Raw genomic sequence first — 229659 nt, forward strand, 5'->3', positions numbered from 1 at the left:
CGGCGAGCGCGTCACCGATCTGCGCGGTGCTGCGGGCACCGAGCGCGGCACGCTCGGTCAGGTCGGCGGTGACGGCCGCGTCGATGCGGTCCGCCTCGCCGTCGTGACCCAGGTGGCGCAGCAGCAGGGCGACGGACAGGACCGTGGCGGTCGGGTCGGCCTTGCCCTGGCCGGCGATGTCCGGGGCCGAGCCGTGGACCGGCTCGAACATGGAGGGGAACTCACGGCCGGGGTTGATGTTGCCGGAGGCGGCCACGCCGATGCCGCCGGAGACGGCCGCGGCGAGGTCGGTGATGATGTCGCCGAAGAGGTTGTCGGTGACGATCACGTCGAACCGCTCGGGCTGCGTGACCAGGTAGATGGTCGCCGCGTCGACGTGCATGTACTCGGTGGTGACGTCGGGGAACTCCGCGGCCACCTTGTTGAAGACGTTCGTCCACAGGTGACCCGCGAAGGTCAGCACGTTGTTCTTGTGGATCAGCGCGAGCTTCTTGCGCGGGCGGGCCTGGGCGCGGGCGAACGCGTCGCGGACGACACGCTCGACGCCGTACGCCGTGTTGACGGAGACCTCGGTGGCGACCTCGTGCTCGGTGCCGCGGCGGATGGTGCCGCCGTTGCCCGTGTACGGGCCCTCGGTGCCCTCGCGGACCACGACGAAGTCGATCTGCGGCTGGCCGGCGAGCGGGGTGGCGACACCCGGGAGGAGCTTCGACGGACGCAGGTTGACGTGGTGGTCGAAGGCGAAGCGGAGCTTGAGCAGGAAGCCGCGCTCCAGGACGCCGGACGGCACCGACGGGTCGCCGATGGCGCCGAGCAGGATCGCGTCGTGCTGCTTGAGGGCGGCGAGGTCGGCGTCGGTGAGCGTCTCACCGGTGGCGTGGTACCGCTTGGCGCCGAAGTCGTACTCCTTGGTCTCCAGCTTCACATCCTGCGGCAGGACGGCGGAGAGGACCTTCAGACCCTCGGCCACGACCTCCTGGCCGATGCCGTCACCGGGGATCACTGCGAGATTGATGCTGCGAGACATGCGGGCACCCTACTCCTCGTCCCAGGGGATGACACGCCTTGTCCGCCATGCGGACAGGCGCCGTGTCCCGGTGTCGGCCGGTCGACTGCTGTTCACCCCCGCGTGGGACGGGTGTCGCGAGCCGGTGGAAGGTTCACCCGCATGGAGACCCCCGACGTCGGCATCCCGCACCGCCTCGCCGAGCGGATGAGCATGGCCGAGCAGTACGAGTACCTGCGCGCCCGCGTGGTGGGCCGCCGCACGCTGGTGACGGCCGGGGCGGTGGCGGGCGGCCTGCTGACCGGCTGCTCCTCCCCGACCGCCGCCGACGCCAGGCCCGCCGCGGCGACCTCGCGGGCACCCGGCTCGGCGGTCGTGCCGTTCGGCCGTCATCTGGCCTTCGGCGCCGACCCGCGGACGCGGATGCGGATCTCCTGGCAGGTGCCGTCCGCGGTACGGCGGCCGTACGTGCGGGTCGGGCTCCGGCCCGACGACCTGGGCCGGCGGATCGATGCCGAGGTGCGCGCGCTGCACACACCCGGGGTGCCGGGGGTGCGGCTCGCCCTGGAGCAGTACTACGTGCACGCGGCCCTGGACGGACTCACGCCCGGCACGACGTACTACTACGGGGTCGGCCACGACGGCTGGGACCCCGCGGCGCCCGGCCACCGCGCGGCCCTGGCCTCCTTCCGCACGGCGCCCGCGAGCCCGGAGCGGTTCGTGTTCACGGCCTTCGGCGACCAGGGGGTGGGCCGGGCCGCGGACGCCAACGACGACCTGGTGCTGCGCCAGAAGCCCGCGTTCCACCTGCACGCCGGCGACATCTGCTACGCGAACGTCAACGGGAGCGGCCGGCAGCAGGACGGGTACGACCCGGGCTTCTGGGACCTCTTCCTGAAGCAGAACGAGCCCGTCGCCAGATCCGTGCCGTGGATGGTGACGACCGGCAACCACGACATGGAGGCCTGGTACTCGCCCGACGGCTACGGCGGCCAGCTGGCCCGCTTCTCCCTGCCGGACAACGGCTTCGACCCGCACGGCACGCCCGGCGCGTACAGCTTCCGGTACGGGAACGTCGGCTTCGTGGCCCTGGACGCCAACGACGTGTCGTACGAGATCCCCGCCAACCTCGGGCACAGCGGCGGCCGGCAGACGGCCTGGCTGGACCGGACGCTGGGCGGGCTGCGCGCCGCCGACGGCGTCGACTTCGTGGTCGTCTTCTTCCACCACTGCGCCTACTCGACCTCGCAGCACGCCTCCGACGGCGGGGTGCGCGCGCAGTGGCTGCCGCTGTTCGAGAGGCACCGGGTGGACCTCGTGATCAACGGACACAACCACGTGTACGAGCGCACCGACGCGATCAGGGGCGGGAAGGTCGGCCGGACGGTGCCGGCCGGCGGCTCCACCGACCCGGCCCGCGACGGCATCGTGTACGTCACCGCGGGCGGCGGCGGCCGGGACCTGTACGCCTTCCCGTCCGGCGTCGAGGACAGCTACGAGGGGCACGTCACCCGGCACGAGGCGGTCGAGACCTTCCACTGGGCGAAGGGCAGAGGCCGCGCGGCGGAGACGGTGGAGTGGTCGCGGGTCAGGTACACCGGCTTCTCGCTCCTCGCGGTGGAGGCCCGGGCGGGCACCTCGCCGCGGCTCGCCGTGTCGGCGCTGGCGCAGGACGGCCGGCGGATCGACCACTTCGAGGTGCGGCACGGCGGATGAGGGCCGCGCCGCACCTCGAACCGGTGCGGCTCCCGGGATCGGTGCGCCGGCGGGCGCTGCGCGGCAGCGTGGCTCGCGGGCCCGGTGCTCAGTGGCCGGTCTCGCCGCCGTTGTCGCGGCGGTCGAGGGCGCGCTGGAGCGCGGCGGCGGCGTTCTTGCGGTCGGAGTCGCTCGCGTGGGACACGTGGCGGACTCGGCGGCAGACGGTCGTCTCGGCCATGGAAATCGACTCCTTCGGCAAACGTGGAGTACGGCAAGGGGGGTTACGAGACGCCGGAGGGGGCGGGGAGCACCGGCCGCAGGGGTTGCCTGCACGGGGCCACGGCTCACGACCGCCATTCGCTGGATCGAGCGAGACGTTCGGCTCCTTCCAAGCTAAGGGAGCGGGCCGGGTCTGTCTGCACAATTACTCGGACTTCCTACTATCTGAGACGGCGAACTCCCTCACGCCGCTCTGAAGTGCGTGTTCGTGCGTTCGAGGGAGGACCGGCCGGGGGACGGCGGGGTTCGCGGTCGGTCAGGCGACGTCGCCGTCGCGCCAGTCGAGGACCAGTTCGCCGGCAGGGTCGAGGGGCCCGGCGAGCGCGGGCCGCACGTACAGGCCGCCCTCCTCCTCCGGCAGGCGCACGATCCCGTCCGGGGACAGGGCGTGGACGCGGCCGGCCCACGGCTGCCAGCCGCGCGCGGTGTACAGCGGGGCGCCCTCGTCGCTCGCGGACAGCGCGCCGAGGTCGTAGGCCCGGGCGATCACCCGCTCCAGCTCGGCCGTCACCCGCCCGCCGAGCCCGGTCCGCCGCACATCGGCCCGTACGGCGACGGCCTCCACGTACCCGGTGCGCAGCCAGCGCCCCCGGTGCCGCACACGGCGCTGCACGACGGAGCCGTGCGCGGCGAGTCCGCCGCCGTCGTACAGCAGCACGTGCATCCCGCCGAGCCCGTGGTCGAAGTCCTCGTCGGAGAGGTCACCGTCGAACGCCTCGTCCAACAGGGCGCGCACGGCGCGCAGTTCACGGGGCTCCAGGTCGGCGGTGTGCGCGAGACGGAGGTCGGTCGGCATGCGCCCCAGTATGGCACCTAACCCTTAAAACTCTCTTGACTGGTTAGTGGCCGGCGTGCTGGACTGCCTCCATGGCTACGCACCGGATCCACCACCGCACCGTCACCGTCCGCGGCCTCGACGTGTACTACCGCGAGGCCGGACCCGCCGACGCCCCCGTCCTGCTCCTCCTGCACGGCTTCCCGAGCAGCTCCCACATGTTCCGCGACCTGATCCCACTGCTGGCCGACCGGTACCGGGTGATCGCCCCGGACCACATCGGCTTCGGCCGCTCGGCGACGCCGGACCCCGCCGAGTTCCGCTACACCTTCGACGAACTGGCCTGGATCACCGAGGAGTTCACCGACCTGCTGGGGCTGGAGCGCTACGCCCTCTACATCCAGGACTACGGTGCCCCCATCGGCCTGCGGCTCGCCCTCGCCCGCCCCGAGCGGGTCACCGCGATCGTCACGCAGAACGGCAACGCCTACGAGGAGGGGCTCGGCGCCGAGGCCTGGGCGCCGGTGCTGGCGCTGATCGAGAAGCGGACGCCGCAGACCGAGGCGCCGGTGCGGGAGATCTACTCCCCCGACGGCATCAAGTGGCAGTACCTGCACGGGGTCCCGGACCCGACCCTGGTCAGCCCGGACGCCTACGAGCACGACACCGCCCGGATCGCGCGCCCCGGCCAGGCGGAGATCCAGCTCGACCTGATCTCCGACTACGGCTCCAACTTCGCGCTGTACCCGGCCTTCCACGCCTACTTCCGCGAGAGCCGGGTCCCGCTGCTCGCGGTGTGGGGCGCGCACGACGAGATCTTCGTGCCCGAGGGGGCACTCGCCTTCCGCCGGGACCTGCCCGAGGCGGAGATCCATCTCCTGCCGGCCGGCCACTTCGCGCTGGAGACGCACGCGGACCGGATCGCCGGGCTGGTCCGGGACTTTCTCGGCCGGGCCCTTTGACCCGGCGGCGGGACGCCCTGCGGACATGGCAACGGGCCGGGAAGCCTGCTCGTGGCAGGCCTCCCGGCCCGGGTTCGCGGGGCGGGTCAGCCCATGTGCGGGTACCCGTAGTCGGTCGGTGCGACCAGGGTCTCCTTGATGGCGCGGGTCAGGGTCCAGCGCATCAGGTTCTGCGGGGCGCCGGCCTTGTCGTTGGTGCCGGAGGCCCGGCCGCCGCCGAAGGGCTGCTGGCCGACGACGGCACCGGTCGACTTGTCGTTGATGTAGAAGTTGCCCGCGGCGTAGCGGAGCTTCTCCATCGTGTACGCGGCGGCCGCGCGGTCGTTGGAAATGACCGAACCGGTGAGCGCGTAGTCAGAGACCGACTCCATCTGGGTCAGCATCTCGTCGTACTGGTCGTCCTCGTAGACGTACACGGCGAGGAACGGGCCGAAGTACTCGGTGGTGAAGACCTCGTTCTCCGCGTCGGTGCACTCGACGACGGTCGGGCGGACGAAGTAGCCGACCGAGTCGTCGTAGGTGCCGCCGGCCACGATCGTGCAGGTCGGGTCCTGCTTGGCGCGGTCGATCGCGGCCTTGTTCTTGGCGAACGAACGGTCGTCGATCACGGCGCCGAGGAAGTTCGACAGGTCGGTGACGTCACCCATGGTGAGGTAGTCGACCTCGGCCGCGAACTCCTCCTTGAAGCCCGAGTTCCAGATGGAGGCCGGGATGTAGGCGCGGGAGGTGGCCGAGCACTTCTGGCCCTGGTACTCGAAGGCACCGCGGGTCAGGGCGGTCTTCAGCACGGCGCGGTCGGCGCTCGGGTGGGCGACCAGGAAGTCCTTGCCGCCGGTCTCGCCGACCAGACGCGGGTAGGAGCGGTACTTCTCGATGTTGTTGCCGACCGTCTTCCACAGGTACTGGAAGGTCTTGGTCGAGCCGGTGAAGTGGATGCCCGCGAGGTCGCGGTGCTCGAGTGCGACCTTGGAGACGTCGATGCCGTCGCCGGTGACGAGGTTGATGACGCCCTTGGGCAGGCCCGCCTCCTCCAGCAGCTGCATGAGCAGGACGGCCGCGTGGGTCTGCGTCGGGGACGGCTTCCACACCACGACGTTGCCCATGAGCGCCGGGGCGGTGGGCAGGTTGGCCGCGATCGCCGAGAAGTTGAACGGCGTGATCGCGTAGACGAAGCCCTCCAGCGGGCGGTGGTCCATGCGGTTCCACACGCCCGGGGAGTTCGCCGGGGGCTGCTCGGCCAGGATCTGACGGGCGTAGTGGACGTTGAAGCGCCAGAAGTCGACCAGCTCACAGGGGCTGTCGATCTCCGCCTGCTGGGCCGTCTTGGACTGGCCGAGCATGGTGGAGGCGGCGATGGTCTCGCGCCACGGGCCGGACAGCAGCTCGGCGGCGCGCAGGATGATCGCCGCGCGGTCGTCGAAGGACATGGCACGCCAGGCCGGGGCGGCGGCGAGGGCCGCGTCGACGGCGTCCTGCGCGTCCTGCTGGGTGGCGTTGCGCAGGGTGCCGAGGACGGCCTTGTGGTTGTGCGGCTGGACCACCTGGAACGGCTCGCCGCCGCCCATGCGCTTCTCGCCGCCGATGGTCATCGGCAGATCGATCGGGTTCTCGGCCAGCTCCTTGAGCTTGGCCTCCAGGCGGGAGCGCTCGGGCGAACCGGGGGCGTAGCCGTGCACCGGCTCGTTGACGGGGGCGGGGACCTGGGTCACAGCGTCCATGAGATCCTTGACTCCTTGTACGTGAGCGGGTGTTCGGGCTCAGCCCTTGCTGACCATCGACCGGAGGAAGAAGCGCAGGTTCGCCGGCTTCTCCGCGAGACGGCGCATGAAATAGCCGTACCAGTCGGTGCCGTATGCGGTGTAGACGCGCATGCGGTGGCCCTCGGCGGCCAGCCGCAGGTGCTCGTCACTGCGGATGCCGTACAGCATCTGGAACTCGTACTCGTCGAGCTTACGGCCGGCCTGGTGGGCCAGCTCCTGTCCGATGGCGATCAGGCGCGGGTCGTGGGACCCGATCATCGGGTAGCCCTCGCCCTCCATCAGCGTCCTCAGGACGCGCACGTAGGCCTTGTCGATCTCGTGCTTCTGCTGGTAGGCGACCTCGGCGGGCTCCTTGTAGGCGCCCTTCACCAGGCGCACACGGCTGCCGGCCTCCGCCAGGCGGCGGGCGTCGGCCTCGGTGCGGAAGAGGTAGGCCTGGATGACGCAGCCGGTCTGCGGGAACTCCTTCCGCAGCTCCTCGTGGATGGCGAACATCGAGTCCAGGGTGGTGTGGTCCTCGGCGTCGAGCGTGACGGTGGTGCCGATGGCGGCGGCGGCCTCGACGACCGGGCGGACGTTGGCGAGGGCCAGCTCGTGGCCGCCGTCCAGCGCCTGGCCGAACATCGACAGCTTCACGGACATCTCGACCCGCTCGCCCAGGCCCAGCTGCTTGAGGTGGTCGATCAGCGCCAGGTAGGCGTCACGGGCGGCGGCGGCCTGCTCGGGGGTGGTGATGTCCTCGCCGACGACGTCCATCGTCAGCTCGAGGCCCTTGTCCGTCAGCTCCGCGATGATCGGGACGATGTCGTCCACGGTCTCACCCGGGATGAAGCGGTCGACGACCTGCTTGGTGACCGGGGCCGCCGAGATCAGGCGTCGCATCCGGTCGCTGCGCGACGCGGCGAGAATCACGGGACCCAGCACGGGGCACCTCCACAGACAAGCACCGAAACGGCCGCCACCCGACGTTTCGGGTACGGCACGGAGAACCACCGTGAAACCTAGGGATTCCCTCGATCGTCAGCCATCGACAGCTGTCACGCATCCGCGCACGGGATCTCAGACAGATGTATGAAGACGGCCGGGGAATGGGGGAGAATGCCCGGGTGAGCGCCGATTACAAGGGTGACTACCAGGAGCTCGTCGACGAGATCTCGGAGCTGTTGGGCGTGCCGGCGACCCTGGAGAACCGCGACTTCGAGCTGATCGCCTTCGGTGCCTACGACAGCGAGGACGAGCTGGACCCCGCCGCGCTGGACCCGGTGCGCACCCGTTCGATCCTGACCCGGCGCTCGACGGCGACCGTGCGCTCCTGGTTCGAGGGCTTCGGCATCACCCGCGCCACCGGGCCGGTGCGGATCCCGCCCGGCCCGCAGGCCGGGGTGTACCGCGGCCGGATCTGCCTGCCGGTACGCCATCGGGGTGTCGTCCTCGGCTACGTCTGGCTGCTGGAGGCCGATCCGGGGCCGACCGACGCCCAACTGGCCGCGGCCATGCAGGTGGCGGGCCGGATCGGTGCGCTGCTCGCGGACGAGGCGCAGGCCGGGGCCGGGCTGAGTCGGGAGCTGCGGGCAGTGCTCACCGCGGAGCGGGGCTGGCAGCGGGACATGGCGGTGGCCGAACTGCGCACCGCTCTCGGCCCGCGCGCGGACGGCCCGCACACGCTGGTCTGTCTCGCCCCCTGGCCGTCCGCCGACCCGGACGACGCCCCCTCGCCGCGCACCGTCCCGCACGCCTCGGCCCTGTGCACACTGCCGTGGGGAGCGACGGGCCTGAGCCTCGCGGTGCTGGTGCGGCTGCGCTCCCCGGACGTGCCGACCCCCGCGCTGACGGCGGCCGCCCGGCTGCTGAAGGAGGCGGAGGGAGCGGGTGCGGCGAGAGCGTGGGGAACCGGGGCACGTACGGCCGCCGCCGTGGCCGCGCGCTCCGGCGGGCCCGGTGGTGCCGCGGGCTTCGCCGCCGGGGTCGGGGAGCCCCGGACCGGTCTCGCCGAGCTGGGCACGGTCTGGCAGGAGGCGCTGGCCGCCGCCCGCGCCGCGCTGGCCGAGCCGCGGTTCGGGCCGGTCGCGGAGTGGGCGCGCATCGGGCCGTACCGGCTGCTGACCGCGTTGCCCCCCGAGTCCGCGCACGACCCCGTGGTCGGCCCGCTGCTGACCCCCGCCCACCGCGAGCTCGCCCGGACGGCCGAGGTCTTCCTCGACTGCGCGGGCCAGGCCGGCCGCGCGGCCGCCGAACTGGGCATCCACCGGCAGACTCTGTACTACCGCCTCTCCCGGGTGGAGCAGCTGACGGGCCTCGACCTGGACGACGGCGAGGACCGGCTGCTGCTGCACATGGCGCTGAAGCGGGCGCGGCTGTAGCCCGCGGGGCCCGGTCCCGGTTCGGCCCTTTGGCCGCGACCCGCCGGACCCGGCCGGTTCAGCCCTTCGTGGCCGACTCGATGATCAGGCGGAGGCCCTCGGTCAGGGCGTCCCCGTCGGGGGCGGTGCCGGGGTCGAACGTCCACTGGGCGATGAGCCCGGTCATGAGGGTCAGGTAGAACCGGCCGAGCGTGTCCGCGGTCTCGTCGGAGACCTCCTCCTCGGGGACGCCCATCAGCATCGCGACCAGCCCGCGCCCGCCCTCCCGCTGCGCGCGGGACAGGTGCTCGCGCACCTCCGGCAGGTCGATGGTCATGACTTCCATGCTCAGCCGCCACACCGAGCCGGGCTCCCGCATGGTGCCGACGATGTTCGTCCACACCCATCGGAAGCGCTCCAGCGATCCGGGCGCGCCCTCGATCACGGAGGCGTCGTCGCCGTCGAAGGCGCCGGACATGTTCTCCACGAGTGCCACGTACGCCTGCGCGAGCAGCGCGTCCTTGGAGCCGTAGTGGTAGCCGATCGACGCCAGGTTGGTGCCCGACGCCTTCACGATGTCCCGCGCGGTGGTCCGCGCGAACCCCTTCTCCAGCAGGCAGCTCTTGGCGCCCTCGAGCAGATCTTCACGGTGTCCCATGCGTTTCACCCTACCCGCGATCCATACAGACGTCCTAGACGCATGAATTATACAAGCGTTCTAGACAAGCGTTTAAGACGCGCGTACATTCCCTGTCATGACCAACTCGACGAGCACCGACCCGACCGCACCGCCCACCTCCGCCACCCGCGCCGGACGCCGCGAGTGGACCGCCCTCGGCGTGCTGATGCTGCCGCTGCTGCTGGTCTCGATGGACGTCTCCGTGCTCTACTTCGCCACCCCCGCGATCAGCGCGGACCTGCGGCCCAGCGGCACCCAGCAGCTGTGGATCTTCGACATCTACGGCTTCGTGCTGGCCGGCCTGCTGATGACGATGGGCGCCCTCGGCGACCGCATCGGCCGCCGCAAGCTCCTCCTCATGGGCGCCGCGGCCTTCGGCGGGGCCTCGCTCCTCGCGGCCTACGCGAACAGCGCCGAGACCCTGATCGCCGCCCGCGCGATCCTCGGCATCGGCGGGGCCACCCTGATGCCGTCGACCATGGCCCTGGTGCGCACGATGTTCACCGACCCCGGCCAGCGGGCGAAGGCGATCGGTCTGTGGTCCGGCGTGATGACCGGCGGCATCGCCCTGGGCTCGGTGATGAGCGGTGTCCTCGTCGAGCACTTCTGGTGGGGCTCGGTCTTCCTGGTCAACCTGCCCGCGATGGTGCTGCTGCTGGTCCTCGGCCCGGTGCTGCTGCCCGAGTCCCGCAACCCCGAGCCGGGACGGTTCGACTGGGTGAGCGTGCCGCTGTCGATGGCCGCCGTCCTGCCCGTGATCTACGGCCTCAAGGAGATCCCGTCCGAGGGCTGGCACCCGCTGTACGTCGTCTCCATCACCGTCGGCCTGCTCTTCGCCGCCGTGTTCGTCCGCCGCCAGCGCACCGGCGCCTCCCCCCTGGTGCCGCCCGCCCTCTTCCGGGGCCACGGCTTCACCCCGTCGCTGGTGCTGACCCTGGTCTCCGCGTTCGGGATGATGGGCTCGGCCATCTTCACCACGCAGTACCTCCAGTCGGTCCTCGGCAAGAGCCCGCTGGCGGCCGCGCTGTGGAGCCTGCTCCCGTCGGTGTTCATCGGCGTCGCCGCACCGCTCACCACCCAGCTCGTCCAGCGGGGCGTCAACCGCGCCTACGTCGTCGCCGGCGGCTTCGCGGTCACGGCGGCCGGCTACGCGCTGCTCGCCTTCACCGGCACCGACTCCCTGCTGCTGGTGCTGGCCGCGGCCGGCGTCCTGGCCTGCGGAGTGGTCGCGGTGATGTCCCAGCTGACCGACCTGGCCATGAGCAGCGCCCCGGTGGAGCGGGCCGGCACCGCGTCCTCCCTCATGGAGACCGGTACGGAGTTCGGCGGCGCGCTCGGCATGGCCGTCCTCGGCTCCATCGGTACGGCGCTCTACCGCCACGGGATGCCGGCCACGGACCCGGCGGAGGCCCGCGAGACCCTGGGCGGCGCCCTGGCCGACGCGGCCCGGCTGCCCGGCGGGGCCGGCGACTCCCTCCTCGCCACCGCCAAGGAGGCGTTCACCAGCGGGATGCACGGCGTGGCGATCGCCGGCGCGGTGCTGCTGGCCCTCGCCGCGGTCGGCGCCGCGGTGAGCCTGCGGAGGATCGAGGTCCGGGCCGACCACTAGGACGGCACACACGAAACGCCGGACGGGCCGACTCGAAGTCGGCCCGTCCGGCGTTTCGTGACGAACGCGTCCAGCGCCCGGCCCACCCGGACGGGTGGGCCGGTGGAGGACTCAGACCAGGTTCACCGACCGGGCCGACGTGGCGCCGATCTCGGAGGCGACCTCGGCCAGGACCGCGGGGCTGACCGTGTCGTCGACCGTCAGCACGGCCAGCGCCTCGCCGCCGACCGTCGCCCGGGCGACCTGCATGCCGGCGATGTTGATGCCGGCCTCGCCGAGGATGCGGCCGACGGTGCCGACGACACCCGGACGGTCCTCGTAGCGCAGCACGACCATGTGGTCGGCGAGCGCGAGGTCGACGTCGTAGTCGCCGACCGCGACGATCTTCTGTACGTGCTTCGGCCCGGCCAGCGTGCCGGAGACCGACACCTCCTCGCCGTCGCCCAGCGTGCCGCGCACGGTCACCACGTTGCGGTGGTCGGCCGACTCGGAGCTGGTGGTCAGGCGGACCTCCACGCCGCGCTCCTGCGCGAACAGCGGGGCGTTGACGTACGACACCGTCTCGTCGACGACGTCCTCGAAGACACCCTTGAGCGCGGACAGCTCCAGTACCTTCACGTCGTGCTGGGTGATCTCGCCGTAGACCTCGACGTCGAGGCGGACCGCGACCTCACCGGCGAGCGCGGTGAAGATACGGCCGAGACGCTCGGCGAGCGGCAGACCCGGCTTGACGTCCTCGGCGATGACACCGCCCTGGACGTTGACGGCGTCCGGCACCAGCTCACCGGCGAGGGCGAGCCGCACCGACCTGGCGACGGCGATACCGGCCTTCTCCTGGGCCTCGTCCGTCGAGGCGCCCAGGTGCGGCGTGCACACGACCTGGTCCAGCTCGAACAGCGGGGAGTCGGTGCACGGCTCCTTCGCGTACACGTCGAGGCCGGCACCGGCGACCCGGCCCTCCTTCAGCGCCGCGTACAGCGCCGCCTCGTCGACGATGCCGCCGCGGGCCGCGTTGACGATGCGCACGCTCGGCTTCACCTTGCGCAGCGCCTCGTCGCCGATCAGGCCGAGGGTCTCGGGGGTCTTGGGCAGGTGGACGGTGATGAAGTCGGAGACCTCGAGCAGCTCGTCCAGCGACAGCACCTTGACGCCCATCTGCGCGGCCCGTGCGGGCTGCACGTAGGGGTCGTAGGCCACGACCTTCATGCCGAAGGCGGACATGCGCTGCGCGACCAGGGCGCCGATGCGGCCGAGACCGACGACACCGAGGGTCTTCTCGGCGAGTTCCACGCCCGTGTACTTGCTGCGCTTCCACTCGGAGTTCTTCAGCGCGGCGTTGGCCTGCGGGATGTTGCGCGCGGTGGCGAGGAGCAGACCGCAGGCCAGCTCGGCGGCGGTCACGATGTTGGAGGTCGGCGCGTTGACGACCATGACGCCGGCCTTGGTGGAGGCGGAGACGTCGACGTTGTCCAGGCCGACGCCGGCACGCGCGACGACCTTGAGCTTCTTCGCCGCGGCGATGGCCTCGGCGTCCACCTTGGTGGCGGAACGGATCAGGATCGCGTCGACGTCGGCGATGGCGGGGAGCAGCTCGGCTCGGTCCGCTCCGTTGGTGTGCCGGATCTCGAAGTCCGGGCCGAGCGCGTCGACGGTCGCGGGCGACAGCTCTTCAGCGATGAGTACGACGGGTTTCGAGCTCACGTGAGTCCTCACAAGTCCAATGCGGACGGCCGTCCCGACGGCCGCAGGCGGTGGAGGGGGCTAGCCGCGGAAGACGCACGACGCTGTGGGCCTGACGCGTGTTGTGCAGAAGTGTAGTGGCGTGGCGGTGGTCGTTCTGCGCCTCTACGGAAGGATCACCCGTCCGTGGCTGGACGGGGTGGACAACAGGGGCCGGGGTGATCCGCCCCGGCCCCTGCCATGAGGCTTACGCCTCCTCGTCGACCCAGCTCATCAGCTTGCGCAGCTGCTTGCCGGTGGTCTCCAGCAGGTGCTCGGAGTCCTGCTGCTTGTACTCGTTGTACTTCTTCAGACCGCCGTGGTACTCGTCCATCCAGGTCTGGGCGAAGGTGCCGTCCTGGATCTCGGCGAGGACCTGCTTCATCTCGGCCTTGGTGGCGTCGGTGATGATGCGCGGGCCGGTGACGTAGTCGCCCCACTCGGCGGTCTCGGAGACGGACCAGCGCATCTTCTCCAGGCCGCCCTCGTACATGAGGTCGACGATCAGCTTCAGCTCGTGCAGGCACTCGAAGTAGGCGATCTCCGGCTGGTAGCCGGCCTCGACCAGGGTCTCGAAGCCGGCCTTGACCAGGGCGGAGGTGCCGCCGCACAGCACGGCCTGCTCGCCGAACAGGTCGGTCTCGGTCTCCTCGGTGAAGGTCGTCTTGATGACGCCGGCGCGGGTGCCGCCGATGGCCTTGGCGTACGACAGCGCGAGCGGGAAGGCGTTGCCGGTGGCGTCCTGCTCGACGGCGGCGATCGCGGGGACGCCGCGGCCCTCCTCGTACTGGCGGCGCACCAGGTGACCGGGGCCCTTGGGGGCGACCAGGGCGACGTCGACGCCGGCCGGGGGCTTGATGAAGCCGAAGCGGATGTTGAAGCCGTGCGCGAAGAACAGCGCGTCGCCGTCGTTCAGGTTCGGGGCGATGGACTCCTCGTAGACCTGGGCCTGGATCGGGTCCGGGATGAGGATCATGATGACGTCGGCCTCGGCGGCGGCCTCGGCCGGGGTCACCACGCGCAGGCCCTGCTCCTCGGCCTTGGCCTTGGACTTGGAGCCCTCGTGCAGACCGACACGCACGTCGACACCCGAGTCACGCAGCGACAGCGCGTGGGCGTGGCCCTGGCTGCCGTATCCGATGACCGCGACCTTGCGGCCCTGGATGATGGACAGGTCGGCGTCGGCGTCGTAGAACAGCTCGGCCACTTTGGGTTCTCTCCTTGGTGTGCAGATGGTGCGTCCCACCGTATGACGGTGAGGGGGAAGGAAGATTCAGGATCTCGGCATACGGGCGGCCGGCGATGCACCGACCGCCCGTATCCAGCCTTACGCGGATCGGTCGAGCGCGCGCAGCGAGCGGTCCGTGATGGAGCGGGCGCCACGGCCGATCGCGATCGTGCCGGACTGCACCAGTTCCTTGATGCCGTACGGCTCCAGCATCTTGAGCATGGCGGAGAGCTTGTCGCCGGACCCGGTGGCCTCGATGGTGACGGCGTCCGGGGAGACGTCGACGGTCTTGGCACGGAACAGCTGGACGATCTCGACGATCTGGGAGCGGGTCTCGTTGTCCGCCCGGACCTTCACCAGAACGAGTTCGCGCTGAACGGCCTGACCGGGTTCCAGCTCGACGATCTTCAGCACGTTGACCAGCTTGTTGAGCTGCTTGGTGACCTGCTCCAGCGGCAGGTCCTCGACGCCCACCACGATGGTGATGCGGGAGATGTCGGGGTGCTCGGTGACGCCGACCGCGAGCGAGTCGATGTTGAAGCCGCGGCGGGAGAAGAGGGCGGCGATCCGGGCCAGGATGCCCGGGGTGTTCTCCACCAGGACGGAGAGCGTGTGCTTGGACATGGTCTTTTACGTCTCTCTCGCTCAGTCGTCTTCGTTGTCGCCGAAGTCGGGGCGGACGTCCCGGGCGGCCATGATCTCGTCGTTGGAGGTGCCGGCGGCGACCATCGGCCACACCATCGCGTCCTCGTGGACGATGAAGTCGATGACGACCGGGCGGTCGTTGATGGAGTTCGCCTCTTCGATGACCTTGTCCAGGTCCTCCGGGCGCTCACAGCGGATCGCGTGGCACCCCATGGCCTCCGACAGCTTCACGAAGTCGGGGACGCGGGTGCCGGCGCTCGGCTGCCTGCCGTCCGCCTCGGGGCCGGAGTGCAGCACGGTGTTGGAGTAGCGCTGGTTGTAGAACAGCGTCTGCCACTGGCGGACCATCCCGAGAGCGCCGTTGTTGATGATGGCGACCTTGATCGGGATGTTGTTCAGGGCGCAGGTGGTCAGTTCCTGATTGGTCATCTGGAAACAGCCGTCGCCGTCGATCGCCCAGACCGTCTGGTCCGGCGCGCCCGCCTTGGCGCCCATCGCGGCCGGGACCGCGTAGCCCATCGTTCCGGCGCCGCCGGAGTTCAGCCAGGTGGCGGGCTTCTCGTACTGGATGAAGTGCGCGGACCACATCTGGTGCTGGCCCACGCCCGCCGCGAAGATCGTGCCCTCCGGCGCGAGCTGCCCGATGCGCTCGATGACCGCTTGCGGGGACAGGGAGCCGTCCGCGGGCTGGTCGTAGCCCAGCGGGTAGGTCTCGCGCCAGCGGTTGAGGTCGCTCCACCAGGCCGTGTAGTCGCCCTTGCCGCCTTCGCCGTGCTCCTTCTGCACCGCCTGGACCAGGTCGGCGATGACCTCGCGGGCGTCGCCCACGATCGGCACGTCCGCGGCGCGGTTCTTGCCGATCTCCGCCGGGTCGATGTCGGCGTGGACGATCTTGGCGTACGGGGCGAAGCTGTCCAGCTTGCCGGTGACGCGGTCGTCGAAGCGGGCTCCGAGGGCGACGATCAGGTCGGCCTTCTGCAGCGCGGTGACGGCGGTGACCGCACCGTGCATGCCCGGCATTCCCACGTGCAGCGGGTGGCTGTCGGGGAATGCGCCGAGCGCCATCAGGGTGGTGGTGACGGGCGCTCCGGTGAGTTCGGCGAGGACCTTCAGCTCGGCGGTGGCGCCGGCCTTGATGACGCCGCCGCCGACGTAGAGGACGGGCCGCTTCGCGGAGGTGATCAGCTTCGCGGCCTCACGGATCTGCTTGGCGTGCGGCTTGGTCACCGGGCGGTAGCCGGGCAGGTCCATCGTGGGCGGCCACGAGAACGTCGTCTTCGCCTGCAGGGCGTCCTTGGCGATGTCCACCAGGACCGGGCCCGGACGGCCCGTGGAGGCGATGTGGAACGCCTGCGCGATCACCCGCGGGATGTCCTCCGCCTTGGTGACCAGGAAGTTGTGCTTGGTGATCGGCATCGTGATACCGACGATGTCCGCCTCCTGGAAGGCGTCCGTCCCGATCGACTTCGACGCGACCTGACCCGTGATCGCGACCAGCGGCACCGAGTCCATGTGCGCGTCCGCGATCGGCGTCACCAGGTTCGTCGCTCCCGGACCCGAGGTGGCCATGCAGACACCGACCCTGCCGGTGGCCTGCGCGTACCCCGTGGCCGCGTGACCCGCGCCCTGCTCGTGACGGACCAGCACGTGACGCACCCGGGTGGAGTCCATCAACGGGTCGTACGCCGGCAGGATCGCGCCCCCGGGAATGCCGAACACCGTGTCCGCGCCGACCTCCTCGAGGGAGCGGATGAGGGACTGCGCACCAGTCACGTGCTCGACGGGGGCGGACATCTGTCCTCCGGAACGGGGCCGCGGCTGCGGATGGTGGGCCCCGGTGGCCTGCTCGGTCATCGGCATTCTCTTCTCGATGCTGAGGGTTTTTGCGAGGTTCGTGCGGAGTTCGGACGCTGCACGAAAGTCACTCGTGCAACAAAAAACCCCTCGTGCCGCAAGGCAAGCGAGGGGAGCGCGCCGGTGTGGTCGCTGGGGATTCCGGATCGTCCTCCGGTGGGTCCCAGCTCAGCCGACGCGCTTTCCAAGTACGAGAATTCGGGTGCGCATGGCACTGACCCTCTCCCCGGCACGCACCACGTGTCAAGTGGGTGGGACGGGCGTCTCAGCATGTGAGCGAAGGGCACTGCCGCCTCCGAGAACAGCGGGAACACCCCCTGTGTACACCCCTTTGGACTCCCGCGCGCCGCTCCCCGCGAATGCGGGCTCGGCCGGGGCGTGCGGCACCGGGTAATGGCCGGATCCGAGCGCCCGGCGCAGCCGGTACTCGTCCAGCGGGCCGGCGAACGCCATGCCCTGGCCGTGCGTGCAGCCCATCGCGCGCAACGCGACCACCTGCTCGGGCAGGTCCACTCCCTCGGCGACGGACTGCAGCCCGAGATCGCCCGCGATCCGGAGCAGCCCGCCGGTGATCTTGTGCAGGCGCGCGGACTCCACGACACCCTCGACCAGGCTGCGGTCGAGCTTGAGGATGTCCACGGGCAGCCGCCTCAGCGCGGTGATCGCCGCGTAGCCGCTGCCGAAGCCGTCCAGGGCGATCCGCACCCCGAGTCTGCTGAGCGCGTTCAGGCGGCGCTCCAGCTCGTCCAGGGAGACGCGGGGATCGGTGTCGGACAGCTCGACGACCAGGGCGCCGGGCGGCAGTCCGTGCCGGGTCAGCAGGGCCTCCACGGAGCCGAGGGGGATCGAGCGGTCCAGCAGGCGCCGGGCGCTCATCCGTACCGCGACGGGCACGACGAGGCCGGTGGCGGCCCGTTCGGCGGCCTGCTCCACGGCTTCCTGGAGGACCCAGCGGTCCAGCTCGGCGGTCTTGTCGCCGTCCTCGGTCACCCGCAGGAACTCGGCCGGCGTGAACAGCACGCCTTGCGAGGAGCGCCAGCGGGCCTGTGCGGAGACCGCGGTGACGCGTCCGTCGCCGAGGCACACCACCGGCTGGTGCAGCAGCGCGAACTCGCCGTCGTGCAGCGCGGCACGCAGCCGCGTGGCCAGCTCCGCCTTGCGTACGACGTCCTGCTGCATCTGCGGTTTGTACAGTTCGACCCGGCCTTTTCCGGCCGACTTCGCGCGGTACATCGCGAGGTCGGCGTTGCGCAGCAGTTCGCCAGCGCCGAGCCCGGACTCGGCGAAGGCCACGCCGATGGAGGCGTTGACCCGGACATCGTTGCCGTCGATGGCGTACGGCTGGGACAGGGTCGACCGCAGCCGGTCGGCCAGCTCCAGGATGTTGCGCTCCCGGGCCGCGCGGTCGCGGGTGCCGTCCCCGACGATCAGGGCCGCGAACTCGTCGCCGCCCAGCCGGGAGGCGGTGTCCCCCTGCCGGACCGCGTCCTGGAGTCTGCGGGCGGCCTGGACGAGCAGCTCGTCCCCGGCCTGGTGGCCGATCGTGTCGTTGACGGCCTTGAAGCCGTCGAGGTCGATGAAGAGGACGGCCGTGCCGCGCAGGGCGGCGCCCCGATCGGTGGCCCGGCGGCCGGACAGGGCCTGCTGCACCCGCCGGGTGAACAGGGCGCGGTTGGGCAGGTCGGTCAGCGGGTCGTGCTCGGCGTTGTGCTGCAACTGCGCCTGCAGGCGCACTCTCTCGGTCACGTCCCGGCTGTTGAAGATCAGCCCGCCGTGGTGCCGGTTGACGGTGGACTCGACGTTGAGCCAGCCTCCCCCACCGCCGGAGCGGAACCGGCACTCGATCCGCGTGGTGGGCTCGTCCTGGGGGCTGGCGGCGAGGAAGCGGCGCACCTCGTGCACCACGCAGCCGAGGTCCTCCGGGTGGATCAGCGCGGCCAGCTCACTGCCCACCAGGTCCTCCGCGGGCCGGCCGTAGACGCCCGCGGCGGCCGGGGAGACGTACCGGAGGACGCCGTTGGGCGCGGCGATCATGATCACGTCGCTGGAGCCCTGCACCAGGGAGCGGAAGTGGTTCTCCTTCTGCGCCAGTTCCTGGGTGAGGGTGATGTTGTCCAGCAGCATGATGCCCTGGCGGATGACGAGGGCGAGCACGACGGCACCCGCGGTGATGAGCACCACGTGGTCGGGTCTGCGGCCGTTCAGGACGTTGTACAGGATGCCGAGCGTGCACACGGCCGCGGCGAGGTACGGGGTGAGCGCGGCGAGCGAGCCGGTGATCGGGCGTCCGGCCGGATACCGGCCGTGGTCACCTCCCGGCGCGGGTGTCGGCGACGGTGCGGGCGCGGAGGCGTGGTGGTGGCTCGTGCCGCGCTGGCCGGGCACGTGCTCGTGCACCACGCGCGTGTGCCCGTCGGGCACCCGCTTCTCCTGGGCGCCCCGGCGCCGGGGCGCGGCCCAGGGGGCGTAGGCGAGCAGCAGGGAGCCGCCGAACCAGCCCGCGTCGAGCAGCTGCCCCGAACGGTAACTGCTGTGCAGCAGCGGGGAGGTGAACAGCGCGTCGCACATCACGGTCAGCGCGAGCGCGCCGATCGCCGTGTTCACCGCCGTGCGGTTGCCCGGGGCTCGGCGGAAGTGCAGGGCGAGGACCATGCTGACGAGCGCGATGTCGAGCAGCGGGTAGGCCAGCGACAGCGCGGTGTGCGCCACGCTCGGTCCGTCGAAGCGAGCGGCCTGGGCGAGGGCGAGGCTCCAGGAGAGGGTGAGCAGGGAGCCGCCGATCAGCCAGGCGTCCAGCGCCAGGCAGATCCAGCCCGCCTTCGTCACCGGGCGCTTGGCGAGGACCAGCAGGCCGACGATGGCGGGCGGGGCGAAGCAGAGGAAGAACAGGTCGGCGTAGCTGGGACTGGGTACGGTCCGTTCGAGGACGACCTCGTACCAGCCCCAGACCGCGTTGCCCAGGGCGGCCATCGTGGAGGAGAGGGCGAACAGCAGCCAGGCGGACCGGAAGCGCACGCGCGCGCTGCGGGCGTAGAGGAAGCACGAGACGGCGGCGGTGCCCGCCGCGGCGCTCAGCCCGAAGTCGCCCATGATCAGTGCGACTTGTTCGGCCCCCCAGTCGAACGCGGCTCCCACGCCGTAGGCCGCGCAGACCAGGGCGAGGACGAGCTGCTCCGTCAGTCGCGTGCCCTCGCGGCAGGCCGGCCGGCGGGGCGGCGGCGTCTCCTGCGGGTGCGGTGCGCGCACCGGTGCTTCGAGCGCGGTGGAGACCGAGGGCGGCGCACTCACCGGGGCCTCCCGGTCCGCGCCGCTCCCGTGTCCTGCCGCTCCCGGTGCGCCGGGTGCGCATGCCTTCTGCGGCCGGTGTGCCTGCGCTGGCGGTGGCTGTGGTGGCCGGTGTGATGGCCGCGTCTGCGCGTGGCCGCGCGCCAGGGTCGCCGCCGGCGGCTCCGCCGCGTCGGATCGTTCGTCCATAGGCCGTGCATCGCCCGTCGCCCCCCTCACAAATCTGAAATGTCCGTCCCCAGCGCCAAATGGTCGGCGGCGCAGCCCCTGTCGGGACGATACACCAGGATCGTCACTCAGGGACATAGGTTCTCTACGCTCCGTGACGATCAGTGGCGACGCGGGCACGCGCCGCGCCCGAAAGGTAGCGGAGGGTGCCGGAAGCGGACTACTGCCCGTTTGCTCCCGTCGTAAGGATCACGTTCCGCAAGGGCTCCTGGTTCACGAACCGGGTCAACTGGTCGACGAGCAGCCGCTCGGCGCGCGGCAGGAAGGCCGAGGAGGGACCGCCCACATGGGGGCTGATCAGCACACCGGGCGCCCGCCACAGGGGGTGCCCGGGCGGCAGCGGCTCGGGGTCCGTCACGTCCAGGGCGGCGGTGATCCGGCCGCTCTCCAGCTCGGTGAGCAGCGCCTTGGTGTCGACGACGGGGCCGCGCGCCACGTTCACGAGCAGCGCGCCGTCCTTCATCCGCGCGAGGAACTCGGCGTCCACCAGACCCCGTGTGGCCTCGGTGAGCGGCGTGGAGAGGATCACGACGTCCGCGTCCGGGAGCAGTGAGAGCACATCGGTGATCGGGTGCACAAGACCGCGCGCCGTGGTGCGCGAGGAGCGCGCGAGGCGCGCCACCCGCGCAACCTCGAAGGGTACGAGCCGGTCCTCGATGGCGGCGCCGATGGAGCCGTACCCGACGATGAGGACGTTCTTGTCGGCGAGGGAGGGGTGGAACCCGCTCTCCCAGCGCCCCTCCTGCTGGGCCCGGACGAAGCCGGGGACGCCGCGCAGGGCGGCGAGGGTGAGGGTGAGCGCGAGTTCGGCGGTGCTCGCCTCGTGCACTCCGCGCGCGTTGCACAGCTGCACGCCCGGCACGATCGACGACAGCCGGGCGGTGATGTCGTCGACGCCCGCCGTGAGCGTCTGGATGACCTTCACGCCGGTCAGCCGCTCCAGCGGGCGGACCTTGACCGGCCACCGCTTCATGTACGGCACCACGTACACGGCGCAGTCCGCCGGGTCCCCGGGAAAGGGCTGGTCACCGTCCTCGCCCCCGTCCCAGAACAGGTACCTGGGCCCGTCGGGCAGCCCCTCGATCTCCTCCGGCGGGATGGGAAGCCATACGTCTGCGCTCATGCGAGGAGGCTATGTCAGGCCCCGCGGAACCAGAGGTTAGGTTGGTGGCCTGGCTGAGGGAGGTTCACGAGCAGGTGGAGCGCAGGACGATCGGCGCGGGGTCGCTCGCGGTGGGGGCCGTCGGACTCGGGTGCATGCCGATGAGCTGGGCCTACAGCGGATCCCGGCAACGCGGGGACGAGTCGGTGAGAACCGTGCACCGGGCGCTGGACCTGGGCACCAGCCTGCTCGACACCGCCGACATGTACGGCCCGTTCACCAATGAGCTGCTGCTGGGCCGGGTGCTCAGGGAGCGGCGCCGGGACGCGTTCGTGTCCACGAAGGCGGGGCTGCTGGTGGGCGAGCAGCACATCGTGGCCAACGGCCGCCCGGGATATGTGAAGCGGGCCTGCGACGCCTCCCTGCGCCGGCTGCAGACGGACGTGATCGACCTCTACCAGCTGCACCGCGCCGACCCCGAGGTCCCGGTGGAGGAGACCTGGGGCGCGATGGCCGACCTGGTGCGGGCCGGGAAGGTGCGGGCGCTCGGCCTGTGCGCGGTGGGAGCGCGCGGCGGGCGCCGCTCCGGGGGCCGGCTGCACGACACCACCCTGCGCCAACTCCAGCGGGTGCAGCAGGTGTTCCCGGTGAGCGCGGTGCAGGCGGAGCTGTCGGTGTGGTCGCCGGAGGCGCTGGACGCGCTGCTGCCGTGGTGCGAGACACGCGGCGTCGGCTTCCTCGCGGCGATGCCGCTGGGCAACGGTTTCCTCACCGGCACCCTGACGCCCGGAGAGGGGTTCGAACCGGACGACGTGCGCGCCCGCCACCCCCGGTTCACGGGCGAGATGATGGCGGCCAACCAGCCGATCGTCGTGGGACTGCGCCGGATAGCGCGGCGGCACGGCGAGGACGTCACCCCCGCCCAGGTGGCCCTGGCCTGGGTGCTTGCCCAGGGCCCGCACGTGATCGCCCTGCCGGGCACCAAGCGGGAGCGCTGGGCGGCCGAGAACGCGGCCGCGGCCGGGCTCCGGCTGACCGAGGAGGACCTGGCCGAGGTGTCGGGTCTGCCGGCCGCCCTGGGGTCGTGGGACTGAGTCGTGGGACTGAGTCGTGGGACTGAGCGGTACCCACTGGTTTCCGTGACGGGTTGCCGCGGAAAGGGAACCCGCGCGGGACAAGCGGTGTATGAGAGGGAGTAGCAGCGCTTGGATCACCGCCGCGAAGGGACCATGATCGTGCATCGTCGAGCTGTGCCGGCCGTTCTGGCCACGGCCGCCCTCCTGCTGACGGCCGGGCTGACGGCCGGCTGCTCCTCCGGCGGAGGGGGATCCCCGGACGGCGCCGGGAGTACGGCCCCGAGGGGTACCGCGTCCGGCGCCACCCCGTCGGCCGGGCCCACCGAGTCGGCCCCTCCGGCCAAGGGATCGGTGAAGGTGCTGCGCACGGTGGCCGAGGGCCTGAAGACTCCGTGGGGGGTGGCTCCGCTGCCCGGCGGCGGCGGTCTGCTGGTCTCCTCCCGCAACGACGGGACGATCACCCGGATCGACGAGAAGACGGGGAAGAAGACCGTGCTGGGTGCGGTCTCGGGTGTCTCCCCGGCCGGCGAGGGAGGCCTGCTGGGCATCGCCCTCTCCCCCGACTACGCCTCGGACCACATGATCTACGCCTACTTCACCTCGGCCTCGGACAACCGCATCGTCCGCGTGCTGTACGACGAGCAGCGGCCGCCCGGTGATCAGCTGGGCGCGCCGGACACGGTGTTCAAGGGCATCCCCAAGGGCTTCATCCACAACGGCGGCCGGATCGAGTTCGGTCCGGACGGGATGCTGTACGCGGGCACCGGTGAGAGCGGCAGCAAGGGCCTCGCGCAGGACAAGGAGTCCCTGGGCGGCAAGATCCTGCGGATGACCCCGGAGGGCGAGCCGGCCCCCGGCAACCCGTTCCCCGACTCCCCCGTGTACTCGTACGGCCACCGCAACGTCCAGGGACTGGCCTGGGACGACAAACAGCGGCTGTTCGCCTCGGAGTTCGGCCAGGACACCTGGGACGAGCTGAACGCGATCAAGCCCGGCGACGACTACGGCTGGCCGAAGGCCGAGGGGAAGTCCTCCGAGGCCGGGTTCCACAACCCGATAGCGCAGTGGCACACGGACGACGCCTCCCCCAGCGGCATCGCCTACGTCGACGGCGTGATCTGGATGGCGGGTCTGAAGGGCCGGCGCCTGTGGCGCGTCCCGCTGCGCGGCACGGAGGCCTCGGCGGCCCCGCAGGCGTTTCTCACGGGCAAGTACGGCCGCCTTCGCACGGTGCTCCCGGCGGACGGCGACAAGGTCTATCTGGTCACGAGCAACACGGACGGCCGCGGGTCACCGGAGAAGGGGGACGACCGGATCCTGGAGCTCCAGGTGAAGTAGCGTCCGCCGCCCCTGCTCACTCCGCCTCCGGTTCCGCCGCTGCCGGCGGCGGCTCCGGCAGCCGTATGACCGCCTTGCCGGAGGCCAGGTCGATGGGGCCGCGCCCGGGGTCGTTGTCCCCGACGTCCTCGCGGGTCAGTTCGAGACGGTTCTCCTCGTCCCGGGTGTGCTTGCGGCCGGGCGCGAACAGTTCCTCGAAGACGTTGAACACGGCTGCTCCCCCTTCGCCGGTTTCCTCCAGCGTAGGTCTCAGTGCGCCGTTCCGGCAGTGAGCGTCCGGGCCGTGAAGAGTTCCAGCCGGTGGGCGACCGCGGCCGCCTCGCCCCGGCCGGACACGCCGAGCTTGCCGAGGATGTTGGAGACGTGGACGCTGGCGGTCTTCGGGGAGATGAACAGCTCCTCGGCTATCTGGCGGTTGGTGCGGCCGTCCGCGACCAGGCGCAGCACGTCCCGCTCCCGGCTGGTGAGGCCGAGCTCCGCGGCCGGGTCGGCCGGGGCGCCGGCCTGCCGCGGGCCGTGGCCCAGGGTGAGGCGGGCGCGCTGGGCGAGCCGGGCGACGGAGTCGGCGAGGGGGCGGGCGTCGAGATGGTCCGCGACGGCGGCGGCCAGCCGGAGCAGTTCCACCGCGCGGTCGCGTTCGTCGTCGCCGCCCTCGGCCAGCAGCGCTGCGGCGAGGCGGTGGCGGACCCGGGCGAGGTCGTAGGGACGGTCCAGGCACTCGAAGGCGCTGACCACGGGTGACCAGGTGTCGGCGGTGTCCGTGCCCTCGGTGCGCCGCAGTTCGGCGCGAGTCCAGTGGTCGTACGCCGCCCAGAGGGGGGCGCCGGTGGTCAGTCCGCGCACGGCGGCGGCGAGCCGGTCGAGGATCGCGGCGCGGTCGGGCCGGGCGGCGGGCAGGGCGCGGGCGTCGGCCTCGGCGGTGGCGGCGGCCAGCAGCAGCGGCCAGCCGTAGCGGTGGGTGCCGGGCGGGAAACCGGCGTCCAGGGCCTTGAGCAGTTCGGCGCGGGCGTCGTCGATGCGGCCCTCGGCGGCGGCGATGCCGAGGGCGATGCGGGCCACCGGCACGGAGTGCTGGGACATGGGGTCGTGGGTGCCGTAGTGGGCGCGGGAGGTGGCCAGTTGCCGGCCGGCCTCGGCGAGGTCGCCGCGGGCCAGGGCGAGGTGGGCGAGCTTCAGGGCGCCCGCACCGCGGGGCTTGGCGCTGTGGCCGACCCGGGTGGCGTGCGCGGCGGCCTCCGCGGCCTTTGCCCACTGGCCGAGCGAGTAGAGCGCGTCGGACAGGTTGCCCCAGGCCCAGGCCTCGGAGTCCAGCAGTCCGTACCGGCGGGTGAAGGCGATGCCTTCGCGCAGGATCTCGGCGGCCTCCCGGTCGCGGCCGACGCTCTGCATCTCGGAGGGCAGGTTCACATAGGCGCGTGCCGCGACCTGGTGCGCCCCCTCGGCGAGGGTGTCCTCCAGCACCTGGCGCATCTCCGCGAGGCCGGTCTCGGCCTCGCCGGAGTCCACCTTGAGGCCGCTCAGGGTGAGGCGGGCATGCAGCTCGATGTCCCGGGCGCCCACCATCCGCGCGTACTCAACGGCCCGCTCGGCGGCGGCGACGGCCTCGGGGCCGGGCCGGTGCAGCATGGACCAGTTGGCGGCGAGCGCCAGCACCTCCGCGTGCACTTCGGACGGCGGCAGTCCGCGCACGAGGTCCTGGGCGGTGGCGAGTTCGTGCCAGCCGTCGCCGCGGGCCTGGGCCTGGACCAGCCGGGAGCGCTGCGCCCAGAACCAGGCGGCGCGCAGCGGATCCGGATCCTCGTCCAGCAGGCGCAGCGCCCGCTTGGTGATCTTCAGGGCGCGTTCGCGTTCGCCGCCGAAGCGTCCCGCGACGGCTGCCTCGGCCATCAGGTCGAGGTAGCGCAGCGGGGTGGTGGCCGGGTCGCAGCCGCACGGCGGGTAGGCCTCCGTGCAGTCGACCGGGCGCAGCGCGGAGCGCACCTCCTCGGGGGCGGAGTCCCAGAGCTCCATCGCCCGCTCCAGGAGACCGAGTTGCTCGGTGTAGGCGTGCCGGCGGCGGGCCACGACGGAGGCGACCAGCACGGCGGGCAGGGCCTTGGCCGCGTCGTGCGCGTGGTACCAGTAGCTGGCCAGGCGCATCACGCGCGCGTCGGCCGCGACGAGCGTGGGGTCGGCCTCCAGGGCCTCGGCGTAGCGGCGGTTGAGCCGGGAGCGCTCGCCGGGCAGCAGATCGTCGGCGACGGCCTCGCGGACCAGGGAGTGCCGGAAGCGGTAGCCGTCGCCGTTCGGGGTGACGGTGAGCAGATTGGCGCCGACGGCGGCCCGCAGGGCTTCGATGAGGTCGTCCTCGGTGAGCCGGGCGACGGCGGCGATCAGCCGGTACTCCACGGTGGAGCCGCCTTCGGCGACGATCCTGGCCACCCGCTGGGCGCTGTCGGGCAGCGCCTCGACGCGCACCAGGAGCAGGTCGCGCAGGGACTCGGTCAGGCCGGTGCAGTTGCCCTGGCAGGCGGCGACGGCGAGTTCCTCCACGAAGAAGGCGTTGCCGTCGGAGCGTTCGAAGATCTCGTCGACCTGGACGGGGTCGGGTTCGGCCGCGAGGATGCCGGCGATCTGGCGGCCGACCTCCTCGCGGGTGAAGCGGGCGAGTTCGATCCGGCGGACGGTGCGCAGCCGGTCGAGTTCGGCGAGCAGCGGGCGCAGCGGGTGGCGTCGGTGGATGTCGTCGGAGCGGTAGGTGGCGAGGACGAGGAGCCGGCCGGCGCGCAGGGTGCGGAAGAGGTAGGCCAGCAGGTGGCGGGTGGAGGCGTCGGCCCAGTGCAGGTCCTCCAGGACGAGCACGACCGGGTGGCCGGCGGCGACGCGCTCCAGCAGACGCACGGTGAGTTCGAACAGGCGGGCCATGCCCTGCTCGTCGTGGCGGCCGGAGCCGGCCTCGCCCAGTTCGGGCAGCAGCCGGGCCAGTTCCTCCTCCTGTCCGGCCGCGGCGGCGGCGAACTCCTCGGGCAGGGCCTCGCGCAGGGCGCGCAGAGCTGTGGAGAAGGGGGCGAACGGCAGGCCGTCGGCGCCGATCTCCACACAGCCGCCGAGCGCGACGACCGCACCGCGGCGGGCCGCGGCCGCGGTGAACTCCTCGACGAGGCGGGTCTTGCCGACACCGGCCTCGCCGCCGAGCAGCAGCGCCTGCGGCTCGCCGCAGGCGCCGGACGCCGGGGAGGGACCCTGGGCGGCGGCGCGGTCGAGCGCGTCGAGCAGGGTGGTCAACTCGGCGGCGCGGCCGATGAACACGGGGCTGACGGACCTGGTTTCCACAGGCCCGAGCATCGCATGAGGCCCGGCCGTCGGGTCACCGGTTTTCCACAGGTCCGGTGCGATGGTCGTACCGGCAGCCGGAAGGGTCGTACGACCACGCCGAAGGGCCGTACGACTCCGCGGGGAAGTCGTACGGCCCTGAGCCCCGGGGCGGCCGACCCCCGTGCGGCCGCCCCGAGTCCCGTCCGTGCCGGTGCCACCGGGGCCCGGCCGGCCGGCGGTCACGCGGTGCGGGGCAGCCGGTGCCGGCGGGGGCGGTCGGTATGCGACTCGGCGACCCGGTCCCCGACGCGGCCGGACGCCTCCTTGCGGGCGGTGCGGCGGGCCCGGGCGGCCTCGCGGGCCAGGCGGTCCTCCTGGGCCTCGCGGATCAGCTGGGCCGAGCGCGTCCGGTGATGGTCCATCTGGAACATGGCGTGTCCTTCGGGAGGTGGTGTGGTGCTTCGCTTTCTGCGATGCCTCCACCTTCGCCGCCCAGGGGGGTGCGCCACATCGGGAGGGTTCCGCATGTTCGGGCCGCCGGAGGGCCGTACGCGCGCGTAAGGGGCCTCAGGGCGTCCGTAAGGTGCTCACGGATTCCCTAAGGCCCCTGTCGTCCCGGGGGTTCTCAGCCGGCCGAGGGCAGGTTGATCAGCGCGTCGCAGTACTTCAGGACGGCCAGCAGCAGGCCGATGACACCGAGCGAGACGCCGGCCCAGGCGACCGACTTGATCCAGGCGGCCTGCGGGCGGCCGGGCGCGCCGAAAGCGGGCCGCGCGAGCACGACCACGCCGGTGATCAGCGCGGTCAGCGCGAACAGGCCGGCCCACAGGGCGGTGGTGTGCCAGGAGTCGGCGTAGACCTCCTTGAGCTGGGTGGCGACGCTCGCACCGGTCGAGGTCCGCAGCTGTCCGACGAGCTGTTCACGGGCTCCGGCGACGGTGCCGATCCAGCCGCCGGTGAGCGAGACCAGGCCGAGCGCGGCGGAGACGACGGCAGCGGCGCCCTGGCCCACCCCGGAGGGGCTCCGGCCCTCCGCGCCGGCGGCCGGGGCGGCCTCGTCCTCGCCGGTCACCTCGCCGCTCTCCTCGCCGGTCTCCTCCTCGGTCCGCGCCGTGGCGTCGGCACGGGCGTCGGCCGTTCCGGCCGCGGCGGCGTCCGGGCCCTTCGTCCCGGGTGTGCGTTCCTCTCCTGCGGTGCCGGCCTCCGCCGGGGTCCCGTCGCTGCGCGCCGCGGTGCCGGCCCCGGCGCCTTCCTCTGCCTTCGTTGCCATGCCCGGCACCGTACGGACGCTGTCTGAGAGGTCTCTTAATGATCGCCGCGCGCGCCACGCGCGCGGGCCTCACGCCACTCGGGCGCCAGCACCGACCAGATCTCGGTGCTGGTCCGCACACCGCGGTGCGGATAGTTCTCACGGAGCAGTCCCTCGCGGGTCATGCCGAGCCGCCGGGCCACCTTGATGCTGGGCTCGTTGACCGAGGAGACGTGCCACTCCACCCGGTGCATGCCGCGTTCCTCGAAGGCCCAGTCGAACAGCACCCGCATGCCGCGCGTGACGAGCCCCCGCCCGGCCGCCGACGGCTCCAGCCAGCAGCCCGCCTCGCAGACCCCGCTCGGGGTGTCCCAGACCCGGAACAGCAGCCCGCCGACGAGCTTCCCGTCCAGCCATATCCCGTGCAGGCTGCCCGCGTCGGCACCGCGCTTCTCGGCGTACGACGCCAGGAAGGCGCGCGCGGACTCCAGGTCGGTCACCACGTCCGGCAGTCCGATGTGCCGGCCGATGAACTCCCGTCCCCGGTCGATGTCGGCCAGCAGTTCCTCGGCGTGCCAGACCTCCAGGGCACGCAGTTCCGCGCCGTCGTCACCCAGGGATATCGCGTACATCGTGCTGCTGCTCCTCCCGCAGTTCCTCCACCGAGACGCTGCCGAGCCTCTCATGCGCGGCCCGGCACTCGGGCGGCTCGATGCTGATGCGGGGCAGACGGCGCTCCAGCCAGGCGGGCAGCCACCAGTTGGCGGCGCCGAGCAGGTGCATGAGGGCGGGCACGAGCAGGGTGCGCAGCACGAAGGCGTCGAGTGCGACCGCGGAGGCCAGGGCGATGCCGAACATGGCGATCACGCGGTCGCCGCTGAGCACGAAGGCGAGGAAGACCGAGATCATGATGACCGCGGCGGAGTTGATCACCCGGCTGGTCTCGGCGAGGCCCACGCGGACGGCACGCCGGTTGTCGCCGGTCTCCAGCCACTCCTCGTACATCCGGCTGACCAGGAAGACCTGGTAGTCCATGGAGAGCCCGAAGAGCACCGAGACCATGATCACCGGCAGGAAGGGCTCGATCGGGCCGGCACGGCCGAGGCCGAGCGGTTCGCTGCCCCAGCCCCACTGGAAGACGGCGACGACGACGCCGAACGCGGCGGCCACGGCGGCGACGTTCATCACGGCGGCCTTCAGCGGGATGCCGAGCGACCGGAAGGCGACCAGCAGCAGGAGGCAGCCGAATCCGATGACCACGCCGACGAACAGCGGCAGCTTGCCGATGATCACCTCGGCGAAGTCGTCGTAACCGGCGGTCACTCCGCCCACCTGGACGTCGAGGGAGGTGCCGGTCTCCGCCCGCGGCAGCACCTTGGTGCGCAGCCGGTCCACGAGGTCGCTGGTCGCCTCCGACTGGGGCGCGGTGGTGGGGACCACGGTGAGGTGGGCGATCCGGCCGCCGGAGGCGAAGACGGCCGGGGTGACGGAGGCGACGCCCCGGGTGGCGCGCAGCGTGGTGTCGAGGCTGTCCAGGGCGAGCTTGTCGTCGCCGCCGTCCACGCGGGTGACCAGGGTGAGGGGCCCGTCCACACCGGGACCGAAGCCCTCGGCGAGCAGGTCGTATGCCTTGCGGGTGGTGGAGGCGCGGGGGTCGTTGCCCTGGTCGGAGGTGCCGAGGTGGAGGGAGAGGGTCGGCGTGGCGAGCAGCGCGACGACGGCGACGGCCAGCGAGCCGAGCAGCTTGGGGCGGCGCTCGACCAGCGCGGACCAGCGGGCGGCGAGGCCGGTGGGCAGTTCCGGGCGCGGTCCCCGTTCGGCGAGCCGGCGCCGCTCGCGACGGCTGAGGGCCCGCGGTCCGATGTACGACAGCAGGGCGGGCAGCAGGGTCACGGAGGCCGCGACGGTGAGCACGACCGTCAAGGAGGCCGCCACGGCCACCCCGTTGAGGAAGCCCAGCCGCAGTATCAGCATGCCCAGCAGGGCGATGCACACCGTCGCACCCGCGAAGACGATCGCGCGCCCGGTGGTGGCGACGGCGCTCTCGGCCGCCTCGGTGACGCTCAGTCCGCGTTTCAGGCCGCGCCGGTGCCTGGTCACGATGAAGAGCGCGTAGTCGATGCCGACGCCGAGGCCGATCAGCATGCCGAGCATGGGTGCGAAGTCGGCGACCGTCATGGCGTGTCCGAGCAGCCCGATGCCCGCGTAGGCGGTGCCGACGCCGACCAGCGCGGTGGCGATCGGCAGCAGCGCGGCGGCGAGCGAGCCGAAGGCGAGGAGCAGGACGACGGCCGCGACGCCCACGCCGACCACCTCGGCGGTGTGGCCGCGCGGTGACTCGGTGACCTCGACGGCGCTGCCGCCCAGTTCCACCTGGAGCCCGTCGCGCTCGGCGGCCTTGGCGACCCGCACCACGGACCGCGCCTCGGACCTGCCGATGTCCTCGGCCTGCTGTGCGAAGGTCACCGTCGCGTAGGCCGTCCGGCCGTCCTCGCTGATGCGGTGGGTGTCGTGGCCGCCGTGGCCCGGGTGCCTGCGGTGGCCGCCGTAGGGGCCGGACACCGAGGCCACGCCGGGCAGTCCGGCGATCCGGTGCAGGGTGCGGGTCATGGTCCGCTCGACGCCGGCGGCGCGGACGCTGCCGTCCGCGGTGCGCCAGACGACGGTGTCGCTGTCGCCGCCGAGGCCGGGGAAGCCCTCCTGCAGCAGCCGGGCGGCGCGTCCGGACTCGGTGCCGGGGACCCCGTAGTCGTTCGAGTACGCCGAACCGGCCACGGCGGCCGCCGCGGTGACTCCGCCGAAGGCGAGGAGCCACAGCAGGACGGCGATGAGCCGGTGGCGGACGCACCAACGCGCGAGGGCTGCCACGGACGTGCTCCCGGAGGACTATTTGTGGATCTTTGACCGGGAACGATCGTCCGTAAACTGAACAGCCCGCAAAGAACGCATGAGCAATCGCAGGACACTCTTGCAGGCGAAAGAGATCGTTTGCCGTTTTCGTGGGGTTGTTCACAGGAGTGGGAGGGGCGTCACAGGACAGTCCGGCGAACTCTGTCACCCCCACGGGCACTTCAGTCGAACTGGTCCCCGAGTGCCATGACCATCGTCCCCACGATCAGCAGCCACAGGGCCCTGCGGGTACGGCCCTTGGCACCGAGGAACGCGGCGAGGGCGCAGACGGCGGCACCGAGGGCGTAGGCGGCGGGCACGCGGGCCGGGGCGGTGCCGGTGAGGCGCAGCAGGGCGGCGGCGAGCCCGGCGAGGCCGAGGAGCGCTCCGGAGCCGGCCGCGGTCCAGCGGGCCCGGCGGGCGTCTTCGACGTACTCCTCTTCCCCGTCCTCGGATATCGACGGTTCGGTGCCGGAATCGGTGCGTCCTCTCATGGCGGGCGAGCGTAGCGCCCCTGCCGTGGCGGGCCGGGTGCGGGGGCCGCGTCCCGGCCCGGTCGGGAGCACGGCGGGCAAGCCGGGCGGCGGCCCGGCGAGGCCGCGGACGACCGTGCGGCCCCGCAGGACACGTCCTGCGGGGCCGCACGGCGGATGCTCGGGGTTCAGCCCTCGCTGACGCCCAGCTTCTCCAGGATCAGCTCCTTGACGCGGGCCGCGTCGGCCTGGCCGCGGGTGGCCTTCATGACCGCGCCGACCAGGGCGCCGGCCGCGGCCACCTTGCCGCCGCGGATCTTGTCCGCGACGCCCGGGTTGCCGGCGATGGCCTCCTCGACGGCGGCGGTCAGCGCGCCCTCGTCGGAGACGACCTTCAGACCGCGCTTGTCGACGACCTCGTCCGGGGTGCCCTCGCCCGCGAGGACGCCCTCGATGACCTGGCGGGCCAGCTTGTCGTTCAGGTCACCCTTCGCGACCAGCTCGGTGACCCGGGCCACCTGCTGCGGCGTGATCGCCAGCTCGTCCAGCGTGCGGCCGGACTCGTTGGCGCTGCGCGCGAGTTCGCCCATCCACCACTTGCGGGCGGAGGCCGCGTCGGCACCGGCGTCGATCGTGGCGACGATCAGGTCCAGCGCGCCGGCGTTGAGGATCGCCTGCATGTCGGTGGCGGAGATGCCCCACTCGGCGAGCAGCCGGGTGCGGCGGGCCAGCGGCAGTTCGGGCAGCGCGCCGCGGATCTCCTCGACCCACTCGCGGGAGGGCGCCACGGGGACGAGGTCCGGCTCCGGGAAGTACCGGTAGTCCTCGGCCTCTTCCTTGACGCGGCCCGAGGTCGTGGACCCGGTGTCCTCGTGGAAGTGGCGGGTCTCCTGGATGATCGTGCCGCCCGAGGACAGCACGGCCGCGTGCCGCTGGATCTCGAAGCGGGCCGCACGCTCCACGGAACGCAGCGAGTTGACGTTCTTCGTCTCGGAGCGGGTGCCGAACTTCGTGGTGCCGTTCGGACGCAGCGACAGGTTCACGTCGCAGCGCATCTGGCCCATCTCCATGCGGGCCTCGGACACGCCGAGGGCACGGATCAGCTCGCGCAGCTCGCGGACGTACGCCTTCGCCACCTCGGGGGCGCGCTCACCGGCGCCCTCGATCGGCTTGGTGACGATCTCGATCAGCGGGATGCCCGCGCGGTTGTAGTCGAGGAGGGAGTGCGAGGCGCCGTGGATACGGCCCGTCGCGCCACCGACGTGCGTCGACTTGCCGGTGTCCTCCTCCATGTGGGCGCGCTCGATCTCCACGCGGAAGGTTTCGCCGTCCTCCAGCTGCACGTCGAGGAAGCCGTTGAAGGCGATCGGCTCGTCGTACTGGGAGGTCTGGAAGTTCTTCGGCATGTCCGGATAGAAGTAGTTCTTCCGGGCGAACCGGCACCACTCGGCGATCTCGCAGTTCAGCGCGAGACCGATCTTGATCGCGGACTCGACGCCGGTCGCGTTGACGACCGGGAGCGCGCCGGGCAGGCCGAGGCAGACCGGGCAGGTCTGGGAGTTCGGCTCCGCACCGAGCGCGGTCGAACAGCCGCAGAACATCTTGGTGTGGGTGCCGAGTTCGACATGGACCTCGAGGCCCATGACGGGGTCGTACGACGCCAGCGCGTCCTCGTACGACACCAGGTCGGTCGTGGTGGTCACGGTGAAAACTTCCCTCTCAGCCCAGCAGGACGTCGTCGTCGCCCAGCCGCTTCAGCTCGCGGTAGAGGATGGCGAGGCCGGTGACGATGGCGACGGCGGACACGGTGGCGTCGATCAGCCGCAGCGTGTCGTGCTCGGCGCGCGCCTTCTTGATCTGCTTGGCCACACCCAACGCGCCGAAGGCGGTTCCGGCCATCGACAGGTACGTGCCGGACTTCGACTTCTTGAAGCCCTTGGCCTTGTTCAGTGCGCTCACAGCGACGGAGCCTCCTCGATCAGCGGGTGCCCCCACTTTTCCACGAAGGCGGCCTCGACGGCGGCGCCGACCTTGTACAGCCTGTCGTCCTTCATCACCGGGGCGATGATCTGCAGACCGACCGGGAGGTTGTCCTCCGGGGCGAGGCCGCAGGGCAGGGACATGGCCGCGTTGCCCGCCAGGTTGGTCGGGATGGTGCACAGGTCCGCGAGATACATCGCCATCGGGTCGTCGGCACGCTCGCCGATCGCGAAGGCCGTGGTCGGGGTCGTCGGGGAGACGATCACGTCGACCTGCTCGAACGCCTTGTCGAAGTCCTGCTTGATCAGCGTACGGACCTTCTGGGCGCTGCCGTAGTACGCGTCGTAGTAGCCGGAGCTCAGGGCGTACGTGCCGAGCATGATGCGGCGCTTGACCTCGGCACCGAAGCCCGCCTCACGGGTGAGGGAGGTGACCTCCTCGGCCGAGTGGCCGCCGTCGTCGCCGGTGCGCCGGCCGTAACGCAGGCCGTCGAAGCGTGCGAGGTTGGAGGAGCACTCGGACGGCGCGATCAGGTAGTACGCCGACAGCGCGAGGTCGAAGGACGGGCAGTCCAGCTCGACGATCTCCGCGCCCAGCCCCTTCAGCAGCTCGACGGACTCGTCGAAGCGCTGGATGACACCGGCCTGGTAGCCCTCGCCGCGGAACTGCTTGACCACACCGACCCGCATGCCCTCGACGCTGCCGTTGCGCGCGGCCTCGACGACCGGCGGGACCGGGGCGTCGATGGAGGTGGAGTCGAGCGGGTCGTGCCCGGCGATGACCTCGTGCAGCAGGGCCGCGTCCAGGACCGTACGGGCGCAGGGGCCGCCCTGGTCGAGGGAGGACGAGAAGGCGACCATGCCGTAGCGGGAGACCGCGCCGTACGTCGGCTTCACGCCGACCGTGCCGGTGACGGCGGCCGGCTGGCGGATGGAGCCGCCGGTGTCGGTGCCGATGGCGAGCGGGGCCTGGAAGGAGGCGAGCGCGGCGGACGAACCGCCGCCGGAGCCGCCGGGGATCTTGGTGAGGTCCCAGGGGTTGCCGGTCGGTCCGTAGGCGCTGTTCTCGGTGGAGGAGCCCATGGCGAACTCGTCCATGTTGGTCTTGCCGAGGATGACGACGTCGGCGGCCTTCAGCCGCTTGGTGAGCGTCGCGTCGTACGGCGGGATCCAGCCCTCGAGGATCTTCGAGCCGACGGTCGTCGGCACGCCCTCGGTGGTGAAGATGTCCTTCAGCGCGAGCGGGACGCCGGCCAGCGGGCCGAGCTTCTCGCCGCGGGCGCGCTTCTCGTCCACGGCGCGGGCCTGGGCGAGGGCGCCCTCACGGTCGACGTGCAGGAAGGCGTGCACCTTCTCGTCGACGGCCTCGATCCGGGCGAGGTGGGCCTCGGCGACCTCGACGGCCGTCAGCTCACCGGAGGCGATCTTCTCGGCGGTCTGCGCCGCCGTGAGCTTGATGATGTTGCTGTCCGTCATGGTCAGTCCTCCCCCAGGATCTGCGGCACCTTGAAACGCTGCTGCTCCTGGGCCGGGGCGCCGGAGAGCGCCTGCTCGGGGGTGAGCGAGGGACGGACCTCGTCCGCCCGCATGACGTTCGTCAGCGGGAGCGGGTGAGAGGTCGGCGGTACGTCCTGGTCGGCGACCTCGCTGACGCGGGCGACCGCGCCGATGATGTCGTCCAGCTGGCCTGCGAAGTGGTCGAGTTCTTCGGGCTTCAGCTCCAGACGCGCCAGCCGGGCGAGGTGGGCGACCTCCTCGCGCGTGATGCTCGGCATGCAGCGATCCTCTGGGGTGAGTGTGTGTGGTTTGGGGCCAATCCTATGGGGCGAGGCCCCGTGCCCGTGAAACGGTTTGCCCGGGCCCCGTCCCGGGGGACGCCGCCGGGCTCCTCAGCGGTGCCGCCCGTCCCAGGACTCGCTGCGCAGGAAGTGGTTGTCGTACAGCTCCTGGACCTCCAGCAGGCTCTCCGGGGTGACCTCGCCGAGGCGGATGCGCCGCAGGTGGCGGAAGTACTCGAAGCGCTCGACGCCCGGGGTGATGACGATCAGGATGTCGGCCGTGCTGCCGGGGGCGGCGGCGAAGGCGTGCGGCCGGTCGGGCGGCACGACGACCAGGTCGCCGGACCGGGCGGTGACGACGTCGTCGCCGGACAGCAGCTCGGCCTCGCCGTCGAGCAGGAAGAACATCTCCGCGGAGTTGCGGTGCAGGTGCGGGCGGGCGCCGTCGGCGCCCTCCGTGAGGGTGACCCGGACGGTGGACAGCGCGCCTCCGCTGGCGCTGCTGTCGGCGAGCAGCTTGACACTGGTGGGCGCTCCGCCGACCACCTCGGCCTCCGCGTCACGGACGAGCACGGTGTCGTCGAACTTCGGGACGAACAGCGACATGGTGGTTCCCCCCTCTGGGTGTCGTCCGGCTGTCGTCAGACCGCGAAGAGCAGGCCGGCACTGATCAGTACAACGATCGCGGTGGCGAAGTGGATCCCGAAGGCGACGGCTTTCGTGCCGCCGTTGCGCAGGACTATCAGCGTGTCGCCGAACGGGACGAGGGCGACGGCCAGCATGAACCAGGCCTCGGCGTGCGCTCCGGCGAAGGCCAGCACGGCGAGGCCGGCCACGCCGAGGGTGCCGTCGCGAAGCCCCTTGACCGACAGGTAGGCGCCGGCGTCGCCGTGCGGGTCGGCCGGGGCGCCGTAGCCGGTGGCGGCGGAGCCCGGCTGGAACAGGAACCGGTAGCCGAGGAACACGCAGAACAGGTCGAGCAGAACGGCGAGGGTGTACGCGGTGACGGTCATGTCTGTTTCTCCTCTTACCTGTTTCTAGCAGTGCTAGGGACAAGAGCGAAGCTAGCAGAGCAGCGACAGATTGTCTAGCGCTGCTAGAATCCAGTACGTGTCGATCCAGACGCGCCGGGAGCGCGAACGAGCGGAACGCGAGCGGCTGATCGTCACGGCCGCACGGGAGCTGGCCGAGACCGAGGGCTGGGGCGCGGTGACGACCCGCCGACTGGCGGCCGAGATCGAGTACAGCCAGCCGGTGCTCTACAGCCACTTCGAGGGCAAGGGCGCGATCATGACGGCCGTCGCCCTGGAGGGGTTCGGCGAGTTGGCGGCCGAGCTGCGGACGGCGCGGACGGGTGCGCGGGACAGGCGGGGGGCGCTCTGGGCGGTCGCGGCGGCGTACACGTCCTTCGCCGGGCGGCGGCCCGCCCTCTACGACGCGATGTTCACCCACCTGGTGGACCTGCCGTCCGCCACGCAGGGGGCACCGGCGCCGCTGTGGGAGGCGTTCAACGAACTGCTGTGGGCGGTGGAGCCGATCGCGGTCGGCGACGACGACCCCGGCCCGCTCACGGAGACCTTCTGGGCGGGCCTGCACGGTCTGGCGACCCTGATGCGCAGCGGCCGCCTCCCTGAGCCCACCCACGAACGCCGCCTGGCCCTGCTGGTCGGCCACTTCGCGGGGCGCGGCCGAGGCTCGGCGGCCCGCACGCACAGCGGTGGCTCCGCTTCATGAGGGGCGCGCCGCACAGGTCGGGAGACAGCCGGCCGGCACCTCGTCGGTACCGAGGGCGGCCTGACGCGGCCGGCCGGCCGGCTGAAGGAGCGTTACTCCGCGGCCGGCAGGGCCGCTCTCGGGCGCTGCCAGCCCCGGGAGCCGCGGGCCAGCAGCCAGGCCGTCGTCTCCTCCGGCGGCATCGCCGCGGCGACCAGCCAGCCCTGTACCGCGTCGCAGCCGAGGTCCCGCAGCCGCTCCCAGGTCTCGTCGTCCTCCACACCCTCGGCGACGACGAGCAGGCCCAGCGAATGCGCCAGGTCGACGGTGCAGCGCACGATCTCCGCGTCCTGGGCGTCGACGGCCAGACGGGCCACGAAGGAACGGTCGATCTTCAGCTCGCTGACGGGCAGCCGCCGCAGATGGACCAGCGACGAGTACCCGGTGCCGAAGTCGTCCAGGGACATCTTCACTCCGTGGCCGGTGAGCCCGGCCAGCGTGTCGGCGGCGCGCTGCGGGTCCTCCAGCAGGACGTGCTCGGTGATCTCCAGCTGGAGCGCCCCGGCCGGGACCCCGTGCCGGGCCAGCCGTGCGGCGACCGATCCGGCGAAGCCGGGCGTGTGGACGTCGCGCGGGGACACGTTGACCGCCACCGGGACGTACAGGCCCTGCGCGCGCCACCGGGCGACCTGCCCGAGCGCGGTCTCCAGGACGTACTCCGTCAGATGGGGCATCAGACCGGAGGACTCGGCGATCGCGATGAACTCGTCCGGCGGAACCTTCCCCCGCTCCGGGTGCACCCAGCGCACCAGCGCCTCCAGACCGGCGACCTGGCCGTCGAAGCGGACCTTCGGCTGGTAGTGCAGCTGCACCTCGTGCGCGTCCAGCGCCCGGCGCAGATCGCCCAGCAGGCCCAGCCGGTCCGGGGTGTTGGAGTCCCGCTTGGACTCGTACACCTCGACGCCCGTACGGTCCCTCTTCGCCTGGTACATCGCCACATCGGCCCGGCGCAGCAGCCCTTCGGCGTCCAGGGCGTGGTCCGGGAATACGGCGACTCCGGCGCTGGCCTCCAGCACGAGGGTGAGTCCGTCGAGATCGAGCGGGGAGCTGAGCTCGGTGACGAGCCCGCGGGCGACCCGGGTGGCCGAGGTGGTGGAGTCGGCGACGGGAAGTAACACGGCGAACTCGTCACCGCCGAGTCGCGCGGCCTCCGCCCCGCGCGGCAGGGCGAGCCGCAGCCGGTCGGCGATCTGCAGCAGCAGCCGGTCACCGGCGAGATGGCCCAGGGTGTCGTTCACCGAGCGGAACCGGTCGAGGTCGATCAGCATGAGGGCGGAGCGGGCGCCGATGCGTTCCGCGTCGTCGAGCGCGGTCCAGATCCGCTCCAGCAGCCACTGCCGGTTGGGCAGCCCGGTGAGCGGGTCGCGCAGCTGCTCCTCGGCGCGGGCGCGGGCCATCCAGAGGGTGGAGTCGAGGGCGATGAGCGGGATGGCGAACAGCGGCAGCAGGATCGGCTGCGCGTCCGCGACGACACAGAGCAGGGGCGCTATGCCGAGCAGGGCGACGGCGACGAGGCCCTGTCTGACCAGGGTGGTACGGGCGACGGTGGGCACCTTGCCGCGCGGGGCGTTCAGGTACCAGAGCAGACCGCGGCTCACCGCGAGGTAGGCGCCCGCGACGAGTACGAACGCGGGGGCGGTCGTGAGGCTCCAGCTGTCGGGCCGCCAGGGCTCCTCGACGCTCGGGACCCGGCCGAACGCGCCGAGCAGCAGGGCGCCCGCGGCGATGCCGAGGATGTCCACCGCGCCGTGCAGGACGCCCTGCCGCCAGCGGTGGCGCCGGGCGATGCCGACGAGGACGACGACGGTGAGGCTGACCATGCCGGCGGACACCCAGCCGTACAGCAGCAGCACGGCCAGGGTGAGGGCGGCGCCGGACCCGGTGCCGCCCACCCAGCGGGCGCGCCCCAGCATGACGAGGTGTCCGACGATGAGGCCGGTCAGCAGAGCCAGCGACAGGCCGACCGTGTGGCACGGGAAGAGGGCGTGATGGCCGGTGAAGGCACGGTAGAAGCCGGCACCGAGGACGAGCCCGGCCGCGGCCACGACCGCCGAGGGCGGCGTGGGCCAGGACGGGTGCCGTGCGGAGTCGGCCTCGGTCAGGCCGGGGGCGGGCTCGATGGCCAGGGGTACCGGGAGGTGCGGTTCGACGGTGGTGCCGGGTGCGGTCGGGCGCGGCGGGCCGCCCGTCCGTCCTTCGTGCCGACCCGTCCACCGGCTTCCCCGCCACGCGTCGGCGCGACGGCGCAGCCATGAGTCCGGGGCGGCGCTCTCGGTCGGTTCCATTCCCGTCCCTCTCACAGCCGGCGGTGCCCACGCCACGCGGTCCGATGTCCGACAGCCATCAGCAGCTCCGCGTCGAAGAAACCCTCCCCGCGCCCTCACAGGGCGCGGGGATGCCCCAACCGCAGCCGGGCACGGCAGGCGCACATCTCAACAGTAGGCCGCGGAAGGCTTCCTCGGGCACCGGTCGTCGACGGTTGCCCGAATGCGCCCGGGCCACCCGTATGCAACTGATATGCACCGAACGGGTGGCCTTCAACCGCTACTCCCCGCTCGGAAGCGCGACTTCGGCCGCCGCTTCCGGGCCCTGCTCCAAAAGGACGCCGAAACCGTCCTCGTTCAGAACGGGAACCTTGAGTTGCATGGCCTTGTCGTACTTCGATCCAGGGCTGTCACCGACGACGACGAACGCGGTCTTCTTCGAGACGGAACCGGTCACCTTCGCCCCCCGGCTCTGCAGTGCGTCCTTGGCGCCGTCCCGGGTGAAGTTCTCCAGGGTGCCGGTCACGACGACGGTGAGCCCCTCCAGCGGGCGCGGCCCCTCGTCCTCGCCGGCCGACTGGTCCTCCAGCGGGACTCCGGCGGCCTTCCACTTGCGGACGATCTCCCGGTGCCAGTCCTCGGCGAACCACTCCTTGAGCGCGGCGGCGATGATCGGGCCGACGCCGTCGGTGGTCGCCAGCTCCTGCTCGGTGGCCTGCTCGATGCGGTCGAGGGAACGGAACTCCCGGGCCAGCGCCTGGGCCGCCACCGGTCCCACGTGCCGGATGGACAGGCCGTTGAGGAACCGGGCCAGCGGGCGCTCCTTGGCCGCCTCGATGTTCGCCAGCAGGGCCAGGGTGTTCTTCTTCGGCTCGCCCTTCTGGTTGGCGAAGACCGTGACGACCTTCTCCTCGCCCGTCTTCGGGTCGCGCTTGGGCAGCCCGCTGTCCGGGTCCAGGACGTAGGCCTTGATGGGCAGCAGCTTCTCCACCGTGAGGTCGAAGAGGTCGCCCTCGTCCACCAGCGGCGGGTCGGCCGGCTCCAGCGGCTGGGTGAGGGCGGCCGCCGCCACGTCGCCGAAGTGCTCGATGTCCAGGCACTCGCGGCCCGCGAGGTAGGACAGGCGTCCCCGCAACTGGGCCGGGCAGGTGCGGGCGTTCGGGCAGCGGAGGTCGATGTCGCCCTCCTTCATGGCCCGCAGCGGGGTGCCGCACTCGGGGCACTCGCCCGGCATCACGAACTCCCGCTCGCTGCCGTCCCGCAGGTCGGCCACCGGGCCGAGGATCTCCGGGATGACGTCACCGGCCTTGCGCAGCACGACGGTGTCACCGATGAGCACGCCCTTGGCCTTGACGACCTCCTGGTTGTGCAGGGTGGCGAACTCGACCTCGCTGCCCGCGACCGTGACCGGCTCGACCTGGGCGTACGGCGTGACGCGACCGGTGCGGCCGACGCCCACCTTGATGTCGATCAGCTTGGTGTTGACCTCTTCCGGCGCGTACTTGTACGCGATCGCCCAGCGCGGCGCCCGGGCCGTGGAGCCCAGGCGGCCCTGGAGCCGGATCTCGTCCAGCTTGACGACGACGCCGTCGATCTCGTGCTCGACGGAGTGGCGGTTCTCGCCGTAGTGGGCGATGAACTTCCGTACGCCGTCGAGGTCGTCGACCACGCGGTTGTGCGGGGAGGTGGGCAGGCCCCAGGTCTTCAGCAGGTCGTACGCCTGGGAGAGCCGGGTCATACCCGAGAAGCCCTCCAGCGCGCCGATGCCGTGCACGACCATGTGCAGCGGACGGGTGGCGGTGACCCGCGGATCCTTCTGGCGCAGCGAACCGGCCGCGGCGTTGCGGGGGTTGGCGAAGGGCTTGTCGCCGGCCGCGACCAGCCGTTCGTTGAGGTCGAGGAACCTCTCCATCGGGAAGTAGACCTCGCCACGGATCTCCACGAGGGCGGGGACCTCGTCGCCGGCCAGGCGGTCCGGGATCTCCGCGATCGTGCGGACGTTGGGGGTGATGTCCTCGCCGGTGCGGCCGTCGCCGCGGGTCGCCGCGCGCGTGAGACGGCCGTTCTCGTAGGTGAGGTTGACCGCGAGGCCGTCGACCTTCAGCTCGCACAGGAAGTGGTACTCCTGCTCGCCGAGCTCCCTCGCGATGCGGTCGGCCCAGGCGGCCAGCTCGTCGTCGTTGAAGGTGTTGTCGAGCGAGAGCATCCGCTCGCGGTGCTCGACCGCGGTGAACTCCGTCGCGTAGGACCCGGCGACCTTCTGCGTCGGCGAATCCGGGGTGCGCAGCTCCGGATACTCCGCCTCCAGGGCCTCCAGGGTCTTCAGGAGCCGGTCGAACTCCGCGTCGCTGACGACGGGGGCGTCCTTCACGTAGTACCGGAAGCGGTGCTCCTCGACCTGCTCCGCCAGCCGCGCGTGCTTCTCGCGGGCCTCCGCGGGCACCGCTGTAGTCTCCGCTTGCTTGTCGCCGGCCACCGTGTTGTCCTCCCGTTACTCTGGGTTGTCCGCGAGAGATCTCGCCGCCCGGACGCAGTGGGCGAGCGCCTGGCGTGCGTAGGCGGGGGATGCGCCTGCCAGACCGCACGCCGGGGTCACCGTGACCGCCTCCGCGAGCAGCCCCGGATGCAGGCCCAGCCTGCGCCACAGCGTCCTGACACCCATGACGCTACCGGCAGGGTCTGACAATGGGCCGTCCGTCCCCGGTACGACACCGGCGAACAGCCGCGTCCCGCCCTCGACGGCCTCGCCGATCACGTCGTCGTCACGCTCGGTGAGGAGCGCGAAATCGAAGGAGACGGCGGCCGCGCCCGCCCGCCGCAGCAGCGCGAAGGGCACGTCGGGCGCGCAGGAGTGCACGATGACGGGGCCGTCGGCGTGCGCGCCGACGGTGTCCCGGAGCGTCGCCTCCACGAGTTGCCGGTCCACGGCCCGGTGGGTGCGGTAGCCGCTCGCCGTGCGGACCTGTCCACGCAGGACGGCGGTGAGCGAGGGCTCGTCGAGCTGGAGCACGATGCGCGCTCCGGGCACCCGCCGGCTGACCTCCGCCAGGTGCAGCCGCAGTCCCTCGGCCAGGGAGGCGGCGAGGTCGCGGCAGGCCCCCGGGTCCGACAGCGCGGCCTCGCCGTTCCGCAGTTCCAGGGCGGCGGCCAGGGTCCACGGCCCGACGGCCTGCACCTTCAGGTCGCCCTCGTGGCCCTGGGTGAACTCCTCCAGGGCGTCGAGGTCCTCGCCGAGCCAGGACCGGGCCCGCTTGGTGTCACGGCCGGGCCGGTCCCCGATCCGCCAGCCGCTGGGCTCCACCCGCGCGTACAGGTCGACGAGCATGCCGGCGGTACGGCCGATCATGTCGGCTCCGGGGCCGCGCGCGGGCAGCTCGGCGAGGAAGGGGAAGTCCTCGAGGGACCCGGTGGCGGTCTTGGCGGCCTCACGGGCGTCGCCACCGGGCAGGGACCCGACACCGGTGGCACCACCGAACCTGATCACGCTGTTCTCACTCACCCCCGCAGGGTATGCCGTGACCGCCGCGCGGAACCCCGCCCCCGTCCGCGGCCCCGGGCCGTCGCGGCGGCTGCGGAGGTCATCGTCCCGGCCGCACCGTCAGGTCGTTGACCTCGGCGTCCCGCGGGAGGTCCAGGGCCATGAGGATCGTCGTGGCCACCGACTCGGGGTCGATCCACCGCCCGGGGTCGTACTCCTTGCCCTCCTGCTGGTGGACCTTGGCCTGCATGGGGCTCGCCGTGCGGCCGGGGTAGACCGAGGTGACCCGGACGCCGGCCGCGTGCTCCTCCTGGCGCAGCGAGTCGGCGAGCGCCTTCAGGCCGTGCTTGGAGGCGGCGTACGCGGCCCAGTCGGCGTGGGCGCTGAGTCCGGCGCCCGAGTTGACGAAGATCACATGGCCGCGGGTCGTGCGGAGCTGGGGCAGGAAGTGGCGGGTGAGTTCGGCGGGGGCGATCAGGTTGACGTTGAGCTGGTGACGCCAGGACTTGGGCGTCAGGTCACCGACCGCGCCGAGGTCGACGACGCCGGCGATGTGCAGCAGCGAGTCCACCCGGTCCGGGAGCGTCTGGTGGGAGAACGCCCAGGACAGCTTGTCCGGGTCCGCGAGGTCGCCGACCAGGGTGCGCGCCCCGGGGAACTCGGCGGCCAGTTCCTTCGCCCGTCCCGCGTCGCGCGCGTGCAGCACGATCTCGTCCCCGCGCGCGTGCAGCCGGCGGGCCACGGCGGCGCCGATACCGGAACCGGCCCCGGTGATCACATGAGTAGCCATGCCCGCCATGCTCGCATCAGTGGCGGCCGAGTCGCTCCTCCAGGTGGGCCAGGGCGCCGGCCGGCTCAGCGGCGAAGAAGACCAGCTCGGACAGCGGGCGCGGCAGGAAGCCCTCGGCCTCCATGCGGCGGAACTGCTCCTCCAGGCCGTCGTAGAAACCCTCGGTGTTCAGCAGGACGACCGGCTTCTCGGTGCGGCCGTGCTTCTTCAGCTCCAGGATCTCGGTGGCCTCGTCCAGCGTGCCGGTGCCGCCCACCATGATGACCACGGCGTCGGCCTTCTCCAGCAGCAGCTTCTTGCGCTCGGCGAGGTCGGCCGCGACGACCATCTCGTCGGCGCCGGGCCGCGCCTTGTTCGCGAGGAACTCCACCGAGACGCCCAGCAGTCTGCCGCCCGCCTCCTGCACGCCGTCGGCGACCACTTTCATCAGACCGACGTTGGAACCGCCCCAGACCAGGGCGTGACCGGCCTTGCCGAGCAGTTCGGCGAACTCGCGCGCGGGGCGCGTGTAGCGCTCGTCGAGGTCGGCGGCGGACAGGAAGACGCAGATGTTCATGCGCCCAACCGTACGGCTCCCGCCGCGCCCGGGAAGAAGTGCTGGCCGCCCGGTGCTGTTGTCCACATGACCCAAGGACACACGATCACCATCGAGCAGGGCGAGCGGCACGTGCGCGTGGTGCACGGCGACCAGGTGCTCGCGGAGAGCGACCGCGCCCTGGTGCTGCGCGAGACGGGCTGTCCGGTGCGGTACTACATCCCCGCCGAGGACGTCCGCCTCGAACTGCTGACCTCCTCCGGCACCCGGACCGTCTGCCCCTTCAAGGGCACGGCCTCCTACTGGTCGCTGCCCGACGCGCCCGATCTCGTCTGGGCGTATCCGGACCCGAAGCCGGAGGTGGCGGAGATCAAGGACCACCTGTGCTTCTACGAGGTCGAAGTGTCATGAGAGCGGGCCGCACCGACGTGTCGTGACCGATGGGTCCGGTACGGTGCGGCAGTCTGCACGGCCATGGACAAGAAGACGACTTCCCACGACGGCACCCGCCTCGCGTACGAAGTGACGGGCCGGGGGCCCACGGTGATCCTGGTGAGCGGCGCGATGTCCACCGGGGGCACCGTGGCGCCCCTGGCGGCGCGGCTCGCGGACCGCTGCACGGCCGTCGTCTACGACCGCCGGGGCCGCGGCGCGAGCGGCGACACCGCGCCGTACGCGGTCGCCCGTGAGGTGGAGGACCTGGCCGCGCTGGTCGAGGCGGTGGGGGGCGAGGCGGCGCTGTTCGGGGTCTCCTCGGGCGGAGCCCTGGTCCTGGAGGCGGCGGCGAGCGGACTGCCGGTACGTCAGGTGGCGCTCTACGAGGCGCCGTTCGTCGACTTCCTGCCGGGCGGTGCCGAGCGCGAGGCGGCGTACAAGGAGCAGCTGAACGAGGCGCTGGCGGCGGGCAGGCGCGGGGACGCGGTGGAGCTGTTCCTGCGGTTTACGGGCCTCGGCGAGGAGATGATCCAGGGCGCGCGTCAGTCGCCGATGTGGGCGGGCATGGAGGGCGTGGCGCCCAGCCTCGCGTACGACGACGCGGTCATGGGCGACGGACTGCTGCCCCGCGCACGGCTCGCCGCGATCACCGTGCCCGTGCTGTCGGTGGTCGGCGGGGCGAGCCCGGAGTGGATGCGCGAGGCCGGCCGCGTGATCGCGGACACGGTGCCCGAGGGTACGTACCGCGTGCTGGAGGGCCAGACGCACATGGTCGAACCGGATGTGCTGGGACCGGTGCTGGCCGGGTTCCTCACGGGCTGAGGAGCCCGGTCGGCTCACACCGTCGCGGAGGCCGTGCGCGTGGTCGAGGCGATCGTCGCCGAGCCCACCACGCGCGTGCCGTCGTAGAGGACGATCGCCTGGCCGGGGGCGACACCGCGGACCGGCTCGCCGAAGGTGACGCGGAGCTCGCCGTCGACCGGCTCCGCGGTGACCTCGGTCTCGCCGCCGTGGGCCCGCAGCTGGGCGGTGTAGGTGCCGGGGCCGGTGGGGGCGGTGCCGCACCAGCGGGGCTTGATCGCGGTCAGGGCGCTGACGTCGAGGGCGTCGGCCGGGCCGACGGTGACCGTGTTGCTGACCGGGGAGATGTCGAGGACGTAGCGCGGCTTGCCGTCCGGGGCCGGGGTGCCGATGCGCAGGCCCTTGCGCTGGCCGATGGTGAAGCCGTAGGCGCCCTCGTGCGTGCCCAGGCGGTTGCCGTCCTCGTCGACGATGTCGCCCTCGGCCCGGCCGAGCCGCCGGGCGAGGAAGCCCTGGGTGTCGCCGTCGGCGATGAAGCAGATGTCGTGCGAGTCGGGCTTCTTGGCCACGGCGAGGTTGCGGCGCTCTGCCTCGGCACGGATCTCCTCCTTGGTGGTGACCGTGTCACCGAGGGGGAACATCGCGTGGGCGAGCTGCTTCTCGTCCAGCACGCCGAGGACGTACGACTGGTCCTTGGCCATGTCCGAGGCCCGGTGCAGCTCGCGGGAGCCGTCCTCGCGGAGGATCACCTGGGCGTAGTGGCCGGTGCAGACGGCGTCGAAGCCGAGGGCGAGCGCCTTGTCCAGCAGCGCGGCGAACTTGATCTTCTCGTTGCAGCGCAGGCACGGGTTGGGGGTGCGGCCCGCCTCGTACTCGGCGACGAAGTCCTCGACGACGTCCTCGCGGAAGCGGTCGGCGAGGTCCCAGACGTAGAACGGGATGCCGATGACATCGGCCGCGCGGCGGGCGTCGCGCGAGTCCTCGATGGTGCAGCAGCCCCGCGCGCCGGTGCGGAAGGACTGCGGGTTCGCGGAGAGCGCGAGGTGCACGCCGGTGACGTCGTGGCCGGCTTCCGCGGCGCGCGCGGCGGCGACGGCGGAGTCGACTCCGCCGGACATGGCGGCGAGGACGCGGAGGGGGCGGGGGCGCTGCGGGGTGTCAGTCATAGCCTCTCCAGGGTACGGGGGCGCGGGAACCGGGTCCGCCGGATATCCGTTGAAGATCGCAGGGGCCGAGTGGGGCGACGAGGACGACCGGGGTGACGAGGGCGATCAGGGGGTGAGGGCGGCATGAGCGCGGGAGCGTCGAAGGGCGACACCGACCGGCGGCTGGGGCGGCGGGCCCTGCTGGCGGGCGGGGCGGCGGCGGCCGTGGGCGCGGCCGCGCTGGCCCGGGAGGAGCTGTCCCGGCTGTGGTGGCGGCTGCCGGGCGTGGAGAAGTCACGGGTGGCGGGCGCGGTGGACTTCCGGGGCGCGCGCTGGGTGGCGGCGTCATCCGCGAACTACCGGCGGGCGGACCGTCCGGACGACTATCCGGTCGACCGGGTGGTCGTCCACGTCACCCAGGGCGGCTACGCGTCGGCGGTGAAGGTCTTCCAGGACCCCGGGCACCAGGCGGCCGCGCACTACATCGTGCGTAGGAACGGCCAGGTCACCCAGTTGATCCGGGAACTGGACGTGGCCTTCCACGCGGGGAACCGGGCGTACAACGAGCGCAGTGTCGGCATCGAGCACGAGGGCTTCGTCGAGCACGCGTCCTCGTTCACGGACGCCATGTACGCGGCCTCGGCGCGGCTGACGGCGGCGGTCTGCGCGCGGTACGGCATACCCGTGGACCGCGAGCACATCGTCGGCCACGCGGAGGTGCCGGGCACGGACCACACCGATCCGGGGCCGCACTGGGACTGGGAGCGGTACCTGCGGCTGGTGCGGAAGGCGCGCGGAACCGGGGCGGCATGAGGACCACGCATAAAAAATCAAGAAATAAGGGCTTTTTGTCTGGTATGAGGAGTTCTATTCTGGAAGCAAGACCTGCGAGACGAGTGAGGGAGTTCAAGCGGAGTAGCCGACTTCAGCGAGAGGCACACGGTCTCCGCTGGTGCCGACATCGACGCTCGGACTGAGAGGCCGAAACGGTTGCTTCGACAGAACCGGACGGCGACCCCCATCACCTGATCCGGACAATACCGGCGAAGGGAACCCGCCTCGTAGGTCGCTTCGCGTTCAGCTGAGGCCGGCCGCCCGTGCGCGCTCCACGGCCGGGCCGATCGCCTTGGCGACCGCTTCGACGTCCGCCTCGGTGGAGGTGTGGCCGAGCGAGAAGCGCAGGGTGCCGCGGGCCAGGTCCGGGTCGGTGCCGGTGGCGAGCAGGACGTGGCTGGGCTGGGCCACGCCCGCGGTGCAGGCGGAGCCGGTGGAGCACTCGATGCCCTGGGCGTCCAGCAGGAGCAGCAGGGAGTCGCCCTCGCAGCCGGGGAAGCTGAAGTGCGCGTTGGCCGGGAGGCGGCCCTCGGGCGCCGGGTCCCCGCCGAGGATCGCGTCCGGTACGGCGCCGCGCACGGCGTCGACCAGCTGGTCGCGCAGGGCGCCGATCTCCCGTGCGAACCACTCGCGCTGTCCGGCGGCCAGCCGGCCGGCGACGGCGAAGGAGGCGATGGCCGGCACGTCGAGGGTGCCGGAGCGCACGTGACGTTCCTGGCCGCCGCCGTGCAGGACGGGGACGGGGGTGTACTCGCGGCCGAGGAGCAGGGCGCCGATGCCGTACGGGCCGCCGACCTTGTGGCCGGAGACGGTCATCGCGGCGAGGCCGGAGGCGGCGAAGTCGACCGGGACCTGCCCGAAGGCCTGGACCGCGTCGGCGTGCAGCGGTACGTCGAACTCGGCGGCCGCTTCGGCCAGTTGACGGACCGGCATGAGCGTGCCGATCTCGTTGTTGGCCCACATCACGGTGGCCAGGGCCACGTCCTCGGGAGCGCGGGCGATCGCCTCGCGCAACACCTCGGGGTGGACGCGGCCGTGGGAGTCGACGGGGAGGTACTCGACCGTGGCGCCCTCGTGTTCGCCGAGCCAGTGGACGGCGTCGAGGACGGCGTGGTGCTCGACGGGGCTGGCGAGGATGCGGGTACGGGCCGGGTCCGCGTCGCGGCGGGACCAGTACAGGCCCTTCACGGCGAGGTTGTCGGCCTCGGTGCCGCCGGAGGTGAAGACGACCTCGCTGGGGCGGGCGCCGAGCGCTTCCGCGAGGGTCTCGCGGGATTCCTCGACCGTACGGCGGGCCCGGCGGCCGGAGGCGTGCAGGGAGGACGCGTTGCCGGCGATGCTCAGCTGGGCGGTCAGTGCCTCTGCCGCCTCCGGGAGCATCGGGGTCGTGGCGGCGTGGTCGAGGTAAGCCATGGTGTGGCCGATTCTACGGGGCCCTTGGGGTCGGCTTCGGCGGCACCTGGGGCTGCGCCCCGCCCGAGCCGCACCGGGCTCGGTGGCGGCGTACCCGGCACTGTCGGGCCGTGCCACCCGTTCCACCCTGCGCAACGACCGTCCACAGCGGGCGGGGGCGGTGGGGTGCCCCGTCGTCCTCGGGGCCGCCTCCTGCGCGTGGGGGTCAGGGCGCGGTCACAGGCTCCAGGAGACCGTGTGGGAGATCTGCATCGCCGTCAGCAGGACGGCCAGGTCGGCGATGCCCAGGGCCAGGCCCAGGTAGGCGCGGCCGCGGCGGCTCGTGCCGCGCCAGAGGGCGACGACGGCCAGGGCGATGGCGACCGGGCCGAGGAAGACGTTGAGGACGAGCAGGCCGAGGAGGCCCAGGATGAAGGACGCGACGGCCATGCCGTCGGCGTCGCGGGTGCGCGGGCGGGTGTCGGTGCGGCCGGTGGCCGGTGCGGTGAGTTGCATGATGCTCAGCTCCTGAAGTCCTTTCGTGACGGTCAGACGGCCGTGTGCGGCACGGTCACTCGGCCGAGGTGCGGCGACGGCGGCCATGGCGCTCGCGGATCGCGAAAACGCCGAGCCAGACGGCGATGACGGCGGCCAGCAGGCCGGTGACGGTCAGCGGTGCGTGGGCCACGGTGCCCAGCACCACGCCGAGCAGCATGAGTGCGGCGACGAGGAACAGCATGGGATCAGATCCCCCCTCCGAGATGCCTCGTGTCGAGCCGTTGTGAAGTTTGGGTGAACAGTTGTAGTAACAGTTGTTCACTGACTTCGAGTCTAGCGCGTCCCACGGCTTTTCAATTCCAGAGAACAGTTGTTAACTGGATGACATGAGTCACACCCTCGGCATCCGGCAGGCCCAGAAGCAGAAGACCCGGCAGGCGTTCCTCGACGCGGCACTCGCGCTGCTGGAGGAGCAGAGCCTGAGCAGCCTGGGCCTGCGCGAGGTCGCCCGGGCGGTCGGGGTCGCCCCGACCGCCTTCTACCGGCACTTCCGCTCGACCGCGGATCTCGGCGTGGCCCTGGTCGACGAGGCGCTGGGCAGCCTGCACCCGATGGTGCGGACGACCGTGTCCACGACCGGCGACAGCGAGGAACGCATCACGCGGGCCATCGAGTTGATCGCCCACCACGTGGACGCCTATCCGGCACACGTCCGGTTCATCGCCCGGGAGCGGCACGGCGGGGTGCAGCCGGTACGCGCGGCCATCCGGGAGCAACTCGCCCGGTTCGCCGAGGAGGTGAAGGCCGAGCTGGCCAAGGACTCCGAGGCGGCGGGCTGGAACGACGACGACCTGCTGATGCTCGCGCACCTCTACGTCGACCAGATGCTCATCACCGCCTCCCTGTTCCTGGAGGCGCTGGAGGCCCCGGAGGAGGAGCGGGAGCGGGTGACCCAGCTCGCCGCCCGCCAGCTGAGGCTCATCAGCATCGGCCGCAACCACTGGCGGGACTGAGGCCCGCGCTCTCGAAGCGGCCACCCCGCCCAGCTCCGCTCAGCCCTGTTCGGCCGCTCCCCCGGTCCGGCCTCCCGCCTGTCCGCCGCCCGGAGCGCCGCAGCCCCCGGCCCGCCCTGCGCCCGGGCCGCCCCGACCGCCGGGCGCGCCGCTCGGCACACCCGTGGGCATCCCGCTGGGCATGCCGGTCGGCCCGCCCGCGGCAGGCCCCGACGGCGCACCGGACGGGGCCCCGCTCGGCCCGCCGGACGCGCCGCCCGTCGGCATGCCGGACGGAGCCCGGCAGTCGCGCTGCCCGCCTGAGTCCTGGGTGGTGGAGGCGGACGAGCCGCCGGAGCCGCACGCGGTCAGCAGCGGGGGGGGGACGCGGTGGGAAGGACGACGGCGGGGAGAATCCGGGCACGCTTCATGAGAGCCGGCTCCGAGATCGATGAGAAGGTCCTGGGGCTTGCACTCGATCAACGGCGTGTGGGACGTCCCTGGGAGCGCCCTGTCCGCACCCTGTCGAACAGGCAAAGCGCATCCCAAGTGCCCCCCCCTCACCCGGGGTTCTCGTCGCCGTCGGGGGACGCGCCCCGGTACAGGGCCGTGACGGCGCGGGCCCCCGCCAGCAGCTCCGCGCGGGCCTCGGGCGGGTCCAGGACCTCCAACCGGTCGGAGAAGGCGAGGAGTTGCCGCACCGCGCGCAGCACCGGGTACGACAGCCGGGCGGTCACCCACTCGCTCTCGCCGTCGTCGCCGGACAGGGCCGTGAGCTGGGCGGCGGCCATCCGCTGGAACATGTCGAGATGCTCGCGCCGCAGCCGGACGGTGACCTCGACCCCGTTCTCCCGGTCCTCCACCTGGCGGCGCAGCATCTCCCAGACGTCGGCCAGTTCGATGCCCTTCCGGCGCCGTACGGGGTCGTCCAGCAGCCGGGCCGAGCGCACCCGGTCGGCCCGGAACAGGCGCGGGGCGCCGCGCCGGTCGGCGACCAAATACCAGACCCCCGCCTTGGCCACCAGCCCGTAGGGGTCCACGGTGTACGCCCGCGGCTCCCGCTCCCCGCTGTGCCGGTAGCGCAGCCTGAGACGCCGGTCGGAGAAGACCGCGTCCTGCAGCACCTCCAGGTCGACAGCCTTTTGCGGCCCGCTCCGCCAGCGGGTGGCGTCGACCAGGATGCGGCGGCTGGTCACCTCGGCGGCGGGCCGGTACGGCGCCGGGAGCGCGGCCATCACCTTGCGCAGGGCGGAACCGAGGGCCGCGTCGAGCCCGAGCGCGGCGTGGGCGCCCTGGGCGGCCAGGATGAACAGCGCGCGGGACTCGTCGGCGGTCAGGCCGGTGACGTCCGTGCGGAAGCCGGCGAGGAGTTCGATGCCGCCGTGCCGGCCGCGCTCGGCGTAGACGGGGACGCCCGAGGCCGACAGCGCCTCGACGTCCCGGTAGATGGTGCGGACCGAGACCTCCAGCCGGCCGGCGAGTTCGTGTGCCGGCACCCGGCCCCGGGTCTGGAGGAGCAGCAGGATCGACAGCAGACGGTCGGACTTCACGTCCCCAGACTCCCGCCTCCGCGAAGTCCCGCGCAAATGTTGACGGAAGTTGTCAGGTTATCCGGGGATGCTCCTCCTACCGATCACGAGGGAGACATCACGATGACCACCACCGGATTCACCGATCCACGCCCCGTCTACACCCGTGCCACCGAGCAGGCGGCCGAGATCATCAAGGCGGTGCGCCCCGAGCACCTCGACGCCCCCACGCCGTGTACCGAGTTCGACGTACGGTCCCTGCTGAGCCACGTCGTCGGCGGCACCCGGCGGATCGCGGTCGTCGGCGAGGGCGGCGACGGGCTCGCCGTGCACCCGACCGCCGACGGCGTGGCGGACGACGGCTGGGCGGCGGCGTACGACGAGGTACGGGTGCGCGTCCTGAAGGCCTGGGAGAGCGACGAGCGGATGACGAGCGCGGTACGCGTGCCCTGGGGCGAGGTCCCCGGCCACGCGGCGCTGTCGGGCTACGTCATGGAGATCGTCACCCACACCTGGGACCTCTCCGAGGCGATCGGGCACCCGCGGGAGCTGGATCCCGAACTGGCCGAGTTCGCCCTGGCCAACGCCCGCAAGGTGCTGCCCGACTCCCGGCCCCGCGACGCGGCGACGCCCTTCGCCGAGCGCCGGGAGGCGTCCGACGGGGCCGGCCCCTACGAGCGGCTGGCGGCCTGGCTGGGGCGTACACCGCTCCGCCGGAGCTGAGGCCCCGGGACCCGGATCAGCCGAGCCGCACGCGGGCCAGCTGGCGGGACTGGGCGACCAGGCGGTCCTCGGAGTCCCAGACCTCGGCGTCCTCCTCCAGGAAGCCGCCGGCCAGGTTGCGGGTGCTGATCGACACCCGCAGCGGGCCGGGGGCCGGACGGTGGCGCACGTGGACGGTGAGTTCCACGGTGGGCACCCAGCCCTTGAGGCCGATCTCGAAGGCGGTGGGCGGGAGGGCGTCCACCGTTAGGAGCAGGGAGAGGGGGTCCGCGTCCCGGCCGTCTGCGAGGCCGAACCAGGCGCGCATCTCCCCCTTGCCGGACGGTGCCCCGAGGGCCCAGCCGAGGGTCGTGGGATCGAGCTTGAGCATCAGGCGGTCGGTGATCGCGGAGCTGCCCTCGACCGGGGCGGGGCCGTCCTCGGGGCCGAAGCACTGGTCCATGGGCGGGATCGCCGGCGGCTTCGCGGTCGTACGGACGTCGTCGGGCAGGGTGCCCAGGTCGCCGTAGGAGGCGAGGACGCGGATGCGTTCGACCTCCTTGCCCTCCTCGTCGTACTGGAGGAGCGAGGCCTGGCCGGTGGAGAGGGTGCGGCCGGTGCGGACCGTCTCCGTGCGGACGACCGCCGGGCCCGGCTGGGAGGCGGTCAGGTAGTGCGCGGAGATGGTGAAGGGGTCCGGGTGCGGGAGGGTGTCCGCGAGGGCCCTGCCGAGCACGGCCAGCAGGTAGCCGCCGTTGACGGCGCTGATGATGGTCCAGCCGGCCGAGAGGTCGATGTCGTAGACGCCGGGCGCGCGCCGGGTCACCGCGGTGTCGCGGTCGAACTCGCCGGCACCGATCACGGCCCGCGAAGGAGCGGAGGCGGAAGCTGCTTCTGGCATGGGTGAACGGTACAACAGCAAACTACTAAGCGGTAGCTTTTGGCTCGATGCCTCGTCGCCAAGGTGAGGATCCGGCAGTTTCCCGGTAAGTGTCCGGACACGTCCACAACCCGGAGCCGGGAATTCCCCTCTAGGGGGACATGAGCCTCACCGGGACTCCGTTCCTCTGCACGACCATCGCCCTGTCCGTGGTCGCTCTCGTGCTGCCGCTCCTGACGTGGTCGCGGATGCGCGGGCCCCGGCCGCTGCGGCTGGCGGCGCGGACACTGATGCTGCTGTTCGCCCAGGGCACGGCGGTCACCCTGGTCTTCGTCCTGGTGAACAACCAGAACGCCCTGTACGACAACTGGGCCGACCTCCTCGGCACCGGCGATCACGTCCAGCAGGCCGCGGACCTCGGCGGCGACGGCACCGGCGGGATAGCGGTGCAGCGGCTGCCCAGGGTCGAGCAGACCTTCACGGCGGCCGACGGACCCGGCATGCGCGCGGCCGGCGGAGTACGCGTCACCCAGCTCAGGGGCCGGGTCTCGGGCGTGAACGCCGAGGTCTACGTGTGGCTGCCGCCCCAGTACGACGACCCGGCCTACCGAGGCAAGAGGTTTCCGGTCGTGGAGCTGCTGCCGGGCTACCCGGGATCGGCGAAGGCCTGGTTCGGCTCGCTGGGAGCCCACGAGCAGCTGCTGCCGCTGATGCGGAGCGGGCAGGTCGCGCCGTTCATCCTGGTCGCGCCGCGCACCAACCTGCTGGCCGGCGTCGACACCGGCTGCGCCAACATCCCGGGCCAGGTCAACGCCGACAGCTGGCTCAGCATCGACGTGCCGAAGATGGTCACCGACAACTTCCGGGCCCAGCCGGCACCGCAGGGCTGGGCGGTGGCCGGGTACTCGGCGGGCGCGCACTGCGCGGCCAAGCTGGCCGTGGCCCACCCGGACCGGTACCGGGCCGCGGTGAGCATGTCCGGGTACAACGACCCGATCGGCGAGCGCAACTCCCTCGCCGCCCAGACCCCCGCCCTGCGCGCCGCGAACGATCCGTACCTGCTCCTGCGGAAGGCACCCGTACCGCCCCGGATCGCGCTGTACCTCTCCGGTCAGCCCGGCGACGGCTACGAGGCGGGCACAGCCCTGCGGTCCGCGGCCAAGGCGCCGACCACCGTGCACGTGGTGTTCGTACCGCGCAGCGCGGGCGGCCACAACATGGCGCTGTGGCGGCCGCAGGTCACCCCGGTCTTCCGCTGGCTGACCCTGGAGATGGGCCAGGGCCGCGCCGGAGGGCGGGTGGGCGCCGCGGACGGCCCCGCCGGCTCCCTCCCAGGGGCCACCGGGTCCCTCACCGGGACCGCCGCCGGGGCCCGTCGACCGGCCGGGGCTACTCCTCGGTCACCGTCGACCGGCGGTTCCACGCACGCGGCGCTCGCCAGTGGAACCGCATCGCGAGCAGCCGCAGCACGAAGGCCATGACGACCGCGAGCCCGCTGGTGAGCGGGGTCAGGGCGTCATAGCGGATGAACAGCACGACCATCGAGGCGCCGACGACGGCGGGGACGGCGTACAGATCGCGGTCCCAGCGCAGCAGCGACGGCACCTCGTTGGCGAGCACGTCCCGCAGCACGCCGCCGCCGACGGCGGTGGCGAGGCCCAGCGTTGCCGAGGCGGTCAGCCCGAGGCCGTAGCTGTACGCCTTCGTGGTGCCGCTCACGGCGAAGAGGCCGAGACCGGCGGCGTCGAAGACGAGCACGCCCATCTGGATCCGCTCCACGTGCGGGTGCAGGAAGAAGACGACGAGCGTGGCGAGCAGCGGGGTGACGAAGTAGCCGAGGTCGGTGAAGGCGGCCGGCGGAACCGCTCCGATGACCAGGTCGCGGAACAGTCCTCCGCCCAGCGCGGTGACCTCGGCGAGCACGGCGATGCCGAAGACGTCGAAGTTCTTCCGGACGGCCAGGAGAGCGCCGGAGATCGCGAACACGAAGATGCCGATCACATCGAGCGTGTGCTGGACGGAGGGACTGAAGAGTTGCTGGAGCTGCACCCTGACATTCTCACCCGACGGAGCGGGTGAACCTTACAAAGCCAGGCTCACAGGGCCGGTTTCCCTGTTGTGAACAGCCAGGCGTCGAAGAGGTCGTCCAGCTGCTGCCCGCTGACCCGCTCGGCGAGGCGGACGAAGTCGGCGGTGTCCGCGTTGCCGTACCGGTGGAGTCTGGTCCAGGCGGGCAGCAGGCGGAAGAAGGCCCGGTCCCCGATCCGCTCGCGCAGCGCCTGGAGGGTCATCGCGCCGCGCTGGTAGACGGCGGAGGCGAACATCGTGTCGCGCTGCGGGTCGGCCACCTTGATCTGCCAGAAGGCGGAGCCGGCGGGACGGGAGTCGTAGCCGGCGCGGAAGGAGTCGTGGGCGGAGCGGGTGCCCTGGTGCTCGGCCCACAGCCACTGGGCGTACGTGGCGAATCCCTCGTTCAGCCAGATGTCCTTCCACTGCGCCACGCTCACCGAGTCGCCGAACCACTGGTGGGCCAGCTCGTGCACGATGGTCGACTCGCTGCGCACGGCCGAGTAGGCGGGCTTGCTCTGCACCTCCAGCGAGAACCCGGCCTCGGGCATGTCGTCGACGATCGCGCCGGTCTCCTCGAACGGGTAGGGCCCGAAGACCTGGGACCAGTAGTCCGTGGCGGCCGCGGTGACGGCGTACACGTCGACGCTGTTGCCGTTCTTCAGCACCGGGTCGACGGCGACGTAGATCGGGGTGCCGCCGGGGGTCCTGCCGGTGCGTACGTCGAACTTGCCGATGGTGGCCGTGGCGAGGTAGGTCGCCATCGGCCTGCGCTCGCGCCAGTGGGTGTACGTCGAGCCGCCCCGGTCGTACGTCGACACCAGCCGGCCGTTGGAGACGGCGGTCAGGCCCCTCGGGGCCTTGACGCGGATGTCGTAGGTGGCCTTGTCGGAGGGGTGGTCGCTGGACGGGAACCAGGTGGAGGCGGCGTTGGGCTCGCAGGCGACGAAGACGCCGTCACCGGTCTTCATCCAGCCGTAGTCCGACCCGAACACGATGGGGCCGTTGAGCGGCCGGGGTATGCCGCCGTAGGTGACGCTCACCGTGAAGTGCCGCCCGGCACGCAGGTAGCGGCGCGGGGTGACGGTGATCTCGTCGCCGTCCCGTGTGAACGCGGCGCGTCTTCCGTCGACTTCGACGCGGCTGACCTCCAACTGCTGGAGGTCGAGGTCGAAGGACGAGAGGTTCTGGGTGGCGCGCGCGGTGAGGGTGGCACGGCCGTCGAGGCGGCCGGTGTCGGGGGCGTAGGCGAGGGCGAGGTCGTAGTGGCGGGCGTCGAAGCCGCCGTTTCCGAGTTCGGGGAAGTAGGGATCGCCGATGCCCGCCGTGCCCGGGGTGGGGGCGGAGGAGGCGGCGATGACGAGGAAGGAGGCCGCCGCGGTCGCGAGGGCCCCCAGACGTGCCGAACGGGAGAGTGCCATGAGTCGTCCCTTTCGAGCATGTGCCGGTCAGTGGACTGACACGGACGACTCTGCGCTCTCCCGTTCAGGCATGTACATGACTTTGCCGACTTGTCATGTGCTACTTGTCGGTTGACTCCTGGGAGTCGGATCCGGAGTCGGCGTCCGCCGCGGCTGCCGTGCCGGACCCGGACGCCGGCTCGGCCTCCGCCCCGGACTCGGCGTCGCGCTCCGCCTCGGCCTCGCGGCCGGCCTGCTCGGCGACGGCCTCCGGCTCCCCGGCGGGAGCGTCGGCGGCGGCACCGGCCGACGCCTCGGGCGCGTCGGCCGCGCCGTCGGCCGCGGGCTCGGCCTTCCCGGTGGAGACCTTCGCCCCGGGACCGGTCTTCGCGCCGGACTCCGCGGCGGCCTCGGCAGCCGCTTCGTCCTCGGCGACGGGCACGGCCTCGGCCTTGGCCTCGGCAGCAGACTCAGCCTCAGGCTCGGCCTCGGCCTCGGGCTTGGCCTCGGCAGCAGGCTTCGCCGCGATGGCCGTCTCCTCGGCAGTGGCCGTCTTCTCGGCGGCGGCCGTCTCGGACACCGTGGCTTCCTCGGCCGCCGGCTCCTCCGCCGCCGAACTGCCGCCGGCGATCGCGTCCGGGACCAGCTCGGACGCGGCCTTCGCCACCGACAGCAGGACGGTGTCCTGCGGAGCCTGGTCGGCGAAGTTCTCCGGGTGGTGGCAGGCGACCCGCTGACCCGGCTTCAGCTCGACGAGCTGCGGCTCGGTCGTCTTGCAGATCTGCGTCGCCTTCCAGCACCGGGTGTGGAACCGGCAGCCGGACGGCGGGGCGATCGGCGAGGGCACGTCGCCGCGCAGCAGGATGCGCTCGCTCTTCTGCCCCCGGCGCTTCGGGTCCGGCACCGGCACGGCCGACATCAGCGCGTTGGTGTACGGGTGCATCGGCGCCTCGTACAGCGAGGTGCGGTCGGCGAGTTCGACGATCTTGCCGAGGTACATCACCGCGATGCGGTCCGAGACGTGCCGCACCACGGAGAGGTCGTGGGCGATGATCACGTAGGTGAGGCCGAGTTCCTCCTGGAGGTCGTCCATGAGGTTGACGACCTGCGCCTGGATCGACACGTCCAGGGCGGACACCGGCTCGTCCGCCACCACGAGCTTCGGCTTGAGGGCGAGCGCGCGGGCGATGCCGATGCGCTGGCGCTGGCCGCCGGAGAACTCGTGCGGGTAGCGGTTGTAGTGCTCGGGGTTGAGACCCACCAGTTCGAGGAGCCGCTGGACCTCCTTCTTCACCCCGCCCTCGGGCTCGACGCCCTGCAGCCGGAAGGGCGCGGAGACGATCGAGCCGATGGTGTGCCGGGGGTTCAGGGAGCCGTAGGGGTCCTGGAAGATCATCTGGATGTCGCGGCGCAGCGGGCGCATCCGCCCGGTGCTCAGCCGCGTGATGTCCTGGCCCTCGAAGGTGATCCTGCCGCCGGTCGGGTCCTGGAGGCGGGTGATGACCCGGCCCATGGTCGACTTGCCGCAGCCCGACTCGCCGACCACGCCCAGGGTCTCGCCCTTGCGCACCTCGAAGTCGATGCCGTCGACCGCCCTCACGGCGCCGACCTGCCGCTGCAGGATTCCCTTCTTGATCGGGAAGTGCTTGGTCAGGCCCTCGACCCTGAGCAGCACGTCACGCTCTTCCGGGGACGACGCCTGCTTCGGGACCGTGGCCTCGGCGACGGTGTCCGTCTTCTTGGTCTCACTCACAGCTTCGGCGCAATCTCTTCGGTCCAGATCCGCTGACGGTCCTCCGCCGAGAGGTGGCAGGCGGACCAGTGCCCGGTGCTCACCAGCTCCAGCTCGGGGCGCACCGTGCGGGTGACGTTCCCCTTGGGGATGTCCGCGTACGGGCAGCGCGGGTGGAAGGCGCAGCCCGAGGGGACGTTGATGAGGCTCGGCGGCTGGCCCTTGACGGGGATGAGCCGTTCGGAGGTGTCGCGGTCGATGCGGGGCATCGAGCCGAGCAGACCCCACGTGTAGGGGTGCTGCGGCTGCTCGAAGACCTGGTCCGCCGGACCGCGCTCCACGCACCGGCCGCCGTACATCACGAGGACGTCGTCGGCGATCTCGGCGACCACACCGAGGTCGTGGGTCACCATGATGACCGCGGAGCCGAACTCCTTCTGCAGATCCCGGATCAGGTCGAGGATCTGCGCCTGGACGGTCACGTCGAGTGCGGTGGTCGGCTCGTCCGCGATGAGCAGCTCGGGGTTGTTCACCAGCGCCATGGCGATCATGGCGCGCTGGCGCATACCGCCGGAGAACTCGTGCGGGTAGCCGTCCACCCGCTTGGCCGGCTCGGGGATGCCGACCCGGTCGAGCATCTCGATTGCCCGCTTCCGGGCGACCTTCCTGCTGACGTTGTGGTGCACCCGGTAGGCCTCGACGATCTGGTCGCCGACCTTGTAGTAGGGGTGCATCGCGGACAGCGGGTCCTGGAAGATCATCGCCATCTCGCGGCCGCGGAGCTTGCGCACCTCGTCCGGGGCGGCGGAGACCAGTTCCTTGCCGTCCAGCCAGATCTCGCCGGACATCTGCACGTTCTTGCCGCGGGTGCCGAGCCGGTGCAGGCCCATGATGGCCTGCGAGGTGACCGACTTGCCGGAGCCGGACTCGCCGACGACGGCGAGGGTCCGGCCCTTCTCCAGCGAGAAGCTGAGCCCGTCGACGGACTTGACCAGGCCGTCGTCGGTCGGGAAGTGCACCTTGAGGTCGCGGACCTCGAGGAAGGCCTCGGGCGCCTTGCGGGCGGAGGTGGGCTCCCCCACCGCGGCACCGGTCTTGGAGAGTTCGGTCACGAGAGCCTCACCCGCGGGTCGGCGGCGGCGTAGAGCACGTCCACCAGGAGATTTGCGAAGACGACGAAGAATGCGGCGAGCAGGGTCACGCCGAGGATCTTGGGCAGGTCGTTGTCGGTGATGCCCTGCACCGCGTACTGGCCGATGCCGGGCAGCGAGAACACCGACTCCGTGATCACGGCGCCGCCGAGCAGCAGACCGAGGTCCATGCCGAAGACCGTGATGATCGGGGTGAGGGCGGCCCGCAGTCCGTGCCGGGTGACGACGGTGCGCTCCCGCAGGCCCTTCGCGCGGGCCGTGCGGATGAAGTCCTCGTTCATCGTCTCCAGCATGCCCGAGCGGGTGAGCCGGGCGTAGATCGCGGAGTACAGCAGGGCGAGCGAACACCACGCCGGGAAGAGGGTGTTGGCCCACTGGGAGGGGTTCTCGGTGAACGGGACGTAGGTCTTGCCGAAGATCGGCCACTGATAGGTGAAGAGCAGGATCGCCAGGTTTCCCGTGAAGAACATGGGCAGCGAGACGCCGGTGAGCGCGATGCCCATGAAGGCCCGGTCCAGGACCGAACGCGGCTTCAGTGCGGAGACGACGCCGGCCACGACACCCGAGACCAGCCACAGCACGGCGGCACCGACGGCCAGCGAGAGGGTGATCGGAAGTCGGGAGGTGAGCTCCGGCCACACGGCCTGGTGGTTCTTGAACGAGTAACCGAAGCAGGGTGCGTCGCAGTGCACCGTGGTGGGGCCGAGGTCGTAGGTGGCGCCGGCCACGATCCCCTTGATGAAGTGCCAGTACTGGACGTAGACGGGCTGGTCCAGACCGAGGTTGTGCTTGACAGCGGCGATGTCCGCCGGGGACGGGCTCTTGCCGATGTACTGCTGCGCCAGCTGGTCCGCTGTCTGGCCGGCAAGCCGTGGCAGCAGGAAGAAGATGGCGAAGGTGACCGCGGAGACGACCAGCAGCAGGATCACTGCCGCGAACGTCCGGCGGAGGATGTACGAGATCACGGGGACCGGCGCTGGTGCCCGCGGGCCGCGAAGCCCGCGGGCACCAATGCCTTCACCTGCCTTCCGGGGCTGCTACTTCGACGCGACGCCGATGTTGAGGTAGTCGTACTGACCGCTGAAGGCCGCCGTGGAAACCAGGTTGGTGTAGTTCTGCGGGCGGGCCAGCAGGACCTTGAAGTAGGTCAGCGGGACGAGGACGGCATCGTCCATGGTCTTCTTGTCGATCTGCGTGTAGAGGCTGTTGCGCGCGGCGTCGTCCTGGGTGCCGATCGCCTTGCCGAGCAGAGCGTTGACGTCCTTGTTGTCGTACTGCGACAGGTTGGTGTTACCGGACTGGCTGATCGCCTTGCCGTTCAGGATCTGCTGCAGGAAGCCGTAGCCGGAGGGCCAGTCGGCACCCCACTGCATCATCTCCAGGCCGATGTTCTGCTTCTTGGTGAACTTCGGCACACCCGCGTAGTCGGTGAAGTACTTGCCCGACGGGAACTGCTTCAGGCTGGCGTTGATGCCGACCTTCTTCAGCGAGTTGATGATCGCCGTGGCGGCGTCGATCTCCTGCGGACGGTCCGAGCGGGCCGAGATGTTCGTCGAGATCGACGACTTGCCGCAGGCCTTGAGCTGCTCCTTGGCCTTGGCGACGTCGCCCTTGTTGCCGGGGGTCGCGTAGGCGTCGGCCTTCTCGTAGCCCGGGATGTCCGGAGGCAGGACCGTGGAGGCGATGTCACCGCGGATCGGGCCGCCCTCGGCGGTCTGCACCGAGACCTTGTCGATCGCGAACTGCACGGCCTTGCGGCACTCGACCTTGTCGAACGGCTTCACCGTGGTGTTGATCGCCATGTAGACCAGGCGGCCACCGTAGGTGTTGTCGGTGTTGGCCTTCTTGTCCGCGTCGGTGAGCACCTTGGCCTGCGTGGAGGCCTGGACACCCGTACCGGCCAGGTCGATCGCGTCGCCGGCGAGGACGTCCTGGTCGATGGTCTCCGGGTTGACCTTCAGCTTGACGACGATCTTCTCCGGCAGCTGCTTGCGCAGCGGGTCGGTCTTCGCGTCCCACTTGTCGTTGCGCACGAGCACGGCCTGCTTGCCGTCCTCGTAGCTCTGGAACTTGTAGGAGCCGGAGGACACGATGCTCTTGACGTAGTCGACGCCCTTGTCCTTCGCCTGGGGCACCGGAGCCGTCTGCGGGGCTGCGACCAGGTAGTCGAACTCCTGGAAGGCCTGCTTCAGGTGGAAGACGATCGTGGTGTCGTCCGGCGTCTCGATGGAGGACAGGCCCTTGCCGCTCTTGTCCTTGTAGGGGCCCTTGTACTTGTCGCCGTCGGCCATGAACTGCTGGAAGTAGTTCGGGCCGAGGGAGAGCACGTCACGCGCGAAGTTCGAGCGCTCGACGGCGTACTTGACGTCCTTCGACGTGATCGCCGTGCCGTCCTCGTACTTCAGGCCCGCACGCAGCTTGTACGTCCAGGTCTTGCCGCCGTCGCTCGGGACACCCTTGCTCGCCGCGAGGTCCGGGACGAGGGTGTTGCCCTTCTCGCCCGCGCCGGGCTGGAACGTCATCAGCGGGCGGGCGTACAGCCGGCTGAGGTTGTACATGTACGCGTAGTACGTGTTGCCCGGGTCGAACGAGTCCGGGACGTCGGACAGCTCGTAGGTGAGCGTCCCGCCCTTCTTGTCGGAGGCGTTGACGACGTCCTTGGTCGCGGCGTTGGCCCCGGCCGACTTGGTGCCGTTCTCGTTCTTGTTGTCATCGGCCTTGCTGCAACCTGCAAGAAGCAGGCTGACGGAGCCGATGGCCGCGATCGCGGCCAGCGCTGACCTTCGCATGATGGGCGCTTTCCCCTCCATTGTTGGAAACTTTTCGGGCTCTCCGCCGCCGGCGTCAGCGGCTGCGTGGGTCGAGAGCATCGCGGAGACCGTCACCCAGCAGGTTGAAGGCCAGGACGGTCACGAAGATGGCGAGACCGGGAACGATCATGTACTGCGGGTCGACCTGGTAGTACGTGACCGCTTCGCGGAGCATGCCGCCCCAGGACGCCTGCGGGGGCTGGATGCCGACGCCGAGGAAGCTCAGGGACGCCTCGAAGAGGATGTTGGTCGGGATGAGCAGCGTCGAGTAGACGATGATCGGGCCGACCAGGTTGGGCATCAGCTCCCGGAACAGGATGTACGGGGCCTTGGCACCCATGCCGCGGGAGGCGTCGACGAACTCGCGCTCCCGCAGGGCGAGGGTCTGCCCGCGGACGATCCGGCCCAGGTAGGGCCAGTTGAAGAAGCCGATGACGAAGATGAGCACGCTCAGGTGGAGCGGGAGCCCGTTGAGGCCGAACGCGCCGCCCTGCAGGGTCGCGGAGATGGCGATGGCGAACAGCAGGAGGGGGAAGGCCAGGAACGTGTCCATCAGCCGGCTGATCACGTTGTCGACGCGGCCGCCGTAGTAGCCGGCGATGACACCCATGATCGCGCCGATCACGTTGGACAGGATGGTGGCGCCGAAGGCGACCACCAGCGACACCCAGGAGCCCTCCAGGACGCGGGTGGCGATGTCACGGCCGAACTTGGGGTCCACGCCGAGCGGGTGGTCCGCGCTCATGCCGCCCCAACTGCCCTTGGGCAGCGAGGTGTCCGGGGTGATCAGGTCCTGGTTGAAGGCGTTGGGGTCGAGCCCCAGGGCGGCCTGGAGGGGGCGCGAGAGGATCGCGAGGAGGATCAGCAGGATCACGATGATGCCGCCGGCGACGGCGACCTTGTCCTTCTTGAACCGGGTCCAGGCGATCTGACCCAGAGAACGACCCTCGATCTGCCCCTTACCGGCACCCGCGAGCACAGCCTCCGGCTGTGCCTCGGCTGCCGCCCCGGTGGTCTCGATCGGTGCGGTCACGGTGAGCGACCCCTCTCGCCGGTGGTGACCGGCCTGCGCCTGCCGCGGATTGCGGCTTTGTCGACTTGCCATCGATCACGAGGTCTCGACCTCGCGTCTGAGTCGCGAGTCTTCAGCGTGGCCGCGATCACCCGCCAGATGTGGCGGCGAAAGTATGCGCAACCGTGATGCAGTGCGGGGGATTCCGTTATCCGAACAGTGGGTAACGGCTCTCGGACGCGGGCCAGTTGTGGCGGAACGGGGAATTTGCGCGATTTGGGGCGTACGGCTGATGTCTACGCGCGCAGAAGCACTCGGTCCGCGCAAATCCTGCGTTCCGGCGCCAAGGAGCGGGGTGCCGCGACGAGTTGATCAGTAGCCACCGTGCACCGGCGGATAGCCGTATCCCGCGGCCGGCGCCTGCGGCTGCGGAGCGGCCTGCAGCTGGGGCTGGGGCGGGGCCGCGTGGGCCTCGCGGTCGTAGAACGGGCGCGCGTTGGCCCGCATCCACATCACCACCGGGTCGTACTCGTCGGTCATCGCGACCGTCGACACCGGCAGCCCCTCCGGGACCGCCCCGACGGACTGCTGCATCATCCCGCGGACCGAGTCGACCGCGGCGGGCGAGGTGTCGTACACGTCCAGGCCGAGGGCGAGGTACGGCGCCCCGAGCGCCGGCTGCACCCAGGCGCGGCGCAGGGAGCGCAGGGCCGGGGTGCGGTGGGCGTTCTGCGCGAGCAGGGCGTAGAACTGCGGGATCTCGATGGTGGGTTCGGCGAGCCGGAGCGGGCCGGCGGGCTGCCGGTCCAGTCCGGTGGCGAGACGGCGCAGGTCCAGCCAGGGGATGCCGACGCCGCCGCCCCGGGCGTGCGGGTTGAGCCAGAGGCCGTAGTGGTCGGGGTAGAGGGTGCGGGCCACGTCGAGCCCGTCGACCACTTCGTACGAGCGGTTCCAGCCGCTGGCCGACAGCTCCTGGGCGGAGGTGACACAGGGGGCGTAGTGGAAGCCGTCGACCTCCATGTCCCCGTACTGGGCGTCCGGGGAGCCGGCCTGGCCGTGCCACAGGAGCATCCAGATCTGGCCGGAGGAGGGGGTGGCGAGGGCGCGGAGCAGGGCCTCGTAGGCGTCGTAGCGTCCGGGCGTGACCTGGCGCAGCATGTTTTCCACGCTGCCGCTTGGGCTCGCGCTCACCTGTCTTACCGCCCCTCCGATTGTTCCCCGCGTGTGGGGACAGCTTAAGCGCCCAGGAGCCCGGGGCCTCGTGTTCGTGCGCGGGTGCGGATAGGTGGTGGGTCCACGCGCCCCGCGGCGGCGGCGCCCGCCGGACGCGGCCGCGCGCTCCCGGGGTCGCCCGCGCCCGCGTCGGGTCTAGTGACCGTACTGGTGGAAGGGGCGGACGTGGGTCTTCAGCCAGTCGGCGACCGGGTCCTGGGCGACGTCCAGGAGGACGAGGTTGACCGGCCACTTGACCGGGACTTTGCCGAGGGCCCGGCCCAGGGCCTCCAGCGGCAGCGCGCGCAGGTCGCCGTCCCACTGGGAGAGTTCGACGCCCACGAACATCACCGGGTCGGCCGTCTCGATCGCGGCGAGGCAGCGGCGGGCGGTGAGCACCACGCCGGTCTGCGCGAACTCGGCGGAGGCGGCGGCGAGGAAGTCGACCGGGTCGTCCTGCCAGTCGGGCTCGAAGAGCCGGACCCGGCCGCCGGTGCCGAGCCCGTCGAGCGGGGTGCGGCCGGCCCGGCACAGCTCGGCGACCGCCTCGGGCGGCAGCGGCACGCCGACCACGCCTCCCGGGTTCACGACCAGGCCCGCCTGCGGGGGCAGGCCCTGGGCGAACTCCACGGCGGGGGCGATGGTGAACGACATGTGAGAGCCGGCCACCTGGCGCAGCTGCTCCTCGGAGCTGAACACCGGGACGTACACCTGGCCGTCGATCTCGGTGGTGGGCAGGTCGAGCGGGCCGCTGTCCGGGCCTCCGCCGTTGGGCAGGGGGATCCACAGGAAGCTCCGGCCGAGGACCTCGACGATCCGGCCGCCGGCCGCGGGTATGCCGAGGGATGCCGAGAGCACCTCCTCCAGTTCGTTGCCCGGCCAGCCGCCGTGCGGGTGGGGGTGCGCCTGTGCCGGGAAGTCCGCGCTGATGTCCGCCGGGAAGTCCATCTGCCTACCGCCTGCTGGGAACCACTGCTGTGAGCTAGAAGGCTAGCGGGTGGCTGTGACAGCGCCTCACCGAGTGAAGCCCACGCGGCTGAGGACGTCCGCCGCGTCCCGGTCCAGCAGCACCGCCGAACCGCAGCCGGCGGGCAGCTCCCCCTTCTCCACGGCGCACAGCAGGCGCTCGGCCGTACGGCGGTGGCGGCGGAAGGCGTAGCGGGACACGCCCCGGCCGCGCTCGCGCTGGCCCGCCCTGGCCGTGCCGGGCGGGACGTCGAGGAGGAGCAGGTGCAGGGTGCCGCCGCGGCGCCGGGCCTCGCGGGCCAGCCAGGCGCGCACCCACGGCTGGGTGCCGCAGTCGTGCACGACGACGCCCTCGCCGGTGCGCAGGGCCCTGCGCAGGCCGGTGTAGTGGGCGAGGCGGACCAGCGGGCGGTAGAGCGCGTACGGGAGCGCGCGCGGGACCTTGGTGTCCCAGCGGTCTCGGGTGTCCTGGGAGTCGATGCGGTGGCCGGTGACCGTGCGGTGCATGAGGGTGGACTTGCCGCTGCCGGGCAGGCCGGTGATCACCACCAGGTCGGCCGGCCCGAAGAGCAGGGCGTGCGGGCTGCGGCCCGCGCGGTCGCGCAGGTCGCGGACGACCGGGACGGAGCGGGCCGCCGCGCGCTCACGGGCCGGCGCGGAAGGCTGCTTCGGCACCGCGATGCCGGTGGTGGCGGCGTAGGCCGAGGTCCTGTTCACCGTGATCGTCCTCCCCTGTGGGTTCGGTAACCCCCTTGCCCGCTAAATGTAAAGAGAAGGTAATGCGGTTGGGTGCGCGTACTGCCACAGGTCGGTTACAGAATGCGGGCCCTGACGGGTGGGGGCGCGGCGTGCAATGATGAGCCCGCCAACTGCATACCGGCCGTTTGAATCCGCGCGGGAGAGTCCCCGGCAGTCTTCACCGGGGCGCCGAAGGAGCAAGTCCCTCCCTTGAATCTCTCAGGCCCCGTTACCGCGCGGGCGAGGCACATCTGAAAAGCGGGCCGCTGTGACAGCGGCCCCACCCACGGTGCAAGCCGTGATCGTCCCTGTGGCGGTCGTGGCGAACCTCTCAGGTTCCGATGACAGATGGGGAGGAACGTTCCTCGCCCGTCCCATTCCTGTCCTGGGAGACGACCGACCGATGAGCAGCACTGAACCCCGTCTCACCGCGCTCGATGCCGTGCATCGCTCGCTCGGTGCGACGATGACCGACTTCGCCGGCTGGGACATGCCCCTGCGCTACGGCTCCGAGCGCGACGAGCACCTCGCCGTGCGGACCAGGGCCGGCCTCTTCGACCTCTCCCACATGGGCGAGATCACCGTGTCCGGCGCCGATGCGGCCGCCCTGCTGAACCACGCCCTGGTCGGCAACATCGCCTCGGTCGGTGTCGGCCGCGCCCGCTACACCATGATCTGCCAGGCCGACGGCGGCATCCTGGACGACCTGATCGTCTACCGGCTCGCCGAGACCGAGTACATGGTCGTGGCCAACGCCTCGAACGCGCAGGTGGTGCTGGACGCGCTCACCGAGCGTGCCGCCGGCTTCGACGCCGAGGTCCGCGACGACCGGGACGCCTACGCGCTGATCGCCGTCCAGGGCCCGGAGTCCCCCGGCATCCTGAAGTCGCTCACCGACGCCGACCTGGACGGCCTGAAGTACTACGCCGGCCTGCCCGGCACGGTCGCCGGCGTGCCCGCGCTGATCGCCCGCACCGGTTACACCGGCGAGGACGGCTTCGAGCTGTTCGTGAAGCCGGAGCACGCGGTCGAGCTGTGGCAGGCGCTGACCGAGGCCGGCGAGGGCGCCGGTCTGGTGCCGTGCGGTCTGTCCTGCCGGGACACCCTGCGCCTGGAGGCGGGCATGCCGCTGTACGGGCACGAGCTGACCACCTCCCTTACCCCCTTCGACGCCGGGCTCGGCCGCGTGGTCAAGTTCGAGAAGGAGGGCGACTTCGTCGGGCGCGAGGCGCTCGCCGCGGCCGCCGAGCGCGCCTCCGCCGAGCCGCCCCGGGTCCTGGTCGGCCTGATCGCCGAGGGCCGCCGGGTGCCGCGCGCCGGGTACCCCGTCGTCGCGGACGGCCAGGTGATCGGCGAGGTCACCTCCGGCGCCCCCTCCCCCACCCTGGGCAAGCCGATCGCCATGGCCTACGTCGACGCCGCGCACGCGGCGCCGGGCAGCGCGGGCGTGGGCGTGGACATCCGGGGCAGCCACGAGCCGTACGAGGTCGTGGCGCTGCCCTTCTACAAGCGCCAGAAGTAGACACTGGGCGGCGGAACGCACCGGTCGCACGACCCGCGCGTCCTCCGCCTGCCCGCGAACCGTCCCAGCGGTACCCCATTCACCAGCACTCCCGCGCGTACAGGAGAATTCAGGCCATGAGCAACCCCCAGCAGCTGCGCTACAGCAAGGAGCACGAGTGGCTGTCGGCCGCCGAGGACGGCGTCTCGACGGTCGGCATCACCGAGTTCGCGGCCAACGCGCTCGGCGATGTGGTCTACGCCCAGCTCCCCGAGGTCGGCTCCACCGTGGAGGCGGGCGAGACCTGCGGTGAGCTGGAGTCGACGAAGTCGGTCTCCGACCTGTACTCGCCGGTGACCGGCGAGATCACCGAGATCAACGAGGACGTCGTCAACGACCCGTCGCTGGTCAACTCCGCCCCCTTCGAGGGCGGCTGGCTGTTCAAGGTCCGCATCTCGGACGAGCCGGCCGACCTGCTCTCCGCCGACGAGTACGCCGCCCACACCGCCGGCTGAGGAGTCGTAGCCCGATGACCGTCCTGAACACGCCCCTGCACGAGCTGGACCCGGAGATCGCCGCCGCGGTCGACGCCGAGCTCGGCCGCCAGCAGTCCACCCTGGAGATGATCGCCTCCGAGAACTTCGCGCCGCTCGCGGTGATGGAGGCCCAGGGCTCGGTCCTCACCAACAAGTACGCCGAGGGCTACCCGGGCCGCCGCTACTACGGCGGCTGCGAGCACGTCGACGTCGCCGAGCAGATCGCCATCGACCGGATCAAGGAGCTGTTCGGCGCCGAGTACGCGAACGTCCAGCCCCACTCCGGCGCCTCCGCCAACCAGGCGGCCCTGTTCGCGCTGGCCCAGCCCGGGGACACGATCCTCGGCCTGGACCTGGCGCACGGCGGCCACCTGACCCACGGCATGCGGCTGAACTTCTCCGGCAAGCAGTTCAACGTGGTCGCGTACCACGTGGACGACTCCGGCCTGGTCGACATGGCCGAGGTCGAGCGGCTCGCCAAGGAGCACCGCCCGAAGGTGATCATCGCGGGCTGGTCGGCGTACCCGCGGCAGCTGGACTTCGCCGAGTTCCGCCGGATCGCCGACGAGGTCGAGGCGTACCTGTGGGTCGACATGGCCCACTTCGCGGGTCTGGTCGCCGCCGGTCTGCACCCGAACCCGGTCGAGCACGCGGACGTGGTCACCTCCACGACGCACAAGACCCTCGGCGGTCCGCGCGGCGGCATCATCCTCGCCAAGAAGGACTTCGCCAAGAAGCTGAACTCGTCCGTCTTCCCGGGCTTCCAGGGCGGTCCCCTGGAGCACGTGATCGCGGCGAAGGCGGTCTCCTTCAAGGTCGCCGCCTCGGAGGAGTTCAAGGAGCGCCAGCGTCGTACGGTGGAGGGTGCCCGCATCCTCGCCGAGCGCCTGACGGCGCCCGACGCCCGCGAGGCCGGCGTGAACGTGCTCTCCGGCGGCACGGACGTGCACCTGATCCTGGTGGATCTGCGTGAGTCCGAGCTGGACGGGCAGCAGGCCGAGGACCGTCTCCACGAGGTCGGCATCACGGTCAACCGCAACGCCGTCCCGAACGACCCTCGGCCCCCGATGGTCACCTCGGGTCTGCGGATCGGCACGCCCGCCCTCGCCACCCGCGGCTTCACGGCCGAGGACTTCGCCGAGGTCGCGGACGTGATCGCCGAGGCGCTGAAGCCGTCGTACGACGCCGAGGCCCTCAAGGCGCGCGTGCAGGCGCTCGCCGACAAGCACCCGCTGTACGCGGGCCTGAACAAGTAGTCCCCGGTGGGGCACCCGCCAGGGGTGCCCCACCACCCGCTGCAGCTTTTCTGAGGAGTGACCGTGGCCATCTCGGTCTTCGACCTGTTCTCGATCGGCATCGGCCCGTCCAGCTCCCACACGGTCGGCCCGATGCGTGCGGCGCGGATGTTCGCCCGCCGCCTGCGCAACGAAGGGCTGCTGGAGAAAGTGGCCGCGGTCCGCACCGAGCTGTACGGCTCGCTGGGTGCGACCGGACACGGCCACGGCACCCCGAAGGCCGTCCTGCTCGGCCTGGCCGGCGACTCGCCGCGCACGGTGGACGTCGAGACGGCGGACGCGCGCGTGGAGGCGATCAAGTCCGAGGGCCGGATCGCCCTGCTGGGCGAGCACGAGATCGCCTTCGACTTCGACCGCGATCTCGTACTGCACCGCCGCAAGGCCCTGCCGTACCACGCCAACGGCATGACGGTCTGGGCGTTCGACGCCTCGGGCGACGAGCTGCTGTCCAAGACGTACTACTCGGTCGGCGGCGGCTTCGTCGTGGACGAGGACGCGGTCGGCGCGGACCGCATCAAGCTGGACGACACGGTCCTGAAGTACCCCTTCCGCACGGGCGACGAGCTGCTGCGCCTGACGAAGGAGACCGGCCTGTCGATCTCCTCGCTGATGCTGGAGAACGAGCGGGCCTGGCGCACCGAGGACGAGATCCGGGCGGGTCTGCTGGAGATATGGCGTGTCATGCGCGAGTGCGTCCAGCGCGGCATGTCCCGCGAGGGCATCCTGCCCGGCGGTCTGAAGGTCCGCCGCCGCGCCGCCGTCTCGGCCCGCCAGCTGCGCGCCGAGGGCGACCCGCTGGCGCACGCCATGGAGTGGATCACGCTCTACGCGATGGCGGTGAACGAGGAGAACGCGGCGGGCGGCCGGGTCGTCACCGCCCCCACGAACGGCGCGGCGGGGATCATCCCGGCGGTCCTGCACTACTACATGAACTTCGTGCCCGGAGCCGACGAGGACGGCGTGGTCCGCTTCCTGCTCGCCGCCGGCGCGATCGGCATGCTGTTCAAGGAGAACGCCTCCATCTCCGGCGCCGAGGTCGGCTGCCAGGGCGAGGTCGGCTCCGCCTGCTCGATGGCGGCCGGCGCGCTGGCCGAGGTCCTGGGCGGCTCGCCGGAGCAGGTCGAGAACGCCGCCGAGATCGGCATGGAGCACAACCTGGGCCTGACCTGCGACCCGGTCGGTGGCCTGGTGCAGATCCCCTGCATCGAGCGCAACGGCATGGCCGCGGTGAAGGCGGTCACGGCCGCGAAGATGGCGATGCGCGGCGACGGCTCCCACAAGGTGTCCCTGGACAAGGTCATCAAGACCATGAAGGAGACCGGCGCGGACATGTCCGTGAAGTACAAGGAGACGGCGCGGGGCGGGCTCGCGGTGAACATCATCGAGTGCTGACGGGCGCGGGCCGAGGGGCGGACCGTGCTCGCCCTCGGTGAGCCGGACCGCCCGATGTTCCCCCGCTCCGCCAACAAGCCGCTCCAGGTGCTCGGCATGCTGCGCGCCGGGCTCGCCCTGGACGGCGAGCTGCTGGCGCTGGCCTGCGCCAGCCATTCCGGCGAGACCTTCCACCTCGACGGCGTGCGCCGGATCCTGAAGGGCGCCGGGCTCGGCACCGGCGCCCTGCGCTGCACGCCCGGGCTGCCCATCGGCGAGGCCGCGCTGCGCGCCCACCTCGCGGCCGGCGGCACCCCCGCGCCGCTCACGATGAACTGCTCGGGCAAGCACGCCGCGATGCTCGCCACCTGTGTCGTCAACGGCTGGGACACGGCGGCCTATCTCGACCCGCGGCATCCGCTGCAGCGCGCCCTGCGGGAGACCGTCGAGGACCTGGCCGGCGAGAAGGTCGCCGCGACCGGGGTCGACGGCTGCGGGGCACCCCTGTTCGCGCTCGGCTACCGGGGCCTGGCGCGCGCGTTCGCCCGGCTGGCGACGAGCCCGCCCGGGTCCCCGGAGCGGCGCGTCGCACGGGCGATGGGCGGGCATCCCGAGTACGTCGGCGGGACCGGCCGGGACGTGACCCGGCTGCTGCGGGCGCTGCCCGGTGCGGTCGCGAAGGACGGCGCGGAGGGCGTCTACGCGATGGCGCTCCCCGACGGCTCGGCCGTCGCCCTGAAGATCGCCGACGGCTCCGGCAGGGCCCGCCCGGTCGTCCTGGTCGCCGCGCTGCGCAGGCTCGGCGTCCCGGTGGACGACGGCGGGACCCTCGCGGAACTGGCCACCGCACCCGTCCTCGGTCACGGCGAACCGGTCGGCGAGGTGCGCGCCGCGCGGATCCTGCGCGGCTGACCGGACCGCGGCCCCGAGGGCCGATGTCCCTCCTGGGGCTACCGCACGGTAACCGATGACCCCTACGCTGCCGTCGACTCGACCACAGCGAAGGGGAGTTGACGCATGCGCGGCATCAGACGACCGGCGGCGCTCGTGGGCGCCGCCGCCTTACTGGCGGTGGCACCGGGCCACGCCCACGCGGCGTCGCCGAAGTTCTCCGAGACGACGGCGATCGGCACGCACAACGCGTACGACAAGGCCAAGTACACGTACTTCGCACAGGCGTTGGACTCGGGCGCCTCGCTGCTGGAACTGGACGTGTACGTGGACAGCATCACCCACCGGTGGCGGGTCAGCCACAGCAACCCGTTCGGGAACAACAACAACTGCGAGGCGGCGAAGTCCCCGGACGAGCTGTACGGCAAGAGCCGCAACCAGGATCTCGGCAGCTGCCTCGACAACATCGCGGCCTGGAACCGGCTGCACCCCGACCACCCGCCGATCGTGTTCAAGGTCGAGATGAAGGTCGGCTTCAACGACCGGGCGGGGCTGGGCCCGGACGAATTCGACCGGCTCGTCTCGCAGAAGCTCGGCGGCAGCGTGTACAAGCCCGCCGACCTGCTGGGCGGGACCTACGGCACGCTGGACGCCGCCGCCCGGGCGGACGCCTGGCCCACCCGCGACTCCCTGCGGGGGAAGTTCCTCTTCGAGCTGATCCCGGGCACGGTCGAGCAGGCGAACCCCTTCGACCACTACTGGACGGACGAGGAGTACGGCGACCATCTGCGGGACCTGTCCGGGGCCGGGCAGCTCGGGCAGGCCCAGGCCTTCCCGGCCGTGCTCGGCGCCGAGAACGGCGACCCGCGCGCCGGCCGCTACGACGCGTCGATCCGGCCGTGGTTCGTGTTATTCGACGGTGACGCGGCGACCTACGTCAACAACGCCTACGACACGTCGTTCTACGCCGCGAACCACTACATCCTGATCACGACGGGCGCCGACGGCGTGTCCCCGGCGATCTCCTCGACCAGTCCCACGGACGCGGAAGTCGCCTCCCGGCTGGCCCTGTTGGCCAAGAACCACGCGAGCCTGATCACCTCCGACTGGTCGGCGAAGCCCGCGTCGGTCCTGGGGGCGGTCGCGAACCGAGGCTGAGGTTCCGGATGCGGCCGCAGGGGGCACAACTCCTGCATGCTCCACGGCATCGACGTCAGCGCCTACCAGGCCTCCGCGTACGACACGGACGGTCTCTCCTTCGTCTTCATCAAGGCGACGGAGGGCCGTTCCTACGTCAATCCCCGGCTCACCGCCCAGACGAAGACCGCCCGAGACGCCGGACTGCTCGTCGGCTTCTACCACTTCCTGTGGCCGGGCAGCCTCACCGACCAGGCCGAGTACTTCCTCCGCCACGCCCCCGACCGCCCGGGGGACCTCCTCGCCGTCGACTGGGAGACGACCGGCGAGGGCACGCACGCGAGCAACGCGGAGAAGGACCGCTTCATCCGCAAGCTGAAGGAACTGCGGCCGGACAACCGGGTCGTGCTGTACGCGAACCGGGACTTCTGGCTGAACATCGACACGACCTCGTACGCGGGCGACGGCCTGTGGATCGCGGACTACGTCACCGCCGGCAAGCCCCGCATCAAGGCCAAGTGGCGGTTCCACCAGTACACCAGCGAACCGCACGACAAGGACGTGGCGAACTTCGCGAGCAGGGCGGCGCTCAGGGAGTGGGCCGCCGACGCGTGACTCCGCCTCCGCCGGGTGCGGGGCCGCGCGGCTAGCCGTGCTCCGCAGAGATCCCGCTGGTGCCGTCCGGCGCCCCGCCGGGCTTCGTGTGGAGGATCTCGCGGGCCTGCTCCGCGGCGCGGGCGATGCTCTCGGAGACGAAGTCCACGAAGCGGGCGATGTTCTCCAGTCGGGTGGCGGCGGGGGTGCCGGGGCCGAGGACACCGACGCCCTGCCGTGCGGTCTCGCCGAGGTGGGCGGTGGCGCGGGCGCTGGCCATCGTCGACTGGTACATGACGTCGTCGTCCACGACGTAGCGCTCGCGACGGCGTTCGTCGCGCTCCCGGCGGACGAGGCCCTGGCTCTCCAGGAAGGCGATCGCCTTGGAGACGGTCGCCGGGCTGACCTGGAGGCGCTGGACGAGTTCGGACGCGGTGAGGGTGCCCGCGTCGGTGGTGTAGAGGCAGACCAGCACACGGGCCGTCATCCGGGGCAGGCCCGACCCCATGAAGACGGCGGTGAGCAGCTCCTCGTAGGCACGGACGGCCTCGGCGTCCCGACCGTGCGGCTGCGCGGTGGTGCCGGGGTCCCGCGGGGCGGTCTGCCCGCGGCGCCGGGCGCGTCGTTCGGTGGCCCGGTGGGCGAGGTCGGCGCGGTAGCCGGTGGGTCCGCCGTTGCGCATGACCTCGCGTGTGACGGTCGAGGTCGGGCGGTCCAGGCGCCTGGCGATCTCCGCGTAGGCGAGGCCGTCGGCCAGTCCCAGCGCGATCCGCTGACGTTCCTGCTGGGTGAGCCTGCCTCCCGGCATCGCGGCCTCCTTCGTGGTGCGTGACGTCCGCACTATAGCGTTCACCTTCACTCCATTGCAACGATGGCGCGTCAGCGCTGTTGCGTTAGATTCCCAGCCGTTGCAACGATTTCCCTGCATCACCCTGCAAGTAAAGGGATTTGAGGCAACAAGTCTGTTGCCCACTAGATGAATGCAACGTAGCGTTTCCGGTGTCAGAAACGGCGGGCCGCAGGGGCCCGCACCTGAAGACCGAGGAGTCTCGCCATGCCGAAGTTCGCCACCCCCGCCCCCGTGACCGCCCACCTCGACATCCCCGCCGGACGCATCCAGCTCATCGCCGCCGACCGCGCCGACACCACCGTCGAGATCCTGCCCGCCGACCCCTCCAAGGGCCGCGACGTGAAGGCCGCCGAGCGGATCGACGTCAGCTACGACGCCGGCGTCCTGCGCATCACCGCCCGCGAGCCCGCACACCGCGTCCTCGGCAACCCCGGATCCGTCGAGGTCACCGTCCAACTCCCCGCCGGCTCCCACCTCCACGCCACCGCCGCCCTCGCCGAACTCCGCGGCGTCGGACGCCTCGGCCACGTCACCCTCGACGCCGCACAGGCCACCGTCAAACTCGACGAGACCGACGAAGCCCGCCTCACCCTCAAGGCCGGCGACATCACCCTCGGCCGCCTGGCCGGCCCCGCCGACATCAGCACCCAGAAAGGCGACCTGACCGTCACCGAGGCCCACCGCGGCACCCTCACCCTGCGCACCCAGCACGGCCGGATCTGCGTCGGCGCCGCCCGCGGCACCTCCGCCACCCTCGACGCAGGCACCGCCTACGGCCGCATCCACAACGCACTCGCCAACACCGACGGCGCCACCGCCGGCCTCACCATCCACGCGTCCACCGGCTACGGCGACATCGACGCCCGCAGCCTGTAGACCCGCGACCAGCATCAGGGGGCACTCTCATGACCGACTCGGCCATCGCGGCGCACGAACTGCGCAAGTCCTACGGCGACAAGACCGTCCTCGACGGTGTCGACCTGGCCGTCCCACAGGGAACGATCTTCTCCCTGCTCGGCCCGAACGGCGCCGGCAAGACGACCGTCGTCAAGATCCTCTCCACCCTCGTCTCCCCCGGCCCCGGCTCCGGCCCGATCCGGGTCGCCGGCCACGACCTCGCCAGGGACCCGCGGGCCGTGCGCGCCGCGATCGGCGTCACCGGGCAGTTCTCCGCCGTCGACGGCCTGATCACCGGCGAGGAGAACATGCTCCTCATGGCGGACCTGCACCACCTCTCCCGCCGCGAGGGACGACGGGTCGCCGCCGAACTGCTGGAGCGCTTCGACCTCGGCGAGGCCGCGAGGAAGCCGGCCGCCACCTACTCCGGCGGTATGAAGCGCCGCCTCGACATCGCCATGACCCTGGTCGGCGCCCCGCGGGTCATCTTCCTCGACGAGCCGACCACGGGGCTCGACCCGCGCTCCCGGCACACCATGTGGCAGATCATCCGCGAACTCGTCACGGGCGGTGTCACCGTCTTCCTCACCACCCAGTACCTGGAGGAGGCCGACGAGCTCGCCGACCGGATCGCCGTGCTGCACGACGGCGGGATCGCCGCCGAGGGCACGGCCGAGGAGCTGAAGCGGCTGGTTCCCGGCGGACACGTGCGGCTGCGTTTCACCGACCCGGCCGTGTACCGGAGCGCCGTCTCCGCCCTGGGCGAGGCCGTCCGGGACGACGAGGCCCTCGCGCTGCAGGTCCCGGGCGACGGCGGCCAGCGGGCACTGCGTTCCCTCCTCGACCGGCTGGACACGGTCGGCGTCGAGGCCGACGAACTGACCGTGCACACCCCCGACCTCGACGACGTCTTCTTCGCCCTGACCGGCGGCGCAGGCATCCCCGACCAGCCGAACCAGTCCAAGGAGTCCGTCCGATGAGCGCATCCCTGGCCCCCGCCCGCCCGAACGGTTTCTCCCTCGCCGTACGCGACTGCGTCACGATGCTGCGCCGCAACCTCCTGCACGCCCGGCGCTACCCGTCGCTCACCCTGAACCTGCTGCTGACCCCGATCATGCTGCTGCTGCTCTTCGTCTACGTCTTCGGCGACACCATGAGCGCGGGCATCGGCGGCGGCAGACCGGACCGCTCCGCCTACATCGCCTACATCGTCCCGGGGCTGCTGCTGATGACCATCGGCAGCACCGTGGTCGGGACCGCGGTGTCCGTCTCCACCGACATGACCGAGGGCATCATCGCCCGCTTCCGGACGATGGCGATCCACCGCGGTTCGGTGCTCGTCGGGCACGTCGTGGGCAGCGTGCTCCAGTCGGTCCTGAGCGTGGTCCTCGTCGGCGCCGTCGCCGTGGCCATCGGCTTCCGCTCCACCGACGCCACCGTGCTGGAGTGGCTCGCGGCGTTCGGACTGCTCGTGCTCTTCGCCACGGCGCTCACCTGGATCGCCGTCGGCATGGGGCTCGTCAGCCCGAACGCCGAGGCCGCCGGCAACAACGCGATGCCGCTGATCCTGCTGCCGCTGCTGTCCAGCGCCTTCGTCCCCGTCGACGCGATGCCGGGCTGGTTCCGGCCGATCGCCGAGTACCAGCCGTTCACGCCCGCCATCGAGACCCTGCGCGGTCTGCTGCTCGGCACCGGGATCGGTCACCACGGCTGGCTCGCCGTCGCCTGGTGCGTGGGCCTCGCGGTGCTCGGGTACTTCTGGTCGACCGCGAGGTTCGACCGCGATTCGAAGTAGCCGCGGTGAGAGCGCGGGCCGGCTCCCGCGACCCGCACCCGAGGGGGGCGGCGCACGTCGACACCCCGTCGACGCGCGCCGCCCCCTTCCCGTGCGGGAGACGAACCGCGTGCGGGTCAGCCGCGGAAGTCCGCCGGGCGTTCCGGAGAGGCCTCCGCGAGGGCCTTGCGGACCGCGGCCACGTCCCCGCGCAGCCCGTACACCGGGGTGCCCGGCTGCTGGCGCCAGGAGTCGTCGATGCCGCCCGCGTCGACCGTGTCGAAGCCGAGCTCGTCGATCAGGGCCCGGACCCTGGCCTTGGCCGGCTCGTCGTCGCCGGCGACCGGGAGGGCCATGCGGCCGGGATCGCCCGCCGGGCGGGGGCGGTCCAGGATGTCCTGGGCGAAGGTGCCGTTGAAGGCCTTGATCACCGGGCGGCCCAGGTGGCGTTCGGTCCAGCGGCTCTCGGTGAGGCCCTCGTCCTCGATGCCGGCGATCCGGCCGTCGCGCTGCTGCGGGTAGTAGTTGCCGGTGTCGATCACCGCGGCGCCCTCGGCCGCGCCGGCAAGCAGGCCGGCGGGCAGGTCCGGTACGGCCTTCAGGGGAACGGTGACGACGACGACCTCGGCACCCTCGGCCGCCTCTTCGGCGCGGACCGCGGTGGCGCCGGTCTCCTCGGCCAGTTCCTTGAGCGTCTCGGGTCCGCGGGAGTTGGCCACGAGGACGTCGTGACCGAGGGCGGTGAGCCGCCGGGTGAGGTTGCCGCCGATGTTGCCCGCGCCGATGATGCCGATCTTCATGACATGCCCTCCGGGTATCGATGCACACGCATACGTCCGACCGGCGTCAACTCCGGCGGGGCGGGGGTGTATTCCGCGGCCCCGGCAATCGGGTGAGGGGGCCGGAACAGCGCGGAGGGGGTGCCCCTCCCGCTGCTCGCGGGACGGGCACCCCCTCCGGGGCACGCCAGGGTTCCGGCGGACCGGGACTACTTGTTCAGGTAGGCCCAGAACTCGTCGAACGACAGGACCTTGTCGCCGTTCAGGTCGCGGGTGCCGATGATGCTCTCGGCCACCGTCTCGGTGACGTTCCAGTCACCACCCTGCGCCAGGGCGGACTTGAACTCGGCCGCGGTGATGAACCCGTCACCGTCCGCGTCGATCCGCTGGAACTCCTTGCGTGCTTCTTCGATGTCCGCCACCGATCCGCCCCTTTTGGTCGTGTTTCTCGTGCCGTGCTGGCGTACTGACGCAGGTCAGATTAACGGCCCGGCCGGACGCGCAGTGCCTCGGCCACCCACCCGGGCTCCGCGCCTGCGAGTCTGGGCCGTCCAGTGGGCCGAGACCGAAGGAGCGGGCCTTGGAGACCTTGCGGGACATTCTCGACGCGGCGGCGCGCGGCGCCTTCCCGCCGGCGGACGGCCGGACGACGGTCGTACCGCAGCCCTCGGAGCGGGACGCAGGGGTGATCGCGTTCACCGGGCACTCGGTCGTGTTCACCGACGAGGACCCTCGCTGGGTGCGCGGGACGCTGCGCGCGGCCGAGTGCGGGAGCGACGCCCTGGCCGCAGCGATGAGCCCCCGTTTCCTGACCGCGCTGCTGGACCGGACGGGCCGCCTCACCGACACCGTGGACGTCCTGCTGGTGGGTGCCCCGCTGTCGGGGACTCCCGGGATCCCCCTGCGCGCGCTCGACGACCCGGCCCACCCCCGGGTGCGTAGCTCGCGCCGGCGTCGCGACGCGGTCCGGGTGTGGACCGCGGACGGCGGGCTGCTGGTGCTGGGGCGAGGGGTCGCGGGCCGGCTGGAGGTGGCCGTGGAGGTGGCGGAGGAGCACCGGCACCGGGGGCTGGGGCGGGCGCTGGTGACGGCGGCCCGGCAGTTGGCCGGGGAGCCGGTGTGGGCCCAGGTGGCGGCGGGGAACGCCCGCAGCATGCGGGCGTTCCAGGCGTCCGGGTACCGGCCGGTGGGCTCGGAGGCGCTGCTGCGGCCGGGTCAGCGGAAGATGCCGGTGTGCCCGAGCGAGTAGCGGCCCGGCTGGGGGTAGACGGCGAGGCCGTGCGGGCCGCTGCCGACCTTGATGCGGGCGAGTTCCGCGCCGGTGCTGGTGTCGATGGCGTAGACCTCGGCGTTGTAGCGGCCGGACAGCCACAGGACCTTGCCGTCGGCGGAGACCCCGCCCATGTCGGGGCTGCCGCCGCCGGGCAGGCGCCACTTCTTGGTGAGGCGGTTGCGGGTGAAGTCGAAGAGGGAGATCGTGCCCTCGCCGCGGTTGGAGATGTACATCTCGCGGGAGTCCCGGCTGACGTACAGGCCGTGGGTGCCCTTGCCGGTGGCGAGGAACCGGGGCCTGGTGAACTTGTCGCCGTCGAGGATCCACAGGCCGTTGGCCATCATGTCGGCGATGTAGAACAGCTTGCCGTCCGGGGAGATCTTCACGTCCTGCGGCATCGCGCCCTGGAACGGCAGTTTCTCCTGCGCGACCACCTTCATGGCCGCGGTGTCGACCTTGAGGATCTCGCCGCTGAACTCGCAGGAGACGATGAAGTAGCGGCCGTCGACCGAGAAGTCGGCGTGGTTGACGCCGTAGCAGCTGACCGGGACGGCCTTGACGACCTTCATCGTGTGGGCGTCGCGGAAGACGAGTTCGCGGTCCATGGAGGCCATGACGACGGCGTACTTGCCGTCGGGGGTGAAGTAGAGGTTGTACGGGTCGTGCACCTCGACCGGCTTGCCCGCCCGGCCGGTGCGCGGGTCGATGGGGGTGAGGCTGTTGCCGAGGTCGTTGTTGACCCAGAGGGTCTTCAGGTCCCAGGACGGTACGACGTGCTGGGGCTGGTGCCCGACGGGGATGGTCTCGATCACCCGGTAGGTCTTCGGGTCGATGACGGTGACCGTGTCGGACTGGGTGTTGGGGACGTACACCCGGGAGGGGAAGTCCTTGACCACGGGCGAGAGCCGGTTCGGCCGGTCGGCGGCGTAGACGTCGGTCGGGTCCTCCACCGGCGGCATGCCGGGCAGTACGTTCACCTGGGGCTGCTTGGCCCGCGGCTGGACCGGCGCCTTGCTGGCGGGGGCCGCGTTCTCGGGGGGCTCCTGCCCGCCGCCGCACGCCGAGAGCAGCGTCAGGGCGGTGAGGGCGGCGCCGGCGGCCAGCAGGCGGGCGGCTTTCGTGGTTCTCATCAGCTCAGCAGCTCCGTGGTGGTGACCGCGCGCAGTCCGCGGCGGTCGAGTTCGTGGAGGACGTCGGGCAGGGCGGCGACCGTGTCCGGATAGCCGAAGTGCAGGCTCACCACGGACCCGTTGGTCACGTCGGCGAGGACCTTGCGGGTGACGGCGGCGGCGCCGGGGCGGGTGTAGTCGAGCGAGTCGACGTCGTACGACAGCACGTGCGGGTAGCCGGCGGCGCGGGCCAGCCCGGCGACGAGCGGTGAGGCGGTGGGCGCGCGCGAGGGGCGGAACCAGGTGCCGATGGAGCCGGTGAGCCGCCGGAGCCGGTCGGCGCAGTCGGTGATCTCCTTGCGCGCCGACGCCTGTGACATGGCGTTGACGGAGACGTGGCGCTGGGTGTGGTTGCCGAGGTCGTGGCCGCCGTCGAGGATGCGGCGGGCGACGTCCGGGTGCTCGTCCAGCCAGGTGCCGACGGCGAGCACGGTGAGGCGGGCGCCGCGCTTCTCGGCTGTGCTCAGCAGGGAGTGGGCGAGGGCGGGGTCGCCCTGGCCGTGGAAGGTGAGGGCGACCTGGGGGCGGGTGCGCGGGCCGTGGGTGATCTGGGCCGGCTGTCCGGGGTAGGCCCGGGGTGCGGGCGCAGTCCGGGCGGTGGCCGCCGGCCGGCCGGACACGGAGGCGTCGGGCGGGGACAGGGGGGTGGACGCGTCGGCCGGCGTGGTGGCCTGGGCGGCCCGTCCGGAGCCGCAGCCGGCGGCCAGCGTGCCGCCGGTGACGAGCCCGGCGCCCGCGCGCAGCACCTCGCGTCGGTTGGTCGTGGTCACCCGCACCATTTAAGGGGTGAAGAGTAAGAAAACCGCCGATTAGCCGGTTCGGGGTGTTATCGGGTCGCGGGGTGCGTACGCGACGCGGGCATGATCCAAACGGCAGGCCCTAGCGGTCGGCGACCCGCATCTCGAACCAGGTGGTCTTGCCGCGCGGCAGCAGGTCCACGCCCCACCGGTCGGAGAGTTTGTCGACGAGGAACAGTCCGCGGCCGCTGACGTCCATCTCCTGAACGGGCATCAGGCAGGGCAGCCCGCGGGAGGGATCGCGGACCTCCACGCGGATCCAGCCGGGGCGGCGGCGCATGCGCAGACCGAAGACGCGTGCACCGGTGTGCCGTACGGCGTTGCCGACGAGTTCCGACACGAGCAGGACGGCGTCCTCGGTGAGCTTCGGGGTCAGCCGCCAGGTGCGCAGGACGACGACCTGGGCGAGCCGGCGGGCGGTGGCGGCGGACTCCGGGCGGGACGGCAGCGGTACTTCCGCCTCCGTCGGGTTGCCGAACAGTTCGAGCGCCTTGAGCGCCTGTTCGTCCTCGACCGCAGGCGACCATCGTGCCGCGGCCGCACGGCTGTGTCCCCGCGGCTGTTCGATGCCCTCCAGCCCCGCCATGCCCCCATGATGGCCGCCCGGAGCCGTCTTGGGGGCCGTTCCGGAGGAATACGCCCCCCGTACGCCCCTGCCGTGCGCTCGGCGAGCGGCATATGCCGAGGGCATGCCGACATCCGGTACATCCCGGTTGACCTGCGACGACGGGCCACTTGCGGGCAATCGCCGGAACGCCCCGACAAGACAGGCTTAAGGTTGCCTTAAGGCTTCCATAAACCGCCCCATCGGGGGACCCGGGTAAGACGCCGTGTCAATTGCAAGGGTTCCGGGACGAGTTACGGAGAAGTTCACCCCGTGGGCGTCACAGGAACTTGGCCTTGCCCGGCCCTTCCTCGACGAAGCTGCGCATGCCCCGCTCGCGGTCCTCGGTGGCGAACAGACCCGCGAACCAGTTCCGTTCGACGGCGAGGCCGGTGTCGAGGTCGGTCTCCAGGCCGGTGTCGACGGACTCCTTGGCGGCGCGCAGCGCGATCGCCGGACCCTGGGCGAGCTTCGCGGCCCAGGCGTGCGCCTGCTCGTACACCTCGGCGGCCGGCACGACACGGTCGACCAGGCCGATCGTGAGGGCCTCGTCCGCCTTGACCTGACGGCCCGTGAAAATGAGGTCCTTGGCCCTGGACGGTCCGACCAGCCGGGGCAGCCGCTGGGTGCCGCCGGCGCCCGGGATCAGGCCGAGCAGGATCTCGGGCTGGCCGAGCTTGGCGTTGTCGGCGGCGATGCGGTAGTCGGCGCACAGGGCGAGCTCGCAGCCGCCGCCGAGCGCGTACCCGGTGATCGCCGCGACGACCGGCTTGGGGATGCGGGCCACGGCGGTGAAGGAGTCCTGCAGGGCGCGGGCACGCCGGACCATCCCGGCGTGGTCCATGTTCTGCATCTCCTTGATGTCCGCGCCCGCCGCGAACACCCGCTCGCCGCCGTAGATCACCACGGCGCGCACGTCGTCGCGGCGCGTGGCCTCCTCGGCGAGTTCCTTCAGCCGGTCCTGCGTGGCGATGTCCAGCGCGTTCATCGGGGGCCGGTCCAGGCGCAGGGTTCCGACGCCTTCGGCGACTTCGAGAGAGACGGTCATGGTGAGCAGGTTAACGGGGACTAACGGGAACGGGCCCGGTGCCGTTCCTCACAGCACCGGGCCCGTTCGTCGGGCGGGGTTCACTTCTTCCAGTCGGCCCAGGACATGTTCCAGCCGTTGAGGCCGTTGGCCGGGTCCACCGTGCGGTCGTGGGACTTCTTCACCACCACCACGTCGCCGACGATGGAGTGGTTGAAGAACCACGCCGCCGGGACGCCCTTGTCGTAGCCGCCGCGCACGTCGCGCAGGCCCACGCACCCGTGGCTGGCGTTGTAGTTGCCGAAGGCGCCGCCGCCCCAGTAGTTGCCGTGGATGAAGGTGCCGGAGGTGGTGAGGCGGATGGCGTGCGGCACGTCCTTGATGTCGTACTCGCCGCCGTAGCCGACGGTCTCGCCGTTCATCCGGGTGACGGCGAGCTTCTCGCTCATGACCATCTGGCCGTTCCAGGTCTCGTAGCCGGGCTTGCCCGTGGTGACCGGGATGGTCTTGATGACCTTGCCGTCCTGGGTGACCTTCATCGTGTGCTTCTTCGCGTCCACGACGGAGACCTGGTTGCGGCCGATGGTGAACTTCACGGTCTTGTGCTGTTCGCCGTAGACGCCGTCGCGGCCCTCGACGCCGTCCAGGTCGAGGTCGACGGTGACCTTGGTGCCGGACTTCCAGTAGTTCTCGGGACGGAAGTCCAGGCGGTCGTTGCCGAACCAGTGGCCCTCGACGTCGACGGCCGGCTCGGTCTTGATGCGGATCGCCTTCTCCACGGCGTCCGGGCTGGTGATGCCCCGCGTGAAACGTATGGAGAACGGCATGCCCACACCGACGGTGGAACCGTCCTCGGGGGTGAAGTAACCGGTGAAGGTGTTCTTCGGGGTCAGCGTGGTGAAACTGGAGTCCTCGGCGGCCGCGCGGCCCTCGGAGTCCTTCGCGACCGCGTGCACCGTGTACTTGGTGCCGGCGGCCAGATGGGTCGACGGCGTCCACGAGGCGCCGCCGCCGGATATGACGCCGTCGATCTTCGCGCCCTTGGCGTCCTTGACGGTCACCTCGGTCAGCTTGCCCTTGGCGACGGCCACCTTGAGGGCGCCGCTCGTGTCGACGCCCGTGGCACCGGACTTGGGCACGATGCTGACGGCGGCCGTGGACTGCTTGCCCTGCTGGGTCGCGCCCTTGTCCTTGCCGTCCCCCGGCCCCGCCTTGTCGTCACCGCCCCCGCCGCACGCGGCGAGCGTCAGCACGAGAGCGCCGGCCACCATCACCAGTCCCCTACGACCTCGCCGCTCCGCCACCGACGCCCCCGAAACAGGCCGCACGTTCAACTCGCACTCCCCCTCGCCGGACCTGGCCAGGTCCGCTCCCCACCACACTGGTGCGCGCATATTAACCGCCTGGTCATGAGGCGGGTGTCAGGCGTATGTCACCGTTCCGTCGCAACTTCCGCCTGACCCCCTCGCCCCGAACCCGGCCCCTCACCCGGTTACTTCACCGCGCTGCCCGCTTTCCACACCTTCCAGGTCATGTTCCACCCGCCGAGCCCGTTGTCGGGTGAGACGGTTTTGTCCTTGCTGTGCACCACCTCGACGACGTCACCGACGAGACTGCGGTCGAAGAACCAGCCCGCCGGGGTGTCCGAACTGCCGCCCTTGACATCCATCAACCCCACGCAGCCGTGGCTGACGTTGACCTGGCCGGGAGCGTCCGGGGCCCAGTAGTTGCCGTGCAGGAAGGTGCCGGAGTCGGTCAGCTTCATGGCGTGCGGGACGTCGGGGATGTCGTACTCGCCGCCGAAGCCCACCGTCTGGCTGTTCATGCGGGTGACCTCCAGCATGTCCATCACCACCATCTTCCCGTTGTACGTCGGGTGCTTGGGGGCGCCCGCCGTGATCGGGACCGTGGCGAGGAGCTGCCCGTCGCGCCGTACGTCCATGGTGTGCTTGGCGGCGTCGACCAAGGAGACCTGGCTGCGGCCGACGGTGAACGAGAACGTCTTGTCCTGCAGCCCGTAGGCGCCGCGCGCGCCTTCGACGTCCCGCAGGTCCAGGTCGACGGTGACCTCGGTGCCGGGCTTCCAGTAGCGCTCGGGGCGGAAGTCCAGACGGTCCTTGCCGAACCAGTGCGGGCGGATCTCGACGGGGGGCCGCGCGCTGACGTGGACGGCGCGCTCGACGGCGGCACGGTCGGTGATCTCCCGGCTGAAGGCGAGGGAGACGATCATCCCGGTGCCGACCACGGAGCGGTTCTCCGGGGTGACGTAGCCGATGAACCGCTGGTCGGGGACGTAGGTGGTGAAGGTGGTGTGCCGGGCCGAGCGGCGGCCCCGGGAGTCGAGCGCGACCACGTCGACGGTGTACTTGGCGGCGAGCGCCAGCTTGGCCTCCTCGGGCTGCCAGGTCAGGCCGTCGCCGCTGATACGGCCGGGGACCGGGGTGTCCTGCGCGTCCTGCGACCGGACGACGGTCACCTTCTCCAGGCGTCCGCCCGGCACCCGCACCCGCAGCCGGCTGTCGGGCCGTACGGCCTTGCTGCCGTCGTCCGGGGTGACACGGATGACGTCCTCGGGAGCCGGGGGTTTGCCCAGCGATCCGCCGATACCCAGCGGGCCCGAGCCGTCCGCCGAGCAGCCTGCCGTCAGCCCTGTCCACATCACTGCCGCGGCCAGCGCGGCCAGCGCGCGCCGCGCGCGTCCTTGTACGTGCCTCACGCGGGACTCAACGACGGCGCACGCTCCGGGGAAACGTGAGTGCGACCCAAGCATTGGGCAGAACAGAGGGAAGGACGACACGTTGGGGAGCCGCCGCGCCCGCGCCGGAGCCGTCGGGGCGCAGCCGTGTCGGGTGGTCAGGGGTGCCGGCAGGCACGCCCGGCCCCCGGGCACGGCCGACTGCGCCGCCCCGGGGGCGAGCCACTGAAAGAGGGGCCGACAAGGTGACGAGCGCAGCCGAGCAGCGGGCACCGGCCGGGGAGCCGGCCGGGAGCGGGCAACCGGCGGCGGTGAACGGCTCCCGGCGGGCCGTACCGCCCGCACCGGCCGTGTGGCCGGGTGCGCCGACCCCGCTGGGGGCCCGGTTCCGGGTGGGCCCGGACGGGGTCGCGGGCACCAACTTCGCCCTGTGGGCGGCCGGGGCGGAGGCGGTCCGGGTGTGCCTGTTCGACGAGCGGGGCCGGGAGACCCGGATCCCGCTGACCGAACTGACGCACGAGATCTGGCACGGCTTCGTGCCCGGCGTGATGCCCGGACAGCGGTACGGCTACCGGGTGGACGGCCGCTGGGACCCCTGGACCGGCGCCCGCTGGAACCCGGCCAAGCTGCTGCTCGACCCGTACGCCCGGGCGGTGGACGGGGAGTTCCGGCTGCCGCCCGAGGTGTACGGGCACGTCCGGGACTGGCCCGAGCAGCATGTCGCGGACACCGTGCGGGACGAACGGGACTCGGCGCCGTACGTGCCGAAGGGGGTCGTCGTCCACGACGACGACGACTGGTCCGACGACCGCCGCCCCAAGACGCCGTGGGCGGACTCGGTGATCTACGAACTGCATGTGCGCGGCTTCACCGCGCTGCACCCGGACATCCCCGAGGAACTGCGCGGCACCTACGCCGGCCTGGCCCATCCGGCCGCGATCGAGCACCTGGTGCGGCTCGGCGTCACGGCCGTGGAGCTGCTGCCCGTCCACCAGTTCGCGCACGAGGACCACCTGCTGCGCCGGGGCCTGAAGAACTACTGGGGCTACAACTCCATCGGCTACTTCGCCCCGCACGCGGCCTACGCGGCCTCCGGTACGACCGGCCAGCAGGTCGGCGAGTTCAAGCGGATGGTGCGCGCCCTGCACGCGGCCGGTATCGAGGTCATCCTCGACGTGGTCTACAACCACACGGCGGAGGCGGGCGAGCTGGGCCCGACCCTGTCCCTGAAGGGCATCGACAACCGCGGCTACTACCGGCTCCAGGGCGATGCCCGCCGCTACGCCGACTACACCGGCTGCGGCAACACCCTGCACGTCGTCCAGCCCCAGGTCCTGCGCCTGATCACGGACTCGCTGCGCTACTGGGTCACGGAGATGGGCGTCGACGGGTTCCGGTTCGACCTCGCGGCGGCGCTCGCCCGTTCGATGCACGACGTCGACATGCTCTCCCCCTTCCTCGCGGTCATCGCCCAGGACCCGGTGCTGCGCCGGATGAAGCTGATCGCCGAGCCCTGGGACATCGGCTCGGGCGGCTACCAGGTGGGCGCGTTCCCCCCGCTGTGGACGGAGTGGAACGACCGCTACCGCGACGCGGTACGGGACTTCTGGCGGCACGCCCTGCCGGACGTCCGCGAGATGGGCTACCGCCTGTCCGGCTCCAGCGATCTGTACGCGTGGGGCGGCCGCCGCCCGTACGCCTCGGTCAACTTCGTCACCGCGCACGACGGGTTCACCCTGCGCGACCTGGTGTCGTACCAACGCAAGCACAACGAGGCCAACGGCGAGAACAACCGGGACGGCACCGGCGACAACCGCTCCTGGAACTGCGGCACGGAGGGCGAGACCGGCGACGAGCGGGTACGGGCGCTGCGGCGCAGGCAGCTGCGCAACCTCCTGACCACGCTGCTGCTGTCCACCGGGGTGCCCATGCTGGTCGCCGGTGACGAACTGGGCCGCACCCAGCGCGGCAACAACAACGCCTACTGCCAGGACAACGAGATCAGCTGGCTGGACTGGTCGCTGCTGCGGGAACCCGGCTGGCGGGCGCTGTACGAGCTGACCTCGCGGCTGATCGCGCTGCGCCACCGGCACCCGGTGCTGCGCCGCCGCGCATTCTTCTCCGGCCGGGCCCACTCGGCGGACGGGCTGCGGGACCTCGCCTGGTTCACCTCGCGGGGCGCGGAGATGACCGAGGGCGACTGGTACGCGCCCGCGGCCACGCTCGGCATGTACCTCTCCGGGCGGGACATCCCGGGCCGGGACGAACGGGGCGCGCCGGTCGTGGACGACAGCTTCCTCGCGGTACTGCACGCGGGCGACCGGCCGACGGGCTTCGTGCTGCCGGGCCCGCCGTGGGCGGAGCGGTACGAGGTCGTCGTGGACACCTCCCGGGAGGAGCAGACCGAAGCCCCGGGCACGGTCCACACGGCGGGCGTGGAGATCACGGTCCCGGCCCGCGCGGTACTGCTGCTCAAGGTCGCCTGAACTCCTGGGCGCGATGTCACCGCGGGCCCTCCGGACCCGTCCGTACGGCTGTGCGGGACACTCCCCGAGCCTGTGCGCGGGCTGTGCGTGACGCGGATCACGCCGACCGGGTGCAGCACTCGGGGGGGGTCCAGGGCCTTTCCCCTGGTGTAGACAGCCGGCGAGGACGGGGACCGTGGGGATGGAGCAGACGAGGGCCGGTGAGTACGACGCGTTCGTGGCGGCCCGCTGGTCGGTGCTGTTCCATCTGGCCCGTCTGCTCACCGGCGGGGACCGGCACCGGGCCGAGGACCTGTTGCAGGAGTCCCTGGTGAAGCTGTGGTTCGTCTGGCCGAAGGTCGCCGACGAGGCACCGGAGGCGTACGTCCGCAAGGTGCTGGCCCGGGCCGCGGCCCGCTCCGCCCGGCGGCGCTGGTGGGGCGAACGCCCCGTGGACGAGCTGCCCGAGGTGGCGGCGGCCGGCGACGTGTCGGCGACCGTGGCGGAGCGTTCCCGGCTGGAGGCGGCGCTCGCGCAGCTGACACCGCAGCAGCGCGCCGCCGTGGTGCTGCGCTACTACCAGGACCTGCCGGACCGGCAGGTCGCGGAGGTGCTGGGCTGCCCGGTGGGCACGGCCCGGTCCCACGCCGCGCGCGGGGTGGCCCGGCTGCGCCGGCTCCTGGCCGACGTCATCGAGCCGGTGGGGTGAGGGAGAGACCCATGGACCGCATGGAGCACCTGGACGGCACGGACCGCGCAGATCACCGGGACCGCGAGGGACACCGGCGCCTCGGCGAGCACGGCGACGGGCCGGCGCACGAGGACCACCACGACCACTTCGAGCGGCAGCTGAGCCGGCTGATGCACTCCGGCCGGGAGCAGGCGTCCTTCGACGTCCGGCACCGGGAACGGTTGCGGGCGGGCGTCCGGACGCGCCGACGGGTGCGGGCCGTACGCCGGGCGGCCGGTTCCGTCCTGGCGGTGGCCGGGCTGGGACTGGGCCTGTTCCTGTGGCCGCACGGCCACACCGACGACCGGCCCAGCGCGCCGCAACCCCGGCCGCTGACGGAGCCGAGCACGACGACCTCGTCGACCCCGACGCCGAGCGCGACCCCGTCCGCACCGGCGACGTCGGAGCTCCCGACGCCCAACGGCGACCCGACCACCTCCGAGCCCCCGATCAGCGGCGGGAGTTCGGTCACCAGCACCGTGCAGCCGCCGCCCGATACGGCGACCGCCACGGCGACGGCCACGCCCGGGGACGACGGCACCACACCGCCGGCCACGGCGCCGGAGACCACTCCGGCCGGCCCGAACGGTTAGCCCGCCACCGTCCTGCCGCTCCCCCGCGTGCCCGCGGCACGCCCGACGACCGACGACACCGAGGGACTCACGTGACAGACATCCGACCGGGCCGGCCACCCGTCGCGGCCCCCGTGCCCCGGCGCGCGCCCCTGCCGGCGCACCACGAGGAGCCCGTCCTGGACGTGGCCGTGCCGGTGTTCAACGAGGAGAAGGACCTGGAGCCGAACGTCCGCCGGCTGCACGCGCATTTGCGGGACACCTTCCCCTACCCGTTCCGGATCACCGTCGCGGACAACGCGAGCACCGACCGCACCCCGCTGATCGCCGCACGGCTCGCCGAGGAGCTGCCCGAGGTGGCCGCGCTCCGGCTGCCCGAGAAGGGACGCGGCCGGGCGCTGCGCGCAGCCTGGTCGGGTTCGCGCGCCCCGGTGCTGGCCTACCTGGACGTGGACCTGTCGACCGGGCTCGCCGCGCTGCTGCCGCTGGTCGCCCCGCTCATATCCGGCCACTCCGACCTGGCCATCGGCACCCGGCTCGCCCCCGGCGCCCGGGTGGTGCGCGGGGCCAGGCGGGAGGTCATATCCCGCTGCTACAACGTGCTGCTGCGCTGCACGCTCGCCGTCGGCTTCTCCGACGCGCAGTGCGGGTTCAAGGCGGTGCGCCGCGAGGCCGCCGAGCGGCTGCTGCCACTGGTGCGGGACGGGGAGTGGTTCTTCGACACCGAGCTGCTGGTGCTGGCCGAGCGGGCGGGCCTCAGGATCCACGAGGTCCCGGTGGACTGGGTCGACGACCCCGACAGCAGCGTGGACGTCCTCGCGACCGCGCTGGCGGACCTGCGCGGGATCGCGCGGATGCGGCGCGCGCTCGGCCGCCGCCGGCCGCGTACCGTGGCGGTGCCCCGGTGACCGCGACCCTGCCCCGCACCCTGGCCTCCGCCCCCCGGCCCGAGCCCGGTGACCGGCTGAGGGCCGCCGTCCGCCGGCACGGCCCGGTCCTCGCCCTGTTCGGCGCGCTCAAACTGGCCGGTTTCTGCTCCTTCATGTACCTGCTGTCGTCCGCCGGGGACTACCGCACCAAGCACCCCCGGTTCGGCGGCGGCGCGCACGCCTGGGACGTGCTCGCGACCTGGGACGGCTGGTGGTACCAGCAGATCGCCCTGCACGGTTACGACCCGAGACTCGTCCCGGTACCCGGCGCCACCGGCCTGATCACGCTGGAGGGCAACTCGGCGGCGTTCTTCCCGCTCTATCCGGCGCTGATCCGGATGACCTCAGCGGTCACCGGGCTCGGCTCGTACGGCGCCGGCCTGCTGGTCTCGATCGTGGCGTCCTTCACCGCCGCCCTCGGCATCTACGCCGTCGCCGAGCGCCTCGGCGGCCGGCGGGCCGGGCTCGCCGCGGCCGGGCTGTGGGCGGTGTGGCCGGGCTCGGGCGTGGAGTGGGCGGTCTACTCCGACTCCCTGTACGTGGCCCTGGCCGCCTGGGCCTGCTACGCCGTCCTGACCCGCAGCTGGCTCACGGCCGGGCTGCTCACCTTCGCGGCCGGCCTCAACCGGCCCACGGCCGCCGCGCTGATCGCCGCGCTGGCCGTCGCCGCGCTGCTGTCCCTGCGCCGCCGGGAGGACAGCGCCCTGCGCCCGCTGGTCGCCCTCGCACTGGCACCGCTCGGGCTGCTCGGCTATCTGCTCTGGGTCGGCGACCGCATGGGCGACCTGGGCGGCTACTTCACACTCCAGTCGGGTGCCTGGGCGCACAGCTTCGACTACGGCAAGCAGACCTGGGACGTACTGACGTCCGTACCGGTGGGCAAGTTCGACTACCTCTTCGCCTACCCCTTCGCGGACGTCATCTCGGTCGCCGTCATCCTGCTCGCCTGCGCGCTGCTGCCGTTGCTGGTGCGGCTGCGCCCGCCGGCGGTGCTGGTCGTGTACACCGTCCTCACGCTCGCCCTGGTGCTCGGCAGCCAGCAGATCGTCGCCAACATCTCCCGCTACCTGCTGCCCTGCTTCCCGCTGTTCCTGCCGCTGGCGTTCGGCTTGCGACGGCTGAGCCTGCCCCTGCAGTGCACCCTCCTCGGCATCGCGGCCGTCGCCTCCGGCTCGTACGCGGGTTACGCCCTGTTCGAGCTCGGGGTGCCGTGATCCGGCCCGGCTCGCGCCGGGCCGGATCCGTGGGTCAGGCCAGGCTGTCCCGCCAGGCCCGGTGCAGGTCGGCGAATCTGCCCGTGCCGGCGATCAGCTCGTCGGGGTGGCCGTCCTCGACGATCCGGCCGTGCTCCATCACGAGCACCCGGTCCGCGATCTCCACGGTGGACAGCCGGTGCGCGATCACCACGGCGGTACGTCCCTTCAGCACCGTCGACATCGCCCGCTGCACGGCCCGTTCGCCCGGGATGTCCAGGGAGCTGGTCGCCTCGTCCAGGATCAGCACGGCCGGGTCGGCGAGCAGCGCGCGGGCGAACGCCACGAGCTGACGCTGACCGGCCGAGATCCGCCCGCCGCGCTTGCGGACGTCGGTGTCGTAGCCGTCGGGCAGCGCGCTGATGAACTCGTGCGCGCCGATCGCCTTCGCGGCCCGCTCGATCTCCTCCCGGTCGGCGTCGGGACGGCCGATCGCGATGTTGTCCGCCACCGTGCCGGAGAACAGGAACGCCTCCTGCGTCACCATCACCACTCCGCGCCGCAGCTCGGGCACGGGCAGCTCGCGCAGGTCGACCCCGTCCAGCAGCACGCGTCCCTCGGAGGGGTCGTAGAACCGGGCGAGGAGCTTGGCCAGGGTGGACTTGCCGGCGCCGGTGGTGCCGACGACGGCGACGGTCTGCCCGGCCGGCAGGGTCAGGTCGAAGCGGGACAGCACCTCGCCGCCGGTGCGGTAGGCGAAGCGGACGCCGTCGAAGACCACGTCGCGCCCGGGGAACCCGGCCTTCGCCGCGGGCAGTTCGCGGGGTGCCGACGGCTCCGGCACCGACGGGGTCTGCGCCAGCAGCCCGGCGATCTTCTCCAGGGAGGCGGCGGCCGACTGGTAGGAGTTCAGGAACATCCCGAGCCGGTCGATCGGGTCGTACAGCCGGCGCAGGTACAGCACCGCCGCCGCCAGCACGCCCAGTTCCAGCGAGCCGGACGCCACCCGGTAGGCGCCCCACAGCACGATCCCCGCGACCGCCGTGTTGGCGACCAGACGCGAGCCGACCACATAGCGGGCCATCTCCAGCAGCGAGTCGCCGTTCGTCCGCTCGTGCCGCTCGTTGAGGACGGCGAACTCGCCCTCGTTGGCGGCCTCCCGACGGAACGCGCGCACCGGCCGGATGCCGTTCATCGTCTCCACGAACTTGACGATGACCGCGGCGATCGCCGTGGAGCGTGCCCGGAACACCCGTCCCGCGCGCCGCTGGTAGAGCCGGACCAGCAGGTACAGCGGCACGAAGGAGGCCACCGCGACCGCGCCCAGGCCGAGGTCGAGCCACAGCAGCATCGCCGAGATGTAGACGAAGGACAGCACGACGGTCACCAGCTCCTGGAGACCCTCCTCGAGGAGTTCCCGCAGCGACTCGACGTCCGTGGTGGAGCGGGAGATCAGCCGGCCCGAGGTGTACCGCTCGTGGAAGTCGACGCTCAGCGCCTGCGCGTGCCGGAAGATCCGGCCGCGCAGGTCGAGCAGGACGTCCTGGCTGACCCGGGCGGAGGTCTCGATGAACGCGAACTGGAGCACGCCGGAGGCGACGGCGCACAGCAGATAGCCGGCACCGACCGCGAGCAGCGGACCGTGCCGGTGGTCCCGGAACGCGGGGACGGCGTTGTCGATGGCGTACGCCACCAGCAGCGGGCCCGTCTGCACGGCGGCCTGCTGGAGCAGCAGCAGGAGGGTGGTGAGGGCCGCGCGGGCCTTCATCGGTGCGAGCAGGGAGCGCAGCAGCGCGGAGGTGGCGCCGGGCGGGGCGGGCAGGACGTCCCGGTCGAAGGGGTCGCCGGTGTTCTGCGGGCGGGGATGTTCGTCGTCCTCGGCGACGGTGGGGGTGGAGGCGGTCGTGGTCAACGGGTGTCCTCCTGTTCCTCGGATTCCCCGGACATCAGACGGGCGTACTCGGCGTTGTCGCGGAGCAGTTCGTGGTGGGTGCCGACGGCGGCGATCCGGCCGTCCGAGAGCAGGGCGACCCGGTCGGCGAGCAGCACCGTGGACGGCCGGTGGGCCACGATCAGGGCGGTGGTGTCGGAGAGGACCTGGCGCAGTGCCGCCTCCACGGCGGCCTCGGTGTGCACGTCCAGGGCGGACAGCGGGTCGTCCAGCACGAGGAACTCCGGCCGGCCGACCACCGCCCGGGCCAGCGCGAGCCGCTGCCGCTGGCCGCCGGAGAGGCTGAGGCCCTGTTCGCCGACGCGGGTGCCGGTGCCGTCCGGCAGGTCGTGCGCGAACTCGGCCTGGGCCACGGCGAGGGCCCGGTCGAGTTCCTTCTGCCCGGCGCCGTCCGCCGCGCCCATGAGGACGTTCTCACCGACGGTCGTGGAGAACAGCGTGGGTTCCTCGAAGGCCACGGCCACCCGGGCGCGCAGTTCCTCGCGGGGCATCGCGGTGATGTCGACGCCGTCGAGGGTGATGCTGCCGGAGGTGACGTCGTGCAGGCGTGGCACGAGGGCGGTGAGCGTCGTCTTGCCGCTGCCGGTGGCCCCGACGAGGGCCATGGACTCGCCGGGCCGGATGTGCAGGTCGATGCCGGTGAGCAGGGGCGGGGAGCCGGGGGGTGCGTCGGGGTAGCGGAACCGCACGTCCTCGAAGCGCAGACCGCGCGCGGCCGCCGGACGCGCCTCCCCCGGCGCGGTGGCGCCCCGCGCTGCCGGGCCGGGCGCCTCGCCGCCGGCCGGGCCGTCCTCCGGCGTCTCGTCCAGCACCTCGAAGTACCGCTCGGTCGCTGTCGCCGCCTCCTGGCTCATGGCGAGCAGGAACCCGATCGAGTCCACCGGCCACCGCAGCGCGAGCGCCGTGCTGAGGAAGGCGACCAGCGTGCCCGCCGACAGGTCCCCGTCGGCCACCTGCACGGCGCCGAGGACCAGGGCCGCCCCGATCGCCACCTCGGGCAGGGTGACGATGACCCCCCAGATGGTGGCGAGCAGCCGTGCCTTGCGCAGTTCGGTGCCGCGCAGGGTGACCGCCAGATCGCGGAACGCCCGCGCCTGGCTGCGGTGGTGGCCGAAGCCCTTGATGATGCGGATGCCGAGCACGCTCTCCTCGACCACCGTGGTCAGGTCGCCGACCTGGTCCTGGGCGCGCCGGGCCACCTCCGCGTAGCGTCGCTCGAAGATCACGCAGGTCCACATGACGGGGACCGCGGGCACGAGGACGACCAGGCCCAGCGTCCAGTCCTGCACCAGCATGATCACCACGCCGACGAGGATCGTGACGCTGTTGACCAGCAGGAAGGTCAGCGGGAAGGCCAGGAACATCCGCACCAGCATCAGGTCGGTCGTACCCCGGGAGAGCAGCTGGCCGGACGCCCAGCGGTCGTGGAAGGCGACCGGCAGGCGTTGGAGGTGCCGGTAGAGACCGGCCCGCATCTCCGCCTCGACGTGCGACAGCGGGCGGGCCACCAGCCAGCGCCGTATCCCGAACAGGACCGCCTCGGCGACACCGAGCAGGAGGAGGCAGAGGGCCCCGAGCCAGACCCCGGCCGGATCCCGTCCGGCGACCGGTCCGTCGACCATCCACTTCAGGACGAGCGGGATCACCAGCCCGGTGCAGGAGGCGACGACCGCGACGAAAGCGGCCGTGAACAGCCGGGCGCGGACGGGCCGGACGTAGGGCCACAGCCGCGCCAGGGTGCGTACGGCGGAACGGTCCTCGGTGGTTGCACGTGTCGTGGGCATCACCGCGAGCCTACGGACCGGCGCTGACAACGCCCACTGAGTTTCGGCCGGACCCGGCTCCGCCGTTGGTCCTACGACCTGCGCGTTCGCGAGCCCGTGCGCGCTGCCGCGGGAGCCGGCCGCTCACCCGGGTGGCGCTCTTTATTCCATGGAGCCGCGTCCCCCACCCCGGATAGGTTCGACGTTTGCGGCCGGGCCCCGCTCCCGGCGCGGCCGAGCGGATCGGGGGACGGATGATCGACGTCTACGAGGACCCGGGCAGGCCCGACACCCGGGGCGGCTGGCGCTATCTGTGGTGGCTGGTGCTGCGCCAGCCGGGCCGGTCCGTGGCCGGGGCGCTGCTGGGCAGTACGTGGATGGTGCTGCTGGCGGCGCAGCCGTACATGATGGCGCGGGCCGTGGACGACGGTCTGGTGCCGGGGCGGCCGGGGGTGCTGGCCGGCTGGACCGGGGCGATGTTCGTGGTCGGGGCGGTGAACGCCTGGCTGAGCATCATGCGGCACCGCACGATGACGCGGGTGCGGATGGACGCCAACTTCCGCACGGTGAAGGTGGTCGTGGACCACGTCGTACGGCTCGGGGCCGCGCTGCCGCGCCGGGCCGGGGCCGGCGAGGTGGTGACGATCGGGGTGGGCGACGTGCAGACCCTGGCGCAGGCGCTGACCGTGGTCGGGCCGGGTGTCGGCTCGGTCGTGGTGTACGCGGTGGTGGCCGGCCTGCTGCTGGCCGTCTCCGTCCCGCTCGCCGCCGTGGTGCTGCTCGGGGTGCCGGTGATCGCGTTGCTCACCGGGCCGCTGACGCGGCGTCTGCAGGGCGCGGAGAGTGAGTACCGGGAGCGGCAGGGGGTGCTCACCGCGCGGATCGGTGACCTCGCGGGCGGCCTCCGCGTCCTCAACGGTCTGGGCGGGAAGGGCCTGTTCGCGGACGCCTTCCGGCGTGATTCGCAGCGGCTGCGGGCGCAGGGCTACCGGGTGGGCGCGGTGGCCAGCTGGGTGCAGGCGCTCGGCATGGGCCTGCCCACCCTCTTCCTGGCGGTGGTGACCTGGCTCGCCGCCCGGCTGGCGGCCCGGGGCGCCATCACCGTCGGCGAGCTGGTGTCGGTGTACGGCTATGTGGCGGTGCTGATCGGGCCCGTGGCGTTCTTCGTCATGATGGCCTACGAGCTGAACCGGGGCGTGGTGGCGGCGCGCAGGGTGGTACGGCTGCTGCGGCTGGAGCCGGAGCCCGACACCGGCCGCCGGGCGGCTCCCGACGGACCGGCCGAGCTGCACGACCCAGCGTCCGGGGTGCGGGTGGTGCCGGGCCGGCTGACCGCGGTCGCCGCCGCCCGGCCCGCCGAGGCGGCCGCCCTGGTCGACCGGCTCGGCCGGTACGGGCCGACCGACGCCACCTGGGGCGGGGTACGGCTCGACGAGGTCCCGCTGGACGCGGTGCGCGGGCGGATCCTGGTCGCCGACAACGAGGCCGACCTGTTCGCGGGGCCGCTACGGGACGTGGTGGCGGCCGAGCGCCCGGCCGGCGACGCGGCCCTCGCCCGGGCGCTGTACGCGGCCGCCGCCGAGGACGTCGTGCGCGGCCTGCCCGAGGGGCCCGACTCGCCGGTGGCCGGGCAGGGCCGCAGCCTCTCGGGCGGTCAGCGGCAGCGGCTCCGGCTGGTACGGGCACTGCTGGCCGATCCCGAGGTGCTGCTCGCCGTGGAGCCGACCTCGGCCCTGGACGCGCACACGGAGGCGACGGTCGCCGGACGGCTGGGTGCGGCGCGGGAGGGCCGTACGACGGTGGTGACGTCCACCTCCCCGCTGGTGCTGGACCGTGCGGACACCGTCGTGTTCCTCGTCGACGGCAAGGTGGCGGCGACCGGCCCGCACCGGCGGCTGCTGGACCGGGAGGCGGGCTACCGGGCACTGGTGGCGCGGGACGCCGGGAACCCCCCGGACGCGGGGGACACCGGAGAGACGGACGAGGTGGCGGAGACGGTGGGCACGGTGGGCACGGACGCCGAGGGGGCTGTGCGATGACCGCGGGTGAGCAACTGCTGCCGGTCGCGGACCGGGCCCGGGTGCGGCGGGCCACGCTGCGGCTGGTGCGGGCGGACGGCCGGGCGTTCGCCGCGGCGCTGCTGCTGAACGCGCTCGCGGCGGGCGCCGGACTGGTCGGGCCCTGGCTGGTCGGGCGGATCATCGACGAGGTGCGGGCCGGGCACGGCGTCGACGCGGTGGACCGGCCCGCTCTGTGGATCCTGCTGTGTTCGGTGGCGCAGCTGCTGCTGGCCCGCTGGGCGCGGTACGTGGGCCACCGCTTCGGCGAGCGGACGCTGGCCCGGGTGCGCGAGGAGTACGTCGAGCGGGTGCTGGCGCTGCCCGCGTCCGTGGTGGAGCGGGCCGGCACCGGCGACCTGACGGCCCGCGGCACGGCGGACGTGGCGACCGTCGGCACCACGTTGCGGGACGTCGGCCCGGATCTGCTGGTCAACGGTGTGCAGGCGCTGTTCGTGCTCGGCGCGGTGTTCGCGCTCGATCCGCTGCTCGGGTTGTTCGGGCTGCTCGGCCTGACCCCGATCACGCTGGCGCTGCGCTGGTATCTGCGGCGGGCCCGGGACGGGTATCTCGCCGAGGGCGCGGCGACGTCGGAGATCGCGGAGATCGTCGCCTCGACGGCGGCCGGGGCCCGGACCGTGGAGGCGTTCCGGCTCCGGCGGCGCCGGACCGCGGCGAGCCGGGACGCGCTGGAGACGTCCCGTCGGACCCGCTTCCGCACGCTGTTCCTGCGGACGGTGTTCTTCCCCGCGGTCGAGGTGACGTACACGGTCCCGGTGGCGGGTGTGCTGCTGTTCGGCGGGTGGCTGCACGCGCGGGGCGGGGTGGGGGTCGGCGCGGTGGTGGCGGCGGCGCTGTACCTGCGGCAGTTCACCGAGCCGCTGGACCAGATCCTGATGCGGGTGGAGCAACTCCAGAGCAGCGGTGCGTCGTTCGCGCGGGTGGAGGGTCTGGCGCAGGCGCCGCGCGGGGACGCGGGGGGCGGGTCCCCGGTGCCGGCGGACGACCGGATCGACGTGCGCGGGGTGCGGTACGCGTACGAGCGCGGGAGCGAGGTGCTGCGCGGGGTGGACCTGACGGTGCGGCCCGGGGAGCGGCTGGCGGTGGTGGGCCCGTCGGGAGCCGGGAAGACCACGCTCAGCCGGCTGCTCGCGGGCATCGACCGGCCGGGGAGCGGCACGGTGACGGTGGGCGGGGTGCCGGTCGCCGAGCTGGAGCCGGAAGTGCTGCGCCGCCAGGTGGTCCTGGTCACCCAGGAGCACCACGTGTTCCTCGGCACGGTCCGCGAGAACCTGCTGATCGCCGAACCGGACGCCACCGACGCCGACTTGTGGGCCGCGCTCGGGGCGGTGGGCGCGGAGGACTGGGTGCGCGCCCTGCCGGACGGCCTCGGCACCCGGCTCGGCGCGGGCGGCTGCCGCACCGACGGCTCCCAGGCGCAGCAACTCGCCCTGGCCCGGGTGGTGCTGGCCGACCCGCACACCCTGATCCTGGACGAGGCGACGGCCCTGCTGGACCCTGCCACGGCCCGCCACACCGAGCGCGCCCTGGCCGCGGTGCTGCGGGGCCGTACGGTCATCGCGATCGCCCACCGCCTGCACACGGCCCACGACGCCGACCGGGTGGCCGTCATGGAGAACGGTCTGCTGACGGAACTGGGCACGCACGAGGACCTGGTGACGGCCGGCGGCCCCTACGCGGCCCTGTGGCACACGTGGCACGGGGACACCGGGAAAGGCTGAGCCCGACGGGGGCGTCCCCGCACCGGTGCCCGTCCGGACGCCCGCGGGAGCCGGTTCAGTCCCGCCGGAGCCGTCCGGGCGGCCAGGGTGTCCAGAGCCAGTCGCGGGTGCGGGCGCGCCCCACGACATCGGCGGCGTGCAGACCGGCCACCGCCGCCATCACCGGCCACAGCAGGAAGGTCAGCGCGAACTCCGCGTAGCCTCCGTCGGAGGCGACCCCGACCACGGCGAACTCCGCGGGGAAGAGCACGCTGGCCGTCAGCGTCCCCGCCCACGCGAGCCCCGCGGTGCCGCGGACCGGACGCGACACGAGCGTCAGCACACCGGCGAGGACGAGCCCTGTCAGCACCCCGACGAGCGCTCCGCCGCCGAGGAGCACCCCGAGGCCCCGCAGGTCGGCGGCGGCCTGCGCGGTGTCCCCGCCCCGGACGTGCTCGACCACGGCGACCAGCAGGCACAGGCCCGCCCACGGCAGCACCGGGACCCCGCTCACGACCAGCCCGACCCGTACCGCCCGTCCGACGGTCCCGCGTCCGCTCATCCGCCCCCCTCGTATGCCCTCCCCGCGTACCACCCTAGTCAGCGCCCGGTCCTCGCCCCGGTCCGCCCATGGCGGCGCGCCCTGGCTCAAACCCTCTCGCCGGCCCGCCGGTTCGCATACCGAACATGAACATCCGGTCAACGGAGTATTTCTGGCCAAATTCGTGACGCGGTCCTGACAGGTCCGGTGATTCCTGTCACTCTTCCCTGGCCGACTCACAGCAACCCCACAGCTGACGCACGTCTTGCGTGAGCCGGCTCCGCACCTGCACGAGGTTCCGCGCAACGCCCTGTTCTGCCCGGACGTCTTCAACCCACCGTCCGGTCTCCCCTGGCCGCGCGACCCGCGGTCATGCAGAAGGAGTCAGTGTTGAGAAGCAATTCCTCTCGCGGACGCACCTCCCACACCCCGCAGCGCACCCTCACGCACCGCCGCACCGCCACCGTCGCCCTCGCCGGCGTCGCCGCCCTGATCGCCGCCGCCGTCCAGACGGGCGCGGCCAGTGCCGCACCGGCGAAGCCGCAGGCCGGCAAGGCCGATCCGGCCCATGTCGCCGTCAAGCTCAGCCCCTCGCAGCGCGCCGAGCTGCTGCGCGACGCCGACGCCGCGAAGGCCGCGACCGCCCGGTCCATCGGCCTGGGCGGCAAGGAGAAGCTGGTCGTCCGGGACGTCGTCAAGGACGCCGACGGCACGACCCACACCCGCTACGAGCGCACCTACGGCGGTCTGCCGGTGCTCGGCGGCGACCTCGTCGTGACCGCCAGATCGGGCAAGACGATGGACGTCGTCAGAGCCACGAACGCCACGCTGACGGTCCCGGGCCTCACCCCGGCCGTGGCGAAGGCCACCGCCGAGAAGCAGGCCGTGCGACGCGCGAAGGCGCTCGGCGGCACGAAGTCGGCCGCGGACAGCGTCCGCAGGGTCATCTGGGCGGCGGACAGCAAGCCCGTGCTGGCGTACGAGACGGTCGTCGGCGGCCTCCAGGACGACGGCACCCCGAACCGGCTGCACGTGATCACCGACGCCACGACCGGCAAGAAGCTCTACGAGTACCAGGGCATCGACACGGGTGTCGGCAACACCCAGTACAGCGGGCAGGTCACGCTGACCACGACCCAGTCGGGATCGACGTACACGCTCACCGACGGGGCGCGCGGCAACCACAAGACGTACAACCTGAACCACGGCTCCTCGGGCACCGGGACCCTGTACTCGCAGAACAACGACACCTGGGGCAACGGCACCAACTCCAACGCCGCCACCGCGGGCGCGGACGCCCACTACGGTGCCGCGGTCACCTGGGACTTCTACAAGAACACCTTCGGCCGGAGCGGCATCAAGAACAACGGTGTCGGCGCCTACTCCCGCGTCCACTACGGAAACTCGTACGTCAACGCCTTCTGGGACGACGGCTGCTTCTGCATGACGTACGGCGACGGCTCCGGCAACGCCAAGCCGCTGACCGCCATCGACGTCGCGGGCCACGAGATGAGCCACGGCGTCACCTCCAACACCGCGGGCCTGAACTACAGCGGTGAGTCCGGCGGCCTCAACGAGGCCACCAGCGACATCATGGGCACCGGCGTGGAGTTCTACGCCAACAACTCCACCGACGTCGGAGACTACCTCATCGGCGAGAAGATCGACATCAACGGCAACGGCAGCCCGCTGCGCTACATGGACAAGCCCAGCAAGGACGGCGCGTCCAAGGACAGCTGGTACTCGGGCATCGGCGGCGTCGACGTGCACTACTCGTCGGGCCCCGCGAACCACTTCTTCTACCTGCTGAGCGAGGGCAGCGGCACCAAGGTCATCAACGGTGTCACCTACAACTCGCCGACCGCGGACAACCTCCCGGTCACCGGCATCGGCCGCGACAAGGCGCTGCAGATCTGGTACCGCGCGCTGACCACCAAGTGGACGTCCACCACCAACTACGCGGGCGCCCGCACCGGCACCCTCGCGGCGGCCGGCGAGCTGTACGGCACCACCAGCGCCGAGTACAAGGCGGTGCAGGACGCCTGGGCGGGCGTCGGGGTCGGCTCGCGCTCCGGTGGCGGGGGCGGCGGCGGCACGTCGTACGAGAACACCACCCCGGTGTCGATCCCGGACAACGGGCCGGCCGTCACCTCGAACATCACGGTCTCCGGCCGGACCGGCAACGCGCCGAACAACCTTCAGGTGAGCGTCGACATCTCGCACACCTGGCGGGGCGACCTGGTGATCGACCTCGTCGGACCGTCGGGCACCTCGTACCGCCTGAAGAGCTTCAGCGGCTCCGACTCGGCGGACGACGTGAACCAGACCTTCACGGTCAACGCCGCCGCGGAATCGGCCAATGGGACCTGGAAGTTGAAGGTGCAGGATCAGGCCACCTATGACACGGGAACGATCAACAGCTGGAAGCTGACGTTCCCGTAAACCGCACGCCAAAGCCGCACGAACACAAGGCCGTTCGAGGGTCCCGTGCCCTCGGGCGGCCTCTGTTCACATAGCCGCAACATGTATCGGACAGTCGCCTTTCGGCCAACATCACTTCAGGGTCCTGACATGTACGCGCCCCTGATGTCACTCTCTCTCCACCCGCCGCAGCACAGCAACTTCACCACCCCACACCCGGACGGCATCCCCACGCCGGACGGACTCCCCACAAGAAGGAGCTTCTGTGAGCCCCCTCTACGCGCGTCACAAGCGCACCACCCTGGCCGTCGCCACCGCCGTCGCGGCCGGAGCCCTCCTCTCCACCGGTCTGACCACGACCGCCTCGGCCCAGACGCCGGCCGGATCGGCCGCCGCGAAGCCGCTCGCCGCGGCCCCGACCACGCTGTCGGCCGCCGCCCGCACCACGCTGATCCAGAAGGCGCAGGCCGGCGCCGCCGGCACCGCGCAGCGCATAGGCCTCGGGGCCAAGGAGAAGCTGGTCGTCAAGGACGTCGTGAAGGACGTCGACGGCACCGTGCACACCCGCTACGAGCGCACCTACGCGGGCCTGCCCGTGCTCGGCGGCGACCTGGTCGTCCACACGGCCAAGTCCGGCAAGGCCGAGGGCGTCACCAGAGCGAACAAGTCCGCCATCAAGCCGGCCTCGCTCAAGCCTCGGATCTCCGCCGCCAAGGCCGAGAAGCAGGCGGTGTCCGCCGCCAAGACCCTCGGCTCCGCCAAGTCCGCCGCGGACGGCGCGCGCAAGGTGATCTGGGCCGGCTCCGGCACGCCCGTCCTCGCCTACGAGACGGTCGTCGGCGGCCTCCAGGACGACGGCACCCCGAACCAGCTGCACGTCGTCACCGACGCCACCACCGGCAAGAAGCTCTACGAGTACCAGGGCATCGAGAACGCGACCGGCACCGGCAAGAGCCTGTACTCGGGCACCGTCAGCCTCACCACCAACCTGTCGGGCTCGACGTACCAGCTGTACGACACCACGCGCGGCGGTCACAAGACCTACAACCTGGCCCACAAGACGTCGGGCACCGGCAGCCTGTTCACGGACGCCGACAACGTCTGGGGCACGGGTGCGGCCTCCAGCTCCTCGACGGACCAGACGGCCGCCGCGGACGCCGCCTACGGCGCCCAGGAGACCTGGGACTTCTACAAGAGCACCTTCGGCCGGAGCGGCATCAAGAACAACGGTGTCGGCGCCTACTCCCGCGTCCACTACGGCAACTCGTACGTGAACGCCTTCTGGGACGACAGCTGCTTCTGCATGACCTACGGCGACGGCTCGTCCAACACCCACCCGCTCACCTCGCTGGACGTGGCCGGCCACGAGATGAGCCACGGCGTCACATCCAACACCGCGGGCCTGAACTACAGCGGTGAGTCCGGCGGCCTCAACGAGGCCACCTCGGACATCTTCGGCACGGGTGTGGAGTTCTTCGCGAACAACTCCTCCGACGTCGGCGACTACCTCATCGGCGAGAAGATCGACATCAACGGTGACGGCACCCCGCTGCGCTACATGGACAAGCCCAGCAAGGACGGCGGCTCCGCCGACTCCTGGTCGTCCACGGTCGGCAACAAGGACGTGCACTACTCGTCCGGCGTCGCGAACCACTTCTTCTACCTGCTCGCCGAGGGCAGCGGTTCGAAGACGATCAACGGCGTGACCTACAACTCGCCGACTTCCAACGGCTCCACCGTCACCGGCATCGGCCGCGCCAAGGCGCTGCAGATCTGGTACAAGGCGCTGACCACGTACATGACGTCGACGACCAACTACAAGGCCGCCCGCACGGCGACCCTGAACGCGGCGTCCGCGCTGTACGGCTCCACCAGCACCGAGTACAAGACGGTCGCCGCGGCCTGGTCGGCGGTCAACGTCAGCTAGCCGCACCCCGGGGCTCGGGCGGTACCCGGGAGGAAGTCCTCCCGGGTACCGCCCTACCCTTGTGACCCATGTCCTCGGCGCCCTTCACCTACGAGCCGGTCGGAGCGACCCGCAACGACCTGGCCTTCTGCCCGCCCGGCTTCCGCCCGCTGCTGGTGCGCACCCGGCTCGGCGAAGGACAGCGGCTCTTCCAGCGGGCCGCCGAGGCGGTCCTCACCTGGGAGATGCACCGCGCGCTCGGCGTGGGCATCGACGCGGGCGCGGAGCGCGCGGCCCCCGGCGTCGACGTCACGGTCACGCTGGCCGGCATCGTCAAGGCCCCCTGCCGCGTCATCTGGACGGCCGAGGATCCCCGCCGGGCCGGCTGGGCGTACGGCACGCTGGAGGGCCACCCCGAGTGCGGCGAGGAGGCCTTCGTGGTCGACCGCACGGGCGACGGCACGGTATGGCTCACGGTCGCCGCCTTCAGCCGCCCGGCCAAGTGGTACGCCCGCGCCGGCGGCGCCGCGACCCGCGGCCTCCAGCACGCCTACGCCCGCCGCTGCGGAACGGTCCTCCGCCGCCTGTGCGCCGACGCGGACGAAAGCTGAGGCCACTCGTCCTCACGACGCCTTCACTCCGCCGTTCGACGTGCTCACCACCGTGCTCTGCTCGCTTCGACCAGCAGGTATGCACCATCGCGATGGTTTACCCGCCGCCCTGAGGCAGCACCGGCGGATGTGCGCCAGGACCCAGAACCTCAGGTTCGTCCGCCCCGACCCGGACCGGTACTGATGACCCCTCCCCTGCAAGCACCCTCACCAACCGCTTCCGCCGCCACCGTCGCCCGGCGGCGGGGTCTGCTGCTCGTGCCGTTGCTCGTGGTCGTCTCGGCGGGGCTGCTGGTGGCGCGGCTGGCCTGGGACGCGGACACGTTCCAGGACTGCCGCTACCTCGGACCCTCGGCCCGGATGTACGTCACCTCGTGGGCCGGTCTCGCCTGCTCGGTGAGCGCGGTGGTCGTCTACGTCGCGCTGCGCCGCACCGCGCGACGGCGCGGGCTCCCCGCGGGTGCGGGACGGCAGCACGGACTGGCCGCGGCCGCCGCGGTACTCGGCCTGGTGCTGTCCCTCGCACTGCTGGCGACCGTCTACTGGCTGTACTCCGCGGATCCCGCCGGTGGCGGTGACTGTTCGGGGATGCGGCTGATCCTGCCGTAGGCGGCTGCGAGGCCGTTCGGGGGGACGGCCTCGCAGTCCTTCGTCACCTCAGCAGGACGCCCGCTCCCTCCACCACGTCCTCCGCCGGGACGGCCACCAGGCCGAGTTCCGCGCCGGAGGCGAGGAGGCGGTGGGCGGGGAGGACGCGGACCGTGTAGCCGTAGGGGCCGGTGCGGTCCAGGGACAGGGGGCCCTCGTACAGGCAGCGGCCCTCCAGGTCGGGGGCGCCGACCGGCTTCAGCGGGACGATCGTGGCGTCCGTGATCCGGTCCTCCGCGTCCACCCGGCCGGACACCGCCTGCACCTCGACGTCCTCCGGGGCCAGCTCGCCGAGGGCCACCCGCACCCGCAGCCCGACGGTCGTGCCCAGCTCCGCGGTGGCCGTCGTCGCGGTCGTCTCGACGTGGCCGACGCCCACCCCGGGCCAGGCGGCCCGCACCCGGGACTTCCACTCGGCCAGGTCCCGCGCGGTGTCCGGGGTCAGCGCCCGGTGAGCCTGCGCGGCGGGCGCGTAGAGCCGGTCGACGTACTCCCGCACCATGCGCCCGGCCAGCACCTTCGGCCCGAGCAGGGTGAGGGTCTGCCGGACCATCTGGATCCACCGGTCGGGCAGTCCGCCCCGGCCCCGCTCGTAGAAGCGCGGGGTCACCCGCTGCTCCATCAGGTCGTACAGGGCCGCCGCCTCGATGTCGTCCCGGCGGTCGGCGTCCGTGCCCGCGCCGTCCGCGGTCGGGATGGCCCAGCCGAAGTCCGGCCGGAACCATTCGTCCCACCAGCCGTCCAGCACCGAGAGGTTGAGGCAGCCGTTGAGGGCCGCCTTCATGCCGGAGGTGCCGCACGCCTCCAGCGGGCGCAGGGGGTTGTTCAGCCAGACGTCGCAGCCCGGATAGAGGCTCTGCGCCATCCCCATGCCGTAGTCGGGCAGGAAGACGATCCGGTGCCGCACCCGCGGGTCGTCCGCGAACCGCACCAGCTCCTGGACGAGCCGCTTGCCGCTGTCGTCCGCCGGGTGCGCCTTGCCCGCGACCACGATCTGCACCGGCCGTTCCGGATGCAGCAGCAGCTCCATCAGCCGGTCCCGGTCGCGCAGCATCAGCGTCAGCCGTTTGTACGACGGCACGCGCCGGGCGAACCCGATCGTCAGGACGTCCGGGTCGAGGACCCCGTCGATCCAGCCCAGCTCCGCGTTCCCCGCACCGCGCTGCCGCCAGGACGCCCGCAGCCGCTCCCGCACCTCCAGCACCAGCCGCTCGCGCAGGGTGCGGCGCAGCTCCCAGACCTCCTGGTCCGGGATGTCCGCGACCGAGTCCCAGCGTTCGGTACCGCCGACGGTGAGCGCGTCCTCGGCCCGCTGGGCGCCGATCTGCCGGGCGCCGAGCCGCAGCACCTCCGGCGCCACCCAGGTCGGGGCGTGCACCCCGTTGGTCACGGAGGTGATCGGCACCTCCTCGGGATCGAATCCCGGCCACAGACCGGCGAACATCTCCCGGCTGACCTGACCGTGCAGCAGCGACACCCCGTTGGCCCGCTGGGCCAGCCTGAGACCCATCACGGCCATGTTGAACAGGTTGGGCTCGCCTCCCGGGTAGGTCTCCATGCCGAGCGCCAGGACGCGCTGCACGTCGATGCCGGGCAGTTCCGCGTCCGGCCCGAAGTGCCGGGCGACCAGCTCGCGGTCGAAGCGGTCGATGCCGGCCGGGACCGGGGTGTGCGTGGTGAACACGGTCCCCGCCCGCACGGCCTCCAGCGCCGAGTCGAAGTCCAGCCCCCGTTCGCACAGTTCGGCGATCCGCTCGAGCCCGAGGAAGCCCGCGTGGCCCTCGTTGGTGTGGAAGACCTCCGGCGCCGGGTGCCCGGTGAGCCGGCAGTACGTCCGCACCGCCCGGACACCTCCTATGCCGAGCAGCATCTCCTGGAGCAGCCGGTGCTCGCTGCCGCCGCCGTACAGCCGGTCGGTGACGCCGCGTTCGCCGAGGTCGTTCTCCTCCACGTCCGAGTCGAGCATCAGCAGCGGCACCCGGCCCACCTGCGCCAGCCAGATCCGGGCGTGCAGCGCCTTGCCGCCGGGCAGGGCGAGGGAGACCTGGGCGGGGGTGCCGTCGGTGTCCTTGAGCTGGGTCACGGGCAGCTCGTTGGGGTCGAGCACCGGGTAGTGCTCCTGCTGCCAGCCGTCGCGTGACAGGCTCTGCCGGAAGTACCCGTGCCGGTACATCAGCCCGACCCCGATCAGCGGTACGCCGAGATCACTGGCCGCCTTCAGGTGGTCCCCGGCGAGGATGCCGAGGCCGCCGGAGTACTGCGGCAGCGCGGCCGTGATGCCGAACTCCGGCGAGAAGTAGGCGACGGCGGCGGGCAGCCCGTCGGCCTGTGTCTGATACCAGCGGTCGCCGGTCAGATAGTCGTCCAGGTCGTCGGCGACCGCGGTCAGCCGGCGCAGGAACCGCCGGTCGTCGGCCAGTTCGGCCAGCCGGGCCGGCCGAACCGTGCCCAGCAGCCGTACCGGGTCGCCCGCGGCGGCGGCCCATGCCTCGGTGTCGACGGACTGGAAGAGGTCGCGCGTTTCCGCATGCCAGGACCAGCGCAGGTTGCGCGCCAGGTCGCTCAGCGGCCGGAGGGGGGCGGGGAGCACGGGACGGACGGTGAACCGACGGATCGCCTTCACATTCCACCTCGGGACGCGTTGCCAGGTGAGACGCACGGCGTTGTGCGTCTCGTCGTCACCCTCGACGGTAGTGGTTACCCGGGCGTCGGTGGGGGACTCCCCGGCGGGGGTGTCGGGGCGTCAAGCCGCGGTCACCGGGCACTCGGAGAAAAGGGGCCGGTCTTGTGTGTGGACGTACGCGTGAGTAGTTAACAAAGTGCCGGATTGCCCACCCGAACCGGGTGGGAAGGCTCCTCCGGTACACACCCCACAGGCGTCACCCAGCACCACCGCAGGACCCACCTCCCCACAGCCATCCGCCACACCGACGTTGACGCGGACAGGAGCGGTCATGCCCGCCACGCACCACTCGTCAGCACCTTCGACAAGCAGCAAGGCCAAGGCAGCAGGAAAGAGGCCACCGGGCGGGAAAGCGGCCGAGCCCGCCGCCGGTGTGCCCGCTCCGGCCGCCTCCGGGGAGCGGTCCTCCCCCGATCGGTCCACCGCGGTGGGCCGCATTCCCGTCCTCGACGTACGCCCCGTGGTCCAGCACGGGCGCAGGCCCGCGAAAGCCGTGACCGGCGAGTCCTTCGAGGTGTCGGCCACCGTGTTCCGGGAGGGGCACGACGCCGTCGCGGCGAACGTGGTGCTGCGCGACCCGGCGGGCCGGCCCGGGCCCTGGACGCCGATGCGGGAACTGGCCCCGGGCACCGACCGCTGGGGCGCCACCGTCACCCCGGACGGCCCCGGCCGCTGGACCTACACCGTCGAGGCCTGGTCCGACCCGCTGACCACCTGGCGGCACCACGCCCGGATCAAGATCCCGGCGGGCATCGACACCGACCTGGTCCTGGAGGAGGGCGCCCGGCTGCACGAGCGTGCGGCCGCCGGGGTGCCTGAAGGTCGACGGCCGGTCGTGCTGGAGACGGTGACGGCGCTGCGCGACAAGAACCGGCCGGCCGCCTGGCGCCTCGCGGCGGCGCTCGCCCCGGAGGTCCTGGAGGTCCTGACCCGGTATCCCCTGCGGGAGCTGGTCACCGAGTCCGACGCGATGCCGTTGCTGGTGGAGCGGGAGCGGGCGCTGTTCGGTTCCTGGTACGAGTTCTTCCCGCGTTCGGAGGGCACGGCGGAGCGGCCGCACGGCACGTTCCGCACGGCGGCCCGCCGGCTGAGGGCGATCGCGGACATGGGCTTCGACGTCGTCTACCTGCCGCCGGTCCATCCGATCGGCACGACGTTCCGCAAGGGCCGCAACAACACGCTGCACGCCGGCCCGGACGACGTGGGCGTGCCCTGGGCCATCGGCTCCCCCGAGGGCGGGCACGACGCCGTCCACCCGGACCTCGGCACGATCGAGGACTTCGACTTCTTCGTCGGTGAGGCGCGGAAGCTGAACCTGGAGATCGCCCTGGACTTCGCCCTGCAGTGCTCCCCCGACCACCCCTGGGTGGAGAAGCATCCGGAGTGGTTCCACCACCGTCCCGACGGCACCATCGCCTACGCCGAGAACCCGCCGAAGAAGTACCAGGACATCTACCCGATCGCCTTCGACGCGGACATGGACGGGCTTGTCACCGAGACCGTGAGGGTGCTGCGGCACTGGATGGACCACGGGGTGCGGATCTTCCGGGTGGACAACCCGCACACCAAGCCGGTCGTGTTCTGGGAACGGGTCATCGGGGAGATCAATCGCAAGGACCCGGACGTGATCTTCCTGGCCGAGGCGTTCACCCGGCCGGCGATGATGCACACCCTCGCGCAGGTCGGGTTCCAGCAGTCGTACACGTACTTCACCTGGCGCAACGACAAGCAGGAGCTGACGGAGTACCTGACGGAGCTGTCGGGCGAGGCGGCGGCCTACATGCGCCCCAACTTCTTCCCGAACACCCCCGACATCCTGCACGCCCACCTCCAGCACGGCGGCCGGCCCGCCTTCGAGGCCCGCGCCGTCCTCGCCGCCACCCTCTCCCCCACCTGGGGCATCTACAGCGGCTACGAACTGTGCGAGAACACCCCCCTGCGAGAGGGCGGCGAGGAGTACCTGGACTCGGAGAAGTACCAGCTCAAGCCCCGCGACTGGGAGGCCGCCGCACGGGAGGGCCGGACCATCGCCCCGCTCATCACCCGGCTCAACGACATCCGGCGGCGCAGTCCGGCCCTGCGGCAGTTGCGCGACATCCACTTCCACCACGCCGACCAGGACGCGGTGATCGCCTACTCCAAGCGGAGCGGTTCGAACACGGTTGTGGTGGTCGTCAATCTCGACCCGCATCACACCCAGGAGGCCACGGTCTCGTTGGACATGCCGCAACTCGGCCTGGACTGGCACGAGTCGGTGCCGGTGCGCGACGAGCTCACCGGCGAGACCTACTACTGGGGCAGGGCCAACTATGTGCGCCTCGAACCGGGTCATAGGCCCGCGCATGTCTTCACCGTCCTGCGACCGTCCAACCCGCAGATCGGAGGGTCACCCACAATATGATCGTCAATGAGCCCGTTCCGGACACATTCGAGGACACTCCGGCGAAGGACCGGGACCCGGATTGGTTCAAGCGAGCCGTCTTCTACGAGGTCCTCGTGCGGTCCTTCCAGGACAGCAACGGCGACGGTGTCGGCGACCTGAAGGGCCTGACCGCCAAACTCGACTACCTGCAATGGCTCGGCGTGGACTGCCTGTGGCTGCCGCCGTTCTTCAAGTCGCCGCTGCGTGACGGAGGGTACGACGTCTCCGACTACACCGCGGTGCTCCCCGAGTTCGGCGACCTCGCCGACTTCGTGGAGTTCGTGGACGCCGCCCACCAGCGCGGCATGCGCGTCATCATCGACTTCGTCATGAACCACACCAGCGACCAGCACCCGTGGTTCCAGGAGTCCAGGCGCGATCCGGACGGCCCGTACGGGGACTACTACGTCTGGGCGGACGACGACAAGCAGTACCAGGACGCCCGGATCATTTTCGTCGACACCGAGGCCTCCAACTGGACGTACGACCCGGTACGCAAGCAGTACTACTGGCATCGCTTCTTCTCGCACCAGCCGGACCTGAACTACGAGAACCCGGCCGTGCAGGAGGAGATGATCTCCGCGCTGAAGTTCTGGCTGGATCTCGGGATCGACGGGTTCCGGCTGGACGCGGTGCCGTACCTGTACCAGCAGGAGGGCACCAACTGCGAGAACCTGCCCCGCACCCACGAGTTCCTCAGGCGGGTGCGCAAGGAGATCGACGCGCAGTACCCCGACACCGTGCTGCTGGCCGAGGCCAACCAGTGGCCGGAGGACGTCGTCGACTACTTCGGGGACTACGCCTCCGGCGGCGACGAGTGCCACATGGCGTTCCACTTCCCCGTCATGCCGCGCATCTTCATGGCCGTCCGCCGCGAGTCGCGCTACCCCGTCTCGGAGATCCTGGCCAAGACCCCGGCCATCCCCGCCGGCTGCCAGTGGGGCATCTTCCTGCGCAACCACGACGAGCTGACCCTCGAAATGGTCACCGACGAGGAACGCGACTACATGTGGGCCGAGTACGCGAAGGACCCGCGTATGCGCGCCAACATCGGCATCCGCCGCCGCCTCGCGCCCCTGCTCGACAACGACCGCAACCAGATCGAGCTGTTCACCGCCCTGCTGCTGTCCCTGCCCGGCTCGCCGATCCTCTACTACGGCGACGAGATCGGCATGGGCGACAACATCTGGCTCGGCGACCGCGACGCCGTCCGCACCCCCATGCAGTGGACACCCGACCGCAACGCCGGATTCTCCTCCAGCGACCCCGGACGCCTGTTCCTGCCCACGATCATGGACCCGGTCTACGGCTACCAGGTCACCAACGTGGAAGCCTCCATGTCCTCCCCGTCCAGCCTCCTCCACTGGACACGCCGCATGATCGAGATCCGCAAGCAGAACCCTGCCTTCGGACTGGGGTCCTATACCGAGCTCCCGTCGTCGAACCCGGCGGTGCTCGCCTTCCTGCGGGAGTTCGAGGACGATCTCGTGCTCTGCGTCCACAACTTCTCCCGCTTCGCGCAACCCACGGAGCTGGACCTGAGCCGGTTCGAGGGACGGCACCCCGTCGAGCTGTTCGGCGGCGTGCGCTTCCCGGCGATCGGTGAACTGCCGTACCTGCTCACCCTCGCGGGGCACGGCTTCTACTGGTTCCGGCTGCGCCGGGACGCGGCGTAGTCCGGCCGGGTGGGGCGGTGGTCGGTTTCCACCGCCCCACCCGGGGCACGCAGAAGTAAACCCCCGACCATCCGGGGAAAGGACGCGACGCCCATGGCGGAAACGGTCACTCCCTCCGGCACCACCGGCACGCTGCTCGCCTCGCTCGACCCCTTGCTGCGCACATGGCTGCCCAGGCAGCGCTGGTTCGCGGGCAAGGGGCGCCCCGTCACCGGGTTCACCCCGGTGGCCGTCACCGAACTGCTGCGCCCCGACGGCCGACTGGGCCTGTACCACCTGCTGCTCCGCGTCCACCAGCCGCCCGCACTGGGCGCCCCGGCGCACCCCGGCGACTGCTACCAGCTCCTCATAGGCGTGCGCGAGGCGCTGCCGCCCCGGCTGGCGCCCGCGCTGATCGGTCACGTGGAGGACGGGCCGCTCGCCGGCCGCACGGTGTACGAAGCCCTCTACGACCCCCGGCCCGCCGAGGTCCTCATGGAGGCCCTGCGCACGCGGGCCCGTATCGGCGGGCTGCGTTTCGAGCGGGACCCGCACCTGGAGATACGCGAGGGCCTCGTGGCCCGCCTGATGACGGCCGAGCAGTCCAACTCCTCGGTGGTCTACGGAGATACGTTCATCCTCAAGCTGTTGCGCCGGGTCGTCCCCGGCGTGAACCCCGATCTGGAGCTGCCCCTCGCCCTGGCCCGTGAGGGCTGCCCGCGAGTGCCCGCGCCGACGGCCTGGCTCCATGCCGAGGCGGACGGCGAACCCGACGGGCCGTACGTCCTGGCGGTGCTCCAGCCCTACGTCAGCGGCGCCACCGACGGCTGGGAACTGGCACTGCGCGAACTGGCCAAGGGCGAGGACTTCCTCACCGAGGCACGGTCGCTGGGCCGGGCCACGGCGGAGGTGCACACCGCGCTGGCGCGCGCCCTGCCGACGGTCACCCTCGGCCACGCCCAGCTCCAGCCGCTGGCCGACGGCATGACCGAGCGGCTGGAGGCGGCCGTGCAGGCGGTGCCGGCGCTGCGGCCGTTCGAGCGGGGGCTGCGGTCGGCGTACACCGCGCTGGCCGATCTGGCCGCCGAGGGACATACCTGGACGGCCCAGCGGGTCCACGGCGATCTGCACCTCGGGCAGTGCCTGCGCTCGCCGTCCGGTGAGTGGTCGCTGATCGACTTCGAGGGCGAGCCGGCCCGACCGCTGGCGGAACGGCGCATGGCGCAGCTCCCGGTGCGGGACATCGCGGGGATGCTCCGCTCCTTCGACTACGCCGCCCACTCGGCGACCCCGGCCGCCCCGGACTGGGCGCACGCCTGCCGGGCCGCGTACTGCTCCGGCTATGCGGAGGTGGCCGGCCGCGATCCGCGCACCGATCCGGTGATGCTGCGGGCCCACGAGACCGACAAGGCGGTCTACGAGGTCGTCTACGAGGCGCGGCACCGTCCCGACTGGCTGCCCGTGCCGCTGTCGGCGGTCCGCCGCCTCGCCACGTCCGAACCGATCTGATCCTCGCCCGGGAGACTCGCTCGTGACGTCCAAGAAACCAGTCCCCTCGAAGAACAAGTCCGCCAAGAGCACGTCGGACAAGAAGGTCCCGCCGCAGAAGGCCGCGCGGGCGAAGGCACCGCGGGCGGAGGTACCGCGGACGGAGGTTCCGGAGACTCCCGGGACGCAGGTCCCGCGGGTGCCCCCGCAGCCGGCGGCGCCCGCTCCCGAGGTCGCCGTGTCCCCCGCGGTGGACGCCGGTGACCGCGAGCGGCTGCTGCACGGCACCCACCACGACCCGCACTCGGTCCTCGGTGCCCATCCGGTGCCCGGCGGGATCGCCTTCCGGGTCTTCCGCCCGTACGCGCAGGCCGTCACGGTGGTCTCCGGCGAGCTGCGCGCGCGACTGCACGACGACGGCGACGGGTTCTTCTCCGGGCTCGTCCCGCTGAGCGAGGTCCCGGCGTACCGGTTGCTCGTGACGTACGACGGCACGGTCGACGAGACCGAGGACGCCTACCGCTTCCTGCCCACGCTGGGCGAGCTGGACCTGCACCTGCTCGGCGAGGGCCGGCACGAGCAGCTGTGGCAGGCGCTCGGCGCGCACGTCACCACCCATCAGGGAGTGACGGGGACCCGGTTCGCGGTGTGGGCGCCGAACGCGCGGGGCGTACGGGTCACGGGCACCTTCAGCTTCTGGGACGGCACCGGCCACCCGATGCGCTCGCTCGGCTCCACCGGGATCTGGGAGCTGTTCGTCCCGGGCGTCGGCGAGGGCGAGCTGTACAAGTTCGAGATCACCCGCCCGGACGGCTCGCGCACCCTGCGGGCCGACCCGCTGGCCCGCCGCACCGAGGTGCCGCCCGCCACGTCCTCGATCGTGCACGCCTCGCACCACGAGTGGGGCGACGCGGAGTGGATGGACCGGCGCGCGGGCACCCCGGTCAACGAGGCCCCGTTCTCGGTGTACGAGGTGCACCTGCCGTCCTGGCGGCCCGGCCTCACCTATCGCCAGCTCGCCGACCAACTCCCCGCCTACGTGACGGAGATGGGCTTCACCCACGTGGAGCTGATGCCGGTCGCCGAGCATCCCTTCGGCGGCTCCTGGGGCTACCAGGTCACCGGCTTCTACGCGCCGACGGCCCGCCTCGGCACCCCGGACGACTTCAAGTACCTGGTGGACCGGCTGCACCAGGCGGGCATCGGCGTGCTGATGGACTGGGTGCCGGCCCACTTCCCGCGGGACGCCTGGGCGCTGGCGGAGTTCGACGGGCGTCCGCTGTACGAGCACCACGACCCGCTGCGGGCCGCCCATCCCGACTGGGGCACGCTGGAGTTCGACTTCGGCCGCCGTGAGGTGCGCAACTTCCTGGTCGCCAACGCCGTGTACTGGTGCGAGGAGTTCCACATCGACGGGCTGCGCGTGGACGCGGTCGCCTCGATGCTCTACCTCGACTACTCGCGCGAGCCCGGCCAGTGGACCCCGAACGAGCACGGTGGCCGGGAGAACCTGGACGCGGTGGCCTTCCTCCAGGAGATGAACGCCACGGTGTACCGGCGCTGCCCGGGCGTGGTGACCATCGCCGAGGAGTCCACCGCCTGGGACGGGGTCACCCGCCCCACCCACCACAAGGGCCCGAGCGGCTTCGGCGGGCTCGGTTTCGGCCTGAAGTGGAACATGGGCTGGATGCACGACTCGCTGGAGTACATGAGCCACGATCCCGTGCACCGCAAGTACCACCATCACGAGATGACGTTCTCGATGGTGTACGCGTACAGCGAGAACTACGTCCTGCCCATCTCCCACGACGAGGTCGTGCACGGCAAGCGGTCCCTGGTGTCGAAGATGCCGGGCGACTGGTGGCGGCAACGGGCGGGCCACCGTGCCTATCTCGGCTACATGTGGGCCCACCCCGGCAAACAACTCCTCTTCATGGGTCAGGAGTTCGCCCAGGGCGCCGAGTGGTCCGAGGCGCACGGCCCCGACTGGTGGCTGCTCGACCCGTCCTACGGCGCCGAGGCGGACCACCGGGGGGTGCGGGATCTCGTACGGGACCTGAACGCGGTGTACCGGACGACTCCGGCGCTGTGGCAGCGGGACACCGACCCGGCGGGCTTCGAGTGGATCACGGGGGACGCGGCGGACGACAACGTGTTCGCGTTCCTGCGCCTGGACGCCGACGGCGCCCCGCTCCTCGCCGTCTCCCATCTGGCCCCGGTGATCCGGCACGACTACCGCCTCGGTGTGCCCGAGGACGTACCGGCCTGGCAGGAGGTGCTGAACACCGACTCCGGCACGTACGGCGGGAGCGACGTCACCAACCCGGACGCCGTCAAACCCGAGCCGCAGCCCTGGCACGGCCGCCCGGCGAGCATCCGCCTGACCCTGCCACCCCTGTCGACGGTGTGGCTGCGACCGGCGTGGTGACCGGCGGACGTGCCGTTCCCGCCGGTACGTCCCCGCGGGACGGCTGAGGCCGGGGGCCTGGAGCGGCTGCTCCAGGCCCTCCGCCGTGCCTCCGCCGTCAGGCGGCCGCGGCCAGGCCCGGCGGCAGCGTGCCGGTGTGCAGGATCCCGAGCCGCTGGGTCGCGCGGGTCAGTGCCACGTACAGGTCGCTCGTGCCGTAGGCGCCCGGCTCCACCACCAGTACCGAGTCGAACTCCAGGCCCTTGGCCTGGCGCGGGTCGAGGAGGACGACCGTGTGCGTCAGGTCGGGCTCGGCGCCGGCCGTGACGCCGTCGAGGCGGGCGGCCAGCGAGCGGTGCAGTTCGCGCGGGGCGATCACCGCCAGGCGGCCCTCGGCGGGCGTGAGCTCGGCCACCGCCTCGGCGACCGCGCCGGGCAGGTCCCCGGCCGCGTGGCGCACCCAGGGCCGTGACCCGGTGGAGCGGACCGAGCTCGGCGGTTCGAAGTCCGGCTGCTCGGCGCGGACGACGGACGCGGCCAGGTCCATGATCTCGGCCGGGGTGCGGTAGTTGACGGCGAGACGGGTGTGCTCCCAGCGGTCCTCGACGTAGGGGTCGAGGATGCCGGCCCAGGAGCCGACACCGGCCGCCTCCGCGGTCTGGGCGGGATCGCCGACCAGGGTCATCGACCGGGTCGGACTGCGCCGCATGAGCAGCCGCCAGGCCATCGGGGACAGCTCCTGCGCCTCGTCCACGATGATGTGCCCGAACGCCCAGGTGCGGTCGGCGGCGGCCCGCTCGGCGGCGCTGCGGTGGTCCGCCTCCTCGTGCCGTTCGGCGAACCGCTCGGCGTCGATGATGTCGTGCGCGGAGAGCACCTCGGAGGACTCCGGGTCGCTGTCCTCCTTGTCGTCGAACTCGAAGGTCCGGGAGGCGTAGGAGACGTCCAGCACGCCCTGCGCGTAGGCCACCTGGGTCTCCCGCTCGCGTTCCGCGCGGGCCCGGGCCGTCCGGCCGTCCTCGCCGAGGAGTTCCGCCGCCTCGTCCAGCAGCGGCACGTCGGCGACGGTCCAGGCGCGGGTCACCGGGCGGCGTACCGCGTCGGCGTCCTCCGGGGACAGATGGCCGTCCGGCTCGGCGAGGAAGTCGGCGAGCAGCCGCTGCGGGGTGATCCGGGGCCACAACCGGTCGATGGCGGACCAGACGTCCCGGTTCTCGGCGAGTTCGTCGCGGATCTGGGTGATGTCGGAGGCGTCGAGCAGGCTGCTGCCGTCGTACGGGTCGGTGCCCACACGTTCGGCGTACAGCTCGGTGAGCGCGTTGAGGATATGGCCCTCGAAGTGCTCGCGGGCCGCGTTGTGCGGCAGCTTGGCCGCGCGGGTGCGTTCCCTCGCGACGCCCACCAGGCCGTCGTCGAGCATCAGCACCTCACGGTCGTGCTCGATCGCGACCACCGGGTCGGGCAGGGCCTGCCGGTCGCGTACGACGGCGGCCAGCACGTCTGCCATGTCGGCGCGGCCCTTCACCGCGGCCGCCTCGGGGGTGTCGGCGGCGGTGGCCCGCACACCGGGGAACAGTTCGCCGACCGTGGCCAGCAGCACCCCGGTCTCGCCGAGGGAGGGCAGCACCTCCCCGATGTACCCGAGGAAGGCCGGGTTCGGGCCGACGATGAGCACGGCCCGGCGCGCGAGCAGTTCCCGGTGCTCGTACAGCAGGTAGGCGGCCCGGTGCAGGGCCACCGCGGTCTTGCCGGTGCCGGGGCCGCCCTCCACGACGAGCACGCCGCGGTGCGGTGCCCGGATGATCCGGTCCTGCTCGGCCTGGATGGTCTGCACGATGGCGCCCATCCGGCCGGTGCGCGCCGAGTTCAGCGCGGACAGCAGGACGGCGTCCCCGGTGGGGTCCTCGTACCCGGTGCGCGTGGCGTCGCCGAGGTCGAGGATCTCGTCGTGCAGGGAGGTGACGGTCCGGCCCTCGGTGGCGATGTGCCGGCGCCGGCGCAGGCCCATCGGCGTGTGTCCGGTCGCCAGGTAGAAGGGGCGGGCGACGTCGGCCCGCCAGTCGATGAGGACCGGGGTGCGCTCGGCGTCGTCCCGGCGCAGTCCGATCCGGCCGATGTGGTGCTCGGTGCCGTCGGTCAGGTCGATCCGGCCGAAGCAGAGCGAGCCGTCCACGGCGTTCAGCGCGGCGAGCAGGCCGGAGCGCTCGGCGACCAGGATGTCCCGCTCCAGCCGGGCCTGCATGGGCTTGTCGCCCTGGGCGAGGGCGTCCGCGACCGACGTCTCGGTCTCACCGCGCAGGCCGTCCACGCGCGCGTACAGTCCGTCGATGAATTCCTGCTCGTGCCGCAATTCATCGTCCGGAAATTCGGTGTTTGACAATTCCGCTCCCGCCCGGATATACTCTGCTCAGTGAACTTCTCCGCGACCATTCTTAAATGAAGTCGCGAACCACTGAATATACGCACAGAAATCCCCCGAGCGCAATTGCCGGGGGATTTTTTGATGGGGCCCGCACCGGCGTCAGGGCGAGTCCGGCGGCAGCAGCGGCTTCCGGCGCACCGGTGACGACAGGACGATCGAGGTCGTCGTCCGGCCCAGGGCCGAGGTCCGCTCCAGGATCTCCTCCAGGTGCACGGTGTCGGTGACGGCGACCTTGAGGATCCAGCAGTCCTCGCCGACCACGTGGTGCACCTCGGTGATCTCCGGACGCTCGATCAGCTCCAGGGTCCTCGGGTGCCCGAGGGTGTACCCGCCGTGCGGGTCGACGCGTACGAAGGCCTGGATGCCGTAGCCGAGCCGGGCGGGCACGACCTGGGCGCCGTACCCCTCGACCACGCCTGCCTCCTCCAGCCGGCGCACCCGCTCGGCCACGGCCGCGGGGCTGAGGCTGACCCGTCGGCCCAGTTCACTGAGCTTGATCCGCCCGTCGGTCTGCAGCAGCCGCAGGATGTCCCGGTCCACGCCGTCGAAGGCCACCGGCGTTTCGCGGGCGACGACCCGAAGTCGCCGCGGTTCTTTCGGCGCGGCGGCCGTTTCTCCCATGTCTCCCCCTTCAGAGCGCCGTGTCCGGCCCGGAGAATTATGACCATGACAAAGGCACGAGAGGTACTGGTCATCGGCGGCAACCGCTATTTCGGCAAGCGGCTGATCGCCCGCCTGCTGGCGGCCGGTGAGCGGGTCACCGTCCTCAACCGGGGCTCGTCGCCGGCGCCCGCGGGCGCGGTCGGGCTGACCGCCGACCGAGGCGACGAGCGGGCGCTCACCCGGGCGCTGGGCGACCGGACCTTCGACGTCGTCCTCGACCAGGTCTGCTACACCCCGCGCCAGGCGGAGCTCGCCCGGCGCGTCTTCACCGGCCGCACCCGGCGCTATGTGCTGACCTCCACGGTGGAGGTGTACGAGCACCAGCACTCCGGGGCGCCGGTGCCGGAGAGCGCGGTGGACCCGCTGACGGTCGCCGTGGACACCGGGCTGCCGTGGGACGACCCGGAGTTCCTGGACCGGAACTACGGCGAGGGCAAGCGGCAGGCGGAGGCGGTGTTCGCGGCCGGCCCGGACCTGCCGTACGCCTCGGTGCGGGTGGCCCATGTGCTGGGCGGTGGCGACGACTTCACCGGACGTCTCGCCCATTACGCCGACCGTGTCCGCACCGGCGCCCCCATCGCCGTACCGCCCGTGGCGCACCCGGCCACGTACATCCACGTCGAGGAGATCGCCGACTTCCTGTTCTGGACGGCGGGCGAGGACTTCACGGGCCCGGTCAACGCGGCGTCGCACGGCGAGCTCACGGTCGCGGAGCTGGCCGCCGAGGTGGCCGCCCAGGTCGGCGGGGGTGAGCCGCGCTTCGAGACGACCGACGCGGCCGAGGTGTCCCCGTTCGCCTTCCGCCGCCACTACGGCATGGACAACACGCGGGCCGTGCGGCTCGGTTTCGCCTTCGGGGACGTACGGCGGTGGCTGCCGCGGGCGGTCGCCGAGACGCTGGGCGGTACCGGCTGACGGAGCGGGAACGGCCGGCGGGCGGAGGGCACCGCGGTCACGCGGGTACCACGCCCGCGGACTCCTCCACCTCGAGCAGCGAGGCGCTGTGCCGCTCCTCGTCGAACTTCCGGCGTCCGCCGCGCAGTCCGAACAGGCGCTTGGTCAGGGCGATGTAGAGGACGGCGAGGATGTTGAGGACCAGCGTGGCGATCTTCAGCCAGCTGATGTGCTCGGTGAGTTCGTAGATCTCCAGCGGGAGGAAGGCGGCCGTCGCGACCACCGTCAGGTACTCGGCCCAGCGCTTGGCGTACCAGAGGCCGACCGCCTCGACCAGTTCGACCAGCGCGTAGGCCAGCAGCAGGGCGGCCACCAGCAGCAGCGTGGAGTGCCGGTAGCCGAAGGCCTTCTGGATGGAGCCGACGACCGGCGAGTGGTCGAGGTCGTAGTGGAAATGCCGGAACACCGGGCGCAGCACGTCCAGGTACTCGTTGAACAGCCGCCGCACCGCGTCCTGGCTGTTGCTGAACTTCCAGACCGCGACCGCGACGAGCACGATGAACACCCCGCGCACGGCCCGCTCGACGGCCAGGAAGCGCAGGATGAACAGGTCGCGCAGCACCTTGCCGCGCGGCACCAGCGGGGCGTCGGCGGCCGGTCCCGAGCCGTGCGGCTCGCCGAGCACGAAGTCGCCGCAGCGCAGGCAGCGCCAGACGTCACCGAGCGCGGTCGTCGCGTGCAGCCGCACCCGCAGCCGGGGGTCGTCCGGCGCGTAGGTCACATGCCCCTTGCGCGAGCAGGTCCGCCGGTCCCAGTCGATCTTCATCCCCCGTGCCTCCATACGTGTACAGACGCCACGCGCGAACGTGCCGTTCCGGTCGATCCGGAGCGGCACGCTAGCGGACGCGGACGCGCGGCGGTCAGCCGGCCGCGCTGTCCACGAGTTCCCTCTCCTCCTCCGTCACCTGAGGGGCGGGGCTCTCGCGACGCGGGAGCAGGACGGCCACCAGGACCGTGCCGATGCCCAGGATCACCGCGCCGACCAGGCTGGTGTGGGCGACCGCGTCGGAGAAGGCGGAGCCCACCGCGTCGGCCATCTGCCGGGCACCGCCCGCGAGTTCGCCGGCCTGCTGCTTGAGCTGTGCCGCCTGCTGCGGGTCCTTCGCGGCCGCGGCACGAGCCGCCACCTGGTGCGCCTTGTCACCGATTCCCTGCGCGACGGCGTACCCGGCGCCGACCGAGTCCCGCGCGGTGTCCAGGGCACTCGCCGGGAGCTTCGAGCCGGCGGTGGCGTCGGTGAGGTGGTCGCCGTAGGAGGTCGCGAGCAGCGAGCCGAGGACGGCGATGCCCAGCGAGCCGCCCAGTTCCAGCGAGGTGTCGTTGACGGCGCCGCCGACGCCCAGCTCGGACTCCGGGAAGGCGCCCATGATGGCGTCGGTGCAGGGCGAGAGCGCGAGGCCGATGGCGAGGCCGAGGATGACCAGGGGCGCCACGAGGTCGCCGTAGGCGGAGGCCACGTCCACGCGGGTGAGCAGGGCGAGGGCGGTGGTGCCGCCGACCATGCCCGCGCCGACGGTCCACTTCATGCCGACGCGGGGGGTGAGCCAGCCGGTCAGGGCCGAGCCGACGAAGACCGCACCGGCCAGCGGCAGCATGCGCACGCCGGTCTCCAGGGCGTCGTAGCCGAGGACGAACTGCAGGTGCTGGGTGAGGTAGTAGAAGGCGCCGAACACGGCGAGGAAGAACAGGGCGACGGCGAGGTTGGAGCCCGCGAACCGGCGGCCGGTGAAGCGGCGCACGTCCAGGATGGGGCGCGGGTGCCGCAGCTCCCACAGGACGAAGGCGGTCAGGGCGACGCCCGCGACCACCGCGGCCGTGACGGCCTTGGGGCCCCAGCCGAAGTGCGGACCCTCGATGATCGTGTAGATCAGCGCGCCGGCCCAGGTCACCGACAGCAGACCGCCGACGTGGTCGATGCGGTCGTGGTGACCCGCCCGGGACGGCGGGACCAGGACGAAGGTGCCGACGAGGGCGACGGCCGCGACGGGCACGTTGATCAGGAAGGTCGAGGCCCAGCCGTGGTCGCGCAGCAGGGCGCCGGCGACCACCGGTCCGGCGGCGATGGCGAGTCCGGCGGTGGCCGTCCACAGGGTGATGGCCCTGGCCCGCTCCGCGCGCGGGAAGGTCGCGGCGAGCAGCGAGAGCGTGGCCGGCATGATCAGGGCCGCGCCGACGCCCATCACGGCACGGGCCGCGATGACGGCGGTGGCACTGCCGGCGAGGTAGCCGAAGACCGCTCCCCCGCCGAAGACGACGAGGCCGAGCCCGAGGGCGCCGCGCCGGCTGTACTTGTCGCCGATCGCTCCGAGCAGCAGCATCAGTGCCGCGTAGGGGACGGTGTAACCGTCGATCACCCACTGGAGGTCGGCGCCGGAGAGACCGAGGTCCTTCGTCATGTCGGGCGCCGCGACCGTGAGGGCGGTGTTCGCCATCACGATGATCAGCAGGCTCAGGCACAGCACCAGCAGTGCCCACCAGCGCCGGGCGTAGGGCCGGTTCATCCTCTCGACCGGTTCGGTCATGACGAGTCGCATGGCAGGGGTCGCCTTCCTCGGATGCGCGACGAGAACTTCACGAGGTTGCGCGTCATCGACTTGCACAGTGACGTGCAATTGCACAACCATGTGCAATGTACGTCGTTGCACAATGCTGTGCAAGTCGACTCGGGGAGGCACAATGACCGCCATGACCACGGGTAGCACCAGCCGCGCCGACGCCAACCGGCGCCGCATCCTCGATGTCGCCCTCGCCGAGCTGCTGCGCGACCCCGACGCCTCCATGGACCAGATCGCCCGTGCCGCGGGCGTCGTACGACGGACGGTGTACGGCCATTTCCCCAGCCGGGAGGCGCTGATCAGCACGCTGGTCGACGGGGCCGTTCAAGCGCTGGCGGACGCCGACGACCACGCCCGGGAGACGGTGACCGACCCGGCGGAGGCGGTGGCCCGCTCGGTGCTGGCGATCTGGGCGGTCGCCGACCGCTACCGGCTGCTGGTCGCCCTGGCCCAGCGCACCGTCACCGTGCAGGGCATCCGCGAGCGCCTCGCCCCGCTGCGCGAGACCAAGATCCGCGTGCTCCAGGAGGGGCTGGACACGGGCGTGTTCAGCTCCCCGCTGCCCGCTGCGGCGCTGGCGTACGTGCACGAGCAGATGCTCTTCGCGGTGATGGAGGCGGTGAACGACGGGCTGCTCACAGCAGAGGAGGCGGGCCGCTCCGCCACGGTCGCCGTGCTGACCGCGGCGGGCGTACCCGCCTCGCCGGCCACCTCGTTGGTGGCCAGGGTGAGTGAGGAACCCTGAGCGAGAAGCCCCTGGAGGAGTCCTGAGCGAGAAGTCCCCGGAGGAGTCCTGGCGGACTCCTCGGGGCGCGAACGACCGGACGCCCGGCCCGGGTTCAGGCGGGGCCGGGCGTCCGGAACTTGGGGGGCGCCGAGATCGACGGGTGCCGGGGCCGGTGGGCGGCTAGGCCTTGGCCAGCTTCTCTTCCCTCGGCTCGGGGACCGGGGTGACCGTCGACCCGCCCTCGTCGAGCAGCGTCGTCTCGTCGAACGGCAGCTCGCCCGCGAGCACCCGCCGGACACGCGTGTTGTCGATCTCCTTGGTCCAGGTACCCACCAGGACGGTGGCGACCGCGTTCCCGGCGAAGTTGGTCAGGGCGCGCGCCTCGCTCATGAACCGGTCGATGCCGACGATCAGGCCGACACCGTCGACCAGCGCGGGCTTGTGCGACTGCAGACCGCCCGCGAGGGTCGCGAGACCCGCCCCGCTGACGCCCGCCGCGCCCTTGGAGGCCAGCAGCAGGAAGAGCAGCAGCGGGATCTGCTCGCCGACAGACATCGGCGTGCCCAGCGCGTCCGCGATGTACAGAGACGCCATGGTCATGTAGATCATCGTGCCGTCGAGGTTGAAGGAGTAGCCGGTCGGCACGGTGATGCCGACGACCGGCTTGCTCACGCCCAGGTGCTCCATCTTCGCGATCAGCCGCGGCAGCGCGGACTCGGAGGAGGAGGTGGACAGGATCAGCAGGAACTCACGGGCCAGGTACTTGAACAGCGAGAAGACGTTCAGGCCCGCGACGATCCGCAGCAGCGCGCCGAGCACGATGAAGACGAACAGGAAGCAGGTGACGTAGAAGCCGAGCATCAGCACCGCGAGGCTCTTGAGCGCGTCCAGGCCGGCCGAGCCGACCACCGCCGCGATGGCGCCGAAGGCACCGATCGGCGCGGCCCACATGACCATGGCCAGGATGCGGAAGACGAGGCGCTGGACGTGCTCGATGCCGCGCAGCACCGGCTGCCCGGCCGAGCCCATGGCCTGCAGCGCGAATCCGGCGAGCAGGGCCACCAGGAGCGTCTGGAGGACCTGCCCCTCGGTGAACGCGGAGACGAAGGTGAGCGGGATGATCGACAGCACGAAGTCGACGGGCGGCAGCGCGTCGCTGGAGACCTGGGCGTGCCCGGTCTGCTTGAGCGCGTCGGTCAGGTGCAGCCCCTCGCCCGGGTGCAGCACGTTGCCGACGACGAGGCCGATGGCGAGCGCGACGAGCGACATCACGAGGAAGTAGCCGAGGGCGATACCGCCGACGGCGCCGACCTTGGCGGCCTTCCGCACGGAACCGATGCCGAGCACGATGGTGCAGAAGATGATCGGCGAGATCATCATCTTGATCAGGTTCACGAAGCCGGTGCCCAGCGGCTTGAGCTCGACCGCGGCATCCGGCCAGATGAGGCCCACGGCGATGCCGAGCGCGACCGCCACGATGACGGCGGTGTACAGGTAATGGGTCCGGTCCCGCTTCACGCGGGGTACGGCAGGTGCCGTGTCGGGGGTGCTGGCGGCCACGACTGCCCTCCTTGACGTCTTCGTCGGCGAACAACCGGCGTGCGGCTCACGTCCGGGCGTTACGGGGGAATGCCGTGACTATCTCCCGCCCTGTGAGAGCGGTCACCCTTCCGTTCATTTAGTTCACGCTTAACCGGAGAGGCACACTGCTGACATGCGCCTACCCCTCCTCCGCCGACCCCGCAGCCTGGCGGGCCAGCTGTTCGCCATGCAGGCCGTGCTGATCGCGGTGGTCGTCGCCGGGTACGCGCTGTTCACCTACGTCAGCGACCGGCGGCAGGCCGAGGACGCGGCGGTCCGCCAGGTGACGGCGGTCGCCCGCTCGATAGCGGACGCCCCCTCGGTCCGCGAGGCCATCCGCACCCCGGACCCGACGGCCGAGCTGGAGCCCTACGCGCTCCAGGTCATGCGGGACGCGGACGTCGACTTCGTCACGATCATGGACCCGCGGGGCATCCGCTGGACCCATCCCGAGGAGAAGCAGATCGGCAGGCGCTTCCTCGGCCGCATCGACCCCGCACGGCATGGCCACACCTTCACCGAGACGTACACCGGCACGCTCGGCCCGTCCGTGCGCGCGGTGACCCCGGTGGAGGAGAACGGCCGGGTCATCGGCCTGGTCAGCGCCGGGATCAAGGTGGAGGCGATCAGCGCGCGGGTGCAGGACCAGGTCACGGCCCTGCTCGCGGTGGCCGGCACGACCCTGCTGCTGGGGGCGGTCGGTACCTATGTGATCAACGCCCGGCTGCGCCGGCACACCCACGGCATGAACGCGGCCGAGCTGAGCCGGATGCACGACTACCACCAGGCGGCCCTGCACGCGGTGCGCGAGGGTCTGCTGATGCTGGACGGGCAGTACCGGGTGGCGCTGATCAACGACGGCGGCCGGGAGCTGCTCGGCGTGGACGGGGCGGAGGAGGTGGTCGGCCGCTCGGTGGCGGACCTCGGCCTGCCGACCCCTCTGACGGGCGCCCTGCTGGCCTCCGAGCCGCGCGTGGACGAGGTCCATCTGACGGCGTCCCGGGTCCTGGTCGTGAACACCTCCCCGGTGACCGGCGGGGAGCGGCGCGGCACCGTCGTCACCCTGCGGGACGTCACCGAGCTCCAGTCCCTCATGGGTGAGCTGGACTCCGAGCGGGGGTTCACGCAGGCGCTGCGCTCCCAGGCGCACGAGGCGGCGAACCGGCTGCACACGGTCGTGTCCTTGATCGAGCTGGGCCGCGCCGAGGCGGCGGTGGAGTTCGCGACGGCCGAGCTCGAACTGGCCCAGGCCCTGACCGACCAGGTGGTCGCGGCGGTGAGCGAGCCGGTGCTGGCCGCCCTGCTGCTGGGCAAGACGGCGCAGGCCAACGAGCGGGGCGTGGAGCTGGTGGTGTCGCAGGACAGCCGCCTGGACGACGGCCTGCTCCCGGACAGCGTGTCCGCGCGGGACCTGGTGACCATCCTCGGCAACCTGATCGACAACGCGGTGGACGCGGCGCAGGGCAGTGCCGGCGCGCGGGTGACGGTGACGGCGTACGCTACGGCCGCCGAGCTCGTCCTCAGGGTGACGGACTCGGGTCCCGGTCTCGACCCCGCCCATGGCGACCTGGTGTTCCAGCGGGGGTTCTCGACGAAGCCGGCCGGGCCCGGCGGCCGGGGTCTCGGGCTGGCCCTGGTCCGGCAGGCGGTGTCCCGCCACGAGGGCACGCTGACGGTGGCGGAGTCCGACCGGGAGGGTGAGGGCGGAGCGGTGTTCGAGGTGCGGCTGCCGTTGCGCACGGCCGGAGCCGCTGCCTCCCCGGCGCGGGAAGGCGGCGCGGCATGAGCGACGGGCAGCCGATCAGGGTGCTGGTGGTGGAGGACGACCCGGTGGCCGCCGACGCGCACGTGATGTACGTGGGCCGGGTGCCGGGCTTCGTCGCCGTCGGCAAGGCGCACACGGGCGCGGAGGCCCGCCGGGTCCTGGACCGCACCCCGGTGGACCTGCTGCTGCTGGACCTGCACCTGCCGGACGTGCACGGCCTGCAGTTCGCCCGCTCCCTGCGCGCGGCCGGGCATCACGCGGACGTCATAGCGGTGACCTCGGCCCGGGACCTGGCGGTGGTCCGCGAGGGCGTCTCCCTGGGTGTCGTCCAGTACGTGCTCAAGCCCTTCACCTTCGCCACGCTCCGCGACCGGCTGGTCCGCTACGCCGAGTTCCACGCGTCCGTCGGCGAGGCGAGCGGCCAGGACGAGGTCGACCGCGCCCTGGCGGTGCTCCGCGCCCCCGCCCCGGCGGCCCTGCCGAAGGGGCTGAGCGGGCCGACGCTGGAGCGGGTGACGGGCACCCTGCGGGAGGCGGCCGAGGGACTCACGGCGGCGGCCGCGGCCGAGGCCGTCGGGATCTCCCGGATCACGGCCCGCCGCTACCTGGAGCACCTGGTCGACACGGGACGGGCCGGCCGGAGCCCGCTGTACGGGCAGGTGGGCCGGCCCGAGCTGGTGTACCGGTGGGTGCCCCAGGGACGGTGAGGCACAGGGCCGGCCGGACACTGACACACCGTCACCAGCCAATGCGTGCAGGCTCATTGACCTGACCGGACCACCGCTCTTACCTTCACACGGCAGCAATCTCCGCGCCACCCCCACGTGTGCTCAGGAGGTCATGCCCGTGCGCCCCACCGCCGCTCTCTCCGCCCTCCTCACCGCCGCCCTCGCCGCGACCGCCCTCACCGCGTGCAGCCCGGGATCCGGCAGCAGCCCCGACACCGTGAAGGTGTCGTACAAGCAGTCGACCGACAACTCCGTCAAGGTGATGGACACCTACCTCGCCGGCATCAAGAAGCAGTTCGAGAGCCAGTACCCCGGCAAGAAGGTGGAGTTCGTCCCCATCAAGGCCCCCGACTCGGAGTACTACACCAAGCTCCAGCAGATGCTGAGGTCACCGCGGACGGCACCGGACCTCGTCTACGAGGACACCTTCCTCATCAACTCCGACATCACCAGCGGCTATCTGAAGCCGCTCGACCCGTACCTCGCCAAGTGGCCGGACTGGAGCCGGTTCATCGGCACGGCGAAGGCGGCGGCCAAGGGCGAGGACGGGAAGACGTACGGCGTCCCCGACGGCACCGACACCCGCGGGCTCTGGTTCGACAAGCGCGTCTTCGCGAAGGCCGGCCTGCCCGCCGACTGGCAGCCGAAGAACTGGGACGAGGTGCTCACCGCCGCCCGGACCATCAAGAGGAAGGTACCCGGCGTCACCCCGATCAACGTCTACACCGGCAAGCCCGCCGGCGAGGCCGCCACCATGCAGGGCTTCGAGATGCTGCTCTACGGCACGGGCGACGGGAAGACGGACCCGCTGTACGACGCCGGGAGCAAGAAGTGGATCGCGGGCGGCCGGGGTTTCAGGGACGCGCTCGGATTCGTCGAGACGGTGTACAAGGAGAAGCTCGGCCCGGACGTCTCCGACGCCCTCGACCCCAACTTCGCCACCGCCGTGCGCGGTGAGCTGCTGCCCGAGGGCAGGCTCGGCATCGACCTCGACGGCTCCTGGCTGCCGCAGGACTGGCTGCCGGGCAGCGGGCACGAGTGGCCGGACTGGTCGAAGCGGCTCGGACTGGCCGCCATGCCGACCCAGGCCGGCCAGGCGCCCGGCAGGGTGAGCATGTCCGGCGGCTGGACCTGGGCCATTCCCGCCAAGGCCGGCAACCCCGACCTCGCCTTCGACTTCATCCGGACGATGCAGACCAAGGACAACGCCCGGAAGTGGTACATCGCCAACTCCGGCATCGCCGTCCGCGAGGACGTCGCCGACGACCCGGCGTACGCCACCGCGCAGCCCGGCATCGCGTTCTTCACCGAACTGGTGGCGAGCACCCACTACCGGCCGGCGTTCCCCGCGTACCCGAAGGTGTCGACGGCCGTCCAGGAGGCCATGGAGGGCGTGACGACCGGCGACCGGTCGGTGGAGCAGGCGGCCGACGACTACGACGCCACACTGAAGGACGTCACCGGCGGCCGCGTGGTCCGCAGGTGACGGCTCGGCGCCGGGCCGCCCGGGCCCTTCCGCTCACCCCCGCCCTCGTCCTGCTGCTGCTCTTCCTCGCCGGACCGATCGCCTACTGCGCCTACATCGCCTTCACCGACCTCCAGCTGACGGGCCAGGCCCACTCCTCCTTCGTCGGCCTCGCCAACTTCCGCCGGGCGTTCCGGGACGACGCGTTCCTGAACGCCGTGTGGCTGACACTGGTGTTCACCGTGCTGTCCTCGCTCGTCGGGCAGAACACCCTGGGGCTCGCCCTGGCCGCGCTGATGAAGCGTGCCTCGAAGCCCGTCCGCACCCTCACCGGCGGGGTCGTCGTCACGGCCTGGGTGCTGCCGGAGGTGGTCGCGGGGTTCCTGCTCTACGCGTTCTTCCGGCGCGAGGGCACGCTCAACGCGATCCTGGACCAGCTCCATCTCCCGCGGCAGAACTGGCTGTTCACGCTGCCCGTCCTCGCCGTGTCGTTCGCCAACGTGTGGCGCGGCACGGCCTTCTCCATGCTCGTGTACTCCGCCGCCCTCGACGGGATACCCGCCGAGATCACGGAGGCGGCCGAGGTGGACGGGGCCGGCGGGTGGCGCCGGATGTGGCACATCACGCTGCCGATGATCCGCCGGTCCATCGGCACCAACCTCATGCTCAACACGCTGCAGACGCTGTCCGTCTTCGGCCTGATCTGGGTGATGACCCGGGGCGGCCCCGGAGACCGCAGCCAGACCCTGCCGCTGTACATGTACGAACAGGCCTTCCAGAACAGCATGATCGGCTACGGCACCGCCGTGGCCCTGCTCCTGCTGCTCGTCGGCTCCCTGTTCTCCGTCGTCTACCTGCGGCTGCTGCGGACGGAGGTCTGATGCCCCGCAAGCGCGCCTCCCGGCGGCTCGCCGCCGACGTCTCGCTCCTCGCGGTGGCCGTCGCCTTCGCGCTGCCCCTCACCTGGGTGCTGCTGTCGTCCGTGGACCCGCACGCCGGCCTGCGGGTCAGGGTCCCGGACGGGCTCACCCTGGCGAACTTCGACGCGATCCTCACCCCGGACATCACCTACACCCCGCTGCTGAACAGCCTGCTCCTGTGCGGGGGCGCCACCGCGCTGACCGTCGCCTGCGCCGCGCTCGCGGCCTACCCGCTCTCCCGGTTCCGGTCCCGGCTGAACCGGCCGTTCCTGCTGACGATCCTGTTCGCGACGAGCCTGCCGATCACGGCGATCATGGTGCCGGTGTACGCGCTGTTCGTCCGGGTGAACCTGATCGACACCCTCCAGGGCACCATCCTCTTCTTCGCCGCCTCCCAGCTGCCCTTCGCCATCTGGCTGATGAAGAACTTCATGGACGGGGTGCCGAGGGAACTGGAGGAGGCGGCGTGGACGGACGGCGCGTCCTCGCTCCAGTCCCTGGTCCGGATCGTGCTGCCGCTGATGGGACCGGGCGTCGCCGTGGTCACCGTCTTCTCGTTCGTGATGATGTGGGGGAACTTCTTCGTCCCGTTCATGCTGCTGCTCACCCCGGACCGGATGCCGGCCTCGGTCAGCATCAACGACTTCTTCGGCAACCGGGGCATGGTGGCCTACGGACAGCTCGCCGCGTTCTCCGTCATCTACTCCACCCCCGTGATCCTGCTCTATGTGCTGGTGGCCCGCAGACTGGGCGGCGGATTCGCCCTGGGCGGCGCGGTGAAGGGGTGACGCCCGGTAACCGCAGGTGACGGCGGTGACACCCGGTGCCACCGGTCCGGAACCGATCTAGACGTACGAATCCACCAAGGGTGATGTTGGCGGAACAGCCCGTAGTCACGGCCCGTGTGCGCCCCTACCTTGTGCGGAGTGCGCCCACCCTCATCCCGACCCAGTCGGCCCGCTCCTCCGTTCAACGCCCCGGCCGCCCGCAGGCTCCGCGCCGCGCTCGGCATGGGGCCCGAGCACGTCGCCTACGGACTGCGCGTCTCCTACGGACTGCCCTACGTCACCCCCGACCTCGTGACCGCCTGGGAACGCGGCACCGCCACCCCCGAAAACCTGGAACTCACCGCACTGGCGGGCGTGTTGTGGTGCTCGCCGGGTGAGCTCCTCGGCCGCCCCCGCACCCTGCGCGAGCACCGCCTCGCCCGGGCCGTCGCCGCGGAGGACGTCGCCCACGCCGTCGGCATGGACCTGCGCGGCTACCTGCGGATGGAGGAGCGCGACGACTGGCGGGGCAACGAGCGCCAGTCGGCCGCGCTCGCGCGGGTACTGGACCTCGCCCTGCCGGACTTCGTGTCCGTCACGGGCCGCGAGGCGAAGCTCGCCGATCTGCTGCACAGCGCGGTGACCACCCGCTGGCAGGCCTACGTCCGGCCGGTGACGAAGCTGGCCCCGGTCGACCGGAACGTCCTGGAGGAGGTCCTCCAGGAATTGCACCAGGACTACCAGGGCCACATGGCCGCCACCCTCAGCTGGGGCGGCGGTACGCGCGATGCCAGCGAGTCCGGACGGGACTTCCTCGACCGGATCGTCGACAACTTCTGGGCGGGCGTCGAGAGCAGAACGCCGTAGGGACCGCGCCGCAGGGACATCGCCGCCACCCGGACGGGTGAGCCAGTGCGCGCGTCAGCCCGGCCGCCGGGGCGCTGGGCACCAGGAGACGTGTGTCCCGATCCCGTCCGGGAGCAGGGAACGGCGGGCGGCGCATGGCGGGAACCGGACGGCGCCGCGGCGGACACGGCCGGCGCGGGCAGCAGCCCGTGAGCCGTGCGGAGGGCGTGGCGGCCCGAGCCGGGGTGACGCCGGCGCGGTCCGGGACGGGGAACGGTCTAGAACACCGACTCCGCCTCGTCCATGCGGTCCTTCGGCACCGTCTTCAGCTCGGTGACGGCCTCGGCGAGCGGCACCATCACGATGTCGGTGCCGCGCAGCGCGGTCATCCGGCCGAACTGGCCGCGGTGCGCGGCCTCGACGGCGTGCCAGCCGAAGCGGGTGGCGAGGACGCGGTCGTAGGCGGTGGGTACGCCGCCGCGCTGGATGTGGCCGAGGATGACCGGCTTGGCCTCCTTGCCGAGGCGCCGCTCCAGCTCGTACGCCAGCGCGGTGCCGATGCCCTGGAAACGCTCGTGGCCGTACTGGTCGATCTCGCCCTTGCCGTAGTCCATGGAGCCATCGACGGGGTGGGCGCCCTCGGCGACGCAGACGACGGCGAACTTCTTGCCGCGGGCGAAGCGTTCCTCGACCATCTTGGCCAGGTCGGCGGGGTCGAAGGGGCGCTCGGGAAGGCAGATGCCGTGGGCGCCGGCGGCCATGCCGGACTCCAGGGCGATCCAGCCGGCGTGCCGGCCCATGACCTCGACGACCATCACCCGCTGGTGGGACTCGGCGGTGGTCTTCAGGCGGTCCATCGCCTCGGTGGCCACGCCGACGGCGGTGTCGAAACCGAAGGTGCGGTCGGTGGAGGAGATGTCGTTGTCGATGGTCTTCGGGACGCCGACGACCGGGAGACCGGCGTCGGAGAGCATGCGGGCCGCGGTCAGCGTGCCCTCGCCGCCGATCGGGATCAGCGCGTCGATGCCGAACTCCTCGACCATGTCGGTGGCCCGCTCGCAGGCCTCGCGCAGCCGGTCGCGCTCCAGGCGGGAGGAGCCGAGGATGGTGCCGCCGCGGGCGAGGATGCCGCTGACCGCGTCCAGGTCGAGGGTGCGGTAGTGGCGGTCGAGCAGACCCCGGTAGCCGTCCTCGAAGCCGATGACCTCGTCGCCGTACTGCGCGACCGCCCGGTGCACGACGGACCGGATCACGGCGTTCAGGCCGGGGCAGTCGCCGCCTGCGGTGAGAACTCCGATGCGCATCGTGCTGTGTCTCCTGCTCGCTGTGGGTACCGGTGAGCCGGAACCGATTCTTTCACGTCCGTCGGGGCGGTGAAGTCCTGACGGGCGCCTTAACCGGCACCAGGGGTATTGTCAAGAGGGATCTGCTCACCTCGGTGGGCAGTTTTTGTGCCGAGGACGCGACCCACCAGACATGAGGAACGGAGTGGACACGTGACGCGCAGCGTGTACGTGACCGGGATCGACCGCGGTGACGGCCGCCAGGTAGTGGAACTGGGGGTCATGGAACTCCTCACCCGGCAGGTCGACCGGGTGGGCGTCTTCCGTCCGCTCGTCCACGACGGTCCCGATCGGCTGTTCGAGTTGCTGCGGTCCCGGTACCGCCTCTCGCAGGACCCCGCGACCGGCTACGGCATGGACTACCAGGAGGCGTCCGCGCTCCAGGCCGAGCAGGGCACCGACGAGCTGGTCTCCACGCTGGTGGACCGCTTCCACCGGGTCGCCCGCGACTACGACGTCGTCCTCGTCCTCGGCACCGACTACGCCGACACCCAGTTCCCCGACGAACTGTCCCTCAACGCCCGCCTCGCCAACGAGTTCGGCGCCTCCGTCATCCCGGTGGTCGGCGGCCGCGGGCAGAGCACCGAGTCGGTCCTCGCCGAGACCCGCAACGCCTTCCGCGCCTACGACGGCCTCGGCTGCGACGTCCTCGCCATGGTCACCAACCGGGTCGCCCGCGAGGACCGCGACGAGATCGCCGAGCGGCTCGCGAACCGGCTCCCGGTGCCCTGCTGGGTCGTCCCCGACGAGCCCGCGCTGTCCGCGCCGACGGTCGCGCAGATCGGCCAGGCCCTCGGCGCGAAGGTGCTGCTCGGCGACGAGTCGGGCCTGGCCCGGGACGCGCTCGGCTTCGTCTTCGGCGGCGCGATGCTGCCGAACTTCCTGGGCGCCCTGACCCCCGGCTGCCTGGTCGTCACCCCCGGCGACCGCGCCGACCTGGTCGTCGGCTCGCTGGCCGCCCACAGCGCCGGCACCCCGCCGATAGCCGGCGTGCTCCTCACCCTGAACGAGGTGCCGAGCGACGAGATCCTCACTCTCGCCGCCCGCCTCGCCCCCGGCACCCCCGTGCTCTCGGTGGCCGGCAACTCGTTCCCCACCGCCGAGCAGCTGTTCTCCCTGGAGGGCAAGCTGAACGCGGCCACCCCGCGCAAGGCCGAGACCGCGCTCGGTCTGTTCGAGCGGTACGCCGACACCGCCGACCTGGCCCGCCGGGTCTCGGCGCCGAGCAGCGACCGCGTCACGCCGATGATGTTCGAGCACAAGCTGCTGGAGCAGGCCCGCACCGACCGGCGGCGGGTCGTCCTGCCGGAGGGCACCGAGGAGCGGGTGCTGCACGCGGCCGAGGTGCTGCTGCGCCGGGGCGTGTGCGACCTGACCCTGCTCGGGCCGGTCGACCAGATCCGCAAGAAGGCCGCCGACCTCGGCATCGACCTGGGCGACACCCAGCTGATCGACCCGGCCGCATCCGAACTGCGCGACACCTTCGCCGGGAAGTACGCGGCGCTGCGCGCCCACAAGGGCGTCACGGTCGAACTCGCCTATGACGTCGTCTCCGACGTCAACTACTTCGGCACCCTGATGGTCGAGGAGGGGCTGGCCGACGGCATGGTGTCCGGCTCGGTGCACTCCACGGCGGCGACCATCCGCCCGGCCTTCGAGATCATCAAGACGAAGCCGGAGTCGTCCATCGTCTCGTCCGTCTTCTTCATGTGCCTGGCCGACAAGGTGCTCGTGTACGGCGACTGCGCGGTCAACCCGGACCCCAACGCCGAGCAACTGGCGGACATCGCCGTCCAGTCGGCCGGTACGGCGGCGCGGTTCGGCGTCGAGCCGCGGATCGCGATGCTGTCGTACTCCACCGGCACGTCCGGCTCGGGCGCCGACGTCGAGAAGGTGCGCGAGGCCACCGAGCTGGCCCGTTCGCGGCGCCCGGACCTGAAGATCGAGGGGCCGATCCAGTACGACGCGGCCGTGGAGCCGTCCGTCGCCGCCACCAAGCTGCCGGGCTCCGAGGTCGCCGGCCAGGCCAGCGTGCTGATCTTCCCGGACCTCAACACCGGCAACAACACCTACAAGGCCGTGCAGCGCTCGGCCGGCGCGATCGCGGTCGGCCCCGTCCTGCAGGGTCTGCGCAAGCCGGTCAACGACCTGTCCCGCGGCGCGCTCGTGCAGGACATCGTCAACACCGTCGCCATCACGGCGATCCAGGCCCAGACGCCCGCCACCTGAGCACAGAAAGCACCCCGACACCGTGACCGCGACCCGTGTCCTCGTCCTCAACTCCGGCTCCTCGTCGGTGAAGTACCAGCTGCTCGACATGCGCGACCGGAGCCGGCTGGCCGCCGGCCTGGTGGAGCGGATCGGCGAGCAGACCTCCCGGCTCAAGCACACCTGCCTGACCACGGGCGACACCCGTGAGCAGACCGGGCCGATCGCCGACCACGACGCCGCCCTCAAGGCGGTCGCCGAGGAGCTGGGCCGCGACGGGCTCGGCCTGGACTCGCCGGACCTGGCCGCGATCGGCCACCGGGTGGTGCACGGCGGGATGTTCTTCACCGAGCCCACCGTGGTCGACGACCAGGTGCTCACCGAGATCGAGCGGCTGATCCCGGTCGCCCCGCTGCACAACCCGGCGAACCTCACCGGCATCCGCACCGCGCGGGCGCTGCGCCCCGACCTGCCCCAGGTCGCCGTCTTCGACACCGCGTTCCACACGACGATGCCGGAGTCCGCGGCGCGGTACGCGATCGACCCGAAGATCGCCGACCGGCACCGGATCCGCCGCTACGGCTTCCACGGCACCTCGCACGCCTACGTCTCCCGGGAGACCGCGCGGCTGCTGGGCAAGGAGCCGTCCGAGGTGAACGTCATCGTGCTTCACCTGGGCAACGGCGCCTCGGCGTCCGCGGTCCAGGGGGGCCGGTGCGTGGACACCTCGATGGGACTGACGCCCTTGGAGGGGCTGGTGATGGGTACGCGATCCGGTGATCTGGATCCGGCCGTCATCTTCCATTTGGCACGTGTTGGCGGAATGTCCATGGACGAGATCGACACTCTCCTCAACAAGAGGAGCGGTCTGTTCGGTCTCTGCGGGGACAACGACATGCGGGAGATCCGCCGGCGGATCGACGAGGGCGACGAAGAGGCCCGGCTCGCCTTCGACATTTACATTCACCGCCTCAAGAAGTACATCGGCGCCTATTTCGCCGTACTCGGGAACGTGGACGCGGTGGCCTTCACGGCCGGCGTCGGCGAGAACGCGGCGCCGGTGCGGGAGGCCGCGATCTCGGGCCTGGAGGGGCTCGGCGCAGCGGTCGACCCGGAACTGAACGCCGTGCGCGGCGACGGACCGCGGCTGATTTCCCCGGCGTCCGCGCGGGTGGCCGTGGCCGTGGTGCCGACGGACGAGGAACTGGAGATCGCGACCCAGACCTACGCACTGGTCGGAAAGAACAACTGAATAGCACCTGAGCGGTGTGGCACTCATTTGTATCTTCCGCCAGACGGAATATTCCGTAGCGAAACAAACCGATAGGATCGCCCCATGCGCCGTTCGAAAATCGTCTGTACTCTCGGCCCCGCGGTCGACACCCACGAGATGCTCGTCGCCATGATCGAGGCGGGCATGAATGTAGCCCGGTTCAATTTCAGCCACGGCACCCACGCCGAGCACCAGGCGCGGTACGACCGCGTCCGTGCCGCCTCCAAGGAGACCGGCCGGGCCATCGGTGTCCTCGCCGACCTCCAGGGCCCGAAGATCCGCCTGGAGACCTTCGCGGAGGGTCCGGTCGAGCTCGAGCGCGGTGACGAGTTCGTCATCACGACCGAGGACGTGCCCGGCGACAAGCACATCTGCGGTACGACGTACAAGGGGCTGCCGGGCGACGTCTCGCGCGGCGACCAGGTCCTCATCAACGACGGCAACGTCGAGCTGAAGGTCCTGGACGTCGAGGGCCCCCGGGTGAAGACGATCGTCATCGAGGGCGGTGTCGTCTCCGACCACAAGGGCATCAACCTGCCCGGCGCGGCCGTCAACGTGCCCGCGCTGAGCGAGAAGGACGTCGAGGACCTGCGCTTCGCCCTCCGGATGGGCTGCGACCTGGTCGCGCTGTCCTTCGTCCGGGACGCCAAGGACGTCCAGGACGTGCACCGCGTCATGGACGAGGAGGGCCGGCGGGTCCCCGTCATCGCCAAGGTGGAGAAGCCGCAGGCGGTGGAGAACATGGAGGCCGTCGTGATGGCGTTCGACGGCGTGATGGTCGCGCGTGGCGACCTCGCCGTCGAGTACCCGCTCGAGAAGGTCCCCATGGTGCAGAAGCGCCTGATCGAGCTGTGCCGGCGCAACGCCAAGCCGGTGATCGTGGCGACCCAGATGATGGAGTCGATGATCACCAACTCCCGTCCGACCCGCGCCGAGGCCTCCGACGTGGCCAACGCGATCCTGGACGGCGCCGACGCGGTCATGCTCTCGGCCGAGTCGAGCGTGGGCGCGTACCCGATCGAGACGGTCCGGACGATGTCGAAGATCGTCCGGGCGGCCGAGCAGGAGCTCCTCTCCAAGGGCCTGCAGCCGCTGGTCCCGGGCAAGAAGCCGCGGACGCAGGGCGGTTCGGTGGCCCGTGCGGCCGCCGAGATCGCCGACTTCCTCGGCGGCAAGGGCCTGATCGCCTTCACCCAGTCCGGTGACACCGCGCGCCGCCTCTCCCGCTACCGCGCGTGCCAGCCGATCATCGCCTTCACCACGGACGAGGCCACCCGCAACCAGCTCACCCTGAGCTGGGGCGTCGAGTCGCACGTCGTGCCGTTCGTGAACACCACCGACGAGATGGTCGACCTGGTGGACCAGGAGATCGCCAAGCTGAGCCGGTTCGACTCGGGCGACACGGTCATCATCACCGCCGGCTCGCCCCCCGGCGTCCCCGGCACCACCAACATGCTCCGCGTGCACCACATCGGCGGCAGCAACTGACGAGCGCCGCAAGGGCCTTGAACGGCACTGAGGGCGCCCCCCGCGCAGGGGGGGGCGCCCTCAGTCGTCCGCGGCTCCCGGACGGGCTTCCGCGACCGCTCAGCCGGTCGTGTACACGTGCATGCCGGGCACGTGGAGGCTGCCGCCGAACTGGGCCGCCTGGACCACCTTCACGTTGGTGAAGTAGATCAGCGGGATGTTCAGCGGGGGCGGGCTGTCGGGGCTGAAGGTCACCGGGATCAGGCCGAACAGGTTGCCGGAGATGCTCTCGGTGTACATGACCGTGTCGCCGTTGCGGATGGTCGACGTCGAGCCCTTGGCGGCCTGCACGTGGTAGGTCTTGTTCGCCTGCTTGTCGTTGACCGTCTGGTGCAGGTCACCGATGTCCGTGCCGCCCGAGATGACGTACTTCAGCACCTTCTTCTTGGTGCCGTTGGCCGTCTTCACCTCGACGACGCCCTGGTAGTCGGCGCCCTTGAGGAGCAGGGAGCTGGCGTTCAGGTACCACGGGTCGTCCGCCACCGGCGTCTTGTTGTCGACGCCGCTCTCGTCGTCCGTGGCCACCGGGCAGCCGTCCGCCGCGTCGGAGGCGCTCGCGGACGGGGCCGGCGTCGCCGACCCGGCCGCGTCCTGCGCCGCCTTCACGGTGTCCTCGGCCGTCTTCGAGACCTTGTCGGTGGTGTTCTTCACCGTGTCCGAGACCGTCTTGCCCGCCTTGGAGGCGGTGTCCTTGACGGTGTCGGAGACCTTCGTGCCGGCCGAGTCCGACGTCGACGTACCGGAGCCGGACGCCGACGCCGAGGGCGCGGCGGACGACGGGGACGCGGACGGCGTGGGGCTCGCGGACGAGGTGCCGGAGTCCTTGCCGCCGCCGGTCAGGACGTCGCCGAGCGTGTCGCCGATGGTGTCCAGCAGGTTGCCGCTGCTCTGGGACGCGGACGGGGTGGGCGTGGCCGTGTCGCCGCCGGAGCCGGAGCCCTTGTCGGACGTGCCGGAGCCGGGGTCGGAGGAACCGGAGGTCGCGCTCGGCTCGGGGGTGCCCTGGTCGCCGGAACCTGAATCCGGCGAAGAGGTCTTGCCCGTGTCCTTGGCACCGCCGGCGTCCTTGCCGTCCTCGGCGTCGGTGCCCGGCGTGGCGGTGTCCGTCGGCTTCGTGCTCTCCGAGGCGGACGGCGACGGCGAGGCCGAGGTGTCACCGGAGTCGTCCAGCGCCTTGACGCAGTCCTTGTACTCGTCGGCCGTCAGGCTCTTGGCCGACGTCGAGGGGGACGGGCTGCCGTTGTCGGCCAGCGCGAGCGTGGAGGTGAACCCCATGCCCACGATCACCGCGGTCGGCATCGCCACGGAGGCTATCGCCTTGCCGGCCGGCATGTGGAACCTGGTGAACAGCGGCTTCCTGGGTGCCGCGTGGCGGGGACCGGTTCTCGCGCGGGACCCGTCCACATCGGTCCCGCGGATCGCCTCGTCAGCCGGCACTGTGCCTCCCGTTCGCCCCGTTGGCCGGGCTCGTTCCTGACAGGTCGTTCGTGCTCACCGGGTCCGGGCCCTGGTGGGACAGCGGAGCGAATCCGGCGTCGCCCTTGTCCGGAGCGGTCCCGGGGACCTCACCTGTGGCCGGGGCGGCCTCGGCGGCCGGTTCCGGCTGCTCGGTGGTGCCCGGCGCCCAGGCCACGGCCATCGCTCCACCGATGAGGGAGAGCAGGAAGCCCAGGACGAAGCCACCGAAGTTGGACACGGGGATGGACACCAGCGCGAGGAGGATCGCGGCGACTCCCGCGAAGGTCCGCACGTGCTTCTGGAACCAGAGACTGACGCCCAGGACGATCAGCAGCACACCGATGATCAGGGATCCGGCTCCCGCAGTGGTCGCCATCGCCAGCGTCAGATGGCCGAACTGCAGGTGGGCGTACGGGAAGTACATGATCGGAACGCCGCCGAGCAGGACGAACAGACCGGCCCAGAACGGACGCGTGCCCCGCCAGGCGCGGAACTGCTGCCTCCGGTGGGTGAACTGGCCGGGTGCGGCGGCAGGGGTCTCGGCGCTCATGGAAAACAGCTCCCTGGTGCGGTGTTGCTGTGGTGGTGATGTGTGCCGCGTGCGCGGACGCGGCCGGAGTGTGGGACGGGCGGGGGCGCCACCGGCTCCCCCGCCCGTCATCGAGTGCTTAGTAGCACTCCTTGACACCCGTCGCCAGCGACATGTGGAGACCGCTGAGCTTGAAGGTTCCGGCGGTGGTCGCCCACGCCGTCTGCTTCACGCCGACCAGCGTGGCCTTGTCGGCCTGCTGCGCGAAGCCGAAGGGGTTGGCCTGCTCGCCGCCACCCTTCATGCCCGGACCCTTGGAGGCGTCCTTCGCGGCCACACCGATGTCGATGTTGTCGAACGTCGCGTCGGCGTTGAGGTCGGCAACGTCGATGTAGATGTTGTCGGCCTGGACCTTGTCGTGGCCCTCGCCGCCGGCGCGCAGGATCAGGCTGACGTTGCCGAAGACCGGCACGTCGGGCGTGACCACGGACTGGCACAGGTTGGTGATCTCGGCGTGCTTGAACGCCGAGACGGCAACCGGGTGGGCCGTCTTCTTGCCGTCCATCGTGTAGCCGCTGTCGATGGCTCCGTACTGCTCGAAGCCGGTGCCGACGAGCGAGTCGGCGGACACCTTGAACGACTGGCCGGACACGCTGAACGAAGCGGCGAGAGCGCCCTGTGCGAGGGCCACACCTATACACGCCGTGGCGGCGACGCTGGGCACCATGACCACAGCGAACCGCTTCCATCTGGTCCCGCCACGCACCTGGGACTCCATATTTCCTCCTTCTCGGACGTACATCTCCTGGCCTGGACTCGCCCCGGTCGGCGGCTCAGCCAGGCAGGGATGGGAGAAGTGCTACGTCCTCGGGAAGGAGAGCGCCTGCACTCGGTGGCGCGAACCGCGCCCGAATCACCGGCGATCACCCCCGAGCGACAACCACTGGTCGCGCCTGACACGCATCACGCACAACCTTGCTGGACAGGCTTCGCCGGACGGCGAAGACCCCCCTGCCCAAGAGCCGGCGCCACTGCCGCCGGATCTGCTCGGTGGGGACCCAGAGTCTCCCGCGACCCGACCGGTTGTCGGGGTGCGGGAATGGACCGAGCGTCGCCGATCGTGGTGCATTCTCGGCCCGGGCACAAGGGGGTTCGTTACTGGCTAGTAACGGGCGGATAACCGGAGGACGACCGGCCGATCTCGGAGTGCGACGCTCGGTTGCATCGAGGGCCAGGGCAAAGCCGTTGATCCCTGGATGAAACCAGACAGATCAACGGCCTCGATTTACTCCGAGTAACAGCGGCCGCGATTACCAAGATTTGGCAAAGCGCGGCCGCCCTGACAGCTCGTCGGCGAATCTTTCACCCCGGCATCACAAGCCGGGGCGTTTAGCGACTGGTCAGAACAGGGCGCGCGCCAGCGCGCGGCGGGCCCCGATCACCCGCGGGTCGTCGAGGCCCACGACCTCGAACAGCTCCAGCAGGCGGCGCCGTACGGTGTCCCGGTCGTCACCCACGGTGCGCTGCACGGTCTCGATCAACCGCCCGAAGGCGTCGTCGACATGACCGCCCACCAGGTCCAGGTCGGCGGCGGCGATCTGCGCGTCCACGTCGGCCGGCTTCTCGGCGGCCTCCCGGCGCACCTTCTGCGGGTCGAAGTCCTGCACGCGCTGGAGCAGTTCGGCCTGCGCCAGGCCCAGCTGGGCCTCCGGGTGGGCCGGGTCGTCGGCCAGCACGTTCTTGTACGCCTGGATCGCACCGCCCAGGTCGCCCGCGTCGAGGGCCTGCGCGGCGGCGTTCAGCGTCGCCTCGTAGGGGCCCACGGGCGCCGCGGTCCCGGCGGCACCGCCGGCCTCGGCGTCCGGGTCGACGGTCAGGCCGGTCAGGCCGAACCGCTGCTCGGCGACCTGCACCAGCTGGTCCAGGGTCTCCCGGATCTGCTGCTCGGGGGTCACCCCCTGGAAGAGCGGCAGCGCCTGGCCCGCGACGACCGCGAACACGGCCGGGATGCCCTGCACCCCGAACTGCTGCATCAGCATCTGGTTGGCGTCGACGTCGATCTTGGCGAGGAGGAAGCGACCGGCGTACTCGACGGCCAGCCGCTCCAGGACCGGGCTGAGCTGCTTGCAGGGCTCACACCACTCGGCCCAGAAGTCGATGACGACGGGTACTTCGGCGGAGCGCTGCAGTACGTCGCGCTCGAAGCCGGCTTCGTCGACGTCGATGACGAGGTCGGCCGGCGAGACGGCCCCCGTCCCACCCTGCCGGGCGGCTTCGGCGCGCGCCTGCTCGGCCTTGGCCTTGGCCTCCTGGGCCGCCTTCACCGCGGCGAGGTCGACGACGCCGCTCATGGACATGTTCCGTGGCTGCATGCGTCTATCCTCCCCGTTCCGGCGCCGGAATGAAAAAAGCGATGTGCCGGCGCCGGGTCCCCACCCCACGCCGTGGTCGTCGCCCGTGTACGTCCCTCACGAGCTTTCGCTACGACCCGTAGCGTAATGGCATCGGGGCACCTCGCGACACCACACCCCGGTGATCTCCCTCACGACGCCACGGGAACCGCCGGTTTATGGTCAGTGGATGCAGAGCCGCACCCCAGCGGGCCGTACCGGCCGCCCGCGCAGCGCCGCCGCGGACACCGCGATCCTGGCCGCGACGCGGGAGGCGCTGGTCGAGCTGGGATGGTCCAAGCTCACCCTCGGGGACGTGGCGACGCGCGCCGGAGTCGCCAAGACCACGCTGTACCGTCGCTGGGCCGGCAAGAACGAACTGGTCGTGGACGCGGTGGCGGAGCTCTTCGACGAGCTCGAACTGCCCGACCGCGGCAGTCTCGCCGCCGACATCGAGGGCGTGGTTCTGCAGTTCGCGGCCATCCTGGCCCGGCCGGAGGCCAAGAGCGGTCTGATGGCGGTGGTCGCGGAGTCGACCCGTGACGACGCGCTGCGCGAGCGCATCCGCGCGTCGATCGTCGAGCGTCAGATACGGCTGGTTCTGGAGGGTCGGGAGCGGGCCCAGCGGCGCGGCGAACTCCCTCCGGAGCCGGACCCCGCCGAGGCGGCCCGCACGGTGGACCTCATCTTCGACGTCGTGGCGGGTGCGGTGGTGCACCGCACCCTGGTGAGCGGCAAACCGGCCGACGCGGACTGGGTGCACGACTTCACCCGGGTCCTGCTGCTCGGCCTGGCGGCGGCGGAACCGACCGCGGCCGAGTAGCCCGCCCGGCCCCGGCCGGCCGTGTGGCCGGGCCGGGTGGCGGGCGGGCCTGGTGGCGGGCGGGCCCGGCCGGCGTGTGCACCAGGGGGCGGCGCCCCTGGTGCGGGCCGGACGGCGCCGGGCTAGAAGCCGGCCGGTTCCGTGTACACGCCCCACTCCTCGCGCAGCACCCCGCAGATCTCGCCCAGCGTGGCCTCGGCGCGCACCGCGTCCAGCATCGGCTCGATCATGTTGGCGCCGGACCGGGCCGCGTCCAGCATCGCCGCCAGCGCGGAGCGCACCGCGGCGTCGTCGCGCGCCGCCTTCCGCTCGGCGAGCACCCGCACCTGCTCGCGCTCCACCTCGTGGCTGACCCGCAGGATCTCCAGGTCCCCGGTGACGGAGCCGGTGGCCACGTTGACGCCGACGACCCGCTTCTCGCCCTTCTCCAGGGCCTGCTGGTAGCGGAACGCCGACTCGGCGATCTCGCCGGTGAACCAGCCGTCCTCGATCCCGCGCAGGATGCCGGAGGTGATCGGGCCGATCGGGTGCCGCCCGTCGGGGTGCGCCCTCAGGCCCCGCTCCCTGATCTGCTCGAAGATCTTCTCCGCGTCCGCCTCGATCCGGTCCGTCAGCTGCTCGACGTACCACGAGCCGCCCAGCGGGTCGGCCACGTTGCCGACCCCGGTCTCCTCCATCAGCACCTGCTGGGTGCGCAGCGCGATCTCGGCGGCCTGCTCGCTGGGCAGCGCGAGGGTCTCGTCCAGCGCGTTGGTGTGCAGGGAGTTGGTGCCGCCGAGGACGGCGGCCAGCGCCTCCACGGCGGTGCGCACCACGTTGTTGTACGGCTGCTGCGCGGTCAGCGAGACCCCGGCGGTCTGCGTGTGGAAGCGCAGCCACTGGGCCTTGTCGCTCTTCGCGCCGTACACCTCCCGCATCCAGCGCGCCCAGATCCGCCGCGCGGCCCGGAACTTGGCGATCTCCTCGAAGAAGTCGACGTGCGCGTCGAAGAAGAAGGACAGACCCGGCGCGAAGACGTCCACGTCGAGCCCGCGCGAGAGGCCCAGCTCCACGTACCCGAAGCCGTCGGCGAGCGTGTACGCCAGCTCCTGCGCGGCCGTGGCCCCGGCCTCGCGGATGTGGTAGCCGGAGACGGAGAGCGGCTTGTAGGCGGGGATGCCGGCCGCGCAGTGCTCCATCAGGTCGCCGATCAGGCGCAGGTGCGGCTCGGGCTGGAAGAGCCACTCCTTCTGCGCGATGTACTCCTTGAAGATGTCGGTCTGCAGGGTGCCGTTGAGCACCCCGGGGTCGACCCCCTGCCTTTCGGCGGCGACCAGGTACATGCAGAAGACGGGCACGGCGGGCCCGCTGATCGTCATGGAGGTCGTGACGTCACCGAGCGGGATGTCCTTGAACAGGACCTCCATGTCGGCGGCGGAGTCGATGGCGACGCCGCAGTGCCCGACCTCGCCGAGCGAGCGCGGGTCGTCGGAGTCGCGGCCCATGAGGGTCGGCATGTCGAAGGCCACGGACAGACCCCCGCCGCCCGCGGCGAGGATCATCTTGTACCGCTCGTTGGTCTGCTCGGCGTTGCCGAAGCCGGCGAACTGGCGGATGGTCCAGGTGCGGCCGCGGTAGCCGGTCGGATGGAGCCCGCGCGTGAACGGGTACTCCCCGGGCCAGCCGATCCGCTCGAATCCCTCGTAGGTGTCGCCCGGTCGGGGCCCGTACACCGGCTCCACGGGGTCGCCGGAGAGCGTGGTGAAGTCAGCGTCGCGCTTGCGTGCGGCGTCGTAGCGGGCCTGCCAGCGGCGGCGGCCCTCGTCGATGGCGTGAGCGTCCATACCCTCGAATTTACTTGGACGTCCTAGTAAATGTCGATGGCTGACCGCCGTACGGAACTCGTACGGCGGTAAAACCTAGGCCTTGGCGACGGCCGGCGCCCGGCCGACGGTACCGGCCTCCAGCTCGCGGCTGATCCTGCGCTCGACGAAGAACGCGGCCGTGGGGATGGTGCCCGCGAGCAGCACCCACAGCTGCTTGCCGACCGGCCACTTCGCCTTGGACCCCAGGTCGAAGGCGAACACCAGGTAGACGACGTACAGCCAGCCGTGGGCGATGGCGACGACCCGCGTGAAGTCGGCGGCACCGCTCATGTCGAACCCGTACTTCGCGATCATGCTCAGGCACAGCAGCACCAGCAGGACACCGGTGGTGTAGGCCAGGACGCGGTAGCGGGTCAGCACGCTCTTCTTCATGCCCACGAGCGTAACCACCCGTTCCGGGAGATCTTGCCCCGGGTCACTCCTCGTCGAAGTCGTGTGCCGAGATCCGCAGCGGACGGAGCATCGCGAAGATCTCCTGGCACCCCTCCGCGTCGTACGCGCCCAGGCCGAAGTCCATGGACATGAGGTCGCGGGTGGCCGCGTCGACCACCTCGCGGCCCTTGTCGGTGATGACGGCGAGGGTGCCGCGGCCGTCGTTGGGGTTGGGCCGCTTGGCGACCAGCCCGGACCTGACCAGCCGGTCCACGGTGTTCGTGACGGACGTGGGATGCACCATCAGCCGCTCGCCGATCTTGGACATCGGCAGCTCACCGGCCTTGGAGAAGGTGAGCAGCACCAGCGCCTCGTAACGGGCGAACGTCAGCCCGTACGGCTTGACCACCGCGTCCACCTCGGCGAGCAGGATCTGGTGGGCCCGCATGATCGAGGTGATGGCGGCCATGGACGGCACGTTTCCCCAGCGCTGCTTCCAGAGCTCGTCGGCACGCGCGATGGGGTCGAACGGAAGGCTGAGTGGCTTCGGCACGTCATCAGACCCTACCGGCCGGTCATATGCCGGGCAGCCCCGTCTCGGCTTTCGGTCGCCCGGGCCGCCAGGGCCGGCCCGCAGCAGCACAGGACGCCCACCGCACCGGCCCCCACCACGGCCGCCCCGACGCCCGCCACCTCGGCCGCCACACCGGCGAGCGCCATGCCGGCGCCCTGGACCGTCGTCAGGCCCGCGCTCAGCAGGGTCATGGCCCGCCCGCGCAGCTCCTCGGGCACGGCCCGCACGAACCACTGGTCCAGGCCGAGGGTGTACGCGGACCCGGCCCCGGACAGCAGCAGGAGCAGCAGCGAGCCGGTGAGCCCCGGGTTGAGGGCGTAGCCGAGGTAGGGCAGCAGGGTCAGGCAGAGCAGGGGCAGCGCGACGCGTTCCCGGGCCGCGGGACGCAGCCGGGCCCCGGCGAACAGCTCGCCGGCCACCGTGCCGACGGGCAGGGCGCACATCAGCAGGCCGAGGCCGGTGGAACCGCTGCCGAGGGCGTCGGCGTACGGCGCGGCCAGCGCCTCGGGGACGACGGAGAACGCCGCCGGCACCCAGAACAGCAGGAGCAGCACCCGGACGCGGGGGCGGGCGAGCAGTTGCCGCAGGCCGGTGGGGCGTCGCCGCTCGGCCGGGTGCGGGCGGGCCGGTGCCGGGTGCCGAGGCGCAGCAGCGCCGCGGAGGCGAGGAAGGTACCGACGGTGATCAGCAGGGCGTGGCGCGGGGTGACCACGGCGAGCAGCAGACCGCCGAGGCCGTAGCCGACGAGCAGGGCGCTCTGGGCGACGATCCGCAGCAGGGAGCGGCCGAGCACGAACAGGTCACCGGCGCCGAGGACGTCGGCGAGGGTGGCCATGCGAGTGCCGGAGAACACCGGGGCGACGACGGGCTGTGGGCGGCACCGGCCGAGCGGACGCCCGAGGCGCTGGTACGGCTGCTGGGCCGCAACCGGCGGCCGTGCTGACCGCGCTCGACGAACCGGCCGGCACCACCGCCCTCGCCCACCGTCTGCGGCTCGCGCCGTCGTCGGTCTCCGCCCATCTGACCGTGCTGCGCGACGCGGGCCTGCTGACCGCCCGCCGCTACGGCCATCAGGTGCTGTACGAGCGGACACCTCTGGGGATGGCGCTGACGTCGGCGGGCTGACACCTCCTGGGTCAGCGGCTCTGCCGGCGCAGACGGTGGCGTACCGCTCGCTGCGCGACGGGGCCGAGTTCCTCCAGCGCGGTGACGAGGGCGCCCAGCCCCTCCAGGGCGTCGAGGGCCGCGTGGGCGCCCCGCTCGTCGACGCCCTCGTACAGTTCGATGCCGACGAAGGAGGCGGCGACGGCCCGGGCCAGGCCGGCGGGGTCGGTGAACTCGCCGAGGGGGGTCGCCGCGAGGACGCGGCGCAGCGCGCACTCGATCTCGGCGATCCACAGGTCGAGTCCGGCCGCGGTGGCGGGGCCGAGTCCGGCGTGGGTCTGGGCACCGGCGAGCAACTGGCCGAGGAGTGCCACGTGCCCCTCGGCCCGCTCCTGGTCGTGCATCTCGCGGCCGACGGCGAGGAGTTCGGACAGGGAGGTGACGGCGGCGAGCCGGTCCCGGTACTTGGCCACGGACTTCTCCGCGCCGTACCGGCAGGCCGCCGCCAGCAGTTCGTCCACCGAGCCGAAGTGGTAGAAGACCAGCGCCTGGTTGACGCCGGCCGCCGAGGCCACCGTACGGGCCGAGGTCTTGGCGATGCCCTGCTCGGTGAGGGTGCGCAGGGCGCCCTCCAGCAGCTTCGTCTTGGTCTCCTGGGACTTCGCCGTCTCCGGGCTCATGCGCGCACCTCCTCCCGCACGGGGCGCAGCCCCGGCCGTACCCCGAGGGTGCGGACGTCCGTGTACGAGGCCGTGAAGGAACCCTCGTAGCCGAAGAGCGGTCCGAAGAAGCGGTTGACCACCCGGACCCGGATGCGGAAGCGGCCGGTGTCCTCGTCGTAGGACTCGCGCACCTCGGCCGTGGCGCCGAGGAGTTCGGGCACGCGGACGTCCACCGGCCCTTCCCGGAAGCGGTGTTCGCCGGAGCGGATGAGCAGGGAGCCGTCGGGCTCGGCGCGCAAGTGCAGTTCGCTCGCGAGGTGCTGGTGGGTGCCGAGGTAGTCGAGGATGCGGTCACCCCGGGGGCCGAGCACCATCTGGGCGTCGAAACGGCGGCTGCGGCCGGGCAGTTCGAAGGTGCGCACGAAGCTCACCGTCTCACGCCCCGAGCCGTCGGTGTACGGCACGTTCTCGATCACGAAGGGGATGTCGCGGCCGGCCTCGGGGACCAGGATGTTGCGGGTGGCGCCCAGCGCCAGGAAGGGCTTCACGAACGCGGGTCCGTGCCAGACGCGGTCCATCACGCCCCGGCCGGTGCAGGCCTCGCCGCTCGCGAGGCCCACGGAGAAGCGGCGCCGCAGCCGTGGGTGCAGCCGGTCGAAGCCGGCGCCCATGACGGTCTCGAACATCGAGGTCACGAGGGCTTCTCCAGGGTGCGCAGCAGGCGGGGCGTCCGGGTCCGCGTGACGGGGGCCCGCAGGCAGCGCCGGGCCGCCGGGGTGCAGGCGAGCGGTTCCTTGAACAGGACGAGGGAGATGCCGACCACGAGCAGCAGCGGGCAGAGGAAGGCCGCGGTGTCGGCGAAGGGCCCGAACAGGCGCAGGAACGGGTCGGTGCCGAGCGCGTTCAGGCAGAGCCCGAGGACGAGCGCGCGGACCGCGAGTTCCGCGAGCCAGTTGAGCAGGGCCCGTTCGGGGGTGATGCCCCGCTCCAGCCAGAGTCTCAGCCGGTCGAAGGACCACGCGGTCGCCCATCCCATGAGCGGGCGGAACAGCGCCCGGTCGCCGAGGGCGCCGAGGGCGCCCCAGCGGGGGCGGTAGTCGTAGCCGGTGAGGAAGCGGACGCCGTGCGCCTCCGGCACGTAGCGCCAGTAGCCGCTTCCCTCGGCGATCAGGGAGAGGGGGTGCGGGGAGGAGAAGCGCAGGGCGGAGGTGCGGGTGCCGTCGGGACGCTCCTTCTCGCCGGCCGCTACGCCGGTGCCGGAGACGGTGAGGAACGGCAGCAGGCGCGTGGAGTAGCGGAAGCGCTGCGGTTCCCCCTCCACGCGCGGGAGGTACGCGATCTCGGTGAAGCGCAGGTCCCAGCGCTGGTGCCGGGCGGGGTCCTGGGTACGGGCCCACAGCTCGTCGAGGTCGGCGCGTATGTGCGTCTCTATGTAGAGACCCATGTGTTCCCCCACGTCAGGCCATTGTTTGAGCGACCGCTCAAACAATCGTGGAAAAAAAATACACCCCTTTGAGCGATCGCTCAAAGAACGGGTGCGAAGGAACCCCGGTCCTGGGGACCGGGGTTCGGGGGCCGAGGGCCCGCGGATCACTGCGCCAGGTACCGCTCCACGGTCTCCACCTTGGAGGTGAGGCCGTCGGTCACACCGGGCCGGATGTCCGCCTTGAGGACCAGCGAGACGCGCGGGGCACGGGCCTCGACGGCGGCCACGGCACGCCGTACGACGGCCATGACCTCGTCCCACTCGCCCTCGATCGAGGTGAACATCGCGTCGGTGCGGTGGGGCAGTCCCGACTCGCGGACCACGCGGACGGCGTCGGCGACGTACTCCCCCACGTCCTCACCGACCCCGAGGGGCGTCACGGAGAAGGCGACGATCATACGTTCACGACCCCTTCCTTGCGGGCGCGGGCCGCGATGACCGCGTCCTCGGCCTCACGGCGCAGCTTGCGCTCGGCGAAGAAGCCGCCGGTGGGCAGCACCGAGAGGACGAAGTAGAGGGCCGCGGTGCCCAGGGGCCACTTGGTGCGGTTCCAGGCGTCCGCCCAGAAGATCACGTAGAGGACGAACAGCACACCGTGGATCGCGCCCATCACGGGGACCGCGTTGAAGTCCGTGGTCCGCTTCAGCACCGAGCACAGGAGCAGGATCAGGAAGGACACGGCCTCGGGGGCGGAGACCAGGCGGAGGCGGCGGAGGGCGGTGGCGGTCTTGATGTCCACGGGTCACCTTCGGTGGGAGTTTCGAACGACGGTCTGCCGATTACGGACTGCCGGTTTGTGAACGCACGCACAAGCGTTCTCCCATTGTGGCAAACCGCGGCCCTAGGGGTCCGCTCAGGGTCGTTCTCCACCCCCGGGCCCTGTTCGCCCCACCCGTCCGGCCGCTACTTTCCCAGCGTGGCGATGTTCCGACTCCAAGGCAGCAAGGTGCTGGCCGTCGACATGACCGGGGACGCCGTGAAGGCCAAGAACGGCTCGATGGTCGCGTACGACGGTCAGATGGCCTTCAAGAAGCTGAGCGGCGGCGGCGAGGGGCTGCGCGGGATGGTGACCCGGCGGCTCACCGGCGAACAGATGACGGTGATGGAGGTGAAGGGGCAGGGGACCTGCTGGTTCGCGGACCGCGCGTCCGAGATCAACCTGGTCGCCCTCCGGGGGGACAGGCTCTACGTCGAGTCGAGCAATCTGCTGGCGACGGACGCGGGGCTGAGGACGGGCACGACGTTCACGGGGCTGCGCGGCGCCTCGCAGGGCAACGGGCTCTTCACGACGACCGTCGAGGGGCACGGCCAGGCGGCGATCATGTCCGACGGCCCGGCGGTCGTGCTGCGGGTCAGCCCGCAGTACCCGCTGACCGTCGACCCGGGCGCCTACATCGCCCACCAGGGCGAGGTGCGGCAGTCCTTCCAGTCCGGTGTGACGTTCCGCACGTTCTTCGGGGAGGGCGGCGGCGAGGCGTTCCAGATCCGCTTCGAGGGCGACGGCCTGGTGTACGTGCAGCCGAGCGAGCGGAACACGATCGCGGGGGACCTGTGACATGACCTTCCGAGAGATCAACTCCAAGATGGTCGAGGCGACGGTGCTGCCGGGGCAGCGGCTGTACAGCCAGCGCGGGGCCATGCTCGCCTACAAGGGGGAGGTGTCCTTCACCCCCGACATCCAGGGCGGTCAGGGCGGGCTGATGTCGATGCTCGGGCGACGGGTGGCCGGCGAGGCGACGCCGCTCATGTCGGTCGAGGGCAGCGGCACGGTCTTCTTCGGGCACGGCGGCCACCACGTCCATGTCATCAGCCTTTCCGGCGACACCCTCTACGTGGAGGCGGACCGCCTGCTCGCCTTCGAGGGCACCCTCCAGCAGGGCACGATGTTCATGGGCTCGCAGGGCGGCGTCATGGGCCTGGTCCGGGGCCAGGTCACCGGGCAGGGACTGTTCACCACCACCCTGCGGGGCAACGGCTCGGTGGCCGTGATGGCGCACGGCGGCGTCTTCGAGCTCCCGGTCACCCCGCAGCGCCCGGTCCACGTCGACCCGCAGGCCTACGTCGCCCACTACGGGGACGTGCGCAACAAGCTGTCCACCGCGCTCGGGTGGCGCGACATGGTGGGCCGCGGCTCCGGCGAGGCCTTCCAGCTGGAGCTGAGCGGCAACGGCACGGTGTTCGTCCAGGCGTCGGAGGAAAGGCTGTGAGCGCGTACGGAGTGCCCGGCGGCCCGGTGGTCCACGACCCCATGACGCTGCCCGCCGACGACAACGTGAACACCTACACGTTCTGCGTCGAGCTCAAGGGCGGCCAGTGGTTCCTGCAGAAGGGGAAGATGATCGCCTACTACGGGGCGATCGAGTTCAACGGCATCGGGCACGGCCGACTCGACCGACTTGTCCGTACCTCGTTCCATTCGCCACTGCACGCGAGCGACTGGGTCGTGGCGCAGGGCTCGGGCAAGATGCTGCTGGCCGACCGGGCTTTCGACGTCAACTCCTACGACCTGGACGACGGGAACTTGACCATTCGCGCGGGCAACCTGCTCGCTTTTCAGCCAAGTCTCGCGCTCAAGCAATCGATCGTGCCGGGTTTTCTGACCCTGATCGGAACCGGAAAGTTCGTCGCCGCATCTAACGGTCCGGTGGTGTTCATGGAACCTCCGATCCGGGTCGACCCGCAGGCCCTCGTCGGGTGGGCCGACTGCCCGTCCCCGTGCCATCACTACGACCACGGATACTTGGCGGGTGTACTGGGCGGCCTACGTGCGATGACCGGCCTCGGCGGAGCCTCCGGCGAGGAGCACCAGTTCGAGTTCGTGGGGGCCGGGACGGTCCTGCTGCAGTCGACGGAGACCCTCATGGCCGAGGCGGCCACGGGGGTGGTTCCGCCGGAGGCGGGGGTCCCCGGCGGTGGCGTAACGGCACCGGGTGGACACGGTCCGCAATCGCCGGGGGTACCGCGCCTTCCCGGACAGCTGGGAGACCTCCAGCGTCGCTTCGGGCTGTGAGCGGTAGTCTGCGGAGTGTGACATCGAACGCGTGCGCGCAGTCACACCACCCGAAGTAGTTCGTCATTCAACTTCTTAGGTAGACTTCATTCATGGAGACCGAGACGGCCACGCGCTGGCTGACCGATGCGGAGCAGTGCGCCTGGCGCACCCACCTGGAGGTCAACAGGCTGTTGACGTACCAGCTCGAGAAGGACTTGCAGCCGTTCGGCCTGACTATGAACGACTACGAGATCCTGGTGAACCTGTCCGAGTCGGAGGACGTACGGATGCGGATGAGCGACCTCGCCTCCGCGACCCTGCAGTCCAAGAGCCGGCTCTCGCACCAGATCACGCGGATGGAGAACGCGAACCTGGTGCGCCGTGAGAACTGCGAGTCCGACCGGCGCGGACTGTTCGCCGTGCTGACCGAGCACGGCATGGAGACGATGCGGAAGGTGGCGCCGCACCACGTGGCGTCGGTGCGGCGGCACTTCATCGACCTTCTGTCGCCGGAGACACTGATAGAGCTGGACAAGGCGCTCAAGCCGATCGCCGAGCACCTGCGGGGACAGCGAGGGCGTCCCTAGCTCCGTTCGCCTGCCGGACAGGCCTCGGCCGGGCGGCCGGTCGCTCCGGCCCGCTCGGGCGGGGTGTCCCCGGCCGAAGCGGCGTGGTCAGCCGCCCGGCCGGCCCGCCACCGCACGGCCGACAGCGCGGGCAGCAGGGCCGCGCCGCCCGCGAGGGCGAAGCACGCGCACAGCGGCAGGCGGCCGATCAGCAGCCCCGCCACCAGCGCTCCCCCGGAACTTCCCGCGTTGACGCCCATGTTGACCCAGGCCCCGGCCCGGGTGCGGGCATCGGCCGGCACCGTCTCGTCGGCCAGGAGATAGGCCGTCGTCAGCGCCGGGGCGAGGAACGCCCCGGCGACGGCCATCGCCACCGTGAGCGTCCACAGGTTCGGTGCCAGGCCGGCCGCCGCCACCGTCAGGCCCAGGGCAAGGGCGAAGAGGAGCAGCCGCTCGCGGGCCGCCGACCGCCAGGGCACCGCCCCGTTCACCAGCCCGCCGACCGCGCTGCCCGCCGAGAGCGCACCCAGCACCCACGGGACCGTGCCGGGATCGTAGGCGTGCGCCGAGGCGAAGGCCATCGCCAGCAGGTCCACCCCGCTGAGGGCCAGACCCACGCCGAGGGCCACGGCCACGGGCGTCCCGAGCCCCCGTACTCCCCCGCGCCGCTGGGCGCGCGAGGCGGACCGCGGACCCGGCATCACCGGGGACATGACGAAGGCGCAGGTGCCGGCCACGATCAGGAACGCGCTCAGCAGGAGGCCGGACGCCGGGTGCGCGAAGGCGGTCAGCGCACCGATCAGTACCGGTCCGGAGACGTAGAGCAGTTCCTCCGCGACCCCGTCGAGGCTGTACGCGCGGCGCAGCAGGTCCCGGTCCGGGAGCAGTTCGGCCCACAGGGCACGCATGGTCGGCCCGAGGGGCGGCGCGCACGCTCCGGCGAGCGCCGCGGCGGCCGCGAGGGCCGTCGGCGGTACCGCCGGGCGCCAGGTCAGGGCCGCCAGGACGCACAGCAGGGTGCCGTAGAGCACCGACATCGGCAGCAGGGCGCGGCGGGGGCCGTGACGGTCGATCAAGGACGCCCTGACCGGCATCAGGAAGACCGAGGTCGCGCCGAACAAGGACATCACCACGCCGGACACCGCGTAGGAGTCGGTGGCACGGGTGACGGAGAGCAGCACGGCGAGGGAGACCGTGCCATAGGACAGCCGGGCGGTCAGGGCGGAGACGAAGGTGCGGCGCGCGTGCGGGACGCGCAGGACGGCGGCGTACGAAGGCCGCGCGGAGGCATGCGTGGACATGCTGACGTTCCTCTGTGTGAGGCGGAAGAGGGGACACCGAGGGACGCGGTGGCCACGGTCGGGCCCCGCGATCCGGTGCGCGCTCTACGCCAAGGAGAGGAACATGGTGGCCAATCTAGCAACAGGCGGGCCGCGCGAGGGAGATTCAGCCCTCCGTCAGGCCCGCGACCAGTTCGTCGGCCGCGCGGTACGGGTCCAGTTCACCGGCGACGATGCGCTCGGAGAGGGCGCTGAGCCGGCGGTCCCCGTGCAGGTCGCCGATGCGTTCGCGCAGGGCGGTGACCGCGATGGTCTCCACCTCGCGGGCCGCGCGGGCCCGGCGGCGCTCGGCGAGGACCCCGCGCTCCTCCATCCAGGCACGGTGCTTCTCCAGGGCCTCGACGACCTCGTCGACCCCCTCCGCACGCGCGGCGACCGTCTTCACGATCGGCGGACGCCAGTCGCCGGCGGCGCGGGCCTCGCCCAGGCCCAGCATGTGGTTCAGCTCGCGGGCCGTGGCGTCGGCGCCGTCCCGGTCCGCCTTGTTGACGACGTACACGTCGCCGATCTCGAGGATGCCGGCCTTCGCCGCCTGGATGCCGTCGCCCATGCCGGGGGCCAGCAGGACGACCGAGGTGTCCGCCTGGGAGGCGATCTCCACCTCCGACTGGCCGACACCGACCGTCTCCACCAGGACCACGTCGCAGCCCGCCGCGTCCAGCACGCGGATCGCCTGCGGCGCCGCCCAGGCCAGGCCGCCCAGATGACCGCGGGTGGCCATCGAGCGGATGTAGACGCCCGGGTCGGAGGCGTGCTCCGACATCCGGACCCGGTCACCGAGCAGGGCGCCCCCGGAGAACGGGGACGACGGGTCGACGGCCAGGACGCCGACCCGTTTGCCCTGTTTGCGATACGCCGTGACGAGCGCGGAGGTGGAGGTCGACTTGCCGACGCCGGGCGAGCCCGTGAGACCGACGACGTACGCGTTGCCGGTCAGCGGGGCCAGTGCCGCCATGACCTCCCTGAGCTGCGGGGACGCCCCCTCCACCAGGGAGATGAGCCGGGCCACGGCCCGCGGTCGGCCTTCCCTGGCCTGGGCCACCAGAGAGGAGACGTCCTGCATCAAACAGCTCCGTTCACTTCACAGACGTTAAGGGGAACTCAGGCCTTCGGAACCCGGACGATCAGCGCGTCGCCCTGGCCGCCGCCACCGCACAGCGCGGCCGCGCCGACACCGCCGCCACGCCGCTTGAGCTCCAGCGCCAAGTGCAGCACGAGACGGGCGCCGGACATGCCGATCGGGTGGCCCAGCGCGATCGCGCCGCCGTTGACGTTCACCTTTTCCGTGGACACGCCGAGGTCCTTCATTGACTGCACGGCGACCGCGGCGAAGGCCTCGTTGATCTCGATGAGGTCGAGGTCGCCGACCTCCAGGCCGTCCTTCTTCAGGGCGTGCCGGATGGCGTTCGACGGCTGGGACTGCAGGGAGTTGTCCGGGCCGGCCACGTTGCCGTGGGCACCGATCTCCGCGAGCCACTCCAGGCCCAGCTCCTCGGCCTTGGCCTTGCTCATGACGACCACGGCCGCCGCGCCGTCGGAGATCTGCGAGGCGGAGCCCGCGGTGATCGTGCCGTCCTTGGCGAAGGCCGGGCGCAGCTTGCCGAGCGACTCCGCGGTGGTGTCGCCGCGGATGCCCTCGTCCTTGCTGAAGACGACCGGCTCGCCCTTGCGCTGCGGGATCTCCACGGGGGTGATCTCGGCCTCGAAGACGCCGTTCTTCTGCGCGGCGGCGGCCCGCTGGTGGGACAGGGCGGCGATCTCGTCCTGCTCGGGGCGCGCGATACCGAGGCGCGTGTTGTGCTTCTCCGTGGACTCGCCCATGGCGATGCCCTCGAAGGAGTCGGTCAGACCGTCGTACGCCATCGCGTCGAGCATCTCGACCGCGCCGTACTTGAAGCCCTCGCGGGACTTCGGCAGCAGGTGCGGGGCGTTGGTCATGGACTCCTGTCCGCCCGCCACGACGATGTCGAACTCGCCGGCGCGGATCAGCTGGTCCGCCAGCGCGATGGCGTCCAGGCCGGACAGACAGACCTTGTTGATGGTGAGCGCCGGCACGCTCATCGGGATACCGGCCTTGACGGCGGCCTGGCGGGCCGGGATCTGACCCGCCCCGGCCTGGAGCACCTGGCCCATGATCACGTACTGCACCTGGTCGCCGCCGATCCCCGCACGGTCGAGGGCGGCCTTGATCGCGAAGCCGCCGAGGTCGGCTCCGGAGAAGGACTTGAGCGAGCCGAGCAGTCGTCCCATGGGCGTACGCGCGCCCGCGACGATCACCGAGCTGTTCGTTCCAGAAGGCATGAGCTGCGATCCCCTTACCGGCCAGGCCGAGGAGTGAACGAGGGTTTACTTCGAATGTACTGAGTGGCACTCCGTGCCGTCATCGGCCCGTCGGTGTGATCGCGCGCACGTTGCGTAACCACCTGATGAGCGCTGCACTGAATCCATGCTGACGCGAATCGACCACATCGGGATCGCCTGTCACGACCTCGACGCGACCGTCGAGTTCTACCGGGCCACGTACGGCTTCGAGGTGTTCCACACCGAGGTCAACGAGGAACAGGGCGTGCGCGAGGCCATGCTCAAGATCAACGAGACCTCGGACGGCGGTGCCTCCTACCTTCAGCTGCTGGAACCGACCCGCGAGGACTCCACCGTCGCCAAGTGGCTCGCGAAGAACGGCGAGGGTGTCCACCACATCGCTTTCGGTACGGCGGATGTGGACACCGACGCCGCGGACATCCGCGAGAAGGGCGTACGCGTTCTGTACGACCGGCCACGGATCGGTTCCATGGGGTCGCGGATCACCTTCCTGCACCCCAAGGATTGCCACGGTGTGCTCACGGAACTGGTCACTTCGGCGCCGGTTGAGTCGCCCGAGCACTGACCGCCGTACATATGGGCCGGTAGGGTTGGGGGCGGTCGTCCCTTCAACCGGGGCGACCGCATGCCGGGGTCCGGGTTTCGGGGGACGAGCGTCGGGGCGGCAGCCCGTGCTCCGCCGTTGATCTGACACCATTCCCCGGGGGCCCCGTTCGGCGGATGGACGGAGCTCGTTGGAGAAGCTGACCAGGGGACGGATGGGACCGCGCAGTGCGGGGCTACGAGAGCCAGGAGCGAGAGCCGGCGGCTGACGTCGACCACCTCTCTCGGTTCGAGGCCGAGATGAAGCGGCTGAAGACCGAGCGGGAAAAGGCGATCCAGCACGCCGAGGACCTCGGCTACCAGGTCGAGGTGCTGCGCGCCAAGCTGCACGAGGCGCGGCGCACCCTCATGACCCGGCCCGCCTACGACGGCGGTGACATCGGCTATCAGGCCGAGCAGTTGCTCCGCAACGCCCAGATGCAGGCGGAGCAGCTGCGCCAGGACGCCGAGCGGGAGCTGAGCCAGGCCCGCGCGCAGACGCAGCGCATCCTTCAGGAGCACGCCGAGCAAGCGGCCCGGCTCCAGTCGGAGCTGCACCAGGAGGCGGTGACCCGGCGCCAGCAGCTCGACCAGGAGCTGGCCGAGCGCCGCTCCACCGTCGAGTCCCACGTCAACGAGAACGTGGCCTGGGCGGAGCAGCTGCGCGCCCGCACCGAGCAGCAGGCCAGGCGCCTGCTGGAGGAGTCCCGCGCGGAGGCCGAGCAGGCGATGGCCGCCGCCCGCGCGGAGGCCGAGCGGCTGACCCGGGAGGCCCGGGAGCGGCTGCAGAGCGACGCCGAGTCGGCGCGCGCCGAGGCCGAGCAGATTCTGCGCCGTGCCCGCACGGACGCCGAGCGGCTGCTGAACGCGGCCTCCACGCAGGCCCAGGAGGCCACCGACCACGCCGAGCAGCTGCGCAGCAGCACGGTCACCGAGTCGGACGCCGCCCGCCGGCAGGCCGCCGAGCTGAGCCGGGCCGCCGAGGAGCGGATGACCCAGGCCGAGGAGGCGCTGCGCAAGGCGCAGGCCGAGGCGGAGAAGGTCGTCACGGAGGCCGAGCAGGCCGCCGCCAAGACGCTGTCGAGCGCCGAGGCCGCGAACGAGACACGGACGCGCACGGCGAAGGAGCAGGTCGCCCGGCTGGTCGAGGAGGCCACCAAGGAGGCCGAGCAGACCCGGACCGAGGCCGAGCAGCTGGTCGCGGACGCCCGCGCCGAGGCCGAGAAGATCGTCGCCGAGGCGTCCGAGAAGGCCCGTACGCTCACCGCCGAGGAGAGCGCCACGCAGCTGTCCAAGGCGGCCAAGACCGCCGAGGACGTGCTCAACAAGGCGTCCGAGGAGGCCAAGCGGACCACGAAGGCCGCCGCCGAGGAGGCCGAGCGGATCCGCTCCGAGGCCGAGACCGAGGCGGACCGCCTGCGCGCCGAGGCGCACGACATCGCCGAGCAGCTCAAGGGCGCCGCCAAGGACGACACCAAGGAGTACCGCGCCAAGACGGTCGAGCTCCAGGAGGAGGCCCGCCGGCTGCGCGGGGAGGCCGAGCAGCTGCGGGCCGACGCGGTCGCCGAGGGCGAGTCGATCCGTGCCGAGGCCCGCCGCGAGGCCGTCGCGCAGATCGAGGAGGCGGCCAGGTCCGCCGAGGAGCTGCTGGCCAAGGCCAAAGTGGACGCCGACGAACTGCGGCAGAAGGCCACCGCGGACAGCGAGAAGGTGCGCACCGAGGCCATCGAGCGCGCCACCTCCCTGCGTCGGCAGGCCGAGGAGACCCTGGAGCGCACCCGCAAGGAGGCCGAGCGGCTGCGCGCCGAGGCCGACGAGCGGGCCGAGGCCGTCCGGGCGGACGCCGAGCAGGCCGCGCTGGAGCTGCGCGAGGAGACCGAGCGCGCCGTCGAGGCCCGCCGCGGCGAGGCCGCCGAGGAACTGAGCCGGCTCCAGACCGAGACCCAGGAACGGCTGGAGAACGCCGAGCAGGCGCTCACCGACGCCCGCGAGGAGGCCGCCCGGATCCGCCGGGAGGCCGGCGAGGAGACGGAGCGGCTGCGCGCGGAGTCCGCCGAGCGGATCCGTACGCTCCAGCAGCAGGCCGAGAGGGAGGCCGAGCGGCTGCGTGACGAGGCCGCGTCGGACGCGTCCGCGTCCCGTGCCGAGGGCGAGGCCGTCGCCGTACGGCTGCGTTCCGAGGCCGCCGCCGAGGCCGAGCGGCTGAAGGCGGAGGCGCAGGACACCGCCGACCGGGTGCGCGCGGAGGCGCAGGCCGCGGCCGAGCGGCTGGGCGCGGAGGCGTCCGAGACGCTGGCCGCCGCCCAGGAGGAGGCCGCCCGGCGCCGCCGCGAGGCCGAGGAACTCCTCGGTGCCGCCCGCGAGGAGGCCGACCAGGAGCGCGAGCGGGCCCGCGAGCAGAGCGAGGAGCTGCTGGCCTCCGCGCGCAAGCGCGTCGACGAGGCGCAGGCCGAGGCGACCCGGCTGGTCGAGGAGGCCGACCGGCGCGCCACGGAGATGGTCGCCGCCGCCGAGCAGCACGCCCAGCAGGTACGGGACTCCGTCAGCGGCCTGCACGAGCAGGCGCAGGAGGAGATCACCGGACTGCGCTCGGCCGCCGAGCACGCGGCGGACCGCACCAGGCGGGAGGCCGAGGAGGAGGCGGACCGGGTCCGCGCCGACGCCTACGCCGAGCGGGAGCGGGCCGGCGAGGACGCGAGCCGTCTGCGGCGCGAGGCGAACGAGGAGTCCGAGGCCGCGAAGGCGCTGGCCGAGCGGACGATGGCGGAGGCGATCTCGGAGGCCGAGCGGCTGCGCTCGGACGCCTCCGAGTACGCCCAGCGGGTGCGCACCGAGGCGTCGGACTCACTGGCCGAGGCCGACCAGGCCGCGTCCCGCACCCGGGCGGACGCCCGCGAGGACGCCAACCGCATCCGCTCGGACGCGGCGACCCAGGCGGACACCCTCATCACCGAGGCCCGCAGCGAGGCCGAGCGGCTCCAGACCGAGACGGTCGCGGAGGCCGACCGGGTGCGCACGGAGGCGCTCGCCGAGGCCGAGCGGCTCCGGACGGAGACGGTCGCCGAGGCCGAGCGGGTACGCGCGGAGGCCGTCGCGAACGCCGATCAGCTCCTCGGGGACGCCACCGGCGACGCCGAACGGCTGCGCGCCGAGGCCGCCGAGACGGTCGGTTCCGCGCAGGCGCACGCGGAGCGGCTGCGGTCCGAGGCCGGGCGGCTCAAGGCGGACGCGGAGGCGGAGGCCGAACGGCTCGTCAACGCCGCGCGCGAGGAGTCCGAGCGGACCCTGGACGAGGCCCGCAAGGATGCCAACAAGCGGCGTTCGGAGGCGGCCGAGCAGGTCGACACGCTGATCACGGAGACCGCGGCCGAGGCCGACAAGCTGCTCGCCGAGGCCCAGCAGCAGGCGCTGAAGACCACCGCGGACGCCGAGTCGCAGGCCGACACGATGGTCGGCGCGGCCCGCAGCGAGGCCGACCGGATCGTCTCCGAGGCGACCGTCGACGGCAACACCCTGGTGGAGAAGGCCCGGACGGACGCCGACGAACTGCTGGTCGGCGCCCGACGGGACGCCACCGCCATAAGGGAGCGCGCGGAGGAGCTGCGCGACCGCATCACCAGCGAGATCGAGGAGCTGCACGAGCGGGCCCGACGCGAGGCCGCCGAGACGATGAAGTCCACCGGCGACCGCTGCGACGCGCTCATCGCGGCCGCCGAGGAGCAGCTGACCAAGGCGCAGGCGAAGGCCAAGGAGACGCTGTCCGAGGCGAACTCCGAGGCGGGCAAGGTGCGCATCGCCGCCGTCAAGAAGGCGGAGGGGCTGCTCAAGGAGGCCGAGCTGAAGAAGGCCACCTTGGTGAAGGAGGCCGAGGAGCTGAAGGCCGAGGCGATCCGGGAGGCCCGGCGCACGGTCGAGGAGGGCAAGCGGGAGCTGGAGATCCTGGTGCGCCGGCGCGAGGACATCAACACCGAGATCTCCCGGGTGCAGGACGTCCTGGAGGCGCTGGAGTCCTTCGAGGCCCCAGGGGGCGCCAAGGACGGCGGAGTCAAGGCGGGTGCGAGCGTGGGAGCCCCCCGTTCGGGTGGCAAGTCGTCGGACGGCTAGCCCGCGGGGTACCTTCCGTTGTCTTCTGGGGGCTTTGCCCGGGTACTTGGCAAGCCGTCCGGCGGTCAGCCACCCAAAAGAGGTGCCATTCTCCAGATCAAAACCGTATCCGCTCGATGACACACCGCTTCGGCCCCTAGGATTCCCCTTATCACCTCACCGGTCTCATTGACAGGAACCCCATGAGCGACACTTCCCCCTACGGCTTCGAGCTTGTGCGGCGTGGGTACGACCGCGCTCAGGTGGACGAACGTATCTCCAAGCTCGTCTCCGACCGTGACAGCGCTCTAGCCCGCATCACCGCCCTGGAGAAGCGCATCGAGGAGCTGCACCTCGAGACGCAGAACGCCCAGGCACAGGTCACCGACGCCGAGCCGTCGTACGCGGGTCTCGGCGCGCGGGTCGAGAAGATCCTGCGCCTGGCCGAGGAAGAGGCGAAGGAACTGCGTGAGGAGGCCCGGCGCGCGGCCGAGCAGCACCGCGACCTCGCCGAGTCGGCGGCCCAGCAGGTCCGCAACGACGCCGAGTCCTACGCCACCGAGCGCAAGGGCAAGGCCGAGGACGAGGGCGTCCGGATCGTCGAGAAGGCCAAGGCCGACGCCTCCCAGCTGCGTGCCGAGGCGCAGAAGGACGCGCAGTCCAAGCGTGAGGAGGCGGACGCCCTCTTCGAGGAGACGCGTGCCAAGGCCGCGCAGGCCGCCGCCGACTTCGAGACCAACCTGGCCAAGCGCCGCGAGCAGTCCGAGCGCGACCTGGCGTCCCGTCAGGCCAAGGCCGAGAAGCGCCTCGCCGAGATCGAGCACCGCGCCGAGCAGCTGCGTCTGGAGGCGGAGAAGCTGCGCACGGACGCCGAGCGCCGCGCCCGCCAGACGGTGGAGACGGCCCAGCGCCAGGCCGAGGACATCGTGGCCGACGCGAACGCCAAGGCCGACCGGATCCGTTCGGAGTCCGAGCGCGAGCTGGCCGCCCTCACCAACCGCCGCGACTCCATCAACGCCCAGCTGACGAACGTCCGCGAGATGCTCGCCACGCTGACGGGCGCCGCGGTGGCCGCGGCCGGCACGTCGACCGACGACGAGCCGATCTCCCGCGGGGTGCCGGCGCAGCAGTCCCGGTAGTTCCGGGCAGTCGTACGACGCCGTGAGGGGGCGGCGGGACCAGGTCCCGCCGCCCCTTCCGCGTGCCCGGCGGCCGTCCTGGGCGCCGCGCGCCGTGGCCGGACCGCGGGGGTCGCGCGAACGCGGCTGCCGGGTCCGGCGCCGTAGCCTGGCCGTAGGAGCGCGGGGCGTGGCCCGCCGCGGCGGGCCGGTGTCGCGCGGACGGGCCGGACGGGGAAGGAGGGCCTGTCATGCCGGACGGCGGGCGGTCCCTGGAGGACGCCATTCTCGATCTGCTCGACCGGCGGGCGCCGGGTGCCTCCGTCTGCCCCTCGGACGTGGCCCGCGCGGTGCACCGCGGCGAGGACGAGGGCTGGCGGGAGCTGATGGAACCGGTCCGCCGGGCGGCGGCGCGACTCGCGGCCGACGGGCGGGTGGAGGTCACCCAGCACGGCTCCCCCGTCGATCCGGCCGCGGCCCGCGGGCCCGTCCGGATCCGCCGGCCGGCCCGGTGAGCCCGTACGGCGGTGCCCCGGGCCGCCCCCTACGAGTGGCAGGGCCCCGGACCCCGTCCTAGCGTGGCCGCATGATCGAGCTGGAGGGGCTGACCAAGCGGTACGGCGACAAGGTGGCGGTGGACCGTCTCACCTTCGCCGTCGCACCCGGCATGGTGACCGGGTTCCTCGGGCCCAACGGGGCCGGGAAGTCCACGACCATGCGGATGATCCTCGGGCTCGACCACCCCACCGCCGGCGACGTCCGCATCGACGGCAGGCACTACGACCGGCTCAAGGATCCGCTGACGTCCATCGGTGCCCTGCTGGACGCCAAGGCCGTGCACGGCGGCCGCAGCGCCTACAACCACCTGCTGTGCCTCGCGCAGAGCAACGGGATCCCCACGCGCCGGGTGGCGGAGGTGCTGGACACCGTCGGACTCACCGCGGTGGCGCGCAAGAAGGCCAAGGGCTTCTCGCTGGGCATGGGGCAGCGGCTCGGCATCGCCGCGGCGCTGCTCGGCGATCCGCGGATCCTGATGTTCGACGAGCCGGTCAACGGTCTCGACCCCGAGGGCATCCACTGGATCCGCACCCTGATGAAGTCGCTGGCCGCGCAGGGGCGGACGGTGTTCGTCTCCAGCCACCTGATGAGCGAGATGGCGCTGACGGCGGAGCACCTGGTCGTCATCGGGCAGGGCAGGCTGCTCGCGGACACCTCCATGGCCGACTTCATCCGGCAGAACTCACGGTCGTACGTCCGCATCCGCACCCCGCAGCGCGAGCGGCTGCTCGACGTGCTGCACCAGGCCGGGATCACGGTCGTGGAGTCGGGCGGCGGGGCGCTGGAGGTGGAGGGCGGCAAGGCCGAGCAGATCGGCGAGCTGGCGGCCCGGAACGGGCTCGTGCTGCACGAGCTGAGCCCGCAGCAGGCTTCGTTGGAGGAGGCGTTCATGCAGCTGACCGCGGAGGCGGTGGAGTACCACGCGCACGCCGACCCGGGTCCCGGCGCGCAGGACTGGGGCGCCGGCTGGAGGGAGGCCTGACGTCATGGCGGCCGCGCAGGTGCTCCGGTCCGAATGGACCAAGATCCGTTCGGTGGCGTCCACGATCTGGACGCTGTCGCTGGCGGTGGTCGTGACCATCGCCCTCGGGATGCTGATCTCCGCGCTGACGAAGAGCCAGTTCGAGCAGATGCCGCTGCGCGAGCGGCTCTCCTTCGACCCCACGGTCATCAGTTTCGCCGGGATGACCCTCGGCCAGCTCGCCATGATCGTTTTCGGGGTGCTGGTCGTCTCCAACGAATACAGCACCGGCATGATCCGGGTCTCGCTGGCGGCCGTACCGCAGCGGGGCACCTTCCTGTTCGGCAAGATCGCGGTGGCCGGCGTGCTCGCGCTGGCCGTCGGCATGGTGACGAGCTTCGCCGCGTTCTTCCTGGGACAGGCGATGCTCGGCTCGCTGGGCACCGGGATCGGCGAACCGGGCGTGCTGCGCGCGGTGCTCGGCGGCGGGCTCTACATGGCGCTGATCGCGATGTTCTCCATGGGCGTCGCCGCGATGCTGCGCTCGCCGCTGCTGTCGCTCGGCATCCTGATGCCGTTCTTCTTCCTGATCTCCAACATCCTCGGCAATGTCGACGCCACGAAGAAGGTCGGCCGCTTCCTGCCCGACCAGGCCGGCAGCCGGATCATGCAGGTCGTGCCGGTCCTCGACGACGACACACCGTACGGGCCCTGGGGCGGCCTGGGAATCATGGTCCTGTGGGTGATCGCCGCACTGCTCGGTGGTTACGCCCTCCTCAAGCGCCGGGACGCCCAGTAGACCGCCGAATCACGGATCGTGATGTTCTGGCTTTACCTTCCCTTGGGCGGAACCGTCAGCGCCTCGATATCCTCCTAACCCTTACGGGGGCGTGTGCCCCGCTGTCCTGAACCTTTCGATGGGTGCGGAGCATGATCGAGGCTGTCGGCCTGACCAAGCGCTACGGCGACAAGACCGCCGTGTACAACCTTTCCTTCCAGGTGCGGCCGGGAGCCGTCACCGGCTTCCTCGGGCCGAACGGCTCGGGCAAGTCGACGACGATGCGGATGATCCTCGGGCTGGACAACCCCACGTCCGGCTCGGTGACCATCGGCGGCTACCCCTACCGCAGGCTGCCGAACGCCCCCCGGCAGGTCGGCGCGCTGCTGGACGCCAAGGCCGTGCACGGCGGCCGCAGCGCCCGCAGCCATCTGCTGAGCCTCGCCCAGCTGTCGGGCATCCCGGCTCGCCGGGTGGACGAGGTGCTCGGCGTCGTCGGTCTGCAGGAGGTGGCGAAGAAGCGGTCCAAGGGCTTCTCGCTCGGCATGGGCCAGCGCCTCGGCATCGCCGCCGCGCTCCTGGGCGACCCCCAGGTGCTGCTCTTCGACGAGCCGGTCAACGGTCTCGACCCCGAGGGCATCCTCTGGGTCCGCAACCTGATGCGGGCCCTCGCGGCCGAAGGGCGTACGGTCTTCGTCTCCTCGCACCTGATGAGCGAGATGGCGCTGACCGCCGACCACCTCATCGTCATCGGCCGCGGCCAGCTCCTCGCCGACATGAGCGTGAAGGACTTCATCTCGGCCAACTCCGCCGACTTCGCGCGCGTGCGCACCCCGGAGACCGAGCCGCAGCTGCGCGAGAAGCTGTCCTCCGCGCTCACCGAGGCCGGCGGCCACGTGCTGCCGGAGCAGGACGGCGCGCTGCGGGTGACCGGGCTGCCGCTGCCCCGGATCAGCGACCTCGCGCACGACGCGGGCGTCCGGCTGTGGGAGCTGTCGCCGCACCAGGCCTCGCTGGAGGAGGCGTACATGCGGATGACGCAGGGCGCCGTCGACTACCGCTCCACCGTCGACCAGAAGGCGGGCCTCCAGCAGCCGCTGCCGCCCGGCGCCCAGCCGCCCATGCCGGTGCCGGGCCAGGGCCAGCCCGGCTGGTACGCCCCGCCGCCGCCCCAGCAGGGCGGGCAGCCGTTCACGATGCCGGCGGCGCCCACGGGTCCGTACGACGGTGCCGCAGCGAGCGCGTACGGTGCCCCCGGCGCGCCGGCCGCCAACCCGTACGCCCAGCCGGCCGCACCGGTCCCGGGTGCCCCGGCCGCCCCCGCACCGCAGGCGCAGCCGGCCGTCCAGGCCCCGGCCGCCCCGGTCGCCGCGCCCGCGGCGCCGCAGCAGGCGCCCGCCGCTCCCCCGGTGCCCGGAGCGGCGCCCGCCTCCGCCCCCGCCGACCAGACCCAGCCCGAGGACGCCCGATGAGCACCCACCAGCCCCCGATGCCGCAGGCCCCGCATGCCGCGCAGGCGGCGCCCGGCGGGCCGTACCCCGGCTACACCTCGCCGATCCCCGTCGTGCGCACCCACCTCGGGCACGCGGTGGCCTCCGAGTGGACGAAGATCAAGTCGGTGCGCTCCACGATCTGGACGCTCGGCGTGTTCGTGCTGCTCGTCCTCGGCATCGGCCTGCTGTCCGGCTCGCTGGTCTCGGCCAACTCCGGCGAGACCAGCATGAGCGGCGAGAACCCGCTGTCCTTCGGCTTCTTCGGGCTGCTCCTCGGCAGCATCTGCATCATCACGCTCGGCGTGCTGACCACGGCCTCCGAGTACGGCACCGGCATGATCCGCACGACGATGACCGCCTGCCCCAGCCGGGCCCGGGTGCTCGCCGCGAAGTCGATCGTGTTCTTCGTCCTGGCCTTCGTCGTCACCCTGGTGTCGTCCGGCCTCGTGGCCACGATCCACGCGTCCATGCTGGAGAACACGGGCGCGCGCACCCCGACCGGCGGGGACTGGTTCAAGGCGACCGTCGGCGTCAGCCTCTACATCGCGCTGCTCGGCCTGTTCTCGCTGCTGATCGGTTCGGTCATCCGGCACTCCGCGGGTGCCATCACCATCATGATCGGCGTCGTGCTCGCGCCGCTGGTGCTGGCCCTGTTCATGGCGACCGAGTCGCTGAGCAAGGTGCGCGAGTGGCTGTTCGAGTACTCGATCCCGAACCAGCTGAGCGTGTTCTACGCCAACTCGCTGAGCGAGTCCGGCCCGTCCGGCTGGGACCCGCTGTGGATCGTCCTCGGCCTGACGGCGGCCGCGTACGGTGCCGCGTACGCGCTGCTGCACAGCCGGGACGTGTAGCCGCCGCTCAGAACCTCGGCGCGTTACGGGACCGCTGCACCCGCGTGGTGCGGCGGTCCTTCGCGTTCCAGCACGCCTTGTGCCAGTGGCGGCGGTCGTCCACCCCCGCGTGCTCCGGCCAGGCCACCACGTGCGGAACGCCGGAGGGGATCATCTGGTCGCAGCCGGGACAGCGGTAGGTCTTGCCCTCCGTGCTCGCGCCCGCCACGTGCCGCACGCTCCAGTCCTCGCCCTGCCAGCTCTCCGAGGACTGCCAGCCGCCGTACCGGCCGGCGCCGTCGCCCTCGGCGCTCGACGATCCGGCTGCCTTAGGTCGGTTGCGACGCGGGGACACGGGACACCTCTCGGGGCTATACAGGAAGCACGACTGCATCCAGCCTACGCGCCGCCGAGAGGGGTAGGCGTACGGAACCAACCCGTACAAGTCCCCCTGCAGAGCGCCTCATTCTGCAGACAATCCGCAAATCTTTCCGCGACGCCGTGTCCTGGGCACGTGTCAGACGGTTATGCCGCGTGGGGGAGCTCCGGGTCGGAGCCAAGGAAGCAGGAAGAGCGATGCACGTAGGAAGTTTTGTGCTGGCAGCCCAGTTCCCGGGCCAGGGTCAGGGGGAGGCCCTGCACCGGGCGGTCCGCTCGGCCGAGGTCTCCGAGGAGGCCGGGCTGGACGCGGTGTGGCTGGCCGAGCACCACTTCGTGCCGTACGGCACCTGTCCGTCGGCGGTCACCCTGGCCGCCCTGCTGCTCGGCCGCACCCGGCGCATCCGCGTCGGCACGGCGATCAGCGTACTGCCCACCGCGCACCCCGTCGCCCTCGGCGAACAGGCGGCGCTGCTGCACGTGACGAGCGGCGGACGGTTCACGCTGGGCGTGGGCCGGGGCGGGCCCTGGGTGGATCTGGAGGTCTTCGGAGCGGGCCTGGAGGCCTACGAACAGGGGTTCCCCGAATCCCTCGATCTGCTGCTGCGCTGGCTGCGCGAACCGGCGGTGGCGGCCTCCGGCGAGCGGTTCTCCTTCCGCGAGGTGCCGGTCGTGCCCCGCCCGTCGGAGGCGCTGACGGACGCCCCGGGACCCGAGGTCGTGGTCGCGTGCACCTCGCCGGCGAGCGTGCGGCTGGCCGCCGAGCGCGGTCTGCCGATGCTGCTCGGCATGCACGTCGGGGACGAGGAGAAGGCCGAGATGGTCGCCCTGTGGCGGCGGTGCGCCCGCGCGGCGGGCCGGAGCGCCGAGGAGGTCGCGGACGCCGCCCATGTGTCGGCCGGGGTCTGCCAGCTCGCCGACCGGCGCACGGACGCGACAGAGACGCTGCTGAAGGCCATGCCGGGCTGGCTGAGGCAGGGGCTGGGCGCCCATGTGACGGTGGACGGCCGGGCGCGCTCCATGCGCGACCCGCACGCCTACACCGAACTGCTCTGCGGGCTGCACCCGGTGGGCACTCCGCGGCTCGCCGCCGACCGGCTCGCGGCCACCTCGGAGCGCACCGGCATCTCCCGGTTCGCCCTCCTGGTGGAGGGCTCGGGCGACCTCGCGGCCACGGAGGAGAACCTGCGGCGGCTCGGCGCCGAGGTGCTGCCCCAGTTGCGCTGACCCAATCCCGCGCGCAGGCCACCTGGGGGGCTTGCCGCCCCAGTACTGAATGCACCTCCCGGCGGGTGGAGCGGCAAGCGAGCGGCTCAGGGGCTCGGCCGTGCCGGAGCCGCGCGTCAGCAGTCCCGGAGCTCCGGCGACTGGTTGAGCAACTGGTTGCGCACCGAGGTGAAGCGGGCCAGCGTCTCGTCCACCGAGGCGTCCAGCGGGAACACCGCCACGCGGTGGCAGTTCTGGAAGGCCAGCCGCACACCGAAGTGCCGCTGCAGCGCGCCGCGTATGGCGTCACTCGCGAGCGCACGCAGCAGCTGTCCGCGTGCCTGCTCGTCCGGCGGGGGCGTCTGGTTGTCGGCGAAGGAGCCGCCGTCCACCTTCAGCTGGGTCACCAGGGAGCTGATCATCTCCCATGCGTAGGGCAGGGAGGTCCGGACGCAGTCGACGAATGCTGCTTCGTCGACCTCGCCTCGCTCGGCCTGTTCGAGTAGGGCCGGTGAGACGTCGAGCGACATGGGTTCTCCTCTCGCACCCCCGCGGAGCAGGGGTTGCCGGACAGATAAGGGAGTTCGCGATTTCGAACACGCTCAGTACATGGCTCGCGACCTCCCGTTCACTACGGTAGGCAACGGTCGGTGACCACACCAGCAGATTGCGTATATCGAACGGTCCCGTTACGCCCACAATCGGCCAGGGATGAACAAGAGTTTCCAGGGACAAATGGTGCGATCCCTGGGGAGCGGGACGGGCGGATCGCGCGCACCGACGGCCGTCGAGTAGCGTTGCCGACCATGCGTCTCGTCATTGCCCGGTGCTCGGTCGACTATGCCGGCCGGCTCACCGCCCACCTGCCCTCGGCGCCCCGCCTGATCCTGGTCAAGGCGGACGGCAGCGTCTCCATCCACGCCGACGACCGGGCCTACAAGCCCCTCAACTGGATGTCGCCGCCCTGCACGCTGAAGGAGGGCACGGGCGACGAAGAGGGCGTGTGGACCGTCGTCAACAAGGCAGGCGAGAAACTGATCATCACGATGGAGGAGATCCTCCACGACTCCTCGCACGAACTGGGCGTGGACCCCGGTCTGATCAAGGACGGTGTGGAGGCGCACCTCCAGGAACTGCTCGCCGACCGCATCGAGACGCTGGGCGACGGCTACTCGCTGATCCGCCGCGAGTACATGACGGCGATCGGCCCGGTGGACATCCTCTGCCGGGACGCCGACGGCGGGACCGTCGCCGTGGAGATCAAGCGGCGCGGCGAGATCGACGGCGTGGAGCAACTCACCCGCTATCTGGAGCTGTTGAACCGCGATCCCCACCTGGCCCCGGTCCGCGGCGTCTTCGCCGCGCAGGAGATCAAGCCCCAGGCCCGCGTCCTCGCCACGGACCGGGGCATCAACTGCCAGATCCTCGACTACGACGCCCTGCGCGGCATCGAGGACGACAAGCTCCGCCTGTTCTGACGGCGTGCGGCGGTGGCGCCGGGGGGATGCCCCGGCGCTACATCAGCCCGCCGAAGAAGAGGTCCGGCGCCTCCCCGTCGGCGTCCCGCGCCGCGTTCTCCGGGCTGCCCGACGTCGCCGGTCCGCCCGCAGTGTCCGTGGTGGACGGGGTCGTCGAGCCCGTCGGGGTCGGCGACCCCGACGGCGTGCCGGAGGACGGCGGCGTCGAGGAGGGCGTGCCCGTGGGCGACGTCCTCGTCGGGTGCGGCGTGGACGGCTTCGTCGTCCGGGACCTGGACGGCGTGGGAGACGTGTGTCCGCCGCCCGTCCCCCTGGTCCGGCTCGGGCCGGCGGAGGGTTCCGCCGGAACCGGCGGTGCCGGGTCGTCCGTCGTGCCGTAGGTGCCGTCCGGCCCCGGCGAGGTCGGCCGGCCGGTGGGCGTGCCGGTGCCGTGGGTGGTGCCGGTGTCGTCCGTGGGGCCGGCGTCCAGGCTGCCGTCGTCCACGTCCTGACTCGCCGACGGGTTGACGTCGACCTTGCCGGCCGGGTTGTCGCCCGCGTTCTCGTGGGACGTCATGCCGAGGGTGACGACGGTGCCGAGCACGGCGGCGAGCAGCGCCGCGGAGCCCGCCGCCACCAGGTTGCGCCGGGCCAGCCGCCGGACGCCGCCGAACGGCTTGCCGTCCGGGGGACGGCGGGTGACCAGGGGATCCACGACGGTGGTGTACGGCGGTGGCGCCGACTCCTCGTGCCGTACCTCCGGCACCTCCTCGCCCGCCGTCGCCGCCGCTCCGGGTGTCTCGCCCGCGAGGTCGGCGACCAGCGCCAGCGCACGCCGGCCGGCGACGGCGCCCCGCTTGTCGGCGAGTGCCGCGCGCAGTCCGCCGGAGGCCTCCAGTTCGGCGCGCGCCCGGTCGAGCCGGCCCTCGCAGAGCGCGAGGACACCCAACTCGTGGTGGAAATAGGCTTGTTCGGACACCTCGCCGGACGCCCGGGCGGCTTCCGCGCCGGAGCGCAGCGCCCTGTCCCAGGCGTTCCAGTGGAGTCCGGCGGCGAAGGCGGGCGCGGCCGTGCGGGCGAGCCGTACCGCACAGGCCTCCTCGCCCTCGACGGGCGGGACCGTCTGCGGCACCGCGGCGGCGAGCGCGGCGAGCACCGCGTCGGCCTCCGCGCAGACCCGCTCGGGGGTGACCGAGGGGTGCCCGGCCCACCAGGCGTAGTGCTGGGCGGCGGTGAGTGCCTGCGCCGGAGCGTCGTCGGCGTACCCGGCGGCCTCCAGCTGGGTCCGCACGCCCGCGGCGAGCCGGTAGCGGACGCCGACCGGGGAGACCAGTCCGCAGCCCGCGAGCTCCCCGAGGGCGGCGTCGGCGTGGGTGTCGCCGACGAGGGCCGGCAGATGGGCCTGGTGGGGCACCTCGCCGCCGAGGGCGACCGCGAGGCGCAGGGTGGCGCGGGCGGAGGCGCTGAGCCGGGAGGCGAGCAGCGGGGCGGGGGCGGCGGCCTCGCCGAGGGAGGGCAGCGGCACGTCCTCCGAAGGAGCGGCGACCGGGTCCGCGGGGGCGTCGGCCGGCCGGCGCACGTCCTCGAAGACGCCGTACTCGTCCACCGCGCCGGCGCTGGCCCGCAGCTGGTCGTGCTGCCGCAGGAGGGCGCCGGCCTGCACGAACCTCAGGGGCAGCCCCTCGGACTCGAACCAGAGGTCGCCGGCCCAGTTGGCCTCCTCCTCGGTGAGGACCCGGCCGACGGCCCGCTCCAGGATCTCCACGCCGGCGGCACGGTCGAGACCGCCGAGGAAGACCTCCTCGACCTCCGACTCGGGAGAGGGCGGGGGCACGTCCGGGGTGGCACCCAGCAAAAACGCGCACTCGGGAGTGGCGTCGAGCAGCTCGTCCAGGGCGGTGCCGCCGAACTCGATGTCGTCGAGGACGACGACCGCGCCGATCTCCCGCAGGAGGGCGAGCAGTTCGTCCTGTTCCGGGCGGTACCCGGGGGCGTCGTGGACGGCGTGGAAGAGATCGAGCATGACCTCGGCGGCCGAGCGGTGGAAGCCGCTGAGCCGGACCACCCCGTCGGGTGCGAGGTCCACGCAGTCCTCGGCGACCAGGTCGAGGAGGGCGGTGCGGCCGGAGCCGCCAGGGCCGGTCAGCCGTACGTTCCGGCCGCGGGCCAGCAGGCGGACCAGGCGCTCGCGTTCGTCCTGCCGTTCCAGCAGGGAGTGGGCGGGCCGCACGGGTCCGGCCGGTACCGGCGGGCGGGCGGCGTGCTCGGCGTCGGCGCGCTCGGCGGCGGTGCGCTTACGGGGAACGGCGGGGCGCTCGGCGGGCGGGCAGGGCTCTATCTCGCTGCCGTCGACCGGGTTGACGGTCAGCAGCAGGTCACCGGAGACGAGTCGCACCGTGCGGGCGAGCGCGGGCGTGTTCGGGACGAAGTCGGAGGTGAGGGAGTCCCGGGGCGGGCGGCGGCTGTACGCCTGGCCGTGCTCCTCGGGTCCCGGGGTGTTCGGGTCCATGGGTTCCTGCCCCCCAAAAAGCGTCGTGTGGCCGTGATCCGGCCCCTCCCGGCCTGGTCGCACACGGCGCTGTCGCTTCTGGTCCGGGCCCGCTCGGTAGAGGGTTGCGAGGCGGCGGGCGACCGAACCCTAAACCTTCGCTCAGTATCTCCGACAGGGTGGGGTGCCGTGCGGTCCGAGACGTCACGGTCTCATGAGGATTGCCCGCGACGCGCCCTTGGGCGGCTGCGCCCGGGTCTCCCCCGACGCCCGGTTCGCACCCGATCGAGGCGTTACACCCGGGGCAGCGACTCGACTCCGATGCCGCCCTCGATGGCGAGGATGCGGTGCAGCCGCGTGGCCACCAGCAGGCGCTGCATCTGCGGCGGCACGCCGCGCAGCACCAGACGGCGGCCGCAGCGGCCGGCCCGCCGGTGGGCGCCCATGATCACACCGAGGCCGGTGGCGTCCCAGGAGTCCAGTTCGGACAGGTCGAGCACCAGGTCACCGACCCCGTCGTCGACGGCCGAGTGGAGGGCCGTACGGGCGTCCGCCGCGCTGCGTACGTCAAGGCGGCCCCCGACGGCCAGCTCGGCGTCGTCGCCCCTGATGTACATATGCGCTCCCCGTTGAGTGCGGTTGGCGTTCTCCGTGACGGTGCATTGCAACGTCTGACTGTGTGAGTGGCGGTGCGGTTGCTGCTTGTAAGCGAACCGATACCGAATTCACCCTCGAGGGTGATGGCTCCCGGGGTGAATGTCCGTCGTATACACGTACGGGGACCCCGGTGCGCCGTACCGATGGGTCCCGGTCCGGCGCACCGCGGATTCTCAGTACGTGTAGAAGCCCTGCCCGCTCTTGCGGCCGATGTCACCGGCGTCCACCATCCGGCGCATCAGCTCCGGCGGGGCGAACTTCTCGTCCTGGGACTCGGTGTAGATGTTGCCGGTGGCGTGCAGCAGGATGTCCACGCCGGTGAGGTCGGCGGTGGCGAGCGGCCCCATCGCGTGGCCGAAGCCGAGCTTGCAGGCGAGGTCGATGTCCTCGGCGGTCGCGACACCCGACTCGTAGAGCTTGGTGGCCTCGACGACGAGGGCGGAGATCAGCCGGGTGGTGACGAAGCCGGCGACGTCACGGTTGACGACGATGCAGGTCTTGCCGACGGACTCGGCGAACTCCCGCGCGGTGGCGAGGGTTTCGTCGCTGGTCTTGTAGCCGCGGACGAGCTCGACGAGCTGCATCATCGGCACCGGCGAGAAGAAGTGCACGCCGACCACCCGCTCGGGGTGCTCGGTGGCCGCCGCGATCTTGGTGATCGGGATGGCGGAGGTGTTGGAGGCGAGCACGGCGTCCGGGCGCACGATCTTGTCGAGCGCGCGGAAGATGTCGTGCTTGACCTCCAGCTTCTCGAAGACGGCCTCGACGACGATGTCGACGTCGGCGGCGGCGTCCAGGTCGGTGGTCGGCGTGATGCGGGCCAGGGCCGCCTCGGCGTCCTGCGCGGCGAGCTTGCCCTTGCTCACGAACTTGTCGTACGAGGCCTTGATGCCGTCGGTGCCTCGCGTCAGCGCCTCGTCGGTGACGTCACGCAGCACGACCTCCCAGCCCGCCTGCGCGGCGACCTGAGCGATACCCGATCCCATGAGACCGGCCCCGATGACAGCGAGCTTGCGTGCCACTGACGACTCCTCGAACCCTGTTGACTTCTGCCTCTCGGCGGACCCTAGCGCTCGAGCGACGACTTGAGGACGGTAAGTAATGCGTGTCACTGTCTCAGGGGGTGAGACCCCGGTCACGTCAGATTTGCCGGACATGGCGATCCTCCCGCCGGCCCGCACGGAAGGATGCGCGCCGGGGCGGCCGGGGCGGTAATTCCGGGCGGGTCGGCACCGGTTGGCAACCCCGGCGGAACGCTCAGCCGGCCCGCCGGACGGCGTAGCCGAGCACCTTCTCGCTCAACAGGTCCTCGATGTCGTCGAGCAGGACGAGCACTTCTCGTGACACTTCGACCGGTTTGCGCCCCGCCAGCATCTCCCGGCCGATGGTGACGAAGACCGCCTGATGGATCCAGCAGATCTGACCGGCCATCAGGCCGGGCAGCGGGTCGCCGTCGGCGGCGCCGGTCTCCTCGCGCAGGGCCGTCGCCAGGGTGTCGTGGATCTCCTGCTGAAGGCTCCACAGCCGGGAGCGCAGCGGCGGCGCCTCGTGGATGACGCGCATGAAGCGGTCGTACCCCTCCAGCAGACCCACTCTCGGCGAGACGGCCTCGACCTCCGCGCGCAGTTCGCGCAGGACGGCGCGGGCGGCGGACTCGCCCGCGTCCCGGCCGCGGACCCAGCGCGCGAGCCGGTCGGTCATGCCGGCCGAGCGGTCGAAGAAGAGGTCCTCCTTGGCGGGGAAGTAGTTGTAGACGGTGTTGACGGAGACGTTGGCGGCCTCGGCGATCTCCGCGACCGTCACCGCCTCGAACCCGCGCTCCAGGAACAGGCCCGTGGCGACATCCGAGATGTACTGCCTGGTCTGCCGCTTCTTGCGCTCCCTGAGCCCCTCTGCCATGTCCGCATCCTAACTTCGCTGCACCCTCTGAAAACTTGGAGTCGTTGCAAATTTTCACTGACTCTGTTTTTCTGGGCGCATGGCAACAGTCATCAGTGCGGCGGGCCTCGCCCGCACCTTCCGGACGAAGGCCGGGCCCGTGGAGGCCGTCCGATGCGTCGACCTCGCCGTGCGGGAGGGCGAGATCCTCGGCCTCCTCGGCCCCAACGGCGCCGGCAAGACGACCACCCTGCGGATGCTCACCACCCTGCTGAAGCCGACCGGCGGCGCGGCCTGCGTGGCCGGTCACGACCTGGCCGGCGACCCGGCCGGGGTGCGCCGGGTGAGCGGCTACGTCGCCCAGTCGGGCGGCGTCGATCCGCAGATCACCGTGCGGGAGGAACTGGTCACCCAGGGCCGGATGTACCGGCTGTCCAGGGCGGACGCGGTCGGGCGGGCGGCGGAACTGGCCCGGGAACTGGACCTCGTGGCGTTCCTCGACCGGCGGACCGGCGCGCTCTCGGGCGGCCAGCGGCGCCGTCTCGACATCGCCATGGCGCTCACCCACCGCCCGAAGGTGCTCTTCCTCGACGAGCCGACCACCGGGCTCGACCCCGGCAGCCGCGCCGACCTGTGGGACCTGGTCCGGCGGCTGCGCGACCGGTACGGCACCACCGTCTTCCTGACCACCCACTACCTGGACGAGGCCGACGCCCTCACCGACCGCCTGGTGATCGTCGACCACGGGGTCGTGGCCGCCGAGGGCACACCGGCCGCGCTGAAACGCCGGTACGGCGGCTCGCCGGACGCCACCCTCCAGGACACCTTCCTCGCCGTCACCGGTCGCGGCCCCGAGCCGGCCGGCGCCGACCCCGTCACCGTATGAACCCCCGAGCCGGACAGGACCCCGGAATGCTCCTCCACGACACGGCCCTCATCTACGGCCGGTACGTCCGCCAGTCCCTGCGCTCCCGTTTCGCCCTGCTCTTCGGCCTGCTGACGCCGCTGCTGTACCTGCTCTTCTTCGGACCGCTGCTCACGGGCCTGCCGTTGGGCGGCGAGGGCAGCTCCTGGCAGGTGCTCGTACCCGGCCTGCTGCTCCAACTCGGTCTCTTCGGCGCCCTGTTCGCGGGGTTCACGGTGATCATCGAGAACGGCCAGGGGGTTGTGGAGAGGATGCGGGTGACCCCGGTCAGCCGTCTCGCCCTGCTCCTCGGCCGGGTGCTGCGCGACGCCTCCGTCTTCGTGCTCCAGGCGGTGCTGCTGGTGCTGGCCGCGCTGGTGATGGGCCTGCGCGCGCCGCTCGCGGGCATCCTGATCGGCTTCGCCTTCGTCGCGCTGCTCACGCTCGCGCTGGCCTCGCTGTCGTACGCGCTGGGGATGACGGTCCGCACCCCGCAGGAGTTCGGCCCGCTGATCAACGCGGTGTCGATGCCGTCGATGCTGCTGTCCGGCCTGATGCTCCCGATGACGCTCGCGCCGGCCTGGCTGGACGTGCTCTCGCACTTCGTGCCGTTCCGCTATCTGGTCGACGCGGTGCGCGACGCGTACACCGGGCACTACACGAGCGCGCACATGCTGTACGGCGTCCTGGTCGCGGTCGGGTTCGCGGCAGCCGCAGTGACGGTGGGCACACGGGTGTTCCGGACGGCCGGGGCGTAACTACGCTGGTCACATGGTCAATCTGACGCGCATCTACACCAGGACCGGCGACAAGGGCACCACCAACCTCGGCGACATGAGCCGGGTGCCCAAGACGGACCTCAGGATCTCGGCGTACGCGGACGCCAACGAGGCCAACGCGGTGATCGGCACCGCGATCGCGCTGGGCGGCCTCGACGAGGAGGTCGTCGCGGTCCTCACCCGCGTCCAGAACGACCTGTTCGACGTGGGCGCGGATCTGTCCACGCCGGTAGTGGAGAACCCGGAGTTCCCGCCGCTGCGGGTGGAGCAGTTCTACATCGACAAGCTGGAGGCGGACTGCGACCGCTTCAACGAGCGGCTGGAGAAGCTGCGGTCCTTCATCCTGCCAGGCGGCACGCCGGGCGCGGCCCTGCTGCACCAGGCGTGCACGGTGGTCCGCCGGGCCGAGCGCGCCACCTGGGCGGCGATGGAGGCCCACGGCGACACCATGAACCCGCTGACCGCGACCTACCTCAACCGCCTCTCCGACCTCCTGTTCATCCTGGCCCGCGCGGCCAACGGCGAACTCGGCGACGTGCTGTGGGTCCCGGGCGGCGAACGCTGAAACGGCCCGACGGGCGGTAGGCCCGGGCCGCACCGGGCGCCACAGGGCTTCGTCCGGGGTGGGCCGTGCCGGGGGCGACTCCCCGGCACGGCCGTCGGTCCGTACGCGGGTGGGCCCGGGTTCAGCGGTCCGCGGTGCTCGTCGCGTCCCGGTCGGCGGCGGCCGCCGCGGACTCGGCCGCGTCGACCTTCTTCTTCATGTCCGCGTAGCCCGAGGGCGCGCCGGTGGGCGTCGGGTCCGGGGACGCACCGTCCTTGTGGGTACAGCCCGCCGTGAGCGTCACGAGCAGGACCGCCGTCGTGACGGCGGGCAGTCGCCGCCGGGCCCGCATCAGCCCGCCGCCTTCCCGTCGTCGTTGCCGCGGCACCACGTCCTGACCGCGGCCAGATCCTTCTGCCGCTGCCGCAACGTGGTGCCCAGCGACTTGCGGAAGGTCAGCCGGTTCTGCAGGTAGGTCGCGATCTCGGTGTGCCCGGCCTTCTTCGCGTTGTCCACGCGCTTCTCGAGCCGGGCCACGGAGCCGCGGGTGCCCGCTCCCGCGTCCAGTCGCCGCAGGGCCCGTTCGATGCGCCGGTCGACCTTCGGCGCCCGCTTGCACAGCGCCTTCGCGCCGTCGCCGGCAGGCCCGGCAGCGTGCGTGCCGCCTGCGGCGGACGCCACTCCCGCCGTACCCAGCACGGCCGTCACGGCGAGCCCGGCGAGCAGCGTGCGCGTCCCTCGTCGCATGTCCATCTGCCTCTCCGTTCACGTCCTGGACGGCCGGGGCCGGCCGTCCGTCGCGACGGAGGCTAGGGACGGTCTTTGGGGAAACTCTGTGACCGGTCCGCCCAGGCCGTGCCGATCAGCCAGTCACGGCGGCCCGGCAGCCCGCCGCCGTCCGGGGGCAGCCGCACCTCGAAGCGGGCTCCCACCCCGTCCGGTCCGTCGACGACGGTGACGCTCCCCCGGTGCAGGGCGGCCTGCTGGGCGACGAGCGTGAGACCGAGTCCGGAACCGGTGCTGTCCGGGCCGCGCAGGAACCGCTCGAAGACGCGTCCGCGGGCGTCCGGAGGAACCCCTGGCCCGTGATCGTCCACGGTGATCGACACATGGTCCGGCAGCCCGCGCACCCCCACCCGTACCAGCGCCCGCCCCCGCTCGTCGCGGCCGTGGGCCAGCGCGTTGCCGACCAGGTTGTCCAGCAGCATCCGCAGACCGGGCGGCCAGCCGTGCACGGTGATCCCGGCCGGGGCGTCCAGCCGTACGTCGGCGTCCGGGGCCCCACGACGGGCCTCGGCGACGGCGGCCTCGGCCAGGTCCGACAGATCGACGGCGCGGAACGCCTCCGCCTCCACCAGGTCACCGCGCCCCAGCTCGCGCAGCATCACCAGGAGGCCCTGCAGCCGTGCGTGTTCGCGGCGCAGGTCGGTGACGACCTCGGCCCGCTCGGGTGCGGGCAGGCCGGGGTGCCCGGCGAGGATGTCCAGGTTGGTGCCCATGCTCGTCAGCGGGGTGCGCAGTTCGTGCGCGGCGGCCGAGGAGAAGGAGCGGGCGGTGTCCAGGGCCTCGGCCGTGCGGGCGGCCTGTTCGTCGTAGCGGGCGAGGACGGTCCGTACGGTGGCCGCCAGTTCGTCGACCTCCCTCACCCCGGTCGGCCGGTGGTCGAGCCGGGCGCCGCTGGTGCGCGGGTCGAGGCCGGCGGTACGGCGGGTCAGCCGGCGCAGGGGTGCGCTCACTCCACCGGCCACACCCCAGGCGAGCAGGCCGGACAGGGGCGCGGCGAGCAGGGCGGTCAGCAGCACCCGCCGCCGCACGAGCCGTACCTGGGCCCGGTCGGCGGTGTCGGGTGCGAAGACCCACAGGGTGCCGGCGGCGCCGGAGGAGCGGACGGACCGGGACAGGGCGCGCCACCTACGGGCGCCGTCGCGGACGGTGACCGGTCCGGCGGCGCGGGGGGGCAGGGTCACCGACGGCCCCGGCCGGGGTCCGCCGCTGACGTCCGTGCCCGCTCCGGTGACGCGGACCCCGACGTCGAGAGCGGCGCTGAACAGCTGCCGTTCCCTGGTGTCGGCTGCCCTGGGGCGGCCGTTGGCGGTGGCCCGCAGCAGGGCCCGGGCGTCCGGGGCGAGGGCCGTGGCGCGTTGCCGCAGGTGCTGGTCCTCGGCGCGGTGCAGATCGCGGGCGACCAGCTGCAGCAGCAGCCAGCCGGAGGCCAGGACCAGCAGCGGGACGGTGCAGCCGACGGCGAGGCCGATGCGGGTGGAGAGCCTCACCGGGCGCCCCGCTCCGCGCGGAGCACGAAGCCGACCCCGCGGACCGTGTGGATCAGCCGGCCGCGCCCGTCCGCCTCCAGTTTGCGCCGCAGGTAGCTGACGAAGGTGTCGACGGCGTCGGTGCGCACGTCGAAGTCGTAACCCCACACCCGTTCCAGCAGCTGGTCCCGACTGAGGACGAGGCCCGCGTTGCGGGCGAGCACCGCCAGCAGTTCGAACTCACGGCGGGTCAGCTCCAGCGGGCGGCCGTCCCGGTCGGCGGTGCGGGCCGCCGGGTCGATCACCAGGCCCGCGACCCGCAGCGGCTCCCGGCCGGCCGGCGGCCGCCGGCGCAGCAGGGCGTGCAGCCGCAGCACCAGTTCCCGCAGGGCGAAGGGCTTGACGAGGTAGTCGTCGCCGCCCGCCTGCAGCCCGGCTATCCGGTCGGCGGTCTCGTCGAGCGCGGAGAGCATGAGCACCGGCAGGTCGCGCCCCTCGTCGCGGAGCCGTGTGCACACCTCGATGCCGCTCAGGCCGGGCATCGACACGTCGAGCACGAGGACGTCGGGCGGCGCGTCCCGGATCGCGTGGAGCGCCTCGGCCCCGTCGGCGGCGGTCCTGACCGCGAAGCCGTTCAGCCTCAGCCCGCGCTCCAGTGAACGGCGGATCGCCGCGTCGTCGTCGACGACCAGGACCGTGCCGGAGCCTGTCGTGTCAGCCATGCACCCTCCTCGACGCCCGGTCAGGGTACGGCCCGAGGCTGTGCGGGCGGCGGCGAACGTCAGCGGTGCTCGGCCGGTTCCGGGTCCCGCTCCGGGCCGTGCTCCGGCCGGCGTCCGGGGAACAGGGTGTAGCTCGCGGCGACGACCAGGTTGATGCCGATCACCCAGAGCATCCGCGTCTGCCAGGCCCGCAGCGAACCCGTGTCGCCGTCGCCGCCGACGTACCGGACGGCCGCCTCGAGCAGCGCGAGGGCGACCGCGCACGCCAGGATCCAGCGGCCCGCGACCTTCCACTCGTGGACGGCGCGGGCCGTGCCGTACTTCGGCGGCCGCACGGGCGGCGGGCCGCCGGCGAAAAGGTGGGCCACCCGCGCGTCGGCCCACTTGACGGTGGAGTGGCCGAGGCCCACGGTGAAGCCGATGTAGACGGCGGCGAGGCCGTGCCGCCAGTCGGGTTCCGCACCGTTCCTGAGGTCGACGGCGGTGACCGCGAACAGCACCACCTCCAGCAGGGGTTCGCACAGCAGCAGTGCGAGACCGGTGCGGGGCATCCGCAGGCCGTACCGGAAGAGAAGTCCGGCCGCCAGCAGCACCCAGAACGCCACCTCACAGGCGATGATCAATCCGACGAGCACGGCTCGCTCCCTTCGTCCACCCCTCAAGGCTCCCGTGGGCCGGGGCGCGGATCGTCGTCACCGCCGACGAGACCGCCGTAAACGAAAGTCGCAGTCAGGGACCCTTCCCGGGGAGCAGGCGGGGCGTGCGGGGGCCGTGTTGGATGGGGGCATGCGCCTCGCACTCCCCCACCCCCACCGCGACGACTGGCGCATCGCCGTGGGCGGGCTGCTCGGCGGGGGGCTGCTGTGGGCGCTCGGTATCCATCCGCGCCTGGGCACGGACCCGCTCGTGCTGTGGCACGCCCCGTGGGCCCCGCTGGTGCCGCTGGCGGTGACGGCCGCGTGCGAGCCGCTGCGCCGCGGCCGGCCCCGTCTCGGTCTGCTGATCGGCACCGCCGCCCTGGTGCTGGACACGGTGACGCTCGGCAGCGTCGTCACCATCGTGCTGTACACCGACCTGATGTACGCCGCCGTCCTGTACGGCACACCGGCCGCCGCCCGTCGCATCCCGTGGGTCACGGGGATGCTGACGGTGCTCGGCGGGGTCGTGCCGGCCGCGCTCTGGCGTGATCCGCAGGCGCTGCTGATCGGAGTGGGCGTCGGGGTGGTCGCGTTCGGCCCCGCCGCCACCGGCGCGCTCGTCCGCAACCACCGCGACGCGGCCGAGGCCGCCCGGCTGCGCGCCGAACAGACCGCGCTGCTGGCCGAGATGGACCGCACGCAGGCGGTCACCGCGGAACGGGCGCGGATGGCCCGGGAGTTGCACGACATGGTCGCCAACCACCTGTCCGCCATCGCCATCCACTCGACGGCGGCGCTCTCCATCGGCGATCCGCGGACCTCCGGGGACGCCCTGGCCGTCATCCGGGAGAACAGCGTGGCGGGGCTGGCCGAGATGCGCCGGCTGATCGGCATCCTGCGCGACGGCTCCGGCGACCTGGAGCCCGCCGCGTCGCCGACGCTCGACGGTCTGGACGCGCTCGTGGACGGTGCCCGCGCGAACGGTCTGGACGTCACCCTCGACGCCGGTCACGGCACGGTGCCCACGCCGGTCGGCCTGGCCGCCTACCGGATCGTGCAGGAGTCCCTGACGAACGCCATGAAACACGCGACGCGGGGGTGCGTGCGCATCGTCCTCCGGCAGGCGGACGGGACGCTCGGCATCAGGGTGACAAGCCCCTACCGGCCCGGCGACACCCCTCGCGCGCCCGGCTCGGGCGCCGGTCTGGCCGGCATGCGGGAGCGGGTCGCGCTGCTGGGCGGCACCTTCGAAGCCGGACCCGGGGACGCGCTGTGGACCGTGTACGCCACGCTGCCGCTCAGCGAAGGAGAGCCCGCATGATCCGTGTCGTGGTCGCCGAGGACCAGTCCGCCGTCCGCGCCGGGCTCGTCCTGATCCTGCGCAGCGCCCCGGACATCGACGTGGTCGGCGAGGCGGAGGACGGGCTGCGGGCGGTCGAACTGGCCCGGGAGACCGGGCCGGACCTGGTCCTGATGGATGTGCAGATGCCCCGTCTGGACGGGGTCTCCGCCACCCGGCAGATCGTCGCCGAACGGCTCGCGGACGTCCTGGTGCTGACCACCTTCGACCACGACGAGTACGTGTTCGGGGCGCTGCGGGCGGGGGCGGCCGGGTTCCTGCTGAAGAACACCGAGGCGGGGGATCTGCTGGAGGCGGTGCGGACGGTGGCCCGTGGGGAGGGGGTCGTCGCGCCGACGGTGACCCGGCGGCTGATCGCCGAGTTCGCCGCGGGGCCGGTGCGGGGGACGAAGGCGGATCCGGCCGTGCTGGAGGCTCTGACCCGGCGCGAGCGGGAGGTGCTGTCGTGCGTCGGCGAGGGGTTGTCCAACGCCGAGATCGCCGAGCGCCTGCGGATGGCCGAGGGCACGGTGAAGACGCACGTCAGCCGTCTGCTGGCCAAGCTGGAGCTGCGCAGCCGGGTCCAAGCGGCGGTGCTCGCGCGGGAGTTGGGTGTCTGACCCCGCCTCACGGCAACTGGTCCAGACCTATTGACCCGTGGTCCAGACCTTTCTACTCTCGCAGCACCGTGGGCGTGAAGGCTCAGTCATGCCCCTGACATCCCCGATGAAGAGGGAGGCGCAGCATGCGCTTCAGACACAGAGCCGCGGCAGGGTTCGCGACCCTGTTGCTCCCCCTGGCCGGCCTGGTCGGTCTCGCGAGCCCCGCCCAGGCCGCGACGAACGCCACCGCCACCTACACCAAGTCCAGCGACTGGGGAACCGGTTTCGGCGGTCAGTGGACCATCAAGAACACCGGCAGCAGCAGCATCAGTTCCTGGACCGTCGAGTGGGACTTCCCCTCCGGTACGTCCGTCACCTCCGCCTGGGACGCGGACGTCACCAGCTCCGGCACCCACTGGACCGCGAAGAACAAGTCCTACAACGGCACCCTCGCCCCCGGTGCCTCCGTCTCCTTCGGCTTCAACGGCGCGGGCTCCGGCTCCCCGTCCAACTGCAAGCTGAACGGCGACAGCTGCGACGGCACCACCGTTCCGGGTGACGCCTCGCCCTCCGCCCCCGGCACCCCGACCGCCTCCTCCGTCACCGACACCTCGGTGAAACTCGCCTGGGGCGCGGCCACCGACGACAAGGGCGTCAAGAACTACGACGTGCTGCGCGACGGCGCCAAGGTCGCCACGGTCACCACCACGTCGTACACGGACACCGGCCTGACCGCCGGCACCGACTACTCGTACACCGTGCGGGCCCGCGACACCGCCGACCAGACCGGTCCGGTCAGCGGCGCGGTCAAGGTGCACACCACCGGCGGCGGCACCACTCCCCCGCCCACCGGCGACAAGGTCAAGCTCGGCTACTTCACCGAGTGGGGCATCTACGGCCGCAACTACAACGTCAAGAACCTGGTGACGTCCGGTTCCGCAGCCAAGATCACTCACATCAACTACGCCTTCGGCAACGTCACCAACGGCCAGTGCGCCATCGGCGACTCCTACGCCGACTACGACAAGGCGTTCACCGCCGACCAGTCGGTGAGCGGCGTGGCCGACACCTGGGACCAGCCGCTGCGCGGCAACTTCAACCAGCTGCGCCAGCTGAAGGCCAAGTACCCGAACATCAAGGTGCTGTGGTCGTTCGGCGGCTGGACCTGGTCCGGCGGCTTCGGCCAGGCCGCGGCCAACCCGGCGGCCTTCGCGCAGTCCTGCTACAACCTGGTGAAAGACCCCCGCTGGGCCGATGTCTTCGACGGCATCGACATCGACTGGGAGTACCCGAACGCCTGCGGCCTGAGCTGTGACACCAGCGGCGCGGCCGCCTTCAAGAACCTGATGGGCGCGCTGCGCGCCAAGTTCGGCTCCAGCGCCCTGGTCACGGCCGCGACCACCGCCGACGGCTCCGCCGGCGGCAAGATCGAGGCCGCCGACTACGCCGGTGCCGCCCAGTACGTCGACTGGTACAACGTGATGACGTACGACTTCTTCGGCGCCTGGGACGCGAAGGGCCCGACCGCCCCGCACTCCCCGCTCACCTCGTACTCGGGCATCCCGAAGGCGGGCTTCACCACCGCCGACGCGATGGCCAAGTTCAAGTCGTCCGGTGTTCCGGCGAAGAAGCTGCTCATCGGCATCGGCTTCTACGGCCGCGGCTGGACCGGCGTCACCCAGGACGCGCCGGGCGGCACGGCCACGGGCCCGGCGGCCGGCACCTACGAGCAGGGCATCGAGGACTACAAGGTCCTGAAGTCGTCCTGCCCGGCCACCGGCACCGTCGCCGGCACGGCGTACGCGCACTGCGGCAGCAACTGGTGGTCGTACGACACCCCCGCCACCATCGCCACCAAGATGGCCTGGGCGAAGGGCCAGGGCCTCGGCGGCGCGTTCTTCTGGGAGTTCAGCGGCGACACCGGCAACGGCGAACTGGTGAGCGCCATCAACAGCAACCTGTAAGAGCGAACAGCACCGAGCACCGTCACCCTCCCCCGGACTTCGTCCGGGGGAGGGTGAATGTGACTACGCCACATTCACCCGCTGTCCGGGCGGGGCTGCTTCCAGCCACGCGAGAAACCCGGTCAGCGCGTCGTCGCTCATGGCGAGTTCGAGCCGCGTGCCCCGGTGGGTGCATGCGAGGACCACCGCGTCGGAGAGCAGAGCCAGCTCCTCCTCGCCCTCGGGCAGCCGGCGGCCGGCCACCTCGATCTGCGCCCGCTCCAGCGTGCGGCGCGGCCGGAAGGCGTAGGAGAAGACGCGGTACCACTCGATGCGGTCGCCGTTGTAGCGGGCGACGCCGTAGCTCCAGCCCTTGCCGCCGGCGTCCGGTTTCTCGGCCACGTCCCAGCGCAGGGAACAGTCGAAGGTCCCGCCGGAACGCTGGATCAGCCTGCGGCGCAGCCCGAAGAAGAACAGTCCCGCCAGCACGAGCGCGACCACGATCCCGCACACAGTCAGAGCGAGGACCATCGGCACCGACCTCCTCGTCTCCCAGGCAGCAGCACTGCTCTTGTTACTGAGTAATGAAACGGAAAAAACACCCACATCTGCCTCAGCCGCGACCGGCACCGGATTGCTCCGGGCCGGCCGCGGCTGAGTGACGTCAACGTACAGCGCGGCTGGGTCAGCGCGCGGTCGCCGCACGAAGTCGGACGTCCGCGCGTCGCTCGGCGGCGGCATCGCCCTCCGCCTTCGCACGCTCCAGCTCTCGCTCCGTGCGCTGGACATCGATCTCGTCCGACAGCTCGGCGATCTCGGCCAGCAGCGACAGCTTGTTGTCGGCGAACGAGATGAAACCGCCGTGCACCGCGGCGACGACCGTTCCACCTTCACTCGTACGGATGGTCACCGGGCCCGACTCCAGCACACCGAGCAGCGGCTGGTGACCGGGCATGACGCCGATGTCGCCGGACGTGGTGCGCGCGACGACCAGGGTGGCCTCGCCGGACCAGACCTGGCGGTCGGCGGCGACCAGCTCGACGTGCAGCTCAGCAGCCAAGGTTGGCTCCTCGGGTCACCACCCGGCGGTAGTGCCGGGTGTTGGGGTCAATTCTAGTAGGCGTGGCAGAGGGGGCGGGACGCGCCCGCCCCCTCGGACGAGCACGGGGCTCAGGAGACGCCCAGCTCCTTGGCGTTGGCCTTGAGGTCCTCGAGGCCACCGCACATGAAGAACGCCTGCTCGGGGAAGTGGTCGTACTCACCGTCGCAGATCGCGTTGAACGCGGCGATCGACTCGTCGAGCGGCACGTCCGACCCGTCCACGCCGGTGAACTGCTTGGCGACGTGGGTGTTCTGGGACAGGAAGCGCTCCACACGACGGGCACGGTGGACGACGAGCTTGTCCTCCTCGCCCAGCTCGTCGATACCGAGGATCGCGATGATGTCCTGGAGGTCCTTGTACTTCTGGAGGATCGTCTTCACGCGCATGGCCGCGTTGTAGTGATCCGCCGCGATGTAACGCGGGTCCAGGATCCGGGACGTGGAGTCCAGCGGGTCCACGGCCGGGTAGATGCCCTTCTCGGAGATCGGACGGGAGAGAACCGTCGTCGCGTCGAGGTGGGCGAAGGTGGTGGCCGGGGCCGGGTCGGTCAGGTCGTCCGCGGGGACGTAGATCGCCTGCATCGAGGTGATCGAGTGACCACGGGTCGAGGTGATGCGCTCCTGGAGGAGGCCCATCTCGTCGGCCAGGTTCGGCTGGTAACCCACGGCGGACGGCATACGGCCGAGCAGCGTGGAGACCTCGGAACCGGCCTGCGTGAAGCGGAAGATGTTGTCGATGAAGAACAGCACGTCCTGCTTCTGGACGTCACGGAAGTACTCGGCCATGGTGAGGCCGGCCAGCGCGACGCGCAGACGGGTGCCCGGGGGCTCGTCCATCTGGCCGAAGACCAGGGCGGTCTTGTCGATGACGCCCGAGTCCGACATCTCCTCGATGAGGTCGTTGCCCTCACGGGTGCGCTCACCGACACCGGCGAACACGGAGACACCGTCGTGGTTGTTGGCGACGCGGTAGATCATCTCCTGGATGAGCACCGTCTTGCCGACGCCGGCACCACCGAACAGACCGATCTTGCCGCCCTTGACGTACGGGGTCAGCAGGTCGATGACCTTGACACCGGTCTCGAACATCTCGGTCTTCGACTCGAGCTCGTCGAAGTTCGGCGCCTTGCGGTGGATGCCCCAGCGCTCACCGGTGTACTGCTCGTCGACGTTCAGCACCTCACCGAGGGTGTTGAACACCTTGCCCTTGGTGAAGTCACCGACGGGCACCGTGATGGAGTTGCCGGTGTCGGTGACCGCGGCCTGGCGGACCAGACCGTCGGTGGGCTGCATGGAGATGGTGCGGACCAGGCCGTCACCCAGGTGCTGGGCGACCTCCAGGGTCAGCGTCTTCTTCTCGCCGGCGTTGGCCGGGTCGGCCACCTCGACGTGAAGGGCGTTGTAGATTTCCGGCATCGCGTCGACGGGGAACTCCACGTCGACGACCGGGCCGATGACCCGGGCGACGCGGCCCGTAGCCGTCGCGGTCTCAACAGTGGTGGTCATTATCGGTCACTCCCCGCGGTCGCGTCGGCCAGGGCGCTGGCGCCACCGACGATCTCGCTGATTTCCTGGGTGATTTCGGCCTGGCGGGCCGCGTTGGCAAGACGGGAGAGCGTGTTGATCAGCTCACCCGCGTTGTCGGTGGCCGACTTCATCGCGCGCCGCGTGGCGGCGTGCTTCGAAGCGGCCGACTGGAGCAGCGCGTTGTAGATGCGGCTCTCCACGTAGCGCGGCAGCAGGGCGTCGAGGACGTCCTCCGCCGACGGCTCGAAGTCGAACAGCGGAAGGATCTCGCCCTTGGGCGTGGCCTCTTCCGCGACCTCTTCGAGTCGCAGCGGCAGCAGCCGGGCGTCGAGCGCCGTCTGCGTCATCATCGAGACGAACTCGGTGAAGACGAAGTGGAGCTCGTCCACGCCGCCCTCGGCCGTGTCCTTCTCGATGGCCTCGATCAGGGGCGCCGCGACCTTCTTGGCGTCCGCGTACGACGGCTCGTCGGTGAAGCCGCTCCACGACTCCGTGATCTTGCGCTCACGGAAGTTGTAGTGGGCGACACCGCGCCGGCCGACGATGTACGTGTCGACCTGCTTGCCCTCGCGCTCCAGGCGCTCGGTCAGCTGCTCCGCCGCCTTGATGGCGTTGGAGTTGAAGGCGCCGGCCAGACCGCGGTCGCTCGTGAGGAGCAGCACCGCGGCGCGGGCCGGGTTCTCCACCTCCGTGGTGAGCGGGTGCTTGGTGTTCGAACCCGTACCGACCGCCGTGACCGCGCGGGTCAGTTCCTGCGCGTACGGCGTGGAGGCCGCCACCTTGCGCTGCGCCTTGACGACGCGCGAGGCGGCGATCATCTCCATCGCCTTGGTGATCTTCTTGGTCGCGGTGACGGATCGGATGCGACGCTTGTAGACCCGGAGCTGGGCTCCCATGAGTCAGGTCCCTTCCTTACGTCACTTGGCGGCAGCGGCCGGAGTGTCCTCGCCGAGCAGCTTGCCGTCCGAGGTCTCGAACTGCTTCTTGAAGTCCGCGATCGCGTCGGCGATGGCCGTCAGGGTGTCGTCGGACATCTTGCCGCCCTCGCGGATGGAGGTCATGAGGCCCTGCTCCTTGCGGTGCAGGTACTCCAGCAGCTCCTTCTCGAAGCGGCGGATGTCGGCGACGGGCACCTCGTCCATCCGGCCGGTGGTGCCGGCCCAGACGGAGACGACCTGGTCCTCGGTCGACATCGGCTGGTACTGGTCCTGCTTCAGCAGCTCGACCATGCGCTGACCGCGCTCCAGCTGCGACTTCGAGGCCGCGTCCAGGTCGGAACCGAAGGCGGCGAACGCCTCCAGCTCACGGAACTGGGCGAGGTCCACACGAAGGCGGCCGGAGACCTGCTTCATCGCCTTGTGCTGCGCGGAACCACCGACTCGGGAGACGGAGATACCGACGTTCAGCGCGGGGCGCTGACCGGCGTTGAACAGGTCCGACTCCAGGAAGCACTGGCCGTCGGTGATGGAGATGACGTTGGTCGGGATGAAGGCCGAGACGTCGTTGGCCTTGGTCTCGACGATCGGCAGACCGGTCATCGAACCGGCACCCATGTCGTCGGAGAGCTTGGCGCAGCGCTCCAGCAGACGGGAGTGCAGGTAGAAGACGTCACCCGGGTAGGCCTCGCGGCCCGGCGGGCGGCGCAGCAGCAGCGACACGGCGCGGTAGGCGTCGGCCTGCTTCGACAGGTCGTCGAAGATGATGAGGACGTGCTTGCCCTCGTACATCCACTGCTGACCGATGGCCGAACCGGTGTACGGCGCCAGGTACTTGAAGCCGGCCGGGTCGGACGCCGGGGCGGCGACGATGGTCGTGTACTCCAGGGCGCCGTTCTCCTCCAGCGCGCGGCGCACGCCGGCGATGGTGGAGCCCTTCTGGCCGATGGCGACGTAGATGCAGCGGACCTGCTTCTTCGGGTCGCCCGAGCGCCAGTTGTCGCGCTGGTTGATGATCGTGTCGACGGCCAGGGCGGTCTTGCCGGTCTGGCGGTCACCGATGATCAGCTGACGCTGACCACGGCCGACGGGGGTCATCGCGTCGACGGCCTTGTAGCCCGTCTCCATCGGCTCGTGCACCGACTTGCGCTGCATGACCGTGGGGGCCTGCAGCTCGAGGGCGCGGCGGCCGGACGTCTCGATCTCGCCGAGGCCGTCGATCGGGTTGCCGAGCGGGTCGACGACGCGGCCGAGGTAGCCCTCGCCGACCGCGACGGAGAGGACCTCACCGGTGCGGTGCACCGGCTGACCCTCCTCGATGCCGCTGAACTCACCGAGGACGATGGCACCGATCTCGCGCTCCTCGAGGTTGAGGGCGAGGCCGAGGGTGCCGTCCTCGAACTTCAGCAGTTCGTTGGCCATGGCCGAGGGCAGGCCCTCGACCTTCGCGATGCCGTCGCCGGCAAGGGTGACCGTACCGACCTCCTCGCGCGAGGCCGCGTCCGGCTTGTACGACTGGACAAAGTTCTCCAGCGCGTCCCGGATCTCCTCCGGCCGGATCGTGAGCTCCGCCATCTGGGTTCCCTGCTCTCCTTGTTGGGCCCGAAGTTTCACTTGGGGGGGATGGGGACTCCCCCCTGAAAGAGGTGAATCCTCTGCACGGCCCAACCAGGGCCGTAATTACGTACTGCGTTCTCGAGATGTCGAGTTGCTGCTAGCTCGCCATGCGGCGGGCGGCCTCGTCCAGCCGGTCCGCCAGGGAGCCGTTGATGACCTCGTCACCGACCTGCACCCGGATCCCGCCGAGGACCTCGGGGTCCACGTCGAGGTTGAGGTGCATCCGACGCCCGTAGAGCTTGGTCAGGGCGGCGCCGAGGCGCTGCTTCTGCCCGTCGCTCAGCGGCACCGCCGAGGTGACGACGGCGACCATGCGGTCCCGGCGCTCCGCGGCGAGCTTGGACAGGGACTCCAGTCCCGCCTCCAGGCTACGTCCACGCGGCGCGGTCACGAGGCGGACGACCAGACGCTCGGTGGCGGGCTTGGCCCGGCCGCCGAGGAGTCGGTGCAGCAGCTCGGTCTTGGCCTGGCCGCCGGCGGCGCGGTCGGTCAGCGCGGCGCGCAGCTCGGTGTTGGAGGAGACGATCCGGCCGAACCGGAACAGCTCGTCCTCGACGTCGTCGAGCGTGCCCGTCTTCTCCGCGGCGGTGAGGTCGGCGATGTTCGCCAGCTCCTCCAGCGCGTCCACCAGGTCGCGGGACTGCGACCAGCGGGCGCGGGCCATCCCGGACAGCAGGTCGGCGGCGGTGCCGCTGACCTGGCCGCCGATCAGGCGCCGGACCAGCTCGGCCTTCGCCTCTCCGGGCTTCGCCGGGTCGGTGAGGACCCGGCGAAGGCCGGCCTCGCGGTCGAGCAGCGCGGTGACGGCCGCCAGCTCTTCGGCGAGCTGAGCGGCGTCCACGGACGTGGAGTCCGTCAGCGCGTCGAGACGCTCACGTGCGGCTGCCAGGGCCTCGCGGCTCGCTCCGTTCATCGCGTGGCCTCGGCCTTCTCCTCGAGCTCGTCGAGGAAGCGGTCGATCACACGGCTCTGCCGGGCGTGGTCCTCGAGGGACTCACCGACGAGCTTGCCGGCCAGGTCGGTGGCGAGCTTGCCGACGTCCTGACGCAGCGCGGAAGAAGCGGCCTTGCGGTCGGCGTCGATCTGCGCGTGACCGGCGGCGACGATCTCCTCACGCTGCCGCTGGCCTTCCGCGCGCATCTCGGCGATGAGCGTGGCGCCCTGCTCCTGCGCCTCCTGACGCAGGCGCGCGGCCTCGTGCCGGGCCTCGGCGAGCTGAGCCTTGTACTGCTCAAGCACGCTCTGGGCCTCGGTCTGCGCGGCCTCGGCCTTCTCGATACCGCCCTCGATGGCCTCGCGGCGCTGCTCCAGAACCTTGTTGATGTTCGGAAGGAGCTTCCAGGCGAGGAAGCCGAAGACGATGACGAAGGCGAGCAGGCCGATGACGAGCTCGGGGATCGGCGGGATGAGGGGGTTTTCCTCCTCGGCCGCCAGAATGAGCAGCTGGCTCATGTCAGTGCCTTTCGTCTAGGGGGCTGTCGCTGATCGGCTGATCAGGTGCCGTAGACGAACGGCATGACCAGGCCGATGAGGGCGAGCGCCTCACAGAAGGCGAAGCCGAGGATCTGGTTGGCACGGATCAGGCCGGCAGCTTCGGGCTGACGGGCCAGAGCCTGGGTGCCGTTACCGAAGATGATGCCGACGCCGACGCCGGGGCCGATGGCGGCGAGGCCGTAGCCGATGGAACCGAGGGAGCCGTGGACGCCGTCGGCAGCAAGGGTCTGGAGAGCGGACATGCCGATTCTTCCTTCTTCTTTACGGACCGGTGGGGGTTGGCCACCGGACGATCAGGGGGTGGGGCTGGGCGGCACTCAGTGGTGCTCGGCGAGGGCGCCCTGGATGTAGGTGCACGTCAGGAGGACGAAGACGTACGCCTGCAGTGCCTGGATGAAGAGCTCGAAGGCCGTCATCACGATCGTCATGATGAAGCTGACGCCGGCGTAGGCGATGCCGATGCCGTTCAGCAGGTACCAGCTGGCGATCGTGAAGAGCAGCAGCAGGGTGTGGCCCGCGAACATGTTCGCGAAGAGTCGCACCGCGTGGGTGAAGGGCCGCACCAGCAGGTTCGAGAAGAACTCGATGGTCATGGCCAGCGGCAGCACCGCGCCCAGCGACTTGTCGTACCCGGTGACGTTCTTGAAGAAGCCGACGAAGCCGTGGCGCTTGAACGTCAGCGAGATCCACAGGACGTAGACGATCAGCGCCAGGACGAGCGGGTACGAGATGATCGACGTCACCGGGAACTGGGCGAGCGGGACGATCGACCACAGGTTCATCATCCAGATGAAGAAGAACAGCGAGACGACCAGCGGTACGTACTTCTCGCCCTCCTTCTTTCCGATCGTCTCGTAGACGACACCGCGCCGGATGAAGTCGTAGCCGGTCTCGGCGACCATCTGGAGCTTGCCCGGGACGACCTTGGGCTTGCGGAAGGCCGCCCAGAAGAAGCCGACGATGATGATCGAGCCGAGCAGCGCCAGCAGCATCGTCTTGTTGAAGTACACGTTGCTGTCGGCGTCGCCCCAGAGGGGCTTGAACAGGAACGAGTGCAGGCCAGGAGCCGGGAATCCACAGCCGTCGAAGATGTGGCAGTCGGTCTCGAAGGCGAGCACCTGCGTCGGGTCAGCACTCACCGCGGGCTCCTTCAGCGTGGCGCATAGGTACGGCAACCTCGTTGTGTCGGCGCGGCGCGAGGCCGCGGTTCGGCACGGGACTGGTGTTACGGATGTGGGGGCGGCTGGGGGGCATCTCGCCTCGCGATTGAGCAGGCGTCAGCTCGGATGCCCGCGCCCGCGATGCCGCAGTTGGCACCGGACGATAGCAGGATCTCTCACGCGTCTTTATCCCGGCCCTACCCCTCACGACGAGTGCCCCGACTTGTGGGACTTTTCATCGCGGGAGGAGGCGTCCGAGGACGAATCCGGTTCGACGTAAAGGATCTTGGACTTCATGTGCGCACGCGTCTGCGCGGCGATCCACGTGAGGGTGCCGGCGACGAGCGTGAGCGCGAAAGCCCGGGGATTGAACAGCGTGGTGTGCTTGAAGGCCGCCACGAAGACGAACAGCAGCAGGATCTGCGCCGCGTAGAGCATCAGTCCCATGGCCTGGAACAGGTGCGGAAGCGATTTGGCGGTGCGCTGCAGGACGTAGAGACCGAGACCCATGAACAGCAGGACGATCACCGTCGCGACGACAGCCCCGATCGCCCCCTTGCCGCCCGCGACCACACCGCTGACGGCGGCGGCAATCGCGCCGACGGCAACCGTGGGCACGGCGGCCTGGGCCAGGATCCGGACGTCATTGGACGGCATGGCGGCAACTCCGCTTTCACAGGGGGGCAGGTGTCGTCATGGACGAGCGTAGTCCCGGGCCGAGGGGGTCGAGACCTCACTCCGATGGACCATCGCACTGGGTCCTTCGGCTCTATCCGGGGTTCTCGTGAACCGTATCACAAACTATTTGATGAGGTCTTTACCTGCTGGGTGTGCTTGCTGTCACACATGAGAGTGACCGTGCGCGTCTGTGCAAGAACCGCGCCCACTTGTCTGGTATTGGGAGACTTTGCTCCCCCACGACTTGGCAATGCTCTAGTCAGATTCTTACCTTGGCCGGCTCAGCCGCGGTCGAGGAAACGCGAACGGGGGCCGATCGCCGTAGCCCCGTTGACGCCCGAGACACCCGCCGTGACGGGGGCCCGGTCACCGGGCTCCGCGGGCTCCACGGCCGCCTGCGCGGCGGGGTCCGCGAGGACGGCCGCCTCGTCCGCGCCACGCCGCCTCCGGTAGCGCGGGGGCACGAACCGCTGGGCCCAGGCCGGCACGCGGGGCGTGAACCGCGGGAGCAGCAGCAGGACCAGGCCCACGGCGCTCAGGAAGACCACACCCAGCACGATCCACATCGACGCCGAGTTGACCGAGTACGCCAGCGCCCCGAAGCCGATCAGCGCCGACCAGAAGTACATGATCAGCACGGCCCGGCTGTGCGAGTGGCCGATCTCCAGCAGGCGGTGGTGCAGATGACCCCGGTCCGCGGCGAACGGGGACTGGCCGCGCCAGGTGCGCCGGACGATCGCCAGGACCAGGTCCGCGGCCGGCACGGCGATGATCGTGAGCGGCATCAGCAGCGGGATGTAGACCGGCACCATCTGGTGCACGGTGCTGCGCTCGGAGGCGCCGAAGCCGAGGTTGTCCGGGTCGACCTGTCCCGTGACGGAGATCGCACCCGCGGCCAGCACCAGCCCGATCAGCATCGACCCCGAGTCGCCCATGAAGATGCGCGCCGGATGCATGTTGTGCGGCAGGAAGCCCAGGCACATGCCCATCAGGATGGCGGCGAACAGCGTCGCCGGGGCGGCGGCCTCGATGCCGTACGAGTACCAGATGCGGTACGTGTACATGAAGAACGCGGCGGCGGCGATGCACACCATGCCCGCGGCCAGCCCGTCCAGGCCGTCCACGAAGTTCACCGCGTTGATGGTGATGACGACCAGCGCCACCGTCAGCAGGGTGCCCTGCCACTGGGTCAGCGCGACCGTGCCGACACTGGGGATGGGCAGCCACAGGATCGTCAGACCCTGCATGACCATCACGCCGGCCGCGATCATCTGGCCGCCCAGCTTGATCAGGGCGTCGATCTCGAACTTGTCGTCCAGGACGCCGATCAGCCAGATCAGCGCGGCTCCGGAGAGCAGCGCCCGCGGCTCGTTGGACTTGACGAAGACCTCGTTGAGGTTGGTCAGGTGGTCGGCGACCAGCAGGCCCGCGCAGAGCCCGAAGAACATGGCGATCCCGCCGAGCCGGGGAGTGGGTTCCCGGTGCACGTCACGGGCCCGGATCTCCGGCATCGCCCCGGCCACGATCGCGAACTTCCGTACCGGCCCTGTCAGCAGATACGTCACCGCGGCCGTGACGCAGAGCGTCAGCAGGTATTCACGCACGGGCTTCCCCACAGGTCTCGCTGGCCATCACAGCCCCACACCCTAGCGACGGACGCTTACGGATGGAGACTTCCGGGTAGCGACGATGGTTGCACGGGCGGCTGTGCGTCACGCTCCGCAACCGGACACATCGGACATGTACAGACGGTCGCCTACCCCCGCTCAACCGGGATACGGCGGGAACGCGGCGGTCAGCTCGCGCACCGCCTCCCGCGCCCCGGCCGGCTCCGTACCGCCGCGCAGCACCGAACCGAGCAGGGCCGCGATCCGCACCATCTCCGGCTCCCCCATGCCCTGCGTGGTCACCGCGGCCGTGCCCAGCCGCAGCCCGCGGCCGTCGCCGTGGGGAAGAGCACAGCAGTCCAGCACCAGACCGGCCGCGAGGAGCCGGCCGCGCGCGGTGCGCCCGTCCACGCCGAGCGGGGCCGGGTCCGCGGTGATGAGGTGGGTGTCGGTGCCGCCGGTGGTGACGGCGAGCCCCTCGGCGGCCAGGTGGCCGGCGAGCACCCGTGCGTTGGCGACCACCTGATGGGCGTACGCGCCGAACGCCGGCGTCGCCGCCTCGCCGAAGGCGACCGCCTTGGCGGCGATGGTGTGCATCTGGGCACCGCCCTGTGTGAACGGGAACACGGCCCGGTCGACGCGCTCGGCCAGCTCGGCGCCGCACAGGATCATCCCGCCGCGCGGCCCGCGCAGCACCTTGTGGGTCGTCGCGCACACGATGTCCGCGTACGGCACCGGGTTCGGCGCCGCTCCCCCGGCGACCAGGCCGATCGGGTGCGCCGCGTCCACGATGAGATACGCGCCGACCTCGTCGGCGACCTCCCGGAAGAAGGCGTGGTCGAAGTGGCGGGGGTAGGCGATGGAACCGCAGACGATGGCCTTGGGCCGGTGGTTGCGGGCCAGGTGGCGCACCTGGTCGTGGTCGAGGAGACCCGTCTCGGCGTCGACGCCGTAGCCGACGAAGTCGAACCAGCGGCCGGAGAAGTTCGCCGGTGAGCCGTGGGTGAGGTGGCCGCCGTGGGGCAGGCCGAGGGCGAGGACGGTGTCACCGGGGCGCAGCAGGGCCGCGTAGGCGGCCAGGACGGCCGAAGAGCCGGAGTGGGACTGGACGTTGGCGTGCTCGGCGCCGAAGAGCGCCTTGGCCCGGTCGACGGCGAGACGCTCGGCGACGTCGACGAGTTCGCAGCCGCCGTGGTGGCGGGCGCCCGGATAGCCCTCGGCGTACTTGTTGGCGAGCGGGGAGCCGAGGGCGGCGAGCACGGCGGGCGAGGTGAAGTTCTCGGCGGCGATCAGCTGGAGCGTCGTCGACTGCCGGGCGAGCTCCCCGAGCAGGATGTCGGCGAGTTCGGGGTCCTGCCGGCGCAGGACATCGGTCTCGTGCAGGGTGGGAACCGACATGACGGGCTCCGGGCGGTCGAGGGTGACGTACCCCCCAATGTAGGCCCGCGCGTGCGGGAGGCGCCCGGTGATGGGCCGCACGGGGGGCCGGGGCCCCCGCCGCCTACGCCCGCGCCGGTACTCCGGTCAGCGCCGTGACGACCGGGTCCAGCGCCTGGTGTATCTCGTCGCCGATCGACCGGAAGAAGGGGAGCGGGGCGCCGTACGGGTCGTAGACCTCGTCCGCCTCCGCGGTCGGGGCCAGCAGCCAGCCGCGCAGCGCGGCGGCCGCGCGGACCAGCGCACGGGCCCGCATGACCACGCCGTCCTCCAGGGGCGGCAGCGTCGTCGGGTCTATCGCGCGGACCAGGCGGGTGAACTCCTTCAGGGTGAAGGTACGCAGGCCCGCCGAGTGACCCATGGAGATGACCTGGGCGCGGTGGTCGCGGGTGGCGGTCAGCACGAGGTCGGCCATGATGACGTGCTCGTCCAGCAGCTCCCGGCCGGTGAAGCCGGCGGCGTCCGCGCCGAACTCGGCGAGCACGGCCTCCGCGTTGGCCTCCATGGGCGCGCCCTCGTGGCCCCAGGTGCCCGCGCTCTCCACGATCAGCCCGCCGCCGAGCACGCCGAGCCGCTCCATGACGAAGTGGCGGGTCAGCCGCTCGGTGATGGGTGATCGGCACACGTTGCCGGTGCTGACGTGGAGGATGCGGAAGGTGTCGTGCGGAAAGCCGAAGGTCGTCGTCTCCTCCGCCGCACGCTGCCCGGTGCCTATGCCACGCCCCGCTTCAGGGGCCGTCAATTCGCCACCTCGAGGTCGGGTACGACCTTGCGCAGCTCGTCCGGGGAGATGGCGCCCTCGCGCAGCAGCAGCGGCACCTCGCGGGAGACGTCCACGATGGACGACGGGATGTTCCCCGGGGTCGGGCCGCCGTCGAGGTAGACGGAGACGGAGTCGGCGAGCATCTCCTGGGCGGCGTCGCAGTTCTCCGGCGCCGGGTGGCCCGTGAGGTTCGCGGAGGACACGGCCATGGGGCCGACCTCGTTGAGCAGCTCGATGGCGACCGGGTGCAGCGGCATGCGCACGGCGACCGTGCCACGGGTGTCGCCGAGGTCCCACTGGAGGGACGGCTGGTGCCGGGCGACCAGCGTCAGGGCACCCGGCCAGAAGGCGTCGACGAGCTCCCAGGCCAGCTCGGAGAAGTCCGTGACGAGGCCGTGCAGCGTGTTCGGGGAGCCGATGAGGACGGGGGTGGGCATGTTGCGGCCCCGGCCCTTGGCGGCGAGCAGGTCGGCGACGGCCTCGGAGGAGAACGCGTCGGCGCCGATGCCGTACACCGTGTCGGTCGGCAGCACCACCAGCTCGCCCCGGCGGACGGCGGACGCGGCCTCGCGCAGACCCGTCACGCGGTCGGTCGCGTCATTGGTGTCGTATCGCCGTGCCATGTCTAGCGGGCCTCCTCGTACACGTACTGCGGGGTGAAGTTCGGGGTGCTCACGGCAGCGCCTTGCGGGCGGTCGCGAACCGGGGACGCTTGTTGAGGTCGGGGTGATCGGCCGCGTCGGCCCAGCCCCGCTCCTCGGTGAAGATCCACGGCACCTGGCCGCCCTGGGTGTCGGCGTGCTCGATGACGACGACACCGCCCGGGCGCAGCAGCCGGTGCGCGGTGCGCTCGATGCCGCGGATCAGGTGGAGGCCGTCCTCGCCGGAGAAGAGCGCCAGCTCCGGGTCGTAGTCGCGGGCCTCCGGGGCGACGTACTCCCACTCGGTGAGCGGGATGTACGGCGGGTTGGAGATGACGAGGTCGACCTGGCCGTCGAGGTCGGGGAACGCGGTCAGCGCGTCACCCTGCCGCAGGTCGACCCGGGAGCCCGCCATGTTCTTGCGGGTCCACACCAGGGCTTCCTCGGACAGCTCCACGGCGTGCACCCGCGAGCGCGGGACCTCCTGGGCGAGGGCGAGCGCGATGGCGCCGGAGCCGGTGCACAGGTCGACGATGCAGGGCTCGACCACGTCCATGGCGCGCACGGCGTCTATGGCCCAGCCGACCACGGACTCGGTCTCGGGCCGGGGCACGAAGACGCCCGGTCCGACCTGGAGTTCCAGGTACCGGAAGTAGGCCCGCCCGGTGATGTGCTGCAGCGGCTCGCGCTGCTCGCGCCGGGCGATGACCTCCCAGTACCGGGCGTCGAAGTCCGAATCCTTCACGGAGTGCAGTTCGCCGCGCTTCACACCGTGCACGAACGCGGCGAGCTCCTCCGCGTCGGTGCGCGGCGAGGGCACGCCGGCGTCGGCCAGCCGCTGGGTGGCCTGGGCCACCTCCGCGAGCAGCAGGTTCACGCAAGTCCTCCGGAAGTACTCGTAGGTGCCTTACGCGGCCGCGAGCTTCGCCGCCGAGTCGGCGTCGACACAGGCCTGGATCACCGCGCCGAGGTCGCCGTCCAGGACCTGGTCCAGGTTGTAGGCCTTGAAGCCGACGCGGTGGTCGGAGATGCGGTTCTCCGGGAAGTTGTAGGTGCGGATCTTCTCGGAACGGTCGACGGTGCGGACCTGGCTGCGGCGGGCGTCGGCCGCCTCCCGCTCCGCCTCCTCCTGCGCCGCCGCGAGCAGCCTGGAGCGCAGGATACGCATCGCCTGCTCCTTGTTCTGCAGCTGGCTCTTCTCGTTCTGGCAGGAGGCCACCACTCCGGTGGGCAGGTGCGTGATGCGCACCGCGGAGTCGGTGGTGTTCACGGACTGGCCGCCCGGGCCGGAGGACCGGTAGACGTCGATCCGCAGGTCGTTCGCGTTGATCTCGACGTCCACCTCCTCGGCCTCCGGGGTGACGAGCACACCGGCGGCGGAGGTGTGGATACGGCCCTGGGACTCGGTGGCCGGCACGCGCTGCACGCGGTGCACCCCGCCCTCGTACTTCAGCCGCGCCCACACGCCCTGGCCGGGCTCGATGTGCCCTCGGGCCTTCACCGCGACCTGGACGTCCTTGTAGCCGCCGAGCTCGGACTCGGTGGCGTCGATGATCTCGGTCTTCCAGCCGATGCGCTCGGCGTAGCGCAGGTACATGCGCAGCAGGTCGCCGGCGAAGAGGGCCGACTCGTCGCCGCCGGCACCCGCCTTGATCTCCAGAATGACGTCCTTGTCGTCACTCGGGTCGCGCGGGACCAGCAGCAGCCGCAGCTTCTCGGTCAGTCCCTCGCGCTGCTTCTCCAGGTCCTTGACCTCGGCCGCGAAGTCGGGGTCGTCGGCGGCGAACTCGCGCGCGGTCTCGATGTCGTCGCCGGACTGCTTCCAGGAGCGGTACGTGGCGACGATCGGGGTGAGCTCGGCGTAGCGCTTGTTCAGCTTGCGCGCGTTCGCCTGGTCGGCGTGGACCGACGGATCGGCGAGCTTCTGCTCCAGATCGGCGTGCTCGGCGACGAGTTCCTCGACGGCCTCGAACATCTTTCGGCTCCTGTACTGCGATGAAAGGGAAGGGCGGGCGACCAAAAACGCCGGTCCCGGGCACACCCCCGAGAAGGGCGCGACCGTGGACCGGCGAAATGGGGCTCGCTACTTCTTGGAGCCGGCAGCCTTGCCGAAGCGGGCCTCGAAGCGGGCCACACGGCCACCGGTGTCGAGGATCTTCTGCTTGCCCGTGTAGAACGGGTGGCACTCGGAGCAGACCTCGGCCCGGATGGTGCCGGACTCGATGGTGCTACGGGTGGTGAACGACGCGCCACAGGTGCAGCTGACCTGCGTCTCGACGTACTCGGGGTGGATGTCGCGCTTCAAGGTGTCTCCTAGATTCGGGAGGGCGCCGGGTCGCCGCCGCGGGATGCGGGGACGTGAACCGGAGCCGACGTACCAGTCTGCCAGGACTGGGGCCATCCACCCAAACCGGGGGTGCGGTTGTTCTATTCCTGGGCGTGGGGGCGGCGCTGTCCGCGGTCCCCGGCCGCCGGGAGCGCCGTCGCCGTTCAGCCGCTGAGGACGCCCTTGGCCTCGCCGGTCGCCGTCCCCTCGGTGGCGGACTTCGGGATGGGCCGGTCGTTCCTCAGGGCGTCCCAGACCTGCTGGGCCTTCGCCTTCTCCAGCACGACCCGGTTGGGGTCGGCCGGGTCGTACTGCACCGGCATCGTCACCATCTTCATGTGGGACGAGCTGATGCCCTTGAGGCCGCCCGCGAAGTCCATGAGGGAGTTGACCGAGCCGAGATCGGAGTCGGTGGTGACGGCCTTGGTGGCGGTGTCGGCGAGGTCGTACAGCTTCTTCGGGTTCGAGAAGACGCCGACGTGCTTGACCTGGTCGATCAGTGCCTTGACGAACGCCTGCTGGAGCTGGATGCGGCCCAGGTCGGAGCCGTCGCCGACGCCGTGCCGGGTGCGGACCAGGCCGAGGGCCTGCTGTCCGGTGAGGGTGTGCGGGCCGGCCTTGAGGTGCAGGTGGCTCTGCGGGTCGGCGATGTTCTTCGTCGTGGTGACCTCGACCCCGCCGAGGTCGTCGATGAGCTTCTGGAAGCCCTCGAAGTCGACCTCCAGGTAGTGGTCCATGCGGATGCCGGTGATCGACTCGACGGTCTTCACCGCGCAGGCCGCGCCGCCGGTGGAGTACGACTCGTTGAACATCACGCCGTTCGCGGCGGGGTGCTCGGCGCCCTTGGTGTCGGTGCACGCGGGGCGGTCGATCAGGGTGTCCCGGGGGACGGAGACCACGCTGGCCCGCTTGTGGCCCTGGTAGACGTGGACGATCATCGCCGTGTCGGAGCGGGCGCTGCCGTCGTCGGTGCCGCCGCCGAGCTTCTTGTTCTTGCCGGCGCGGGTGTCCGAGCCGAGGACCAGGATGTTCTGCGAGCCGTTGTCGATCTTCGTGGGCCGGTCGTTGCCGAGGGCCTGGTTGATGTCGACGCTCTTCAGGTTGCCGTTGAGCTTGAAGTAGACGTACCCGAAGCCGGTGCCGGCCAGCACGACCACGCCCGCGGCCGTCCAGGCCGTGACGAGCAGGGCCTTGCGGCTCGTGCTGCGGGTCTTGCGACGGCGGCCCCTGCCGCGGCGGCTGGGGCCGGTCTGGTCCGGCTCCGGTATGCCGGGCTCCGGCGTGCTCTCGGCGGACACATCGCTCCTAGGTCTCGTCGGTCGGTTACCCCCTGCGTTCAGGGTCAGGCGTGGTCGTCACCGCACCATCGTCGCTCCGCCCGGTCAGACGGAGAAACTCGGGAAAGGGTTGCACAACGCAGAGTGCCCACCGCCTACGGCGATGGGCACTCCGTGTCACTGCCTGGGCGGGGTCACACCCCGCTCACCTGCGTCTTCGACCCGGCCGGGCGGAGCGCCCGGCGTCGGTACCGGCCGGGATCCCTGTGGTACAGATCTCGGCGGAGGACGGTCAGTCCCCGTTGCCCGGGGTCGGCGTCGTCTTCTGGATCTGCATCAGGAACTCGACGTTCGACTTGGTCTGCTTCATCTTGTCGAGAAGCAGCTCGATCGCCTGCTGCTGGTCCAGCGCGTGCAGGACGCGGCGGAGCTTCCAGACGACCGCCAGCTCCTCGTTGCCGAGCAGGATCTCTTCCTTACGGGTGCCGGACGCGTCGACGTCCACCGCGGGGAAGATGCGCTTGTCGGCGAGCTTCCGGTCGAGCTTGAGCTCCATGTTGCCGGTGCCCTTGAACTCCTCGAAGATCACCTCGTCCATGCGGGACCCGGTGTCCACCAGGGCGGTGGCGAGGATCGTCAGCGAGCCGCCGTCCTCGATGTTGCGGGCCGCACCGAAGAAGCGCTTCGGCGGGTACAGGGCGGTCGAGTCGACACCACCGGACAGGATGCGGCCGGAGGCCGGCGCCGCCAGGTTGTAGGCACGGCCCAGACGCGTGATGGAGTCGAGCAGCACGACCACGTCGTGACCCAGCTCCACCAGGCGCTTGGCGCGCTCGATGGCGAGCTCGGCGACCGTGGTGTGGTCCTCGGCCGGACGGTCGAAGGTCGAGGAGATGACCTCGCCCTTCACCGACCGCTGCATGTCGGTGACCTCTTCCGGACGCTCGTCGACGAGGACGACCATCAGGTGGCACTCGGGGTTGTTGTGCGTGATCGCGTTGGCGACCGCCTGCATGATCATGGTCTTACCGGTCTTCGGCGGGGCCACGATCAGACCGCGCTGGCCCTTACCGATCGGCGACACGAGGTCGATGATGCGGGTGGTCAGCACGCCCGGGTCCGTCTCCAGGCGGAGGCGGTCCTGCGGGTAGAGCGGAGTCAGCTTGTTGAACTCCGGGCGGCCGCGGCCGTGTTCGGGCGCCATGCCATTGACGGAGTCCAGGCGGACCAGCGCGTTGAACTTCTCGCGGCGCTCGCCCTCCTTGGGCTGGCGGACCGCACCGGTGATGTGGTCACCCTTGCGCAGGCCGTTCTTGCGGACCTGGGCGAGGGAGACGTACACGTCGTTCGGGCCCGGCAGGTAGCCGGAGGTCCGGATGAACGCGTAGTTGTCGAGGATGTCCAGGATGCCCGCGACGGGGATCAGGACGTCGTCCTCGGCGAGCTGCGGCTCGGGGGCGATGTCGTCGCGGCCGCGACGGCCACGGCGGTCGCGGTAGCGGCCCCGACGGCCACGGCGGCCGCCCTCGAAGTCGTCGTCGTCCTGCTGCTGCCGGTCCTGGCGGCCGCCGCCCTGCTGCTGGCCCTGCTGCCGGCCCTGGCCGCCCTGACCCTGCTGGTCGTCGCCCTTGCTGCGGCGGCCGTCGCGGTCGCGGTCCCGGCCACGCTCACGGCGGTCGCGGCGGCCACGGCCCTCGCCGTCACCGGCGTCGCCCTTGGCCTCGCCCTGCTGCTGCGCGGGCGCCTCGGCCTTGGTCTCGGTCTTCGCGTCCGCGGCGATGGTCTCGGCGCCGCCCGCGGCGGGGCTGCCCGCGTCGGCGGTGGCGCGGCGACGACGGCGCTCGCTGGGCGCGTCCTCGGAAGCCGGCTGGCCCGGGATCTCGATCTGCTGCTGGGCCACGGCCTTCTCGGCGGCGGCCTCGCTCTTCGCCTCGGCCTTCTTCTCCGCGTCCTCACCCGTACGGGCCTTGGAGGTGGCCCGGCGCTTGGGCTTGGTCTCGGTGGCGGTCTCGGCCTTGGCGGCCGGAGCGCCCCCACCGGCCTGCGCCTCCTTGATGACCTCGATCAGCTGGCTCTTGCGCATGCGCGCGGTGCCCCTGATACCGAGGCCGGATGCGACCTGCTGCAGCTCGGCCAGCACCATGCCCTCGAGGCCGGTACCGCGGCGCCGCCGGGAGCCGGCACCGGTGGCAGGCGCGGAGGCGTCCGTGGCGGGCGCGGCAGCGGTCTCCTCGACACGTGCGCCCATCAGATCGGTGGTGTCGCTCACGAAGGGTCCTTCCCTGGAGCGGACGTCGGCCTGTCTGGCTCGGCGACCGGTTGTGCTGTCCGGCTACGGTCCCGTCTTCCGTGAACCGTGCCGGGGCGGTGGTCCGCCAAAGCGGCGGAAGAGGAAAATTTGCTGGTGATGGCGCTTCCCGCAGTCGTGGCACCCAGTGTCACGAGGCGTGGTCGCACCGATTCCGGAGCTCCCCCAGAGGGGTTACCCCCACCGTTGGCCCGCTCAGTGCCCGCATACGACGTACTGCCCAGGTACGGCGCAAGGGACACGGAGTGGCTCGGGAGGCTCCCGGAAGAATGTCTGTCCCGGACGGGGACACGAGGCACCTCGCCATGGTGGGGTCGGGTGCAGACTTGAGATTAACACTACCGGATCCAACAAACATTCCCCCTCTCCATATCCGGCAACCGTGTGTCAGGTCGCAAGCGGCAGCACGCTCGCTCCCTCGACGTCCAGGCTCAGCCGGTTGGCGGCCCATTCGGTGCCGGCCAGGGCCTCCACCTTGTCGGCGGTACCGACGTCGGCGAGTGCCATGACGGTGGGCCCGGCACCCGAGATCACGGCCGGGATGCCGTCGGCCCGCAGCCGCTCCACGAGCGCCGCGCTCTCCGGCATGGCGGGGGCGCGGTACTCCTGGTGCAGGCGGTCCTCGGTGGCGGGCAGCAGCAGCTCGGGGCGCCGGGTGAGGGCCTCGACGAGCAGGGCGGCACGGCCCGCGTTGGCGGCGGCGTCCACGTGCGGCACGGAGCGCGGCAGCAGGCCGCGCGCGGTCTCCGTCAGGACCGGCTTTCCGGGCACGAAAACCACCGGAACGATGGAATCGCTTGGGTCCATCCTGATGGCCCGGGCGGCCCCGGCCTCCATCCAGGACAGGGTGAAACCGCCGAGCAGACAGGCCGCCACGTTGTCGGGGTGGCCCTCGATCTCCGTGGCCAGTTCCAGCAGCGCCGCGTCGTCCAGACGGGCCTCGCCGCCTATGGTCACCGCGCGGGCGGCGACGATTCCGGCGCAGATGGCGGCGGAGGAGGAGCCGAGGCCGCGGCCGTGCGGGATGCGGTTGGCGCAGACGATCTCCAGGCCGCGCGGCTGGCCGCCCAGCAGATCGAAGGCGGTGCGCAGGGAGCGGACGAGCAGGTGGCTCTCGTCCCGCGGCAGGGTCTCGCCGCCCTCACCCGCGATGTCGATGTGCAGCCCGGAGTCGGCCACCCGGACGACCACGTCGTCGTAGAGCCCCAGCGCGAGGCCCAGGGCGTCGAAGCCCGGACCGAGGTTGGCGCTGGTGGCGGGAACGCGCACCCGGACGGCGGCGGCGCGGAACGCTGGACCGGCCATCGCTCGTTGACTCTCCTTGAGCTGCGTGACGGTCGAATGACGCTCGAGGGACTCGATGGACATTCGACCGATGTTCGGTGGACATCCGATGACGTACGAAGACCCGTCGGGCCGCGGAGACGACGCGGTGCCGTGCCACACGCGGGGGCATATGCGGTGGGCGGGTTCGGTACAGCCTATCGAAGGAAGGTTCTGTGGCGACATAGGGCGCACGGGAGGCGCACGATGCGTGTCGGAAGCCCCTCGTGCACCCCGGCACGGAGGGCCCCCGGTTCTTGCCGGTGGCAAGGTCCCGGGCCCCTTGCCGGGGGCCCGGGACCCGTGCGTTCAGGCCAGGCCGAGGCGCTCGGCCGCGGTGGCCGCGTCGACCGGGACGGTGACCGGCTGCGGCGCGCCGGCGACGGCCCAGTCGGGGTCCTTCAGGCCGTTGCCGGTGACGGTGCACACGATGCGCTGGCCCGGGTCGACCCTGCCCTGCTCGGCGGCCTTCAGCAGACCGGCCACGGAGGCGGCGGAGGCGGGCTCCACGAAGACGCCCTCCTGCGCGGCCAACAGACGGTAGGCGCGCAGGATTTCACGGTCCGTCACCTCGTCGATGAGGCCACCGGACTCGTCGCGGGCGGCGAGGGCGAGGTTCCAGGAGGCGGGGTTGCCGATACGGATCGCGGTGGCGATGGTCGAGGGGTCCTTGACGACCTCGCCGCGCACGATCGGGGCGCTGCCGGACGCCTGGAAGCCCCACATGCGCGGGGTCCTCGTGGAGACGCCGTCGGCGGCGTACTCCGTGTAGCCCTTCCAGTAGGCCGTGATGTTGCCGGCGTTGCCGACCGGCAGGACGTGGATGTCGGGCGCGTCGCCGAGCATGTCCACGATCTCGAAGGCGGCCGTCTTCTGGCCCTCGATCCGCACCGGGTTGACCGAATTCACCAGCGCCACGGGGTAGTTCTCGCTCAGGGCGCGGGCGAGGGTGAGGCAGTCGTCGAAGTTGCCGTCGACCTGGAGGATCTTCGCGCCGTGCACGAGGGCCTGGCCCATCTTGCCGAGGGCGATCTTGCCCTGCGGCACGAGCACGGCGGAGACCATGCCGGCCCGGACGCCGTACGCGGCCGCGCTGGCGGAGGTGTTGCCGGTGGAGGCGCAGATGACGGCCTTCGCCCCCTCCTCCTTGGCCTTGCTGATGGCCATGGTCATGCCGCGGTCCTTGAAGGAGCCGGTGGGGTTGGCCCCCTCCACCTTCAGGTGGACCTCACAGCCCGTGCGCTCGGAGAGCACCTGCGCGGGCACGAGGGGCGTGCCGCCCTCGCGGAGCGTCACGACCGGCGTGGTGTCGGATACCGGCAGCCTGTCCCGGTACTCCTCGATGATTCCGCGCCACTGGTGGGTCATTGCTGGTTACTCTCCTTCAACCCGCATGATGCTGGCGACACCCCGCACGGTGTCGAGCTTGCGCAGCGCCCCGACGGTCCCGGTGAGGGAGGCGTCGGACGCGCGGTGGGTGACGACGACGAGGGAGGCCTCGCCGTCCTTGCCCTGCTGGCGAACCGTATCGATGGACACCCCGTGTTCGGCGAACACGGTCGCGACCTGGGCCAGTACACCCGGTTTGTCCGCGACGTCCAGGCTGATGTGGTAGCGCGTGACGACCTCGCCCATGGGCGAGACCGGCAGAGCTGCGTACGCCGACTCACCGGGCCCCGTTGCGCCGTTGAGTCGGTTGCGGCACACGGCGACGAGGTCGCCGAGCACGGCGGAGGCGGTCGGGGCGCCGCCGGCGCCGGGACCGTAGAACATCAGCTGGCCGGCCGCGTCGGACTCCACGAAGACGGCGTTGTACGCGCCGCGCACGGAGGCGAGCGGGTGGCTCAGCGGGATCATCGCGGGGTGCACGCGCGCGGTGACCGACGCACCGTCCTTGGAGCGCTCGCAGATGGCGAGCAGCTTGATGGTGCAGCCCATCTCCTTGGCCGAGCGGAAGTCGGCGGCGGTGACCTCGGTCATGCCCTCGCGGTAGACGTCGTCGAGACGCACGCGGGTGTGGAAGGCGATCCCGGCGAGGATGGCGGCCTTGGCGGCGGCGTCGAAGCCCTCGACGTCGGCGGTCGGGTCGGCCTCGGCGTACCCGAGGGCGGTGGCCTCGTCGAGGGCCTCCTGGTACCCGGCCCCGGTGGAGTCCATCGCGTCGAGGATGAAGTTGGTCGTGCCGTTGACGATGCCGAGCACCCGGTTGACCTTGTCCCCGGCGAGCGACTCGCGCAGCGGGCGGATCAGCGGGATGGCACCGGCGACGGCCGCCTCGTAGTAGAGGTCCCGACCGTGCTCGTCGGCGGCCGCGTGCAGGGCGGCGCCGTCCTGGGCGAGCAGGGCCTTGTTGGCGGACACGACCGACGCGCCGTGCTCGAAGGCGGTGGTGATCAGGGACCGGGCGGGCTCGATGCCGCCGATGACCTCGACCACCACGTCGATGTCCCCGCGTTTGACGAGGGCGGTGGCGTCGGTGGTCACGAGTGCCGGGTCGATGCCCTCACGCACCCTGCTCGGGCGCCGCACGGCCACCCCGGCGAGCTCGACCGGGGCGCCGATCCGCTGGGCGAGGTCGTCGGCGTGCGTCGTCATGATGCGCGCCACCTCTGAGCCGACCACTCCACAGCCCAGCAGCGCCACCTTCAGCGGACGCGTACGCATCATCCGACCTCGTTTCCTCATACCGTCTACGGTTGGTCCAGTCTCACTCACCGGACGGGAGTTTCTACCCTTCGTCCGGATCGTGAGACATCTATTTCATTTGTGCGGGGGCGGCAGACCGTAGATCTTCCGCCCCCGAGTACGACCGGCCCCGGTCGCCGTCACCCGACGTCGAGACGCAGGAGGTCGTCCTCCGTCTCGCGCCGCACGATCACCCGGGCCTCGCCGTCCTTCACGGCGATCACGGGCGGCCGGAGCACGTGGTTGTAGTTGCTCGCCATGGACCGGCAGTACGCGCCGGTGGCCGGCAGGGCGATCAGGTCACCCGGTGCCAGGTCGGCCGGCAGGAACGCGTCCTTGACCACGATGTCCCCGCTCTCGCAGTGCTTGCCGACGACACGCACGAGCATCGGCTCGGCGTCCGAGGTGCGCGAGACCAGGGCGACGCTGTACTCGGCGTCGTACAGCGCGGTCCGGATGTTGTCGGACATGCCGCCGTCGACGGAGACGTACGTCCGCAGCCCCTCCAGCGGCTTGACCGTGCCGACCTCGTACAGCGTGAACGCGGTCGGCCCGACGACGGCACGACCGGGCTCGACGGAGATCCGGGGCGTGCGCAGCCGGGCGGCCTCGCACTCCCGGCCGACGATCTCCGTGAGCGCCTTGGCGATCTCGTGCGGCTCCCGGGGGTCGTCGTCGCTGGTGTAGGCGATGCCGAGGCCGCCACCGAGGTCGATCTCCGGCAGTTCGACGCCGTGCTCGTCGCGGATGGCCTTCAGCAGCCCGACGACCCGGTGGGCGGCGACCTCGAACCCGGACATGTCGAAGATCTGCGAGCCGATGTGGGAGTGGATGCCGATCAGTTCGAGCCCGTCCAGCTGCAGCGCCCGCCGCACCGCCTCCGCGGCCTGGCCGCCGGCGAGCGGAATGCCGAACTTCTGGTCCTCGTGCGCGGTGGCGATGAACTCGTGCGTGTGCGCCTCGACGCCGACGGTGATCCGGATCTGGACCTTCTGCCGCTTTCCGAGGGACTGCGCGACATGGGCGACCCGCACGATCTCCTGGAAGGAGTCGAGGACGATGCGCCCCACTCCGGCCTCGACGGCCCGCGTGATCTCCGCGACCGACTTGTTGTTGCCGTGGAAGGCGATCCGGTCGGCGGGCATGCCGGCGGACAGGGCGGTGGCCAGCTCGCCGCCGGAGCACACGTCCAGGTTCAGGCCCTCCTCGTTCAGCCAGCGCACGACGGCACGCGAGAGGAAGGCCTTCCCGGCGTAGAAGACGTCGGCGTCGGTCCCGAAGGCGGTGCGCCAGGCGCGGGCCCGGGCCCGGAAATCGGCCTCGTCGAGGATGTACGCGGGGGTGCCGAACTCCTCGGCGAGCCGGTTGACGTCGATCCCGCCGACGCTGACGACGCCGTCGGCGCCGCGCGTGACCGTCTGGGCCCACACCTTGCGGTCGAGGACGTTGAGATCGGCGGGCGGCGCGGAGTAGTGCCCCTCGGGAAGGACGTCGGCGTGGCGGGGCCCGGCGGGGTGCGCGGAACGGCTCATGACGTGACTCTCAGACTCTCTGTATCTCTCCGGGGCTCATGTCTTCACCGGCCCTCAGAGGTGTTCGGGTGCGTCGATGCCGAGCAGGGAGAGGCCGCCGGCCAGCACCGTCCCGGCGGCTTCGGCGAGAGCCAGCCGGGCCCGGTGGGCGGCCGAGGGTTTCTCCTCACCACGGGGAAGCACACAGGGCAGAAACGGCAGCACGGCATCGGCGACGGTGACGAGATGCCGGGCAAGCCGATCCGGGGCGCGATGGGTGGCGGCCACGGCGAGGATGCGGGGGTGGTCGGCCAGGGGGGTTTGGAGGGGGGTGGGGAGGGTGGGGGTGCGCTGGGGGTGGGGGTGGGGGTTGCCTTGGGCGTCGGGGTGCGGGGGGACGGCGGGGCGGGGGTCGGCCACCGGGCCGGGGTTGGCCGCGGGACCGGCGTCGGCTGCGGGATCGGCGTAGGCCGCGGGGCGGGTGTCGGCCGGAGAGTCGGCGGGACCGGCGTACGACTGGGCACCGAGACCGATGTGGTCGTCGTCGCGGGCCGTCGGCGCCAGGGCGGGGGCGGACTCGGCGGCGATGGCGGGAGCGGCGGCGCCTTGGGCGTCGGTGTCGGTGTCGGTGTCGACGGGGGCGCCGGTGTGCGGGGAGACGGCGGGGCGGGTGATGGCCGCGGGGCGGAGGTTGATCGCACGATCGGCGTCGGCCGCGGGGTCGAGGGGACCGCCGACCGGCCGCCGGGCACCGTGACCGAAGCGGGCGTCACCGTGGCCCGTCGGCTCTTGCCCCGTCGGCTCCTGACCCGTCGGCTCCTGACCCGTCGGCTCCTGACCCATCGGCTTCTGAAGCGGGCCCGGCTCGGCGGTGAAGCCGAGGCGGGCGGCGTTGCGGCTGAGGGAGCGGATCCGGGCGTGGGCGTACCGGACGCGGAAGAGGGGGTTGCTCTCGCGCTGGACCAGGTGATCGGCGGTGATGCGGGGCCGGTCGTGGGCTGCGGGGTGGAGGAGGGCCCACTGGGCGGCGTCGGGACCGAGCGGCGCGGGGTCCTCGGGGGCCGGCACCGGTCGCAGATTGACGGGCTCGCCGTGCTCGACGGTGGCCCGTCCGCCCTGGGTGGCGACGATCCGTACGACCGCGTCGGCGACGACCTCGGCTCGCACCTCGTACGGCACCCGGAGCGCCACGACCTCCCCGGCGAGGGCGTCACCGTGCCCGTACTCGGTACCGCGGGACCGGATCTCCCGCACGAGGGCGGTGAGGACGTCGGCCTGGTCGTCGAGGCTGATGTTGAGGAAGCCGGGCCCGGTGACGACGACGTCCCGGACACCGTCGGCGCCGGCGAGATGGGGCCGCAGGATCTCGGCCACGCGCCGCGGGGGCTGCCCGGCCGACCGGGCGAGCTGCAGGGCGATGTTGGTGGCGAAGTCCCCGCACCCGCCGGGCCCCGGCTCGGTCACCAGGGCACGCTCGGGCACGGTCACGTCCAGCTCGCCGCCGTCGACGGCACGACGCACCGCGTGCAACACGGTGCGGGAGAGCTCGACGGGGGTCACGGGACAAGCGTAGGGGAGGAGGGGGGTGGGTAGGCGAGGCGGCTCAACCTGCGGACGGTACGGGTCGCGGCGCGGGCGATGGGGGCGTGTGACCTGCGGCCTTCCACGGAGGCGGCAGAGGGGGTCTCTCGTTCACCAGGCCCGCGCGGCTCGTCCCCCGATGCGGGAACCGCCGACTGGAAACGATGCACGCAAACCAACGGCGACGGCGACGGCGACAGATGCTCTAACCGCCGAAGGTAACTTCGTCCGGGACACCGTCGACGTCACGGCTCACACCGTTGCCGTCGGAATCAGCACCGCCGTCATCGTCCCCGCCGCTGCCGGCTTCCGCCTCGGGACCGGCCCCTCCCTGACCGTGACGCCTGTGTCCTTCCCGCCCCTGCCCGTTCTGCTGATGCCCGTCACGGCGCCCGATCAAGTCCTTGACGAGGCGTACGAGCTCGGCGGGTTCGAAGGGCTTGGCGAGAAACGCGTCCACGCCGACGTCGAGGCCGGTCTCGACCTCGTACTGCGTGCAGGCGCTGATGATGGCGAGGGGAAGGTGGTGGGTACGGGGGTCGGCACGGAGCCGAGCGGCGGTGCGCAGCCCGTCGAGGCGGGGCATGACGACGTCGAGGGTCACGAGGTCGGGGCGTACCTGATGCACCACGTCCAGACACTCGGCACCATCGGCCGCGGTCACGACCTCGAGCCCTTCCAGCTCAAGGTTGACCCTGATCAGCTGCCGGATGACCTTGTTGTCGTCCACAACAAGCACCCGACCCGACACGCCTGGCACAACTCGAGAGTAGGTCCGCTCCGGCCACCGCGTCCGGGTTTTGCCCACTTCCACCCCGTACAGGGGACCGCCTCCACCGACCCGTCGAAACGGATTCCTGATCACCCCCGCGGACCTGCTAGTGTTCTACCCGTCGCCGCGAGCGAGCAGCTCAGCAGCCGACACGCCCCCGTAGCTCAGGGGATAGAGCAACGGCCTCCGGAGCCGTGTGCGCAGGTTCGAATCCTGCCGGGGGCACCCAGCATGAGGTGCCCAAAGACCCCGTCACCAGCGGAAACGCTGAGGCCGGGGTCTTCGCGTATGTGCAGGCGTGTGTCGCCCGGAGCGGGCGTATGTCGGGGCCTGTGGACTATTCGTGGACAGGATCTTGGGGCGTCTGCCCAGGTCAGAACCAACGGAAGCGTGAGCCCTCGGGCCGGCTGAGAGGCCGGGCGACAGACACCCCTGACCGAGGGTGGCCGGCAGCGCCAGGCCAACACCAGGCTCCTCGATGATCGCCGCGGAATGGCATGAGGCGTGGGGGGCGTTCGCTACGGTCTGCGCATCAAGGGAACTCAGGTGAGTGCCAGGGGGTGGGGATGTCCGGCGCAATCATCTCTGTGATCATCGCGGTCGTAGGCGTGGGCGGCACGCTCGCTTCGGCAGTGGTCACTCAAGTACTAGCTCATCGTGCTGAGTTACGGAGACTGGAGGAAGAGAAAGGGATCCGCCTCGCAGAGCAGCAGGCTTCTGCGGATCAGCGCAAGATCGATCAGCTCCGGAACTGCTACGTTCAGTTGAACGCCCACGATCGTCATTACAGAGACGTAATGCTGGCGTACGCCTATGCGCTCAAATCGGGGTCCGCCGAGGCGGAAGCGGCGGAAGTAGGTAACGCTCGGCGGGCACAACGAGACACACGCGCGGAAGCCCAGCTGGTGGCGAGCGATGCAGTACTTGAGCTTGAGAGCCGAGTGAATGACCGGCTCACGACCGCCTATAGGTACCTGATGAAAGCGGCGGGCGAGTCGGACTCACCCGCTCGTCGAACGAGACTCAACCAGGTCATCGGCCTCCTGGACTCAATCATCCCGCAGCAGGGGCATGTACGGGCGCTCATGCGCCTCGAGGTGGGAACCACTCAAACACTTCCCGACTGGTACAGCCCCGAGGGCGGATTGGCAACGCACGATTCTTGACCATAGGGCTGACACCAAAAGCGCAGCGCCCGGACACATCCGGGCGCTGCGCCTGGCGAAGCCGAAATCACTCGTACTCGCGTAAAAGCTCCTCAATCTTGCGGTTGGCGATCTCTTGCCGACCGTCGATGCACTTGGCGTAGCGGCCCAGCAGGACCTCGACACTGTTGCCCGCGCGTTCGGCGACCTCGGTCGGGTCCACCCCGGAGTTGAGCCAGGTCGACAGGGCCGAGTGCCGGAGGTCGTACGGTCGCGCGGCGAGCGGCGAGGCAACCGCGGCCGGCGGAAGCGCCAGCGCACGGGCCTCCTGCCAGACGCGGTAGTACGTGGACGAGCCGACCACTCCCCCGCGCTCGTTGGTGAACATCCGCCCGTCCTCGGCGGTACCGAAGGTGTCGAGGTGCCGCCGGAGGATCGCGACGAGCTGGGGCGGGATCGGCACGATGCGTACCTCCTCCGCCGGCCGGTTCTTCAGACCGCGGTCGTCATGGGTCTCGCCGGAGTCGGTCCACTGCTTGCCGACACTGGGACGTGTCCGGTTCAGAAGGACTGTCCCCCAGCCGGTCTCGGGAAGCTTCACGTCCGCCATGGTGAGGCCGACCGCCTCAGCCGGACGCAGGGCGCCGTAGTACATGAGCGCGAACAGGCCGACGAGCCGACGGCCACGCGCACGGCTGTACCCACCTACGTACGAAACCGCCGTCAGCAGGGTCCGAGCCTGCTCGGGATTGGCGACCACCCGAGGATCGACCTCCCCAGCCACCTTCGGCTTCTTCCAGCGGATACCCGTGATCGGGTTCTCTTTGAACTCCCCCAGGTCCACCGCGTAGTGCAGTGCGTTGACTAGGGTCCGACGCTTGCGACGGACGGTCTCCGCGGCTGCCGCCGTCCCGTCGAGCTTCAACCTGAGCGAGTCCAAGACGGCCCTGCCAATCGCAGCGTCCCCGAGGTCCGAGAGAGGGCGTGACGCCTTGGCCACCCAGTGCAAAGCGTTTGCGACCTCGGTCGGCAATTCACGCTCGTCCGGGCCGGGAAGGACAAAGGCCCAGTTGCGAAGCGCCTTCCTGAGCAGTTCCTCGGACGGCTGCCCCGGACGCTCGCCGAGAAGGGTCAGCGTCACTGCAGTCAGCGCTTCATTGATCCCGTTGCGTGTGTTCGGCGCCGCGTGCGGCCACTTCATGGCGAGATACTTCAGAGCGAAGGCGTACCAGGTCATCGAGGCCGCCTTCTCGACCATCGATTCCGGTAGCCCCGCCACCGTGTCGAACTCTTCGCCGGCATGGGTAGCCCGGAGCAGCTTGGACCGGTAGTGGTCTGCCAGCCCTTTGGTGCGGAACTGCTCGGAGAAGACCTTTCCGGCGACCATCCACCGGACGTCATAGGACGGATTCTTGGTGTTCCGCTTGCGGACGCCCCACACCTTCACGTCTAGAGACTTCACGCCGCCGCCTCCAGCTGCCGCAGCCAAGCGGCGAAGTCAGCACGCCACACGCGGAGCTCGCCGTTGGGCAGCTTGAACGCAGCTGGCCCTTGCCCCAGTTCACGCCACCGGTAGAAGGTGCGGCGAGACACCCCACCCAGCTCCGTGAGGATCTGCGGGACGGTCATCAGTTCGTCGCGCCGGTGGTCCATGTCAGCGCTCCTTCCGTGTCGTCGTCTGCCTGGCCTGTCGGGGCGCCAGTGCCGTGAGTGATGAGGTGTTCCGCCGCAGTTAGGCCCGTCCCTGCGAAGACCCAGTGCGAGAGGACGAGGACGGTGTCCGGGTCGGGCAACGGGTGGCCGGCTTCGGCCGCGCGTTCGCGGGCCAGGGCCTCGTTGTGGTCGGCGCGCTCCTGGCGAAGGGCGCCGAGGGTGACGGAGTAGGCGCGGGACTTGGTGGAGAAGTGGCCGCGGAAGCCGAGCATGTGGGCCCACTTGCGCAGACGCAGGGGCTCGAGTTCGGGCAGGGCGCCGAGATGCCAGCAGGTGAGGATCATCCGCCGGGCATGGTCGGTGACACCCGAGCCGATCAAATCCGTGATGGGGTTGCGGATCGGGCGGTCGAGGGTGCCCGCAGTCTCGGCGCCCTTGGTGGCGTACTTGGCGATGTAGGCGGCCACTGCGCGGCTGGACAGCTCCGAGGTACCCGCGAAGTCGGCGGAGCGGATGGGACGGATGTCGAGCTGCTCGCCGAAACAGAAGGCGTACGACCGGCCGTCGAGGACGGGGCCGGGGGTTTCGGCGAGACGGACCGCCGAGCGGATCGCGTCGGTGAGCAATTCGGTTGTGGCCCAGGCCGGCGGGGCATCCTCGGCACCGTCCGGGCCGTCGAGGCGGATGACGGCGTGGAAGTGCACGGCGCCGCGCCGCTGGTACTCGGCGACCTTGGCGTACGAGACCTTGAGGCACTCGCGCAGGGCGGAACGTCCGATGCCCGCGCGGGAGGCGAGTTGATGACGCAGGTAGGTGGTGAAGCGGGCCCACAGCGCGCCTGCGTGTGCGTTCCACAGGACGGCCGCGCGGTAGTCGTACCGGTCCGGGTTGAGCGGCGTGCCCAGGGCGGGGTCGTCCTCCAGGTGCCGCCGACCGCAGCGGCACCGACCGCCCGACGGCCGGTTGTGGACGGGGCCGAAGGAGGGGGCGGTGAAGGTGGCGAAGACGCGGGGGTGCTGGGCGACGGCCGTGCCGATGCCCTTGCCGCCGCTCAGACCAGCCGTGACGAGGTGGAAGGTGTCCTTGCGGTACACCTCGGCGCAGGCGGCGCACCGGGTGGCGCGGCGGTTGTTGCAGCGGATGAGGAGCTGCCCGGCGGGGAGGTCGCGGTCCACGATCTCCCGGACGATCTCGCCGGTTGCGGCATGGACGTCGAGCCGGTGGCCCTCCATCCGTACCGGCCGCTCGCAGCCGCCGAGGCGCTGGATTTGCCGTGCGTAGGTGCTGAGGTCGCCGTGCTGGGCGAGGGTGACCAGGTGGCGGATGGCTCCGGTCGGAGCCGCGGGACGCATGTGCGGGTTCCTCCTTGGACAGCGGGGGCTGAGTGCCCCGTCCGGCTCCGTCCAGGGGGCTAGACACCGTGAGCAAGCCGGACGGGGCGGAGCGGATGAGGTCAGCGCCTGGTGAGAAGGGAGCGCATGACGACGGCGCAGACGGCCACGGAGGTGGCCGTGATGGCGACGGCGAGGAGCATGGAGACCAAGACGGCGCCGACGACCAGGACCACGGCCGTACCGCCGCCGATGAGCGCGAGCATGGCGCCAGGGGTGAGCTGGACGGCGGGGCGATTCGATGCCGAGGTGACTATGGCCGGTGGAGTCGGGGCGGCCGGGGCGATGGTGGTCGGTTCGACGACGGCGGGCGGGGTGGCCAGGCCGGTGGGCTGGGGCATGGTCGGGATGTTCGGGCGGAACATGGGCGGATCTCCTTTCGCGTTACTTGACGAGGGAGTCGATGACCGGGGCCAGCAGGCTGTCGGCGAGGAGGTAGCCGCCGAGGAGCAGCACGGCGATGAGCCACCAAGGCGGGCGGATGAGCTTGACGCCCAGGACCCCGATGCAGAACAGGGCGAGCCAGAGCGGGACGTCCATGCGGTGGTTTCCTCTCAGGCCGAACAGCGGTGGGTGCGGGCGGCGAGTTCGGCGGCGGCGCGGCTGTCGTACTCGGCGGAGAAGTCGCAGCGGGGCGCTGTGCAGGCGGCCAGGTGGCGGTTCTTTCCGCGGTCGAGGTAGGAGGCGACGTTCACCGGGCCGATACGACGGACGTTGCGGAAACGCCGGTGCATGGTGGTGCTCCTCTCAGAGGTGGGCGGCGACGGATGCGGTCATGGACGGGGGCAGGCCGAGCCGGGCGCGTACGGCATCGGGGTCGGCGGGACGACCGGTGGCCGAGCGGTGTTCCTCGGCCAGAGCACGAGCGCGATCAATGAGGACGGGCGGGAGTGCGACGGGGGGAACGGGAGCCGGGGAGGGGGCGGCGACCGGTTCGGCGGCTGTGGCCGTAGCAGCGGGTTCGGGGTCGTTGGGGGGTGCCGGAAGCGCGTCCCGGTTGGGCGCATCGGCAGTGGCCGGGGCCGCGCGCGACTCCTCAGCCGCGTTCGCACCGTCGCCCGGTGCGGCCAGCGCTTCTGGACCGTGCGGGGCGTGGGCCAGGAGCGTTCCGCCGAAGAAGGCGACAGCGGGCCAGCCGGCGACGACGACGCGGAGCGCGGCGGGAACGTGGCCCAGGTCGAGGAGACCGGCGGTGGCGACATTGGCGCCGAGGGACGCGACAAGGGCGACCAGGAACCACAGCCGCGGTCCTCCGGCCGGTTGTCCGGCACGTTGCTGGTCGCGCATCCGGCGCCAGGCGGCGACCAGCAGCAGGTCGACGCTGATCGGGTAGGCCCATGCCTTCCACCCGCCCTGTCCGGACGCTTCGGCGAGATCGTGCAGGTGCGAGAAGGACAGGGCCCCGGCAATGACCGCCTGCACGAGCACGGCGTCTACGCGGACCAGGTGGGCACGCATGGGCACGGCGTTCCTTCCGGTTTCGGGCATGGAGGGGGTAGGGACGTGGCGTGAGGCGGTCACGCCGACCGAGGGAAAGAGCGCGGCTACCCGGTCACCGGGCGAGCTGTGGGCGCGGTAGTGGCAGGTGAGGCCGGGCCGGCGGACTCCAGGGCGATGGCGGGCCGGAAGGAGTCGAGCCGGGGCAGTTCCGGCACCAGGCCGGAGGTGTCGCGGCACACGGCCGCCGCCTCGTCGAGGGTCAGGTGAGGCGAGCGGACGCGGGACCAGCCGCCAGAGGAGTCACCGACGATCGCGACGCCGGGCCGTTCGGCCGGGATGGAGGTAGCGGCCAGGGCCGCTTCAGGGGCGATGTCGGCCAGCGCCATGTTCGCCGACGCCTCGTCGTTGACCCGGTGGCAGACCCGTCCGGTCAACTGGGCGCGGAGCATGGTGGCACCCTTGCCGAGTTCGGAGCCGAAGCGCTGTCCGCACACCTCCAGATAGATGCCGGCGGCGCGGCCGAGTTGGGCGAGGCGGATCAGCTTGGTGACCATCGCGTCCCGCCGCTTCTCGTCGTCCTTGCTCGCAGCGAGGAAGAGTTCCGCCACCTCGTCCACGACGACTACGACCGGCACCGGCCGTACGTCATCCGGCAGCCCCCACACGTCCGAGGTGAGCACCGCCTCCGGGCCGGCCCCGCCGCTAAGGCCGATGAGGCGGAACCGTGCTTCCATCTCCGCCAGCAGGGCATCGAGGAGTTCGTTCGCCCGGTCCGGGTTGTCAGCGAGCGCGGACAACCGGGGTGCGAACGGAGCGAGTTCGACGCCCCATTTGCAGTCAATGCCCACGAGGACGACCGATTGGCGGGCCAGGCCGCACAGCAAGTTGCGCAGGTAGACGGATTTGCCGGACTGGGTGGCGCCGAGGATCAGTTCGTGCGGCACGGTACGGAAGTCCCTTGAATGCCATCGGCCGTCTTCCCGCAGCGCGAGCGGAAGGCAGAGCGGACCGGCCGCCAGCCGACGGCGGGAGGGCCGTACGTCGGCGAGTACATCCCAGCCGACCAGACGCAGTTCGAGCCGCCCCGGTTTTGTGGGGAGCACGTACACCGCGTGGGCGCCCCAGGCGTGCCGAAGCCGGTCGGCCGAGGCGGTGAAGTCTTCGGGCGCCTGCCCGGCCGCCATACGGAGCCGCATCACGAGACCGGACCCGGTCGGCAGCGGGAACGAGTGGCGAGGCGGTACGGGAGCCGCCTGCCGCCCCATCATCCGGGCCGTGGCCCGGCGAACGGCCGACGCCGGAACCGTCAGGCCGCAGGCGTCCATCGTCGCCCGGTACGAGATGAGCATTCGCACCACGACGACCGGATACCCGACGAGCCACCAGAACAAGACGGGCATCCGCCGGCGCAGCACCAGCAGCGCGACCAGGACCAGCAGGACCGGTAACAGCACCCGGACGGTGTCAGCCATGGCCGTCAGCCCTGCACCGCGGCCGGGGCGTTCACCATGACGGCGTCCGCCCGGTAGGCGATGCCGTGACGGGTGCGGCCGCCGAACTCACTCTCCCAGGGCCGAGCCACCAGACCGGACAGGATGACCGGGGCGCCCATCACCAGGCCGTCGCCGATGCCCTGCTCAGGAACGGTGACCTTGATCATGTCGGAGCCACCGGCCGCGATGAAGACCAGCTCCAGCGTCATCAACCGCTGGTTGGTCACCGGGTCCACGGCGATCTCACCGGTCTGCCGGTCCCTCACCTTGACCTCGGGCAGCTTGGTGACGAGGAGCGTCGCGGCGGAAGTCTCCACGGGGATTACACGCATTGCCTGTACCTCACTGTGTTGTCGGCGCCTTTTGCTCGGCGCCATCCGATCTGAATACCCCCCTAGACAGCCAAGGAGGGAGCCCGCCTAACTGTCTAGGGGGGTTGACGCTAAAGGTAGCCGACGACCCGTCAACTGTCTAGGGGGGTATACGAGCGTGTCTCAGAGCCGGCGGGAACGCACTACGGCAGGACCCAGTGGAGGACGGTTGCGTCGTCGCGCGCCTTGCCACGCGGCCAGCGCCGACCGTCGGGGTCGCCGGCCTCAGCGGCACGTACGCGACCGATCAGCCCATCCGGGCCCGACGAGTGAAGGAGGCCCAGCGCGGCTTTCCAGTCGGCGAGTTCGAAGCTGTCGACGAGGCGTGTCGCGCCATCGCTCAGCAGCGTCACGGAAGCCAGTGAATCAAGCGGCACCGTCCCCGTAAGGGCGTGCTCGGCTGCCTGCGGATCGGGGCCGGCGATCCAGAAGCCACCTGGCCGGTTGCGCAGGCCGGTCAGGGCGTCCCGGTACTCCGCTAGTGCAGCGGAGTGTGCGGGCGACCCCGTGGGCACGGCGTCGACCGGTCCACGCAGGCGCTTGCCCACGTCGTCCAAACGCTGGTCGGTGATGGCGGCCGTACTCCCGTCCGTCTCGGCGAGGAGGAGGGTCGAGTCGCCGAGAACGAGGTACTCCAGAGTTGCCGCATCGGCCCGGACAGCGACGACCGTACTGGTCGGACTGGCTCGATAGGTCAGGTCACATGTGTCCTCGTGCAGGGAGCGGACAGCGCGGATCGAGTCGGCGAGACAGTCGGCGAGCGGCCGGGCGGATTGCGCCGCGATGTCAGCCAGCAGCAGGCCGCCCAGCGTGGAGGAGAACCAGGCGATGCCGTGTACGCATCCGGTCTCCGCACCGGCCACGCCGGCGCCGTCGAGGAGGACGGCCGCGCCAAAGGCGGCTGCGGCAAAGTCCTCGTTTTCCCGTCCCGGATCAGCTGGCTGCGAGGCGAGGGCGACGTTCACGCCGTCGCCTCCTCGTCGTGCAGGTAGAGGGGACAGAGCAGCTCCACGGACCGTGGCTCGTCGGTCTCGGGGTCGTACTCGACGCTCACCAGCGTGGAGAAGTGGCGCTCGCCCACCTGCCCCCAGAGCGTGTTGAGGTCAGAGGTGAGCAGGTGGACCACACCGAGGGAGCCTGCCGTATGGATTCCGGCAATGGCGAGCACCGAACCGTTGCCGTCCGGTCGGGGCAGCCTGCCGAGGTATCCGACGTCGTGCGGGCGGCGCGGCTCGATGTCCGCCCCCGCGTGGTAGGCCGTGCTGGTGCGCCGGTCCACCAGCGCCCACGGTTCACCTTCCGGGTGTTCCCAGCTGAGTACCGGGTCCTGGGCGTAAAGACCCTTCATCGCCTCGGACATCCCCGGCCCGCAGACGACGATCAGGCCGTCACGGTTCAGGTCGATCTCACCGCTCACCAACACGTGACCGGAGCTGACGGCAAGCCCGTAAGACTTTGCCAACTCCTCCAGTCGCTTACCGGAGTTCATGTCGGCCATGGCGACGACCGGACGCTTCTTCTCGCTGTCCCACCGCAGCGGAGTCGCAACGGTGACGGCACCCGCACCCAGGAAGGCCCCCTCGGGTGCCGGGCCGGTGTGCCGGATCTGATGAATCCGCCCACGGCTCAGGCCGGCCTTCTCGGCGATCTGCGCATACGACAGCCCTTGTGCGTGGAGGTCCTGGACCACACGGCGGCGGAGCCGGGCGAGCTCGGTCACCTCCTGCTGCGCGTCGGCCAGCCTCTTCGTGACCTCACGCAGGAGCAGATACGGATCATCGATCGCCGTGATCCGCTGCAACTCGTCCGACATGACCACACCTCCCAGCAGTACCCAGGAGTCTAGGGCCCTAGACGGAATCGGCGGGAGCCGCCGTCCTGTACGAACGCCGACCACGTAGAACCGGGCCCGCCGCCGAGGCACACCCCTAGGAGTCACCCGCCACCGCCCGCGAGGCGGCCGCCGACCTCCGTCGCATAGAGCGTGATCACATCCCCTCCCGGGCCAGCTCGGCCCACACGGAGCGCCCGTCGGGCCAGTTCTTCACACCCCAGTCCTTGGCACAGCCCGCGATCAGTAACAGTCCGCGGCCGCCCTCTTCCTGGCTGGTCGCCTCGCGCAGGTGCGGTTCGCGGTCGCCGCCCTGGTCGACCACCTCGATGCGCACGAGGTCTTCGCCGAAGCCCACGATCACCAGGAACCAGCCGTCGGCCGCGCCGCTCAGCGAGTGCCGTACGGCGTTGGTCGCCAGCTCGCTCACAACCAGGACGGCCTCGTCGACCGGGCCATGTTGTGCGGTGAGTGATGCGACGAAGTGCCGGGCGTGAGCCACTTCCTCGGCGAGGCCGGGGAAGGCACGGCACCATTTAGTGAGCATGGGAAAACACCTCTGTTCGTCTAGGGGGCTAGACAGTGCAGCGGCAGCGTATTCCCAAGCAGGGCCAGCAGGCCAGGCATCTAGAGGAATTATTCCTCTACTGGGTGACTGTGTCTCCCAAGTCGCGGAACTCCTTCATCACCCGCAACAGCAGCTCGCGCACGTCATCACCGAAGACGGCAGCCCGCTCGAACTGATCGAACGTCTCCTCCCATGCGGCCACCTCGGCAGCGCCGGTCAACATCAGTTCGCCAGTGAACGTCTCAACGACGACCGCCTGTTGATCGCACAACGTGAAGCCGTGCCGCGGCAGCACCGGCACCGCCCTACGCCACGGGATCACCCCGAGACGGACCGAACTCAGACTTTCGACGGCCAGCAGCCGGTCGAGCTGAGCGAGCATCAGCGTCGGGGTGCCGGGCCAGGTGCGCAACACCGCTTCCGTCAGCACGAACACTGACTCGCGCCCCGGCTCGTACAGCACGCTCTGCCGTTCGACGCGGGCAGCAACAGCCCGACCGACCGTCTCAGGCGTCGAGTTCGGCGCGCTTTGGAAGACGTGGCGGGCGTACTCCGCGCTCTGGAGCATGGCCGGCAGTACCACGCACTGGAACGACCGCACTAGCCGAGCCGATCGCACAGCGTCGTCGAGCACCGCCCCGGCGGCTCCGCCATCATCGGGTGCAAGCCCGGCGTCAGCGGCGGCCTCGACCGCGACCAGGAGGTCACGCACCTCACGGGCCGACGAGTCATCAAGGCCGAGAGCACGAGAGAGCCGGTCAAGGACAGCAAAGCTCGGAACCATGCGCCCGGTCTCCACCTTGGACACGGTTGGTTGCCCTACGCCGGCGCGTTGCGCCAACACGGCACCGGTCAGGCCAGCTTCAGCACGCAGCCCTCGAAGACGCATCCCAAGCGCCTTCATCCGCTCCCGTCGTTCACTCCCCATAGTCAGGGTTCTACACCACGGAGCAGCAGACGCCGGAGCGAGTGCCCGAGCCGCAGTGATCAGCAGCAGTCGCGAGCGTGATTCAAACTTTCTCTACTGGTTCAAGGCGGCTCGCTCCGCTCACCGCGCGCGGCCCGGCCCCCGGCCGGGCCTGCGCTCCTGTCTCCGCCCCGCTTCAGCCCGGCCGGCGCCCGTGCCGCGCGCACGAACGATTAGTCGCCTGGCACCAAGAAGGTCAGCTTCCGCGCTGAGCCGCGTACGCGATCGCCAGCAGGGCAAGCAGCATGTATCCCAAGGCGCGGATGTCTTCCGGCCCCCACCCAGCGCCTATGGCAGCCATCAGGACAGCCAGGACCACGTAGGACCAGCTCGGGGACTTGGGCGACGGTTGACGCATGGACATCGGGGTCTCCCTTGTGAGTTGACGATGTGGCAGCATCTTGGGATTGATCGGTTTAGATCTCAGCTGTGGAACTGATCAACCGAGGTAAAGTCCGAACAACTGAGGGGTTGTCTCAGATCAACCGATCGCCCGCGAGTCAGAGTTGAGCCAAAACTGGGGGAGCAATGCCGCAAGTCGGGCGTCCTGGGAGACCTTGGGGTCCCATCAGGGCTGAGAGACAAGAAGCCAAGGCCCTAGCAGAGTTCCTTCGGCAGCTAGTGGACTCCAGTGGGAAAACCTTGAAGGACATTGCTGCCGAGATACCCATCTCTCGGGCGCAAGCAAGCCAAAATCTCAGCGGGAAAATTCCGTCTCATGAGTTCATATTGGCTTTGCTCAAAGCCACAGTTGCCGACCCGCTAATTCGTGAGCGTCGGCAAGGTAAAGCCATGTCTCTGTGGACAGAGGCATCCGCGCCGCGAGCTAAGCCAACGCGAACAAGTGCAGGAGTTGCCGCGAAGCCTCGTATCGAGGTTGAAACTTACGACCAACTAGTACGCGCTCTTGAGCGTCAAGCTGATCTTGAAAGAGCTCGCGGAAATTCTCAAAACTTGATCATGGTCATGCTCGGGATGCTTGATCAGCTTCAGCGTAAGGTCAATGACCTTACGCTGAAGAATGAACAATTGGTGGCCAATCGAGCGTCCGCCGGCGAGATCGAGGAGACGCGACTGCGACTCGAAAGAGCAGAACAGCAGCGCGAACGGGCCGAATTGGAACTGCAGCGCGCTCAGGAGAAACGACGGCAGGCTGAGCAGCTTGCTGCACTCGTTCAGCAGCAAGTTGCACAACTCACTGATGAACTCGATCGACTGCGCAAATCCAAAGATCTGAGCGAATCGGACACCGATTCGACAACCATGGATGATCCGCAAGCACTCGATGATGAGGCAGCTGACATTGATAATGCGCTCGATCGAGCAACTGCCGTAAATGACAGTGATGATCAAACTCTTCACCGAATAGCCCAAGAACTGTCCGATGATGAGCAAATATCAACTCAAGTAACTTCGCCAGTCGGGGAGAGCGGCGAGGCCGCATACTTCACAGTCGAGCCGACCGGGCGATTGCCTCAGGGAGACTTCTCAAGCCCGAGAGTTATAAGCGCCACGAAGCAGGGTAAGACCCACGCCACTCCCCCTCACGACTTTGAAGCGGAGGCGCTAGCCCTCGGTTGCATGCTAATTTCAGCCGACGCGGCGGCCGATATCGTAGAGGTCGTTGGATCGGAAGATTACTATCACGCCGCACATCAATTGATTCACGAGACTGTGGCTGCCATGTACGCTCGGCGCGAAACCGTTAACCCAGAAACGGTAAGTGCAACGCTGGAAGAGAACGGGAAACTGTCCCAGGCGGGAGGAATGACTTACCTGCATAAATTGGTCTTAAATGCACCCACAGATCTTAGTGAGGGTGAGGCTCACGCTGAGACGGTACACGAGCAGGCCGTACTCCGCCGCCTAATCGATGCTAGTTCACACATATCACAGCTCAGCTATTCTTCAGAGCGTGACGTTCAAGAAATAATCGAAACAGCACAAGCTGAAATATCAGCTGTGGCGCGGCACCGAGGTAAGCCAGATTACTCGGCACTCGGTGACATCATGGAAGGCACACTAGACGAAATTGAGGGCATAGGGAAACCTGAATCCCACATCCTGGGTCTTTCTACCGGCTTGCCTGACCTTGACGTCCTCATCAATGGGCTGCAGCCAGGGAAATTGACTGTTGTTGCCGCCGGTACAGCAATGGGAAAGACTACTTTCGCTACGGACTTGATCCGTGCCTGCGCAATTCGAGAGAATACACCAAGCCTCTTCTTCTCTCTACAAACGGGCAGAAATGAAGTCGCAACTCGCATTCTTTCCGCTGAAGCTAGAGTAGCCATACATCACATGCAGTCAGGCCTCATGACAGATGAGGACTGGACCCGACTAGCCCGCGTCATGCCGCAGGTTACTGGCGCACCTCTCTTTATAGATGATTCATCAAGCCCGCCAGTCGAAGAGATCAAAGCCAAGACCCGGCGATCAGTTGCAGATAGCGGCGTGCGATTGGTGGTAATTGACTCTGTGCAGCTCATACAGCATGAGAGTGAAAGCGCGGAGGAACTACGTTTCTCGGCAAACCGAATTTCCCGGGATCTCCGCTTGATGGCCCGTCACCTTGACGTTGCGGTCGTTGCCATCAGCGAGCTGGAGCTGACGCCAAACAGGCGGACAGATCTCCAGCCAACGACTGAAGATCTGCGAGAATGGCAGTCCCTTGAACAGAATGCCGATGCGGTCATACTCCTTCATCGGGAAGATGCCTACGAAAAAGAGTCGCCGCGCGCGGGCGAAGCAGATTTCACGGTTGCCAAGAACAGGACTGGTCCTACGGGACGCATCGTTACCGCCTTCCAGGGCCACTATTCTCGTTTCGCTAGCCTGAGTCAGTAAAATCGAACGTTTCTCAACTCCTATCTAAGTGGCGGTTTCCTCGGGGTCAAATCATGTCTCCGACAGTGGCGCCGGCGGCGCGGGGCGGGTAGCGCCCCCAACCGTGGGCAGGTCACGAACAGTGGCCCCGTGCGCCTTATGGTGCACGTGGGTCGTCATTGGCCACTGCCGAGCGTCCTCCGCCAGCCCAGGGACGGCCCAGCTTCTGCGCGCCCAGCTAACGGCGAGCATCCTCGATGCACCCGGTCTGACCCTCAGTCGACGACAGTCAGCCACGACGGTGAGAACGCCGACCGATCACGCACGCGTGTGTCTCGCTGCACCCCTACGAGCCTCAGCCACGCTACCGGCTCCGTCGACCAGAGCAAGTCACGACAGCTGACCCGTGATAACAGCGCGTAAGTCCTCAGCGCTGTCATAACAGGGAAGAAGGGGGAAAGCGGGATAGGAATTCAAATCATACTGAATCTACAGAAAAACCCTTCCCCTCTCAGAAACTCTTCGTACGTATCGACAACAGGGCCGGAAATGATTCTCCGAACCGCGTATTCCTTAGCTTGAGCAGGGCTCTGAAGCGGCACGGCATCCCAAACGCGATCGGCAACGTAGGCCAGCCTAACGGACACCTCGTCAAATTGCTCAAGACCAATAGTCGGATTTCTCTGTTTACTTGCCCTGCGAAGCGCACCCTCAGTGAAGCCCCGACTGGAATAAATTATTCCTCGCTCGACACCCAGGTCTAGTAGCTTGCCAACGAACCCATCGACAGTTTCGATCGTGACCCTGCGCCCACGGCGCTTGGCCTCGACGACGAGACGGGTTGGTGATCCCGCAAACGTCCCCTCAACCAGTACATCAATTTGCCTTCCCACCTCACTAAGCAATCCCTTGATCTTCGCATTGTGTGTAACCGATGCGCTCTCTTCTAAGGTGCCCACCAACTCCTTAATTCGCTTCTCGTACGCAAGCCAAAGAGCTTCTCTATCTGGTTTAGGCTGAACTTGTCGGGTCCGTCGAACTGTCACAGCTCTCCCTTAGCCAGTTCCGGTGTCATCTCGTTGCCCTACCCAATCGTCGATCCTCACTTCGTGAGGCCGTCGACGGTCTCCAACGCTTCCTATCGACCGCGGACCTCGAAGGTTCACTGATCGTGTTTCACTCCGCCAGGCAAGCTAGCAGGGGGGACTGACAGCGGGATAGGGGAGGGGAGTTGCAGGAAATCACCTGCCGAAGCCTCACCGCTGCCATTCGCTCAGGTCAGCATCCAGACCGGCGGCTGGTGATCGCAGCTTCCCAAGGCGAGAGGCGGCACTCAGGCGTCGATGTCCCTCTCGACCGCATCGAGAGGGACATCGACGTAAGACATGCGCCGGATGTACTGACCGCGTGCGCGTGGGGCCCCGGGTGCCGCCTGCCATGCGCTCTCCCCTGCGTCTGCACAGGCACGCACGCTGGTTATCGACAGGTGAGCCGGACTGCCGGGGGTGGACGGTGGGCGAGTGGAAGCAAGGGAAGTGCGGTTGGCCAACGGCAGCTGGCGGTCGCTGCCAGAACGAGACAGTCAAGGGCACATCGCGCTGCTACCGCCACCAAGGTGACTGGACGAAGCGCGGCCAAGCCGAGCTGAAGAAGAGGGCGAGCAAGCGCCACAAGAAGTGGGCCGGAGCCGCGGTGAGTGTCTAACTGCGTGACAATGCCGACGAACACCGGCGGAGGAGCGCGACCCTCTATGGACCATCAGCGCAGGCGCGACGCGCAGCAGCCCAAGACAGCACCCCCGTCCCAGTTGCTTCGGGAGCAAGCGGTCCATGGGCAAAGTGCGGCTCTCCCGCACCCCATGCACCCAGCTCTCTGGCGTAGAACAGCCGTCTGCAGCCATGCTGAACTAAAGGTTGTCCCGTATGAGGTGTGAGTTATCCAGTGAGAGCCAGGTTGTGCAGCCGGGCGATGCCGAGCATGGCCTGGTGAACTCCGTCGCCTTTGAGCCGGCAGTCCCGCAGGATCTTCCAGTATTTCAACCGCGACAGGGCGTGTTCCACGCGCGCTCGTGCCCGGCGATGGACGGCGTTCTCTGCCTCCTGCGACGGGCTGAGGTGGCTCTGGCCTCGTCGTTTGCGGTGCGGGATGAGGAGGCCAGTGCCTTGGTAGCCGCCGGCGGCGAGGGTCGGGGCGCCGCGGCAAACCCGATCGATGCCGGACTCGGCGAAGGCCCGGCAGTCGTTGCGGCTGCCGGGCAGCGGGAGACCGATGGCCACGACCAGGCGGCTGTTGGCGTCGATGACGACCTGCAGGTTGGTCGAGTACCGGTAGTTCTTGCTGGATGCGGCGACACCGCGGTCGCGGGTGGGTACCAGGGTGCCGTCGACGATGTAGACGGTGTCCTTGCGGGGCCGACGCGCGGGCGAGATGGCCAGCAGCGGTGCGAGATGGCTGCACCGGGTCGCACGAGCTCCGGTTTCTTCTCGTGACTCGCCCCGGTGGCCTGGGCGGGTGAAGTCCCAGAGCCCGTCGTGCCGAACTCCTTGGTGTCACCATCGACAGGCCTGTCGGTCACCCCACCGTTGCGGGCCGTATCTTCCGTCTTATTCGTGTGCGATCTTGGATGCGACGCCCGTCGAGCGTAAAGGTGAAGCTAGCGTTCGTCTGTGTGCCGCCAACTGCAGGAATGAGACCGCGCCCTCAGGGTTGAGGAAAAGAACGCGCTGCTGGCCGCTATGGTCCAACCTCTGGCGAGCGCCAACCGCGGCGCAGCGGTGCAGCCCAATGAAACGAGTGCACTGCGTGGGCTGGGGGTGACATTCCGACGTTGATGAAGGGCGTACCTCTCCTCACCTGGGCGGAAGCAACGGCGTCAGGAACCGGCTCGGCTCACCGTGCCAGGTGATGGCGAGTGCGTCACGGGGACGGGTCGCCGCGACGAAGAGCAGCGAGCGCGCCCGGTGCAGCTCTCGCTGATGACGGCTCGGATCCGTGTGTTCCCAAGCGTCTACGGAAGCGCGGGGAACGAGCCCCTCGGCCACCCCGGCGATGATCAGGCAGCGGTACTCCAGTCCCTTGAAGCGGTACATGGTGCCGATGTGGACGCCCTGGTCGCCGCGCGGCCCATCCGGTGTGATTTCCGTCGGCGTGATGCCGCGGCGGGCGAGGCGGTCGGCCAGTTGGGTGACCATGTCGTTGGTCGGGACGCAGATGGCCGTGGACTCGCGGGGGACGTCGTGCCAGGCCCGCAGCTGCTCCACGACGAGATCCATCTCCTCGTCCCAGCTCCGGGCGCCGCGCAGCGAAGGGGGCCGACCATGGAGGACCGATCGGTATCCAGCGAGTGTGTCGACGTCGCCGTCGAGGTCGTCGTAGTCGACGTCGTCCAGGACCCGGACGGCGGCCCGGAGGATTTCCCGGGTCGTGCGGTAGCTGAGGGTCAGTCGGGAGGAACGGCCGCGGATGTGGACGCCCAGGCTGCCGAGGGTGACCTGGTTGTCGTAGATCCGCTGGTGGGTGTCGCCGACCAGGAAGATGTCGTCGGGGGCGGCGGGCGCCATGGCGCGCAGCATCTTCCAGTGGGCGGGGCTGAGGTCCTGGGCCTCGTCGACCACGATGTGCCGGTAGCGGTGGTTCAGCCGGGCACCGGAGCCAGCCTCGACGTGGCGGTTCTCAGGACCGCCGCGTTCCTCGCGTTCCTCCGACAGCCGGTCGATCCTGGCCCGGCGGGCGGTCTCCAGCCGTGCGGCGCGCTCCGCGACCTGCCGGTGTGTCTCCAGTCCCTTGGTCTCCAGACGCTGGGTGAAGCGTTCGGCGAGCTGCCAGATGCCGGCACGTTCGACGCGGGTGACGCTGCGGCCTCGCCCGGCCCGCCGGACGGTGAAGTACTCGCTCCTGGACGTCACCGCCTGGCCGAGGATCACCTGGTTCCACTCGTCGCTGAGGAACTCGGCGCTCCAGCGGGTCTCCCCGGCCTCCACCAGCAGCGCCCGCCACTCGCGCAGCGCGGCCGTGTCGTCGATCCGCCGCTTCGCGTTACCCGGGTCGGCCTCGCTGACGATGCGGGTGGCGAGCTGGTCGACATGGGTGATGTCGACGCGGGCCAGCACCTCGGGTCCGCCGAGGGAGAGCAGCCGGGACCGCAGGTCCGCGGCGAGGTTCCGGTTGAACGTGGTGAGCAGGACGGGCCTGGTGCGGCCGGGCGGGAGCTGTCGCACCAGATGGCACACGCGGTGGAGGGCGACGATCGTCTTGCCCGTCCCCGGGCCGCCGCCGACCCGCGCGGGGCCCAAGTAGCGCCGGTGGACCAGCTTCTCCTGGGTGGGGTGCAGGAAGACCTTCCAGCGTCCGAAGTCGCCCTCCTCCAGGATGCTCTGCAGTGATTCGTCGTCGGTGATCACCACGGTCTGGGAGCGGTCGAGCGCCGCCTGCCAGTCGTCGGTGTCGAGGTTCTTCTCCGGCTCGGTCACGGCGACGGGCGCGGTGACCAGTTCCATGACCTCCTGGTACGGGACGCCGTCGCGCAGCCGGAGGAGGACTTCCCCGGTGTGGCGGGGGGCGTATTCGGCGAGACCGAGCAGTTCGTCGTCCGTGGTGAGCTTCCGGACGAGCGGGATGAGCGGCCCGGCGACGCCGAGGTCCGCGAGCTGCTCGTCGGTGTACGCGGCGAAGAGGGGCTTATCCGCAGGCTCCGGTACGCCCGAAGGCCCCTGCGCGTCCGCATGCTCCGGCGTGAGTTCACGGCGGAGCGCGCCCTCCTCGACGACCTGGAGGTCGACGTACTCGATGGCGCCGGTGATGTGGTTGATGCCGTAGTTGAACCGGTCCAGGTTCTGGTGGACGTGGCTGCGGTGCTTGACCGAGACGAGCAGCCAGTCGTCGCCGCCGAGGCGGATCATCAGGGCCCGCCACTCCCGGTTGACGCGCGCCGACCAGAGCCGGTCGTGGCCTTCCAACTGCTTGAGCTGGAACCCGGGGGCATCGGGGTTGCGGCGGAAGTCGTGCTGGAACTTGTAGAACGCCCCGAGGACCGCGCGGTCCAGCCTGACGATTTCCTTGTCGGCCTTGTCGAGCAGGCGCAG

Annotated in this window: 202 protein-coding genes, 1 tRNA gene, 6 pseudogenes and 2 riboswitches (2 of these 211 only partly in view); of the genes and pseudogenes, 75 read left to right on the plus strand and 134 right to left on the minus strand. The window is 71.2% G+C overall.

The features are described 5' to 3' along the window. Positions 1-1027, minus strand: the 5' portion of a protein-coding gene (locus tag BLW57_RS12685) for a 3-isopropylmalate dehydrogenase (protein WP_093474452.1). The gene continues 17 nt to the left of window position 1, outside the view; the window shows 1027 of its 1044 coding nt (coding positions 1-1027); the start codon lies at positions 1025-1027; the stop codon falls past the left edge of the window. A 141-nt stretch (positions 1028-1168) separates the two neighbouring features. Here BLW57_RS12685 and BLW57_RS12690 point away from each other — a divergent pair, with 141 nt between their 5' ends. After that, positions 1169-2722: a purple acid phosphatase family protein gene (locus BLW57_RS12690; RefSeq protein WP_093474453.1), complete on the plus strand. Its 1554-nt coding sequence runs from the start codon at positions 1169-1171 to the stop codon at positions 2720-2722. 88 nt (positions 2723-2810) lie between these two features. Here the strand turns inward: BLW57_RS12690 and BLW57_RS42280 are convergent, their stop codons facing one another. Continuing rightward, positions 2811-2942: a hypothetical protein gene (locus BLW57_RS42280; RefSeq protein WP_093474455.1), complete on the minus strand. Its 132-nt coding sequence runs from the start codon at positions 2940-2942 to the stop codon at positions 2811-2813. A gap of 297 nt (positions 2943-3239) precedes the next feature. Beyond that, positions 3240-3779 (minus strand): GNAT family N-acetyltransferase, encoded by a 540-nt coding sequence (locus BLW57_RS12700; protein WP_093474456.1) that lies wholly within the window; start codon positions 3777-3779, stop codon positions 3240-3242. Positions 3780-3850: 71 nt separating this feature from the next. Here BLW57_RS12700 and BLW57_RS12705 point away from each other — a divergent pair, with 71 nt between their 5' ends. Continuing rightward, a complete protein-coding gene (locus BLW57_RS12705; protein ID WP_093474458.1) occupies positions 3851-4720 on the plus strand; it encodes an alpha/beta fold hydrolase in 870 nt (289 codons plus the stop codon). A gap of 86 nt (positions 4721-4806) precedes the next feature. On the opposite strand, the gene pruA is transcribed toward BLW57_RS12705, so the two are convergent. Together pruA and BLW57_RS12715 are read right to left on the minus strand one after the other, a co-directional pair. Further along, on the minus strand, positions 4807-6438 hold the full coding sequence (pruA, locus tag BLW57_RS12710; RefSeq protein ID WP_093474459.1) for an L-glutamate gamma-semialdehyde dehydrogenase: 1632 nt from the start codon (positions 6436-6438) through the stop codon (positions 4807-4809). Between the two features lie 39 nt (positions 6439-6477). Then, positions 6478-7404: a proline dehydrogenase family protein gene (locus BLW57_RS12715; RefSeq protein WP_093474461.1), complete on the minus strand. Its 927-nt coding sequence runs from the start codon at positions 7402-7404 to the stop codon at positions 6478-6480. Between the two features lie 164 nt (positions 7405-7568). On the opposite strand from BLW57_RS12715, the gene BLW57_RS12720 reads away from it, so the two are divergent. Further along, positions 7569-8840: a PucR family transcriptional regulator gene (locus BLW57_RS12720; protein ID WP_306822949.1), complete on the plus strand. Its 1272-nt coding sequence runs from the start codon at positions 7569-7571 to the stop codon at positions 8838-8840. A gap of 58 nt (positions 8841-8898) precedes the next feature. Here BLW57_RS12720 and BLW57_RS12725 read toward each other — a convergent pair whose 3' ends face one another. Next, complete coding sequence (locus BLW57_RS12725; protein ID WP_073889818.1) at positions 8899-9477, minus strand: TetR/AcrR family transcriptional regulator; 579 nt, start codon at positions 9475-9477, stop codon at positions 8899-8901. 97 nt (positions 9478-9574) lie between these two features. Here BLW57_RS12725 and BLW57_RS12730 point away from each other — a divergent pair, with 97 nt between their 5' ends. Continuing rightward, positions 9575-11107: an MFS transporter gene (locus BLW57_RS12730; protein ID WP_093474464.1), complete on the plus strand. Its 1533-nt coding sequence runs from the start codon at positions 9575-9577 to the stop codon at positions 11105-11107. Positions 11108-11218: 111 nt separating this feature from the next. Here the strand turns inward: BLW57_RS12730 and serA are convergent, their stop codons facing one another. The 6 genes from serA to BLW57_RS12760 form a co-directional block, all read right to left on the minus strand. After that, on the minus strand, positions 11219-12808 hold the full coding sequence (gene serA / locus BLW57_RS12735; protein WP_093474465.1) for a phosphoglycerate dehydrogenase: 1590 nt from the start codon (positions 12806-12808) through the stop codon (positions 11219-11221). Between the two features lie 226 nt (positions 12809-13034). Further along, entirely contained in the window at positions 13035-14033 is a 999-nt protein-coding gene (gene ilvC, locus BLW57_RS12740) for a ketol-acid reductoisomerase (RefSeq protein WP_093474467.1), read from the minus strand. A 120-nt stretch (positions 14034-14153) separates the two neighbouring features. After that, the gene (gene ilvN, locus BLW57_RS12745) at positions 14154-14678 is read right to left on the minus strand and encodes an acetolactate synthase small subunit (protein WP_093474468.1); all 525 of its coding nucleotides are present in this window, start codon (positions 14676-14678) and stop codon (positions 14154-14156) included. 21 nt (positions 14679-14699) lie between these two features. Then, complete coding sequence (locus BLW57_RS12750; protein ID WP_176985562.1) at positions 14700-16553, minus strand: acetolactate synthase large subunit; 1854 nt, start codon at positions 16551-16553, stop codon at positions 14700-14702. Between the two features lie 243 nt (positions 16554-16796). Beyond that, the gene (locus BLW57_RS12755; RefSeq protein ID WP_093474471.1) at positions 16797-20027 is read right to left on the minus strand and encodes a putative bifunctional diguanylate cyclase/phosphodiesterase; all 3231 of its coding nucleotides are present in this window, start codon (positions 20025-20027) and stop codon (positions 16797-16799) included. 199 nt (positions 20028-20226) lie between these two features. Then, complete coding sequence (locus BLW57_RS12760; RefSeq protein WP_093474473.1) at positions 20227-21189, minus strand: 2-hydroxyacid dehydrogenase; 963 nt, start codon at positions 21187-21189, stop codon at positions 20227-20229. A gap of 74 nt (positions 21190-21263) precedes the next feature. Here BLW57_RS12760 and BLW57_RS12765 point away from each other — a divergent pair, with 74 nt between their 5' ends. Together BLW57_RS12765 and BLW57_RS12770 are read left to right on the plus strand one after the other, a co-directional pair. After that, complete coding sequence (locus BLW57_RS12765; RefSeq protein WP_093480670.1) at positions 21264-22262, plus strand: aldo/keto reductase; 999 nt, start codon at positions 21264-21266, stop codon at positions 22260-22262. 135 nt (positions 22263-22397) lie between these two features. Continuing rightward, a complete protein-coding gene (locus BLW57_RS12770; protein WP_093474474.1) occupies positions 22398-23582 on the plus strand; it encodes a PQQ-dependent sugar dehydrogenase in 1185 nt (394 codons plus the stop codon). 16 nt (positions 23583-23598) lie between these two features. Here the strand turns inward: BLW57_RS12770 and BLW57_RS12775 are convergent, their stop codons facing one another. The 13 genes from BLW57_RS12775 to BLW57_RS12835 all read right to left on the minus strand — a co-directional run bounded on the left by BLW57_RS12775 (position 23599) and on the right by BLW57_RS12835 (position 36257). After that, a complete protein-coding gene (locus BLW57_RS12775; protein WP_093474476.1) occupies positions 23599-23793 on the minus strand; it encodes a DUF6191 domain-containing protein in 195 nt (64 codons plus the stop codon). Between the two features lie 38 nt (positions 23794-23831). After that, a complete protein-coding gene (locus BLW57_RS12780; RefSeq protein ID WP_093474477.1) occupies positions 23832-26906 on the minus strand; it encodes a helix-turn-helix transcriptional regulator in 3075 nt (1024 codons plus the stop codon). A gap of 209 nt (positions 26907-27115) precedes the next feature. Next, positions 27116-27307 carry a hypothetical protein gene (locus BLW57_RS12785; protein ID WP_093474479.1) on the minus strand — a complete coding sequence of 64 codons (192 nt, stop codon included), beginning with the start codon at positions 27305-27307 and terminating at the stop codon, positions 27116-27118. 194 nt (positions 27308-27501) lie between these two features. Further along, positions 27502-28146, minus strand: coding sequence for a hypothetical protein (locus BLW57_RS12790; RefSeq protein WP_093474480.1), 645 nt, complete (start codon positions 28144-28146; stop codon positions 27502-27504). A 35-nt stretch (positions 28147-28181) separates the two neighbouring features. Continuing rightward, the gene (locus BLW57_RS12795; protein WP_093474482.1) at positions 28182-28757 is read right to left on the minus strand and encodes a GNAT family N-acetyltransferase; all 576 of its coding nucleotides are present in this window, start codon (positions 28755-28757) and stop codon (positions 28182-28184) included. Further along, a complete protein-coding gene (locus BLW57_RS12800) occupies positions 28735-30993 on the minus strand; it encodes an MMPL family transporter (protein WP_093474483.1) in 2259 nt (752 codons plus the stop codon). The genes BLW57_RS12795 and BLW57_RS12800 overlap by 23 nt, the downstream gene beginning before the upstream one ends. 203 nt (positions 30994-31196) lie before the next feature. After that, positions 31197-31508: a hypothetical protein gene (locus BLW57_RS12805; RefSeq protein ID WP_093474485.1), complete on the minus strand. Its 312-nt coding sequence runs from the start codon at positions 31506-31508 to the stop codon at positions 31197-31199. Positions 31509-31675: 167 nt separating this feature from the next. Next, the gene (gatB, locus tag BLW57_RS12810) at positions 31676-33190 is read right to left on the minus strand and encodes an Asp-tRNA(Asn)/Glu-tRNA(Gln) amidotransferase subunit GatB (protein WP_093474486.1); all 1515 of its coding nucleotides are present in this window, start codon (positions 33188-33190) and stop codon (positions 31676-31678) included. 16 nt (positions 33191-33206) lie between these two features. After that, a complete protein-coding gene (locus BLW57_RS12815) occupies positions 33207-33446 on the minus strand; it encodes a hypothetical protein (RefSeq protein WP_073889792.1) in 240 nt (79 codons plus the stop codon). After that, positions 33443-34948 carry an Asp-tRNA(Asn)/Glu-tRNA(Gln) amidotransferase subunit GatA gene (gatA, locus tag BLW57_RS12820; protein WP_176985926.1) on the minus strand — a complete coding sequence of 502 codons (1506 nt, stop codon included), beginning with the start codon at positions 34946-34948 and terminating at the stop codon, positions 33443-33445. Before gatA ends, BLW57_RS12815 begins: the two co-directional genes overlap by 4 nt. Further along, entirely contained in the window at positions 34945-35241 is a 297-nt protein-coding gene (gene gatC / locus BLW57_RS12825; RefSeq protein WP_073889789.1) for an Asp-tRNA(Asn)/Glu-tRNA(Gln) amidotransferase subunit GatC, read from the minus strand. Before gatC ends, gatA begins: the two co-directional genes overlap by 4 nt. 114 nt (positions 35242-35355) lie before the next feature. After that, positions 35356-35850, minus strand: a complete 495-nt coding sequence (locus BLW57_RS12830; RefSeq protein ID WP_093474490.1) for a cupin domain-containing protein — start codon at positions 35848-35850, stop codon at positions 35356-35358. A gap of 35 nt (positions 35851-35885) precedes the next feature. Further along, a complete protein-coding gene (locus BLW57_RS12835; RefSeq protein ID WP_093474492.1) occupies positions 35886-36257 on the minus strand; it encodes a DUF4267 domain-containing protein in 372 nt (123 codons plus the stop codon). A gap of 97 nt (positions 36258-36354) precedes the next feature. Between BLW57_RS12835 and BLW57_RS12840 the strand changes: the two genes are divergently transcribed. Continuing rightward, on the plus strand, positions 36355-36978 hold the full coding sequence (locus tag BLW57_RS12840; RefSeq protein ID WP_093474494.1) for a TetR/AcrR family transcriptional regulator: 624 nt from the start codon (positions 36355-36357) through the stop codon (positions 36976-36978). A 92-nt stretch (positions 36979-37070) separates the two neighbouring features. On the opposite strand, the gene BLW57_RS12845 is transcribed toward BLW57_RS12840, so the two are convergent. The 5 genes from BLW57_RS12845 to BLW57_RS12865 all read right to left on the minus strand — a co-directional run bounded on the left by BLW57_RS12845 (position 37071) and on the right by BLW57_RS12865 (position 44105). Continuing rightward, positions 37071-39302 (minus strand): putative bifunctional diguanylate cyclase/phosphodiesterase, encoded by a 2232-nt coding sequence (locus tag BLW57_RS12845; protein WP_093474495.1) that lies wholly within the window; start codon positions 39300-39302, stop codon positions 37071-37073. Positions 39303-39561: 259 nt separating this feature from the next. Beyond that, positions 39562-41757: an NAD-dependent DNA ligase LigA gene (ligA, locus tag BLW57_RS12850; RefSeq protein ID WP_093474497.1), complete on the minus strand. Its 2196-nt coding sequence runs from the start codon at positions 41755-41757 to the stop codon at positions 39562-39564. A gap of 15 nt (positions 41758-41772) precedes the next feature. Continuing rightward, positions 41773-42780: a methionine synthase gene (locus BLW57_RS12855; protein WP_093474499.1), complete on the minus strand. Its 1008-nt coding sequence runs from the start codon at positions 42778-42780 to the stop codon at positions 41773-41775. Between the two features lie 79 nt (positions 42781-42859). Beyond that, on the minus strand, positions 42860-43558 hold the full coding sequence (locus BLW57_RS12860; protein ID WP_093474501.1) for an SDR family oxidoreductase: 699 nt from the start codon (positions 43556-43558) through the stop codon (positions 42860-42862). Positions 43559-43565: 7 nt separating this feature from the next. Further along, on the minus strand, positions 43566-44105 hold the full coding sequence (locus BLW57_RS12865) for an LOG family protein (RefSeq protein ID WP_093474503.1): 540 nt from the start codon (positions 44103-44105) through the stop codon (positions 43566-43568). Between the two features lie 66 nt (positions 44106-44171). Here BLW57_RS12865 and BLW57_RS12870 point away from each other — a divergent pair, with 66 nt between their 5' ends. Both BLW57_RS12870 and BLW57_RS12875 read left to right on the plus strand, forming a co-directional pair. After that, positions 44172-44495 (plus strand): DUF427 domain-containing protein, encoded by a 324-nt coding sequence (locus tag BLW57_RS12870; protein ID WP_093474505.1) that lies wholly within the window; start codon positions 44172-44174, stop codon positions 44493-44495. Positions 44496-44558: 63 nt separating this feature from the next. Next, positions 44559-45341, plus strand: coding sequence for an alpha/beta fold hydrolase (locus BLW57_RS12875; RefSeq protein WP_093474507.1), 783 nt, complete (start codon positions 44559-44561; stop codon positions 45339-45341). Between the two features lie 14 nt (positions 45342-45355). Here the strand turns inward: BLW57_RS12875 and mnmA are convergent, their stop codons facing one another. Continuing rightward, on the minus strand, positions 45356-46486 hold the full coding sequence (gene mnmA / locus BLW57_RS12880; RefSeq protein WP_093474508.1) for a tRNA 2-thiouridine(34) synthase MnmA: 1131 nt from the start codon (positions 46484-46486) through the stop codon (positions 45356-45358). 123 nt (positions 46487-46609) lie between these two features. Between mnmA and BLW57_RS12885 the strand changes: the two genes are divergently transcribed. Then, a complete protein-coding gene (locus tag BLW57_RS12885; RefSeq protein ID WP_093474510.1) occupies positions 46610-47278 on the plus strand; it encodes an N-acetylmuramoyl-L-alanine amidase in 669 nt (222 codons plus the stop codon). Between the two features lie 75 nt (positions 47279-47353). After that, a riboswitch (TPP riboswitch) is annotated at positions 47354-47534 on the plus strand. An 8-nt stretch (positions 47535-47542) separates the two neighbouring features. Here the strand turns inward: BLW57_RS12885 and BLW57_RS12890 are convergent. The 3 genes from BLW57_RS12890 to BLW57_RS41370 form a co-directional block, all read right to left on the minus strand. Next, the gene (locus tag BLW57_RS12890; protein ID WP_093474512.1) at positions 47543-48712 is read right to left on the minus strand and encodes a cysteine desulfurase family protein; all 1170 of its coding nucleotides are present in this window, start codon (positions 48710-48712) and stop codon (positions 47543-47545) included. A gap of 216 nt (positions 48713-48928) precedes the next feature. After that, complete coding sequence (locus BLW57_RS12895; RefSeq protein WP_093474514.1) at positions 48929-49207, minus strand: DUF4190 domain-containing protein; 279 nt, start codon at positions 49205-49207, stop codon at positions 48929-48931. Positions 49208-49262: 55 nt separating this feature from the next. Then, positions 49263-49430, minus strand: a complete 168-nt coding sequence (locus tag BLW57_RS41370; protein ID WP_093474515.1) for a hypothetical protein — start codon at positions 49428-49430, stop codon at positions 49263-49265. 145 nt (positions 49431-49575) lie between these two features. Here BLW57_RS41370 and BLW57_RS12905 point away from each other — a divergent pair, with 145 nt between their 5' ends. Continuing rightward, positions 49576-50202: a TetR family transcriptional regulator gene (locus BLW57_RS12905; protein ID WP_093474517.1), complete on the plus strand. Its 627-nt coding sequence runs from the start codon at positions 49576-49578 to the stop codon at positions 50200-50202. A gap of 539 nt (positions 50203-50741) precedes the next feature. Here BLW57_RS12905 and BLW57_RS12910 read toward each other — a convergent pair. Continuing rightward, on the minus strand, positions 50742-51731 hold the full coding sequence (locus tag BLW57_RS12910) for a helix-turn-helix transcriptional regulator (protein WP_093474519.1): 990 nt from the start codon (positions 51729-51731) through the stop codon (positions 50742-50744). Positions 51732-51833: 102 nt separating this feature from the next. Here BLW57_RS12910 and BLW57_RS12915 point away from each other — a divergent pair, with 102 nt between their 5' ends. Beyond that, complete coding sequence (locus BLW57_RS12915) at positions 51834-52433, plus strand: TIGR03086 family metal-binding protein (RefSeq protein WP_093474521.1); 600 nt, start codon at positions 51834-51836, stop codon at positions 52431-52433. A gap of 16 nt (positions 52434-52449) precedes the next feature. Here BLW57_RS12915 and BLW57_RS12920 read toward each other — a convergent pair whose 3' ends face one another. Then, the gene (locus tag BLW57_RS12920) at positions 52450-53313 is read right to left on the minus strand and encodes a thioesterase family protein (protein ID WP_093474523.1); all 864 of its coding nucleotides are present in this window, start codon (positions 53311-53313) and stop codon (positions 52450-52452) included. A 140-nt stretch (positions 53314-53453) separates the two neighbouring features. On the opposite strand from BLW57_RS12920, the gene BLW57_RS12925 reads away from it, so the two are divergent. Continuing rightward, positions 53454-54773, plus strand: a complete 1320-nt coding sequence (locus BLW57_RS12925; protein ID WP_093474524.1) for an alpha/beta hydrolase — start codon at positions 53454-53456, stop codon at positions 54771-54773. Here BLW57_RS12925 and BLW57_RS12930 read toward each other — a convergent pair. From BLW57_RS12930 to BLW57_RS12975, 10 genes are all read right to left on the minus strand, one after another. Next, positions 54682-55341, minus strand: a complete 660-nt coding sequence (locus tag BLW57_RS12930; protein ID WP_093474526.1) for a trimeric intracellular cation channel family protein — start codon at positions 55339-55341, stop codon at positions 54682-54684. The two genes, BLW57_RS12925 and BLW57_RS12930, sit on opposite strands and share 92 nt — an antisense overlap. 47 nt (positions 55342-55388) lie before the next feature. Next, positions 55389-56780 carry a M1 family metallopeptidase gene (locus tag BLW57_RS12935; RefSeq protein WP_093474528.1) on the minus strand — a complete coding sequence of 464 codons (1392 nt, stop codon included), beginning with the start codon at positions 56778-56780 and terminating at the stop codon, positions 55389-55391. A gap of 100 nt (positions 56781-56880) precedes the next feature. After that, on the minus strand, positions 56881-58512 hold the full coding sequence (locus tag BLW57_RS12940; protein WP_093474530.1) for an ABC transporter ATP-binding protein: 1632 nt from the start codon (positions 58510-58512) through the stop codon (positions 56881-56883). Beyond that, positions 58509-59603: an ABC transporter ATP-binding protein gene (locus tag BLW57_RS12945; RefSeq protein ID WP_093474531.1), complete on the minus strand. Its 1095-nt coding sequence runs from the start codon at positions 59601-59603 to the stop codon at positions 58509-58511. Before BLW57_RS12945 ends, BLW57_RS12940 begins: the two co-directional genes overlap by 4 nt. Further along, positions 59600-60607 (minus strand): ABC transporter permease, encoded by a 1008-nt coding sequence (locus tag BLW57_RS12950; protein WP_093474533.1) that lies wholly within the window; start codon positions 60605-60607, stop codon positions 59600-59602. The genes BLW57_RS12945 and BLW57_RS12950 overlap by 4 nt, the downstream gene beginning before the upstream one ends. Before the next feature lie 72 nt (positions 60608-60679). Then, complete coding sequence (locus BLW57_RS12955; protein WP_093474535.1) at positions 60680-62452, minus strand: ABC transporter substrate-binding protein; 1773 nt, start codon at positions 62450-62452, stop codon at positions 60680-60682. Positions 62453-62486: 34 nt separating this feature from the next. Next, positions 62487-63485, minus strand: a complete 999-nt coding sequence (locus BLW57_RS12960; RefSeq protein ID WP_093474537.1) for an ABC transporter permease — start codon at positions 63483-63485, stop codon at positions 62487-62489. A 351-nt stretch (positions 63486-63836) separates the two neighbouring features. Next, positions 63837-64622, minus strand: coding sequence for an enhanced serine sensitivity protein SseB C-terminal domain-containing protein (locus BLW57_RS12965; protein WP_256339471.1), 786 nt, complete (start codon positions 64620-64622; stop codon positions 63837-63839). A 210-nt stretch (positions 64623-64832) separates the two neighbouring features. Beyond that, positions 64833-65624 (minus strand): enhanced serine sensitivity protein SseB, encoded by a 792-nt coding sequence (locus tag BLW57_RS12970; RefSeq protein WP_093474541.1) that lies wholly within the window; start codon positions 65622-65624, stop codon positions 64833-64835. Between the two features lie 66 nt (positions 65625-65690). Beyond that, complete coding sequence (locus BLW57_RS12975) at positions 65691-66359, minus strand: AAA family ATPase (protein WP_093474542.1); 669 nt, start codon at positions 66357-66359, stop codon at positions 65691-65693. Positions 66360-66527: 168 nt separating this feature from the next. After that, positions 66528-66625, plus strand: a riboswitch (glycine riboswitch). A gap of 158 nt (positions 66626-66783) precedes the next feature. Between BLW57_RS12975 and gcvT the strand changes: the two genes are divergently transcribed. From gcvT to BLW57_RS13010, 7 genes and pseudogenes are all read left to right on the plus strand, one after another. Next, positions 66784-67902, plus strand: coding sequence for a glycine cleavage system aminomethyltransferase GcvT (gcvT, locus tag BLW57_RS12980; RefSeq protein WP_093474544.1), 1119 nt, complete (start codon positions 66784-66786; stop codon positions 67900-67902). Between the two features lie 116 nt (positions 67903-68018). Further along, a complete protein-coding gene (gene gcvH / locus BLW57_RS12985; protein WP_073889733.1) occupies positions 68019-68396 on the plus strand; it encodes a glycine cleavage system protein GcvH in 378 nt (125 codons plus the stop codon). A 14-nt stretch (positions 68397-68410) separates the two neighbouring features. Continuing rightward, on the plus strand, positions 68411-69673 hold the full coding sequence (glyA, locus tag BLW57_RS12990; RefSeq protein ID WP_093474545.1) for a serine hydroxymethyltransferase: 1263 nt from the start codon (positions 68411-68413) through the stop codon (positions 69671-69673). A gap of 63 nt (positions 69674-69736) precedes the next feature. After that, complete coding sequence (locus BLW57_RS12995) at positions 69737-71104, plus strand: L-serine ammonia-lyase (RefSeq protein WP_093474547.1); 1368 nt, start codon at positions 69737-69739, stop codon at positions 71102-71104. A gap of 21 nt (positions 71105-71125) precedes the next feature. Continuing rightward, positions 71126-71995: pseudogene (locus BLW57_RS13000) on the plus strand (asparaginase); the annotation flags it as partial. 105 nt (positions 71996-72100) lie between these two features. Then, the gene (locus BLW57_RS13005) at positions 72101-73132 is read left to right on the plus strand and encodes a phosphatidylinositol-specific phospholipase C domain-containing protein (RefSeq protein ID WP_176985564.1); all 1032 of its coding nucleotides are present in this window, start codon (positions 72101-72103) and stop codon (positions 73130-73132) included. A 36-nt stretch (positions 73133-73168) separates the two neighbouring features. After that, positions 73169-73726, plus strand: coding sequence for a glycoside hydrolase family 25 protein (locus BLW57_RS13010; protein WP_093474548.1), 558 nt, complete (start codon positions 73169-73171; stop codon positions 73724-73726). A 31-nt stretch (positions 73727-73757) separates the two neighbouring features. Here BLW57_RS13010 and BLW57_RS13015 read toward each other — a convergent pair whose 3' ends face one another. Next, the gene (locus BLW57_RS13015) at positions 73758-74513 is read right to left on the minus strand and encodes a helix-turn-helix domain-containing protein (protein ID WP_093474550.1); all 756 of its coding nucleotides are present in this window, start codon (positions 74511-74513) and stop codon (positions 73758-73760) included. A gap of 246 nt (positions 74514-74759) precedes the next feature. On the opposite strand from BLW57_RS13015, the gene BLW57_RS13020 reads away from it, so the two are divergent. From BLW57_RS13020 to BLW57_RS13030, 3 genes are read left to right on the plus strand one after another with little or no spacing between them, the layout of a single operon-like run. Continuing rightward, the gene (locus BLW57_RS13020) at positions 74760-75431 is read left to right on the plus strand and encodes a DUF4097 family beta strand repeat-containing protein (RefSeq protein WP_093471352.1); all 672 of its coding nucleotides are present in this window, start codon (positions 74760-74762) and stop codon (positions 75429-75431) included. A gap of 29 nt (positions 75432-75460) precedes the next feature. Then, positions 75461-76432 carry an ATP-binding cassette domain-containing protein gene (locus tag BLW57_RS13025; protein WP_093474551.1) on the plus strand — a complete coding sequence of 324 codons (972 nt, stop codon included), beginning with the start codon at positions 75461-75463 and terminating at the stop codon, positions 76430-76432. Further along, positions 76429-77247, plus strand: coding sequence for an ABC transporter permease (locus tag BLW57_RS13030; RefSeq protein ID WP_093474553.1), 819 nt, complete (start codon positions 76429-76431; stop codon positions 77245-77247). The genes BLW57_RS13025 and BLW57_RS13030 overlap by 4 nt, the downstream gene beginning before the upstream one ends. Before the next feature lie 116 nt (positions 77248-77363). Here BLW57_RS13030 and BLW57_RS13035 read toward each other — a convergent pair whose 3' ends face one another. Next, a complete protein-coding gene (locus BLW57_RS13035) occupies positions 77364-78026 on the minus strand; it encodes an NADPH-dependent F420 reductase (protein WP_093474554.1) in 663 nt (220 codons plus the stop codon). 188 nt (positions 78027-78214) lie between these two features. Beyond that, positions 78215-78427 (minus strand): EF-hand domain-containing protein, encoded by a 213-nt coding sequence (locus BLW57_RS13040; RefSeq protein WP_093474555.1) that lies wholly within the window; start codon positions 78425-78427, stop codon positions 78215-78217. 158 nt (positions 78428-78585) lie between these two features. Between BLW57_RS13040 and BLW57_RS13045 the strand changes: the two genes are divergently transcribed. Next, a complete protein-coding gene (locus BLW57_RS13045) occupies positions 78586-79254 on the plus strand; it encodes a GNAT family N-acetyltransferase (protein ID WP_093474557.1) in 669 nt (222 codons plus the stop codon). On the opposite strand, the gene BLW57_RS13050 is transcribed toward BLW57_RS13045, so the two are convergent. The 6 genes from BLW57_RS13050 to BLW57_RS13075 all read right to left on the minus strand — a co-directional run bounded on the left by BLW57_RS13050 (position 79221) and on the right by BLW57_RS13075 (position 85591). Beyond that, complete coding sequence (locus BLW57_RS13050) at positions 79221-80408, minus strand: YncE family protein (protein WP_093474558.1); 1188 nt, start codon at positions 80406-80408, stop codon at positions 79221-79223. The genes BLW57_RS13045 and BLW57_RS13050 overlap by 34 nt on opposite strands. Beyond that, positions 80408-81226 carry a polysaccharide deacetylase family protein gene (locus BLW57_RS13055; protein ID WP_093474560.1) on the minus strand — a complete coding sequence of 273 codons (819 nt, stop codon included), beginning with the start codon at positions 81224-81226 and terminating at the stop codon, positions 80408-80410. Before BLW57_RS13055 ends, BLW57_RS13050 begins: the two co-directional genes overlap by 1 nt. 100 nt (positions 81227-81326) lie before the next feature. Then, entirely contained in the window at positions 81327-81830 is a 504-nt protein-coding gene (locus BLW57_RS13060) for an ATP-binding protein (protein WP_055710475.1), read from the minus strand. Positions 81831-82128: 298 nt separating this feature from the next. Continuing rightward, on the minus strand, positions 82129-82896 hold the full coding sequence (locus tag BLW57_RS13065) for an enoyl-CoA hydratase/isomerase family protein (protein WP_093474563.1): 768 nt from the start codon (positions 82894-82896) through the stop codon (positions 82129-82131). Between the two features lie 80 nt (positions 82897-82976). Then, complete coding sequence (locus BLW57_RS13070; protein ID WP_371127855.1) at positions 82977-84209, minus strand: L,D-transpeptidase; 1233 nt, start codon at positions 84207-84209, stop codon at positions 82977-82979. A 158-nt stretch (positions 84210-84367) separates the two neighbouring features. Continuing rightward, positions 84368-85591, minus strand: a complete 1224-nt coding sequence (locus BLW57_RS13075) for a L,D-transpeptidase (protein WP_093474566.1) — start codon at positions 85589-85591, stop codon at positions 84368-84370. Positions 85592-85815: 224 nt separating this feature from the next. On the opposite strand from BLW57_RS13075, the gene glgX reads away from it, so the two are divergent. The 5 genes and pseudogenes from glgX (at position 85816) to BLW57_RS13100 (ending at position 91480) form a co-directional block, all read left to right on the plus strand. Continuing rightward, on the plus strand, positions 85816-88056 hold the full coding sequence (glgX, locus tag BLW57_RS13080; RefSeq protein WP_176985566.1) for a glycogen debranching protein GlgX: 2241 nt from the start codon (positions 85816-85818) through the stop codon (positions 88054-88056). A gap of 181 nt (positions 88057-88237) precedes the next feature. Further along, positions 88238-88744 carry a SigE family RNA polymerase sigma factor gene (locus BLW57_RS13085; RefSeq protein WP_073889700.1) on the plus strand — a complete coding sequence of 169 codons (507 nt, stop codon included), beginning with the start codon at positions 88238-88240 and terminating at the stop codon, positions 88742-88744. A gap of 11 nt (positions 88745-88755) precedes the next feature. Then, entirely contained in the window at positions 88756-89358 is a 603-nt protein-coding gene (locus tag BLW57_RS13090; protein WP_176985567.1) for a hypothetical protein, read from the plus strand. Positions 89359-89489: 131 nt separating this feature from the next. Further along, positions 89490-90236 (plus strand): annotated as a pseudogene (locus tag BLW57_RS13095) (dolichyl-phosphate beta-glucosyltransferase); the annotation flags it as partial. Between the two features lie 29 nt (positions 90237-90265). Further along, the gene (locus BLW57_RS13100) at positions 90266-91480 is read left to right on the plus strand and encodes a glycosyltransferase family 39 protein (RefSeq protein ID WP_256339815.1); all 1215 of its coding nucleotides are present in this window, start codon (positions 90266-90268) and stop codon (positions 91478-91480) included. 34 nt (positions 91481-91514) lie between these two features. Here BLW57_RS13100 and BLW57_RS13105 read toward each other — a convergent pair whose 3' ends face one another. Together BLW57_RS13105 and BLW57_RS13110 are read right to left on the minus strand one after the other, a co-directional pair. Continuing rightward, positions 91515-93371 (minus strand): ABC transporter ATP-binding protein, encoded by a 1857-nt coding sequence (locus BLW57_RS13105; protein ID WP_093474569.1) that lies wholly within the window; start codon positions 93369-93371, stop codon positions 91515-91517. Continuing rightward, entirely contained in the window at positions 93368-95194 is a 1827-nt protein-coding gene (locus tag BLW57_RS13110; RefSeq protein WP_093474570.1) for an ABC transporter ATP-binding protein, read from the minus strand. Before BLW57_RS13110 ends, BLW57_RS13105 begins: the two co-directional genes overlap by 4 nt. Positions 95195-95427: 233 nt before the next feature. Between BLW57_RS13110 and BLW57_RS13115 the strand changes: the two genes are divergently transcribed. Both BLW57_RS13115 and BLW57_RS13120 read left to right on the plus strand, forming a co-directional pair. Beyond that, positions 95428-97212, plus strand: coding sequence for an ABC transporter transmembrane domain-containing protein (locus BLW57_RS13115; protein ID WP_093474572.1), 1785 nt, complete (start codon positions 95428-95430; stop codon positions 97210-97212). Continuing rightward, positions 97209-98972 (plus strand): ABC transporter ATP-binding protein, encoded by a 1764-nt coding sequence (locus BLW57_RS13120; protein ID WP_093474574.1) that lies wholly within the window; start codon positions 97209-97211, stop codon positions 98970-98972. The genes BLW57_RS13115 and BLW57_RS13120 overlap by 4 nt, the downstream gene beginning before the upstream one ends. A 55-nt stretch (positions 98973-99027) precedes the next feature. Here BLW57_RS13120 and BLW57_RS13125 read toward each other — a convergent pair whose 3' ends face one another. Next, the gene (locus tag BLW57_RS13125) at positions 99028-99513 is read right to left on the minus strand and encodes a hypothetical protein (RefSeq protein WP_093474575.1); all 486 of its coding nucleotides are present in this window, start codon (positions 99511-99513) and stop codon (positions 99028-99030) included. Between the two features lie 369 nt (positions 99514-99882). Here BLW57_RS13125 and BLW57_RS13130 point away from each other — a divergent pair, with 369 nt between their 5' ends. From BLW57_RS13130 to BLW57_RS13145, 4 genes are all read left to right on the plus strand, one after another. Beyond that, positions 99883-101934 carry a M4 family metallopeptidase gene (locus BLW57_RS13130; protein WP_093474577.1) on the plus strand — a complete coding sequence of 684 codons (2052 nt, stop codon included), beginning with the start codon at positions 99883-99885 and terminating at the stop codon, positions 101932-101934. Between the two features lie 244 nt (positions 101935-102178). Further along, positions 102179-103840 (plus strand): M4 family metallopeptidase, encoded by a 1662-nt coding sequence (locus tag BLW57_RS13135; RefSeq protein ID WP_093474578.1) that lies wholly within the window; start codon positions 102179-102181, stop codon positions 103838-103840. 68 nt (positions 103841-103908) lie between these two features. Then, on the plus strand, positions 103909-104430 hold the full coding sequence (locus tag BLW57_RS13140) for a DUF1990 domain-containing protein (protein WP_093474580.1): 522 nt from the start codon (positions 103909-103911) through the stop codon (positions 104428-104430). Between the two features lie 183 nt (positions 104431-104613). Further along, entirely contained in the window at positions 104614-105039 is a 426-nt protein-coding gene (locus tag BLW57_RS13145; RefSeq protein WP_093474581.1) for a hypothetical protein, read from the plus strand. A 43-nt stretch (positions 105040-105082) separates the two neighbouring features. Here BLW57_RS13145 and BLW57_RS13150 read toward each other — a convergent pair whose 3' ends face one another. Then, positions 105083-107701 (minus strand): glycosyltransferase family 1 protein, encoded by a 2619-nt coding sequence (locus BLW57_RS13150; RefSeq protein WP_093474583.1) that lies wholly within the window; start codon positions 107699-107701, stop codon positions 105083-105085. Positions 107702-108032: 331 nt separating this feature from the next. Here BLW57_RS13150 and BLW57_RS13155 point away from each other — a divergent pair, with 331 nt between their 5' ends. From BLW57_RS13155 to glgB, 4 genes are all read left to right on the plus strand, one after another. Continuing rightward, complete coding sequence (locus tag BLW57_RS13155) at positions 108033-110162, plus strand: alpha-1,4-glucan--maltose-1-phosphate maltosyltransferase (RefSeq protein WP_093474584.1); 2130 nt, start codon at positions 108033-108035, stop codon at positions 110160-110162. Then, positions 110159-111859 (plus strand): maltose alpha-D-glucosyltransferase, encoded by a 1701-nt coding sequence (gene treS / locus BLW57_RS13160; protein ID WP_093474586.1) that lies wholly within the window; start codon positions 110159-110161, stop codon positions 111857-111859. Before BLW57_RS13155 ends, treS begins: the two co-directional genes overlap by 4 nt. A gap of 93 nt (positions 111860-111952) precedes the next feature. Further along, positions 111953-113347: a maltokinase N-terminal cap-like domain-containing protein gene (locus tag BLW57_RS13165; RefSeq protein WP_093474587.1), complete on the plus strand. Its 1395-nt coding sequence runs from the start codon at positions 111953-111955 to the stop codon at positions 113345-113347. Between the two features lie 22 nt (positions 113348-113369). Beyond that, positions 113370-115754 (plus strand): 1,4-alpha-glucan branching enzyme, encoded by a 2385-nt coding sequence (gene glgB, locus BLW57_RS13170; protein WP_093474589.1) that lies wholly within the window; start codon positions 113370-113372, stop codon positions 115752-115754. 97 nt (positions 115755-115851) lie between these two features. On the opposite strand, the gene BLW57_RS13175 is transcribed toward glgB, so the two are convergent. Next, entirely contained in the window at positions 115852-118083 is a 2232-nt protein-coding gene (locus tag BLW57_RS13175) for a HelD family protein (protein WP_176985927.1), read from the minus strand. Positions 118084-118254: 171 nt separating this feature from the next. After that, complete coding sequence (locus tag BLW57_RS13180; RefSeq protein ID WP_176985568.1) at positions 118255-118776, minus strand: Lrp/AsnC family transcriptional regulator; 522 nt, start codon at positions 118774-118776, stop codon at positions 118255-118257. A 45-nt stretch (positions 118777-118821) separates the two neighbouring features. On the opposite strand from BLW57_RS13180, the gene BLW57_RS13185 reads away from it, so the two are divergent. Next, positions 118822-119733, plus strand: coding sequence for an NAD-dependent epimerase/dehydratase family protein (locus BLW57_RS13185; protein ID WP_093480676.1), 912 nt, complete (start codon positions 118822-118824; stop codon positions 119731-119733). A 37-nt stretch (positions 119734-119770) separates the two neighbouring features. Here the strand turns inward: BLW57_RS13185 and BLW57_RS13190 are convergent, their stop codons facing one another. Together BLW57_RS13190 and BLW57_RS13195 are read right to left on the minus strand one after the other, a co-directional pair. Further along, entirely contained in the window at positions 119771-120538 is a 768-nt protein-coding gene (locus BLW57_RS13190; protein ID WP_093474592.1) for a DUF2127 domain-containing protein, read from the minus strand. A 94-nt stretch (positions 120539-120632) separates the two neighbouring features. After that, complete coding sequence (locus BLW57_RS13195) at positions 120633-122306, minus strand: MFS transporter (protein ID WP_093474593.1); 1674 nt, start codon at positions 122304-122306, stop codon at positions 120633-120635. Between the two features lie 142 nt (positions 122307-122448). Between BLW57_RS13195 and BLW57_RS13200 the strand changes: the two genes are divergently transcribed. Further along, complete coding sequence (locus BLW57_RS13200) at positions 122449-123072, plus strand: TetR/AcrR family transcriptional regulator (protein WP_093474595.1); 624 nt, start codon at positions 122449-122451, stop codon at positions 123070-123072. 162 nt (positions 123073-123234) lie between these two features. Here the strand turns inward: BLW57_RS13200 and BLW57_RS13205 are convergent, their stop codons facing one another. Continuing rightward, positions 123235-124614: a cation:dicarboxylate symporter family transporter gene (locus tag BLW57_RS13205; RefSeq protein ID WP_093474596.1), complete on the minus strand. Its 1380-nt coding sequence runs from the start codon at positions 124612-124614 to the stop codon at positions 123235-123237. Between the two features lie 154 nt (positions 124615-124768). Here BLW57_RS13205 and BLW57_RS13210 point away from each other — a divergent pair, with 154 nt between their 5' ends. The 6 genes from BLW57_RS13210 to BLW57_RS13235 all read left to right on the plus strand — a co-directional run bounded on the left by BLW57_RS13210 (position 124769) and on the right by BLW57_RS13235 (position 131147). Beyond that, positions 124769-126421: an ATP-binding protein gene (locus BLW57_RS13210; protein WP_093474598.1), complete on the plus strand. Its 1653-nt coding sequence runs from the start codon at positions 124769-124771 to the stop codon at positions 126419-126421. After that, positions 126418-127107: a response regulator gene (locus BLW57_RS13215; protein WP_093474599.1), complete on the plus strand. Its 690-nt coding sequence runs from the start codon at positions 126418-126420 to the stop codon at positions 127105-127107. Before BLW57_RS13210 ends, BLW57_RS13215 begins: the two co-directional genes overlap by 4 nt. A 133-nt stretch (positions 127108-127240) precedes the next feature. Further along, complete coding sequence (locus BLW57_RS13220) at positions 127241-128614, plus strand: extracellular solute-binding protein (RefSeq protein WP_176985569.1); 1374 nt, start codon at positions 127241-127243, stop codon at positions 128612-128614. Beyond that, the gene (locus BLW57_RS13225) at positions 128611-129474 is read left to right on the plus strand and encodes a carbohydrate ABC transporter permease (protein ID WP_093474601.1); all 864 of its coding nucleotides are present in this window, start codon (positions 128611-128613) and stop codon (positions 129472-129474) included. The genes BLW57_RS13220 and BLW57_RS13225 overlap by 4 nt, the downstream gene beginning before the upstream one ends. Then, a complete protein-coding gene (locus BLW57_RS13230) occupies positions 129474-130301 on the plus strand; it encodes a carbohydrate ABC transporter permease (protein ID WP_093474602.1) in 828 nt (275 codons plus the stop codon). Before BLW57_RS13225 ends, BLW57_RS13230 begins: the two co-directional genes overlap by 1 nt. 138 nt (positions 130302-130439) lie before the next feature. Beyond that, positions 130440-131147: an XRE family transcriptional regulator gene (locus tag BLW57_RS13235; RefSeq protein ID WP_256339472.1), complete on the plus strand. Its 708-nt coding sequence runs from the start codon at positions 130440-130442 to the stop codon at positions 131145-131147. A gap of 257 nt (positions 131148-131404) precedes the next feature. On the opposite strand, the gene BLW57_RS13240 is transcribed toward BLW57_RS13235, so the two are convergent. Further along, positions 131405-132430, minus strand: coding sequence for an ATP-dependent 6-phosphofructokinase (locus BLW57_RS13240; RefSeq protein ID WP_093474605.1), 1026 nt, complete (start codon positions 132428-132430; stop codon positions 131405-131407). A gap of 192 nt (positions 132431-132622) precedes the next feature. Between BLW57_RS13240 and pta the strand changes: the two genes are divergently transcribed. The 3 genes from pta (at position 132623) to pyk (ending at position 137438) form a co-directional block, all read left to right on the plus strand. Continuing rightward, complete coding sequence (gene pta, locus BLW57_RS13245) at positions 132623-134698, plus strand: phosphate acetyltransferase (protein ID WP_093474607.1); 2076 nt, start codon at positions 132623-132625, stop codon at positions 134696-134698. Positions 134699-134720: 22 nt separating this feature from the next. Beyond that, positions 134721-135929, plus strand: a complete 1209-nt coding sequence (locus BLW57_RS13250; protein ID WP_093474608.1) for an acetate kinase — start codon at positions 134721-134723, stop codon at positions 135927-135929. A gap of 84 nt (positions 135930-136013) precedes the next feature. Beyond that, positions 136014-137438, plus strand: a complete 1425-nt coding sequence (gene pyk, locus BLW57_RS13255; RefSeq protein ID WP_093474610.1) for a pyruvate kinase — start codon at positions 136014-136016, stop codon at positions 137436-137438. Between the two features lie 99 nt (positions 137439-137537). Here the strand turns inward: pyk and BLW57_RS13260 are convergent, their stop codons facing one another. From BLW57_RS13260 to BLW57_RS13280, 4 genes are all read right to left on the minus strand, one after another. Then, positions 137538-138914 carry a hypothetical protein gene (locus BLW57_RS13260; RefSeq protein ID WP_176985570.1) on the minus strand — a complete coding sequence of 459 codons (1377 nt, stop codon included), beginning with the start codon at positions 138912-138914 and terminating at the stop codon, positions 137538-137540. Next, on the minus strand, positions 138904-139485 hold the full coding sequence (locus tag BLW57_RS13265) for a DUF6114 domain-containing protein (protein WP_093474611.1): 582 nt from the start codon (positions 139483-139485) through the stop codon (positions 138904-138906). Before BLW57_RS13265 ends, BLW57_RS13260 begins: the two co-directional genes overlap by 11 nt. A 118-nt stretch (positions 139486-139603) precedes the next feature. Beyond that, entirely contained in the window at positions 139604-140242 is a 639-nt protein-coding gene (locus BLW57_RS13270; RefSeq protein WP_073889650.1) for a DUF6230 family protein, read from the minus strand. Between the two features lie 622 nt (positions 140243-140864). Further along, positions 140865-141836 carry a tetratricopeptide repeat protein gene (locus BLW57_RS13280; RefSeq protein WP_093474613.1) on the minus strand — a complete coding sequence of 324 codons (972 nt, stop codon included), beginning with the start codon at positions 141834-141836 and terminating at the stop codon, positions 140865-140867. A 208-nt stretch (positions 141837-142044) separates the two neighbouring features. Between BLW57_RS13280 and BLW57_RS13285 the strand changes: the two genes are divergently transcribed. Continuing rightward, entirely contained in the window at positions 142045-142677 is a 633-nt protein-coding gene (locus tag BLW57_RS13285; protein ID WP_093474614.1) for a TetR/AcrR family transcriptional regulator, read from the plus strand. Positions 142678-142799: 122 nt separating this feature from the next. On the opposite strand, the gene BLW57_RS13290 is transcribed toward BLW57_RS13285, so the two are convergent. From BLW57_RS13290 to BLW57_RS13305, 4 genes and pseudogenes are all read right to left on the minus strand, one after another. After that, complete coding sequence (locus tag BLW57_RS13290; protein WP_093474616.1) at positions 142800-144500, minus strand: coenzyme B12-dependent isobutyryl-CoA mutase large subunit; 1701 nt, start codon at positions 144498-144500, stop codon at positions 142800-142802. A gap of 75 nt (positions 144501-144575) precedes the next feature. Next, the gene (locus BLW57_RS13295; RefSeq protein WP_093474617.1) at positions 144576-144914 is read right to left on the minus strand and encodes a DUF3817 domain-containing protein; all 339 of its coding nucleotides are present in this window, start codon (positions 144912-144914) and stop codon (positions 144576-144578) included. A 43-nt stretch (positions 144915-144957) separates the two neighbouring features. Beyond that, a complete protein-coding gene (locus BLW57_RS13300) occupies positions 144958-145467 on the minus strand; it encodes a MarR family winged helix-turn-helix transcriptional regulator (RefSeq protein ID WP_093474619.1) in 510 nt (169 codons plus the stop codon). 11 nt (positions 145468-145478) lie between these two features. After that, positions 145479-146353: pseudogene (locus tag BLW57_RS13305) on the minus strand (MFS transporter); the annotation flags it as partial. On the opposite strand from BLW57_RS13305, the pseudogene BLW57_RS13310 reads away from it, so the two are divergent. Continuing rightward, positions 146342-146613: pseudogene (locus BLW57_RS13310) on the plus strand (ArsR/SmtB family transcription factor); the annotation flags it as partial. The pseudogenes BLW57_RS13305 and BLW57_RS13310 sit on opposite strands and share 12 nt — an antisense overlap. 11 nt (positions 146614-146624) lie before the next feature. On the opposite strand, the gene BLW57_RS13315 reads toward BLW57_RS13310, so the two are convergent. The 5 genes from BLW57_RS13315 to BLW57_RS13335 form a co-directional block, all read right to left on the minus strand. After that, positions 146625-147272, minus strand: a complete 648-nt coding sequence (locus tag BLW57_RS13315; RefSeq protein ID WP_093474620.1) for a TetR/AcrR family transcriptional regulator — start codon at positions 147270-147272, stop codon at positions 146625-146627. Beyond that, positions 147269-147949, minus strand: coding sequence for a DUF4166 domain-containing protein (locus BLW57_RS13320; protein WP_093474622.1), 681 nt, complete (start codon positions 147947-147949; stop codon positions 147269-147271). Before BLW57_RS13320 ends, BLW57_RS13315 begins: the two co-directional genes overlap by 4 nt. After that, complete coding sequence (locus BLW57_RS13325) at positions 147946-148698, minus strand: hypothetical protein (RefSeq protein WP_093474623.1); 753 nt, start codon at positions 148696-148698, stop codon at positions 147946-147948. The genes BLW57_RS13320 and BLW57_RS13325 overlap by 4 nt, the downstream gene beginning before the upstream one ends. A gap of 146 nt (positions 148699-148844) precedes the next feature. Beyond that, positions 148845-149138: an MTH1187 family thiamine-binding protein gene (locus BLW57_RS13330; RefSeq protein WP_093474624.1), complete on the minus strand. Its 294-nt coding sequence runs from the start codon at positions 149136-149138 to the stop codon at positions 148845-148847. Further along, entirely contained in the window at positions 149135-149479 is a 345-nt protein-coding gene (locus BLW57_RS13335) for a DUF3817 domain-containing protein (protein WP_073889632.1), read from the minus strand. The genes BLW57_RS13330 and BLW57_RS13335 overlap by 4 nt, the downstream gene beginning before the upstream one ends. Positions 149480-149662: 183 nt before the next feature. Between BLW57_RS13335 and BLW57_RS13340 the strand changes: the two genes are divergently transcribed. The 4 genes from BLW57_RS13340 to BLW57_RS13355 all read left to right on the plus strand — a co-directional run bounded on the left by BLW57_RS13340 (position 149663) and on the right by BLW57_RS13355 (position 152319). Beyond that, positions 149663-150295, plus strand: coding sequence for an AIM24 family protein (locus BLW57_RS13340; RefSeq protein ID WP_093474626.1), 633 nt, complete (start codon positions 149663-149665; stop codon positions 150293-150295). Position 150296: 1 nt separating this feature from the next. Continuing rightward, entirely contained in the window at positions 150297-150947 is a 651-nt protein-coding gene (locus BLW57_RS13345; RefSeq protein WP_093474627.1) for an AIM24 family protein, read from the plus strand. Further along, positions 150944-151750, plus strand: a complete 807-nt coding sequence (locus BLW57_RS13350; RefSeq protein WP_093474629.1) for an AIM24 family protein — start codon at positions 150944-150946, stop codon at positions 151748-151750. Before BLW57_RS13345 ends, BLW57_RS13350 begins: the two co-directional genes overlap by 4 nt. 92 nt (positions 151751-151842) lie before the next feature. Beyond that, positions 151843-152319 (plus strand): MarR family winged helix-turn-helix transcriptional regulator, encoded by a 477-nt coding sequence (locus tag BLW57_RS13355; RefSeq protein WP_093474630.1) that lies wholly within the window; start codon positions 151843-151845, stop codon positions 152317-152319. On the opposite strand, the gene BLW57_RS13360 is transcribed toward BLW57_RS13355, so the two are convergent. The 3 genes from BLW57_RS13360 to BLW57_RS13370 all read right to left on the minus strand — a co-directional run bounded on the left by BLW57_RS13360 (position 152316) and on the right by BLW57_RS13370 (position 155939). After that, the gene (locus BLW57_RS13360) at positions 152316-153599 is read right to left on the minus strand and encodes an MFS transporter (RefSeq protein ID WP_093474632.1); all 1284 of its coding nucleotides are present in this window, start codon (positions 153597-153599) and stop codon (positions 152316-152318) included. The genes BLW57_RS13355 and BLW57_RS13360 overlap by 4 nt on opposite strands. 145 nt (positions 153600-153744) lie before the next feature. Further along, on the minus strand, positions 153745-154701 hold the full coding sequence (meaB, locus tag BLW57_RS13365) for a methylmalonyl Co-A mutase-associated GTPase MeaB (RefSeq protein WP_093474633.1): 957 nt from the start codon (positions 154699-154701) through the stop codon (positions 153745-153747). Positions 154702-154739: 38 nt separating this feature from the next. Beyond that, the gene (locus BLW57_RS13370; RefSeq protein ID WP_073889623.1) at positions 154740-155939 is read right to left on the minus strand and encodes an acetyl-CoA C-acetyltransferase; all 1200 of its coding nucleotides are present in this window, start codon (positions 155937-155939) and stop codon (positions 154740-154742) included. A 145-nt stretch (positions 155940-156084) separates the two neighbouring features. Here BLW57_RS13370 and mce point away from each other — a divergent pair, with 145 nt between their 5' ends. The 8 genes from mce to BLW57_RS13410 all read left to right on the plus strand — a co-directional run bounded on the left by mce (position 156085) and on the right by BLW57_RS13410 (position 166384). Continuing rightward, entirely contained in the window at positions 156085-156525 is a 441-nt protein-coding gene (mce, locus tag BLW57_RS13375) for a methylmalonyl-CoA epimerase (RefSeq protein ID WP_093474635.1), read from the plus strand. Between the two features lie 206 nt (positions 156526-156731). Beyond that, positions 156732-160646, plus strand: coding sequence for a polarized growth protein Scy (gene scy, locus BLW57_RS13380; protein WP_093474637.1), 3915 nt, complete (start codon positions 156732-156734; stop codon positions 160644-160646). 182 nt (positions 160647-160828) lie between these two features. After that, the gene (locus tag BLW57_RS13385; RefSeq protein ID WP_093474638.1) at positions 160829-161764 is read left to right on the plus strand and encodes a coiled-coil domain-containing protein; all 936 of its coding nucleotides are present in this window, start codon (positions 160829-160831) and stop codon (positions 161762-161764) included. 230 nt (positions 161765-161994) lie between these two features. Further along, entirely contained in the window at positions 161995-162258 is a 264-nt protein-coding gene (locus tag BLW57_RS13390; RefSeq protein WP_093474640.1) for a DUF3253 domain-containing protein, read from the plus strand. 71 nt (positions 162259-162329) lie between these two features. Next, positions 162330-163283, plus strand: coding sequence for an ABC transporter ATP-binding protein (locus BLW57_RS13395; RefSeq protein ID WP_093474641.1), 954 nt, complete (start codon positions 162330-162332; stop codon positions 163281-163283). Positions 163284-163287: 4 nt separating this feature from the next. Further along, complete coding sequence (locus BLW57_RS13400) at positions 163288-164061, plus strand: ABC transporter permease (protein ID WP_093474643.1); 774 nt, start codon at positions 163288-163290, stop codon at positions 164059-164061. A 131-nt stretch (positions 164062-164192) separates the two neighbouring features. After that, entirely contained in the window at positions 164193-165512 is a 1320-nt protein-coding gene (locus BLW57_RS13405) for an ABC transporter ATP-binding protein (RefSeq protein WP_093474644.1), read from the plus strand. After that, positions 165509-166384: an ABC transporter permease gene (locus BLW57_RS13410; RefSeq protein WP_093474646.1), complete on the plus strand. Its 876-nt coding sequence runs from the start codon at positions 165509-165511 to the stop codon at positions 166382-166384. Before BLW57_RS13405 ends, BLW57_RS13410 begins: the two co-directional genes overlap by 4 nt. A gap of 7 nt (positions 166385-166391) precedes the next feature. Here BLW57_RS13410 and BLW57_RS13415 read toward each other — a convergent pair whose 3' ends face one another. After that, positions 166392-166718, minus strand: a complete 327-nt coding sequence (locus BLW57_RS13415) for an ATP/GTP-binding protein (protein ID WP_093474647.1) — start codon at positions 166716-166718, stop codon at positions 166392-166394. 221 nt (positions 166719-166939) lie between these two features. On the opposite strand from BLW57_RS13415, the gene BLW57_RS13420 reads away from it, so the two are divergent. Continuing rightward, positions 166940-167968: an LLM class flavin-dependent oxidoreductase gene (locus BLW57_RS13420; RefSeq protein ID WP_093474649.1), complete on the plus strand. Its 1029-nt coding sequence runs from the start codon at positions 166940-166942 to the stop codon at positions 167966-167968. Positions 167969-168084: 116 nt separating this feature from the next. Here the strand turns inward: BLW57_RS13420 and BLW57_RS13425 are convergent, their stop codons facing one another. Next, complete coding sequence (locus tag BLW57_RS13425) at positions 168085-168477, minus strand: SCO5389 family protein (RefSeq protein ID WP_093474650.1); 393 nt, start codon at positions 168475-168477, stop codon at positions 168085-168087. A gap of 276 nt (positions 168478-168753) precedes the next feature. Here BLW57_RS13425 and nucS point away from each other — a divergent pair, with 276 nt between their 5' ends. After that, positions 168754-169425, plus strand: coding sequence for an endonuclease NucS (gene nucS, locus BLW57_RS13430; protein WP_073889605.1), 672 nt, complete (start codon positions 168754-168756; stop codon positions 169423-169425). 37 nt (positions 169426-169462) lie between these two features. On the opposite strand, the gene BLW57_RS13435 is transcribed toward nucS, so the two are convergent. From BLW57_RS13435 to BLW57_RS13450, 4 genes are all read right to left on the minus strand, one after another. After that, positions 169463-171913, minus strand: coding sequence for an AAA family ATPase (locus BLW57_RS13435; protein WP_093474652.1), 2451 nt, complete (start codon positions 171911-171913; stop codon positions 169463-169465). Positions 171914-172185: 272 nt separating this feature from the next. Beyond that, positions 172186-172509, minus strand: coding sequence for an STAS domain-containing protein (locus BLW57_RS13440; RefSeq protein ID WP_073889601.1), 324 nt, complete (start codon positions 172507-172509; stop codon positions 172186-172188). A 213-nt stretch (positions 172510-172722) separates the two neighbouring features. Then, positions 172723-173571, minus strand: a complete 849-nt coding sequence (locus BLW57_RS13445; RefSeq protein WP_093474653.1) for a 3-hydroxyacyl-CoA dehydrogenase family protein — start codon at positions 173569-173571, stop codon at positions 172723-172725. A gap of 235 nt (positions 173572-173806) precedes the next feature. Continuing rightward, positions 173807-174448 (minus strand): TetR/AcrR family transcriptional regulator, encoded by a 642-nt coding sequence (locus BLW57_RS13450; RefSeq protein WP_093474655.1) that lies wholly within the window; start codon positions 174446-174448, stop codon positions 173807-173809. Positions 174449-174527: 79 nt separating this feature from the next. On the opposite strand from BLW57_RS13450, the gene BLW57_RS13455 reads away from it, so the two are divergent. From BLW57_RS13455 to BLW57_RS13465, 3 genes are read left to right on the plus strand one after another with little or no spacing between them, the layout of a single operon-like run. After that, positions 174528-175313 (plus strand): ABC transporter ATP-binding protein, encoded by a 786-nt coding sequence (locus BLW57_RS13455; RefSeq protein ID WP_093474656.1) that lies wholly within the window; start codon positions 174528-174530, stop codon positions 175311-175313. A gap of 26 nt (positions 175314-175339) precedes the next feature. Next, positions 175340-176089, plus strand: a complete 750-nt coding sequence (locus BLW57_RS13460; RefSeq protein WP_093474658.1) for an ABC transporter permease — start codon at positions 175340-175342, stop codon at positions 176087-176089. Positions 176090-176102: 13 nt separating this feature from the next. After that, entirely contained in the window at positions 176103-176675 is a 573-nt protein-coding gene (locus BLW57_RS13465) for a cob(I)yrinic acid a,c-diamide adenosyltransferase (RefSeq protein WP_073889597.1), read from the plus strand. A gap of 121 nt (positions 176676-176796) precedes the next feature. Here the strand turns inward: BLW57_RS13465 and BLW57_RS13470 are convergent, their stop codons facing one another. The 5 genes from BLW57_RS13470 to BLW57_RS13490 are packed head-to-tail and all read right to left on the minus strand — an operon-like array spanning position 176797 to position 180263. Next, a complete protein-coding gene (locus BLW57_RS13470; RefSeq protein ID WP_093474659.1) occupies positions 176797-177006 on the minus strand; it encodes a hypothetical protein in 210 nt (69 codons plus the stop codon). Beyond that, entirely contained in the window at positions 177006-177407 is a 402-nt protein-coding gene (locus BLW57_RS13475; protein ID WP_256339473.1) for a hypothetical protein, read from the minus strand. Before BLW57_RS13475 ends, BLW57_RS13470 begins: the two co-directional genes overlap by 1 nt. Before the next feature lie 56 nt (positions 177408-177463). After that, positions 177464-178927, minus strand: coding sequence for a sensor histidine kinase (locus BLW57_RS13480; protein ID WP_093474661.1), 1464 nt, complete (start codon positions 178925-178927; stop codon positions 177464-177466). Further along, entirely contained in the window at positions 178924-179628 is a 705-nt protein-coding gene (locus BLW57_RS13485) for a response regulator transcription factor (protein WP_093474662.1), read from the minus strand. The genes BLW57_RS13480 and BLW57_RS13485 overlap by 4 nt, the downstream gene beginning before the upstream one ends. Positions 179629-179687: 59 nt before the next feature. Then, positions 179688-180263, minus strand: a complete 576-nt coding sequence (locus BLW57_RS13490) for a hypothetical protein (protein ID WP_093474664.1) — start codon at positions 180261-180263, stop codon at positions 179688-179690. A gap of 151 nt (positions 180264-180414) precedes the next feature. On the opposite strand from BLW57_RS13490, the gene BLW57_RS13495 reads away from it, so the two are divergent. From BLW57_RS13495 to BLW57_RS13505, 3 genes are all read left to right on the plus strand, one after another. Next, positions 180415-181587, plus strand: a complete 1173-nt coding sequence (locus tag BLW57_RS13495) for a sensor histidine kinase (RefSeq protein ID WP_093474665.1) — start codon at positions 180415-180417, stop codon at positions 181585-181587. Then, positions 181584-182225, plus strand: coding sequence for a response regulator (locus tag BLW57_RS13500; protein ID WP_093474667.1), 642 nt, complete (start codon positions 181584-181586; stop codon positions 182223-182225). Before BLW57_RS13495 ends, BLW57_RS13500 begins: the two co-directional genes overlap by 4 nt. 125 nt (positions 182226-182350) lie before the next feature. Continuing rightward, a complete protein-coding gene (locus BLW57_RS13505; protein WP_093474668.1) occupies positions 182351-184171 on the plus strand; it encodes a glycoside hydrolase family 18 chitinase in 1821 nt (606 codons plus the stop codon). 63 nt (positions 184172-184234) lie between these two features. Here BLW57_RS13505 and BLW57_RS13510 read toward each other — a convergent pair whose 3' ends face one another. The 26 genes and pseudogenes from BLW57_RS13510 to BLW57_RS13630 all read right to left on the minus strand — a co-directional run bounded on the left by BLW57_RS13510 (position 184235) and on the right by BLW57_RS13630 (position 210929). Then, positions 184235-184681, minus strand: coding sequence for a DUF2550 domain-containing protein (locus BLW57_RS13510; RefSeq protein ID WP_093474670.1), 447 nt, complete (start codon positions 184679-184681; stop codon positions 184235-184237). 154 nt (positions 184682-184835) lie between these two features. Then, positions 184836-185210, minus strand: coding sequence for a F0F1 ATP synthase subunit epsilon (locus tag BLW57_RS13515; RefSeq protein WP_030610105.1), 375 nt, complete (start codon positions 185208-185210; stop codon positions 184836-184838). A 110-nt stretch (positions 185211-185320) separates the two neighbouring features. Beyond that, positions 185321-186757 carry a F0F1 ATP synthase subunit beta gene (atpD, locus tag BLW57_RS13520; protein ID WP_093474671.1) on the minus strand — a complete coding sequence of 479 codons (1437 nt, stop codon included), beginning with the start codon at positions 186755-186757 and terminating at the stop codon, positions 185321-185323. After that, the gene (locus tag BLW57_RS13525; RefSeq protein ID WP_093474673.1) at positions 186757-187674 is read right to left on the minus strand and encodes a F0F1 ATP synthase subunit gamma; all 918 of its coding nucleotides are present in this window, start codon (positions 187672-187674) and stop codon (positions 186757-186759) included. Before BLW57_RS13525 ends, atpD begins: the two co-directional genes overlap by 1 nt. A 21-nt stretch (positions 187675-187695) precedes the next feature. Next, the gene (atpA, locus tag BLW57_RS13530) at positions 187696-189288 is read right to left on the minus strand and encodes a F0F1 ATP synthase subunit alpha (protein ID WP_093474674.1); all 1593 of its coding nucleotides are present in this window, start codon (positions 189286-189288) and stop codon (positions 187696-187698) included. Between the two features lie 139 nt (positions 189289-189427). Continuing rightward, the gene (locus BLW57_RS13535; protein ID WP_093474675.1) at positions 189428-190243 is read right to left on the minus strand and encodes a F0F1 ATP synthase subunit delta; all 816 of its coding nucleotides are present in this window, start codon (positions 190241-190243) and stop codon (positions 189428-189430) included. Then, a complete protein-coding gene (locus tag BLW57_RS13540; RefSeq protein WP_093474676.1) occupies positions 190240-190782 on the minus strand; it encodes a F0F1 ATP synthase subunit B in 543 nt (180 codons plus the stop codon). Before BLW57_RS13540 ends, BLW57_RS13535 begins: the two co-directional genes overlap by 4 nt. A 41-nt stretch (positions 190783-190823) precedes the next feature. Beyond that, complete coding sequence (locus tag BLW57_RS13545; RefSeq protein WP_093474678.1) at positions 190824-191066, minus strand: ATP synthase subunit c family protein; 243 nt, start codon at positions 191064-191066, stop codon at positions 190824-190826. A 75-nt stretch (positions 191067-191141) separates the two neighbouring features. Beyond that, positions 191142-191963 (minus strand): F0F1 ATP synthase subunit A, encoded by an 822-nt coding sequence (atpB, locus tag BLW57_RS13550; RefSeq protein WP_093474679.1) that lies wholly within the window; start codon positions 191961-191963, stop codon positions 191142-191144. A gap of 225 nt (positions 191964-192188) precedes the next feature. Next, the gene (locus tag BLW57_RS13555) at positions 192189-192641 is read right to left on the minus strand and encodes a Cg1360 family ATP-synthase-associated protein (RefSeq protein WP_093474681.1); all 453 of its coding nucleotides are present in this window, start codon (positions 192639-192641) and stop codon (positions 192189-192191) included. Positions 192642-192943: 302 nt separating this feature from the next. Continuing rightward, complete coding sequence (locus tag BLW57_RS13560) at positions 192944-194266, minus strand: MraY family glycosyltransferase (protein ID WP_093474682.1); 1323 nt, start codon at positions 194264-194266, stop codon at positions 192944-192946. Between the two features lie 162 nt (positions 194267-194428). Next, positions 194429-195667 carry a serine hydroxymethyltransferase gene (gene glyA, locus BLW57_RS13565; protein ID WP_093474684.1) on the minus strand — a complete coding sequence of 413 codons (1239 nt, stop codon included), beginning with the start codon at positions 195665-195667 and terminating at the stop codon, positions 194429-194431. A 103-nt stretch (positions 195668-195770) separates the two neighbouring features. Further along, positions 195771-196448 (minus strand): arsenate reductase/protein-tyrosine-phosphatase family protein, encoded by a 678-nt coding sequence (locus tag BLW57_RS13570; protein ID WP_093474685.1) that lies wholly within the window; start codon positions 196446-196448, stop codon positions 195771-195773. Beyond that, entirely contained in the window at positions 196445-197092 is a 648-nt protein-coding gene (locus BLW57_RS13575; protein ID WP_093474687.1) for an L-threonylcarbamoyladenylate synthase, read from the minus strand. The genes BLW57_RS13570 and BLW57_RS13575 overlap by 4 nt, the downstream gene beginning before the upstream one ends. Before the next feature lie 49 nt (positions 197093-197141). Beyond that, positions 197142-197987 (minus strand): peptide chain release factor N(5)-glutamine methyltransferase, encoded by an 846-nt coding sequence (prmC, locus tag BLW57_RS13580; RefSeq protein ID WP_093474688.1) that lies wholly within the window; start codon positions 197985-197987, stop codon positions 197142-197144. A 30-nt stretch (positions 197988-198017) separates the two neighbouring features. Next, on the minus strand, positions 198018-199085 hold the full coding sequence (prfA, locus tag BLW57_RS13585) for a peptide chain release factor 1 (protein WP_093474690.1): 1068 nt from the start codon (positions 199083-199085) through the stop codon (positions 198018-198020). Between the two features lie 108 nt (positions 199086-199193). Further along, entirely contained in the window at positions 199194-199415 is a 222-nt protein-coding gene (gene rpmE, locus BLW57_RS13590) for a 50S ribosomal protein L31 (RefSeq protein WP_015657814.1), read from the minus strand. Between the two features lie 185 nt (positions 199416-199600). Continuing rightward, positions 199601-200734, minus strand: a complete 1134-nt coding sequence (locus BLW57_RS13595) for an LCP family protein (RefSeq protein WP_093474691.1) — start codon at positions 200732-200734, stop codon at positions 199601-199603. A gap of 271 nt (positions 200735-201005) precedes the next feature. Continuing rightward, positions 201006-202982 (minus strand): transcription termination factor Rho, encoded by a 1977-nt coding sequence (gene rho / locus BLW57_RS13600; protein ID WP_093474693.1) that lies wholly within the window; start codon positions 202980-202982, stop codon positions 201006-201008. A 426-nt stretch (positions 202983-203408) separates the two neighbouring features. Further along, positions 203409-204326 carry a homoserine kinase gene (thrB, locus tag BLW57_RS13605; protein ID WP_093474694.1) on the minus strand — a complete coding sequence of 306 codons (918 nt, stop codon included), beginning with the start codon at positions 204324-204326 and terminating at the stop codon, positions 203409-203411. A 327-nt stretch (positions 204327-204653) separates the two neighbouring features. Further along, positions 204654-205712 (minus strand): threonine synthase, encoded by a 1059-nt coding sequence (thrC, locus tag BLW57_RS13610; protein ID WP_093474696.1) that lies wholly within the window; start codon positions 205710-205712, stop codon positions 204654-204656. A gap of 6 nt (positions 205713-205718) precedes the next feature. Then, complete coding sequence (locus tag BLW57_RS13615) at positions 205719-207011, minus strand: homoserine dehydrogenase (protein ID WP_073889558.1); 1293 nt, start codon at positions 207009-207011, stop codon at positions 205719-205721. A 158-nt stretch (positions 207012-207169) separates the two neighbouring features. After that, the gene (gene lysA, locus BLW57_RS13620) at positions 207170-208561 is read right to left on the minus strand and encodes a diaminopimelate decarboxylase (RefSeq protein WP_093474697.1); all 1392 of its coding nucleotides are present in this window, start codon (positions 208559-208561) and stop codon (positions 207170-207172) included. A gap of 54 nt (positions 208562-208615) precedes the next feature. Then, entirely contained in the window at positions 208616-209383 is a 768-nt protein-coding gene (locus BLW57_RS13625) for a DALR anticodon-binding domain-containing protein (protein WP_371127856.1), read from the minus strand. Positions 209384-209392: 9 nt separating this feature from the next. Continuing rightward, a pseudogene (gene nrtL / locus BLW57_RS43090) lies at positions 209393-210100 on the minus strand (ArgS-related anticodon-binding protein NrtL); the annotation flags it as partial. Between the two features lie 226 nt (positions 210101-210326). Then, positions 210327-210929 carry a response regulator gene (locus BLW57_RS13630; RefSeq protein WP_256339817.1) on the minus strand — a complete coding sequence of 201 codons (603 nt, stop codon included), beginning with the start codon at positions 210927-210929 and terminating at the stop codon, positions 210327-210329. A 117-nt stretch (positions 210930-211046) separates the two neighbouring features. On the opposite strand from BLW57_RS13630, the gene BLW57_RS13635 reads away from it, so the two are divergent. Together BLW57_RS13635 and BLW57_RS40895 are read left to right on the plus strand one after the other, a co-directional pair. Then, positions 211047-211118 (plus strand) — tRNA-Arg (locus BLW57_RS13635). 341 nt (positions 211119-211459) lie between these two features. Next, a complete protein-coding gene (locus tag BLW57_RS40895; protein WP_143051600.1) occupies positions 211460-212059 on the plus strand; it encodes a hypothetical protein in 600 nt (199 codons plus the stop codon). 67 nt (positions 212060-212126) lie between these two features. On the opposite strand, the gene BLW57_RS13640 is transcribed toward BLW57_RS40895, so the two are convergent. From BLW57_RS13640 to BLW57_RS13700, 13 genes are all read right to left on the minus strand, one after another. Continuing rightward, positions 212127-213500: a tyrosine-type recombinase/integrase gene (locus tag BLW57_RS13640; RefSeq protein WP_093474700.1), complete on the minus strand. Its 1374-nt coding sequence runs from the start codon at positions 213498-213500 to the stop codon at positions 212127-212129. Next, complete coding sequence (locus BLW57_RS13645) at positions 213497-213691, minus strand: helix-turn-helix transcriptional regulator (protein ID WP_093474702.1); 195 nt, start codon at positions 213689-213691, stop codon at positions 213497-213499. Before BLW57_RS13645 ends, BLW57_RS13640 begins: the two co-directional genes overlap by 4 nt. Beyond that, a complete protein-coding gene (locus BLW57_RS13650) occupies positions 213667-215043 on the minus strand; it encodes a replication initiator (protein ID WP_256339474.1) in 1377 nt (458 codons plus the stop codon). Before BLW57_RS13650 ends, BLW57_RS13645 begins: the two co-directional genes overlap by 25 nt. 101 nt (positions 215044-215144) lie before the next feature. Beyond that, positions 215145-215447 carry a SpdD-like protein gene (locus tag BLW57_RS13655; protein ID WP_093474703.1) on the minus strand — a complete coding sequence of 101 codons (303 nt, stop codon included), beginning with the start codon at positions 215445-215447 and terminating at the stop codon, positions 215145-215147. Between the two features lie 19 nt (positions 215448-215466). Next, a complete protein-coding gene (locus BLW57_RS13660) occupies positions 215467-215622 on the minus strand; it encodes a hypothetical protein (RefSeq protein ID WP_093474705.1) in 156 nt (51 codons plus the stop codon). 14 nt (positions 215623-215636) lie between these two features. Continuing rightward, complete coding sequence (locus BLW57_RS13665; protein WP_073889547.1) at positions 215637-215816, minus strand: mobile element transfer protein; 180 nt, start codon at positions 215814-215816, stop codon at positions 215637-215639. Positions 215817-215829: 13 nt separating this feature from the next. After that, complete coding sequence (locus BLW57_RS13670; RefSeq protein ID WP_093474706.1) at positions 215830-216540, minus strand: DUF2637 domain-containing protein; 711 nt, start codon at positions 216538-216540, stop codon at positions 215830-215832. A gap of 86 nt (positions 216541-216626) precedes the next feature. Continuing rightward, positions 216627-217994: an FtsK/SpoIIIE domain-containing protein gene (locus BLW57_RS13675; protein WP_093474708.1), complete on the minus strand. Its 1368-nt coding sequence runs from the start codon at positions 217992-217994 to the stop codon at positions 216627-216629. 5 nt (positions 217995-217999) lie between these two features. Then, the gene (locus BLW57_RS13680; protein WP_093474709.1) at positions 218000-218347 is read right to left on the minus strand and encodes an SCO3933 family regulatory protein; all 348 of its coding nucleotides are present in this window, start codon (positions 218345-218347) and stop codon (positions 218000-218002) included. A 182-nt stretch (positions 218348-218529) separates the two neighbouring features. Further along, complete coding sequence (locus BLW57_RS13685; RefSeq protein ID WP_093474711.1) at positions 218530-219351, minus strand: integrase; 822 nt, start codon at positions 219349-219351, stop codon at positions 218530-218532. After that, a complete protein-coding gene (locus tag BLW57_RS13690) occupies positions 219348-220199 on the minus strand; it encodes a sigma factor-like helix-turn-helix DNA-binding protein (protein WP_093474712.1) in 852 nt (283 codons plus the stop codon). The genes BLW57_RS13685 and BLW57_RS13690 overlap by 4 nt, the downstream gene beginning before the upstream one ends. Before the next feature lie 175 nt (positions 220200-220374). Continuing rightward, positions 220375-220764: an ATP-binding protein gene (locus tag BLW57_RS13695; protein ID WP_093474714.1), complete on the minus strand. Its 390-nt coding sequence runs from the start codon at positions 220762-220764 to the stop codon at positions 220375-220377. Positions 220765-220861: 97 nt separating this feature from the next. Next, on the minus strand, positions 220862-221713 hold the full coding sequence (locus BLW57_RS13700; RefSeq protein ID WP_093474715.1) for a helix-turn-helix domain-containing protein: 852 nt from the start codon (positions 221711-221713) through the stop codon (positions 220862-220864). Between the two features lie 681 nt (positions 221714-222394). Here BLW57_RS13700 and BLW57_RS40900 point away from each other — a divergent pair. After that, positions 222395-224599, plus strand: coding sequence for a DnaB-like helicase C-terminal domain-containing protein (locus BLW57_RS40900; protein ID WP_176985571.1), 2205 nt, complete (start codon positions 222395-222397; stop codon positions 224597-224599). Positions 224600-225051: 452 nt separating this feature from the next. Here BLW57_RS40900 and BLW57_RS13715 read toward each other — a convergent pair whose 3' ends face one another. The 3 genes and pseudogenes from BLW57_RS13715 to BLW57_RS13730 all read right to left on the minus strand — a co-directional run. Beyond that, positions 225052-225537 (minus strand): restriction endonuclease, encoded by a 486-nt coding sequence (locus BLW57_RS13715; RefSeq protein ID WP_176985572.1) that lies wholly within the window; start codon positions 225535-225537, stop codon positions 225052-225054. 975 nt (positions 225538-226512) lie between these two features. Then, positions 226513-227028: pseudogene (locus BLW57_RS13725) on the minus strand (transposase); the annotation flags it as partial. Between the two features lie 399 nt (positions 227029-227427). After that, a protein-coding gene (locus BLW57_RS13730) for a UvrD-helicase domain-containing protein (protein ID WP_093474721.1) crosses the window boundary here: on the minus strand, positions 227428-229659 show its 3' portion. 36 nt of this gene lie beyond the right edge of the window; the window shows 2232 of its 2268 coding nt (coding positions 37-2268); the start codon falls outside the window, past its right edge — the gene reads right to left on this strand; it ends in the stop codon at positions 227428-227430.

Origin of the sequence: Streptomyces sp. 1222.5 (assembly GCF_900105245.1) — a bacterium.
In the GTDB taxonomy this organism is placed as follows: domain Bacteria; phylum Actinomycetota; class Actinomycetes; order Streptomycetales; family Streptomycetaceae; genus Streptomyces; species Streptomyces albidocamelliae.

Coding starts and splice junctions, on each gene's coding strand:
- BLW57_RS12690 (WP_093474453.1), top strand. CDS start 1,169: ATGGAGACCCCCGACGTCGGCATCCCGCACCGCCTCGCCGAGCGGATG.
- BLW57_RS13555 (WP_093474681.1), bottom strand. CDS start 192,641: ATGCCGTCCAATGACGTCCGGATCCTGGCCCAGGCCGCCGTGCCCACG.
- BLW57_RS13050 (WP_093474558.1), bottom strand. CDS start 80,408: ATGAGAACCACGAAAGCCGCCCGCCTGCTGGCCGCCGGCGCCGCCCTC.
- BLW57_RS13540 (WP_093474676.1), bottom strand. CDS start 190,782: ATGAGCCAGCTGCTCATTCTGGCGGCCGAGGAGGAAAACCCCCTCATC.
- BLW57_RS13230 (WP_093474602.1), top strand. CDS start 129,474: ATGCCCCGCAAGCGCGCCTCCCGGCGGCTCGCCGCCGACGTCTCGCTC.
- BLW57_RS12870 (WP_093474505.1), top strand. CDS start 44,172: ATGACCCAAGGACACACGATCACCATCGAGCAGGGCGAGCGGCACGTG.
- BLW57_RS13420 (WP_093474649.1), top strand. CDS start 166,940: ATGCACGTAGGAAGTTTTGTGCTGGCAGCCCAGTTCCCGGGCCAGGGT.
- BLW57_RS13025 (WP_093474551.1), top strand. CDS start 75,461: ATGACCGACTCGGCCATCGCGGCGCACGAACTGCGCAAGTCCTACGGC.
- atpA (WP_093474674.1), bottom strand. CDS start 189,288: ATGGCGGAGCTCACGATCCGGCCGGAGGAGATCCGGGACGCGCTGGAG.
- BLW57_RS42280 (WP_093474455.1), bottom strand. CDS start 2,942: ATGGCCGAGACGACCGTCTGCCGCCGAGTCCGCCACGTGTCCCACGCG.
- treS (WP_093474586.1), top strand. CDS start 110,159: ATGATCGTCAATGAGCCCGTTCCGGACACATTCGAGGACACTCCGGCG.
- BLW57_RS13085 (WP_073889700.1), top strand. CDS start 88,238: ATGGAGCAGACGAGGGCCGGTGAGTACGACGCGTTCGTGGCGGCCCGC.
- BLW57_RS13525 (WP_093474673.1), bottom strand. CDS start 187,674: ATGGGAGCCCAGCTCCGGGTCTACAAGCGTCGCATCCGATCCGTCACC.
- BLW57_RS12785 (WP_093474479.1), bottom strand. CDS start 27,307: ATGTTCCAGATGGACCATCACCGGACGCGCTCGGCCCAGCTGATCCGC.
- BLW57_RS13385 (WP_093474638.1), top strand. CDS start 160,829: ATGAGCGACACTTCCCCCTACGGCTTCGAGCTTGTGCGGCGTGGGTAC.
- BLW57_RS13340 (WP_093474626.1), top strand. CDS start 149,663: ATGTTCCGACTCCAAGGCAGCAAGGTGCTGGCCGTCGACATGACCGGG.
- BLW57_RS12760 (WP_093474473.1), bottom strand. CDS start 21,189: ATGAGCGCAGACGTATGGCTTCCCATCCCGCCGGAGGAGATCGAGGGG.
- BLW57_RS13505 (WP_093474668.1), top strand. CDS start 182,351: ATGCGCTTCAGACACAGAGCCGCGGCAGGGTTCGCGACCCTGTTGCTC.
- thrC (WP_093474696.1), bottom strand. CDS start 205,712: ATGACCCACCAGTGGCGCGGAATCATCGAGGAGTACCGGGACAGGCTG.
- BLW57_RS12905 (WP_093474517.1), top strand. CDS start 49,576: ATGAGTCACACCCTCGGCATCCGGCAGGCCCAGAAGCAGAAGACCCGG.
- BLW57_RS13535 (WP_093474675.1), bottom strand. CDS start 190,243: ATGAACGGAGCGAGCCGCGAGGCCCTGGCAGCCGCACGTGAGCGTCTC.
- BLW57_RS13360 (WP_093474632.1), bottom strand. CDS start 153,599: ATGTCCACGCATGCCTCCGCGCGGCCTTCGTACGCCGCCGTCCTGCGC.
- BLW57_RS13500 (WP_093474667.1), top strand. CDS start 181,584: ATGATCCGTGTCGTGGTCGCCGAGGACCAGTCCGCCGTCCGCGCCGGG.
- BLW57_RS12965 (WP_256339471.1), bottom strand. CDS start 64,622: ATGCTGCGCCAGGTCACGCCCGGACGCTACGACGCCTACGAGGCCCTG.
- BLW57_RS12770 (WP_093474474.1), top strand. CDS start 22,398: ATGATCGTGCATCGTCGAGCTGTGCCGGCCGTTCTGGCCACGGCCGCC.
- gcvH (WP_073889733.1), top strand. CDS start 68,019: ATGAGCAACCCCCAGCAGCTGCGCTACAGCAAGGAGCACGAGTGGCTG.
- BLW57_RS13190 (WP_093474592.1), bottom strand. CDS start 120,538: ATGAAGATCGACTGGGACCGGCGGACCTGCTCGCGCAAGGGGCATGTG.
- BLW57_RS13140 (WP_093474580.1), top strand. CDS start 103,909: ATGTCCTCGGCGCCCTTCACCTACGAGCCGGTCGGAGCGACCCGCAAC.
- BLW57_RS13065 (WP_093474563.1), bottom strand. CDS start 82,896: ATGACCGTCTCTCTCGAAGTCGCCGAAGGCGTCGGAACCCTGCGCCTG.
- BLW57_RS13440 (WP_073889601.1), bottom strand. CDS start 172,509: ATGTACATCAGGGGCGACGACGCCGAGCTGGCCGTCGGGGGCCGCCTT.
- BLW57_RS13155 (WP_093474584.1), top strand. CDS start 108,033: ATGCCCGCCACGCACCACTCGTCAGCACCTTCGACAAGCAGCAAGGCC.
- BLW57_RS13470 (WP_093474659.1), bottom strand. CDS start 177,006: ATGCGGGCCCGGCGGCGACTGCCCGCCGTCACGACGGCGGTCCTGCTC.
- BLW57_RS12935 (WP_093474528.1), bottom strand. CDS start 56,780: ATGGCACTCTCCCGTTCGGCACGTCTGGGGGCCCTCGCGACCGCGGCG.
- BLW57_RS12830 (WP_093474490.1), bottom strand. CDS start 35,850: ATGTCGCTGTTCGTCCCGAAGTTCGACGACACCGTGCTCGTCCGTGAC.
- BLW57_RS13060 (WP_055710475.1), bottom strand. CDS start 81,830: ATGGCGGGGCTGGAGGGCATCGAACAGCCGCGGGGACACAGCCGTGCG.
- BLW57_RS13315 (WP_093474620.1), bottom strand. CDS start 147,272: ATGAGCCCGGAGACGGCGAAGTCCCAGGAGACCAAGACGAAGCTGCTG.
- BLW57_RS12955 (WP_093474535.1), bottom strand. CDS start 62,452: ATGGAGGGGAAAGCGCCCATCATGCGAAGGTCAGCGCTGGCCGCGATC.
- BLW57_RS13450 (WP_093474655.1), bottom strand. CDS start 174,448: ATGGCAGAGGGGCTCAGGGAGCGCAAGAAGCGGCAGACCAGGCAGTAC.
- BLW57_RS13650 (WP_256339474.1), bottom strand. CDS start 215,043: ATGCGTCCCGCGGCTCCGACCGGAGCCATCCGCCACCTGGTCACCCTC.
- BLW57_RS13645 (WP_093474702.1), bottom strand. CDS start 213,691: ATGGACCACCGGCGCGACGAACTGATGACCGTCCCGCAGATCCTCACG.
- mce (WP_093474635.1), top strand. CDS start 156,085: ATGCTGACGCGAATCGACCACATCGGGATCGCCTGTCACGACCTCGAC.
- BLW57_RS12705 (WP_093474458.1), top strand. CDS start 3,851: ATGGCTACGCACCGGATCCACCACCGCACCGTCACCGTCCGCGGCCTC.
- BLW57_RS13015 (WP_093474550.1), bottom strand. CDS start 74,513: ATGCCGGGAGGCAGGCTCACCCAGCAGGAACGTCAGCGGATCGCGCTG.
- BLW57_RS12885 (WP_093474510.1), top strand. CDS start 46,610: ATGAGCGCGGGAGCGTCGAAGGGCGACACCGACCGGCGGCTGGGGCGG.
- BLW57_RS13035 (WP_093474554.1), bottom strand. CDS start 78,026: ATGAAGATCGGCATCATCGGCGCGGGCAACATCGGCGGCAACCTCACC.
- lysA (WP_093474697.1), bottom strand. CDS start 208,561: ATGAGCCGTTCCGCGCACCCCGCCGGGCCCCGCCACGCCGACGTCCTT.
- BLW57_RS13165 (WP_093474587.1), top strand. CDS start 111,953: ATGGCGGAAACGGTCACTCCCTCCGGCACCACCGGCACGCTGCTCGCC.
- BLW57_RS12805 (WP_093474485.1), bottom strand. CDS start 31,508: ATGAGAGGACGCACCGATTCCGGCACCGAACCGTCGATATCCGAGGAC.
- BLW57_RS13475 (WP_256339473.1), bottom strand. CDS start 177,407: ATGGACATGCGACGAGGGACGCGCACGCTGCTCGCCGGGCTCGCCGTG.
- BLW57_RS13285 (WP_093474614.1), top strand. CDS start 142,045: ATGCAGAGCCGCACCCCAGCGGGCCGTACCGGCCGCCCGCGCAGCGCC.
- BLW57_RS13030 (WP_093474553.1), top strand. CDS start 76,429: ATGAGCGCATCCCTGGCCCCCGCCCGCCCGAACGGTTTCTCCCTCGCC.
- BLW57_RS12860 (WP_093474501.1), bottom strand. CDS start 43,558: ATGGCGGGCATGGCTACTCATGTGATCACCGGGGCCGGTTCCGGTATC.
- BLW57_RS13690 (WP_093474712.1), bottom strand. CDS start 220,199: ATGTCGGACGAGTTGCAGCGGATCACGGCGATCGATGATCCGTATCTG.
- BLW57_RS12755 (WP_093474471.1), bottom strand. CDS start 20,027: ATGGACGAACGATCCGACGCGGCGGAGCCGCCGGCGGCGACCCTGGCG.
- BLW57_RS13680 (WP_093474709.1), bottom strand. CDS start 218,347: ATGCGTGTAATCCCCGTGGAGACTTCCGCCGCGACGCTCCTCGTCACC.
- BLW57_RS13655 (WP_093474703.1), bottom strand. CDS start 215,447: ATGTTCCGCCCGAACATCCCGACCATGCCCCAGCCCACCGGCCTGGCC.
- prfA (WP_093474690.1), bottom strand. CDS start 199,085: ATGTTCGAGGCCGTCGAGGAACTCGTCGCCGAGCACGCCGATCTGGAG.
- atpD (WP_093474671.1), bottom strand. CDS start 186,757: ATGACCACCACTGTTGAGACCGCGACGGCTACGGGCCGCGTCGCCCGG.
- BLW57_RS13465 (WP_073889597.1), top strand. CDS start 176,103: ATGGTCAATCTGACGCGCATCTACACCAGGACCGGCGACAAGGGCACC.
- thrB (WP_093474694.1), bottom strand. CDS start 204,326: ATGGCCGGTCCAGCGTTCCGCGCCGCCGCCGTCCGGGTGCGCGTTCCC.
- BLW57_RS13200 (WP_093474595.1), top strand. CDS start 122,449: ATGACCGCCATGACCACGGGTAGCACCAGCCGCGCCGACGCCAACCGG.
- BLW57_RS13435 (WP_093474652.1), bottom strand. CDS start 171,913: ATGGACCCGAACACCCCGGGACCCGAGGAGCACGGCCAGGCGTACAGC.
- BLW57_RS13280 (WP_093474613.1), bottom strand. CDS start 141,836: ATGCAGCCACGGAACATGTCCATGAGCGGCGTCGTCGACCTCGCCGCG.
- BLW57_RS13625 (WP_371127856.1), bottom strand. CDS start 209,383: ATGGGTCAGGAGCCGACGGGTCAGGAGCCGACGGGTCAGGAGCCGACG.
- BLW57_RS13495 (WP_093474665.1), top strand. CDS start 180,415: ATGCGCCTCGCACTCCCCCACCCCCACCGCGACGACTGGCGCATCGCC.
- pruA (WP_093474459.1), bottom strand. CDS start 6,438: ATGGACGCTGTGACCCAGGTCCCCGCCCCCGTCAACGAGCCGGTGCAC.
- BLW57_RS13615 (WP_073889558.1), bottom strand. CDS start 207,011: ATGATGCGTACGCGTCCGCTGAAGGTGGCGCTGCTGGGCTGTGGAGTG.
- BLW57_RS13115 (WP_093474572.1), top strand. CDS start 95,428: ATGATCGACGTCTACGAGGACCCGGGCAGGCCCGACACCCGGGGCGGC.
- BLW57_RS13185 (WP_093480676.1), top strand. CDS start 118,822: ATGACAAAGGCACGAGAGGTACTGGTCATCGGCGGCAACCGCTATTTC.
- BLW57_RS12890 (WP_093474512.1), bottom strand. CDS start 48,712: ATGGCTTACCTCGACCACGCCGCCACGACCCCGATGCTCCCGGAGGCG.
- BLW57_RS13410 (WP_093474646.1), top strand. CDS start 165,509: ATGAGCACCCACCAGCCCCCGATGCCGCAGGCCCCGCATGCCGCGCAG.
- BLW57_RS13425 (WP_093474650.1), bottom strand. CDS start 168,477: ATGTCGCTCGACGTCTCACCGGCCCTACTCGAACAGGCCGAGCGAGGC.
- glyA (WP_093474684.1), bottom strand. CDS start 195,667: ATGTCGGTTCCCACCCTGCACGAGACCGATGTCCTGCGCCGGCAGGAC.
- BLW57_RS12790 (WP_093474480.1), bottom strand. CDS start 28,146: ATGGCAACGAAGGCAGAGGAAGGCGCCGGGGCCGGCACCGCGGCGCGC.
- BLW57_RS13390 (WP_093474640.1), top strand. CDS start 161,995: ATGCCGGACGGCGGGCGGTCCCTGGAGGACGCCATTCTCGATCTGCTC.
- mnmA (WP_093474508.1), bottom strand. CDS start 46,486: ATGACTGACACCCCGCAGCGCCCCCGCCCCCTCCGCGTCCTCGCCGCC.
- ilvN (WP_093474468.1), bottom strand. CDS start 14,678: ATGTCCAAGCACACGCTCTCCGTCCTGGTGGAGAACACCCCGGGCATC.
- BLW57_RS13240 (WP_093474605.1), bottom strand. CDS start 132,430: ATGCGCATCGGAGTTCTCACCGCAGGCGGCGACTGCCCCGGCCTGAAC.
- BLW57_RS13400 (WP_093474643.1), top strand. CDS start 163,288: ATGGCGGCCGCGCAGGTGCTCCGGTCCGAATGGACCAAGATCCGTTCG.
- BLW57_RS12915 (WP_093474521.1), top strand. CDS start 51,834: ATGACCACCACCGGATTCACCGATCCACGCCCCGTCTACACCCGTGCC.
- BLW57_RS13325 (WP_093474623.1), bottom strand. CDS start 148,698: ATGGGTCTCTACATAGAGACGCACATACGCGCCGACCTCGACGAGCTG.
- BLW57_RS12730 (WP_093474464.1), top strand. CDS start 9,575: ATGACCAACTCGACGAGCACCGACCCGACCGCACCGCCCACCTCCGCC.
- BLW57_RS13210 (WP_093474598.1), top strand. CDS start 124,769: ATGCGCCTACCCCTCCTCCGCCGACCCCGCAGCCTGGCGGGCCAGCTG.
- pyk (WP_093474610.1), top strand. CDS start 136,014: ATGCGCCGTTCGAAAATCGTCTGTACTCTCGGCCCCGCGGTCGACACC.
- BLW57_RS13405 (WP_093474644.1), top strand. CDS start 164,193: ATGATCGAGGCTGTCGGCCTGACCAAGCGCTACGGCGACAAGACCGCC.
- BLW57_RS13220 (WP_176985569.1), top strand. CDS start 127,241: ATGCCCGTGCGCCCCACCGCCGCTCTCTCCGCCCTCCTCACCGCCGCC.
- BLW57_RS13125 (WP_093474575.1), bottom strand. CDS start 99,513: ATGAGCGGACGCGGGACCGTCGGACGGGCGGTACGGGTCGGGCTGGTC.
- BLW57_RS13660 (WP_093474705.1), bottom strand. CDS start 215,622: ATGGACGTCCCGCTCTGGCTCGCCCTGTTCTGCATCGGGGTCCTGGGC.
- BLW57_RS13010 (WP_093474548.1), top strand. CDS start 73,169: ATGCTCCACGGCATCGACGTCAGCGCCTACCAGGCCTCCGCGTACGAC.
- BLW57_RS13395 (WP_093474641.1), top strand. CDS start 162,330: ATGATCGAGCTGGAGGGGCTGACCAAGCGGTACGGCGACAAGGTGGCG.
- BLW57_RS13020 (WP_093471352.1), top strand. CDS start 74,760: ATGCCGAAGTTCGCCACCCCCGCCCCCGTGACCGCCCACCTCGACATC.
- gatC (WP_073889789.1), bottom strand. CDS start 35,241: ATGCCGAGCATCACGCGCGAGGAGGTCGCCCACCTCGCCCGGCTGGCG.
- BLW57_RS13195 (WP_093474593.1), bottom strand. CDS start 122,306: ATGCGACTCGTCATGACCGAACCGGTCGAGAGGATGAACCGGCCCTAC.
- BLW57_RS13460 (WP_093474658.1), top strand. CDS start 175,340: ATGCTCCTCCACGACACGGCCCTCATCTACGGCCGGTACGTCCGCCAG.
- BLW57_RS13055 (WP_093474560.1), bottom strand. CDS start 81,226: ATGGTGCGGGTGACCACGACCAACCGACGCGAGGTGCTGCGCGCGGGC.
- BLW57_RS12865 (WP_093474503.1), bottom strand. CDS start 44,105: ATGAACATCTGCGTCTTCCTGTCCGCCGCCGACCTCGACGAGCGCTAC.
- glyA (WP_093474545.1), top strand. CDS start 68,411: ATGACCGTCCTGAACACGCCCCTGCACGAGCTGGACCCGGAGATCGCC.
- BLW57_RS12925 (WP_093474524.1), top strand. CDS start 53,454: ATGAGCCTCACCGGGACTCCGTTCCTCTGCACGACCATCGCCCTGTCC.
- BLW57_RS13180 (WP_176985568.1), bottom strand. CDS start 118,776: ATGGGAGAAACGGCCGCCGCGCCGAAAGAACCGCGGCGACTTCGGGTC.
- BLW57_RS40895 (WP_143051600.1), top strand. CDS start 211,460: ATGTCCGGCGCAATCATCTCTGTGATCATCGCGGTCGTAGGCGTGGGC.
- BLW57_RS13675 (WP_093474708.1), bottom strand. CDS start 217,994: ATGGCTGACACCGTCCGGGTGCTGTTACCGGTCCTGCTGGTCCTGGTC.
- BLW57_RS13670 (WP_093474706.1), bottom strand. CDS start 216,540: ATGCGTGCCCACCTGGTCCGCGTAGACGCCGTGCTCGTGCAGGCGGTC.
- BLW57_RS13215 (WP_093474599.1), top strand. CDS start 126,418: ATGAGCGACGGGCAGCCGATCAGGGTGCTGGTGGTGGAGGACGACCCG.
- BLW57_RS13120 (WP_093474574.1), top strand. CDS start 97,209: ATGACCGCGGGTGAGCAACTGCTGCCGGTCGCGGACCGGGCCCGGGTG.
- BLW57_RS13665 (WP_073889547.1), bottom strand. CDS start 215,816: ATGCACCGGCGTTTCCGCAACGTCCGTCGTATCGGCCCGGTGAACGTC.
- BLW57_RS13510 (WP_093474670.1), bottom strand. CDS start 184,681: ATGGTCCTCGCTCTGACTGTGTGCGGGATCGTGGTCGCGCTCGTGCTG.
- BLW57_RS13355 (WP_093474630.1), top strand. CDS start 151,843: ATGGAGACCGAGACGGCCACGCGCTGGCTGACCGATGCGGAGCAGTGC.
- BLW57_RS12845 (WP_093474495.1), bottom strand. CDS start 39,302: ATGGAACCGACCGAGAGCGCCGCCCCGGACTCATGGCTGCGCCGTCGC.
- BLW57_RS13090 (WP_176985567.1), top strand. CDS start 88,756: ATGGACCGCATGGAGCACCTGGACGGCACGGACCGCGCAGATCACCGG.
- BLW57_RS13485 (WP_093474662.1), bottom strand. CDS start 179,628: ATGGCTGACACGACAGGCTCCGGCACGGTCCTGGTCGTCGACGACGAC.
- BLW57_RS12970 (WP_093474541.1), bottom strand. CDS start 65,624: ATGGACTTCCCGGCGGACATCAGCGCGGACTTCCCGGCACAGGCGCAC.
- BLW57_RS12895 (WP_093474514.1), bottom strand. CDS start 49,207: ATGCAACTCACCGCACCGGCCACCGGCCGCACCGACACCCGCCCGCGC.
- BLW57_RS13575 (WP_093474687.1), bottom strand. CDS start 197,092: ATGGCACGGCGATACGACACCAATGACGCGACCGACCGCGTGACGGGT.
- BLW57_RS12835 (WP_093474492.1), bottom strand. CDS start 36,257: ATGACCGTCACCGCGTACACCCTCGCCGTTCTGCTCGACCTGTTCTGC.
- BLW57_RS41370 (WP_093474515.1), bottom strand. CDS start 49,430: ATGCTGTTCCTCGTCGCCGCACTCATGCTGCTCGGCGTGGTGCTGGGC.
- BLW57_RS12795 (WP_093474482.1), bottom strand. CDS start 28,757: ATGTACGCGATATCCCTGGGTGACGACGGCGCGGAACTGCGTGCCCTG.
- BLW57_RS13345 (WP_093474627.1), top strand. CDS start 150,297: ATGACCTTCCGAGAGATCAACTCCAAGATGGTCGAGGCGACGGTGCTG.
- BLW57_RS12700 (WP_093474456.1), bottom strand. CDS start 3,779: ATGCCGACCGACCTCCGTCTCGCGCACACCGCCGACCTGGAGCCCCGT.
- gcvT (WP_093474544.1), top strand. CDS start 66,784: ATGAGCAGCACTGAACCCCGTCTCACCGCGCTCGATGCCGTGCATCGC.
- BLW57_RS13270 (WP_073889650.1), bottom strand. CDS start 140,242: ATGGAGTCCCAGGTGCGTGGCGGGACCAGATGGAAGCGGTTCGCTGTG.
- BLW57_RS12920 (WP_093474523.1), bottom strand. CDS start 53,313: ATGCCAGAAGCAGCTTCCGCCTCCGCTCCTTCGCGGGCCGTGATCGGT.
- nucS (WP_073889605.1), top strand. CDS start 168,754: ATGCGTCTCGTCATTGCCCGGTGCTCGGTCGACTATGCCGGCCGGCTC.
- BLW57_RS13110 (WP_093474570.1), bottom strand. CDS start 95,194: ATGCCCACGACACGTGCAACCACCGAGGACCGTTCCGCCGTACGCACC.
- BLW57_RS13545 (WP_093474678.1), bottom strand. CDS start 191,066: ATGTCCGCTCTCCAGACCCTTGCTGCCGACGGCGTCCACGGCTCCCTC.
- BLW57_RS12780 (WP_093474477.1), bottom strand. CDS start 26,906: ATGCTCGGGCCTGTGGAAACCAGGTCCGTCAGCCCCGTGTTCATCGGC.
- BLW57_RS13295 (WP_093474617.1), bottom strand. CDS start 144,914: ATGAAGAAGAGCGTGCTGACCCGCTACCGCGTCCTGGCCTACACCACC.
- BLW57_RS13290 (WP_093474616.1), bottom strand. CDS start 144,500: ATGGACGCTCACGCCATCGACGAGGGCCGCCGCCGCTGGCAGGCCCGC.
- BLW57_RS13700 (WP_093474715.1), bottom strand. CDS start 221,713: ATGGGGAGTGAACGACGGGAGCGGATGAAGGCGCTTGGGATGCGTCTT.
- BLW57_RS12875 (WP_093474507.1), top strand. CDS start 44,559: ATGGACAAGAAGACGACTTCCCACGACGGCACCCGCCTCGCGTACGAA.
- BLW57_RS13455 (WP_093474656.1), top strand. CDS start 174,528: ATGGCAACAGTCATCAGTGCGGCGGGCCTCGCCCGCACCTTCCGGACG.
- BLW57_RS13265 (WP_093474611.1), bottom strand. CDS start 139,485: ATGAGCGCCGAGACCCCTGCCGCCGCACCCGGCCAGTTCACCCACCGG.
- BLW57_RS12720 (WP_306822949.1), top strand. CDS start 7,569: ATGGGGGAGAATGCCCGGGTGAGCGCCGATTACAAGGGTGACTACCAG.
- BLW57_RS12725 (WP_073889818.1), bottom strand. CDS start 9,477: ATGGGACACCGTGAAGATCTGCTCGAGGGCGCCAAGAGCTGCCTGCTG.
- meaB (WP_093474633.1), bottom strand. CDS start 154,701: ATGCAGGACGTCTCCTCTCTGGTGGCCCAGGCCAGGGAAGGCCGACCG.
- BLW57_RS13145 (WP_093474581.1), top strand. CDS start 104,614: ATGACCCCTCCCCTGCAAGCACCCTCACCAACCGCTTCCGCCGCCACC.
- BLW57_RS13370 (WP_073889623.1), bottom strand. CDS start 155,939: ATGCCTTCTGGAACGAACAGCTCGGTGATCGTCGCGGGCGCGCGTACG.
- BLW57_RS13695 (WP_093474714.1), bottom strand. CDS start 220,764: ATGCTCACTAAATGGTGCCGTGCCTTCCCCGGCCTCGCCGAGGAAGTG.
- BLW57_RS12750 (WP_176985562.1), bottom strand. CDS start 16,553: ATGACCGAGCAGGCCACCGGGGCCCACCATCCGCAGCCGCGGCCCCGT.
- BLW57_RS13330 (WP_093474624.1), bottom strand. CDS start 149,138: ATGATCGTCGCCTTCTCCGTGACGCCCCTCGGGGTCGGTGAGGACGTG.
- BLW57_RS13005 (WP_176985564.1), top strand. CDS start 72,101: ATGCGCGGCATCAGACGACCGGCGGCGCTCGTGGGCGCCGCCGCCTTA.